This window comes from Vibrio iocasae, from assembly GCF_042245395.1.
Classification (GTDB): Bacteria; Pseudomonadota; Gammaproteobacteria; order Enterobacterales; family Vibrionaceae; genus Vibrio; species Vibrio iocasae.
In genome coordinates, this window is record NZ_CP145310.1 from 173015 (window position 1) to 403700 (window position 230686).

The following is a 230686-nucleotide window of genomic DNA, read 5'->3' on the forward strand; positions in this document are numbered from 1 at the left end:
CCGAGGAGATGAAACAAGAAAAGAGTCTTTATTGGACAACTTCTTTGTTAGCCGCCTGGTTATTACGTCCTTAGGTGTCACCATCATACTTGCCTATGTCAACGTATCTCCGATGCTGATTATGGGCACACTAGGGCTTGATCGTGAGGGTTATTCGTCAGTGATGGCGGCAACGGCAATGGTGAGTATGATTGTCTCGTTTTCCTCTCCATTCGCGCTCTCTGTATTTAAAGAAAGAACATTGATGCTGACCTCTCAGTTTCTGTTTGCGCTCTCGGCTATTGGCTTAAGTGTTTCTGAGGTATGGTGCCTTGGGAGTGAGTTCTATTTCACCTCATTTGGGCTGTTGTGCTCTGGTTTTTCTCTTGGATTTGGAGTAACCATGGCTCAGGCACTCAGCCCATTTTCTCAAAGGGCAGGGATGGCGAGCTCTTTGCTTGGTGTCAGTCAGGTATGTTGTTCTGCTCTGTATATTTGGTTGATGGGAATGCTGGGGTTTGATGCATTGACGATATTGGTTCAAATTCTGGTGATAGGTAGCATAGTCAGCTTCGCTCTTATACTATTGATATCTGGTCCGCTTCCTGGAATCCAAAATGAAGAAGTCAATTACTCTTCTTGATATGAACCTGCTTATTACACTGCAACTTATCATGCAGGAGAGAAGTGTCTCTAAAGCTGCGAAGAAGCTAAATGTGACCCCTTCTACCGTAAGCAAGTCACTCAATAAACTGCGAGACTGGTTTGATGATCCTCTTTTTGTAAAAACGCCAAAGGGATTGATTCCTACCCCTGTTGTACTGAGCATGGAGCAGGAGTTGGCGGATTGGTTGCAACTTAGCCGACAAATTCTGGATAAAAGAAGCGATGAAGCGGCCAGAGGCATGCAGTTTAATCTAATGATTGAGTCGCCTTTGCTGCTTGTTATGCTTAATGAACTGCTTCCCTTAGTTCACCAAAGGTACCCAGACGCTAAAGTAATCACTAAAAACTGGGATCATGACTCAATCGACGCGATCATACGAGGCGAAGCGGATATTGGTTTCACCGGGCGTGAAAGCCATCCTCAGTCGAAAGAGTCGCTCGACTTGCTTCCTTACTTTGTTGATTTTGAAATTCTTTTTTCTGATCTTCCAAGGGTGTATTTGAGAAAAGACCACCCTGTTTTTCAGGAGGAGTGGAATCTGGATAACTTCCTTAAGTATTCTCACATAGGTGTTTTTTGGGAGAATAGTGAGAGTTGGGCACTCGATGATGTGCTAACAGAATTGAGTAGAGAAAGAAGCATCGCTCTAACGGTCTCTAGCTTTGAGCAATCGCTTTTTATGGCTGCTCAGCCTAATCACACCATGCTGACAACGGCTCCTCAATACTGTGAACATTACATTTCCAAGATTCATCCGAATCTGGTCAGCTTGCCGATTCCAGTAGAAAAAACGTATCAGGATAAGCTATTGATTCCATTTACGATGATCTGGCATAAACGCAATGCTCACAACGCTAAAACCCTATGGCTTAAGGAGACCATAAAGTCACTCTATAGTGGTTTAGATAAGGGTTAGTCAACTATATGAGCATATTCAATGACGACTTGATTTCCTTCGATGTAGGCGTTTTGAATAGCTCCGTCTACATTCACACTTGTTCTTAAATACACGACTTTTGATGATTCATCTGGTGATGACTGCAGGGAAGGTACGATCATTTTCGGCTCGACATTCATCACACGACATAGACGTTCAACAAAAGCCATATTTAATGGAATGGCACCACGCATGTAGTTAGAAAACTCTAGTTGTGTCAGTCCTAGCTTTTTCACTATTTCCATCTGAGTCAGCCTCATTTTGGCTTTGTGAGACATCCAGGCTGTGTTCAGCGCTTCTCTATCGGATTCTGTAAAATTCATGGGTTAATTTCCATCAAAACAATTACTTAATAATCTAAAGGTTGATGCAATGGTGATTGTCAGAACAGAGCAAAACTCCCTTACTCCCATTTTTTCGTTATTGAATCACCAGTATTTATATACCTATCTATTTCAATTGTTATTTTAAATTTTCTCTATTAACGATTGGTTTCACTCGAAACGAGGTGATATTGCAATATATACCCATACCAACGAGAGGAGAAAAGAGATGGGTTATCTAGCAATCGCAATAGTTTCAGAAGTTCTGGCAACAACATTACTACCACTAACTAATGGTTTTACTAAGGTTATGCCTTCAATTGGCTGTGCTGCTGGATATGCTGGAGCTTTCTACTTTCTTTCTCTGGCAACTGCTGGTGGTATGTCGAGTGCAACGGCTTACGCAATATGGTGTGGTGCAGGCATCGCTTTGATTGCTTTAGTTCAAGTGTTGCTTGGAAATATCCCAAATGCTCACACAATCATCGGCGTACTGTTAATCATCGGTGGTGTAACAATGATCAATATGGGGGGAGGTGCTCACTAATCTCCAATCATCAATAGGAGAGTTGAATTCATTTATCTGCTGTTTTTTAAATTGTAATCATGCCCTTATTGCTAAAATTTTAGCCGGCTGCCAGAGTTCATTGCCTGGCAGCTTTTTTTATTTGCAAACGAGCTCTTTCTCTTTGACAAAATCCTCGAATGTTTCAACTGGTAACGGCTTACTGTATAAGTGCCCCTGATACAGCATACATCCTTCATTTGCTAGATAGAGCTTTTGTGCTTCTGTTTCCACACCTTCCGCTAATGTGTTGAGATCTAGAGCTTCAGACATTGAAATAATGGTTTTAACAATGGATTGGTCGTTTTTGTCAGTAACCAGATCATCGACAAACGACTTATCAATTTTCAACTGACTCAGAGGCAGTCTTTTTAGGTACTTAAGAGAAGAGTATCCGGTACCGAAATCGTCCAAAGAAAAGTGCACCCCTAGATCTCGGAGCTGATTCATTCGTTCAATAGTCAGCTCCATTTCATCGACAAGCATGGTTTCTGTTAACTCAATTCGAAGTTTTCCTGGTTCTATGTGGTATTGCTCGATCAACTGGCTAACCAACAATACAAAGTTGGATTCTCGAAATTGTTTGTAGCTAACATTGACGGAAATAGAGAGGTGTCGCATCTCAGGTGTTTTTTGCCACCTTTTTAGCTGTCTGCACGCATTGATGAGTACCCATTCTCCAATAGCCAGAATCAGTCCTGTTTTTTCAGCGATAGGAATAAATCTGTAAGGAGAAATGAAACCTTTTTCTGGATGTTTCCATCGTATAAGTGCTTCGGCTGCGACGGTTTTTCCATGCTGGTTAATTTGAGGTTGGTAATAAAGCTCAAACTGAAACTTTTTAATAGCAGAGCGAAGTTCGTTCTCAAGGATAAACTGAGCAGTTATCTCTTCCTGCATTTTAGGATTGAAAAAGCAGGCAGAGTTTTTACCTGAGTTTTTTGCTTCATACATGGCAATATCGGCTTGCTTTAATAGCTCAGAACCAGAATGTGAAGCATCATTAAACAATACTATTCCAATACTTACGCTATTGGTGTATCTGTGCTCCTTAAGCTGATAAGTCGCAGAGAGTGTTTCCAGCAACTTGTCAGTGATTTCTTCAACTTGATTCGCTGCTGTTAATTCAGATTCCGATAAGTCCGGCATTAGTACAACAAACTCATCTCCTCCAAATCGAGCGAGCGTATCACGAGGACGAATATGCCGTTTGATTCGAAGGGCTGCTTCGCTAAGCAATGCGTCACCATACTCGTGGCCATGGGTATCATTGATGGTTTTAAAATCGTCAATATCTAAGAAAAGTAATGCGTGGTAGTTATGGTTTTTAGGACTATTGGCAAGAACTTGTCCAAGGCTTTGAAACAAGTAAGGACGATTTGGTAACCCCGTTAATGAGTCTGAATGGGCAAGTTGAAGTAGCTCTTTTTGTCGTTGTTTTTCATTTAACGAGATAGAGCTTGTCAGTAAAAATAATACAATGTTGTAGACAACAAAGATGATTAAACTTAAATAAAATGAATCTTTAAATTGCTCAGTAACATACTGCTTGTCCATCCTCGATATAAACCAGAAATCTAAGTATGGGTCGTAATGTGCAACTATTTGATAAGCCTTTCCTGAACCAAATTTGTTAAACTCAAATACACTACTATTCGTCGTTTTATCCATGTTTAGGTTTAAAGCAGCGAAGTAGTTGTTGTTTACAGGTTTCCTATACTCAAGGTCTCCTTCGTTTGAGACAAATACCGGAAACTTATCACCGCGGATAATTTCTACCTGATGAAACGGCTTATTGTTTGTATGTCCTTCAAAGATGGGAGTATTGTCGAGTCTAATCCCTGCTGTCATTACTGCAACCGCTCTTGGTGCATCATGTGGAATATATATGGCTTTACGAATTGGCATTGCCAGGGATTTTTCTTCCAAAGCATTAATAATATAAGTTGGACCAGTATGTATGGTTCGGCTCTCTCTGGCTTCAATAAAAGAGTCCCTAGTTTGTTTTAACTGCATTAAGTTTGGAACTTTATCCAAGTTAAAGTTCGAACTCGCCACCAGTGCTTTGCCATCATAAGCGGCTAGACCTAATCCCAGATAAGCAGGGTAAGTCTGCATGGTGTTATCCAAAACAGGATCGTGGATTGGCTTTTCAGGAAGACCGTGCAAAAGAATAAGGTGCAACCCCAGAACATCGAGTAGTGATTCCTGAGATTCCAAATAAGCTTTAACTGAGTTTCCAAATAGTTCAACGTGTGTCTGTTGTTCGTTGACTACCGTTTCTCGGCTTAACGTCCAGTTATAGTATGTTATTCCAGAAAAGAGCACTAACGAGGTGGTAAATACAGTGAAGAATATCGTCCATACATTTTTTCTTGCAACTTTATTCTTGTTCATGGAAATTAATACAGCCAATGATTGGTTGGGGTTATGAATTGATACTAATCATAACAATGTATTATGCAACGATCATTAAAGTATTTATTAAAAACCGCTAGAATAATAGGGCTTTAACACTAATAAGAAATAAGTAATGCAGTAGTGTATCGGTCAATGATTTCGCTTTTTACCTTTCATTAAACTCGGGAATACTATTTAGTGTCTAATTTCGATATTGTCGTCGATATTGTGAAGGTGTTATTCCGACTCTTTTCTTAAACTGCAAAGAAAGGTGTTGCTGAGAAGAAAAGCCACAAGATAATGCAACTTCAGCCAGTGGTTTTGAAGAGAACTGCAACTGTTGTTTTACCATCTCAATACGCTGATTCAGTACATATTGATGAGGTGTACATCCAAAACTGGTTTTAAACATTCGCGCAAAATGGAACTCGCTTAAGTTTGCCAGTGCCGATAGATCGTTCAGTGAAAATGGCGTCGATAAGTTAGCTGCAATAAAGTCTGTTACTTTTCGTTTATTTGCTGCAGAAAGCCCGCCTGAAACTAAAGCTTTTGCTGGCGAGTTGTGACAATACTGACGCATTAAATGCAGTAAGAGAAGCTGCTGTGAGTGTGACATCATCAGCTTGTCTGTCGGGCTTTCCCAGTCCAACTTTAACATGGTTTCGCGAATCAACTGGCTGACAAAAGGATCATCGACAAAAGTATGTTCTGCCAGTTCAATATGGCGGCCTTCTTTATCAAACACTTGCTCGGAGAAGGTTTGCAGGTGAGATTGTTCAAAGTAAAGATGAAAGAAATGAAAGGGTGCTGAAAAAGTCCAGTTTGAACGATGGTCCTGAGGCATCAGACAAAGCTTGTCCACTCCACCAGATTGGTTGCCAGAGCGCATGACTCGTTGCGTATTCTCGCCACCTTCAAGATAGAAACTAAGCGTGTGATGGCCGGGTTTGTCATAACTCGCACTGCCATGACTATTGCTCCAGACAGCAGAACCCATGCCGTTGTCCAGCCAAATATCCTTATGTAGCGAAGCTGTGTTGTTGGTCAACACATCAAATACAGCCTTCTTTTTCAACCTTTGAACACTCCTTTGTTCTGTTGTTTACTCCTCAATCAATATACTGGTTTTCACGTCAGTTTGAATATTCGAAGAAATAAATGCGCAAGAATGTATAAAAATAGCAGGAATATGAACGAAGCCCTAATTCACAGCGGATAAAGTTGCGAGTATCGATTCAGCCGCCTAAAGGGACTAAGAATAATGAATGGCATTTTATACGCATCAACGGTTTTTATATGGGGCTCAACATGGTTAGCTATTGCTTACCAACTTGGAGATACACCAGTTGTGGTTTCTGTAGCCTGGCGATTCGGCTTGGCATCACTTGCTTTGTTAGCGATTTTAAAACTCAGAAATGCATTACCAAAGCTGTCTCTTGAGAATCACAAATTTTCAGCATTGCTGGCTTTATGCCTGTTTTCCAATAATTTTATCTGTTTCTATTACGCGACAGAGTATCTACCAAGTGGCTTAAATGCAGTGGTATTTTCTCTTGCTCCTATCCTCAATGCATTGAACCTATGGTTGCTGGAGAGACAGCGACCTACAGGTGTATTCATGCAAGGTGCATTAATGGGCTTCACTGGGGTCGTTCTTTTGTTTGCATCCCAGTTTATGAGTGCAGAGATGGATTGGGGAGTGATTCAGGGATTATTACTTAGCTTGCTTGGCACCTACTTTTTCTCTATGGGTAATATGGTCTCTGCACGCGGACAGAAAAAAGGAATGCCACTATTGCCGACCACTGCATGGGCAATGGGATATGGTGCTATCTATCTGATTATCATCGCATTAGTGATGGAGCTGCCACTTGGTGTGACAATGACACCAACTTACTTGTCCGCTTTAGTCTACTTAGCCATTATTGGTTCTGTTGTTGGGTTCAATACTTATTTGGCGCTAGTTGGTCGAATTGGCGCCGCAAAAGCCGCTTACTGTACAGTGTTATTCCCATTGGTGGCTCTTTCGCTGTCGACCATTTTTGAAGGGTATGAGTGGACCTGGTTATCAGCGTTGGGGGTTGTTTTGGTGCTGGTGGGGAACTTGAGAGTGTTTGGTATGCCAGAACCTGTTAAGCGTTTCTATCGAGCGCGCAGGGTGCCGCAGCTTTAACTCTGTGCTGCGGCTATAATCCAAAGATGTTATGAGGCTGGTTTTTCACATCGAACAAACAAAAAATTCGGATTGGTTCTTAGGCGGTTATAGGTTGATTCACACATCTCTTTTACCTGTTCATCAACCTTACCTTCATTGATTGTAGAGATAACCAAGCCAGAAGACGTGACAGCCTCACATAGTTCAGTGAGTGAGCGACGATAAAAGCTCACTTTTACTGGCTTGCCTATGGTGTTCCATTCGTCGTCAACTCGTTCACATTCAAAGTAATTTCCACTGGTAGAGTACTCGAAATCGACAAAAGGGTGATGGGTTGAAAAAACCATGTACCCTCCCGGTTTCAGAACCCGGAAGATGTCCTTAAACACCGGCTTTAGATCCTTGATGTAATGCAATACAAGCGGACAGATAATGACATCGGCACTGTTGTCTGATTCAACGGGCAAACCTTCAGAAATATCCTGCACATAAGCATGTACTTTTTCGCCATGGTTTTCTTTTACCAACGCAACCATTTCGGGAGAACGATCCAGACAAGTTACTTTTTTGGCTGCATTTCGAGTAAACCAATCCGCGTAAATGCCTGAACCGCAACCCATATCAAGTACATCTTTGTTCTTAACATCATCCAGAAGAGCAATCGTCGAAGGGCGTTCCAGATGGGCATTGTAAATATTGCCTTTAACGGCTTCGCCATAGTTAGAAGCGTATTTCGTGTACATCTCAGACATAGATAACCTCCCATCAAAAGAAGGGGGATGATAACAGCAGAGAAACACTCAAACTACGATATATAAGTCAATTCTATGTAAGTTATTCTAGATATGTTTATTGCAAATTTGAGATAATAGTTGAGTCAGTGCTTTGCACTTTGAGGAAAACTGAGAATCAGAGGTTGTGATGAAAAGAGTATTCGATGATTTGAATGTGTTTTGTGCTGTTGTTGAAAAAGGAAGCATGAAGCAAGCTTCGGAAGCATTGGGTATTCCACATAGTACTGTCAGCAGAAGGATTGATGCACTGGAAAGTGCTCTCGGATTACACCTTCTTCATAGAACCACAAGGGAAGTCAAAGTCACCCACAGGGGAGAAGAGTTATACCGTGATTGTTCGCCACTGCTTGAGTCTCTTGGAAATTCAGTCGAGCTGGCGATAGACAGCGAAGTGACTTTTAAAGGAGTGCTTTCCGTTTCTATGCCTGTGAGAGCGGGTATGGACTTTCTTGGTAACTGGTTAATTGATTTTGCATCAGAACACGAAGAACTGAAGCTGGAGTTATCTTTATCCAACGTCAACCTTAATCTGGTTCAGGAGAATATTGATCTGGCATTTCGTGTAGGGCCGTTAGTCGACTCTTCTGCAATTGCATTGCGTTTATGGGATATTCCATATTCAATTTGTGCCACTGAGGCTTTTTTAACCTCACACGGAATTTCAAGAAAAGACCTAACACTGGAGCAGTTAGAGCAACTTCCAAGTGTTATAGCGATGCCTGCAAAATCATGGACTTTCGTTAGAGAAGATCGAACAGAGTTGTTAGTTAAACCCAACGCACAACTAGTAGTAGACGACCTGAGTCTTGCGCTCCACGCTGTGAAGGGGGGACATTTTATGGGAATGATTCCCGATGAAATGATAGTGGATTCCGACGTTATAAAACTGCCTGTTGAAGGCCTTACTCCGAGAACCCGAACAATGTTCGCCTACTACCTTGGTAAAAGGCATACCATTAGTCAGATCAGACATATTGTGGAGTATATTAAGGAGAGAAATATCAATAAGAACATTTTAGATTGATGACAATTCATCAACAATGAATGGACAATAAAGGTGATTATGATCACAAAAAATAGTGGCATTATTCTTCCCATCGAGTGACGGTTCAAATGAGCAAAAACAAATTCACTCACTATTAAAAATAATGAATTTTATAAAGGGTAGTCTAATGAAAAAAGTAATCACCTTCGCAGCAGCAGCGCTTCTTACTTCTTCAGTATTTGCAGGTACACATACAGCGCATAGCAGCACTCATTTCAGCACGGATTCTTTTGCAAGTAAGGCAGAAGCGTATGACGCAGGTTTTGGTCTGGTTGATCAAATTAGCGACATGAACGAATCACAACTGCGTAATAAATTAACCTTTGTTGGTGGAAGCGGTGTTCGCAACATTAAAGTTGGTGACACTGAAGTAACTATCGAGGAATTTGCCGAAACCCGTGGTCAAATTGCTTACCGCGCGATAGTTAATGTTGATTACAGCTACACAGCACACGAGTCTAATAACGACTAAGAAGTCGCAGCTTCTATAAAACACTGCAATTCCTTGCCCGGATGAAAACAAGCCCGCGAAGTTCGCGGGCTTGTTTCGTTTATACGCTTCTCAGTTTTCAGTCTAAAAACAGCGGCAGAAATCTGGTTTGCAGCTCAGTTGAATCCTGAATAAGACGAACCATCACCCCAGTTTGGAAACAAAGAATGCTCGATGCTTATCCAGTTGTTGCCGCAGATAGAGTTGGTAAGTGATGAGGGGATCTATCTGGTGTGCCCGACTAAGTCCAAAACTAAAGCAACAGAAATAATTCTAGAAGAGTTAAAAAAGGGGATTAGCGAAGATTTTGCTCAAAAGAGAGTAAAAAAATAAAAAGAGAACTGGTTAGTTTTAAGCCATCTGATGAGGGTTTTGCACAATCTGGTAGGATCTGTTAGTTAATGTCATAGAGTTCATAAAATTCAGGGGTTTCTTAGCTTTAGAAAGATCCTGATCACATCTTAGATTCTATCAACCCTATTCGTTTCACCCTGAAATGTGCTCTGAGTATTTTTCGATTCAAAATAAGTAACATATTAACTAAATGTCAATATGACTTATCTCCTAAGTAAAACGCTTACAAAGCCAAATTTCACCTTTAAATCAGTGTTTAATGTCGATGTTATTTTTACTAGCAGAATAACATGTTGGCGTATACAATCTCGCTGCGCAAAATTATAACAAATAAGCAACTTACTAATAACCTCAGCTTGTTCGATGAATTGAAGCTGAGCTGTCAGCCCCAAATGGAAAAGGTCTAATATAAATGAGCCCGGAAAAACATCTTCTAGAATGGCAAATCAGCCAAACGATTGCGGAAACAACTACCCCTATGATCCGTCAGCTTTATCGTCAAAAGGGTGTAGAAGTTCTTTTATTTGGCAAAACGTTGGTCAACGCCTACGTCATCGATATTATCAAGACTCACCGCTTAGCTCGTCACTACACAGGCACCCCCCTTTCTTTGCAGCAGACGCTACCTCTTATTCAGGCTCTTACTGAGTTGGATGAGCTCTCTCCTTGTCGTGTCGATGTTGGTCAGCTTGCCCATCAATATTGGTCATCTCACGATAGCGAAGATCAAGTAAAAGATTTTCTGCAGACTGCTCTGGCCAATGCGATGAACGCAGGAAGTGTCGCGGAGCCGAAAGATGTTGTTCTTTATGGGTTTGGTCGTATCGGTCGTTTGTTAGCTCGTTTGCTTATCGAAAAGAGTGGCCCTGGCTATCCGTTGCGTCTTCGTGCGATTGTGGTTCGCGGTGGTAAAGACGGCGATTTAGAGAAGCGAGCGAGTCTGCTAAGACGAGATTCTGTGCACGGTCAGTTTAATGGCAGCATCGTTGTAGATGAAGAGCGCAAAGTGATTATCGCAAACGGCAACGCCATTCAGGTTATCTACGCAAACAAACCAGAAGAGATCAATTACAACGACTATGGCATCAACAATGCTCTGGTTGTTGATAACACGGGTGTATGGCGTGATCAGGAAGGCCTGAGCCAACATGTTGCGTGTCAGGGGGCAGCAAAAGCGCTGCTAACTGCACCAGGTAAGGGTGAGATCAAAAACGTGGTATTTGGTGTTAACGATGACGTTATTAAGCCAGAAGATACCATCATCTCAGCGGCAAGTTGCACAACCAACGCAATAACGCCAGTGCTGAAAGCTGTGAATGATAAGTTTGGGGTTACTTCAGGACATATTGAAACTGTACACTCATTTACTAATGATCAAAACCTGATTGATAACTTCCACTCTGGTGAGCGCCGTGGTCGTAGTGCATCGCTGAACATGGTTCTGACTTCTACTGGTGCGGCTTCTGCTGTTGCCAAAGCGCTGCCGGAACTGGCTGGAAAGTTAACGGGTAACTCTATCCGAGTACCTACGCCAAACGTTTCAATGGCCGTTGCTAACCTGAACCTTGAGAAGTCCACGAACAAAGAAGAGTTGAACGCATATCTACGCGAAATTGCATTAAATTCTCCGCTTTCTGCTCAGGTAGACTACACAGAATCTACAGAAATTGTTTCAAGTGATTTGGTTGGTTCTCGCTATGCAGGTGTTGTTGATGGTGCTGCGACAATCGCACAAGACAACCGATGCGTTCTGTACATTTGGTATGACAATGAGTTTGGTTATAGTTGTCAGGTGATTCACTGTATGGAACAGATGATGGATGTACGTTACAAGACGTATCCAGCAGGCTAAAGATTAAGACTCCACAACGCCAATAATTATAATAAGTTTGTTTAAATTGCCGTCCACCGTTGTGGGCGGTTTTTTTGTACTGGATTCTCTTACATTAAGAGTACAAACGCATACATGCTCTTACCCCATTTTTTTTTCAGTTAGGCACAATAACCCTATGTTCCCTAGCATTGAGTTTAGCGATGAAAAAGCTTCATGTTCTCTCTTTAGTTACTGTAATCACTGTAACCCTGGTATCTGGCTGTAACTCTACTTCATCCGCCGGTAGTGCGAGTTTGAATAACAAGTTATCCGCTGAAACGCTGGCATTAAAGATAGAAGCAGTGCCGGAAAACCTTTCTAATACGTACAGCCGAAATCTGAACTTTAATCGCTACACAAAAGTGACCACATCCAATGGTGGTGCAATTCATATCATCGCTCAGGATGATTTAACGGATAACCAGATTGTGAGGGCTCGTTCTATTCTTGAACACTACTTAGCACCTTATCCAGGCTCGGTATATGGAGCCGATAAGACAAATGTTGCGAACAAGATGGCGGAGAATGGAGCAACACTATTGTTGCTCAACGGTAGTGATGATGGCAGTAATCCCGCGGCTGAGTTAGATGGTCAGCCTCTTTATCAAGACGAAATACAGGTAGAGGGGGGAAGCTGGTATATCAATCAGAATTACGATCATCGTGACGCTTCTTATGAAGAGATTCTGCACCTAGTACATGATTACGGCATTGGCATTGATAAGGGAGGCCCAGAAGGAGCGCTGCCAGCTTATCAGGCTGAAATAAGAACTGCTCAGGCCAACGCTTTGGCCAATTATATTTGGGGAATTGGCGCGGAAAATCGAGGTTGGCTCAGAGAGTTGGCGGAAGAGAACAGCCTGTCTCAGGAGTATCTCGCTTCTGTTATTGACTCTTACTATGGGCTTTGGGGAGCCTGGGAAGATGATTATGAACGCGGGATGTGGGGCGTTTATATTGCAAAGACACGATCAGATATCGCGACGAAAGATGTTGCTGGTGAAGCACTAATGAAGAATAAGTTTTTTCATCCCTACCTGACTTATAACGCTAGAATTGACGAAAGTTTTACGGGTGATTTCAGCCTGAAGTTCGATTCAGATAAGGCATATACCCATCATTCACAGTATTTGAAAGATATTACTCTCACTGGCTCAAACCCTTCGGGGGTGGTTGTGAATCAGTACGATAATAAGATCACGGGGAATGCAGCTATCAACAAAGTGATTTTTTCAGGCCGCTCCTCACAATACGCTATAGATACTCAAAATGGAGCAACAACCACTGTACTTGATCTGGTTGAGGGGCGTGATGGTAAAAACGAGCTTTCAAGTATAGAGCAGTTGGTCTTTACCGATACGGTGGTGAACCTGTAGCTTTAGAGGAAATAGCAACCTGAAGAACCACCATCAGGTGGTTCTTCTTTCAAAAGTAATCTGCTAGTTAAACCCACACATCGTTTTCGGCTTTAAGGTCACTATCGCTGTCACCAGTGTTGACGACACCTTTTGGTTCAATCAGCATGACGTGACACTCTTGCTCAGCAACGGGTTTATGCTCTACACCCTTTGGAACCACATACATTTCACCTTCGCCTAGCTCTACCGAGCCATCACGAAACTCAATGCGCATGGAACCTGAAACAACCAGAAATAGTTCATCGGTATCTTTGTGATCGTGCCAGGTGAACTCACCTTTGAACTTAGCCAGTTTTACCTGATAGTCGTTCATCTCTGAGATGACACGAGGTGACCAGAAGTCGTGAAACTTAGTGAATTTTTCTTTTAGGTTTAAAGCGTTACTCATTATTGCTTCCTGATATTTACTTGCTTTATATGTGAATGATACCAACGTTGTATATCAATTTAGTTATTCTGTTTTATTAGTTACTGAGTGAAAGTGTTGTCCCGAAGGTGACCAGTCCGGCACCACATACCTGATTTATTCTGTGGCCAAACCTCTGAAATACATGCAATGCATTCTCTGATGTGACAAAAAGTGCAACCACACAGAACCATGCAACATGGAGCATTGCAATATAAACACCATAGCCCAGAACAAACGAGTTGGATTCATTTGATGAAGACACGAGCTGGCTGAATACGCTCAGGAAAAACAGCATTGTTTTAGGGTTCAGAAGGTTACATAGAAATCCCTGAATCAAATATTTGTACGAGCTCGTTGCTGTCGGTTTCGCCTTTGAGTCATCCAGCATAAGTTTTGAACTAAACAATCCAGTGATACCCAAATAGATTAGATAGGCAGCACCTGCATACTTGATAACACTGAACAACAGAACACTTTGTGACAATAAGTGACTAATGCCAAGAATCGAGTAAGTGATGTGAATACTGGTTCCGAGGCCGATTCCTAGAGCGGTCAACAGTCCGGCTTTCCGTCCACTACTCAGGCTGTTTTTAAACACCAGAACAAAGTCTGCCCCTGGACTTACAACAATAATCAATCCCAGAATTAGATAACTTATGATCTCCATTTCCATACTCTATTTAAGGTTAACTTTGATTGTTATTGTAACTATTGGTGTGATGAATATAATCGAAAAGAACGCATAGATAGTGTGAGAAAAATTCACAGATGAGACACCTTAAAGCATTTCATATTTTTCATATTGCAGCCGAATCTAATAGTTATAGTGAAGCTGCAGAAAAACTTCACATCACTCATGGAGCAGTGAGTAAGCAGGTCAAACTTCTGGAAGAACACCTGTCACAGCCTCTTTTTTATAAAAAAGGGCGTGGCATGGGGCTGACGCAGGAAGGTGAGTTACTGAAGCAATATACTGATGTTGCTTTTGATGCACTAAACACAGGCATTAATAAACTAAGAAAACTCCATGGTAACCACCTGGAGGTGTCATGTGAGCCCACTTTGACGATGCGCTGGTTAATGCCTCGCCTGTCAGGTTTTTACCAGATATCTGGTGTGGATGTTCGACTTTCTACTGCTGGTGGACCTGTGAACTTACACGAGTCAGAGTTATCAATGGCGATACGTCGCGACGACTTTGAGATCCCAGCTTATTATGGTGTTCACAGATTAGTTGAAGAGTGGGTTGGCCCTGTCATGTCTCCAGAGTATTGGGGTAAGATTCGGAATAACGTATCTGATATTACGCTGCTTCATAGTAAAACCCGCCCGGAAGCCTGGAGAAATTGGTCATTGGGCTCTGGAAGCGGAATCGATCAAAATGAGTATAACCAATCATTCGATCATTTCTATTTCTGCATTCAGGCTGCTGCTGATGGTTTAGGCGCGGCGATTGGTTCTTATCCATTGGTGGTGGATGACCTGAAAAATGGAAGACTTGTTGCTCCATTTGGCTTTATCCGTTCAGGGCACAACTATGTTCTAATTCGTCAATCAGAAGAGATTGATGCTAAAGAGCTTCAATTTCAGCAGTGGCTTGAGAAACACCTATCCCGTTGTATTCCTAATCTTTAGAGTGTAGGGAAGCTTTCAGGGTGATAAGCTTAACCCGTTGAACAAGTCAATAAAGAGATAAATATGACAGTGAAGTCCATTACTTTTTGCTTGCTGGTAATGATGATTATTGCAGGATGCAGCTCTAAGCCAGAACATAACCCGGTTCCTCATCAACTCAACTCCGAAGTCCGATTATTTGATAACGAACGAATCCGATACTGGGGAGATTCGGCTGATGGTGTTTGGGAAGTAGTAACCGAAGCAAGGCAACGTAGAAGTGCTCCCGGAAAGGAGTTCAATTTCCTGGCGATGTCAGGCGGTGGAGGTAACGGGGCCTTTTCGAGCGGAATCCTGAATGCGTGGACAGACAGCGGTAACCGACCTGAGTTTGATTCGGTTACAGGTATCAGTACTGGCGCCATTGTTGCGGTGTTCGCTTATCTGGGGTCGGACTACGATCATGTTCTTAAGGACCTCTATACCCAAACCGAAGAAGATGATCTAATCAATAAGAATAATCTGTTTGCTATTTTCAGACTGAGTGCGTTGTATGACACAACGCCATTCCATGAAAAACTCAGAGAAACAATCACTCCAGAGCTTATTTCAATGGTTGCAGAAGAGCACCGAAAAGGTCGTTTGCTTCTGATAGGGACCACTCATATGGACAGCCAGCGCCTGTCAGTGTGGAACATGGGGGAGATTGCTCAGGTTGGAACTCCGGAAGCAGAAAAACTGTTCGAGGATGTTGTACTTGCGTCAGCAGCGATTCCTGGTGCTTTCCCTCCAATACTTATCGATGTAGAGGTCGATGGTGAGAAGTATCAGGAGCTTCATGTAGATGGTGGACTTTCCCGGCAGGTATTCTTCTTCTCTGATGAGATAGAGTTCGATGGCAGTTGGACTCCTGGGAATGAAAAGTCGACGATTTATGTGATTACCAATGGTGAGTTTTTACCTCAATGGTCCGATACCGAGATTTCTCTTACTTATTTGCTACGACGTTCTATTGCAACTCTGCTTAAATATCAGGGGCGGAGCGATGTTCTTAGAATCTACCAAAAATCTCAAACTGCAGGTATGGACTTCAACTTTGCTTTTGTAGATGAGTCGGTTACACAGGAACTTCCTAAAGATAAAGTTTTTGATCCCAAGCTCATGCAAAGTCTGTATCAGTACGGCTACACACTCAAGTTGTCAGATATGCTTTGGCACAAGAGGCCACCTGGCTTTGATACAGTGACACCTTATCAGGACTTGCGCTTCACCCAAGAGTATCTGGAATAAAGAAAACCCGGCATTTAACATTAAAATGCCGGGTTTTTTCTTATCTTTGCCTTCTGGCATTACTTCATCATCAGTTCCACTATTACTCAGGTTTCAATAGTGTTTTAACAGGCAGTTTTTCCCCTATGCGACTACTCTCCATCGCCAGTTCGATTAACCGAATGTTTTGCAGTGCATCTTCGGCAGAGACGGGACAAGGTGAACCATTGCGAACGGCTTTTGCGATCTGATTGAAATACGCTTGATAGCAGCCACTTTCTGTTTCAATCACGCAGCTTCCGTCGGTATCGTAAAAATGACCATATTGAGATGGAGATTCAACTGACCATTCATCTGCTATTGGTTGAACACCAGCAATGAGTCGTTCTTCTTGTGGGTCAAAGCCGTACTTATCGTAGGTGCCTTGAGTTCCTTTAACCGTAAAGCGTTTGTTTGGCCCTGCTGTGAACATATCGCCATGCAAGATTGCCTGATGATCTGGATAATGCAAAATCAGGTGGAAGTAATCGACATTGGTTGAACCGTCACGCATCATTTTGCAATCTGCGCTAATGGCTTCGGGAAGACCAAATAAACAGATAGCCTGATCGAGAAGGTGAGAGCCTAAATCAAATAGAATGCCACCACCGATTTCAGTTTGTTCTCTCCAACGTTGGCGTACTTCAGGGCGGAATCGATCATAGTGAGATTCAAAATGCGTTAGTTTTCCAAACCGTTTGTCATCCAACATCTTCTTAACGGTCAGGAAGTCACCATCCCAGCGTCTGTTGTGATAAACACTAAGGATTAAGTCTTTTTCCTTTGCTAACGAAATGAGCGTTTCTCCATCGGCAACATTGGTGACAAATGGTTTTTCAATGATGACGTGTTTGCCATTCTCAAGTGCTGTTTTCGCCAGCTTAAAATGCACATCATTAGGTGCAGTAATAATCACTAGCTCTGCATCGGAGTGTAGTAACAGATCTTCTGCTCGATCATAGTGTTCTAGTTTGTCCCAATCGTCTCTTGCCTCTTGTTTTCTCGTACTTATCGCTACCAGTTCAAACTCATTCAGGCTAGTGAGAAAAGGTATATGGAATGTCTTTGCTGAAAAGCCGTAGCCTATGACAGCGGTTTTAATTGGTGAGTAAGTTATATCTGTTTCTCCTGTCTGAAAAGGAAGCGGTGAAGCTTTTGCTCTTTAGTTACGTAGCTTTACTTATAATCACTTACAGTTACGTAAATATTTTGGTGATAATGCGCAATCACGTACATTATTGCAAGTTTAAAACGATCGAATACGGTATTTAGTGTAATTTAAAGGGGTATTTAAGTGATTTTGCGCGCTGTTAAGTGTTTATAGTTAGAACTTGCGTTATACTGCGCGATGGAGCCAATAGTGAGAAGAAGAAATGACTCAGGAAGAACGTTTAATCGAGATTGAAGCCCGGGTAAGAAGTCACGGAAAAATCACGATAGAAGAGATATGTCAGTCCTATGATGTCTCTTATGACTCAGCGAGAAGAGATTTGGTGAAGCTGGCTGACCGCCCGGGTATCCTTCGAATTCGAGGTGGTGCAATATTGGATGAAAAAAAGATCAGCCTCGCTTTCCAATACCGAGAAATGGAAAACTCGGTGAAGCAAATTCTTGCGAAACACAGCGCTTCCATTATCAATGAACAGGATATTGTTTTTCTTGATGCAGGCACGACATGTACTGCCGTTGCACGCTATCTTGATTATCCATGCCGAGTAATCAGCAATTCAATCGAGTGCCTATACGAACTGAGTTTCAAGAAGCAGATAAAGAAAACCATACTAGGTGGGTCATTCGATGATTTTTCTCATGCAATTCTTGGTGAAACGACAACTGATCAGATCAAAAAGTACCAGGCAAACAAAGCGTTCATTGGTGTGAGTGCACTTTCAGAAGCAGGCATTACTACGGATTCCGAGTCAGACGCTAACCTTAAAAAAGCGATGGCGAGTCAGTCGACTCAAGTGATTTGTGTAACTGAATCAAGTAAGTTCAATACCCAACTTATGTATCAATCTTGTCTTTGGTCCGACATTGATGTTGTTATCACAGATAGACGACCACCGGAAAACATTGTTCGACAGATGGAGCATTATGATGTCGAGCTCGTGATCCTTGATTAGAACTGTCACACCATCAGTGACTGTTTCAGCTCTTCAATGAGTAACCGAGTACCTTTCGTCGCACCTCTATGAGGATAAACAGCATAGACAGACTGCTCGGGTGGCAATGATAACTGGGGCAGAAGTTGAACCAGCTCTCCGGTTTCCAGGTAATCATCGGCCATGTAATCCGCCACTTGAGCAAACGCATTCCCAGCCAGAGTCGCACGCATAATAAGATCGGCATCGTTAACAACAAAGTTGCCATTCAGCGGTTCTGAAACCAGTTCTTGCTTATCATTGAAGTACTGTAACTTGTCGCGATATAGGTTTTTTCTTCGGTATAAGGAAGCGGGAAGGGCAACAAGATCTTTTACCGACTGAAGGTTGCCATGCTTTTCGATGAACTTGGGGCTCGCGACCAGTTTAAAACTCACATCTTTTAACTTAACAGCGATTAAGTTGGAGTCTTTTGGTTCCCACTGACGAATGGCGACATCATAGCCTTCTTTGATGATGTCCGTATGTCCGTCGGTGATTTCTAGCTCAAAGATGACCTCCGGATATTGAGTCTGAATCGAGCGTATTGCGGGCTCGACATATTTTCTCCCGATATAAACAGGAGAAGTGACTCTAACCACACCCTGTACCTTTTGCTGATAATCTTGAGGGATTTCGCTGACCTCATCCAAGAGTAGTTTTACCTGACGAGCTTTGGCGTAAACCTTTTCACCGATTTCAGTAAGCGACATTGAGCGAGTGGAGCGGTTGAGAAGTACCGCCCCTAACTCGTTTTCCAGTGCTTTGATCTGTTTTGTGACTCGTCCAGGATCGGTGTTTCGTAGCTTCGCGGCATTCACAAAGCTTCCTTGGTCGACAACATCAAGGAAAACCATTAGCTGTCTGCTTTCGTTCATCACTTCTCCAATCCAGTCAGTACATTTCTATGAGGAAATTATATAAATAGTACCCCATAAACAAGCATCTATTATTGTCTCTGGTGACAAAAGAAAATGGCCGCATTGAGAATAGCTTCTCTAGCGGCCTATTTATATTTTGCTACTGGGCTCTATTACTTAACTTCAACGATGTACTGATTGATTTTCCATGTGCCAGCTTTTTCACCTTGCTTCAATACAAAACGAATACGGCCTCTTACCTCAATCGAAGTCAGTGGCTCCGGCTTTTGATTTGCAGTAAAGGTGACGTCGCATGCAGCCTCAATACTGTTTTTGGTCTTTCTGGTGAGCATAAAGTTTTCTACTTTATGGTTGCTATCTACAAAGACTTCGTTTGTTTCAGCATAGAATTGTTGATACTCCTGTTCTGAGCGTATTTTGCGATCCGGAGTGCTCATCAGAAATCCATCCCAGTCGAAATCTTCTGCGAATGCCTCTGCTTTTTCACGAGCATCGAACTTACGGTAATACTCCAAAATAAACTCTTCTGCTTGTTGCTTTGCCGGATCAGTTGCAAATACCTCGGGATCAACCACTGAATAATCGATCAGTCCTTCTTCAGCCCCGCCATAGTAACTATCGCGATGACCTTCATTTAGCTCAAGGTCGTGCTCAAAACGATAAACCAGATCTGGGTTGGCAATGTACGGTTCACCAAAGGCAACAAGGTCAACCAGACCAGTATCTAACATCTCCTGCGCGGATTCTTTAGTGTAACGACCGGCAATGATGACTTTACCGCTAAATACTTCGCGAACTTGTTGACGGAAGGTTAGTGGTACTTCACGGAAGTTCATTACGTTTTCAGAGAAGTGAACATAAGCAATACCCAGTGGCTCAATCGCTTCGAGGAACTTAAGTACTGTAGATGGCATGTCCAGATCGTCAGCTGGATGATCAATGGTCAAATACGGAGACAGACGAATCGATGTTTTGTCCGCACCGATGGCGTTAACAACAGCCGTTATCACTTCAACAGCAAAACGGATACGGTTTTCATCGTTACCGCCATATTCGTCAGTTCTCCTGTTTGTTGCTTTATGCATAAATTGCTCAATCAGGTAGCCATTAGCACCGTGAAGTTCAATACCATCAAAACCCGCTATTACTGCGTTTTCCGCGGCAACAACGTACTGTTGGATCACCTCTTTGATATCATCGTGAGTCATTTCGCGAGGAACTTCAGTTTTCAGAAAGCCGTATCCACCTTCAGGAAGAGGGCCAAATGCAGGGCTTACACCTTCCGTTGGAGAGGATGAGATTGGGAGCTCACCACCTGTAATTGCTTTGTGTGAAGTACGGCCAACGTGCCAGATCTGAGCGAAAATCGCGCCACCATGATCATGTACATCTTTTGTCACTGCTTTCCAGGATTCAACCTGCTCATCTGTATACAAGCCCGGAGTAAAAGAGAAACCACGGCCTAATGTCGAGATAGGGATGCCTTCAGAGATTAACAAGCCGGAACTCGCACGCTGACGGTAATACTCACGCATCATATCGTTCGCCAGATCACCCGGTTGTGTTGCGCGAGAGCGGGTCATTGGTGCCATCGCAACACGGTTTCTCAGATTTAACTGACCCATCTTCAGGTTACTTAAAAGCATCTTTTAATCCTTATTTCATCTATTACTTTGGTGAGTCCTGATACGTTGGAACACACCTATTATGATTTATCTTAGAGAATCATAGTCGCGCGATGAGGTGAGAAAAATAAACATAAAAACAATTTACTCTTGTCAAAGTTGGCAATAATTGATGAAGAAAAAGTATTTGAAAGCACTGGGGATGTTACTGACAGAATGCAAATTTGAAGTTCACAAACTCACTACAACAAACAACCATGTTGCAGACTTAACTATAAGGATTATCACACTATTTTTGAGTGTTACGAGCGAGAAATGATCTATATCAGATGCTCTATCTTGTTGCTCATATGTTTATCGTATGTCGTATTAATAATGTTGTAGTATAAAAAATAAAAACTTTATTAATTTTACTTATGTTATGGATGATGTCGCGGGGTTGTGATGAAAAAACTCGGTTTTAAACAAACTCTTCTTTTTGTTGTTTCGATCATTATTGTCGTTAGTGTCGGTTCTTCAAATTATTTATCTTATTTAAGTGAGCGAGAAGCACTCACCCATTCAATTTATTCAAGTACTACCAGCCGTGTACATTCAGAAGCGATGAATGTAGAGCGATATTTGGCAACCAAGGCTGAAGCTGTTTCTAAAATTGCGGATGACTATAAGCAGTATCGTTATCAGGATGGACATGCAGAAAGAATGAGAGTCGGCTCTTTAGGTGCTGATGTAGTTAACTTGATGATCGGTTTTGAAAACGGTGACGCTTATGCATCATTTGATTATCCCGGTTGGATTGACCATAAAAACCCTTCAAGTTACGACCCAAGAACCAGACCATGGTATCAGGAAGGGATGCGAACATCTGGGTTGATTTACACCGATCCATACAACGATGCGACTACCGGGGAACTGATGGTGAGTATTGGCAAAAACAGCGTTAATAGCGTGGTGTTAGCCGATATTCCTCTTGGTGTACTAAGTGATACTGTTTCCCAGCTTGATATCGAAGGGGCGATTGCCATGATGATGACAAGCGATACTACGGTATTAGCAAGCTCATCAAAGGTGGTAAAAGAGGGAGATAAGCTGACAAGCTATAACTCGCTTGTTGAAGTCGCCAACGATTCAAGAAAGGCAGACACCACCATTATCGATTACGAGCTCAACGGTGTCGAGAAAGTAATGTTTTCTCAAAAAGTCATCTATGGGGATAAAGAGTGGTACCTGCTGATTGGTCTGGATAAAACGGTTGTATTCGCTGAGCTGGAAGCCATAAAGAGACAGGCGATATTGCTTACTCTTGCCTATGTCATTATCAGTGTACTGGTTACATTGCTAGTGCTGAACCTGCTATATCAACCAATCTTGGCACTTAAAAAGACCATCTTAGATTTATCTGAGGGTGACGGTGACCTTACCCAAAGGCTAAAGGTCAAATCCCAAGATGACTTAGGGCAAATTGCTCATGGTGTGAATCGTTTTATCGAAAATGTTCAAAGCATAATGTTGGAGATAGAAAGTTCTTCCTCGGAGTTAAAAGAAAATGTTCGTCAACTGGAACATAAATCGGACGAGAACACTCAGATGCTTTCCCAGCATGTTCAGGAGACCGAGCAAATTGTAACAGCAATAGATGAGATGAGTTCTACCGCTGATACTGTAGCCCAGAGTGCAGGTGATACCGCGCAATCTACAAGAGTTGCGACCGATATTGGTCATAACTCTCTATCCGTTGTGAGTAATGCACAAAATAAGGTAACTGAGCTTGTGACAGAGGTAGAGAATACCGCAGCCAATCTGCAAACGATGAGTGAGGAAACCAAGGAAATTAATGACATCCTTACAGTAATTGGCGAGATAGCTGAACAAACGAACCTGCTGGCGCTGAACGCTGCGATTGAAGCTGCCCGTGCTGGTGAGCAGGGACGTGGATTCGCTGTTGTTGCTGATGAAGTTCGTGCTTTGGCAAGTCGCACTCAAGATAGTACCGAAGAGATTGAAAAGGCGCTGACACGGTTGCTTGCTGTAAATGATCGCGTGGTTCAGTCAATGGACAAAACTAAGTCGACGTGTAATGAAACATACAGCAATACCGATAAGGTCGGAGAAAGCTTGAACGAGTTAACTGGGCAGGTAAGTGGTATTAACGACTTGAGCACCCAAATTGCGACTGCAGCAGAAGAGCAAAGCAGCGTTACTCAGGAGATTAGTAGGAACATGAATGCTTTGAGTGAGATTGTGAGGCAGTTAAACCTCAATGGCGAGGAAGTGCAAAGCCAGACCAACAACATCTCTCATGTGAATACGCAGCTTGTTTCTATGGTCAGCAAGTTCAAACTTCGTTAACAGAGCAAGCGGAGTTTAGATAGGCAATAAAAACCTCCAGAGATGGAGGTTTTTAATGCCCGGATGAACAGAACAAAAGCCTGTGCCAGTCACAGGCTTGTTTCGTTCAGTTCATCACCATGTGACTACTGGTTGAATTTTTCCCTGATCCTTTCTATACGTTCTCGATTAACACCAAAATCTTTTTTGCCAAGGCGAGAGGCAGATCTAACATGGATTACGGTCCTGTCATTGGCTTCCTGAACAAGGTAAAACTCTACATCATCAACAAACCGGAAGAACATTGAAGTGTATTCTGCGTCAACATAGTTATCAGCTGTAGCTAATGTCTTTGCACCTACTTCACCTTCAAGAATCTGTAAAAGTTTGTCGCGAGCATCCGCTTCGTTTCCCGAGTAAACAATGGGTTCAATAGAGTGTTCTTCACTACCCACTATTTGGCTGTTCACGCAATTTGGTGTATCTGGACAAGGCATGAGCATTCCATCGTTTAATCCCAATGTTGGGTTAGTACCAGAACAGCCAGCCAAGAGAATCAAGCTTGCGAAGGCTGCTAGATAGATTTTTTTCATAGTGGTTCCTGTTAGATTCCCTTCTTGTTTAATCTTAGCTGGTTATTTGATATCAGTTGATCACTAACCTTAACGGTCGTAACGAGTAGCTGTGACGAGTCTGAGAATGATCAAATGCAGCAACCCAAAGATAGATATCATCTTCAAGTGGCAAGTCATACTGGTTATCCACTTCCAGGCTACGCTTAATTTCCAGAGTCCAGACACCGTTGTCCCAGTCGGCTCCGGTGAAGACATCACCTCTACCTTTGGAGAACTGACCCAAAGTGATCACTGACGGGATAATCGTACCAATAGGATAGGTATCTCTGTCCGGGTTGTAAGCGACCGTCTCGTCCCACTTCATCCACCAACGGCCGTAATCAGATTTTTCGCTGTTAAGGTCGGTATTGCCCATCCTCTTGATAAAATTCGGGTCTGCTGGCAGACGTTTAGGCTGCACGGTATCGTCGCTGTATATCTTCCAGTTCATCACAAAACCACCACATTCGGGTTTGCGATGAAAGTCGCCCGCTTCATAGCGAACCAGATGTTCACAGTCAGGATCTTTCTGGTAACCCCCTGTGTAACGTTTGTATTCAGAATCAGACGGAGATGGCGGTCCGAAGTAGTTATCGTCTGCCTGACCGAAGCTCAATCCGGTACGTACGGCTTTCCAGTGCCAGACATCGGTATAGCTTCCGTCAGTGGTATAGTGCAGTCCTCGTTCTCCGGAAGACTTTGGATGCGCTTTAAGAGGCTTTTTACCTAAATGAGTTGTACCACCGCCAGCAAACTGATCGCTGGATGACAGCATTACGGCAAACTTATCCTCATAATATCGATTCTCATCGGCATTTTTCGCCGACGTTTGCACCACTTTCCAGCCATCTTCGGTTTTTATTAGTGGCAGGTGCTTCAGGCTGCGAGTGGTATCCGGCCATTGAAATAAGAAGTAGCCAGACTCACCATCATGAAACGCTCGTACAGACACTGTTACTTCAGACTGTTGTGCACCGTGGCGAGTGTGAACAATATGCTCCGGAACACTTTGCCATACCGATTCTCTCGCTTCGCCATCCAGCTCTATATCATGTTTTCGTTTCGCCAGTACCAAAGTATTGTCACTGGATTCCAGACTATAGCCAGCAAACACGATTAGGGCGGCAAGTAGTGCATAGACAGGGCGGAAGCTTTTGCTGTTTGGCACAAATACTTTCAGACTGTTAATCAGGCCACGGGATGTAATGACTAAAATCAGATGAAGAGCTAGATAGCCAGCGAATGCCCAGCATAGCGCCAGATGAATTTCGATAACTTCAGCCGCTGGGTTTAGCATCAAAATCGAGCCAGCGATACTATTAAGCAATAACAGTAATAATCCTAACCAATGTGAAGCACGAAACCACCCGGAGGCTTGCTCCCACCAGTTTCCGCTAAGATGTAGACGTTGCCAGCCTTTACGGATCAAAAAATTGATCAGGTAGTAGCTGGTGGCAAATATAAACGCAAAGGCCGCAAAGTAGTGCCATTGATGAACATTTCCTTCAGGCAATAGCCCGGCCAGAGAGCTGGCCAATCCATCTTCCCGGCTGGCGCTAATACGCAAACCAGTGAAGATGAGCACAAGCAGAGTCGGTAACCAGAATAGGTGGCTAAACCATGAAGGGATAAATGCTTTGCTTTTCATTATTATTCCTTGAACAACAAGACGTAGAAATGATTAAGCACCTGCTATTGCTAGCAGGTGCTTATTTTTATTCACTCAGGACATATTCGTTAGCACTGTGAAGCCCAACGAACAGGCTGAGTTTTACAATCATTTCGTCTTTCCAAAGGTGCTCAATTGCTTAAAGTTGTCGACACCCCAACGGCGGCCTTCGCCACCACCTGTACCAATAGAGGTATATCTGAAGGCAACATAGGCTTTCCCGCTGAATGAAGAGACATCAACAAGGTAGTTAGTCCAGGTTTCTGCAGGCAGAGTTGCTTCAGACTGATCAACCTTCAGAACTGTCCAGTTAAAGTCTGAAGAGGTTGGATCGCTCTTACCGTCGTAATCCGTAGAGATTAGGACTTCAAGCTCAGGACCTCCGTACTTCCAGTACAGGTCAAAACTGATCTGTGCGTTTTGCCAGTTCAGAATGAACAGTTGTGGAGAGATCAACCAGTCGTCACTTGCAGCATCTGCGCCAAAGCCATTTGCTACCGCAGCCAGTTCACCACCGCGCTCTTCGATGACCCATTCAGCGTTGCTGGCAACATTGAATGTAGAGAAGGTACCGAATGCACCAACAGTATTGAACTCTTCTTCAGCAAGCGTTGTTTGCTGAACCACACCTTCGATGTTGCGCTGAATCTCAGCGTTGGCAATACCGATTCGAGCACCGTCACCCGGGCCTACACCTTTCGATGTGTAAAGGAATGCTACGTGCACATTGCCTTCATAGCCTGCCAGAGAAACAGGTCCCATCGACATCCAGTCACCGTGCAGAGCAGGGAACTCAACGCCTAAGTCAGTCCATGTCGCTGTGGACGGATCTTTACCATCTGTGTAGTCGGTCGACACCATCACTTTCAGCATCGGACCACCATACTTCTGGTAGTAATCGAAGCGAACAGAAGCCATATCGTCGGCAGATAGCTCAGCTCCCGGGAAGATTAGCCAGTCTTCACTTGCTGTATCTGCACCGAAACCATTAATAATGGCACCATTTCGATCCGCTTGTGTACCCGCTTCCCAGTTAGCTGTACTTGCAACGTTGTAGTTCGTCCAGTCAGAAGGAACACCAGCCGACAGGTCGCTACCAACAATCGTGCTACCGACATAGTTACCACGTACAACAATGTTATCTACTCTCCAGCCACGGCCATCACCGCCACCAGTACCGGTAGAGATATAGTTGAATGCGATAGTCACGTTGTCACCAGATACGCTGCTCAGGTCAACCATTGTTGGCTCGAACGTGTACTGATTAACAGAAGGCTCTTCCCAGCAGAAGCCTGTTTCGCCGTTTTCACAAACCGGGATAGTCGTCCAGGTTGCAGATGAAGGATCGACATTTTTCGCTGCGTCGTAGTCCGTTGAGTATTTCACTTCGATCAGTGGTCCGTCATAGTTATATGCAGGATCGAACTCAAGCGTCTTGTTCGCGTAGTAAGACAGAGGCAGAGCAGGAAGGATCATCCAGTCATCTGATGGTGTACTTGCTCCGTAACCATTCATGTATGCAGAAGCATTGCCGTTATATGGCTTAACCACCCACGATTTGTCACTTGCCGCATCAAACATGGTTATAGCGCCAAAGCTTTCAGAGTCGAAGCGTTCTTCGAACAGTTTAGGCACTTCGTTCGAAAGTGTTGTAACAGTCACTTCTTCACTAACCGGAGCCAGGCCAGCTGCGCTGTATGGACGAACACGGTAGCTGTAGCTAACGCCTTCTGTCAGCATTGAATCACCAAAGCTGGTTGCGTCAGCTTCTAGTCGCCAGGTCAGAATCTCCCAGTTGCCATCAGCCACTTTACGCTCTAGCTGGTAGCCCACTTCGTTAAAGCTCTCTTCATCACTCCATGTGATGTCGATTTCACTGGTAGACTTCGCTGTAGCTTGAACTGTTGTTGCCAGTTCAGCAGGAACCTCGCCCTTGATGTTGGAAACGACCGCAGTCAGATCCATATCAAAACTCAGGTCAGAGCTAGTTAGGCCTGATTGGTGAACCTCAACAGCAATGGTGTTTTTACCATCTTTCAGAAGGTCAGCAAACAGAGGGTACTCGTAGTAAGTTTTCTCTGCTGCACCACCAATACCACTGGTCGCAAAAGTAGCGCTTGTTACATCACCTGATGGCATGTTGCTGCGAACTGCTTCTTTACCATTGATGTAAACCACAGCACCGTCGTCACGCAATAAACGCAGCGTTAGCTTGATAACTTTAGAGGCATCAGCAACAGTAAAGCTGTTTCGGAAGTAGGTAGTTGCATGTTTCTTGTCTGCATCGCCACCAAAGCTAACTTCCGTTTTTTCATCGCCGTCACCGTAGCCAAACTGGGCATAGCCTTTCGCCCATTTAGAGTCATTAAACTCTTCAGTCGTCCAGTCTGCTGGTGAGCTGCCATCATCCAGATATTTCCAGATAGATCCTGTGCCAACGAGCTGCTTATTGTCTATGTTTGCACCGATGAAACCAGTCTTAGGTAGATCAATGTAGCTACCTGACAGAGGAGCCCAAAGTGGCAGGCCAGCAGGCATAGCAAATGCGTTTTCATCCTGCTGATCTTGTGTCAATGCCGTGACAGAGCTTGTATCGATATTGATTCCAGCTGCGGCTTCTTCTTCAGAGCCGAAACGCACGGTACGGATGCGCATATTGTCAGGAGAGGCATGAACCAGCTTGAACTGCCAGAATGAGGCGCTGTCCATTGTCCACGGTTTGTCATCGTCGGTTGGACGAGTAGGAGCCCCCCAACTACCTTCACCGATTATCATTGCACCACGAGCATCGTCGCGCTTGAAGCTCTGATACGACCCTTCCTTGTCACTGACTACGACAGGGAATGTGTACTTGGTCATATGAGTATCAGACTCGATTAACAGGTCGAAATTGTTGTCTGTAAAGGTTTTTGCCCATGCATCGATACGGCCAGTACCTTCGGTTTTACCGCTGGTATGTGGGCGCATTGGTCTGTGGTAAGTACCGATCTTCCAATCAGCTGTTGATGAGGCTGCATCTTTAGCGAACTGTGACGTCTGAGAATCCCACGCTGCTGATGTCTGGTCACTGTATGCACCATAACCAACGCCAGGCTCAGTTTCGGAGTTCAGTGCGAAGATTTCCATCATCTCGCCACCCACATTCAGGGTGAAGTAGCCTTCTTCAGGGATACCAAATACTTCACGGGTCATGTCGATAACATCGTTTTCATGGTTACCGTGAATGGCAACGATTGGATAAACGCGGCCATCTTCACTTCGGCTGTACTGCCAGTCTTCTAGCCAGGTTACCCATTCATCATGAGTACCGTTGTCGGTGTAGTCACCGTTAAACAGTACAAACAGAGGGCGGATTTTAGAGACTAACTTGTTACCATCCTGACGCGGAGTCTGGTTAGTACGGGAGTCACCCCCGGCCACAAAGGTGAAGTCACCCGCTTCTGCAGGTGCAGTTTTGAACCAGGAAGTTTCGCTACAACCTTCTGAATCACAGATTTGGAAGTAATATGCGGTATCTGGTTTTAGGCCCTTGATCTCAGCAAAAGTGGTATCCAGAGTGGTACCTTTTGCGTCGTCAGGGTGTTGCATGGAAGTAGTTCGATCAGCATAGTGATAAGTCCACTTGGATTTGTCTTCAGTAGGGCCGTACGTCACTTTTGCTTCTGTGCCGCTTAGCTGTCGCCAGCCAATCGTTACTGTGCTTGATGGGTCGTCGACCCAGGCCAACCTTGGCAGATCACTTGCTGCGTATGCTTGATGACAAGCCCCTGCAACCAGTAATGCCAATATACGCTTGTTCATAGATATCTCCGTTTCTAGCTTGGCGTATTGTCAATTGATGCTATCAATGAGGGGAAATCCTATCCGGATAGTGATGACATCCAGGTTAAGGTATGTAGTATCGTTTATTAAATCAATAAGTAATGTGAATGCAATCGATTATTTAATATCGGTCTTGTATGTGGTTTGAGATTTAGGGTAATCCTATACCAATACAAGGAAATGGCTCAGGCTCTCAATGACACACTGAACGAAGAAGTTCTATAGTCAGCTTGGTTATGAGGAAGTATCGTTTATTTAAGGAATTCATAATGAATCGAGCGTTATTAAAAGCCCATCTGGCCGTTTTAACCGCTGTTGTTATCTGGTCGACATCTTTTATCGCTTTAAAAATCGCTGTTGGAGAAGTTGCTCCTATGGTTGTGGTTTTTTTACGTATGGCCACTGGCTCGCTGGCTTTTCTATTGCTATGGCCATGGATCCGTCACGGGATTAGCTATGAGACTGGGGACTGGAAACTTTTAGCTGGTATGGCGTTGTTTGAACCTTGTTTCTATTTTATTTTCGAGGCTCAAGCGATACGTTTTACCAGTGCTGGTCAAGCAGGGATGGTCACATCCATGTTGCCTTTAATGGTTGCTGTTGCGGCTTACTTTCTTTTAAAAGAGCGCAATACACCACGGCAATGGGGAGGTCTTATTATCGCAGTGATCGGTGTGGTATGGATGACATTGGGCGGTACAGAAAGTGAGCAAGCTCCAAATCCTGTGCTAGGTAATTTATTAGAGTTTGGAGCTATGGTCATGGCTGTGGGGTATACGCTACTAATTAAGCACCTAATTCAGCGATATTCGGCTTTTGTCCTGACTGCGATCCAGAGTTTTGTTGGTACTGCTTTCTTTTTACCACTTGCATTGGCTTCTGATTGGCCAACAGCGGTTTCGTTCGACGCCATTGGAAGTATCATCTATTTAGGTCTGGTTGTTTCTCTGGGTGGATATGGCATGTATAACTATTCGCTTTCCCATATTAAAGCTTCTACTTCAGCGGGTTATATCAACTTAATCCCTGCATTCACTTTGGTGTTTTCCATGCTCTTACTAGGTGAACGTCTGGTTGCAGCTCAATGGATTGCGATTGGTATTATCTTTTTTGGGGTTATTTTAAGTCAGGATAGAAAACCGCAGCTAAAGAAACAGGAAACTCAGAGCGTAACTGGCTAAACAAGCGACTCAAATGCCACATACCAGGTAGCCAGACAGAAGAACATACAATGCGGAGTTAATCTTATTGATCCACACTTGGTTATTTCCTGTAAACACGGAGCGTGCTTTATAAGCCAATAGCGCATAAGTCATATGGGCGCAGATAAAGGCTACACAAAATACCGAGATGAGTAGAGAAAACTGCATTGTGTAGTTTTTATTGTCATCAATAAAATGTGGAAACACAGAGCAAAAAAACAAAATGGCGTTTGGGTTAGAGAACTGCAAGATAAATCCTTCGCCGAACACCTTACGTTTTCGGAATGCCTGTGTCTTCACTTGCCCTGATGATGTTTTGTCTGTGAACCACAACTTTATTCCTAGATAAAGAAGGTAAGCGGCACCGCAGTAAGTGACTACATGAAAGGCCTGTGGAGAAGAGATCAATAGCAGTCCCAAACTGGTTGCTGATAAAACAGCAACAACACATACGCCTAGTGTTAGCCCTGAAATACCGATAACCGAACCGCGGAAACCAAAGTTGATGGCATTGCTGATTGATTTAAGAGTTCCCGGTCCCGGCATGTACACAACTGCCAGAGCAATGACAGCAAAACTAAAATATGTATCCAAAATGTGTCCTCATCTTATGATTCGGCACATTCTCACTATCTTGCTGCTTATAGTGAAATACTCTTTAACTAAGGCTCTGATACTAACTCAGTATCAGCACCATTGGTTTGTTCCATCAGCCACGCAACAGCGTAGTCAACCATTGGGTGGCTGCGCTCTGGATTCCAGACTAAAGCGGCAGTTACCACTGAGATAGACTCTTCTAGCGGGACTAGTTTTACGTTTTCAGGAATCATGTTCTCCATACTCATCGGGACAAACGCAACACCTTGACCACAGCTTACGTAAGCAATCTGAGCAGCAATCGAGCGAACTTCATATAAAATACGTGGATTAAAACCACAGTTGCGACAAGCTTCAGTTAAAAGGTCAAAGTAGGTTGGGTTTACTTGCCTGGATGACATAACAAACGCTTCATCTTGTAGGTCACTCAACTTAATCTGAGTATGGTTGGCCATCTGATGGTTAGCTGAAATCGCAATGCCTAACTTATCTTCGGACAAAGGGAGTGACTTCAGTTTATTGCACTGTTCGCCTTCGACACGCACAAACGCAAGATCGAGCTTTCCTGTAGACAATGCATCAAGCGCTTCTGCGCTATCTATCTCGTTGACAAAAATGGTGACTGTCGGGAACACCTGTTTAAAGTGCTCTATTAATCCTGGCACGACTTCAAACATGGCGGATGTAATGGAGCCAATGTGAAGTACACCAGACTGACCGTTCGCGACTTCTTTCACGGTCTGTTCTAGAGAGAACATATGATCTGCAAAGCTTCTGACTAGTGGGAGAATCGCTTTACCAGCAGGACTTAGTTTAGTGCCTCTTCGAGAGCGTTCGAAAAGCGTTAACTTAAGTGATTGCTCCAACACTTTGATTTGTTCCGTTAAAGGAGGCTGAGACATCCCTAAACGTTTATCTGCACGCCCAAAATTCTCTTCTTCAGCGACAATTAGAAACAGATATAACTTTTTGATTAACCGATAATCGATTTTGCTCACAAGCATCATGCCCTCTTAAATTTGCTGTAGTCATAGCATCATAGTAGTCAATTTTGTAATACGTTTTTCGTATCACAGAGATACTTGAATAGAAATTTACATATCATCACAAGATTAAATAATAGACTCAACAGTTATTACGCAGAGGTCTATATTTTTATGCACTCTTCTCTACTTGAACGTCTAGATAAATTAGACACAAATACCGTTTCGGATGCTTTGGATTTTCTTGGTCTTTCTGGAGCTACTTTTGGTGTCCGTCCTCTTTGGGATTGCCCAAAAATTGTCGGTCGAGCGAGTACGATAAAGCTTGGACCTAAAAAAGATGAAAAACCGGCTCAACATCTGATCACGCCCGTCATTGACGCTATTACAACTAACGACAGAATTCTGGTTATCGCTGGTGGTACACCGGGCATTTCATGCTGGGGAGACATCATTGCTAACGCTGCGACCGTTAAACACATTCGCGGGAGCGTGATCGATGGTTGCTCACGAGATATTGAAGGGAGTGAATCTATTGGTTATCCGCTCTATGGCAAAGGGATCACCATGATAAGTGCGCGCAACCGTGTTGTTCAGTACGACTCGGGATGTGAGATTGAGTTTAGCGGCGTAAAAGTTAACGAAGATGATTACGTTATCGCTGATCGCTGCGGTACGGTATTTGTTCCTCAAGAGCATATTGAAGCGGTGCTTGATATGGCGGAGAAAATCGACCGACGTCAAGAACGTATGGTGGAAGAGGTGCGACAAGGGCGCAGTGTTGCTGAAGTGATGCATGACTCTCAGTTCGAAGCCATCAACAAGTAAACAGAGGAAATATCTATGAGTACAGAACATCACGTTTTAGATAACGCAGCCCTTTGTGAGCTGTTTACTGGTTTAGATACTGCAGGTATCTCGGATGCCCTGGATAAGCTAGGGATTCACGGTCAGGCACTGGATATTATGCCGCTGCAAGACTATGCAACCCCGGTTGTAGGTATCGCCTTTACGGTGAAATATGTTCCGGCAGGAATTCCAGCTGGCACCGTTGGTGATTATATCGATGATGTTTCTCCAGAGAACATCGTAGTTATTGACAATGACGGACGCACTGACTGTACAGTCTGGGGCGATATTCTTACTCAGTACGCAGGTATCAAAGGAATCAAAGGCACGGTGATCGACGGTGTTTGCCGCGATGTAAACAAGGCGATTTCCGACCAGTACCCGGTATTCAGTAAAGGTCGCTTCATGCGAACCGGTAAAGACCGCGTTGAAGTAGAGTCTGTTAACCAAACTGTCACCATCGGCACCGTACGAGTGAGTGCAGGTGATGTCATTATCGGTGATGCCAGTGGCGTCGTTGTCGTGCCACAAAAGCATGCGCAGCATGTGGCTGAGGTTGCGCGTCAGATCGAGGATGTTGAGTCAAAGATTCGTGAGCAAATTCAGCAAGGAAAAACCATCAAACAAGCTCGAGAATCGCTTGGTTACCACACTCTGCAAAGGAAACAGTGATATGACATCAGCATACTCTTCACAGCAGTTGGAACTGGCTCTGCAACTGGGTACATCGACACTTTTTGAAGCTTCTGGCCTGAAAAACTGTGCGCTAGACAGCCAGATTCGTCCGGTGTGGGCTGGAGCGGAAGTGTCTGGTCCGGCATTTCCAGTAGCTTGCGCTCCGGGTGATAACCTATGTATTCAACTCGCTTTAGAACAGGCACCGGAAGGCAGTATCCTGGTAGTAACAACAGATAACTTCATCGCGGGTTACTGGGGAGAAGTGTTGTCGGTCGCTGCGAAAGCACGAAATATCAAAGGTCTGATTATTGATGGCGGTGTACGCGATATCAGTGCGCTGCGAAAACACCAATTTCCCGTTTTCAGTAGAGGCATAAGTGTGCGAGGAACTTTCAAGGATACGTTTATTTCTGTCGGCGAACCGATAGAGATTACAGGTACACCGGTATCAAGTTGTGACCTTGTGATAGCCGATGAAGATGGTGTCGTCATACTGCCAGCAGATAAAGCAGAAACTATCATGCAAAAAGGTGTCGAGCGCGAAGAGAAAGAACGCGTGATGATGAACCAGTTAATGGAAGGTGCGACTACGGTTGAGCTTATGGGGCTTCAGGCAATGAGGGAGAAAATCTGATGGATAACAACACACGTTTAAATTACTTTCTTCAGCAGTCCAAGCCTTCGGCCACTTATAAAGTTATAGACAAGGTCGCTGAAAAAAAAGCACGTGGAGAAGTGATCATCTCACTCTCTGCGGGGGAACCAGACTTCGATACTCCAGCGCATATCGCAGAAGCTGGAATCGAAGCGATTAAAGCCGGACACACGCGCTATACGCAGGTTGCTGGTCTGGCTGAACTGCGCAAGGCTGTCGCGAAGAAGTTTACTCAGGAAAATGGTATCGAAACCGACTGGCGTGAAACCATCATTTGCACCGGTGGTAAGCAAGTTCTGTTTAACGCTTTGGCAGCGACGCTGAATGTTGATGACGAAGTTATCATCCCAGCGCCTTATTGGGTGAGCTATCCGGATATGGTCACTGTATGCGGTGGTAAGCCGGTCACAGTAAAGTGTGAACGGGATAACCAGTTTAAGTTAACCGCAGAGCAACTTAATAAAGCAATCACACCTAAAACGAAGTGGCTTATTCTCAACTCACCATCAAATCCTACCGGTGCGGTTTATTCTCGGGATGAGTTGGTTGCGTTGGCGAAAGTATTAAAACAGCACCCTCATGTGCATGTATTGTCCGACGATATCTACGAACATCTGATCTTTGATGGTAAAAAACACGTAACCTTTGCACAGGTCGCTCCGGAGCTTGCAGAGCGAACATTGACAATGAACGGTGTTTCAAAAGCTTACGCTATGACAGGGTGGCGCATCGGTTTTGGTACGGGGCCTAAGTGGCTGATCGATGCTATGACCAAGCTGCAAGGACAGCAAACCTCCGGGGCTTCCAGTATTGCTCAACACGCTGCCCTTGCTGCCCTTCAAGGACCACAAGATTTTATCCAAACAGCTAAACATACTTTTCAAGCGCGTCGTGATTTAGTGGTACAACTTCTTAATCAGGCAGAAGGCATTGAGTGTGATGTGCCTGACGGAGCGTTTTATGTGTTTGCAGATTGTAGCGGCCTGATTGGAAAAGCAACTCCAGATGGTAAACAATTAAATAATGACGAGGATGTTGCAACTGCTATTCTAGAGAGCACTAATGTGGCAGCCGTCCCAGGGAGTGCCTTTGGACTTGGTCCATTTTTGAGAGTTGCCTATGCACTTGATAACGATTCATTAGTCGAAGCTTGTACTCGAATCCAACAATTTTGCGCATCTTTGATTGATGAGAGCAATCAGTAAGGTAATGACAATGGATAAGAACATCCCCACTTTTGACTCAGTAACCATTCCTTTGCTGATAGACAATGTAAAGCTAGAGGTATCAGCAATATATAGAAAAGGGAAGAAGCCACCTCTGGTATTCCTGCATGGTTTCGGCTCAACCAAAGAAGATTATGCCGATATCATCTTTTGTGAAGAGCTGAACGAGCACGGGTTTATCGCTTATGACTTCCCCGGCTGCGGTGAAACAAGTTGTTCAGATCTTAACGCCATCTCTATTCCGTTTTTTGTAGAAACGGCTTTGGCTGTTTTGAGTTACTTTGGTGTTGATAAGTTTCACCTTGTCGGTCATTCCATGGGTGGGCTTACCTCGCTTATGCTGGCCCACCAAAACAGAGACAGAGTGTTAAGCTTCACCGATATTGAAGGCAATATCGCTCCAGAAGATTGTTTCTTAAGCCGCCAGATAGTGAACTACCCGGCAGAGAATGCTACAGAATTTTTTGATGAGTTTATTGCAAGAACACGTCATGCTCCAGACTTTGCCAGTGCGTTGTACTCCGCTAGCCTGCGTCATAAGGTACGAGCTGAAGCGGTAAAACCTATCTTCACATCTATGGTAGACCTGTCAGATAACGGTGAGCTAATGGAGAAGTTCCTTGGCTTGCCATGCCCGACCATGTTTATGTATGGCGTGCAAAATCGCAATCTTTCATACCTGCCACATATTGAAGCAAAGGGAGTAACGCTCGCTGAAATCCCAAGTTGTGGTCATTTCCCAATGTACTCGAATCCAACTGCTATGTGGCAGTACATTTCAGAAACGGTCAGAGCCGTTTCAGCATAAGTTTTCTATCCGGACTCCTTCGGAAGTTTTTGCCTGCTACCGCCAGTAGCAGGCTTTTTTATATAGAGAAAAGGCCCTACCTGCTACCAGGCGAAAGTTTCTATCACGTTTTTCTGAGTAATAGGGTTGTGTGCGATCTGCTTATTGATATTGTTCAGGAATGGCTCTTTGGCCTGTGGCCATACACCGCGCATAGAGGCGATGTTGTTGCCGTGGTCTCCCCAGTAGTAACATGGAAAATCGTCCATATTTTCCAGCAGGTATTTTTCTTCTTCCAGAATTTGCAAAGGAGTCGGGAGTGTAAACTCGCCACGTTGTACTTCTCTTTCCAGCTCTGAGCCCGGCTGAATTGCCAGCGCCATTGGAGCGATTGCGTCCGGACGCATGATGTTCAGCAAGCTGGTGGTATTGATCGCGTGCTCTTTTGAACGTTCTTTACCACCCAGACCAAAGATAAATGAAGCCAGTACCTTGATGCCTGCTTCGCGTGCCATTGCCATACCTTCAATCGCGTGCTCGCGAGTCATACGCTTTTTGATGCGCTCAAGTACAATTGGGTCACCAGATTCAAGACCTGAATAAGCAGTCGTTACACCTGCAGAACGAATCTCTTTGAGTTCGTCAACAGACTTGCGGCGGAAATCGTTAAAACCGGAGTAAAGAGCAAGGTTTTTCAACTCCGGGAAGGTGGACTTAACCTTTTCCACGATTTGAAGCAGCTTCTCTGTTCTCATTGCCATGACATTTCCATCAATCAGGAAGATTGATTCAACATATGGATAGAGCTTCCGAGCTTCGTCGATATCTTTAAACACATCTTCTACATCACGGACGCTGAAACGCTTGTCATCGAACATGGTGCAGAAGGTGCACTGGTTGTTACTGCAACCCAGTGTTGTTTGAATCAGCAGGCTTTCTGCTTCCATCCAAGGACGATAGATCTTACCTTCGTAATGCATAATTAATTCCTCAACGTATTTTGTACGACTGAGTCTAACAATGGTTGATATTCTTGATAATTGGCTCTTTATAGGAATCAGTATTAAAGAAAAATTAATAATCTTCATATCGAACAGAAAACCACTTCTCTGTAGTTACTCAAAGAAGCGGTTTGTTGTTTAAAATCTTAGATCCTGACTTGGCGTAACGTTATTAAAGCCTGGTGGTTTGTCATGCCACAGCATATCGGATAGCGTTAGCGTGTAGCCGAAGTGATAGAGTTCGTTCATAAATTCCGAATCAAACAGTTTGTCTTTCGACATCTCCTTGTTCAGTGAAGCATCTACAAAGGCGAAGTTAAACGTCATGTTTGCAGCAGTCGCTTTTTCGTAGATACGTAGTACGTCACTGCGTCCTTGATATTTCATTATGGTGTATATTGAACGTTCAACCACATAAGAGAGCGAGTGTTCTGATGTTGTCCACTGGGGCAAGAACTCTCCGTTGGTAATAACGTAAACATGGGAGTTGTTTCTGTCCCCGTTATCTGGAGACCAGTCACCCTCGAAGGTAACCGCATCATTGAAGCAGAAAACCTGCCGGGTAACACCACCGTCAACATGCAGTTCCTGATAGGTAACACCGTCAATCTCAACATCTATCTGAACCGGTTGGAAAAGGCCAGGGATGGCAGCAGATGCGAGTACCACGTCTTCAAACAACTTTTCTGATTCTTCCGTTCCTATCTGCGCAATCTCCCCCATGTTCCAGATCGAGAGACGCTGACTGTCGAGGTGTGTTGTTCCTACGAGTAACAGGCGACCTTTATTGTACTCTTGCCCAATTTTATCAAGGATCTCTGGTGTTATCGTATCCCTGACTTTTTTCTGCAATGGAGAGGTATCCAGCAGCGCGCTTTTATTGAATAGGGAGAAAATATTGTACGAATCGAAGATGTCTTTATCATCAGTATTTGTATAGAGATCTGTCAAGACATCATCATACTCAGAACCAAGGTACGCAAATACCGCAACAATGGCACCGGTACTAATACCTGTTACTGTATCGAATTCAGGGCGTTCGCCGCTGTCACTCCAGGCAGTCAGAATGCCACTAGAGAATGCCCCATTGCCTCCACCTCCGGAAGTCGCAAGAAAGTTAAATTCTTTGCCCGGCTTCCAGCGAAGTTTGTTCTGTTGGTCGTACATTTCAAAGATGCCATCTTCAATATCGCCCCAGTACCTGATCTTGTTGTCGTTCAATAGACGAACTTCTGCCTGAAGCTCCTCAGGAACAGGGACATGTTTTGGTTTTGAACTGCATCCAGCTAGGAAAAGCAGAAGCCCAAAAGCTGCGAATATATCTCTTAGTTTCATCTTTTACTCCGAATTTCTCCCGAGGTTTTATCTTGTTACTTAGCGCGGTTTTGAAGCAGGCGCTGGTAAAGAGAATCTTTAAGCACAGAGCGTTCATGTTTCATCTGATGCATAGAGCCATCCATAATGGGAGCGCCGTTTAGCTCCAGTTTGCGAATTTCTTCATCAAGAGTGTTATATTTTTTAGTGTCAGCAGCGAACGCTTTGTTCTCAGCAACCAGTGTTGAAATAAGTGCTTTAAATTCAGGGAATTCATTAAGCAACGAGTGATTTTCACCTAACATATTGGGCCTTTTGTTATATGTACGATTTAATAGAAAGTGAGTGTAGCAATACAAAAAGCGTTGATAATCACGCCCAACCCTGAAACTCTTTCAATTATTTTCTGAGAATTAGACGGACTATCAACGTATTACTTGTGGTCTGCTGGTTTTACTTAGTTAATTTCCTGAACGTTAACAACAAGATCTTCCCAGTTACGCTGGTTTTCGATATCGTGCTCAAGACCTTTCTCGTCAGCAATAGCAAAGCGTTTAACCGCAGGCGTTTTACTTGTTGCCTGGTATAGCCAGTACGCTTCCGCCTTTAGTGCTTCCTCAATTGGTTTGTCGATAGATTCATAAACGGCTTGCTTGCAAGCATTGATTGATTCTGCAGGGAAAAGAGCGATACGTTTTGCAAGTGCATCAACGTATGGACCGATCTCATCAGGGTCCAGTGCTTTGTTGATTGTGCCGTATGCTTCTGCTTCGTCAGCAGTGAAGTCACGTGCACTTAGGATGATTTCAAGAGCGCGGCCTAGGCCTGTCTGGCGAGCCATGCGAGATGCACCACCACCACAAGGAAGGATTCCCATACCTACTTCCATCTGCATAAACTTATACTTGCCACGAGCTGCGAAACGCATGTCACACGCTAGTGCAAACTCGTGACCGCCCCCACGAGCAAAACCTTCAAGCTTAGCAATCGTTGCCTGAGGAACTTTACTGATTCGCTCAAGAACAGATTGCAGGTCTAGCAGCTTCGCTTCGTCGCGTGATACAGCTTCAGTTGACATCTCTTTCAGCAAGTTAGTGTCGTAGTGACAAACCCAAATTTCAGGGTTCGCAGATTGAAAAACAACAACTTTCACACTGCGGTCACGCTCCAGGCGAAGTGCGAGACCATTTAGGTCTGCCAGCATTTCCTGTCCCTGTACGTTTACAGAACCGTAGTCAAAAGTAACCGTTAGGATTGCTCCATCCTGTGCTGCGGTAAAAGTAGTGTAGCCTTCGTAAGCCATTTTCATTTTCCTTGTTTATAGTGAGATTAAAAGTTGAGCATGGGGTCAGACCCTAGCGCAAAATCAGAATAGCAACGGCAGCATGGGATGATAATTGACCAATTTGCCGAAATAGATTTAAAAAATATTTAATAATCTCGACTAAAAATAATCTTGTGTTTGCAATTTTTGAACAATAGACTCATTGCTATATAGAATTATCAGGTTGCAACAGATGAACATTGAACACCTCAAACTCTTCGTACGAGTGGCTTCAACACACAACATCAGCCAAGCAGGCCAGGAGCTTGGGTTGTCGGCACCTCTAGCGAGCATGCACCTTAGTCGCCTTGAAGAAGATCTGGGTGCACGCCTTATCCATCGAACCACCAGAAAGGTATCATTGACCGAGGAGGGGATGGCTTTTCTTCCCCACGCTGAAGAGATACTCGCGACTATCGATACAGGACGTGCGTCAGTAGGAACAGGAAGTACTAAACCGAAAGGTACTCTTAGAATTACGGCACCAGCATCATTTGGACGCATGCACCTTATGCCAGCACTAAAGGGCTTTCTGACTCAGTATCCGGAACTTTCTGTCGATATTCGCCTTACCGATTCCATTGTTGACTTGGTTGAAGGTGGGTTTGATGTGGCAATCCGTAATGCAAGGCTTCAGGACTCTACTCTGATAGCTAAGAAGTTAGCGGTGGACAAACGCATTATGTGTGCTTCACCGGAATATATTGAAGAGTTTGGGCTACCTGAAAGCCCAGAAGATCTTAAAAACCACAAGTGTATTAATCAGGCGGGTTTGGAAACCTGGTCATTTAATGTAGACGGCAATTCTGTCAATGTGCGGATTAAAGGGAACATCCGTGTTGACCATGGTGAAGCCGTTCGTGACGCTTGTGTAAATGGGTTGGGTATTGCGATGTGCGCAACCTGGATTGCATACAATCACCTTAAAAGCGGTGAGCTGGTACAAATTCTTGAAGATTATCCTCTGCTTGATGAAGCTGCTATCTGGGCGGTATATCCAAGTTCTCGACTACTTGCTCCCAAGGTAAGAGCTTTTATCGATTACTTTGCTGGTTTTTATGGTGAACCTCCTTATTGGGATGCTGACATCTGACCGTCATCTCATAAGCCAGTTATGGCATTACTGGCTTATGGTTATGAGAAACTAACTTGTTTTTCGTGGGAGCTGTTTGAAGATCAATCAGCCCATACATCCCTAAGTTCAGGCCAGCCCCAGACATTAATGGATACGCTCTTTAGTACCCCTTCAAAACGTAACGTTTGTTTGTGGTGAAACATGGGTATCAGATGGTGCGATGTGATGAGTGCCGAGGCGATGGATTCCAGTTCTTTCATGTAAGACGTTGCGAGTTGATTGCTTCTCACATCGTATAGCTTTTGTTCTAGCCACTCTCTGGTCTCTTTGCTTAAGCATTGATTTAAAACTGGATTCGAAAGCATCCAGCAAAATGCAGATACTGGTCGATTGTCGTCCAGGTTCATACTCGTCATAACAATATCTTCAGTGAGTGCCTGATTTCTGGCCTTTTTGTAGAACGTATCGAAAGAGTATGTGTTGATGGTGCATGTCACTCCAACCTTACTCAGTATCACCGAAGTTGCCTCAGCGCATTTTTGTAGAGCGTGGTGCTCGAATATCGCTATGGTCAGGTTCTCTGGTAGTGGATGAATCGACTTTCCTGTCGGTAACATTTTCATCCAGCCCGGAAGCAGATTGTAGGCTGGTACTGCTTCCACATTGTTTTTGGTATTACTGAGTTCCTCAAGCAGGTGGTCGGCATCAAAAAGTTGGCTTAGATACTCGCGCTGTAGAAGAGATAGGTTAGCACTATCATTCACAATCGCGAGTAGACAACCCTCTTCAATCCGGCTTTTTAACGTATCTTCGTCAGGTTGATTTGTTTCGCTTTCCTTAGCCCCCTCGACCGAAAGGTAATTCGAGCATAAGGATTCCGACTGTTTAGGTGTTGGCTCTTTGGGAGATAGCTGTTTTGTAATACCCGCTTGCAGCTTTGTGTCGCCGAATACATCGTCGTTGTGAGTCGGAAGTTGCCATACAGTCACGGTGTCAGTAAGCGCTCGAAACCCGTGATAACCCTCATACGCTTGCAGAGTAAGGCGTTGATCGCTGTGCTCCTGCACCTGAAATATACCGCTACCAATGACTGAATTTGGTATTCCTGAAAGCTGGTGGGATGGCTGAATCGAATACTTAATGTCTGACATTAACGCAGCAAAATCAGCGTCAGGCTTGCTCAGTACGAACTCCACACACAGTGAGTTAGGCGCATTGATAGATTCTATATGAGCCAGTTCCTTTTCATATAGAGGAAGGGTTCGCAGTTGCTCAAACAGCGTGACAACTTCTGTTGAGGTAATACTTGTACTGTCGTGAAACCTAAGGTGAGGGCGAAGATAGAACTTCCAGCTTAGTTTTGTATCGTCAGATATCCAGTGGTGAGCCAGTTCTGGTTCAACTTCTCCACTTTCTGTGCAGTGAGTTAGGCAGCTATACACCTGCCGCAAAAGGAAACGTTCACTGTTTCTCAAAGGCGTATGAGGAAGGAGAGGTGAGAACACTCGATCATAGGTAAGCTGAATATGCAGTCGACCTTGCCGTCTCTGAGTTCCGGACGTGTTTTTGAGTAACTGTGCAAACAGCTCTTGATTGTTGTCGATAGCTTCTAGTGCTTTCTCGTACTTGCCTTTGGAAATTAATCGTTGAGCGAGTTCAGATTTCAACTTTTCCAGGCTGTAAACAAGATAGAGGCGCGAACGCTGATTTCGACCAGCTTTAGGCGTCCACTCAATCCAACCTGTTTCATGCATCTGTTTCAACAAGGTACGGCAATGTCGGGGGCTGGTGAATAATACTTCTGCAACCTCAGGAAGAGTAATAAAGATCTCTTTGTTTACCCCCAGCTTAGTTAAGCGGGAGAAGTAAAGTAACTGCCGGTTGTCACTCAAAATAGGTTCCCTTATTCGTGTTTACTTCCTTATTTAGCCTCTATTTATAGAAATAGTGCTGTTTTTAGCAAGGCTACGCCTATATGCGGAACTAAACAATAATAAATGCTCTGTTTTTGTGTCCTGTTTTATCTCCATACTTAAACATATTCAGGGGAGGGGACATGATGACTATATTCGAACGTTTTATGAAAAAACTGAACTCAGATGCTCTTGCACACTATTACCAACGCCGTCTAGAAAATGGCAAAAGCAGGGTGGAAATAGAGGCTATCCTTTATACACAATCTTTACTTTCTTTGTACGAGTGGGATGAAGAAAATCATAGCGAGGAACTAAAATGAAAATCGAACACGTTGCGATCTGGTGCAAAGATCTTGAGCTAATGAGAGATTTCTACCAAACGTACTTCAATGCAAAAAGCAACGATAAGTACGTGAACCAGAAAAAAGGTTTTTCATCTTACTTTTTAACTTTGCCTGAAGGCGCTCGGCTTGAACTGATGAAGATGGATTCTATTGAAGTGCTTGGAGTTGAAGCATACAAACAGTTTACCGGGTTAGCGCATATCGCCTTTCAGGTTGGGTCAGTTGAAAAGGTCGATGAAATGACAACGGCTTTAACTTTAGATGGCGTAGAGATTATCGGGCAACCGCGCTGGACCGGAGATGGCTACTATGAGGTTGTATTGCTGGATCCGGAAGGGAATCATTTGGAGCTAGTTGCTTGATTATTAAGAAGCCCAAAGTGACTAGCTTTGGGCTTTGTACGCTATTTATAACCACGGTAAGCATTGACCAAAGGTAACCAGTTCACCATGAGGTTCTTTTGCTCCGGCTTTGGTCAACAACAGATCAACGACAGCAATAGCGGCATCATCTGGTGAGCGGGCATCCTGCATATTGTCGAACCATGGCCTGGACGCATCGGTATCAACAAGGCCAGGGCAGGTGGCATTGATAAGGATGTCGTCATTCGCGCGAGATTCACTGATCATTCGTGCAGCAATACGTGCTGTGGCAACCTGACCTATTTTAGATGGAATGTTGATCCACTCGGGCCAGCCTTCGTTTTGCGCGCGTCCGCTTTCAAGCGATTCCACATAAAGATCCATGCTCTCTTCGATTTGGTCCAAGGACATGGTGTCTGTATCAAACAGGCTGTGTAGATTTTCAGGCAGATAGTTAAGCTGACCAAACGCACTAGCAACCATGACGTAGCGAGCTCCTTTGTTCAGAAGCGGCCACAACGCTTCAAGCAAAGCTTTTGAACCGTGATTGTTGGTATTCACAAATGCACGAACTTGCTCAGATTGAGGGATCTCTTTCGTAATACGCGCAGCAGCATTCGATGCAACGATATCAATACCTTCGTGTCGATACGTAAGAAGACCCACAAGAGCGCTGATCGAGCCCTCATCAGTAACATCGAGCTGAATAACTTCAACTTTAGCGTTGGTTTGACCCAACTCTTTTAAAGCTGCAACGCCTCGCTCAACGCTGCGAGAGCAAAGATATACGATATCTTCGGAAGATAACCGGTTTGCTAACCCTTTAACAATGGCTAAACCAAGTCCCTGATTCCCACCAGTAACTAGCGCAACCTTACCTTTGTTTGTTTGAGACATATGTAAATCCTTAGAAGTAGATTTTAGATTATTCGCTGTCTGGAGTCAGAAGCATCTTGCCCATGATTTGACCGCTTTCTAACAGGTCATGAGCTTTTGACGCTTCAGCAAGAGGCATTGTTGAGTAAACTGGCTTAATCTTGCCTTCATCAAGTAGGTTATAAATCTCTGCCATAGACTCCTTAACCAACGGGAAGTTGCTAAAGAATGTTGCGTAGATTTCAGAGTAAGTAATGGTCGGTGCTTTACCGAAGTGTTCCACAGCTTCTGCCTGAAGGTTGGTTTCACCAACACCTGCAAGAAAACCAAAGATAACGATATGACCAAGCGTCGCCAGTACTTCAAGATCTTGCTTAATCGTATCGCCAGCTACAGGGTTGAAGATGTAGTTCACGCCTTTGCCGTCAGTGACTTTTTTCACTTCTTCTACCCAATCACCAGTAGAGTTAAACGCAAAGTCTGCACCGATCTTCAGAGCTTGTTCTACTTTGTCATCTTTACGGTCAAGAGCGATAACTTTTAAGCCTGCTGCTTTAGCAAGCTGGATAAGCGCTGTGCCCACACCACCTGTAGAAGCGTATACCAATGCGAACTTATCCTGCTCCGCACGAACCACATTGTGCAACATATGGTATGCAGTGAAGTAAGTGACTGGCATTGCACCTGCTTCAAGAATGTTTGCTGAATCAGAAAGCAGTACAAGTTTGTCAGCATCGACGGCAGTGTACTCAGCGTAAGTAGAAGCTCCGATTGGACCAAGGAAAGCCACTTTCTGACCCTCTTTTAGTTCAGTGTTGTTCGCATCTGCAATAATGCCGCTTCCCTCGACACCAGAGATGAATGGCAGTTCAGGCATCATACCCGGAGGCATATTGCCTTCGCGGATCACTGTGTCGATAAAGTTAATTGGTGCCGCTTTTATCTGAACCAGAACCTGGCCTTCTTTCAGTGCAGGCTTGTCAATCTCTTTGTAAATCAGTTTGTCGCTGCCACCAGTTTGTTCTAATACTACTGCTTTCATGTTCTTCTCCTGTTCGGCAACTTGCCGTCATTCGTTATCAAGGTACGGGAGAAATATTAGTTGGCCTGAGGGATGAAAAAAATAAGCGATATGGGACAAGTGAATTGCAAAAATGGGATAGTGTCGTGAGGAGCCTTGTGATTGCACATTTATATATAGCGATACAAATAGGCATGTTTTAAAGACTATATGGCCTGTTTAACACTGAGTCAGATAGATATAGTTGGTTTGCCTCGCTGAAGCGACGATACGGAGCCTAAATCTATGTCTGCAAAGAACCTATTACTTTCTATGGGAGCCTTAATGTTTGTTCCAACCATGCTATCTGCCAATGATTTAAACCAAGAATCACCTGTGATGGAAGATACAGTTCAGGATCTGGAAGGAAACACTTATCGAACAGTTAAAATAGGAGAGCAGGTTTGGCTTGCTGAAAACCTCAGAGCGACTAAGTTTCAGGACGGCTCGAAGATAAACACCGGCTTTATTCCAGAAGATGATCAAGAGAACCTACTGAAGTATGGCAGGCTTTATGATTGGCATGATGTAGCGGATGAGCGAAACATCTGCCCTCCTGGGTGGCGTGTCGCAACCGACGAAGACTGGAAGACTTTAGAACGAACTATTGGTATGCCCGAAGAAGAGCTAGACAAAAAAGGCTGGCGCGGTGGTGACGATGATTTAGGTTTCCAACTTAAAGAGACACAATCCAATGGTCTGTTTAAGAAGTTCGATCAATCTCTGGCGAATAAATATCGATTCGCGGCAAGGCCTGCGGGAGTGAAATGGAACGGTTTTTACATCACGCAACGCGCTTACACCGAGTTTTGGACAGGCACCAGCGAGAGCAATAAAGAAGCAATTATCCGAACCTTAGCTTACTCGTGGTGGAATGCGCATAAAGGTGAAATTCGACGTGCTACAAGTTCGAAAGATTATATGTTCTCAGTTAGGTGTGTGAAGATTTAGTGATGTGTATACCTACCTTCATAAGGGTATATCCATCAAAACTTAGGGTATCGTTGGCCTATTGTTCGGCTAAAAAATCCTTTAAAGCCTCGATATCAATAATTTTCAAATAACCTTCTTCTTTTACGATTAGTTTTCTATCAATCAAGACCTTAATCGCCCTACGATAAACACGACCCGATGTACCAAATCTTTCTGCCTCTTGAGAGAATGTGCTAAAGGCGTCAAGTACTACGCTGTTTTTGTTCCTCAGCAGTAGGTCATTGGCAATGTTATAGGTGATGGAATGTAGGAGACGATTGGTGTAAATATCCATTGAGTCTTGGTAGTCAAACGATAGAGCCGATGCAAAAAACATAGTAAACTCCGGGCGCTGGATAAGGAGCTTTTCAAGCTTTCGGGCAGAAAGAAAATCTATATCCATCCCTTCATCATCAGCAATGATATTCCACTGACAGGGCGTTTTAGTAAAAAATTCCATTTCACCCAAAATCTGATGATCACAATCTACTTTACCTAGCTGAAATCGACGCCCGTTTGAGGCAATGATATTTACGGAAATTCGACCTCGGGGAACAATAGCAAGCAAATCCATTTCTTGCCCTTGCTCAAGAATGGCATCTCCTTTATGAAAATACCTCGACTCGGTGATGCACGCGGAGATGGCTTCCTTAAACTCATCAAAGTACTTGTCAAGATACAAAGAAAATCGATTCAAAGAGTACGGTTGTAGTTGCATGCTTTTATTCCACTTAACGATTTCTGACTACTATACTATAGGCGCTTCATCGCGTGGAGAATTCAAATAAGCAAGAAAGGGAGCATTAATTAACTGCTCCCGAATTGATATATCTAGGATTGTTCGCGAAGAGCGTTCAATGCGGCCTTGAAGGCAACGACTTCACCCTTCATCATTGAATCATTTGAGTCAACATACTCATTGATCCCCTCTTTTACATCCTGCTCATATAAAACAACATTGTTTAATATTGAGGCGACTTTAAGCCCTCTCAGTCTACCGACTGTAAGTAGTGCCGATGTCTCCATATCCGCACCTAACACACCTTTATTGTTCCAGTACCGACAAATATCACTTTCTTCATCGGTATAAAAACTATCGTTGGAACGAATAATTCCACTATGGCATTGATGCCCGGTACTACTTAGGTTTTTTCTTAGGCTTACAATGATATCTATGTCCGAAATTGCTGGGTACTCACTACTCACGTATGCTTTGGAGCCTCCTTCATTTCGAACTGCGGCTTCAACGAGTATTAAGTCCCCTAATGCAATATTTGGTTGCAAAGCACCCGCTGAACCTACCCGGATAATGTACTTTGCTCCACAGCTTCGAAGCTCCTCCAAAGCAATAATCATCGATGGTGCCCCAATACCAGTACTACAAATAGTGAACTTTTGTCCTTTGTAGGTACCATTAATTAGACGATACTCCCGGTTTTCTGCTATCAGCTCAGAATCTTCCAGCAGCGATGCAATTCGGTTGACTCGGTCAGGCTCTCCACAGACTATAACTTTTTCAGAGACCTGTGTGCTATCAACACATATATGAGGCTGTTTATTCATGCAGTAACCTCTTTTTGAGGCATTGAACTTTGCTTATTCTTTTCTGCTGTTCTAATCCACTGACGTGTACCATTGGCTGCAATGAATAGCAAAATTGCATACTCGATAGATAGCGCGTACACGCCCTGAGCTGCATAGATACCTATGCTAATAACGTTTACGACAACCCATAGAATCCAGTTTTCTACATACTTACGTGTCATTAGCACCTGAGCAACTACTGACAGCACTGTCATTGTTGCATCCCAGAATGGAAAAGCGTCAGGTTCTAGTACTGGTTCAGCGATGCCAGCACCAAATAGGTTCATAAAACTCACAGAGATACTTGCCAACGCGAAAAAGAACGGGTCAATGAAAAGCGTAAGCAGCCCAATCGCTAGCACTGAAGAACCAGCAAGAAACACCAGTTTCTGTTTCTCTAGCCACCTTACTTCTAGCATATTCCCATCGGATGAAGTTGGTCTTGTCCATGCATACCAGCCATATATGTTCATGCAGAAGAAAAACAGCTGAAGAAGCAAAATGCCATATAGTTGAATCTGGTAAAAAATGATTGCAAAAAGAGTTACATTTACCAGTCCAAATGCGTAGTTGATTGTTTTTTCCTTGCTCGCATACCAAATGCAAAGCAGACCAAATATAGTTCCTACTGCTTCAATCCAAGACATGGCATAGCCACCTCCAATTGGAAAGTTAACAAGCGTGTTATTTATATCAAAGAATTCTAAAAACCCCATAATGTCGTTCCGTGGTTGCTCTAAGTTGAGGTCCATCTTAATGTTGGTTCGTATTGTGAGCAGAGGACATATGTCCCCCTGACACAGTGTATGGATCAAAATTTTAAAAGATTAATGAGAAATAGAACAGTGAGTTTAGATTTGATAGCTGATTGGCTACTAGCCAGAATGTGGATTCAATCACTACAGAATGAACAGCCCACTTAACGAGTAGCTACGCAATGTGCGCGTAAAGAAAGTACTGTTCAAAGTGAAAGTTTTTGGGAGAAAGCGAGCACCTCTGTTGGAAGTTCGCTACAGCGGAGCTTGCGGCTAGCAGGTGACGTAATTTATGAGCCTAGAATTTTGCTGGCATGCTTAGGGACATAGCGAAGAGGTGCTACCTGTACGATCAGATAGCGTCGTGGTTTAGGAACCGATAGCTGGAGTCCAGACTAATCCAATTTAAGCTTTGAAACCTTGCTTTGAACAAGGGTCTTAACTTGCTCTGCTAACCACACCATACGAGGGTGAGAGGCATCTCGTTTGAGGTTGAGCATATCTACGTCAAAGTCCGGAATATCAATGGGTGGTGGACATAGTGTCAGATTGTCACTGAAAAGACTCGAACGTCCTGCCATCTCAGCCATAACTGCAAGTAAATTGCGTCCGGTTAACATGTGCCCAATAGTAAAAAATCGAGTAGTGCCCAGTACCACATTTCTTTGAATGTTCATTTTTTCCAGAGTGTTATCGACTTTGGTTGCTAAAGTGTCATCCGCCAAAATGATCATTTGAGGTGTAGCGAGATACGTATCAAGTGGAATGGGCAGAGGCGTTTGTAGCTTGTCATTATCAAAAATGCACCAATGCTTTTCCCTGTATAAGAAGGTTTTACTTATGTTTGCAGGAAGCTTATGGAAGACGCCAATGCACAGATCCACCTCATCGTCTTCTAACATCTGAACACTGTTTTGGTTATCAGCGGGTTTAAAAATAACCTTACTGTTGGGCGACAAACTTTGCAGCACATCAAATAAGTCTGGGCCAAAAATCTGCTCCGCATAGTCTGTTAACCCTATCTTGTATATCCCGTCATAACCTGCGAAATCAAATTGTTCTTTTGGTAAAACATCTTCACGAAATATCTTGAGAATCTGTTCTACTCGGGGGGCTATCTCTTTGGCACGGTGAGTTGGGATCATACGGTGACCGACTCTTTCAAACAGAGGATCATTGAGTAATTGCCTGAGCCGTTTCAGATTATAACTGGTTGCAGGTTGTCCTAAGTTCAGATGCTTCGATGCTTCAGACACACTCTCAAACCTCATAAGTGCATCAAATGTAAGCAGTAAGTTTAAGTCTATGCCACGCCAGTTTAGCTCTTGCATTTTTTATCTCGTTAGTATCGATATCACTAATAATCTATATTAATACAATCAATTTAAATGATTTTGATGTGCTGACTATACTCGACCTATCAGAGACAGCAATAGAACAGTTTACAAATTAAGATGTGGCATAACAGAAACTACTTGCGCTTGTTTGCAGCTCAAGTTACTTCACTCACCGGTACAGGCATAAGTTCTATATGCCTGGCTCTGCTTGCTTATGACCTGGCGAGTGAAGAGGCAAGCATGGTGTTGAGTATAATCTTTGCCATTAAAATGTTGACCTACATTATTCTCGCACCTGTGTTTAGCACACTGAGTCAGTGGTTGCCGAGGCGACAAACCATGGTAGCGTTGGATCTCATTCGTGCGAGTGTGTTTGCTTTTCTGCCGTTTATTACAAACTTATGGGAGGTCTACCTTCTCACATTCCTGATTAACGCCTGTTCCTCATGGTTTACTCCGTTACTTCAGTCGACACTTCCTCTGGTTCTTTCTGGTAAAAATGAATACACCAAAGCGCTGAGCTTAAGTCGCATTGCCTATGATCTTGAGCAAATCCTCAGCCCTTTATTGACGGCTTTATTGTTGACCGTGCTTAGCTTTCGTCAGCTATTTATATTTGATGCCACCACCTTCGTGGTATCTGCGATGTTGATTTTATTTTGTGTTATCCCGAGCCTTAAAAAAGCTAACCATGAGCACAGCTCAATCACCATATCTGAGATAGGAAGTGGGATTCGTAATTACCTGAATAAGCCTTCACTAAAAGCGCTATGGATGGCGTATCTTGCTGCGGCAAGTGCGTCTGCTATGGTTTTGGTTAATACCGTTGTCTATGTACATGGCGTATTAAATGGAGGAGAGGAACAAACTGCGCTGGCTATGATGGTCGTAGGGCTCGGATCTATGGTTATTGCTTTTAATTTACCCTCATGGCTCAAGTTTATGAGCCCTCAGAAATTTCATTGGATAGGCATGGTTTCCATACTCAGTGCCTTTTTAGTTGGCTCTTTTACACCCGGGTGGATTGGCTACATTTTAGTTTGTCTGGGGTTTGGGATAGGAATGTCTTGTATTCAGACAACTTCAGGGCTTCTTATCACTGAGGCTTGTGCCGATGAAGATACTACCCCCTATTTTGCAACGCACTTTTCTCTGACTCATTTCTGGTGGTTGATTACCTATTTGAGTGCAGGTGTGAGTGTGAAGTTATTTGGTTTAAACGTTGGCTATCTGTGTATGGGAGTATTGTGTCTTTTGAGTATGATTGCGTATTACTTCTATTGCACCAGCTCAAGGTTCGCCCGAGTAAGTCACTAACCTGATGTTGTTATCTCCCATGTTGTTTAAAAAATATATACAAGCAATTTGTTTCGTGATGCTTTTCATCGTCACAACGAGTATGGCTTCGTCTAACGTAGGGAAGCTTCGCTCGCATGGTGTAATGTTGATGGTACAAGTAGGTCATGGGCATTCTCATTCGGGTGACTACACCCATTTACAGAAAGGTGAATACCAATATCAGCATGATGCGAGTAACCATACACATGACAATGTAACGTTGGATGAAATTAGCAAAATTGCATTTGAGGATCTGACGAAAACGGAAAATAGCTGGCGAGCACGAGGTTCACCAGTTCATAAACCCTTCAAGATAGAGCGGCCTCCAAGAGGATATTTTTCACGCTGTACTTACACCACCGCTGAGTATGTGGTGGGATGATTTATCATGATTTAATGGAGTTATTATGAACTTACTTTCTTCTACTGAAGAGAGCGTATTTAACCGAAACTCGGGAACCCATCTTCGAAAAATGGGGCTCTGTCTCTTTCTTGCTGTACTTACACTCATGAGTAGTGACGTACTGGCGCATGCTGTAGCGCAGGGTGATAAAGGCTACATACAGGAAATAACAGGTGTAAATCTTATTGCGTTTATGTACTTAGGTGCTAAGCACATGGTGACAGGATATGATCATATTCTGTTTCTGTTTGGGGTGATTTTCTTTCTCTATAAAATGAAACACATCGCCCTTTATGTGAGTCTTTTTGCTATTGGACACTCATCAACCATGCTACTTGGTGTGTATTTCAATATTGGTATCAACAGTTACATCATTGATGCCATCATCGGATTATCCGTTGTTTATAAGGCTATGGATAATCTAGGAGCCTTCCAGCGCTGGTTTGGATTTCAGCCTAATACCAGGCTAGCAACCTTGCTGTTCGGCTTTTGCCATGGCTTTGGATTGTCTTCAAAAATTATTGACTATGACATCTCACCGGATGGCTTACTACCAAACCTATTGGCATTCAATATCGGCGTAGAAATTGGTCAACTTATTGCTCTTGGCACCATTTTGATTGTTATGGGCTTTTGGCGGCGACAGTCCGCTTTTTATCGCCAGGCCTATTCGGTCAATGTCATTATGATGAGCTTAGGTTTTATGCTTATCGGTTATCAGTTAACGGGCTACGTTGTTGCTCAATAGTCATAGGAATTAAACATGTACAACACAGATATGCCAACAAGAGCAGAGCTACCAACCACGAAGCAGCTTGTTCGTTCAACCATCATCGCTTTGGTTGCTGCCGTTACGATACTGGTAACCATAGTATTACCATCGGAATATGCTATTGATCCAACAGGAGTCGGTCGTGTACTGGGCTTAACAGAAATGGGGGAGATAAAGGCCCAATTAGCGGATGAGGCTGCTCGTGATAAAGCTATTACTAACAACGCTGAGTTAGCGAAAGTGGTTATACCGGAAAAAGTTGCAACGGCTGAACCAACTGTAGATGCAGCACAAAAGGTCACCAAACCAGAGTGGCGAGACAAAATCATGTTAACACTCAAGCCTGGACAAGGTGCTGAAGTGAAAATGGTAATGAACAAAGGTCAGGTTGCTACTTTTCAGTGGGTATCGAAAGGTGGTCCGGTCAACTACGATACTCATGGTGACGGGAATGGGAATTCGATCAGCTACGAAAAGGGACGTGGTGTTCCTCAAGATGAGGGCGAGTTAGTAGCTGCCTTTACCGGTAATCATGGTTGGTTTTTCCGAAATCGAAATGATAAGACCGTTATGGTGATATTGAGAGCGAATGGTGAATACGCTGAAATGAAGCGCGTGCTTTAAACGTCCACAGCCTCTTTAGTTTTTAAAGAGGCTGTTTTTTTAGTTTAGAAAGCCATTTCTATGGCCATTTTAATAGTAGTGACCTTAGCTGCTGCTCATGATCTACCTTGTTTTAGCAGCTCTTTGATTTCAGAGAGCTCTTTTTGCAGTTGCTCGACCTGATTGTGGGTCGCAAATATTTGTCTTGATTCATATTCCGGTGTGACGATTGGGTCATCAGACTCTTTGTCTTTTTCTGCCAGGGCATGTTCTGTTGTCATAGTTTCTATAACCACACCGATCATCATATTTAAAAATACAAATGCAGTCAGGAAGATAAAGGTGAGATAGTACGCCCAGCTCATTGGATAGATTTCCATTGTCTCGTACATAACGTCTGTCCAGTCTTCAAATGTCGCAACTCGGAAAAGCGTTAGCATCGAGATGGATACATCTCCCCACAACACTTCGTTGATCTGAGAGAACATCAAGCTTCCTACCACCGCATAGATGTAGAAGATGATAAACATCAATACCGCGATATAACCCATTTTTGGAATGGCTTTAAACAGCGCATTAATCAACAGTTTGAGTTGAGGTACAGCAGATACTAGTCGAAGTACGCGAAATACACGAAGCAGGCGAGCGATAAGAATACCTTGCCCTGCTGTCGGCATCAGACTACCAATAACGATGATTGAGTCAAACCAGTTCCAGCCACTTTTGAAAAAATCCAGTTTATGTTGGTAAGAGAAGAACTTAATGATGATCTCAACCAGAAAAAACAATAAAACAAACTGATCTAGCCAATGAATAGCCAGCCCCACTCCTTCCGGAAGTTCAAACGTATTGGCACCTATAGAAAGCGCCGCGAGGATGATGACTATAACCGTGAAGGCCTGAAAATATTTGTTATTGTTTATGGCGTTCAAGCTAACGTGCAAAGAAGAAATCATGAATACAAATCCTTTTACTACGACAACATTTGATGTAATTAATTGATTCGGGCTGAATACTACAATGCTCAAATGTTACTTAGCTAGCGAATTTTGTAAACATTTCTTTAACTTAACGGTTAGTGTTTTCCAGAAAAAGTCGTCGTAACATGAGATAAGAACCTCGATACCGTATCAAGTTCCTCTTCTGTGAAGCCCTTTGCGATATCTTCGTTAACACTTCCTAGCTGGACCAGCCCCTCATTCAGTATTTTTTTTCCATTCTTGGTGATCTTTAAACGTGTTGCTCTGGAATCTTCTGAACACTTAACTTTCTCAATAAGCCCCGATTCACTCATTCTTCTTGCTAAGCCGGTGATTGCTGACTTATCAAGCATTAGCGTATCCGCCAAATCTTTCATCAGGCAGTTGTCTTTTTCTCCCAGTATCATCAATGCCGACAATTGCGTTACTGAGATACCGAGCTGTTCACGACAGTCATTATCCAGTGATTTCATCATGGTGTGTCGTGCAAGGTTGAGATGATAAATAAATCGATGTTTTTTCATATTGAATAAATTACGCACAGATAGTTGACATGTCAACTATCTTGTTGCAAGAATGTAAACAGGTGTTCGAAATGGAAGTTGGAGACAGTAATGAGTTTAATTTTTAGGATGTTTTATTTGCTGATTGCATCGTTTTTTAAACAGCGTTTACCCTTGGTAAGACCTGGCAATGAGTTGACTATGAGAGTGTTACCAAACGATCTTGATATCAACATGCATATGAACAATGGCCGTTACCTTACCATTTGTGATCTCTCCAGAGTTGATATGTTTATCCGTACTGGTTTAGCCAAAACTATGTATCAGAGAAAGTGGATACCAGTGATTTCGGAACACACGATGAAATATAAAAAGCCTCTAAACATGTTTCAGAAGTATCGTGTGACCATGGAAATTACCGACTGGAATGAAAAGTACTTCAATATGATTCACACATTCTATGTTGGTGATCGTATAGTCGCTGAAGGAACATCAATAGGTTGCGTACTTAGCAAGCAAGGTGTCATTCCACCAGAACAGGTGATGGACACAGTGAATAAGCGACTGGAAGCTAAGTTATCTTCAGGTTAAAGGTTGCACGAATGAAAGACTTTGAGAAACTAATCGAAATCGCGCGTAGAAAATCTTTATTTGATGAAAGTAACGATTGGTCTAATCAGAAAAAACGTTTAGCAAGAGAGTAAGAAGCAAGGACACGCTGAATAAACAGCGCTTCCTTGCTCTATTAGGTTGTTATTTCCTTTATTACCCTAGTTCACAGAAACCGAGTTTACAGTGAAAGAGTATCCGTAAGCGCCATCATGATAATGGTAGTCAGCATCTGTTAGCTCGATGTTTAGCCCCTGAGATTGAGCATATTCAAGACCCGCAGAACGTCCTTTATCTTCGCTCATAGAACTTGTTAGTTCAGGTAGTGGTGACCATGAAGTATCCATAACCAGAACTCGATTTGGGTTTTCAATTGAAGCGTGGATATGGAATTTTTCGCCATCTTTAGTATCAATCTCAGCAAACTCAGTCATATTGAACTCAGACGAAGTAAACAAGTACTGGATAGTATGTTTAACCGGAACCATTACAGATGCCTGAGTAGTTGCAGACCAGATGCTTGACGTTGCGATAATCATTGCGATAGCGAACTTTTTCATGAGTTTCTCTCTTATTAATTCAATTCGTTTATTAAGTGTTGAAGTCGTACCTCGTTGGTATGTGTGTATTTTGCGATGGTTGGGTATTTCGAGTGAATTCAATTGATGTTGGTGATTATTTGAAATTAAATTATTTGTACCAGTATTGTTAAGGCTGATATCTACCGCACTCTACACGGCCCAACAGAAAGCCCGAACTAGTTAACATCGGCTAGTAAAATAGCTTAGTGAAATACGTTGGTTGCCTGTTTTACTTTTTCTTCAGACAAAGGAATGGACTGAACCCATTGTTTGGGAGATTGCCCATACATACGTTTGAACTCCCGGCTAAACTGAGAAGAACTTTCGTATCCCACAGCTAAAGCGGCCGTGTTTACGTTCATTCCTCCGGCGAGCTTCATGGCGGCTGTATTGAGTCGCATCGACTTTACAAACTGAATAGGTGACATCATGGTGGCTTGTTTAAACTTACGGTGAAGCACCGCCCGACTCATACCCACTTTTGAAGCCATATCTTCTATGGTAACCGTTTTATCTATATTGGAAGAGAGATATTCAATGGCCTTGGCGATTTCGTTACCCACGCCAAATGCACGTCTTGCCGAATCGCCTGCTTCACCTTTTAACACCGCATAATAGAGCTCACGGAGTCGTCCATCACCCAGTATGGCGGTGTCCGCGGTGTTCTCACCTAATTGCAACAAGCGCAGCAGTGCGTCGGTAAACGTATCATCCCAGTGCGCGAGAGCAAACCCTGGGGGGAGTGGACCACTTTGGGGTTTATGTACTGCACCTAATGAGCTCTCCATCTCGATGGCTAGCTCTGTCATCACTTTAGTATCAAGTGATATATACACCCCAAGAAGTGGGTTTTCAGGTGTGGCTTGTGGTGAGCCCGCTTCAACAGGCATCGACATCGAACAACACATATATTGATTGCTATCGTAAGCGTATCTTTTGCCATCCAATATGGCTTCTTTCGCTCCGCTAACAATGGCTACTACTGTCGGTTCGTAGATTGCTGGTGAGCAACGAATAGAGCGGGTTTCACGGAAGATTTTTACTCCCTTTATGCCCGTTTCGAACATTCCATTGTCACTGATTCTGCTTTCGATGATCTGCTTAATTTGCTGCTTGCTCATATGGCCTGAACACGTCATTAACTTATGGATAAAAATTAGCATCGAAAAATGCATTTTTCAATTCGATGATACAAATAGGCATATTTTAAAGACTATCTCGCCTATTTATACCTGTTGCTGAGAGTTATATTTGTTTTCAACGCAGAACATGAGTTCTGGAATCTATCACAAACACTAAGACTCGGGAACATAGGCGATGAGCAGCAAAAATCAATTTGGCCCAAAAGGCTGGACACCAGAACAACTTGGCTCTTTAGTGGGCAAAACGTACTTGATCACTGGAGCTAATACGGGAGCGGGTTTTCAGGCTTCCCGTATTCTTCTGTCTAAAGGTGCGAAAGTGGTGATGTTGAATCGTAACGCTGATAAATCCACTGCTGCGATTGCAGAACTAAAGCAAGAGTTTGGCCTAAATGCTGATGTTAGCTTTGTCATTATGGATCTGGCTGAAATGGATTCGGTTCGAGCGGCTGCGGCTGAGGTTTTGAGAACGGTTCCTCGTATCGATGCGCTTATGTGTAACGGTGCTATCGCACAAGTAGCTAAGCAAGAGTTCACGGTCGATGGCTTTGAGAGTCAGTTAGGTGTGAACCATTACGGCCATTTCTTGCTATGTGGCTTGCTGTTTGACCGTATCGAAGAGTCGAAAGGACGTATCGTTGTTGTATCCAGTGAAGGTCATAAGATGGGTATCAGAACCATGCAGTTTGACGATATGAACTGGAATAAAAATTATCATCCAAACAAGGTGTACAGCCAAAGTAAGTTAGCCCAGATGATGTTTGCCTATGAGCTACAGGACAAAATCAAAGCAGCTAATAAAAATGTCAAAGTCTTTGTTTGCCACCCGGGTGCTTCAGATACGTCTCTGATCCGTAAAAACGCTAGCCTGGCAACACGGGTTACCTGGAAGTTTATGGTGAAGATAGGACTTGCTCAAACAGCGGAAAAAGGCGCTTATCCAGAAGTGATGTGTGCGACGGAAGAGAACCTGCAAGAAAGAGCTTACTATGGGCCAACGGGAAGAATGAACTTTGGTGGACCTGTAGGTGAATGTGAACTCGAACCATTCGTTTTGGATAAAGCAGTACTAACTAAGCTATGGGATCTTTCTGAGCAGGAAACCTCGATGGCCTGGGCTGTATAGCAGGGCGTCACAATTCTGACCCCCAACTTGTTATGTTACTGCTCTACAAAGAAAAATCGTTAATTTATTCCGAATGCTGCCGATACGGAATAAGAAAACGTCTTGTTGCCGTATTCCGTACTATTATTTAATTGTTCTAATAATAATTATCATTTATGGTATTTGTCTGCTTGCCTAAAAGGTTCATAACATGTTGAGTCGATTAAAATTAAATACACAGCTCTATATCTCTTTTGGGGTCATTCTAGCCCTACTAACTGTAATAGCTCTCACCTCCCTCGTCGGATTCAATCGTATAAACGATGGATTTGTCGAATACAGGGGATTGGCCCGAGACACTAACTTAGCCGGTCGAGTTCAGGCCAACATGCTTTCGATGAGATTGGCTGTATTGAACTACGTGAATACTCAGTCTGATACTTCAGTTCAACAGTTCGAAGAACGTAAGTCGAAGATGTATGAGTTCCTTCAGGAAGCGGAAAGAGAGATCCAAAAACCAGAAAGAGCGAGACTAGTTAAAAAGATTGTTTCTGAAGTTGACGGCTACGAGCAAGGTTTTGACCAAGTCGTGGACCTGTTTGGTGAGCGTAATCAGATTGTAAAAGATTCGCTCGATCCGAATGGGCTTGCAATGAGACAGGCTCTTTCGGACATCATAGTTTCTGCGTATACGGATGATGATACAGAAGCGTCATTTCTCGCTGCTCAGTTGCAGGAGCGCTTGTTGCTTGGTCGTTTATTCGTAACGAAATACCTCGTTACCAATAGCCTGGATGATGCCAACAGAGCGAGAGAAGAGCTTGCGGAGCGTATGCCTCCTTTACTTGATAGGCTTAACGGCAGTCTTCAAAACCAGTCGAGACGTGATCAATTAGCGAAGGTTATCGATAGTCACGGAAAATATATCGAAGCGTTCAACAGTGTCGAAGCGGTCATTAACAAGCGAAATGACTTGATCGAAAACACGTTGAATACAATCGGACCGATTGTGGCAAACGATATTGAAGAAGTGAAGTTGTCGGTTAAGAGTGATCAGGATGCACTGGGGCCTAAAGTGCAGAGCGATACTGAAGATGGATTGACGGTTATCATCGCGACGTCCGTTATTGCATTTATTATTGGTGCTCTTGTTTCCTTTATGATGCCGAGAATCATCAAGAAGCCTATTGGTGGTGAGCCAAATGACATTGCTGAAATTACTCACAACGTAGCTGAAGGCAACCTAAGCCAAAACTTAGTCGTAACGGACAAAGATTCAGGCATCTATAAAGCAATATGCGAAATGAATGAACGATTGCGTTCAGTCATTGGAACACTTGTAAATAATAACCGTTCTCTCACTGATTCGGCTAAACGCAGCTCTGATATTGCATCTGAGAACGTCAATATTGTTGCGCATCAGAAGCAAACAACCGATCAGGTTGTGGTTGCGGTTGAAGAGATGTCTCATAGCATCAACGAAGTGGCAGATCTGGCTAAGCGTTCGGAAGAGAAATCCAGAGAAGGCATGGAACATGCGACAGAAGGTAGAGATGTATTGAATCAAGCTCTACAGTCGGTTAATTCTTTGGCTGAGAGTCTACAAAGCTCGATGACATCAATTAAACATCTAGAAAGTAAGAACGCAGACATTGTTTCTGCACTGGGAGTTATTGGTGCTATTTCAGAGCAGACAAACTTGCTGGCATTGAATGCAGCTATCGAAGCGGCTCGCGCGGGTGAAGCTGGTCGAGGATTTGCAGTGGTTGCTGATGAGGTTCGAACGCTAGCTTCTAAGACTCAAGAGTCTACGGCTGAGATACAAAAGATTATCGATAGTCTCCAGGCTGGTACCCAGGAAGTGGTTAATGTGATGGAAAGCAGCACTCAGTTAGCGGCGGATACTGTAGAGCGATCAAGCCAGACGGATGGTGCTCTGGAAATCATCTATCAAACCATCAATGAAATGTCAGAAATGAATACGCTGGTTGCGACAGCGGTGTCTCAGCAATCCGTAGCGGCAAGTGAAGTGACTCAGAATATGACGGAAATTCGTAATACGATTGAGTCGACAATGAATGCCGCAACTGAAGCGCATAATGCAAGTGAAGAGGTTATGCAGGTTGCCGGACAAATCGGAGAACTGACTTCCCGATTTAAGGTTTAACGCTAACAAGCAATCAAAAATGCCACCTGTTTTACGGTGGCATTTTTTTGATCAATGTAAGCGGTAAATCCTACCTTTACCTACCTTGCAGTCATCAGCGTTTGAGATAATCCGGCAATTAGCTCCAGAATTTGCTTTTGTGAAAACTGATTATCTGCCAGCAATTTCAGTTCTTTGTCTGTGATCGCCTTTTTATCGGTGATATTTCTAACAACGCAATGAAGGGTCGTAAGTTTCTTATTTTGTTGCTCTAGCAGGCTGTCTTCGCTGATGCTATGCCATATACACTTTAACTCATCTAAGTTGAATGCAGATTCCTTAAATAGCCGATACAGTTTGGAATAGCAGCCAATGTTCAAGAACTCCTCGAAAACATCTGGGTTGGATGCCAGAACTCCGATGACATTATTTATCTGGCCATATTGACCAATAGATTTATCAAGCGAGTGCTCGACAGATTCTGATTTACTGTTCAATTTGGGCTTGGAAAGTTGATTCATAGCATGACCATGATTTCTGCGTTATAGGTGCAGTCCATATGACTGTACCTCGATATTCAATTAGTCTATTGCGAGTTTCACGTGCTAAAAACCAACAATAATGAATCTGAAGCTTGCAAAAATGATGGGAATGCTAGTTTAACGAATCACTGTAGTTAGAAATTCATCTGGATTATTCATTCTGGAATAGATCATATCCCTGAACGCAGCAACACGGGCAGAAATGAGCACGCGATCTGACCAAACGATGTACGCGTTACCGGATGGACATTTCACGTCAGGCAGTATCTGTACTAGTTCCTCACTTTGCTCAAATAACTTTAGTGCTTCAAGCGGCATTAAGCAGACTCCCAGCCCGGTTTTTGCCGCTTGAATTGTTAACCGAAGGCTATTTACTGAGTACTTGGGTTTAGATATGGGTAACCTAAAGGTCTCATTATCTTGTTTTAGCTCCCAGTAAGGCATCGTGTTCCCGGCCAACAAGTGATGGTCCAACAACTGCTCGGGACTTTCAGGAGTGCCATGCTTGGCAAGGTAGGCTGGAGAAGCGGCTAATGCGAGCTGAGATTTGAATAGTTGTCTTTGCACCAAGTGGGAGGCTTGTGCTGGTGTTGTCACAACCGCCAGATCTATTTGATCATCAAAAAAACGGTCGGTATCTGAAGCAAAATTAATATGTATGTTAACTCTAGGGTTGTCCTGCATAAATTCGATAGCGAGTTGCTGAAGAAAGTAATCAGCAAAAGGTTCAGGACAAGAAATATGAATGTCTCCAGTTAACTCAGGTTGGTTATTGGATAGTTGTATCCACTCTTCATCCAGCTGGTTGAAGATAGAGGAAAAACGCAGATAGTATTCCTCTCCAGCAGTTGTAAGCTGAAACTGTTTTGCGTTTCTGTGCACCAGCTTTTCACTCAGTTGTTCTTCGAGCTGTGCAACTGCCCGGGAAAGCGTAGGCGCGGAAACCTTTGTTTTTAAGCTTGCGGCGGCAAACCCACCACACTCAACTGATTGACAGAACCAATATAGGTTAGAGATATCTTTTGCTTTCATTTTGTCAGAACTCACCCGCTATCTATTTAGTTCCTCATCTTATATTTAATCATTCATATTTGCACGATTAAAACTTAATGTTGTTTGTTTTTGATTGTTTGGATTCTGATTAAGATCACTGTATCGAATCGTTAACCAACTTCTGGACAGAGACAACATATGAAGAAATTCCCTCGCAAGCTGCAGTACCCTCTTATGGTTTCTATGGTACTTCCGACCATGTTACTTGGTATGCCAGCCATTATGGCATTTAAAAACTTGCCGCAAGATATGTCGTTCATCAATGCATGGTTGAACGCTGTTGGTCAGGTTGTTCCATATGCACTTATGTTACTTGCAGTTGTGGCACCAACGGTACGTTTGTTCGTGACTAAAGTTCTGTTAGAGCCGGAGCAGAAGCAATGAGTACACAATTACTGACTGAACTTACGTTAATTGGATCGGTTTTTCTGATTTCCTGTATCGCTTTTCGTTCATTTCGTAAGTCAAACACAACTGGAAGTGAAAAAGCGGAAAAACTCCTTACGGGGCTACTTGGTGCGTTTTTGACAATGGCTGGTATGGCCAAGTTTTTTGACCCATTCACAGGCATGTTTACCTCTCAGATCGCAATGAGTGGTTTGCCTTTTCCTCTACTGGCGCGATGGGTTGGGCAGTTGGGGGAAATTTTAGCAGGGCTACTGTTCTTAACCGCATTGTTGGCTAGCGGAAGGCTATCTGATACGTCAGCAAAGCACCTTATCTATGGTGCAACGCTACTAACAAACATCATTATGTTGGTTGCGATTTATGTTCATCTTAACCCTGACGTTCCGGCAGAAGTATTGCCACTGCAATCCAAACCTCCCGTGTTAACGCTGATTGTCATGTTCATAACGGGGGTTAACTATTACCTATACCAGAACAATCGAATATCGATTAATAACAACTATTCACTATCAACTGGAGCAAACAAATGAGCCATTTCACTATTCATAACTTAGATACTGTACCTGAAGAAAGTAAGCAGACACTTGAGAAGGTCAGCAAACAATTTGGAATGATTCCAAACTTGTTAGGTACTCTTGCAGAGGCTCCGGGAATACTGGATGGATATCTAACTTTGCATCAGCTTTTCGCTAACTCATCATTTAATGCGGAAGAGTTAACGGTGGTGTGGCAAACCATTAATGTTGAACATCATTGTACCTACTGCGTTCCGGCTCATACTGGCATTGCTCACTCGATGAAAGTCGATCCACAGATCACTAACGCATTACGCAATAAAGAAACAATGCCAAATGAAAAGCTGCAGGTACTGCATGAAACAACCTTGGAGATGGTACGCAGTCGCGGCAATATAACTGATGAGCAAATGGAAAAGTTTTTTAACGCAGGCTTTACGCAGCGCCAGATGCTGGAGATAGTGCTTGGACTATCTCAAAAAGTAATCAGTAACTATGTAAATCATCTGGCAAAGACGCCAGTGGATAAGGTTTACGAGAAATTCGCTTGGTAGCATAAAAAGAAGTGGCGCTCAGAGTTTGTACTGTGAGCGCCATTTGCTAATTACTCCGACAGATTCTCGCCACCATCATCCATCTTGGCAGGACGCTTCCAGTAGTTATATTGAGGTGTCCAGTCGGCAGGGCTCATGCCTGCTAATCCGAGCAAACTCCACATAGAGCAATAGAGGTCACCAGGACCAAATATGCAGGCGCTTCTTCTGTATATCCGGTCGCCTTCTTTCTCATATACAACGGCACCAGGCATATTGTCCTCACCCTGCAAGACAGTCTGCTCTTTTATGTAAGCCCCACCTTCATGAGAAGCCATATTGAACCGCCATCCTCTTGAGTTCGCAAACTGTCGCTGTATCTCTGGGGTGTCTTTTGATACTAAAACAACAGACATGGTGGACTCTAAGTGAGGGATAAAGCCGTTAAACCCATCAGCCCAAAGTGTGCAGTATCTACACCCTTGCCCCATGTTGTGTATAACCAGAAGCTTGTCTCTGTTATCAAATAGCCCAAGCAGAGATACATCGCCATTGAGTGTTTTGAAGTTGTAGTTTTGAACTTCATCTCTGTCTGGGTTGTGTTTACGTAGATCAACAAGCTTTTTGTTCAGCTCGTAAATCTGCTGTTCGAGTACCTGAATTTCTGAGTTTGCCATAATGACTACCCTCACATCTGTTGATTAACGGTTCAGATGAAATAAGCGTAGTCAGTATGGTGATGTTCGCCAGTGTTGGTGTAAAGATTATTTGGTGATACTTGCTTCTTCCCAAGAAGTTAACAACTGCATGATCTCTTTCGAGGCTTTATGTGTTGCTTTTGGAAACTCTAATTCTTTGGCCCCTTGCTGGACAGCTTCACGGATAGCTCTTACCTGATATAAGAATGCATCACCATCAGCGTCAACTTCGATAACCTTCTTCTCAGTCTCGTAAATCTCTACCTCAAGCTGGTTCTTTGCAGCAGGCAACCAAGGGTTCGAACTGAAAGTCAGGCTACCCTTGCTGCCCAGAACCGTGAAACCGTGCTTTAGACCGTAGTCTTCAGCAGTATGAATTTGCAGGTTTATCTTGTCAGCAAAGCGGAACGTCGCACTTGATTCACAGATATTGCCATCTTTGCCTTTTCTGCCAAAACCAGATATCTGAAAATCCATTACCTCTTGGTCATATAAAGTCTGACTTAGAATCAGATAAGCCAAAGACATCGGGTAACAACCCAGGTTGTATAACGCACCTTTGCTATCTGGATTCACGAACTCAGAGATGGCCGCAATGTAAGAAGCCTGAATTGACTTGATCTCACCAATTTCGCCGCTTTTTAGCACTTCAAGTGCTTTTTGAATTAGCGGATGGCACATATACATCAGTCCTTCAGCAAAGAACACATTGTTTTCTGTGACTGAAGCGAGCGCCTGATGCGTCTTCTCCATATCCACAGAAAGTGATTTTTCGCACAGAATGGCTTTGCCTGCTTTAGCTGCTTTTTGGATGTATTTGTGATGCAGGTGATTTGGTAGTGCGATGTAGACAATATCCACTTCAGGATCTTCGATCATTGCCTGATAGTCGGTAAAGGTTTTCGCGATGTTGTGCCTTTCAGCAAACTCTTTCAGTCGGGTTTCAGAACGTCCGCTTACTGCGTAAATCTTGCTTTGCTCATCGCCTTTGATAGCTTCTGCCATTACATCCGAGATAAAGCTGGTGCCAATAATTGCCCATTTCATACTGTGCTGCCTTCTAGTTTTATTCTGCTGTCAGTTCGCTAAGAGGGTAGGTTTCGCTAGCCCACTTTAGCTCGGTAATTTCTTTGCTGAAAAACGCCTGAGTGTGAGGTGCCTTAAAATGTTCAGCAAAAGCATCTTCGTCTTTATAGATTTCCCACAAAACGATCTTTCTTGGGTTCTCTCTATCTTGATGTGCGACCGCCATTTCGCAGCCAGGCTCACTGTTCATATCCAGACAAAACTGGTTAATTTCCGCGATACCAGTAGCCAGATCAATTTCGTCTTTAATCCGTATTTCTGCAGTAATAGATAGCTTCTTTTTTGAATTTTGCATAGGTCCAGGTTTTTGTTGCGTAGGGGATAAGCCAATATAATTGTCGCGCTTTAATGAATAAACTACACTGTGGTTATCTCTTAATAAACTCAGAGTTTATAATGGACAAGCTTAAAAGCATGCAGGTGTTCGTGTACGCGGTGGATAGTGGCAGTTTTCGCAATGCTGCAAACCATTTTGAACTGTCTGCCACCATGGTTGGTAAGCATATTCAGTTTTTAGAGTCGTCGCTGAACACTCGATTGCTAAACCGGACAACCAGAAAGCAGTCGCTGACGGAAAGTGGACACATCTATTACAAAGAATGTAAGCGGATAATTGATGAAATCGCGTTGGCAGAAAACCGTATCCACACGTTAGAGAACACCCCTATGGGAACCATTCGGGTGAACTGCCCGGTAAGTTTGGGAAGTGAGTTGTTGGCTCCCATCGTGGCTGACTTCCTGCAAACTTATCCGTCACTTAATGTAGAACTGACTCTCGATAACTCGCTTATTGATCCATTGTTATCAGATGCGGATGTATTGCTTAGAGTGGGTGAGTTAGCCGATTCATCTCTGATAGCCCGTAAAGTTGGTGAGTATAAAATGCACTTTTGTGCGGCTCCATCGTATGTAGATCGAATGGGGACTCCTGACTCCTTAGACGATTTACAACATCATGCGTGCCTTGGTTTTGTATTTAGTCAGGGCCAGACAATGCAGAGTTTGAAGCTGGAAACGGATGCCTTTAATCGTTCCAACACAAGACTGGCATCCAATAACGGACATGCTCTGAAGGCAGCATCGATATATGGTGCAGGTATCGCGTTACAACCCGATATTTTGGTGAGAGAAGATATAAAACAAGGATTGCTGGTGGATTTGCTCGAAGAGTGTGTGCCGGAACCTAAGCCTGTTTATCTGATGTATCGCAACAGGGAGTTGTCACTGAAGAACCGGACTTTTGTTGACTACATGATTGAAAGGTTGAGTGAGCTTCTTTGACCGTGAAATCAGAACAAAAAAACCTCACTCCGAAGAGTGAGGCAAAAAATTAGGCTTTGTATTAGTCGTTTATAGGATTACTTAAGCTCTGGCCAGTAATCTTTGTTAGCTTCGATAAGAGCATCAAGAACCTGACGCGCTTTCTTAGCATCAACAACTGTGCGGTTAAGCGTTAGCGCCTGAAGAGCTTTGGTATAAGAACCTTCAAACCATGCTTCTACAGTCAGACGTTCGTAAGCAAACTGCTGCTCGATCATGCCTTTGTAGAAGGTTGGGATCTTACCAACACCGTATGGGCGAGGGCCGTTAAAGCCTAGCTCAGCAGTTACCTCAACCATAACATCGTCATCAAGGTTGGCTACAAGGCCATTGTTTTCAAGGATAACGACAAACTTACGCTTCTGGTTAAATGCGATAGACTCTGCCACCTCAACAATCATGTCACCGTGTGCATCGTTGTGTACAACCGTAGAGTTTTGAGTTGTACCATCAATAACCGCTTGACGACACTCGTCAAATACACGCTTCTCACGACCATCCATTACTTCGTTTGCACGAGTATACTCAGGGTCTAGCTTAGAAAGCTTGTACTCCGGGTACAGGTAGTACTGAAGGTACGTGTTTGGCAGGTAGTCCGGGAAGTCACGAAGCATGTCAGCAACGGCTGCGTAAGTATCTAGCCAAGACTGATCGCGCTGCTCAGCGTCAACTGGCATAAAGCCATTTTCAGCGATGTATGCTTTCAACTTAGGTGCTAGATCTTCGCCTTCCTGATTGTAAAGGTGAGTGAACCAACCAAAGTGGTTAAGGCCGAAGTATACTGGATCGAACTCATCAGGATTCACATCCAGAAGACGACCGTATGAACGAAGTAGGTTCACTGGCTGGTCACAGATGTTAAGAATACGTTCATCCTGTGGGAAACGTTTCTTAAGTGCATCTGCCACGATTGCAGCCGGGTTCGTGTAGTTAAGAATCCATGCTTGTGGAGCGCGAGCACGAACATCTTCAACCATCTCTACCATGTCACCGATAGAACGCAAACCGTATGCGAAACCACCAGGACCACACGTTTCCTGACCGATTACACCATGAGCCAGAGGAATTTTCTCGTCCTGCTCACGCATCTCATAACCACCAGTACGCATCTGGCAAAGAACGAAATCCATATCTTTATACGCAACGTCTTTATCTATTGTGTATTCGAACTCCAATTCTGGGTACTCTTCAGAGAAAAGTAGTTTTGCGTACTCACCGATTACTTCCTGACGGCCAGCGTTCACATCAAACATTACCAGGCGCTTAAGAGGGAAAGATTCTTTACGCTTACAAAGCGCTTTAAGCAAACCAGGAGTCCAGGTTGAACCACCGCCAACCAATACGATATTAAAAGCTTTAGTCATGATTACATCTCACTTAACAAATTTGATTGCGGACCCCGGAACAGCCGGGGTCAAATATTTAACAGAGTAGGGGGAAATAAGAGTCCGTATTAAGCCAGAGCTCGTTTCACGTCATTGGCAATAGCTTCTACCTGAGGACCGTAGATAACCTGTACATCAACGTCGGTTGCACGTTTGATACCAGAGGCACCTGTTGCCATTAGTGAATCATCCTTAATCTTGTTCATATCTAGAACCTTTACGCGAAGACGAGTAAAGCAGTTATCTACAAGTTGGATGTTGTCTGCACCGCCAAGACCTTCGATGATCTCTTTTGCTTTCTCAGAAGCAGGCATTGCATTAATGGTGACTGTCTCAGATTCATCTTCACGGCCTGGAGTCTTAACGTTCATCTTCAGAATCACAGTGCGGAATACGAAGTAGTACAATGGGAAGTAGCAAGCACCAAGGACGAGTTCATACCACCATGCCGTTTGAGTGCCACCTAGTACACCGAATACCAGGAAGTCAATCACACCACCCTGAACGTTACCGATAATCACACCGAACACGTCCGCCAGTGCGAAAGACAAACCAGTCATTACTGCATGGAAGATGTATAGAATTGGTGAAACAAAGATAAAGCTGAACTCTAGTGGCTCTGTGATACCTGTGGTGAAAGAGGCCAGTGCACCAGCCAGTACCAGAGCTTTTACGCGAGTTTTGTGTTCTGGACGAGCACAGTGGTACATCGCCAGAGCAGCACCAGGTAGTGCAAACATCATTACTGGAATCTTACCCTGAGCAAGGAAACGAGAAGCTTCGCGAACTGTTTCAAGACTCATAGAGCTTGGATCTGCCAGCCAGGTGTTGAAGATGCTCAGCGCACCAACAATGCTTTCGCCGTCTACTGTTGCAACACCACCGATTGGGGTAAAGCGAACAGTTTCGTTCAGGATGTGGTGAAGACCAGTAGGAATAAGAAGGCGTTCAGTGAATGCGAACAGGAATGTACCAAAGCTGCCTGCTTCACCGATAAATTGACCAATGCTCGCGATTGCTGCACCAATAGTTGGCCAGATGAACGACAGGAATACACCTACAAGCGGAAGAACGATAACAGTAATAATCGGCACGAAACGACGGCCACCAAAGTAGTTGATCGCTGTTGGCAGAGTGATTGTGTAGAAACGGTTGTGCAGGAATGCAGTAATAAGGCCAGCAATAACACCACCCAGTACACTCATGTGATAGGTGAAGATACCTAGCGTGCGGCCAAACTCCGCTGCGTACATCATTGCAGATGTACGATCCATACCCTGACCTACAAGATAGTCAACAGAAGTGGTTGCCGGGGTAAGGCCTTGAGCGAGTAAGCTGTAGTTCACACCTACGTGCATGGCAATAAAACCAACGATAGCAGCGAATGCCGCGGTTGGTTTTTCGTCTTTTGCCATACCGATAGCAGCAGCAACAGCAAAAAACAGAGGAAGGTTACCAAACAGGGAACCAGATACTTTACGAATGAAACCAAGGATCAACTGAACAACTTCCAGCTGGTTAAACCCTTGACCTGTGATGTTCGGGTTTTGAAGTGCGGCAGCTAAACCAAGGAAGATACCAGCAGCAGCGATGACCGAAATCGGCATCATCAGCGCCTTTCCTAAGTCTTGCAACTTAGACCCAAAATTCTTCATAACAAAGATACTCCATGTGTAATTTTATGTTTTTTGATTCAGATGTTCTGTTTATGTGGTGCATTAAACGCGCTTTGTGTATAGTTGTCTATACAAGTTATTTGTCAATGTGATTGGAATCACATTCTGTATTTGAGTAAATTATCAGGTTATAGAATGTAATAAACTTGATATCTAAATTAACTTGTTGATTTTAAATAGATAAGTCCAAAGGTTGAAAACAAGAAGTATGAAGATAGTTATTGCTCCAGATTCCTACAAAGAGAGTTTAACTGCCCTAGAAGTAGCAGAATCGATAGAAAAAGGGTTTAGAAAATGCCTGCCTGAAGCCGAATATATCAAGGTTCCTATGGCTGATGGCGGAGAGGGAACAGTTCAGTCGCTCGTTGATGCTACAGGAGGCTCATTCGTCGAGTTGAAAGTCACTGGTCCTCAAGGTAAATCAGTGAACGGATTCTTTGGTTTAACCGGAGATAAGAAAACCGCAATTATTGAAGTCGCTGCTGCTGCAGGTTTACACCTTATTCCGGTAGAAGAAAGAAACCCAACCATTACTACTTCGTATGGTGTCGGTGAGCTCATTAAATCCGCGCTGGATAATGGTGCAGAAAAGCTGATCCTGGGGTTAGGGGGTAGCGGCACCAATGATGCCGGCGCAGGTATGCTTTCTGCGTTGGGTGCGAAGCTTCTAGATGTAGACGACCAAGAAATCGCGTTTGGTGGTGCGGCACTGAAGTACTTAAACCGTATCGAGCTAACCGATATCGATGCGCGACTTTCTCAGGTCGAGATTGTGGTTGCTTGCGATGTTGATAATCCGCTTTGTGGGCCGAAAGGAGCAAGTCATATTTTTGGACCACAGAAAGGTGCAACCTCAGAAATGGTACTTGAGCTAGACGACGCGCTTTCTCACTTTGCAGATGTTCTGGAATCTCAGGTTAATAAAACGATAAAAGAATTCCCGGGTGCCGGAGCAGCTGGTGGTATAGGTGCAGCGCTTGTCGGTGCTCTGAATGCAGAGTTGCGCTCAGGTATCGAGATTGTAATGGAAGCAGCTGGTCTGAAAGAGCAAATGATCAGAGCTGATCTGGTTATCACTGGTGAGGGAAGAATCGACAGTCAGAGTATCCACGGCAAGACTCCCGTGGGTGTCGCTAAGCTCGCTAAGGAACTTGGTTTACCAGTTATCGGGATCGCAGGTAGTGTTTCGCAAGATGTTGCAGTGGTTCATGAGCACGGGATTGACGCTGTTTTTAGCGTGGTGAATGGTGCCTGTACACTGGAAGAAGCATTCAGAGACGCAGCCGCTAATGTTGAACTGACTTCTCGAAACGTGGCGGCAATGGCGGCTGGATTCGTTAAGTTGTCTAGATGACTAGATCAAGTTAGTATTACCAGTAACAACGGCTTTAGAGAATACCAATAATTATGATAGACAAACATTCCCCAATTCCTATTTATCTTCAGATAGAGCAATTACTTACGGAAAAAATCACCAAAGGTGAACTGGCTCCGGGGGATATGTTGCCATCAGAACCTGAGATGACCGAGCTATACGGTGTATCCAGAATGACGATTCGTAAGGCCGTCGATTACCTTGTAAGACAGGGTGTTGTTGAAAGGCAAAGAGGAAGAGGCACATTTGTGGCTGAGGCAAGAGCTGAGTTCAAAATGTCTCTTCCACTGGATAAACACCTGACTTCCAGTGAAGTGGCTGAGTTTCTGAATGCCCCTATCCAGAACAAGCTACTTCATCTTTCCAAAGAGGTTGCCAGTGAACAAGTAGCAGAAGTGCTAAAGATTGAGGTAGGTTCCCCTGTCTGGCTGATGACGCGCTTGCGTCTGATTGGTGATACACCTTTTGTGTATGAAAGTACTCATATGCTGTATGAACCGTTTAGGGATCTTTCGGAAGATGATTTGAATGGTTCTAAATACTTATATGTAGAAAAGTTGGGCTTCAAGGTCGCAGGAAGCCAGAAGCAGATCCGTGCAGAGCTACCTTCACAGGAAGTTCGCCAACTGCTTGGTTTAAGACGTGACGAACCCGTTTTAAATGCAATCTCGACAGCCTATCTGGAAGATAATGTGCCGTTTGAAGTATCGAGCATCTATTACAACCAGGAGTACTACACTTTTACCCTTAGTAGTGACAGATAAGCAAGCAATACTTATCCGTTCATATATGTTCCTAGTGAGACTAAAAGAAATACCAGGAAACTAATCGTTTTTGGAAAATACCAAAACAACACGATACCAACTGAAGCTGCGAGATATTGGAAAATTGAAGTCCAAGACACATCAAATATGACCTTAATTGCGGCAACAATGGCAGCAATTACTGCTAGAGGAGCGACAACGAGCAGGATCTCTCTTAAGGATATTTCTGATGAGATAATTTCTTCTAGCTCCTTGTCCCGACGTCGCTTCTTTTTAGCTGGTGAACTTTCGGTTTCTTGAGGTTTAACTTGCTCTTTTTCTGTCGATTCTTCGGTACTCTTTGTTAACGGGGTTTGAGCATTGTCCTGGCTTAATTCTGTTAATGCTATTTGAGCTTCTTCATGCCCATTATCTGAAGCGAGTTGCAACCATTGTTTAGCTAGGGAGGCGTTTTGCTCCACTCCATCTCCGTCCCGGAACATCAATCCAAGTTGATATTGTGAAGAGCGGTGGCCCTGCTCTGCTGCTAATGAGTACCAGTGCAGTGCTTTTTCTGTGCTTTTTTCTATCCCTAAGCCCCCATGAAAAAGAGCGCCAATGTTGTTTTGAGCGACAGCGTTACCTTGTTCTGCGGCTAGTAAGGTCCATTTTGCTGCTTCGACTGGGTCGTAATCTACACCAACACCAGATATATACATGCTACCTAGTTGCGCTTGACCGTCAGGGTCTCCTTGTTCAGCGGCCGCATGAAGTAACTTCATAGCTTGTTGATAATCTTGATCTACGCCATCTCCATCAGCGAACATGATACCGAGACATACTTGAGCATGGGCACTACCAGCGTTTGCTGCCTCAGAATAAAGCTGCGCAGCTTGCCTATAGTCCTGAGGTACATTCGTACCTTGATAATATTGCGCTGCACGAATATTCAAGGCATTGAGATCTTCTTGCGACAAGGCTTTTGCTGAGCTAGTTTCGTAATGCAGTTGCCAATGGTTTCTTTGGCACAAGTTAACAACAAATCCATTGACTTCCGCAGCTGAAAGACCAAGCTCGGTCCCTTTTTTGATGATATGGTTCATCTCAGCTTCATCGATTACCCCATCAGTCGCAGCCGCTTCTGTAATTAACTCTATTGTTGTCCATTTAGAGTGGTTATCTTCCTGATTCATGTATACCCCTGAAAAGTGTGCGGTTTATATCCTTGCAAACTGCTATTGAGTAATGTATCAAACTAACAATTTAATGATTGCTAGGCTATAAGAAAAAACGCCTTGATTTAGCATAGACAGTGAAATGGTATTATTATCAAATAATATTTGATAAAGATTCCAATGTTAGGCTGTTTTTGGCGTAGTTATTCAGGGCTATTATTACCCTCGTTGACACAGACAGACTCACTGAAACAGAGGAAAGAATAATGGCTAAGCTGACTATCGTTGCGAACATCATTGCGAAAGAAGACAAAATTGAACTGGTAAAAGCGGAGCTTCTTAAGCTTATCGATATTACTCGTGCTGAAGAAGGTTGTATCAACTACGACCTTCATCAGGATAACGAAGATCCAAAACACTTCCTATTCTATGAGAACTGGGAATCACGTGAACTTTGGCAAACTCATATGGGTAACCAGCACCTTAAAGAGTATATGGAAGCAACAGAAGGCGCAGTTGAAGTTTTCACTCTTAATGAGATGACTCAAATCGCTTAAATGCTCAGATGGTATGATTGCCAGAGAAATAATTCAAAAGGCTGACTATTTTTATAGTCGGCCTTTTGTGCGTATATAAAACAGGAGCAAAAGATGCTTTTAGAAGACTTGCAGGTTGTATTAAAGGTTGCGGAATTCCGTAGCATTACCGCTGCGGCTACAGCGTTAGATATGAGAACGGCAACTGCCAGTGCTGCTGTAAAGCGGGTGGAAGCATCTTTAGGATCTGAACTGTTTGTGCGCACTACTCGCCAGTTAAGATTGTCTAGTGCAGGTGAGCGTTACCTGCCAGAGTGCGAAAAAGCATTAATGATGCTTGATCGTGCCAAACAGAATATGCGGGAAGATCTGGATATTCTGGATGGAGAAATCCGTATATCGCTCTCGTCCGATTTAGGCCGCAATCTGGTAACGCCCTGGCTGGACGAGTTTATGGATGTAAACCCTAACGTCACTCTTAGAAGCAATATCAGTGACAGCAACATCGACTTTTACCGTGATTCAATTGATATGGCTTTGCGTTATGGCTCTCCTAATGACTCAAATATGTACGGTTTTAAGATTTGCGATGTACCCCGTCTTTTATGTGCTACCAGAGGGTATCTAGAACAAAATGGTGCGCCAGAACATCCTGATGATCTGTCTTCGCATAACGCTTTGCTGTATCAGTTACATGACACCTTGCAGGATAACTGGAAGTTTTCTAATGGTGATAGTGAAATCAAGGTCAAACTCAAAGGAAACAGGGCATCGAACGACGGAGACCTGGTTAAACGGTGGTGCGTTGCTGGTAAAGGCTTAGCTATTAAATCTTGTCTGGATATGTCTTCAGAACTGATTTCAGGAACCGTTGTAAATGTTATGCCCGAGTTCAAACCAACGCCTACGGAGCTATGGTTGATATGCCCAAGCAAGCAGTCTATTACTCCGGGAGTAAGGCAACTTAGGGATCTATTCAGACAGAAGACGAATGATGTTTTATCTCAGCTGTCTGAAAAAGGGATTCTGATTTAATGTGATGACATATTCTCGCGCGTTTGCTTAAGAACAATTAGGTGTTGTTACTTTTCGGAATATTCGGGGATGTAATAGGGGGCTTCAGCCATTATTTCCTGGTACTTTCCCTGGCTAACGAGCTTTAATATCGCGTTGGTGAACATACTGGATAATAAAGCACCTTCTTGATTAAACTGGAATGCAAAGCTGCCACCCCAAAAGTCAATAACGTCGCCATGATGGGTGTCGTCCAACAATCCTTGGGTTTTAAGCATTGGTACCCATCCGGTTTGTATGATTGCTGCATCGGCTCGTTTGGCTTTGAGCATTTTGGGTACTTGCTCATTGCTGTTAACTTTTATCCATTCGATACTGGAGTTATCAACCATACCATTTGGTACCCCGTAACCGCGGGCACTAACGATGGTCTTCCCTTCTAGTTCTTGAACATTATGAAAAACAGGGCCATTTTCACGGGTAAAAATGTAGTAGCCCCCCATGATGATTGGCATTGAAAATACAGGCAGTTCCTTATAGCCATGGGCCTTAGCGATTTCTACGTCATCAAGGATAATGAAGGGCCAGACAATATCAACAACACCATCACTGAAAAGCCTTAAACACCGTTCAGCCGGAGCTATTTTAAGTTCAAATTCGTGGTTAGATTTTTCACTAACGATATTGATAACTTCTTGATAAAGCGAACGTAAGGGTTGAGGGCCACTCTTGTCCTCCGTGATTCCTCCGGGGATATTTACGGTACAGGTTTTGAGCGTCTTTGCATGAAGGATAGTTGGGTTAAATGCTAAACCCAGAATGAGTAACATGGAGGCAACTGCTTTACTCTTCAAATCTTGCTCCGAACAACGGCCATACCATTTGTAGTGTTAAACTAAGATATGCAAATTATAGCTTAGTTTTTGAATTGGCTGTGTTGGTGTGCATAAAGTGATAGGTTAATCCGTCTATTCAAATCAAAAGATGATTTGAATAGGGAGTTATTCGAATCAAAGAGTGATGCGAATAATACAGCTATTCACATCACTCTATGTTGATACTGTTACAAAATACCTTTTTCAGTTAACTGAGCTAACAGTGCATTGCAGTTGCCTTTCAGCTTATCTTTAAGCAAGCGAGTCGCCGGGCTAATCGATTGTTTACAAGGCATTACCAGCCACAGTTCTGTGGGTGAGGGTGTAAAATCGGGCATAACAGGGACAAGGTTGCCTGATAATAAATCGGCTGAAACGTCCAGACAGGACTTAATTGCAAGCCCCTTTCCGTCAAGGCACCAGCGACGAACCATATCCCCATCGTTGGCAATATGTTTACTGCTCATTTTAATCTTGTACTCTCTTTTGCCTTTTGAAAAAGTCCACGCATCATGCGTTGTATCGTACAACTGATACAAAACTCCCTGATGCGAAAGCAAGTCATCCGGGTGTTTTGGAGTTCCATATTTTTCTAAATAGTTTGGTGATGCGCACAATACATGTGGTACATCACATATTTTGAACCCATAGAGATACTGGTCATCGAGTGCTCCACTACTTACATAGCGAAGGGCGACATCAACAGAGTCACGATAAAAATCTGTAACACTGTCACTGAGGTTAAGCCTGATCCCAAGGTCAGGGTAATCCTGTACTAAATCGCTAATCCATGGCGCAACCAGATTTCTGCCTAAATCAGATGAAACTGCCACTCTTAACTCACCGTCAATAATATCCTGTTCAGTTTTAAGCTGTTGTTTGGCCTGCGCAAGTGTGTGCAGAGCTTCTTCGCACTTTGGCAGGTATCGTTCTCCCGCACTGGATAAGCGAAGGTTCCGCGTGGAACGAATAAATAGTTTTGCACCTAGTGCGGTTTCTACTCGTTTTAGAGCAGTACTGGCAGATGCGGTGCTTATATCGAGTTTTGAAGCTGCGGCAGTAATGGAGTTAAGCTCTGCTACCTTAAGTACAAGCTGAAGATCTTCTAAAAGCATTGTCTTTCACATTTTCTTTTTATTGGGGGGAATCAATAACGCAGAGGAAGTTTGACCTCTAGCGCATTAATAATGTGTAAAAAATGAAATGAAAAACTAAGCTATCGGTGGGCGAAATGGCTGTTCGGTAGTGTTGCGGGTTTTACCTAGCTGGACGTCGTTATATAGTGCGAGTGATGTTGACTGAACATTAATAACATCAATCAGTTGAGTGTTGCTGAATGGAGTCAAAACCGTTGTAGAGAACGGGCAGTGGCAAGCAGATTGAGTATCGTTCTTTGCTACCTGCACAAGTTCTAGTTTTGAAGCAGCTTTGGAATCTTCACTTCGTTGGCAATCAAAAAGTGCGGCTTCCAGTTTATAGCCAGCGACACTGATAGTAGATGAGTTGGAAGCGTAAATCGCAGACACACCAAAAACTATTGTCAGCAACGAGGCGAACAATAATTTCCAGTTTGAAAATGTGCGAATTAAAGTGGTCATCTGGTATCAATAAACGATTTATTCACAGAGCAATTTAACATTCACATTGTGAATGAGTAACCTGCTTAAAGTAGAAACACTATTAAGAATAATTTGATAATCATAGATTTGCCGCGCAAATAGCGCGGCTGCTAGCAAGATACGACTCTAGAGTAATAATTAAGAAGAAACGACGCTGTACTTACCATTTGTACGAATGTAGATGATGCTCTCTTCGTTCTTTGAGCTTTCAAGTTGATGTACAGACTGACCGTCAGAACCAAAGAAACTGCCCGGTTCAAGCGTCTTAACTTCGTTGGAACCTGGTGCCTGATGCATTGTGTTGCCTTTCACAGTTATCGCATGGATTGCCGTTCCTTCGGTACGTAGTTCACCTTTAAATCCAGCAGGTAGTTTTATAAAGCTGCCGTTGATTTTTCCTTCTGTCATCTCACCCCAAAGGAAGGCAACTTTAGGTGCATCGTTAGCATCTTCAACACCTGCTTGGTCTAGCCAGGTGATATCAGCTGCATTCAGCCAGACGATGTTTGACTCGTCGATGTTCATTGGAGCGCTATCGCTTGGATATTCGTCTTTCTTGGCGCTAGGAAGTACCAAATATGGGCCTTGTTCTATTTCGATGTATGCAACAGGGTGTTTTCCTCTTGCTCCGGTAACATGAACTTCGCCTTTTGGCTGTGTCCATACCGAGCCAGCTGGCATCCACATGTCATCTGCGTTTGGATCGTCATTGTGAAACTCGCCTTCGATAACGATGGCACGATAGTTAATATTGTGGATATGAGGAGGAGACAGGAAACCATCCACCGGATTTAGCAGATACCCTGTGGCACCGTAACCGTTTCTGTCACCCCATAAGGTGCCGGCTTTAGGGCTCTTATCACCTCGGGCAGGGTTTAGCGCTTCCCAGTTGACTTCAGAGTTTAAGACAACCTTAGATACCGGAGTTGTCGTTTGTTCTGGAGAGTTATTCTCTGTTGTTGCGATGCTGGAGCAGCCAGAAGTTATCGCAGCTACTGTCGCGACGGTTATAAAAGCTTTCATAAACTAACCTTAAAGTTCAATAAGTCTTGTCGTCAGAAATTTAGTGGTGAACATTTTTTGATTAAATAGCGGACAACTAAAGGCTGTGTTAAAAAATATTGAATAATAGCCCGAAGCCTTACCTGTCAATGGCTGCCATGATTATCAAAAATTATTGAACTCTCTATCAAACACCTCTGTGTTTAATCTCGCTCACAAAAAGGCATGATCTGTTCTGAGCTAAGTTTGCTGCAATCTTGAACAAAACCTTATACAGATGCAGTGGTAATACAGGTAATGAGTGATGAGTAAAACAGAGTCCCGTAGAAACTTTATTAAGGCTATGGCTGGTATAGCAGCAACAACTGTCTGCGGACTAGGAGTGAGCTCCCGTGCCGCGGCTGATGGTTTAGATTCTGCACAAATACCTGCGGAAAAGATTCTGATTCTTTATTTTTCTCAAACAGGCCGGACACGGTATTTAGCCAATGAAGTCCACAGAAGAACGGGTGGGCAGATGGTAGAGATCAAAACGGTGATACCTTACAAAGGCACCTATGATGAGCTTACGGTAATAGCTAAAGCGGAGCAGAGAAGAAAATACCGACCGGACTTAGCTACCGCCATTCCTGACTTAGCTCAGTTCGATACCGTGCTACTAGGGTTTCCAACCTGGTGGTCAACGATGCCGATGGCAATGTTCACCCTGCTTGAACAATATGATTTCTCAGGCAAGACACTTATTCCTTTTGTTACCCATGGTGGTTCTGGTCTTGCTCGTGCACCAAAAGATATCAGGGCGATTTATCCTAACAACACCATACCCGCTGGGCTGGCCATTTATGGTGACGATGTAAAAGATAGCTATAACCAAACTAAGATTAATGACTGGCTCGATGGTCTTGGTTTACTAAATCTCAGAGAGGTGTAGATGAACAAGTCTTATCCAGTGTACTTGTTAATAGATACCTCTCTGATCCTACTTCTGCTTATTGCAATGGCAAACTTGCTAACGGAAAACCTGATTCACGAGATTGTCGGGATGGGCATGTGTCTGGTCATCCTGTATCACACCGCTTTGAATTTCCAGTGGTATAAAAGCTTGTTCAGAGGGCGTTACAACCTCCACAGAACGGTAAATACCGTTGTGAATCTGGGTTTGGTCTCAGCCTCGCTGGTGACTTTGGTTACGAGTGTAATGGTCTCACAGTCATTGTTCAGCTTTTTAGGGCTTGACGCGAGCATGTTTGTCCAAACGCTTCATACAACGGCAGCTTACTGGCTGGTGGTGCTGACGGGGGCGCACATTGGGGTTCAATGGCCCCGGTTAGTGAACACAGTCAAGCGTACATTCTCTCAATCCAAAGCCGAGTATCGCTATCCATTGCTGAAGTGGCTGATCGCAACCTGTGTTTTCGTCCAAGGAATTTTCTCTTCATTCGAACGCGACATCGCAACCAAGTTATTTCGCGGTGATGCATACGGTTGTTACTGGGATTTTGACGAATCGGTACTAGGGTATTTTTTACATCTGATTGCAATCATTGGCCTTTATGCCGTCTGCTCGCGTGGTGTGATTCTGCTTATCAAGAACAAACGAACTAACTGCAGGAAAGATCGCTCGCGCAGCAGACAACTCTCGATAGGAAATAATATGAGTTCTTTTTTTACATTGTGTTTGATGGCTTGCTTACTTGTACCTACAGCACATGCGGCAGAAAACTCAGCTCAAAAAGATGAGATTCTAGAACTCAGTTGGCTAGACCTAATTCCAGAGAGTGAGAGGGGCAAATTCACCGATCTGTCTATGCCACCATTGGAGCACAGCGGAGAGGCCGCTTTGCAGTCTAAGTACGGTAGCGTAAGGCAAGATTTAAGTGGCAGCAACGTTAAGATTCCGGGTTTTGTTATTCCCTTAGAAGGCGATTCTGACACGGTTTCAGAGTTTCTTCTGGTGCCTTTTCTTGGTGCTTGCATCCATGTTCCGCCACCTCCGGCAAATCAGATTATCTACGTAAAGTTTGAAGATGGTGCTCCGTTTCAGGACTTATGGGATGTTGTTTATATAACCGGAACAATAAAAACAGAATCGACCATGACAGATGAACTGGGAGCTGAGTCGGGATATGTAATCGATGGTGTTTCGTTAGAAGCTTATGATCCAGCTTAATTCAATGCGATCTTAATCAGAGTGTGTCAGGTAGTCACTGATACGCGATTGCAAAAACTCTTTGAGTTGACGTACTGCAGGGCTGTACTGGCTTCGGTTAGCAAATACCATATAGAGTGGTGCAGGTTCTCCTCGCCACTCTGGGCATAACTCTATAAGAGCGCCACTCTCTAGATCATCGGCAACATCGATTAGTGATTTATATGCGATGCCTTTACCGCTTTTTGCCCAATGACGAACGACATTCCCATCACTTGCTTTTCGGTTCCCATCTACTGTTATTTTTATTTCCTCACCAGTTAAAACGTGAGTGAAGCTCCATTTAGAAAGTAAGCCCTCATTGACAGAAAAGCAGAGGCAGTTGTGATCACCCAACTGCTCTGGATGCACAATATCCAAATGCTGGTTAACGTAAGATTCTGATGCGCATAGAATCCGACGATTATCTTTTGCTATAGGCATTGCGATAAGCGATGAATCAGATGGCTCGCCAAAACGTAACGCAATATCAACCGAATGACTGTAAATATCTGCATAGCTGTCCGATAGGTGGACATGAATAGTAAGGTTTGGATGTATATCCATAAACTCGTCTAACAAAGGAATGAGGAGCTGTCGTCCGGTATCTGAAGGCATCGATATTTTCAGCAAACCCGATAGTGACTGATTTCTGTTTTCTATCGTGGCTAGCCCTTCCTGCAGTTGCTCTATCGCTCTTGTGCAGTAAGGAAGATATTGCTCTCCCTGCTCGGAAAGTCGGAGCCTTCGTGTTGAACGGATAAACAGACTAAAACCCAGATCCGATTCCAGCCTTTGTACTGCTTTGCTAATCGCTGCAGGCGTTTGACCAAGAGATCGTGCGGCTTCTGAAAAGCTATTAACCCGAGCTGTTTCTATGAAAACCTTAATATCTTGTAGAGATTTCATTTTCAAATATCTGTTAAAAGTGTTTTTCAATAATGGCAGTTTTTCAAAAAATTGTCGTCAATTATTATTGGCGTCAACAGCATAAAATGAACCCAGCGGAGATACTTATGAAAGCCATCGGTTACCAGCACTCTCTACCAATCAACAAGTCAGCATCACTATTGGATATAGAATTACCCAAGCCAGAAGTATCGGGCAAAGACCTGTTAGTAAAGGTTGAAGCGATATCCGTTAACCCGGTTGATACAAAAGTAAGGATGCGTGTTGAGCCTGCGGAGGGGGAACACAAAGTGCTGGGATGGGATGCGGTTGGCATCGTCGAACAAGTTGGTGACCAATGTTCTTTGTTCAAGCCTGGTGATCGTGTGTGGTATGCCGGAGATTTAACTCGTTCGGGAACGAACGCTGAATATCAGTTGGTGGATGAGAGAATCGTGAGTAAAGCTCCTGTAACACTTTCTAATGCCGAAGCAGCAGCGCTACCACTAACTACGTTAACGGCTTGGGAAATGCTTTTTGACCGTCTGGAAGTGGACGCGGAAAGCCCAAAAAGTATCTTGATCATTGGTGCCGCTGGTGGAGTGGGCTCAATCATGGTTCAGCTTGTGAAGCAGCTGACAAACTTAACCGTGATAGGAACCGCTTCCCGACCGGAAACATCAGAGTGGCTTAAAGAACTCGGTGCTGATCAGGTGATCAATCACCATAACCCGTTAAGCGAAGAGCTAGGGCAGGAAAACTGTGTCGATTATGTTGTGAGCCTAAATGGCACAGAGCAACATATGAGTGAAGTTGTGAAAGTCCTCAAACCTCAGGGTAAGTTTGGTCTGATTGATGACCCACACGAGTTCAATATCCTTCCTCTAAAGCAAAAAAGCATTTCTCTTCACTGGGAGTTTATGTTCACGCGCTCGCTTTTCGAAACTGATGACATGGTTGAGCAACATAAGATTCTAGGTGCTGTGGCAGGCATGATTGATGAAGGACAAGTTCAAACAACGGTAGGTGAACATTTTGGGGTGATTAATGCTGAAAACCTAAAGCGTGCCCATGAGCTTTTAGAATCCCAAAAAGCAAAAGGAAAAATTGTGCTGGAAGGGTTTTAAGCACACAAGAAAAAGGCGGTTCTCACCGCCTTTTTTCAATAAGAGCCTAGCTTTAGTTCTTCTTGATTGGAGAGATGTTCTCATACTGCACTCTCTGCCCACTATGCTGTGATTCCAATGATATCGGTTCGATATCCAGAATATCGGCTGAGAAGTAATACGGTTGGAGTGCTTTGTCAGTTGGTTTATCCAGTGCGTAGTAAAGCGTCGCTGGCTTGCCTTCATATTGGCTGGCAAACAGGTAACCGATCAAAGCATGTTCAAATTGATGGTAGCCATTTCCCCAATGAAAGGCTTTGGTTGATTTTGGACCTAGCCCCACACCACCGTATTTATGGTCAACCCAAACATCCATGTAGGTTGGCAGAGTGTATTGAAGCTTATCTGTTTGAGAGTCATCAATTAACGAAACTGTCATTGCGGCCTGATCCAGTTCCGCCCATTCCCATGAGGATATCCATCTGTTGTACGGACGACTCATCCAACTTACGATGTCTGTTCCGACCCAGTTCAACTTAAACTCATTGCTAAAGAAATCTTTAACCTGGCTATATTCCACTTGATAACTGGCTCTTGAAAGCGTTGTTTGTATTCCCTCTACTGCAAATTCTTTCAACTCTTCATTTCCAGTAACCTGAGAAGTCAGCAATGTCATCCAGTAAGCCTTGATGGTATGGCCAAAATCATTGTGCCGGGCATCCTGCATCATGACTGCTTTGTGATGAATTGCCCCATAAAAACGCGATTCTTCAGCGGAATGATAATGCTCCATCATTTGCTGAGTTAACCAGTTCAAATCTTTCAGCCATGTGGCCTTTGCGGGTTCCGGTAAAAGTGGTGCCACGAGCAATAAGTAGGCATTGATTTGATCAAGCTGAGCAACCAGTTCGCGTTGTTTAGTGCTTTGACCATCTCCGTCTTTCAGTACCCAAGCTAGACCAGTCCCGTCACCCAGGCGATATTGGTCAAATATGAAGGCTTGTTGTTTTATCAGGGTTTTTTCGACTTTTTTGTCTCGGGTTAGGTAGTAATACATAGCGAGGCCGACAAGCGCGTATGCCTGATCCTGAACCGTTCTTTGCCGCCAGTTCAAACCGGGCTTATTTTCTTTGGTGAACGATACAAAACCGCCGTGCTCCTTGTCCTGAAGGTTATCAACTAGGTAGTAGGCACCTTTCCTCGCCAGTTCAAGGGCCTGTCTGTTTCCAGTTAAGTGATAAATCACACCGTAGGCATAGGTTTGACGAGATTTCATCCGGGTATATTCACGCCCAAAGTTGGGTGATATCCAGTCTGCATTTAACTCGGGGCAGATATCGGTTACATCCAGAACAGTTCCATCATCACATCGGAAAGTTGGGAAGTTTCCTATTGGATGCCCTTGCGCTGACTCCATCATCCAATAGGGCATTAATCCTTGTTCTACATGTTTCAGCCATTGTTGACTGGAGGGTAGTGGAAGCGCATTACGCTCAGCAAAGCTACATTTAGAGAAGAGTAAAGCCAGAATACTTGCGGTGAATGCAGGTATAATTTTTCTTTTCATTTTTCTAACCATCTGAAATTTTTATTTTAATGTATTCCAAACGAGTTACGCATTTCGTCTGTTACGTCTCATAGTCACAACCTGCTTTGAAAAGACTAGAGTGTGTGAAAGAGAAATCGGATAAGCAAATAGGGTGGGATGTACGGTTTATGTGACCTATGGCTAGTTTTCAAGCAGTGAGAGGACTTAAAACTATCATTAATCCATAAATGTTATAACATAACATTTATGGATTGTTGCATAAGTTTGATCCTAAATTTGGCTTGAATGGTGAGGGGATCGGGATAGCTAAACTAGGTGACAGATTCATGCGCTCCCCCTAAGAGGCGATATCAGAAATGGTATCGCCTTTTGCTTTTTTGCAGCCTACGCATCCATCCCATCACTGCATTATCCCAAATACAATGTGGATTTTATTCATAATTTTGTTAGGTAGCGGGCATTAAAATCTCTTTTGTTTTGAGACGAGAATCTAATTCGGTGAGAGTCGTTAGTACTATCATAGAGCTTTGAATTAGATGATTTTGCTTAGCTCAAGGAAAGAGAAATGATAAGAATAAAAGCATTTTTACTCATAATGTTAATACCACTTTATCTCAATGCTCAGGAAACACATTATTCAGATACGTGCCAAACGGCGATTACTTTCAAGGCTGGAGAATCCAATAGGTTAATACATACTCTCACGGATCCTTTTGGCAAGATAATCGCTCGAGAAAACGAGGGGGAGGAACTGAACGAGAGCAACTTCGTCCCATTCCAAGGAAACTTTGATAAAGGCCGTTTTTTCTATGGGCAGGGAATGGTTTTAATGGGTCATATCTGGGAATGCTCAGAATACAGCACTGAAGGTGTATGCCTCGGTCTATGTAGATCTCCTCAAGGTATGGATTACCAACAGCTATATATGTCACAGGTGGATAAAAACTGTGTAGAACTGGCGGGACCTGTTCCCGAAGGTGAATTTGAGATTTCCTATAGAGATAAAGTTCGCTCTAAATGTACCGTTGTCGTAAAGCGACCAGTTAATGTTTTGGAAAAGATAAAGCAAGTCAGACTGGAGTATTCGAAAAGTCATTAACTATGGATAGATAGCTCACCTCCAATAGGTGATTCTTAGAGTTGGCTTTTAGCAAATATAACAAAGCGGCTAGTTCTTTATGAATAGCCGCTTTGCGTTTTTATAGCGAGCGTTTAAGCAATAGCTTCTTTTTCTTCACTGTTAGAAGGTGCAAACGCTCTCAAGACGTAGAAGCATAGGTAAGCCACCGAACAACCGAAGATAAACACGCCAACTTCTGCAATGTTCGGCATATAAGCCTGAGTCGTATCAAACCATGTCTGCTTTGGACCAAGTGCTTGTACCTGCCCCTGAATAACGAATGCGAGTTCGGTATACAAGATAGTTGGTAGGGCAATCAGCGCACACAGCTGCGGAGATGATTTATACAGCACGGCTGAGACGGCCAAAGCAAAAGGTACCAGTAAACTTAGCCACTGCATTTCAGCAGGAATGCTGCTGCGAGTCAGGTATACCGCTTTGACGACAAGCAACATAGCAAGCAACGCAAGAACGATTCTGCCGGGCAGCACTAATACATCCCTTTTATCACTTGTTAGCAAAAGTGGTGCAACGCACAACCCAGATGCCAGAGCGAAAGTGAATGTTAGAACAGATGCATCCATACCGTAGTAACCTACACGACTGATGGCAGTACCAAACACGCTACCCAGTACCAGAGATGCCGATACAGCGATTACCAACGTACCAACTGATAGCCAGCGATCAAAGCTGAATTTGCGTCCACTTAGTAGCGCAAATAGCTTGATACCTAACAAGCCAAGTTCAATTGAATATAATGTACCCATCCACCAGATTGGCGATGTAGGGTTCGGCGTAATAAGCAGCCAGAACACATTCAGAAATGAACCCAGCTCTGTTGCTAGTGATGCAAAAGCTCCGATTAGCAGAGAAAGTGCAGTGATAAGCAAAATAGACTTATGTGCTTTAATCACTTGGTTACCAATCAGTTCACCACCAGTAAGCAGTATAGAGATACCGGTGCTAGTCAGCGCGAGGAAAATATAGCTAACTAATGGTAGCGTCCATATCATCGCGTCGTTAGTTGCAAAGGATGGTTCGATAAACCACTCTTCAATTGCGAAGTAACCGCCAAACAGTAAACCGATAGCCGCAATGCTTAACAATAAAAGACTGCCTTTTTTGTTTTCCATGTTATCTCTCCTGTTAAGCCCTTTGTGGGGTGTATTTGCGGATATAGAACACCTTACTGCCCGTACCCAATTCCGGTTTTAGTGGCTTACCATCGTATTTACGGATTAGACGGGAGACTTCACTGTTTGGATCATCCAAATCACCGACAACTCGAGCATTTGAAGGGCAGGCATCGACACAAGCCGGATTCAGACCTTCTTTTAGGCGGTGATCGCAGAAGGTACATTTTTCCACAGTACCGCGCTTACGAAGTACAGGGTATGTGTTCGCTCGCTCAGGGTTACTTTGCGGACTTCCTTCGCCACCAACTTCTTCAATCATTTTGATTGGTGTAAACGTACCGTCAGCCAATCCTTTATCGCTCTGCCAAGCTTTGTGTGGACTATCCCAGTTAAAGCTAATGACACCGTAAGGGCAGTTCACCATACACGCTTTACAACCGATACATTTATCCGGATCGTGAAGTGTCAGGCCGCCTTCTCCCTTGTGCATTGCCTGAGTAGGACAACCATTTACACAAGGTGCATCCTCACAGTGATTACACATGGTGGATACATACTCAAAACTCACATCAGGAAATTTGCCCTTAGTGGTTGTGATTTTGTCACACCAGTTGATATCGGCTGGTGTATTGTTTTCGGCCTTACAAGCGAAAACACAGCCAGTACAACCGACACATTTTTGTTGATCTATGACCATTCCGAAACGCATTGCTTAACCTCCTATACTTTTTCTACCCGGATACCAATCTGACCATAGAAGGCCGAAGAACCGGATAACTGTTCAAATGCTGGTGGAAGGACTTCGTTGTTGCTGCCGCCAAACGGTGTTTTACCAAATTCAGCTGAAGCAACTTTGCCGTAAGCCCAATGGCCTTGCCCGAAGGCTTTCGCAACAGTGCCCGGACGAACACCTTCAAAAATACCTGCTTCACAAGTCATGCTTCCCTGAATCGAGGTAATGCGAATGGTGTCACCATCTTTAATGCCCAGAGCCTCTGCATCAACAGGGTTAAGCTTGGCAATATCTGAGTGTTTGCGTGCACCCGGATCGATATCCAGGTTGTTCTGATACCAAGGCAGGTTGGCTGAGCGCCCTTCACGATTCAGACGTGATTTATGATCCACAAACAGCATTGGGAACTCTTCCTCATCACCGTAGCGGAATGGGGGTTCATAGTGAGGAACAAACGCCATTTCACCGCGAGCCAGGTAACCCGTCGCTTCCATCACATCGTCAATGCTTGCATGATGCTTTTTCGCGTGTTTCTCCAGAGAGTGCTTCAAAGTTTCGCTATAGAATTCGAACTTCTTAGTCTCTGTTTTCATATGGCTCCAGCGCTTTCTGAACTCATAAGGTTTTGAGTTCCAAACCCCTTTTTCGCGGAATTCTTCCCAACCGCTGAATCGGTCACCTTGCTGATATTGCATTGGATCCCAAAGTTTTTGAGTAAGAATCTTAGTCGCGTAGAGTGCCAGTTCATCTGGGCTGGTTGGCTCATTACCAGTTTCAGGATCTTTAAACTCCCCTAGCAGGTATTGCATTGGCTCTTTAAATCCGCGTTTATTCAGTTCCTCTGCGACTAACCATGGGATGCCACACTCATCTTCTACCGCTTTACCTAGTTTTTTGACTACAGGTTGAGTAATAGATACTTGTGTATGACGGTTACCAGCAGATTTCTGGATGCCCCAGCGCTCAAAGATAAAGTGCGGTGCAGGTAGGATAAGGTCTGCATACCAACTAAATTCACTGATGTTGGTCGTGATATGAGTAACGAAGTCGATCTTCTTAAGTGCTTCTTCCCAACGCTGACCACCTGGAGCAGAGAACGAGAAGTTGTTGAAGTAACCCAACACGAACTTAGGCAAGTATGGATCTTCTAGCAAAATACTGTCCGCCACAGCATTAGTTACAACACCGCCACCGCTCTTGCCCTTCTTAAGTGCCGGGAATTCAAGACGCCCTCGACGGTCAATTTTTTCGTGCTTAAGGCCGTGCTTACCAATCTCATCAACATAGGCTTTTGATGAAGGAATTTTGCCTAACGGAGCTGAAGCCCACTGAAGAACGCCCCCTTCCTGATCGACAGTACCAAGTAGACCATTAAGGGCATGCAATGCTATCGCAGTGTATCCTCCACGATGTTGCATCTGAACGCCACGTGAACGCCAGATCTGAACTCTTGGTGCTGCATCTGTTAGTTTGCCAGCAAGTCGACGAATTTGGTCTGCAGAGATCCCACATTTCTCAGCCGCCCACTCAGGTGTACGATCTTTCAGTTCCAGATTCCACCACTGAACAAGGCCATGAGTGTGCTTATCTTCGAAAGTTTCTACATCAACAGTTTCTCCTGATACAAATCGGTTCTGACCATCAATGAAATCACCGACAAATGGACGATACCAACCACCGGTAATCAGTACCTGATGGGCAAGTGCTAGACCAAGAGCTGCATCCTGACCCGGAACAACCGGAACCCATTCGTCTGCTTTTGCCGCAGATGCTGAGAATCGTGGATCAACAATGGCTACTTGTGCATTATCAAGTGTGTTACCCCACTCGCTGCAGTAGTAAGAAACCTGACGGTTTGCGCTCAATGGATCTACACCAAAAGAGAGTATGTATCGTGTGTCTTTGATATCGTACTGGCGGTAGCCCCAGTTGCCTTCAGTAAAGAAGCTGCCGAACTTATCTGCTTCCGCACAAAGCGCACTATGTGTAATGGCGTTTGGTGAACCCAGAACCTGAGTAAAGTTTTTGATCAAAAGGTCACTTAGGTAGGAATAACGGCCGCGCAGAGATACATATTTGTGCGTTTCATCCTGTTCACGAAGCGCCATAATCTTGTCAGCCATAAGTTTAATGGCTTCATCCCAGCTGATAGATTTGAACTGCGGATCGACACCTCGCCCTTTTTCCGGGTTGGTACGAATCATAGGTGCACGAACTCTGTCAGGATCGTAAAGTTCCTGAAGCGCCAGATACTGTCTTGGACAGCTAGATGTGCCATGCACTTTTGAGTGTTCATTCCCCCGAATGTGCAACGCTCTGCCGTCCTGAACGTAAACCTGTTTTGAACAGAATGAGGTACAACCGTTACAGGTTGAACCCACCCACTTGCCAGATCCCGGTCTGAATACCAATCCCTCTTTCGCCATGGCGCGAGTAATCGGGTTTAGTTCACTTTTAATCGTGATTCCAGTGGTAATTAATCCGGCCAGCGCACCTTGTAGAAACGTTCTGCGTGTTATTCCCATGTGCTTTAAACCTTTTTATCGTTATTTTTGTAGCTTTTCGCTACATATGCTCACATTGCTTTGTGATCTGTATATATGTATAAGTATATATATGGATCACGAGATGTAATTTGTCAGGGAAGGTGATTTCACATATTGATCTGGGGCAATTAAGAATGATCTCTGTAGAGAGATGGATCACGATTTAGGCAGTTATGTACCTCTAATTGGGTATAAATTGATTACTAGAGTAGGAAGGGAATGGATAAAACTTGAAAAGTATCATTCTCAGTGTAGGTGGAATGCTGAGTTTTTTGTCTGCAATTACTAAATGATGGGAAGAGCTCTGACTAGTCTATGAAATGAACAAATTTTTCCTTTAACTCAGAATTACCTTTTTCTTTACTAGCGATACTTTTGGTCGGGGAACCACAAAAACACATAATTTAGGAGTGGTATAACTATAAACCAGAAACTTGTAATATGTACTGATATCCCCGGATGCTTGTGAGCTGCATAAATTGGTTTAATCACCACTAAAGGAAGGTTTTTCCATACCTCATTTTAGTTGTGCCGAAATAATCAGCTAGGCTTTGACCTATATCAGAAAATGTTTCTCTTCGTCCTAACGAAACGCTAGGAACATCACCATATACAAGTACAGGTATATGTTCCCTAGTGTGATCTGTACCTTGCCAAGTTGGATCACAACCATGATCAGCAGTTAGGATAAGAATGTCGTCTACTTCTAAAATATCTAAAATTTCCGGTAGCCTAGAGTCAAAATACTCCAATGCCTTTGCGTAGCCTGCCACATCGCGCCTGTGGCCATAGGCTGAATCAAAGTCAACAAAGTTAGTTATGACAATTGTGTTGTTGCCAGCCTCTTTGACTTGCTCGACGGTAGCATCAAAAAGGGCCTTAATACCCGTAGCTTTCACTTTTTTTGTAATGCCGCAATTAGCATAAATATCGGCGATTTTACCTATAGAAATAACGTTACCTTGTTTCTCTTCAACAAGCTTATCCAAAATGGTTTTCTCCGGTGGTTCTAAAGATAGATCTCTTCTATTGCCTGTCCTTTTAAACTCACCAGATGCAGTACCAACAAAGGGACGAGAAATAACACGACCAATATTGTACGGCTCAAGCTCTTCACGAATGATTTGGCACAGATCCATAAGATTATCTAGGCCGTATGTCTCTTCATGACACGCAACCTGAAACACAGAGTCCGCAGAAGTATAGAAAATCGGCTTACCTGTTCTCATGTGCTCTTTACCAAGCTCATCTAAAATTACAGTGCCTGATGAGTGGCAATTCCCCAGGTAACCGGGGATACCTGCACGTTGAACAATTTTATTTAATAATTGTTCTGGAAAGCTTTCTGTTTTCTCAGTGAAGTAGCCCCAATTAAATAGAACAGGAACCCCAGCGATTTCCCAATGACCAGATGGTGTATCTTTACCCGAAGATAGTTCAGCTGCGTGACCGTATGCACCAATAGTGCTTACTAACTCTTCAAACCCTTTGGGTAGTTCTCCTGTCGATTCTTTAGCAGCCATACCAAGACCTAGACTTTCAAGATAAGGTAATTTGAGTGATCCTTCTCTTTCAGCATCGTCGGCCTTACCTTGAGCACAAAATTCTGCAATGTGTCCGAGGGTATTTGCCCCCGTATCACCAAACAATTTTGCATCATCGGTTGCACCAATACCAAATGAATCTAAGACTAAAATAGTTGCACGTTTCATAATATTCCTTTAACGGGTTGCAGATGGCAAAAATGGCACTTTATGTGAAAAAATAATTAGAGTTCAATGCCATTTGTTTTGATGGAAGAGGAAATCAAAGTACATTAGTACGCAGATGGTTCTGCTGTTTTGTCCGTTACTTCTAATGTGTTTAATAGATTGGTTAGTAAGCTTGAAGCACCAAAGCGATAATGTGTGCTATCAACCCACTCAGTTCCTAAAATTTCTTCAGCCATAGCGAGAAATTGTGCTGAATCTTCTGCGGTGCGAACTCCACCAGCAGGTTTAAAACCAACCTTATCAGAAACTTTTTTGTCACGAATCACTTTTAGCATGATTTCAGCCGCTTCCGGCGTAGCGTTTACCGGCACTTTACCAGTTGATGTTTTGATAAAATCTGCACCAGCTTCAATAGATATTTCAGATGCACGTTTGATTAATGCTTTTTCTTTTAGTTCACCTGTTTCTATTATCACCTTAAGAAGAATGTCATTACAGGCCTCCTTTACTTTCTTAACAAGTTGAAAACCTGTTTCCTCATCACCAGAAATCAGAGCACGGTAAGGGAAAACAACATCTATTTCATCAGCGCCATAAGCAATGGCGGCCTTGGTTTCTGCTACAGCAATATTGATGTCGTCATTACCATGCGGAAAGTTAGTTACCGTGGCTATACGTATCTCTGGTGTACCTTGTGCCAGTAGCTGTTTTTTCGCTGCTGGGATAAATCGAGGGTAGATGCAGATAGCTGCGGTATTGCCAACGGGTGTTTTTGCAGATTTACAAAGATCGATAATTTTCTGCTCTGTATCATCATTATTCAGAGTTGTTAAATCAATTAGTTTTATTGCCTTCTTTGCGTACGATTTTATCTTTTTTATTAATATTTACCATCTAAGCCTTTAAAGTGAAAAACAATTTTAATATAACCATGAGGGTAATTATTAAGCCTTGGTTGTTTAAGTCAAAAATAAATATAAAGCAAAAGTAAGCAATTTGAATTGTGAGCAATATTAATATAACTATTGGAAAATTTTCCTCATTGTTTTTTGACTATGTGAAATTGATTGTTCTGATAGGCTACACTCCTATCTGTCTACGATTATGCAATTTCGATCACATAAATAAGCTTTATTTCGGAAAATTTTCCATTGATTTTTTTATTTGTTTTTCTGAGTTGCAAATATTTTAGATGAAGAGCTGGTTGGATTTGAACGCCTAAATTAATAAAAATAATATTAGCTGTAACACAAGATTACTAAATGGTTATTTATATACGATAGGTTTCTAAATTATTAGTTTATTCACTTTTTTAACATTCAAAAATAATCAATGGCTTATAAGTAAGCTCGCTATCATTGTCAAAAAAATTTACTGGAGAATATTATGTCCGAAAGAATGCTACATACGCTTTTATGTAAAGAAGAAGTTGGCCGCTATGCATTTCTACCCGGTAGCCCCGAACGTGTACCATTAATCGCTGAATATCTCGATGATTATAAGAAAGTAGCTCAAAATCGCGAACACACGACTTATGAAGGTTATCTTGAGGGTGAAAGAGTTCTTGTTACTTCTACTGGTATGGGGGGGCCATCTGCTGGCATTTGTATCGAAGAATTAGGCAAGCTCGGTGCTGATACATTCATTCGTATCGGCACTGGAGCGTCTACGTCACCAAAAGTAGATAAAGGTGATCTTGTTCTACTAAACGGAACTGTGCGTATGGACGGCTGTAGCTATCACTTTGTTCCTGCTGAGTTCCCTGCTGTACCTGACTACAACGTTTTGGCTGCCTTAGTCAGCGCAGCTGAAAAAACACCGCATAATTACGAAGTGGGCATCTCAATCACTAAAGACTCTTTCTTTACTGAGATCGAACCTGAAACTCGTCCTAATGGTAAAGAATTAATACAGAAGTGGGAATCATACGTTCGTGGTGGTGCGATAATTACAAGTATGGAATCTGCAACTTTGTTTACTGTTGGTACTTCATTTGACTATCGTGTTGGCACTGTGCTGGTTTCTGCTACAAGTGTCGCCCCGGAAGATGCGAAAGACATTTCTGCAAACAACTACCCTAAGAATGATATTCATAAAGCGATCGAGGTGGGTATCGAAGCGATGAGAGAAATCATTCTGAAAGATAAAGCTTAATTTTTATTCCTAAGGGATAGTGATTTAGCTTATCCCTTCATTTTAAACACAATCCTATACAGGAGTTCAACATGAACATGTTTAAAGCGACCTATATGGCTATAGCTTTTATGACCTATATGGTTATGGCTGGACTAGTAACGCAAATTGGTGTGGTTATTAATCCACTAGCTGAATACCTTAATATCAGCATGACAGAATCTGGTGCGATGTTCTCATTCCTGACTGGTGGTACATTAATCGGCACTACAGCTTCAATGTACATATACTCGCACTTTACGATTAAGAAAGTATTCCAAGTTATTTACTCAATATTTCTGATTACAATGGCCTGTCTAGTTGTACTAGACATTAGAGACCAAACTCTTGTTTCTGCGTACTTTTTAATCTTGGGTTTCTGTTGTGGCGCTGGACTGTCTGGTGGTGCTGTCTTGATCTCCCAAGTGTTTGAAGAAAAACAACGAGCATCTGCATTCATCGCTACAGACTGTGCCTTTAGTGCCTCGGGCATGATATTCCCTGCATTAACAGTTTCGATCATGGCTGCAAGCATGCTGTGGACGAAAGGTTACGCAGCAGTAGCAGTATGCGCTGCGATTATATTGGTTGGAAGTTTTACTCTAAAATTTCCAAAAGGGGAAGTTCAAGAGTCTTCAGATGAAGAAAAAGTGGAATCAAAAGGCTCCTTCAAAGACATTTTTACAGTCCGAGTAATGATCATGGGTATAGCCGTTTGTTTATACCTTATTGGTCAGAATACTTTTGTATCTTGGGGGCCAAACTACCTACAATCTGAGTTTGGAGTAGCTGCTGCAGAATCAGGTGCCGTGATTGGCAATTACTGGGGACCTGCACTATTTGGCTTGATCGTTTCAACTATTATTGTTGCAAAAATACCTGCAAGACTATTCTTAGCAGCAGTTGTTGTTATCGCTGCTGGGTTTACAATCTATCTGGCCGCTGTAGACAATGCTGAACAATTTTTGACAGTAACTTTAGGATTTGGGTTCCTGACTTCAAGCCTATTCAAGCTTGCAATTTCTGTTGGTTCAATGCAGCTTAGAAGTGCCCCTGCCGTGCTTGTTACGTTTCTTCTTACTTGCGGCACTGTGGGAAGCACATTAGCTCCAGCAGTGTCATCGGCAGTTGTTGAGAAGTTTGGCATCGCTAGTTCTATGACCATGACTGTAGTTTGCTTTGTTTCTCTCGCGGGATTGGTACTTGCGTGTCTTGGACTTGAGAAAACAGAAAGTGCCAAAGAAGCAGCGACTGCATAAGCTAAAAAATACTTAGTACCAAGCCGACCAAAGAATGGTCGGTTTTTTATTTCTGAGTAAAATCAAATACCGAGCTTCTTTCTATCAAAGTAGTAGAAATTATATTTCTATCGCTTATATTTTGCTTGCCCTCTAATCTGCTATGTAGAACTTTAATCGCTTGGCTGCCCATTTCATATAATGAATGATCCATCGTTGTTAGTGGTGGGTTCGCATACTCAGATAGAGGGATATCTTGAAAACCAATAAACGATATTTCTTGTGGAACAGCTACACCAACTTCTTCTGCGTATTTCATAGCACCAATAGCCATTCTATCACTGTGACAAAAGATAGCACTTGGTCTCTCAGGCAATGATAGAAAATACTTCATTGCATCTTCACCAGATTTAAAATCAAAATCCCCCTCAAAATTATAGGCATGATTATAAGTGATATTATAACGGTGAAGTGCCTGCCTAAAACCTTGATCATTGTATTTAACAAGGACAGAGTATTTATTACCCAGTATTTGACCGATATTACGGTGCCCCTTTTTAATTAAATATTCAGTAGCGTTAAATGCAGATGTTAAATTATCAATCTGAACGCTGGATTGGTCGCCTTTGTATGAAAAATTGCTAACATATATACATGGGAGCGTATGATTATTATTCATTAATATTTCAGAGCCAATGAAAACAATAGCAACTAAGCCATTGATATTATTGGTAACCAATTCTATATCACTATTTTCTTCATACAGTGTAAGAACAAGCTTATACCCAAGTTGTTTTGATGCTGTTCTGATTCCGTTTAATATTTTGTCTGTGAAGGGGTCGTCGTAGGAAGGAACATTTACAAGAATAAAATTATGCTCTCTAGGACTCTTTACTTCATATCCTAGTTCTTTTGCTGCTTTTAAAACTTTTATTCTATTCTTCTCAGAAACCTGCCTAGAATTTTGAAGTACTCTTGAAATAGTAGACATTGAAAGTTTTGTTGCTTTAGAAATATCTTTTAGTTTGCTCATTTTATTAAAAATATAATTATAAATGTATGTTTGTGATTTTTATGTGTTTTTGGTGATTGTAATATCTGTTTGATATTATACGCCATCGTCCCAAAAATTTATAACCATACATGATAATTTACACTATAATATCTTAGATGTGCTTTTATTATTGTGGATCACAACGTTAATAAATCGATGCATATCTCTGATCAGAGTAGCTGTAAGTAATCTCATGTTTGCTTTTCAATCTAATGTCTCATGGTCACTGTAAACAAACACAGGCCATCAATATGGAACTAACACAAATACAGATTAGTCAGTCTCTTTGTGAGTCTATGAACTGGCTGGAGAAAGAGTTTAATTGGGGGGGCTCACATGACCGAGTTTCGGCATCTGACGGGAAGGATATTTAAGCGTGAAAGGCGGTTAACACCGCCTTTATGTTGGTTAGAGTATTTGTTACTTAAAGAAAGACCTTTGCAGAGCCATTTCTACGCCGCGGATTTCCGCAAGACCTTTTAATCGGCCAATACAGGAGTATCCTGGGTTGGTCTTCTTCTTAAGGTCATCGATCATCTGATGGCCGTGGTCTGGGCGCATTGGAATCAGGCGTTCTTCGCCATTGCTCTTGCGCTTATTCTCTTCTTTAAGAAGGGCCATAACCACGTTGTACATGTCGACATCACCTTCCAGATGCGCAGCCTCGTGGAAGCTCATCTGATTCTCTTCACGTTGGGTAGAACGCAAGTGGGTGAAGTAGATACGATCACCGTGTTTCTCAATCATATTGACCAGATCATTGTCGCCACGAACACCGTATGAACCTGTACACATGGTGATGCCATTCATCTGGCTTGGTACGTTTTCTGTTAGCCAGTCGATGTCTTCAATAGTTGATACAACGCGAGGCAAGCCAAGGATTGGGCGTGGTGGATCATCTGGATGTACCGCGAGTTTCAGGCCATGCTTTTCACATACTGGCATCAGTTCTTCTAAGAACAGAGCCATATGTTTGCGAAGGGTATCGCGGTCTATATCTTTATAGGTATCCAGGCGTGCCTGAAACTCATCTAACGTGTAGCCTTCTTCCGCACCTGGCAGACCGGCAATGATGTTGGCAGTTAATTTATCAATATCTGCCTGAGACATAGCATCGAAATAAGCTTTAGCTTGTACTTGCTCACCTTCTGAGTATGTATCTTCTGCACCAGATCTTTTCAGAATGTGCAGTTCAAAGGCAGCAAATGCGATTTGGTCAAATCTTAGCGCTCTTGAGCCATCAGGTAGTTCAAATTCAAGATCGGTACGAGTCCAGTCAAGAACAGGCATAAAGTTATAACAGACCGTATCGATACCGCACAAAGCCAGATTTTCGAGAGAAGACTTATAGTTTTCTATCCACTTTTGGTAGTTGCCACTACGAGTCTTAATCTCCTCGTGGACAGGGACACTTTCTACTACCGACCAGGTTAATCCTTTGTTTTCGATGATTGCTTTACGTTTCAGAATTTCTTCTTTTGACCACACTTCACCATTTGGTATGTGGTGCAGGGCATTTACAATGCCTGTCGCGCCAGCTTGTCTAATGTCATTAAGCGAAACCGGGTCGTCCGGCCCATACCAACGCCATGTTTGTTCCATAACTTTCACCTTTAAATTTCTGAGCTTTAAATGCAGAGCGGGTTATGTGTGCTCTTTTAAGTTTTTTTGTTTTCTATGAGGCAACGGAATAAGAGCTGAATAAGAATCCATCGAATCTCGGGTCGTCTACATCCGATAATTCAAATAGAGTCTCTTTCACATTCTCAAGGTGTTGCCACATCGCTTCACGAGCAGCGATTGGGTCTTTGCGAACCAATGCTCTATAAATCACTTCGTGGTCGGATAACCATTTTTGCCTGTAATCCTGATTTGAGATTCGTTCATGTAGCTGACGCCACATTGCACTCTTTTCACGTCGGATCCACATTTCACGTACCATGTCGCACAGAACGCTATTTTGAGTTGCTTCAGCAATAGCGATATGGAACATCTCATCACCTTCGTAATCCAGGTCGTTTTTCTCCAGATGCTGACGCTCCATATCTAACGCAGCGCGCAGACGGGAGATGTCGTTCTTGGTTACCTGAGTTGCCGCAAATTCAGCGATTCGACTTTCAAGAAACTGACGTGCCTGAAGCATCTCAAATGGACCTGCATCATCGTCTTGTTCCTGTTCTACAGCATCTGTTGTTTTCACAGCCTCTGCTGCTAATTGTTCAGCTTGTTCAGGAGTGTTGATGACAAATACACCAGAGCCTTTTTTGACTTTGACGATCTCTTGCAGCTCTAGCATGATGAGTGATTCTCGGATAACCGAACGGCTCACCTCCATGCTTTCTGCAATCTCTCGTTCAGGTGGGAGTTTGTCTCCGACCTTGAACTCACCAGCTGCGATTTTGTCCTTGAGTTTCAGGCCAATCTGCTGGTACAGACGTTTGGTATTACTCATATGATTTAACCCGTTGTGTAACTTATTGCTCAGAAATTTGGTCTGACATGATATCGAAACATCCTACCAATTGGTACTTTGCATTTGTTTTGTGAATGCTTTTTTTGTTCTGAGCAATTGCCGTGTATAAGTTCCGGCATGCGTTTTTCTAAATACTATTTCTCTTTATCCATTCGAATAGCGAAAAAGGAATAGCATCTTGAGAGTATCAGGAAGCCCAAGTCGGGCTTCCTGTCGTAACGATTACTTCGCTAAAGCATCAATACCTTGTACGTAGTCTTTGATAGCTGGGTTTTTCAACGCTTCATCGTGCATTGGTTTAACCGCATCAATAAATGCTTGCTTATCAACACTTACAACTTTCACATCCATAGAGCTCTTCGCTTTTTCCATCGCTTCGTCGATCATCTTGGTCCAAAGTTCTTTGTGATAAGCCATTGAATCATCAGCAGCTTGTTTTACTAACTTCTTCTCTTCATCAGAAAGCTTGTTCCAGGAAGTTGTACTGATTAGAAGTACGTCAGGAATCATGGTGTGCTCATCCATGCTGTAGATTTTCGCTACTTCACCATGACGAGAGTTAGTCAGTGCAGTTGGGTTGTTTTCTGCGCCATCTACCACACCTTGCTGAAGTGCTGTATATAGTTCGCCATAAGCAAGAGGTGTTGGAGAACCACCCATTAGTTTGATCATGTTTACAGCGGTAGGACTTGGCTGAACACGAATCTTCATACCTGCAAGGTCTGCTGGGCTCTTGATTTCTTTGTTTGCATAGAAGCTACGAGAGCCACCATCGTAATAGGTCAGACCAATAAAGCCTTTGTCTTCAGATGCCTGAAGGATTTTCTGGCCTACTTCGCCTTCCATTGAGCGGTAGTAGTGGTCACGGTCGTGGAAAATGTAAGGGATATTGAATGCACCGTATGCTGGCTCAAAGGATTCCATTTCACTTGCGTTTGATTTAACCATATCCAATGCACCATTCTGCATCAGCTCCATTGACTCACGCTGGGTACCTAGCTGGCCGTTTGGATAAATACGGATTTTAACTTCACCGTTAGTCAGCTTTTTCACTTCATCAGCCATATATTTCATGGACTTATGAACTGGGTGGTTTCTGTCCTGGTTGTGGCTTAGTTTGAAAGTGGTTGCAGCGTAGGTAGGTAAAGCAGCAGTGGCAGCAATAGCACATGAAATTAAAGTTGCTACGGCAGTTTTGTTCCCAAACATAGTATTCTCCATTTTCTCAATTTTATATATGAGTATTGAATCGGGTTAGTTTGCTCTTTTATGTAGTTACTTCTGTTCAACTGATTTTTAAGAACAGATGTCAGTCCACGTTGTTTCCACTTTAATTTGGCCTAATAACTTTTGCTCATCAATAAAACTATATTGAAAAGATGACTGACATCACAAACAAAAATATATAAATTGGTCCGGCCAATTTAGTGTGATCTAGGTCTCTTGGTCTGAACTGTTTAAACAATATAATGTGACAAATTCATACCGCAGGTTGATTGGAATTGACTTGCGGAGAACCGAATCACTAATAAAACAAACGGATTGGACAATGAAAAAGCTCATTTCAGTGATGGATAAGTCTCTGTCTTTGTTCTGCATATCGCTCAGTAGCTTCCTGGTGATATGTGTTGTATGGCAGGTCTTTTCTCGCTACGTATTGAACTCCCCAAGTACCATGACAGACGAGATTGCTCGTTTTCTATTTATTTGGGTTGGTTTGATGGGTGCAGCTTACACGCTTGGCAAAAAACGCCACCTTGCTATCGACTTGCTCTCTTTTAAACTGGAACACAACCCTGCGAAACAAGCAGCCCTGCATTTACTTATCAATGTAATCAGCCTTTTCTTTGCTGTCGTCATCATGATGTATGGCGGTGGTTCACTAATGCTTAAAACTTTATCTACCGGTCAGGTATCTCCAGCTCTCGGTATCGAGATGGGCCTGGTTTACGCAGCAATTCCTTTAAGTGGATTCTTTATGACTATCTACCTTCTGGAAGATGTAGCGCATAACCTCAAACTGATGACAACGCCTGTCAACGGCTAATCTACTAATTAATAAGGAGAATCCTGATGGAATGGCAGGTAATCATTGTTTTATTCGGTACTTTTTTCCTCTTTCTGGGGTTAGGTGTTCCAATTTCGTTTGGCATTGGTGTCGCGTCACTACTGACAGTAATGTTGCAACTCCCGTTTGAATCTGCAATTGCAGTTATTTCCCAAAAAATGGCTTCTGGCCTGGACAGTTTTGCTCTGTTGGCAATTCCGTTCTTTATCCTGGCGGGTAATATCATGAACCAGGGCGGTATCGCGCTGAGATTGATTGAATTTGCTAAGGTGATAGGTGGCCGTTTACCAGGCTCACTTGCTCACGTAAACGTGATTGCAAACATGATGTTTGGGGCAATCTCTGGCTCAGCAGTTGCTTCAGCCGCTGCGGTTGGCGGAACCATGGCGCCTTTACAAAAGAAGGAAGGTTACGATCCTGCATACTCTGCGGCAGTAAACATTACTTCTTGCCCTACTGGTCTGCTTATTCCGCCAAGTAACACCTTCATTGTTTACTCGCTTATCTCTGGTGGCACATCAATCGGTGCGCTGTTCCTTGCGGGCTACATTCCAGGCATGCTGATGGGCCTTGGTCTTATGCTTGTTGCTGGTTACTTTGCGAAAAAGCGTGGCTATCCGGTATCACCTAAACCTACACGTTCTGAAGTGGTTAAAAAGACATTAGATGCACTTCCGAGTCTTAGCCTTATTGTGGTTATCATGGGGGGTATTGTTGGCGGTATCTTCACTGCAACAGAAGCCTCAGCGATTGCCGTTGTCTATACGCTATTATTGGCTGTTGTGTTCTACCGTGAAGTTTCATTTAAACAAATACCAAGCATTATTTTAGAGTCAGTGGTGACCACTTCTATTGTACTGCTACTTATCGGTGCTTCTATGGGTATGTCGTGGGCGATGGCCAACGCGGATATCCCTTATATGATCAGTGATGCGCTAATGGCGGTATCTGAAAACCCAATCATCATTCTTCTGATAATCAACATTATTCTTCTGATTATCGGCGTGTTTATGGATATGACTCCGGCACTTCTCATCTTTACGCCTATCTTCCTACCAATCGCGATGGATCTGGGTATGGACCCTGTGCACTTCGGTATCATGATGACCTTTAACCTATGTATCGGCATCTGTACTCCTCCGGTAGGTAGTGCGCTATTCATTGGTTGTTCGGTAGGTAAAGTGAAGATTGATAAAGTTGTTAAACCACTTCTGCCATTCTATGCGGTACTGATTCTTGCGCTAATGCTTGTGACATTTATTCCTCAGCTAAGCCTGATTCTTCCTCAAACAGTACTAGGTTACTAATCAATTGAATATGGGCGGAGCACTCCGCCCAAATATCGTTAGGACATTTTTATGAAATCTATAAAACAGTGGCAATTTAAAGCGGCTGAGAATAATCGCATCGATATTGAGTGTGACGGTCGCCACCTGCTGCATATTTTTGTACTTGAACAGGACATCATCCGCGTGATGTTTAAAAACAAAGGTGAAGCGAGGCTGGACAGAAGCTGGTCGGTAGCACCTGGTGGAAAAGATGTCGTCTGGGAAGGACGAGACCGACTGTCGACGGAAGACTTTAGTTGTCCTGAGTTTAATCTGGCTAGCGAAGACGAGTGTCTGACTATAGAAACAGAAGCCGTGCGTCTTACTCTGCATCAGCCACTTTGGATGGAGTGGGAGTACAAATCAGGTGATAAATGGCTACCGTTGGCATCTGATCGTAAAACCGGAGCTTATCAGCTAGGTGTGTCTGATAATGCTGTTGCTCACTTTATGAATCGCAACCTGTCAGACCAATATTATGGATTAGGTGAGAAAACCGGTGACCTTAACCGCAGTGGACGTCGCTTTGAAATGCGAAATCTGGATGCGATGGGTTACGATGCGGCAACTACCGATCCTCTGTACAAACATATTCCTTTCTATATCACTCGTGTGACTGAGCAGGAAGAAGCGGTTAGCTTTGGTCTCTATTACGATAACCTGGCAAGCTGTTGGTTTGATTTGGGCAATGAGTTGGATAACTACCATGTGAAGTATCGTAGCTACCGCGCGGAAGACGGTGATCTTGATTTCTACATGATGTTGGGTAAAACCATCGCCAATGTTTCTAAGAAGTTTGTGCGCCTGACTGGTGGTACTATTTTTGGCCCGCGCTGGAGTCTTGGGTACAGCGGTTCTACCATGCAGTACACAGATGCAGAAAATGCGCAGGAGTTGCTGGAAGGCTTTGTTGATAAGTGCGCGACAAATGGTATTCCGTGTGATTCATTCCAGCTCTCTTCTGGCTACACCTCTATTGGCAACAAGCGCTATGTGTTCAACTGGAACTACGACAAAGTGCCAAACCCAAATGCGATGGCAGACGTGTTCCATGAAGCCGGACTTAAACTAGCTGCGAACATTAAACCGTGCCTGCTACACGATCACCCTCGATTCAGCGAAGCAGAAGAGAAAGGGCTGTTTATCCGCGATTCAGAAGTGGATGAGCCAGAGAAATCTGTATTCTGGGATGCTGATGGTTCTCATCTGGACTTTACGAATCCAGATACCATCAAGTGGTGGCAGGAGAACGTGAAAGAGCAGTTGCTGGAAAAAGGCATCGACTCAACCTGGAACGATAACAACGAATACGAGATCTGGGATAAAGGGGCTCGTTGTCACGGCTTTGGTAAAGAGATTCCAGTTAGCCTGATTCGTCCTCTGCAACCACTATTGATGATGCGTGCTTCTTATGAGGCTCAGCTTGAGTATGCACCTGAAATTCGTCCTTACCTGATTTCTCGTTCTGGTTGTCCGGGCATGAACCGTTACGTTCAAACCTGGAGTGGTGATAACCGCACTAACTGGACCAGTTTGAAGTACAACATTCGTATGGGCTTAGGTATGAGCCTGTCAGGTTTATACAACCTCGGTCACGATGTGGGCGGATTTGCCGGAGAGCGTCCTGATCCTGAGCTGTTCGCTCGTTGGGTTCAGAACGGTGTTATGCACCCACGCTTTACTATCCACTCCTGGAATGATGATGGCAGTGTTAACGAACCTTGGATGTATCCGGAAGTGACACCAATCATTCGAGATGCGATGGCTCTTCGTTATCGTCTGATGCCTTATCTGTACAACTTATTGTGGCAGGCACACAGTGAAGATGAACCAATGATGCGCCCAACCTTCCTTGACCATGAAAAAGACGCGAATACATTTGCGGAATGCGATGATTACCTACTAGGTAAAGACCTGCTGGTTGCTTCTGTGGTTGAAGAAGGGCAACGTGAACGTGATATTTACCTGCCTGACAACGGTACTGGTTGGTACAACTTCTACACGGGTCAATGGTGTGCAGGTAGCCAGTCGGTTACCGTAGATGCTCCGTTAGAAACACTGCCATTGATGGTTCGTGCTGGTGCAATACTACCAACAAGTGAGCGTGTCGCTCACAGCTCTGCAAGTGCTGATACTAAGCGTGCTCTCGAGATCTTCCCACTAAAGGGATGTGGTGAAACAACCACGACTATTTTTGACGACGATGGTGAAACTAACCGTTATCTGGAAGGTGAACACTTAAGTCTGGACATAACTATGAACTGCACCAACGAATCCATTGAGCTAAATGTTCAGTCCCGTGGTGACTATAAACCAGCATACGCTGAGCTGTCCTTAAAGCTGCCAGCAACTGAATCAAGAGCGCTGGTTATAAACGGAAAACCATACACTAACGGCGACAAGCTACCACTGAGCGAAATCAGATAAGGAAGAAGATCGAATGACTAAGAATATCTCTAACACGGAATTGAACTCAGGGGTGATTGCACCGGGCTATGATCGTAGCCGACTAAAAAGCAAAATTGTTCACCTTGGTTTCGGTGCGTTCCACCGAGCGCATCAAGCGCTGTTTACGAATGAGTTAGCCCAGAAAACGGAGAGTGACTGGGGTTACTGTGAAGTGAACCTCTTTGGTGGTGAAGAGCTGGTCAAAAAGCTAAGAGAGCAGGAACACCTGTATACAGTGGCTGAAAAAGGTGCTGAGAAAACAGATGTGAAGGTAATTGGTTCTGTCTGCGAGTCACTGCATCCTACTTTCGATGGTACAGAAGCCATCATTGAAAAAATGGCGGAGCCACAGGTTGCGATCGTTTCAATGACCATTACAGAGAAAGGTTACTGTGCCGATCCCGCAACAGGGACACTAGACAAAGAAAATGCGTTAGTTAAGGCAGATTTAGCCAATCCTTCGCAGCCAAAATCTGCCCTTGGATACATTGTGCAAGCGCTTAAACTGCGTCGAGAACGAGGTCTACAGCCATTCACTGTTATGTCTTGTGACAACGTTCAGGAAAACGGACATGTAGCAAAAGCAGCCATCCTGGAGTTTGCAAAACTACTGGATAGTGAGCTGGGCAACTGGATCGAACAGAACGTGACTTTCCCATGCACCATGGTTGACCGCATTGTGCCCGCTGCGACTGAAGAAACACTAACTGAAATCTCCGAGTTACTTGGTTGCGAAGATCCATGTGGTATCGCCTGTGAACCTTTCCGTCAGTGGGTTATTGAAGACAACTTTGTTGCAGGTCGTCCAGATTGGGATGTCGCAGGTGCAGAATTTGTAGCCGATGTTGTTCCTTATGAAGAGATGAAGCTTCGTATGTTAAACGGCTCTCACTCCTTCCTGGCGTACTTAGGCTACCTTGGTGGTTATGCGCACATCTCGGACACCATGACTGATGAAGGTTACCGTAAAGCAGCCTTCGATATGATGATGAAAGCACAGGCGAAGTCGCTGGATATGCCAGAAGGTACCGACCTTGAAGCGTACGCGAAACTGCTTATTGATCGCTTTACCAACCCAAGTCTGAAGCATCAGACCTGGCAGATTGCGATGGATGGCAGCCAGAAGATTCCTCAGCGTATGGGGGGAAGCCTCAAGTTCCACCTTGAACAAGGCAGCAACTTCTCCTGGCTTGCAACGGCCATTGCGGGTTGGATGCGCTATATCGCAGGTGTTGATGAGCAAGGTAATGAAATCAACGTTGTTGACCCGATGATAGAGTCACTTCGTAATATTTGTGATGAGCATGGTCTGAACGTGTCGGTAGTACCAGCGTTACTGTCTGTAGAAGCCATCTTCCCGGCAGAACTTGGACAAAACCCACAGGTGATTGATGTGGTAAGTACGGCTTATCAGTCACTTATTGATAACGGTGCACGCGCAACCGTTGCTGCATTATAGGTAAAGAAGAATAGGAGACTCCGAAATGAAATCGTTTATGTGTGAAGACTTTCTTCTGACCAATGAGACGGCAAAACGTCTTTATCATGAGTACGCGAAAGAGCAGCCGATCTTTGATTATCACTGTCACCTGAATCCGGCTGAAATCGCTCAAAACCGCCAGTTCGATAACCTTGGTCAGATATGGCTGGAAGGGGATCACTACAAGTGGCGTGGAATGCGTTCTGCCGGTATTCCTGAACAGCTGATTACCGGCAACAGTTCTGACTTTGATAAATACATGGCGTGGGCGAAAACAGTACCTCAATGCCTTGGTAATCCTTTGTATCACTGGACTCATTTAGAATTGCGTCGTCCATTTGGTATTACAGGTAAACTTTTTGGTCCTAAAACCGCAGACGAGATCTGGCACCAGTGCAACGAAATGCTCGCAACACCTGAGTTTAGTGCTCGTGGCATTATGAAGCAGATGAATGTGCGTATGGTTGGTACAACTGATGATCCGGTAGACTCTCTGGAGCATCACGCTGCAATAGCGAAAGAACCGGATTTTGATGTTCAGGTTCGACCAAGCTGGAGGCCCGATAAAGCGTTTAAGGTTGAGTTGGATGGTTTTGCTGACTATATCCAGGCGCTAGGAGAGGTTGCAGATGTCGAGATCAGAACCTTCTCCGATCTACAAACCGCGCTATCTCGCCGCCTTGAACACTTTGACCAACATGGATGCCGAGCAGCGGATCATGGTATGGAGATCGTTCGATTCGCAGCGATGCCAAGTGAGCTGACACTAGACAAGATTTTAATGCGTCGCCTGCGAGGAGATGAGCTTAGCGAGCTTCAGGTGGCTCAATTTAGTACAGCGGTACAGGTGTGGCTAGGCCAGCAATACAACAAGCTCGGTTGGGTAATGCAGCTTCATATTGGTGCGCAGCGCAACAACAGTACCCGTATGTTTAAACTGCTTGGTCCAGATGCTGGCTTTGACTCGATTGGTGATCGTGCATTCGCATTTGAGCTAGGTTCGCTACTTGATGCGATGGATAAAACCAATGAGTTGCCTAAGACCATTCTTTACTGCCTGAATCCACGAGACAACGAGATGATGGCAACCATGATTGGTAACTTCCAGGGTGGTGGTATCGCTGGCAAGGTGCAGTTTGGCTCTGGCTGGTGGTTCAACGACCAGAAAGATGGCATGGAGCGTCAGATGGAGCAGCTAGCACAACTTGGTTTGTTGAGCCAGTTTGTCGGTATGCTGACCGACTCCCGCAGCTTCCTTTCCTACACACGTCATGAGTACTTCCGTCGTATTCTTTGTGACATGCTAGGACGCTGGGTTGAAAATGGTGAAGTACCAAATGAAGATGAACTACTGGCCCCTATGGTGAGAAACATCTGCTTTAACAACGCTGAAAACTTCTTTAAGGCAGCGGAGTAAAACAGATGAAAAAGATAGCACTTATCGGGGAATGCATGATTGAACTCAACGGTGAGCCGTTTGGGGATATGCTGCAAACCTTTGGTGGAGACAGCCTTAACTCGGCTGTCTATTTAAGCCGTGCTACCGGTGATGACACTCAGGTCCATTATGTTACCGCTATGGGTAATGATCCTTTGAGCGAAGGCATCGTTCAACGCTGGAAATTGGAAGGTATTAATACAGAGTTGGTGTTAAGGGATGAAGTTCGTCAGCCGGGTTTGTATTTGATTCAGCTTGATGAGCAAGGAGAGCGGACATTCTTATACTGGCGTAATCAGTCCGCGGCTCGTTACATGGTTCAGCATCCGCAGTTTGAGCAGATAGCTGATAAGTTACAGCAGATGGATATGGTGTATCTAAGTGGTATCAGTCTGGCGATTTTGCCTGATTCGGATCGTCAGAAGCTGTTAAAGCTACTTAAATCTCTTTCTAAAAAGGGCGTAAAAATCGCATTCGACTCTAACTTCCGCCCAGCACTATGGCCACAGAAAGAAGAATGGGCAACCGTCAAGCGGACATACTCAGAGCTACTTTCATTTTGTGATATTGCGTTGCTCACTTTTGACGATGAACAGGATATCTGGGGTGACAACGCCATTGATGATGCTCTCACTCGTTTGAAAGAATCTGGGGTATCTAAAGTAGTGCTTAAGTTAGGTTCTGACGGTTGCTTGTTCAGAGACTTTGCAGAGGCTGAAAATCAAATGATTACGACCATTCCGGTAGAAAATGTTGTAGATACTACTTCTGCTGGTGACTCATTCAACGCAGGCTTTCTTAGCGGTTATATACGGGGAATATCTCCGAAAGAGTGTTGCATACGAGGTAATCAATTAGCGAGTGCTGTTATTCAACATAAAGGTGCCATCGTACCAATCGCTGCCACTGAAACCATTACAAACACATTTAAATAGACTGGCTGACCTATAGCCAGATTGTAGGAACAAACATGACAACAACAATTGAACAACTAAAGGAAATCAAGGTTATTCCGGTTATCGCGTTGGATAACGCAGAAGATATTATTCCTTTAGGTAAAGCGCTGGCAGAAAACGGTTTACCAGCCGCTGAGATCACTTTCCGTTCTGATGCAGCAGTAGAAGCGATTCGACTGCTAAGAGAAGCACAGCCAGATATGCTGATTGGTGCGGGTACTGTGTTAAACCGTGAACAGGTTATTGCAGCGAAAGAGGCCGGGGCAACCTTTATCGTCTCCCCGGGTTTTAACCCAAACACAGTAAGAGCCTGTCAGGAGCTGGGAATCGATATTGTTCCAGGAGTAAACAACCCAAGTACTGTTGAAGCAGCGTTAGAGATGGGACTGACAACTCTGAAATTCTTCCCGGCAGAAGCTTCCGGTGGTATCGCGATGGTGAAATCTCTTTTAGCGCCATATACGGACATCCAGCTGATGCCAACGGGTGGGATAAGTCCAAAAAATATCAATGATTACCTATCGATTCCGCGAGTTATTGCTTGTGGCGGTACCTGGATGGTGGACAAAAAGCTCATCAACGAAGGTAAGTGGGATGAGATTGGTCGACTAGCCAGAGAAGCGACTTCGCTCGTTAACTAACCTCATGAACTGAGTGCAATCAAACCCCATCAAGCAAGGTGGGGTTTAACTTTTAGCTGTTTTTCAATTTTTACCATATGCGCGTATGATAAGTTGGGTGAATGTATTGGTGTGAATTATTACTAACGAGCCCTACTAATCGGTGAATGGACGCGTTGCATGGCAGTAATTAAAAGAAACATCTGGTCCTTATTTTGGTTGATAATTTTCAGCGGAACGATGCTGTTTACGTACTCCGCAAATTATTTGTGGGAAAGAACCAATGAGAAGTTTCTTCAGCTCCAATATGTAGAAGTCGACCAGTTTGCCAACAGCACGCAAGCCTTTCTCAAGAGTCAGGAATCTCTCCTCGAAGTACTTGGTAACCAGTTATCTCTTGATTCGTCGATCCCGCATTCTCCTGAACATTCCCCCGTATTAGAAAGAGTCAGAAAAACCCATCCAGCCGTTGCGGGTTTGGGGTTGGCAAACCTTAAAGGTGATTTGGTTGCGGTTTCTTACAACCTAAACCTTGAGAAACTACCAAACTTACTTCAGCAGGAAGCCAGTCGAGATTCTTTTCTTCAGACTATGGAGTCGACCAGACTCGTTGTAGGCCGCACTTACTTGCTTGATTCTCTTGAAGATGCAGCAATGGCGATGGCAATTCGCAGAGCAATAAGAAATGAGAGTGATGAACTTGTTTCAGTGATGACGGCTGGTATCAAGGTGAACCAGTCTGCATTTCTGGCAAAAACACCTGATTATCAGCGTCTGGACATCATTCGGGATGATGGATATTTACAGTTCAGCAGTGCTTATTCTGAGAATAAGAAAGTTTACGAGACACCTATTCCGCAATCTACGCTTCAGGACATTATCAATTCCGCAGTAGCTCAAAACAATGTCGATAAAAGCAGCATTCAATCATCAATGCGACCGTATCCGGTAGACGCGACTGTGGGTGGTATTGATTACAATATGGTGATTCGGTACGACCCATACTTTCAGTTTTGGACAGCTTCCAGAATTGAAGACAGCTATATACGAAGCCAGTTTTACCATGAGCTTGTTGCGGTTACCTCTCTCTATCTTGGAAGCTGTTTGGTGTTTTTTATGCTGGCAGGTTCTATCGCCCGAAGCGAAAAAGAGAAGCTTGAAGAACTTCACTATCAGGCTTTTCACGATGTTTTAACGGGCCTTCCGAATCAGCACCATCTTAGAGAGATGATTGATGATAAAAGATCGTCCTCAATATCCATCGTTTATATCAATATTGACCGGATGAAGAGCGTCAATGATGCATATGGTCAAAGCTATGGAGATAAGTTACTTGTAGATATCGCCAAGCGGTTGGAGTTTTTTGCCAAAGGGGATATGGAAATTGCACGAGGGGTAGGGGATGAGTTCTATCTGCTGTGCCCCGAAAAATCTGACTCAGAGATAGAGACTTTTTGTTCCGATATTTTGAGTGCGCTATCCGCTCCTTTCGCCATTCAAAAAATGAACTTTTTAATTACAGCAAGCCTTTCGGTGGCGAGTTCTTCAAGACATGGTTCCAATGTGGATGAGCTACTTCGTTCTCTGGATATCGCCATGACTGAGGCGAAGAAGACTCGCAATACAACCTGTTTTGTAACACCTGATTTGCAACGCAGACACTTTGCTCATCTTCAGATTGAACAGAGGCTCAAGGGTGCAATTACTCATAATAAGCTGCACATGGTGTATCAACCACAGATTGATCAATCTGGTGGAATGTATGGCGCTGAGGCACTCGTTAGGTGGATTGATGACGAACTGGGTTTTGTTCCACCCGATAAGTTTATTCCAATTGCAGAAAAGTCAGGGTTAATGCCGCAACTTGGATTCTTAATCGTTGAAAACGCGCTTAGGGATACCGCACAGATTCGCAAAAAGCATAAGAAAGATTTCACCTTGTCTCTGAACATCTCGGTTATGCAGTTACTACAGAGCAATTTCGGTTCGTTTATTCTGCATCAACTTAAAAGGTTCGAAGTGCCAGCGGAAAGTATTATTCTGGAGATCACCGAAAGTGTGTTTATTGAAGATCTACAGCAGATAAGAACGACGTGTGTCACTTTGATAGAGCACGGTATTCGTTTTTCGCTTGATGATTTTGGTACGGGATATTCATCTTTAAGCCTGATCAGTAATCTTCCACTTTCAGAGCTCAAAATTGATAAGTCTTTTGTGGATGGTATTGAAACCAACCAGCAGTCCCGGTTAATGGTGAGCAATATTCTTGATATCGCTAATAACCACAACATGGCGGTTGTAGCAGAAGGCGTTGAAACGGAAAGCCAGAAACAGATACTTTCTCAGTCTGGATGTGGACATTTTCAAGGGTACTTTTTCTCGAAACCAATTGGCGTAGAAGAGTTGGGAGATTATCTAAGTAAAGAAAGCCTCACGGTTTAGCAAGGCTTAGGTATTGAACTGCTGATTATGCTTTACAGTAAACGCGTGCTTCACGTGGCGTGTAGATGCCAAAAGTGATTGTTCCCAGCAAACCATCAACAAAAGTCTTCTGAACTTCAACTTTAGCAACGTTTTCCGCACCACCGCATACTGCTGAAGCATCAATCTCTTTTTCCTGCGCTAATCCGTCAATAAAAAAGTGGTGAGAAGTTTCTACAGCTGGTTTGCTCTCTTTAGGGGTCATAACGAAAGTTTGCTGAGCACAACCAGTGACTACGATAGAAAGCGCAGCAAGTACGAGGAATTTTTTCATAATATCTCCGGACATATTTAGTGTTTCAGAGCCTAAACGGTATGTTTGGCTCTGCTCGTTGGAGGTGATTATGCGTGGTCAGGTTTGTATTTACTGTATCGTTTTGTCATCGAAAGGATTACAAACGAGGGAACGTTATTGTAAATCTTGCGCCATGCAAAAGGGAGCTCTCGCTGACCTGTACTGAAGCTTTGTGCTGTACACAAATTTTCTGAACAATCGATAGCCCTAAACCAAAGCCGCTCTGCGCCTTGTTTCTTGACTTATCTGCGATATAAAAAGGGTCAAACAGGTGTTCTCTGTGGTCAGGACTTACCCCTGGCCCATCATCATGAACACTTACAGTTAAGGTGTCAGTGGATTCTATTACTTCGACTATTATTTTTGATTCAGCGAACTTAATTGCGTTACGAACCAGGTTATCCAATGCTCTGCCTAACAGCTTTTTGTCTGCACTTATATAAGGATTTGAATCAGGCAGCAATGACGTTATCGGAAGTTCGCTATCTTTGCTCCAGCGATTGATGCCTTTTGATATAAACTCATTGATGGAAACCGATTCACAGTTGAGTTCCGCATGCCCGCGATCGAGTCGAGCGTAGTGAAGCAGCTCATCCACCATCTGTTCCATCTCTTCGGTATCTTCAATGATACTGTCAATTTTTGATCCTTGCTCAGGCGTTAATTTTGTATCTTTGAGCAGCTCCGCTTGCCACTGAATACGAAACACTGGTGTGCGCAGTTCGTGAGCAATTGCATTGGTGAGTGAGCGGTTACTATCTATCAGTTGCGATATTCTGTCTGCCATTAGATTGAAAGATTGGTTCATTGTCCCGATTGCTTTCCCACTTTTCGTTTCTGCTCTTACAGAAAAATCACCTTCTGAAAAACGCAATGTTGCTTGTTCCAGGCGCTTTACTCGTCTGAAAATAATAAGCAAATGACCAAACCCATAGACAATAAAACCAGCCAACATAAATACCATTGCCAAGTTATCTTCAAGTTCTACTTTTTGTCTTACTATCGTTTGATCATCAGGTTCATAAAAGTAAACTTCCTGGCTTGCGGTTAGCCGAAACCAAAGAAATCGTTCTTCATCATGGTAGATGGTTTTTTCAGGATGGCTTAAGAAGTATTCGTTCACGTCAGGTGGTAACGATTCGTTTTCAGGGAAGACAGTAATCTTGCTTCTCGCTGTTGCAGCATACTGTTCCATTGCTTGCTTGGCCGCTTCAAGTCCCTGGCTTTCTGCAACATTGTTTAGTAGCTCCTGATACGCCTGAGCCTCATAGTCTTGGAGAATGAATTCGTAATCAGTATTTAACTGATAGACAGCGAAATCATAGATAAACAAGCTAGCCATAAAGCAGGCTATCAACCCAAAGATGGATTCAAGGTATATTCGGCGCATATTTTAGCTCATTCGTAGTGCGCAAATGCGCGGTTATTTCCAGTTGGTGGAGACGAACTGATAGCCTTTTCCTCTAAGCGTCTGAATTTTCTCTGGGGGAGTGTTTTCATCCCCCAGCAGTTTCCTAAGCCTAACGATTTTATTGTCTACGGTTCTGTCAAAGCCATCATACTCAATACCTCTCAACTCCTTGGTCAGGAAGTCTCTTGAAAGCGCGGTATCTGGGTTGCTAGCCAGTATCCATAGCAAATCAAACTCACTGTCAGTTAAAGGCAATACGGTGCCTTTTAGCTCGCACTTCTTGTATCGGTATTTAAGGCTTAGCGTGCCATAGATAAGATGCTCATCATCGTCTTGAGGCTCAACAGGTGCTTCCTGACGTCTTAAAAGGTTGCGTACCCTGGCAAGCAGAACTCTTGGTTTTATAGGTTTGGTTACAAAGTCGTCTGCACCGATTTCCAGTCCGGCAACATGATCAAAATCGTCATCGCTTGCCGTTAGCATCAAAATCTTACCCTTGAATCCTGCACGTGTCTGTCGGCAAATTGTAAGGCCATCGTTGACAGGAAGCATAAGATCGAGCAAAACAATATCGGGTTGCTGAGAAAGGATACGTTCGCTCGCATCACTGCCATCATTTAATGATGTGACATCAAAATCTTGTTGTATGAAGTAGTCTTCCAACATAAGTCGAAGTTTTGTGTCGTCTTCAACAATGAGCATTTTCTGTTTTGTCATTATGGTTCTGCTTATCGGAATGATGTTCTTATTTACGTGATGAATTATAAACACATTTTCTGTTATTTTTCCCCGGACATTCTCATACTCTCTATTACTTAAACAGCATGAAGTTGGCGATAGACTTGTGTTATTCAAATCAATGCACAACTCAGGATATGACCATGCTTTCATCTAAGCGTTCACTAGAATGCGTTCTTATTGCTACCTTCTCTTTCTCACTCTTGGCTTGCGCGAGCAACAGTCCTAATACATTCCGCTCTGACTGTGGTTATTTTGAGCTTCAAGGAGATAAACCGCTGACTTTTAGCGTTGAGAACTCTACCGAAGCGAACTTAAGTGGCGTTATATGTTCCGGTTCGCTGGATGCTTTCTACGATATGGTAGAGAGGTTCCCTGAGATAAAAACACTGAACATAGATGTGATTGAGGGGAGCGCGGATGATGAAGTAAACCTGCTGCTTTCTCGGGAAATACATGACTTAGGCATGAATACACATTTAAACCATGATGGCCTAATTGCCAGTGGAGGTGTGGATTTGTTCTTATCCGGTGTTAAGAGAAGCGCGGATGATCAGGCACCTAAAATGGGCGTTCATAGTTGGGGTTCATCAGATGATATGGAAGGTAATCAGATACCCAAATCTCATCCATTCCATGAAGAGTATCTGAGCTATTACCGCTATATCGGTATTGATCCAGAGTTTTATTGGTTTACTCTCAACGCTGCTTCAGCAGACGATATCCATTGGATGAATGCTGCTGAAATTTCAAAATATAACGTTTTGAACTGATAGATACATGTTCAGTTATATTAGCTGCTACTTGATAGCAGCTAACAAAAACTCGGTTGCATTAACTGCATGTTGCTCGATTTGCTCTTGAGTTGGATGCACCTTTCCAATTAATACGCCTGCTCTAATCGAAAGTAGCATTCCTGTCCATAGATCGATGACACTTTCACAGTCATCAATATCAAGTCTCTCTCTGAAAAACTGGGTGAGCTTTTCATCCGTGCTGTTTGGGCCAGCAGACATAAAGCAGTCGACTATCTCAGGTGCTTTCTTTCCTTCCGTGACAAGCAATCGATAGGTAGCAATATGTTCTTCAGAGAGGTGAAAAGCGATAAATGCTTTCGCAAATCCAAGCAGTGCTTCCTTAGGGGCGGGGTTTTGTAAATAGGTGAGAAAGCTCTCGTCAATATCTCCTCCCATTTTCTCCAACGTAGCCTGGAACAGTTCTATTTTTGACGGGAAGTATCGGTAGAGAGTCTGTTTTGTCATCTGAGCCAGGCTGGCAATTTTATCCATACTGGCTAGCTCGTATCCTTCAGACAGAAATACCTCTTGTGCGGCCGCAAGAATGGTTTGTCTTTTTAGCTCTTTTTTTTGCTCTATTTTTCCCATGACAGGTTTCCTTTGAAATTTAAATCATACTATACAGTATGATTTTTATTGACACAATGCGGATCGATAAATCATACTGATTGGTATGATTTTTAGAGGAGAAAAATGATGACAACGATGAACCTAATAAAACAACCTGGGGCGAGTGGCCGCACTTTTGGATTTTCAATCGCTATTCTTGGCGCTCTGTTGATGAGTATTGATCCGATATTCATTCGTTTTGCTGGAGTAAGTGGTTTTGATACGGCCTTTTTGTTTGGCTTGTTTAGCGCAATCTCGATGCCAGTGCTGCTTAAATCTACAGATAAGAGAGGCATCAGGACAGCTGTGAAGCAGAGTGGCTGGCCATTACTCGTTGCCGGTACGCTGATGGTCGGAAGTGCTTCGGGACTAGTATTCAGTATCAAGATGACTTCAATTGCGAATACATTTGTGATTCTTAGTGCAACACCTGCCATCGCAGCAATATTTAGCTGGCTATTTTTAAAAGAGAAAACTAACCGTTCAACTGTCATTGCGATCATCTCTGTAATGGTCGGGATAGTCATTGTTGTGTCTGGCTCGTTTGGTTCAGGAAACTGGGTGGGGGATTTGCTGGCGGTGTTCTCGGTGATCTGCTTGTCTCTGATGTTCACACTACTTAGAAAATATCAGGACGTGAGCCGTTTGGCTGCAGTTGGTTTGGGAGGCTTGTTGCTTGCGATAGTAATGTTCTTTTTGGCAACACCTTCGAGCTTTAGTGCTGAAACCTGGATCATCATGGGCGTAATGGGGTTATTTACCGCACCTTTAGGAAGAGTGTTTTCCATGGTTGCGACGCGCCATATCACAGCACCAGAAGTATCGATGACAATGATGCTGGAAACGGTACTCGCACCGATTTGGGGGTATCTGTTCTTTAGTGAAATTCCAGCTATTGCAAGTGTGGTTGGTGGTGCAGTCATCCTGATAACCATTTTCTTTTACACACTCTTTTCCATGAAAAATGCTTAACAACAGGAGATTGATAGATGAAAGCTGAACTTAAATTTATCGGTGAAATTGCGACTCCCTATCAGGTAGTTGAAGAGTGCCCAAACAACATCAACTTTGAAGGGCCAAAGTGTCAAATTACGGTGTTTGATGATTATCAGGAAGGGCTAGCTGGACTAAAAGTTGGACAACATATTTTGGTTATGTACTGGCTCGACGGGGCGCAGCGAGATTTGACTAAACAATCTTGCCGAAATGGAACATCCATAACGGGTACTTTTTCACTACGTTCGCCTCGTCGCCCAAATCCTATTGGGGTAGCTGTGTTGCCGATAGAAGAAATTGGTGAGGGGACAATAGCTGTCAGAGGACTGGATTGCCTGAATGGCACTAAGCTAATTGATATTAAGCCTGCCATTTATCGAGAGGGAGGTGCTGGCCGTTAAGCCAGCACTCCGGTCTTCTCTTTCAGGCGAACAAATTAAAAATTAGCGTAACTAAACGGTTCTGGCATCACTGAAAACATTGCTCAATCTGCTAAGTTTAATGGTAGGTGTTTTCATTGTTTTTTTAAGGAGCGGTATGCCTTGGGCCAGAGCTTTGTTGAGTGGTTTGTTTTTATCCTGTTCTGTATTTTCAAACGAAACAATACGGCTCACAAATGGTGAGTGGCCGCCTTTCCTATCTGAAAACTTAGCCCACCACGGCTACGCATCTCATCTTGTTTCTGAAGCCTTCGCTACTGTGGGTGTTGAAGTGGAATATGGCTTCTTTCCCTGGAAAAGATCGTTCCAGTACGCGAAAGATGGTATCAGCAGCTCAGGTGAAATATGGCATGGCTCTGTGGTTTGGATGTATAACGAGGAAAGAGCAAAAGTTTTCACCTATTCCGATGTATTGATGACTGACCATCAGGTCTTGTTTTATTTGCACTCGAACCCTGTCGAGTGGAACGTAGTCGATGATCTGAATGGAAAAACAATCGGAGGAACCCTTCACACTTACTACCCTCTTCTTGAGTATGCGGATAAGAAAGGGATTATTCGTCTTGAGCGTGCGCGTGATTATCAGACTCTGTTCACCCGACTTCTTGCCGGAAGAATTGATGCTGTCCCTCACAACTATAGCGTCGGTCTTTATTTTATAAACAATCACCTTTCCGAAGAACAGAGAGAAAGGGTGACTTACTCTCCTACAGAGATGCATAAAAACCCTTACTACTTGATACTTTCAAATAATATTCCGGAAAACCAAAAATATAAAAAGCTATTCAACCAAGGCCTGAAAAATATTAAAGCTAATGGCACTTACCGGAAGCTACAGAATAACCTGGAACAAGGGATGTATGATCGACCTTTGGTAAATGAGTAACTGAAACTTGAACCTAGTTTGTGTGAGATGTTGCTTGCGAAGTGAAGTTAATTTAAAGAGCCTGCTGCTGTAAACAGCAGGCTCTTTATTATGGGGCCTAGAATGAAGAAAGAGCCGCAATAGAATCTTGTTGCTCAGTAGACTTAACCTCGGGGTTGGCAGCTAAAGCTGTCATTTGAATATCCAGATACTCTTCTTTTGTGTCGTTCTTAGAAATGATGTCCCCAACAGCACCCACTGCCTTAAATGGTAATGCGATGATTGAGCAGCCACTCAGAAAAGTAACCAGCAGCAGTGGCAAAAAAATCTTTATCATTATTAGTTCTCTCAATGTGTCGTGAGCTATTTAGTGCTTGGTGAATATGAAAAGTTCAGAATATTAACAGTTTCCACAGCTAAAAACGTGACTAAATCACGCCACTTTACATTTGAACTGTGCAGTATCTACCGATATTGGATATTCACGAACCATGATTTGTTCTATTTACGAACTGAAAAACTCATATGACATCTCATGATTAATACTAAAACTGTCGTATCAAATTGAGCTTTTAAGTAAAAACTGATTTAGTTCTTCGCGAGTGGGGGACACTGCGTTGAGTTCTATTAAACGTATCAACAGCGGTTACGTATCGACCACATGTACTTTTTGAGTTTGTTCTTGAGGCATCTCTGCCCCTTTATGAGTCGGCAAGGTATTCGGGTGATAAATTTCGGCCTTACTTTTTCGACCATCCTAGTCTGAAAGTACGTCGAGATGCGGTGGAAGCTTTCTCCCATTTTCGAGCAATTTCGGTGTTTCTTACACGTATTTTCCTATTTGAATTGTTATGCAACAGCCTTGAAAGGCATTACTTGGAACTGAGCAAGATCTAGAGTTTTTTACACCATCACCTATCTGAAACTGTGCACTTCTTGGCATTCATAAGAGCCCATCTCAAAATCTCGACATATCCAAGTTCGGTTCTCATATATACTGCACTTGAAGGTTTCTCTATCTAGTGCTGAGCACCAGCCATCTGCCAGCCTAAGCATGGTCTCTGCACCCCAAGCATCTCTACCAATATGCTCTTCTGGAACTGAAGTGTCTGAAGTAATCATTACTTCAAGGCGGCAGCAGCAAGCCTTACAGTTTGAACAACTAATATTTGGCTCAATCTCGCTTTTGGCAGGTATGTTCATAAGAGATTACAGCTCAAATAGTTTATCAAAATCGCGTTTTTCAAGAATATCTTCGATTTTTCTTCTTGCTGATTTTGTATTTTCATTTTCACCTTCAAGTGGTTTATTTTCTTTTTTAGGTGATCTTTTTTTAATCTTATTCATTTGAGCTTTCCTTAGCATGGTTGTTAGTCAACTTTAAAAGTGCCTAACTTAACCCCAGAGGTTGATAATATACTTCCCATCATATTTGACCCGGAGAAGATAAATTCTAGATTATTCTGTTTGGAGTGAAGTTTGGGGAAAATGTGACGTTGTAGAATGTCACTATTAAGTTGATGTATGCTTGCTGACCAGTTTAGTTGTTCATTGACAAAGCAAAACTCTATTTGGAACATACGTTGAGCTCAGCTTTATTTGATCTTCTATGTTCATCACATAATTTTTTATACCAGTATCGCTGGCGACTAGTTCTTCGAGGCAATAAAACTCCTGAAATTTAAGTGTATTAGATGGTTATATGGAGAGAATACGGGTGTAATGCACTTGCATTACACCCATTGGTGCTATAGTGCAATTACGTTCGACGCTTGAGGGCCTTTTTGGCCTTGCTCAACGTTAAAGCTTACTTTTTGGCCTTCAGCTAGTGTTTTGAAGCCGTCAGACGCGATAGCTCTGAAATGTACAAATACATCAGCGCCACCATTGTCTTGTGAAATAAAGCCAAAGCCTTTTGTTTCGTTAAACCATTTAACTGAACCAGTTGTTTTAGTAGACATAGATACCTCTAAGAAATTAATAATATTGAAACTGCGAGCAACTGCTATTTAAAAAACTATGACGAGAAGCAATCGCAGGAGCTAAACGAAGGTATCGAAAGGAAACTGGGAGAGGGCTTGTACTAAATTTTCACTAATAGCTCGTTTGCAAGAGCTACGCGCACTATACAGGTTGTTTGGAAAATGAACAGCTTTATTTTATGTTTTTCAAAATTTGTTGAATTTGAGATAGCCCAGTTCAACATCAATAGTGATGAGCTATTTTTATGTTAATTAAATGCATAACTACAAATGCATGATAACTTTCAGTTAATGGAAAGTTTTGTCCATTTTCGAGCATGAGCGGCATCATCTGAAGTGGTGCCGTTCTGCTGTTTGGGAGATGGAATGCTCTATGATGGGTAGATTTCGTCCGAAGCAGCTAAGAAGGAAATGTGCACAGATGTGCTGGCAAGCATAAAAAGTGAAAATGCCCCATAGCTTGAGAACATATCTCAGATAGGACATTTTCGTTATCGTAGCTTACATAGACTTAAACCGATCTTAAGTATTATTTAACACTTCCTAATTGTGTGAAGTATTCTTGCCAGCTAACATGAGGGCGCCCTGTTGCTTGTTCAAAATGGCTAGGGTTATCAGACTTACCTTCTCGAATGCCTTGATAGATACCCGTAATCACAGTACCAATAAAATCACCAAGCTCGGCTATACGGTCTTTTTTGTAATCCTCCACACTCATAGACTCAAACTTCAAGTGAGTATCGAAAGCTAGATTCATCCATTCAGCCAATTGTGCTTGTGTGATAGCTTTGCCATGCAGATTATAAGTTTGGCCGTTGTGTTTATCTTCCGTCAGCATTCGTGCATAGGCGTAACCAAGTTCAGAGCGTGTTGTGTAGCCACATTTGCCACCTTCAGCGCAGTTAAAGATCCCCCCCAGTTTTTTATAGCTTTCGATGTATTCAACATCAGGTTCAATATAGATGCCATTGCGCCCAATAACCCACTCGAGACCGCTTTCTTGAACATCTTTCTCCGTTTGACGGTTACTCTGAACCACGGGAGAGAATGCAGTACCTTCTTCTGCACCTTGAACGCTGGTGTAGACAAGTTTCTTAACACCAGCTCTCTTTGCAGCATTAATCACATTACGATGCTGTCCGATGCGCACCTCTGGAGCGTCCATACCCGAAACAATCAGCAATGAGTCGACACCTTGCAGAGAATGTTCAAGTTGGACTGCGTCGTTATAATCTCCCTGTCTAACCTCAACACCTAGGTGAGAAGCTTTCTCTGGTGTTCTTGCTAGTGCAATAACACTCTCTTTTGATGTGTGTTCAATGACCGCTTTTACAATAGCAGTACCTAGTTGTCCACTTGCGGCGGTAACAGCGATTTTCATATTTCAATCTCCGGGATCATATCTCTTACCTTAAAATTATTGGTGTTGGTATCGTGTCGTAGGGTTGAACGACTAGCTCTTAAGGAACTTCTCAACCTTTGGCTTGATTGTTATCGATACGGTGGTCATAAGTACGAGTGCCACTGGAAGCGCACCAAGTACTCCGTCTATCCATGCTGCTAGAAATTCTGATTGGTTATCCACACCAACATTGTTATATGCACTAGTAAATGCCATGCCTGATTCCATAATCAGAGCCATGATCACGCCTACTAGCGCATCTCGTGCCTTCGTTGCCATGTTTGGTAACAGCTTTTCAGCCCCTTTCGTTAACAACGCCATCATGGTGAAGCCTAGAGGAATCACAGTGACTAGCGCGGTAAAAAAGTTTGTAGCCCAGTCTTTAAAGAAAGTGTCAGTAAAACCTAAGTTAAGGTACGTCATTGTACCGGTGATCGTGCCACCCATAAGGCTAACCATGCCCAACATTACTAAGACTTTCTGGATGATTGGCGTTTTCTCCTGCTCAGCTGTCTTTTGGTGACCAACTGCTGAGTCATTCATCACAGCTTGTATTGTCATTATGTTCTCCGGTCTTGAATTAGCTTTTAATTAAGTTGATAATGTCAACTATAATTACGTTAATTGATAATGTCAACTAGTTTGGCAGGAGTACTGTATGTCTGATCCGAAATCCCTAGATACGTTGTTTATGTTAGTTCATGGATTGAAGCGAAACGTACATGAAAACATAGAGACACTGAACTTAGATATCGCCCCCATGAATGTGCGCGTTTTAAAGATTATTTCAAAGAAACCGCAATGCACTGCAGTCGATATTGCAAACTTTCTAGATAGAGACAAGGCGCAAGTTACTCGTCTGCTTAGTAGCTTAATTAAACATGAACTGATAGTGAAAGAGCCTAACCCTGAAGATAAACGTAGCCAGTGCTTGCGCATTACCGAAGCAGGTCAAGCCATCATGATGAGAATCTCCGAGACTGATACAGCGATGCTAAAGAAAATGCAGAAAGGAATCGCTACCGAAGAGTTGGAACAGTTTTACAATGTTGCTCGCCAAATGGCCAAAAACTTAAAGTAACATTATTACTAACATCTTCGCGGCAAATAGCATAAGATGCACGACCTTTACCTAGCACTGAGCCACTCATCGTAATGACAGATAACACACAGCAAGTGACATTTGCCGATCTTGGTTTGATTCCAACTTTAGTTGAACGACTAGAATCCTTGGAATATAACCAGCCGACTCCAGTTCAATCTCATACTATTCCTTACGTACTTGAAGGACGAGATGTTGTTGGAGGCGCGAATACCGGTTCTGGTAAGACGGCTGCTTTTGCCTTGCCAATTTTGCAAAAAGTCTACCAGCAAGATTCATCATCTAATCGTCGCGGCAACTATGTGTCACATCTGATTTTGGTGCCAACTCGTGAGTTGGCATCACAGGTGGCTTACAACATTAAATCCTACTCGTACCATCTTAGAGATAAGATCAAAACGGTTGCGGTATTTGGCGGTGTATCGGTAAACCCTCAGATGCAGGCACTCCGTGGTGGTAGTGACATTATTGTCGCCACTCCGGGCCGCTTACTGGATCTAGTATCGAGTAACTCTATCAAGTTGGACCAAGTAAAAACTCTCGTCCTCGATGAAGCCGACCGTATGCTGAGCCTTGGATTTACTGATGAACTCAATAAGATTCTGGCACTTCTACCCGAGAAGAAACAGACATTATTGTTTTCTGCCACCTTCCCTGAAAAAGTTACGAACCTGGCTAAGAACTTACTGCACGATCCTGTTGAATTTCAGTTGCAGAGTGCGGAAGCCAGTACCTTGGTACAGCGTGTGTTTAGTGTTAACAAAGGCCAGAAGACCGCTGTACTTGCACACCTAATCAAACAGCACCAGTGGCGACAAACTTTGATTTTTGTTAATGCCAAGAATGCCTGTAATCACCTGGCTCAAAAGCTGTCAAAACGCGGTATCATCGCAGAGGTTTTCCATGGTGATAAGGGACAAGGTGCTCGTACGCGTGTGCTGGAAGGATTTAAGTCTGGCGAGATTCAAGTACTTATTGCTACTGATATCGCGGCTCGTGGTCTTGATATAGAAAAACTACCTGTGGTTATTAATTTCGACCTGCCACGTAGTCCTGCTGACTATATGCATCGAATTGGGCGCAGCGGTCGAGCGGGCGAAGTCGGCCTTGGGCTATCGCTTATTGACTACGATGACTATCACCACTTTAAAGTGATAGAGAAGAAAAATAAGTTTCAGCTTGAGCGTGAGCAGGTTGAGGGCTTTGAAGTGGAAGACGATCAAAGCGAAGCTTACTTTGCTCCGATGAAACCACGTCCAAAGCCTGCTGGTACTGGTAAAAAGAAGAAAAAGCGCAATCAGTAGAGTGTCGTTGGTGCGAGGTGGAGCACAACCTTCATACCTTCACAGGATTAAGGCCCGGCTAACTGGCCGGGCACACAGGTTATCAATGAGTTATGGTGTTGATGAACTTGATTTTATTTTAGGCATTGCCTTATCTCTCTGCGTTCTGACGCAGGATTCTAGTCGCTTCGATCATATTTTCTAAAGCTGGTATAACTTCGTCCCACTGGCGCGTCTTTAACCCACAATCCGGGTTTACCCAAAGTCGTTCTGCGGGGATGCGTTGTCCTGCTTTCTTCATTAGTTTCACTATCTGTTCAACCGAAGGGGTGTTTGGTGAGTGTATGTCGTATACGCCCGGACCAATTTCGTTTGGGTACTCAAACTCTTCAAATACGTCCAGCAACTCCATATCTGAACGAGAGGTCTCAATGGTGATGACATCTGCATCCATGTCTGCAATTGCCTGGATGATGTCGTTAAACTCCGAGTAACACATATGAGTGTGAATCTGAGTTGTATCTGATACGCCATTAGCTGAAATGCGGTAAGACTCGACAGCCCAGTCCAGATAGTGCTGCCATTCCGACTGACGAAGAGGCAAACCTTCCCTTAAGGCGGCTTCATCAATCTGAATGATGTTTACCCCTGCGGCTTCCAGGTCCTTCACTTCCTGCCGGATAGCTAACGCGAGTTGCAGACAAGATTCGCTGCGTGGTTGGTCATCACGTACAAACGACCAGTTAAGAATGGTTACCGGGCCAGTGAGCATCCCTTTCATTGGCTTATCGGTAATTGATTGAGCGTATTTGCTCCAGCCTGCGGTCATTGCTTTCGGGCGACTAATATCACCAAACAAAATAGGCGGCTTAACACAGCGGGAACCGTACGATTGTACCCAACCAAACTGACTGAATGCGTAACCTTCTAACTGTTCACCGAAGTACTCAACCATGTCGTTGCGTTCTGCTTCTCCGTGAACCAGTACATCCAGCCCGAGTTTTTCTTGTTCTCGGACGGCAAACTCAATTTCAGCTTCCATTTTATTGGTGTATTCATCCAGAGAGATCTCTTGCTTCTTATAGGCCAGACGTGTCTTACGAATCTCCGGAGTTTGAGGGAAGGAGCCAATGGTTGTCGTAGGGTAGAGTGGTAGTTTCAGGCTCTCAGATTGCTGTTTTGCTCTGGTTTTATATGGAGACTGACGCTCACCAAGTTCTGCAGTAATCTCTTTTACCGCCTTTTTTACCACTGGGTTATGAACTCGTGTTGATTCTGTTCTGGCTTTTAGTGCTTGTGCATTAGCTGCAAGCTCTGCTGCTACAGATTCTCTTCCAAGATTAATCGCTTTACCCAGTATTTCTAGCTCAATCAGTTTCTGTTTGGCGAAGGCGAGCCAATTTAAAATCTCTGAATCCAGTTTTTCTTCACTTTCCAAATCGACCGGTACATGGAGAAGGGAGCATGAGGGCGCTATCCACAATCGCTCACCAAGTTGATTTGCGATTGGCTCAAGCCAGTCTAGCGTTGAATTCAGATCCGTTTTCCAGATATTGCGACCATTGATTGCGCCAACTGACAGGATTTTCTCTTTCGGTAGTGTCTCGATAACAGTCGGTAACTCATCGTGCGCGCGAATGGCATCAATATGAATACCTTCGACAGGCAGCGAGCAAGCCAGCTCTAGGTTTTCTTTTAGCGTACCAAAATACGTTGCCAGTAAGAGTTTTGCACGGCTTTGGCTTAAAGCGCTATACGTGGTAACGAAAGCGTCTGTCCAATTGGCCTCTAACTCCGTAACCAAAATAGGTTCATCTATTTGAATCCAATCTGCTCCGGCATCTGAAAGCTTGTTTAGTAGCTCAGCATAAACAGGTAACAGTTTTTCAAGTAAATTTAGGCGGTCCGAATCATCTTTTGTTTTGCTTAACCATAGGTAAGTGACCGGACCGACTATCACAGGTTTTGTTTCAACACCTGTATCCTGAGCTTCCTTCAACTGACCGAGGATTCTCTCTGCATTTAGTGAAAATTGAGTGTCTGCCGTTACTTCTGGCACAATGTAGTGATAGTTAGTATCGAACCATTTTGTCATTTCGCCAGCATGAATATGATTGCATTTGCTGTCATTGGCAGAACGACCACGAGCAACCCGAAAATAGTTATCCAGTTCGCTGCCTTCTAGGACTTTTGCTCTTTCTGGCAGGTTGCCGACAAGGAAGCTCGTATCCAGAATCTGATCGTATAAAGAAAAATCGCCAACAGGAACAAGGTCGAGTGAACTTTGAGTTTTCCAATTAATTGCCCGAATAGAACTCGCTGTGTCCTGAAGTTCTGCTGCGCCAATTTCACCTTTCCAGAACTTTTCCAGTGCGAATTTAAGTTCTCGCTTTGCTCCGATACGTGGGAAGCCAAGGTTGTGTATTACTGCCATGTTTACTCTCTCCATTAGTATTGTTTGATAAAGATACTAATGGAGTCGATTCATGATGAATAATGGTATAAATTAATTAAATGATTATTTTTATTCATGAGTTTAACCAATGATTGACCGGATACATTTGCGAATTCTAAAAGCGATAGAGACCCAAGGCTCTTTAACGGCAGCAGCTAAAAGCTTGCATCTTACTCAGTCTGCATTGAGCCACACCATTAAAAAACTGGAGCATCAGATCGGCACGGATATCTGGACCAAAGAAGGTAGGGTACTAAAGCTCACTCAGGCGGGAGTCTATTTGCAGCGTGAGGCTTCGAGGCTGCTTCCACAACTTGAACGAGTGGATGAAGTGCTAGAGCAGTTTGCCAGTGGAGAAAAAGGAACACTAAGAATAGGAATGGAGTGCTATCCTTGCCATCATTGGTTGCAGCAAGTCATCCGGCCCTTTCTAAGAGATTGGCCAGATGTGGACATCGATATTAATCAGCGTTTCAAGTTTGGTGGTGTAGCGGCACTTTTTAACAACGAGATAGATTTGTTGATCACACCAGACCCTATCTATAAAACGGGAATTACTCATTTGCCCGTGTTTCTTTATGAACAAGTGTTGGTTGTTTCAAGTGAGCACTTACTGTCGCAAAAAGACTTTATAAAACCAGAAGAGCTCGCAACAGAGACGTTGTATACATACCCAATAGAAACCACTCGACTAGACGTCTTTCAGCAGTTCCTGATCCCTGCAGGCTGCCAGCCTAAGCGTCACAAAATGCTTGAGGATACGGACATGCTGCTGCAAATGGTGGTCGCAGGAAGAGGCGTTACTACTTTGCCATTGTGGCTGGCTGACGAGTATAAAAATACTTTTCCAATTGAGATTGTCAGATTGGGTGAAAACGGTATCCATAAGAAGATAAACATTGTCACCCGAGACTCATCGGTGAACGATCAACATATTCAGGCGCTGATCTCCTACGCAAAAGCGGAACGATGATATAGCATTTGAAGCATATGACCATAAGAGTGTACGTAGGCAATAGTTTTGGGAACATCTTTGAGTGTGGAGTAAGAAGCTAGATCATGATAAATAAGGTGTGAGCCACTTAATTGCTTAAGGGCTTTAATCCCAGAATAGCGTGACTCTGATTATTTGCACTATTAGATAAAAGCTAACAGTTATATTTCGTTTAACTTGGCCTTTTCGATTAAGAAATCGATCAACACTCGAGTTCTTCTGGCCTTCTGGCTGTTTTGAGAGAAGTAGACATAGAGTCCAGGAATGTCCGGCCAGTAATCTTCGAGTACCGGAACTAACGAGCCGTCTCGAAAGTGTTTATCGGTCAGAGGTGCAAGAAAACGACCAATACCAATGCCTTGTTTTGCGGCATCAATACTGATGTCCGTATCGTTCACCACCATAGCGAGCGGCATTTCGACGGTAATGGTGCTTCCATCTTGTTCCAAAAAGAGTGGGGCAAGCCTGTTAGAGGCACCGAACCGATATTGAATCAGCTTATGTTGTTCTAAGTCCAGCGGCTTTAGCGGAACACCATTTTTCTTTTTGTAATCAGGGGATACGAAAAGTGCTTCTTTTACCGGGTCTGTCAGTTTTCGAGCAACCAGACCCTCTTCGATTCTGTCACCAAATCGAATACCTACATCTATACCTTCTTTGATGATGTTTACTGAGGTATCTGATACGGATATTTCCAGCTCGATATCCGGATAGAGTTTGCAAAACTCCGGAAAGATAGGGCGGATAACACTTTGATATACAAATCGAGGCACTGTCATGCTTACTTTTCCCGACGGTGCGTGGGAGAGATCGTGTACCCCTTCCAGAGCATAATCGAGAGTAGCAATTGCATCTTTGGTGTTTTCGAGTAAGAATTTACCGGCTTCGGTTAGGCTCATCTGACGGGTTGAGCGACTGAACAAAGGCAGTCCCAGTTTTGTTTCTAACAACTTGAGCGACTGACTAACAGAAGGTGCCGCCATCTCCAGCTTTCTGGCTGCACCTCTTATACTGCCTTCCTTTGCAATGGTGTGAAAAATCACTATCTGGTTATAACTTGCGCCTGCACCTTTCATATTCAATCCGTTTTTCATCTATCGCTTATCTGAATCTGTAAGGAAAAGGCTAACAGTCTATTAGGTCTGTGTCATCTAGAGTTTACCACTCCACGCTTTAGAATTAACTCACCAACTGAGAGAAACAAATTCAAACCGGAGTAAACATGAGTAACGTAGTCGTAATTTCTGGTCACCCAAACCTGGATGAATCCTGGACTAACAAAGTTATCCTGAATGAACTGCAAGAGAACATCGAAAGCATTGATGTCCGTCGTCTGGATGTGCTTTACCCAGATTACAACATCGATATTGAAGCTGAGCAAAATGCACTTGTTGATGCTGATGTTGTTGTTCTTCAGTACCCATACTACTGGTACTCAGTGCCAGCGCTGCTGAAAAAGTGGATTGATGATGTATTCGCTTTCAACTTCGCATTTGGTCCTGAAGGTGACAAGCTGAAGAACAAGCACTTAATCCTTTCATTCACTGTAGGCGGTCCGGAAGAGTCTTATGACCCGCTTGGCTATAACCACTTTACAGTTGAGCAACTTGCTTACCCTTTGCAGCAAACGGCATACCTTGCGGGCATGGTATTCCAGAAACCTATTTACACACATCGCATGGTTTACATCCCTGGTGTTTACAACACTCAGGAAGAAGTTGAAGAGCGCGCACGTGACCATGCAAGTCGTCTTCTCAGCAAGATTGATGAACTGTCAAATTCAGTAGAAGCGAAGTTCGAGATGTTCGTTAAACAGTGGTTCAGCAAGTTTGATGAATTACCTGAAGACAACAGCTACTTCGTAGAGCAACTTTCTGAAGATCTTGTACTGACCGATCCAAACAGCACATTTAATGGCATTGCCGGATTTAACGATTGGTACAAGTCTCTGCTTGGCATGTTCAAGCCTGGCGTAATTCACCTTATCGAGCAGATTACTCTAAAACCAGCGGGTGAATCTGAGTATGAAGCAGAGCTACGTGTTCGTGTTCAGGGTGATATGACTAACGGTGAAAGCATTAACCAACTGTTCAATGAAAACTGGAAAGTGTCTTTTGATGCTGAAGGTGGTTTTAAAATTCACGGCTATCAAGTGGTAGCGGTTTAAACAAACTAAACTTGTTAACTTAGAGGATCAATACCATGAAAAATGTATTTACTCGCGCGCTATTGCTTGCAGGTCTTGTATCTACAGCAGCCTTCGCTGGTGATATGCCAATGGAAAACGCGAAAGCAGCTCAGGATGCTGTAGAGATCAATAACCCTGTGCTATGGCCTAAACCTGCGAATCCAGTTGCCGCTGGTTCTGAAAACAGCGATGCGCTAAAAGTGGTTCAAGGCTTCTTTGGTGCCTATGGTAAAGGTGATATGGAAGGTCTGAAGCAGTTTGTCGCTGAAGATGTTGAATGGCATATCCCAGGCCGTCATCAGCTAGCGGGGACTAAACGTGGTATTGATGAGTTCGTTGCTTTTTTCAACCAACTGGGTAAAGCGGGCTTTGCTGCTGAGGTGATGATTCTGGCTGCAAACGATACGTACGTTATCGATGCGCACCGTGGCTGGAGCTCTAAGGCTGATGAGAATGTCGATCTGAACTGGATTCTTCTTTACCAGATTGAAGATGGCAAGATCAAACGTGTACAGAACTTCTCTGGTGACCTATACGAGTCTGACAAGTTCTTCGACAAGTTTGCGGAATCAATGAAGTAGTTCCTGAAGCTACACAGCCTGTTGCCCTTGTCCCTGGCAACGGGCTGTTTATTTAGATAGAGGTAAGTTATGAGTACGAACAATCAAAAAACAGCGTTGGTTACTGGTGGCAATAGAGGTATTGGTAAAGCTATCGTTGAATCTTTAGCAGAACAAGGATTTGATGTTCTGCTTGCTTGCCGCGATGTAGAAGAGGGACTTCAAACAGCGCGTAGCATCAAAGGCAATATCTCGGTGGTGCAGCTTGAGCTTTCTGAACCTAAGAAGCTGAGCCGACAGATTAAGCATATCGATGCTGATCACCCACAAATCGATGTACTTGTTAACAACGCAGGTGTTTTGGAAGAGAGAAATTTTTCGAACCTGAGCAGTTCAGATCTGATGTACTCCATGCAAGTGAATGCGCTGTCAGCTTATGAGCTGATTCAGTTCTTTGGCAATAAAATGGCGAAGAATGGTTATGGACGTATCGTTAATGTCTCGTCTGGTTGGGGCGCTTTTTCTGATGGGTTGAGCGGCCCTACGGCGTACTCAATCAGTAAAGCAACGTTAAATGCCATCACTAAAGTGGCGGCTGGCAACTACCCAAATAGTGTCAAAGTTAATGCGATGTGTCCTGGCTGGGTTAGAACCCGAATGGGGGGCATGGCAGCAACTCGCTCTCCTGAAAAAGGTGCAGAAACCGCGGTATGGTTGGCAACGTTGGATAACAACGGGCCTAGCGGACAGTTCTTCCGAGATAAAAAACAGATCGACTGGTAGAGTTCGGAGCTACTACTCGGAGCTGCGAATGGGATAGTGAATCCCATTATCGGTGATCAATCAGTACGGTTTCGTCTGATATTATTTGCATCGGTCAGAGTGAATTAGAAGTTAGTATTTAGGGTGTGTTATGGATTTTGCCAGTAAGCTAGAGTTGCTATTAGATGTTGCCAAATACGGCTCGTTTTCTAAAGCAGCCGATAGTCGAAACATTGATCGCTCGGTTTTATCTAAACAGATCAAACAACTTGAAGGTGCGCTTGGCGTTAGGTTACTTAACCGAACGACTCGTTCTATCTCATTGACTGAAGTTGGTGAACGAATGGTCTCTCAGGCTCAAAAGGTGACAGACTTATTGGAAGAGACTTTGCACATGGCAGAGACTTTTCACAGTGAGCCTCAGGGGAATGTAAGAGTCTCCAGTTCTACCATGTTCGGCCGGATGTATTTGCACAAAGCGGCAGAGATTTTTGTTACCCGATACCCTAAAGCAAAAATAGAGCTGGTACTGAGTGATCACCGCGTGGATATGATCGGAGAGCGATTTGATCTTGTTTTCCGAATTGGTCCGATTCGTGAATCCAGTATGATTGCCAGAAGATTGGCACCTAACAGTGTGGCGCTGGTGGCTTCAAAGTCGTTCATTGAAAAAAATGGGTTTCCTGAAACCCCAGAAGAGCTGGTGAAACTGCCATCTATTATTTACTCAAACGGAAACATCCTGATAGACAGAGTGAATATCTCTGCGGGCCCCGGCATCACAGAACCGCGTTCATATCCTATCTGGGGCCAGTACACAGTTAATGAAACCGAGCTGATTGTGGAAGCCGCTAAATCAGGCTTGGGATATGCTCAAGTCGGTCATTTTATGATGGCCGATGATCTTGAGTCTCAAGGATTAGTGCAACTGCTGCCGGAGTATGAACTGCCATCCTTTGGTGATATATATGCGATGTACTCCCACAGAAATCAGCCGCCTCTGGTTAAGAGCTTTTTGGAGATTGTGCAGGAAGTCATTGGTACGCCTCCGGTTTGGATGAAGAACTTTGCTTAACCTGACTTAATCTGACTTGACCTAGAACGGCATGATCAAAAGTAGCGTTTAAGAAGAGGCCTATGCTACAAAAGCAAAGGCCCCATTTTTAAGTACTGCTGTGGTTAACTGGTCTGTACTTCTCTAAACAGTGGGAAAGCTTGACTCAGATTGTCTTTGGTAACAATGAACCCAGTGGTTTTATGTTCTGAATTTGACGCTTTGGCAGTAATCCCTTTGTCTGTTATCTCGATGTTCCAGTTAGACTCATGGTTGTGATTTCCGCCTAACTGAATTGGATAACCAGGGGTTTTCACCTTCACCATCATTGGTGGTAACTTGAGTTCCGCATTTTCTCCCATTAGCTCTGCGGCCAGTGCATTTGCACTCAAAATGATTGGCTGAAGGAAAGCCATTACTTTCCCATTTATTTCTGCACAATCGCCAATGGCATAAACATCATCGATTGACGTTTTTAGCTGGTTATCGACAACAATACCTCTATTCACGTCGGCTCCTGCGACCCTAGCCAAATCTGTGTTAGGTACTAATCCAGCAGCAGAAATGACGCTATCTATCGAATAGCAAAAACCTTTGTTAGTCGTCGCGATTAGGACATCACTCTGGTGTTGTACTGAAACCACATAATCAAGACATTCGACTCTGACTCCGTCGCTTCGTAACTGTTTTTCCAGTTCAGTCGAGACAAACTCAGGCAGAATATTTGTCATTAGGTGCGCACCGGGCTCCACCATGGTGATTTGCTTACCACTGCTCGCAAGATCCATTGCCAGCTCGGTACCAATTAAACCACCGCCCATAATCAGAATGCGTTTTGAGTTGGCGATTTTTTGCTGCGATGCCTGATACTCTTCCAAGCTATTTAGTGTGATTATCTGTCCAGCGGCATCACCATCCATCTTTGGAACAAAGGTTTTTGCACCAGTTGCCAGGACCAATTTAGAGTATTGATAACTCGTACCATTCGCTGAAATGGTTTTCTCTTGAGTATCGATGTTTTCTACTCTGGTATTGGTAAACAACTCGACCTGATGTTGCTCAGCAAAAATTGCCGCTGAGCTAGTGATAAGATCCGCGGCCGTTTGTTTTCGGGTAAACACATGGCTTAAATCGGGCTTGTTGTACTCATCACCGTTATCCGCCGTAAAAAGCTGAATTGGCAGATTACTGTTTTTCCGACGTAGTGTTTTTACTAACTGGTAAGCGGCAAAGCCGCTACCAACAATGATCAAAGGAGCACTCATTAAGCTGCCTCCTTGCCATCTTTTTTATGTTCGGCAAAAACCTCTTTACCCAGATTACAGTCAGGGCACAGGAAGTAGTCAGGTACGTCATCCCATGCGGTTCCCGGCTCGACACCCTGATTCGGTTCGCCGATTTCAGGATCGTAAACCCAGTTACACACGGTGCAGATCATGCATTGGCAATCTTCTGGGTGTGCTTTGTTTGCATCGGATTCTACTAATGGTGACACAGGTTTCGCTTCTATAGGTGTCACCGTTAGTGGTTCTACAGTTCTCAGGTTTTCGCTGTTAAGTGTCCACTGTTTTGCTATCTGACGGCCATGTTCACGACATTCTCTCATTGCTTTCCCATCCGGTCGCCATTTGGTTTTCAAGCTCACTGCAGTTTCAAAACCTGCGTCCGTCAGACGAGCATGAATACGATCTACAGCACCACCGTTCCAGCCATAGCTGCCAAATGCTGCAGCTTTTTTGTTTTTGAATCTTAACCCGGTGATCTCTTCCAGCATTCCTGCGATCTTTGGCATCATTACGTTGTTCATTGTTGATGAGCCGACGAATACCCCTTTAGAGCGGAATACGTTAGCCAAAATCTCGTTCTTATCATGCTTGGAGACATTAAACACTTTTACCGCCACTTTCGGATCAACATCGTGAATGCCCTGTGCAATCGCGTCAGCCATCATGCGGGTGTTGTTAGACATTGAATCGTAGAAAATAGTAATACGGTCTTCCTGATAGTTGTCTGCCCACTCCAGATACTGGTGGACGATTTGAGTTGGGTTCTCGCGCCAGACAATACCGTGTGAGGTTGCGATCATATCGACAGGTACGTTAAAACTTAGAACTTCCTTGATCTTAGCCGTAACCAGACCACTGAAAGGGATCAGTATGTTGGAGTAGTAGCGAAGGCATTGGTCCATCAGTTCATTCTGATCGACTTCATCATTAAACAGGTGTTCGTCACAGTAGTGCTGACCAAATGCATCATTGCTGAACAGTACCGCATCCCCAGTCATATAGGTCATCATGCTGTCCGGCCAGTGAAGCATTGGTGCTTCGATAAAGATCAGTTGTTTACCACTACCAATGTCTATGGTGTCTCCGGTTTTTACTGTTTTGAAGTTCCACTCTGGGTGGTGGTGATGGCCCACAATCGAGTCGATGGCAGCCTCGGTACAGTAGATGGGGGTTCCTGGGATCTTCTCCATCAAAGCAGACAGGGCACCTGAATGGTCTTCTTCCGCGTGGTTTACCACAATAAAATCGATCTGATTCAGATCGATTTCCATTTCCAGATTCTGAAGAAACTGATGGCTGAAACGGTGATCGACGGTATCGATAAGTACGGTTTTTTCTTCTCTAATCAGATAACTGTTGTAGCTGGTGCCTTTTGTCATTTTGTATTCTGTACCATGGAAGTCCTGTACTTCCCAGTCACGTTGGCCAACCCAGTGAATATTGTTTTTTACGTGAATTGTCATTTTCTCTTACCTTAAACAGTTACTACATTTTGTTTGTATAAGAGCAGGATGTGTGCCAAATATATTAATGTATTTAATATCAGCTAGTTATGATTGTTTAATTGATTTATTTTGTCATTATGATAAATTAATTAAGTTGTCATATGGATATTAATATCATCAGAATGACAAAGTTACTCAATGACAATATGATCAACTAATCGGGATTGTTATTTGAAACATCAAGCCTGATGTTTCGGTGGATCTCGTCGCTCTAATCGAACCACTAAGCTTTTGGCAGACCACGTTATAGACGATATGCAGTCCCAAGCCAATATGACCTGAATGTCTCTCTGTGGTGTAAAATGGGTCAAATATTCTGGTGAGTGTTTCCTCGTCAGTTCCTCTGCCATCATCCACAAAATTGATCACTAAATCACTGCCTGATTTTTGATAGTTGAGCACGATGTGATGCTCTGACTCTGGAGAGAATCCGTGAGATAAACTATTGAGTATCAGTTGACTAATTACTCGTCCTAGTGCCCCTGCATCTGTATAGATCGCAAGATCCTGATCACCATTGATTTCGAATGAAACCTTATATTTATCGATCTCTGAAGAGAGAGTACCAAACACCTCGCTGAGATAGTCACCTACTACAAATTCTCTTTTATTGCCTGTTACGTTTTCAACGGATACCTCTTTGAAAGTTCTGACCAGAGAAGCGCTTCGCTGTAAATTGCTTTCGATAAGTGGAATGGCTTCAATACAGGCTTCCAAATGCATTTTCATCTCATCACTGGTGAGTGTTGCGGCACTGTATTTTGATTCAAGTATCGTTAATTGTTCCGAAAGGATGGACATTGCGGTCATGGAGTTGCCCATCGGAGTGTTGAGTTCATGTGCCACACCGGCTACCAACTTGCCTAATTGAGCATTTTTCTCCGACTCAACCAAATGCTCCTGAAGGTCACGAACTTCTTCCAGAGTTTGCTCCAATTCCAGGTTTGCTGTTGAAAGCTGTTGAGTACGTTTTTCTACCATACGTTCAAGCTCAGACTGGTCACTGATCACTCTTTGCTGGAGCACATTAAGTAATCCTATGATTTGAGCCGGTTCGCGATATTTTGGGCTGGCGTTGATTTGTTGGTAATTGCCAAGAGAGAGTGTTTCAACTGCTTTAGTTACTTCCTGGTAAGGAGACAAGAGCTTCCGGATTCCTAAAAACGAGATGATTGATATAACGATGAGTGCAGCAATAAGCCCGATTGTCAGTTTGACCGTGTACTGCTTCACCTGATCTTTAATGGGGGCGAACGGGACCCCCACCTCGACCGAGAGCTTTAGGTTACCTTTTGCTGATCTGACACTCTCATTACGAATAAATCCTGATGGTGACTCACTACTCTTATAGATACTGATGTCATTCAATTCTAAAGACAACAGAGACGCCTCTAAGGTGTTGTCGGATATGGTTTTAACAACCGATGAAACCGGTCTTAGTAGCGCCAGTGTTCCTGTGTGCGTGCTGGCGGGAGCTTCTATAAGCGTATCCAGATGAAGTGGTACGTAAAACACTATTGTTGGAATGAGTTCTGTTTTCGAAAAATCTGGATCTGGTAGATTAAGAATTTGGAACTGCACTTCTTTTACTTTATTAGCATCTAGATTATCGGCCGGTGGAAGGTAACTGCTGTCTACCAACAACCATTCGATGGGAGTTGCTTCGGTTGCTTCCCATTCACGGTCAAAGATGATCGCCCCTGAGTCGAGCTCCTCACTTAACAGGCTGTTCTCTATTTTCGTCAGAGCATTGCTCGCAAATACACTACTCTTTGCAGCAGCTGAAACATCGTTATCTGCTGCGACTTTTATAAGGTTGCTCGTGAGTGTGTCCAGCTCGGAGGAAATCTTGTCGGCTAAAAGATTGGCCTGAAATTGAGCAAAGTCATACCCTTTCTGCTCCAGATCAGACTGCAACGTGATAATAAGCAACACACTTAACACAGCGGCAGGAATAATGGCCATCGCTATACTAAAAGCGATAAAGAGCATCCTGATTGGGGGGAGATTTCTATAGGCTCGATTCATGTTTTTTTAGTTGTGTCACTTCTGTCGGTTTAACTCTTTTAATGTGTGTTTTTGCATTAGTTGAACTGCTTTGTCTGATTCAGTTTTACCCCTCATAAAAATGGTGACGCCTTTTTGCATTCCTAGCCATGCAGCTGCCATAGCCTGATTAGGCGGCATCAGGATAGACTGATTTAACTGTTCAAGCATCGTTTGGAAATTAGGGTCATTTTCGAGTTCATTAGCAACCAATTTGTAGGCTTCTGTTTTTGCGGGCATCATTCCTACGTAATGATGCAGCAAAACTTGATGCTCAACGCTTTGGATATGTTGTATGAACTCATTGAGCAGCTTTTGCTTATCACCATTTAGCGAATTACCAGGGAATAATAGAGCGATTGAGGAGTAGAAAGAGTGCATTGGCTTTCCTTCTACCTCGGGCATAAGAGCTACACCCAGGTCGGTTCCTAGTTCCTCACGATACGTTTTATATGCCCAGTCGCCATTTATTGAATAGGCATATTTGTTGTCGATAAAGTCCTGATGTACACAGCTATAATCACACCCTGAACTAATACCAGCCATTTCAGCCTGCTTTTTGTATAACTCCAAACCCATCTGTATTTGCTTGTTGTCAAAACTGATGTCCGATCCATTTATGGGACTCCCTCCAAATGCGGTAAGAAATGGGATTACCCAGTACATCTCATCGGTTTTCCAGCTAATCAATGAAGCACCTTTACTCTCGATTTCTGACTTTTGAGCACTCATCTCTTCCCAATTGTTAGCGGGTTCAGAAATAAGTTGTTTGTTGTAGTAGAGGAGTAAGTGATTTCCGAACAACAAGGGAATGCCGAATTGCTTACCATTGTCTGTCACACTCGCTTTAGCTAAAGGTAAAGACTCCTGATTAAATGATTCTGGAACTTCAGAGAGGTTTAAGCTGTTTCTGTTTCCGATAAAATCGGATGGTGCAACAAGTATGTCGGGAGCTGCTTCGGAGTTTGAGTTTTTTAAGGCAGTGAGCTTGAGGACTCCCGTTGGCATGTAATGAACGCTCAACTTTGCCCCTGTTTTCAGCTCGAAAATCTGACCAACCTTTTCATAGAGAAGCTTGGCTTGATATTTATCATGCCAAAGAGTTAGCTCCTGCTGAGCATAAATAGGGCCGGAGCAAATAAGCAAAAATAAAAGAAGGTGCTTCACTAAAATTTATCTCTAAAATCCGTTAGATACCTTCTAATATTAGTCGAATATGTTGAAAACGGTAGAGCTCAGCTGGGACGTAGCCTAACCATTATTCGTTGTACGAAACGCTATTACAAAACTCTTCAGAGCCTATTCCATAGGCCTCAACACAATAGTTGAATATAGAGCCATCCACTCTCATCTCATGAAGTGTTTTTTCGATAATCGGTACGAGTTCCTTATGCGCTCTGTTTAGGTAGGGATACAAGGTATTGGTAGAAAGAGCGCCGGCTGAAATCAGCTCATTACTAAAGTCGGCTGAATGAGTGAGAGGGAACAGGGTGATGTTGCCGTGTACAAAGATATCAATTCTGTCGTGTTTAACTTTTTGTAGGGAGTGCATTGCACTGGAAGAGTCTGTCAGGTTTCCCTTGGATACGCGTTTAGTGAGCTCTTTCTCGGCAAGTAATATTCCACGAACATATTCAACTCGAAATCTTGTGTTGTTCAGGCTATCCCAGTTTTGTACTTCTATGTTCTTGTTATTTTGAGTGATGGCAAGCATGGAAAGCTTAACAAGAGGAAAGTTGATTCTTATTTGTTCTTTTTGCTTATCCTGATACTGAAAAACGCTGGTGACCTGACCGTCTATTTTTCCGGTGTCTGCGTAAAAGGCGCCTCGTGCTTTGGGGAAATAAACCATCTTCAGAGGGACGTTTATTCGTTCATACAGATCCCGATAAACTTTTGTCATCCAGATTTCGGCAGGAGAACCCTCTGGATGGTTGTTGTTGATGACTAAAGGATCTGTTGCGGTTGTTATTGCCGCCTCTGATGTCCCGATTGAACAGATTAAGAGTGACAGGCAAAGGCTCGTAAGCGTAATAGACCGATTAAAGTGAAATATATTTCGAGTAGCCACGTTGTTGTTTCTTCTTATTTGTGTTGGATGATTTCCAGTTTTTATACCCAAATTGTAGTACATCGCTGAGACGTGATTAGATAGATGTAAAAGTATTCTTGTGGCCTTGGTAGTTTGCTTGTTTAAAGTTCCCCTGAAATTGATAGTTTTGGCTGATATAAGTACCGAGTTCATAATTTTATGATAAACACTCAAAATTCCATTTTTTTCATAGATTAATTAAATAGATGCGTCATAATGATAGTTATCTCTTTAAATGTTGTACTGAGTGCTGAATGGAATCCAGACAAGTCCACAGGAATGTATCAAATAGCTCCGTCGCTAAGTTTCTGGCGTTGATGAAAATCGTTCCCCGCAATCCGGTGGAGCGACAGCAGTGCGAGCAGCTTTATTTACAATTCTCAAGCGAAGTACACGATAGGCTTTACAAAGCGGTGACGAATGTTGTTACTGCGATGGGGCTTGAAGAGGTTCCACCAAAGTTAGGCGCGAACATGAAAATGATTCTTGCGCGTTCTCTCCGAAAGCTAATGACTGCTTGTATCTCCGGAAAAATGAGTTTTCTTACTGCATCTAATCTGGTCGCTCAGGGGCAGATTTATTTTAGTGTGGTGAATGAACTTGAGAAAACCATGTATGGAGACAGATCTGACCATCACTTTGTCGGCTTGATGAACTCGCTGGAAGATACGAAAGAGTCACAGCCGATCGCAAAGGCTTCATAACTCTTTTCTTGAACGCTAAAACCAAACTATCTAACAGTACACCCAGTGCTGAATTTCTCTTATCTTCAACAAGCAGCCGCTGTGGAAATAGTACCAACTTAATTCCAAGGTCTTCTTTTCATCTACTCGCTTACTAAGAGCGTATAAAAGCAATTTTATAACAACAAGTTACAACCAAAAGTCATAAGTTTCCTGCTGAGTGTATACTTAACAGGAACGATCTGGTTCGGATTCTAGATCACAAAATAACCACCTTGGTATTGTATTGGTATTATATAATTAATACCATGTATTCGTACCCTACAGTACCAAAGGACATAAATATGAAATCAACAAATTTAAAACTATCATTCATGATGTTCATTGAATGGTTTATATGGGGAGCATGGTTTGTTCCTCTTTGGCAAATCCTTAGCAAGAACGGATTTACTCCAACAGAGATTGCATGGTCGTATGCTTGTACTGCTATTGCTGCTATCTTGTCACCAATTTTGGTTGGCTCTATAACCGACCGATTCTTCCCGGCACAGAAAGTGCTGTCTGTCATGCTGTTGGCAGGTGCAGCTCTCATGTACTTTGCAGCGCAACAAACTGAATTTTCTAGTTTCTTCCCTCTATTGTTGCTCTACGCATTAACGTATATGCCGACTATCGCACTTACTAACAGTATTGCGTTCTCCAACGTGGAAGATGTCGAGAGAGACTTCCCTAGAATCAGGGTGTTAGGTACGATTGGCTGGATCGCATCGGGTATTGCTGTGGGCTTCCTTCCAGGCTGGCTTGGCTATGGCGACATCTCTTCAAGCAACATTCCGCTAATCATTACTGCGCTGGCTTCTGCACTGTTAGGTGTATTTGCGTTGATTCTTCCAAACACACCACCAAAGAGTACTGGCAAACTGAACCTTAAAGTCATGCTTGGTCTTGATGCTGTTGTGCTTCTGAAAGACCGTAACTTCCTGGCATTCTTCGTTTGTTCGTTTATGTTCAGCATGCCATTGGCTTTCTATTACATCTTCGCGAACGGCTTCCTGACAGAAGTGGGCATGAGCAACGCGACCGGTTGGATGACGTTAGGTCAGTTCTCAGAAATCTTCTTCATGTTAGCGTTGCCGTTCTTCACTAAACGGTATGGTATTAAAAAGGTATTGTTACTTGGTCTCTTTACGGCGGCAGTTCGTTACGGATTTTTCGTATACGGTAGCGCGGACACCTGGTACCTGTACTCACTATTGTTTGCCGGAATTTTGCTTCACGGTGTGAGCTACGACTTCTACTTCGTAACGGCTTATATCTACGTAGATAAAAAAGCACCCGCTCATATGCGTACCGCAGCGCAAGGCCTCATCACTTTAGGTTGTCAGGGTATAGGTAGCTTGTTGGGTTACCGTCTTGGTGGCTTATTGATGGAAAAAATGTTCGCTTACGATGAACCACAAAATGGATTGACCTTCGACTGGGCAGGTATGTGGGGATTCGGTGGTGCAATGATTGCCGTGATTCTGGTTGTCTTTATGTTCTTCTTCAGAGAACCAAATGGTGAGATTCAGGAGATTGAAGTCACTGAAAAAAAGGCGGAACCAAGTGCTGAGAAAGCACAGGCGTAATCTCTATTGCTGCCCGGTGTTATCAATGCCGGGCAGATATTAATCTGATTTTGGTGTAGTAAGATGAATGATATTAAAAAGAACAAGATACTGGGCGCATTTTATGGTCAGGCTTTAGGTGATTCCATGGGAATGCCTTCTGAACTATGGCCCAGAAGCAGAGTGAAATCTCACTTTGGCTGGATAGATTCTTTCCTGCCAGGTCCGGCAGAGAACAACGCGGCTTGTTATTTCGATGCCTGCCAGTTTACAGATGATACATCGATGGCATTAGCACTAGCAGATGCGATTGTTGAATGTGATGGCGACATTGTTCCAGAGGTGATTGCCCGCAATATATTAAACTGGGCCGATGGCTTCGATGCTTTCAATAAAAACATCTTCGGTCCATCTTCAAAAGCAGCGATGCGCTCCATTAAAGAGGGAACTCCGATTAGCGAGCTGGAAAACAATGGTGTGACTAACGGTGCTGCTATGAGGGTATCACCAATGGGATGTTTGTTGCCGACCAATGATCTCGACCAGTTTATCGATCAGGTTGCTTTGGCATCCAGCCCGACCCACAAATCCGATGTCGCGATTTCTGGTGCTGTTGTTATTGCATGGGCCGTTTCAAAAGCAATAGAAGGTGAATCTTGGGAATCGATCAGAGAACAGTTACCGGCCATTGCTATTGCTGCTCAAAGCAAAGAAGTGACAACGTTTAGTGCTTCTATGGGAGCTCGTATTGAACTGGCACTTTCTGTTGTCAGAGAAGCACGCGGAACGGAAAGTGCGATGGAGCAGGTTTATAACCTTGTAGGTGCCGGAGTGAGCACTATCGAGTCTGTACCGGCTGCAATTGCCATGGTTGAGTTAGCGGAAACCGATCCAAATCGTTGCGCTGTTTTGTGTGCTAATTTAGGTGGAGATACGGATACCATAGGTGCAATGGCTACCGCTATCTGCGGTGCTTTAAACGGTATTGATTCCATTGATGCGGGTTTAATCAAACAGCTTGATGATGAAAACCAATTAGACTTCGAAGGTTACGCCAGTAAGTTTATCCAATTACGCCAATTGAAGGAGCAATCCTATGCCTGTTAACGCATTGATCAAAAAGCTTCCTGCTCTGAACAATCAGCGACAGCTTTGTCTGGTGGGCGCTGCGGTGGTTGATATCATTTCTGAAGTCGATGAACTGCCAAAGCGCGGTACCGACATTGAACTCAGAGAAAAAGGTGTTCATGTTGGTGGCTGTGCTCTGAATATTGCGATTGCAGTAAACCGACTGGGCCTGAGCTCTTTGAATGCTCTTCCTATGGGGAGAGGCAAATGGGCAGATGTCATTGAGTCGGCTTTGGCGGAAAAATCGATTACCAGCAATTTGCGTAATGAAAATGGTGATAACGGTTGGTGTATGGCACTTGTTGAGCCTGATGGAGAACGCACTTTTCTGTCGGTGAGTGGTGTAGAGAATGACTGGAACGAACAGACGCTCGCTCAATTGCCTATCGAACAAGATGCCATAATTTATCTTTCAGGATATCAACTTGCCTCTGAAAGTGGTTCGACACTAATTAGCTGGCTGGAGTCATTATCAGAATCTATTGATATCTTTGTGGACTTTGGCCCCAGAATCGCGGACATTTCTGACGACGTGTTTAAGCGTTTAGTCGCTTTGAAACCAATCATTTCTTTGAACCGACAGGAAGCAGACGTTCTCGGCATGCAAGAGATTGATATTTATGTTCAGAATTGGTTTGAACAGTATCAATGCCCGCTTATATTGAGAATCGACAGCGATGGTGCTTTGTATTCAGATGGAAAGAGCAGTGGCCATGTTCCACCGTTAAAGGCCAATGTTGTCGATACTATTGGAGCAGGGGACAACCATGCAGGAGGCGTGTTAGCGGGACTGGCATCTGGTTGGTCTCTTTCAGACTCTATCTTGCTTGGTAATGCTGTCGCCTCTTATGTTGTCAGCCATGCTGGTGGTGACTGTGCTCCGAATCAGGATGAGATGACGGACTACCTTCAGCGTTATCTTTAAACTCTTCCGGACTTAGGCTTACTAAGTCCGGTTCATCATTTCTTTCATTTCTAAACTCACTGAATTTCATCATGCAGAAAAAGGCTAACCTGACTCTGATGGCCGGTTGTGGCATCAACTTATGCATCGGGGTCTTATACACCTGGAGTGTGTTCAAAAATACTCTGGTTAACATGGGGTGGAGCAATACTGAAGCCTCTATTCCTTACACCGTTACCATTGTTGTCTTGTCGGTGGCACTGCTAATCGCAGGCAGAGTGCAAGATAAAGCAGGGCCAAGAAAGGTGTTGATGACAGGATCAGTTTTAGCCGGTTCAGGTATGATTCTTTCCGGCTTTTCGCTCACCCCGGTTAACCTAACGATTAGCTTTGGAGTGATTACCGGGGCGGGGATAGGGTTGATATACGCTTGTCTGAATCCTACCGCGATGAAATGGTTCCATCGTAGCCGGAAAGGTTTTGTAAACGGGCTATTGGCAACGACCTTCGGATTGGCCGCAATCTATCTGGCACCATTAACCGGATACTTGGTTGAAAACTACGGATTAAGTTTTGCTTTTAACTTTCTGGGTTATGGCCTGATATTGATAGCCTTTCCTCTGTCATGCTTTATTCGAAATCCACCTGAAAACTATGAGCCTGCTGCGCGCGGTAACAAGGCTGATGACGATGTATCGTCGCTTGATGTTCCCAACTCAACCTGGAGGGAGATGTTATCGAGCCGACCGTTTGTATTTCTTTGGTTAACCTATGCTTTTGGCGCTTCTGCGGGGTTAATGATAATCGCCAACATTACTTCGATTGCTGCAACTCAGGGTGGAATAACACAAGGTGCTTACCTAATTATCACGCTGTCTCTGTTTAACTCAGGTGGCAGGCTTATGTTTGGTTTACTAAGTGACAAAATAGGCAGCATGAGAACTCTGGCTATAGCCCTTCTACTTCAAATGGGAAATATGCTTTTGTTCTGCCAGTTTATAACACCTTCGACATTGTTGGTCGGAGCGGCTGTTGCCGGACTTGGATATGGTGCACTTCTGGCTGTTTTCCCATCAGTGACAGCTGAACTGTATGGCCTGAAGCATTATGGTGTGAATTACGGTGTTTTATACACAGCTTGGGGCGTAGGAGGGTTTATAGGCCCTGTTTTAGCTGCGTCTTCAGTAGACTATACGGGAAGCTACCTGTTGGCTTATCTGGTCAGTGCGTTACTCGTTGGTTGCGCAACACTTTTTACCTTTAGAGTACAAGCGATAACGACAAACACAATCAATTGGCAACCACTTTCAACATCGGTTGAAAGCTGATGTTTTCGGTTTTGTTGTGGGGCAGGGTCTCATACCCTGCTTCAGAACACATTTTTCTATTAAATGTAAGAGATTAGATGAGGTATACTCAGCCCATATCTAACTATGTACAGAACTTCATGAACACCTATCAACCTCTGATTGACCTGATCAAATCCAGCCTGGAAAAGAAAGATAAATCTCCGATGTATCTGAAAGTGGCAGATTCAGTAAAAAGAGCCACCGAGCAGCAAATCCTAAAAGGTGGTGACTTTATACCAACAGAGCGAGAGTTAAGTACTTTATTAGGCGTTTCAAGAATCACGATACGAAAAGCGCTGGATGTACTGGATCAGGATGGCGTGATTGTTCGCTCACGTGGTCTTGGCACCATGATCAGCGAAAAGGTTGAATATTCAGGTAAAGAAGCGACTGGCTTTTCTCAGCAAGTCGTTCTGAGAGGTAAAAAGCCAGATACTCTTTGGATTAAAAAAGATACGGTTCCCTGCTCAGAAGAGATCGCAAAGCAGTTGAAGATTGCACCGAATGAAGAAGTCTTTCTGTTGAAGCGGGTTAGATATATCGATGAGCAGGCGGTTTCAATCGAAGAATCTTACGTACCTTCCCACTTTATAAAAGACCCGGAAGAGATCCAGTTATCCCTCTATGATTATTTCAGAAGTCAGGATATCTCACCAACAAAAACAAAGAGTCGTGTTTCAACCAAGATGCCGACATCGGATGTTCTGGAAAAGCTGCAGATGGATGAGAACATACCGGTTCTGCTTATCGAACAAACCGCGTTTAATAATCAGGGTGTCCCGATAGAGTACAGTATTAACCAGTGCCGGGGTGATATGTACGTGTTTGTGAGTGAAGATTAATTAACCTGAGGTGTGTCCCTCAGGTTCATACATTACAATCCAGAAAGATACTCAACGATTTCGTCTTTACCTTCGTCTCTGGCTTTGTCCAAAGGCGTATTTCCGTCTGGGCCTTTTATTGACAGGTCACCACCATTAGCGATCAGCAACTTTCGTTAACAGAACAACATGTCTAATACCATATTTTTGCTATGGGTAACTTGTCTATAATTGGAATATGTGTGAGATTTAGAATGTTACGCAAATGTTAGTTGAATGTGGAACACAATAAAAATAATAAGAATGCAACTTGTGGTGAGAAGATGATTCGATTTTTACCTGAATGTGCATATGAAGAAAACTATATTCTGTTTACCAAAAAGAAGAGTTTAGAAAAGGGGTCGCTGTGGGAATACACATGGACCGACAGAATAGAAGTTTTTCAAAAGAGTGCTGCATACAGAAATGAGCTTAAGTTACTTGAAACGACTTCCGGAAAGGGTATTCCAGATGTCGTCGGTTATAACTCAGATAACAACCTCCTGGAGCTAAGCTCAAAAGCAGATGAGTGGTTGATTAATCTTGATATCAAAGAGCTGACATTCGATGAAAGGCTCCGCGTTACCATTTCAATGCTCAGAGCACTTGAAGCGTTGCATTCAAAAAATATTCTCCATCTGGCTTTAAGACCTTCCAGCTTTTTAGTTTCAAATGATCTCACCTATGCTGAAATTGTTGATCTTACCTCGGCTCAAAGGTATGCCAGAGAAACCTCTGAGATAGCGGCATTCCAGCCAACCTGTATCGACGAACACTTTATCGCACCGGAACAAGCCTATATACATGGGCAAAGTATGGATGTCAGAACCGATATCTATTCATTTGGCGCAGTACTATATTGGCTATTTTGTGAAAGCTTGCCTTTCGCAGACAGGGGAAAATATAACCTTCTGTATGCACAGATAGCCGAACCCATAGATTTGGCAGTTAAACTTGGTCATTCGGCTCAGTCGGACGCGTTTTTTTCGGTATTGAAAAGCTTGCTTGAGAAGGGGATGGACAATCGTTATCAGAGTGCCGCGGGTTTGTTGGCTGAGTTGACCTTGGTTCGCGACTCTCTTGCAATAGAAGAGTCAGGAAATCGCACCTTAACTGAGCAGCTTATTTTCCCGTCGAAGTTGTATGGCAGAGAGCCAGAGCTTGAAAAGCTGATGGGTGCATTTACCCGTGTGTCCAAGGGGCCGTCTGAAGCGTTGCTTATTGGAGGATATTCAGGAGTAGGGAAGTCGGCACTGGTACATGAAATTCGTAAGCCAGTACTTATGAGTGATGGCCTGTTTGTCTCGGGTAAGTTTGATCAATACCAACGCCACACACCATATTTTGCAATCGCAGAAGCATTGGATAAGTTTATCCGGCACCTATTGTCTTTGCCCAAACCAGAGATGGAAAGCTGGAGTGACAGGATAACAAAAGTCCTATATCCGAATGCTCAGGCGTTGATTGAGCTGCTACCTCAACTCGGAAAGCTGATTGGTGCGCAACCGGCATTGCCTATGGTTGGTCCAGAGGAGCAAGAAAACCGGTTTAACCGGGTGTTTCTTGAGTTTGTAAGGGAGGTTTGTACCTCGCATTGTCCACTCGTTTTCTTTATTGATGATTTGCAATGGGCCGACAATGCCAGCATTAACCTGTTGAATCTTCTGATATCCGATGCGGAAAGTCGTCACTGCCTGATTCTTGGGGCATACCGGGATAATGAAGTCGATGAGCGTCATCCTTTCTCTCAAATGTATCAATCTCTGGAAAAGGAAGAAGCCAGAGTTACGAAGATCAACTTACAGCCTTTGAAAGAGGAGAGTGTTACTGAGATTCTGGCTGATACGTTGAGACTACAAACAGAGGATGTGGTCGATTTATCAACACTGGTTTACAGCAAAACCAGTGGTAATCCATTTTTCTTAAGACAATTTATCCGAGAGCTCAATAACCAAAACTTGCTGAGATTTGATATCGGCAGTAGTCGATGGCAGTGGTCATTTGAGTCTATTCAGGGGCACAGTATCACAGATAATGTCGTTGAGTTGATGGAAGCGAAACTACAGCAACTCCCCTTTGCGACGGTAGAACTTGTGAAAATGGCTGCTTGTATTGGTTCAAAAATCGCTCTGAATGATTTGGCTGAACTGGGTAAAGCGGACAAAGCCAAGCTTAGTGAAATACTCCAACCGGCATTTGATACCGGAATGCTGTATCCAACGATTGAAAAGTCCAGTCTCAATCATGCGGAAATTCGGGATGTCACCTTTGTTCACGATAGAATCCAGCAAGCAGCGTATTCAATGCTGGATGAGAAGCAAAAAAAGGATATCCATTATCGGTATGGCACCATTCTTCTGAGTCGAACCGCGGAGTTAGAGCAGAATACTTTTGATATTCTCGCGCACCTTAATCAAACTCATTCACTGCTTAATAAACATCAGGCAGAGTTGCTCGTTGAACTAAGCCAACAAGCGGTACAGAAAACAAAAGCTTCGAATGCGTACAGTAGTTCCGTCCAGTATTTAGAGAGTTTGTCAAAATTGCTTGAACTGTCAGAGACTCAGAATGAGGAAATAAACAACTGGGTAGCGCTGGAAAAAACCGAGTGTTTATACCTATCTGGGAACTATGAAAAGGCTGAGGAGTGTAAGGCAAATCTGGCAAATGCTCGATTATCATTGAATGAGCAGATCAGGCTCAAATCGATTCTGATTACTCAGTACACCCGATACGGAGAGCTGAAACGCGCTATCGATGAAGGATTAGAGGCACTGCTTATTCTTGGGTTGCCTTTGAGTGGAAGTATGGAAGACATAGGGAAAGAGATAGCTTCCATACAAGATGCTCTTAGCCGTTCACCATTTCCAAAGCTTGTGGATCAAGCTGATGTGACTGACCCCAAAATATTGCTTCAGCTGGATATTCTTATGACGATGCAGCCTTGCTGCTACAACTCCGGATCGAGCTTGTTCCCAATGACCATTTTGAAGTTGTTAGGGATAACCATTAAGAATGGCAATAGCCCATATTCAAGCTATATCTTTATGATGTATGCACTGCTGTGTACCAAGGTGTTAAAGGATTATCAAACAGCGTCAGAGGCAGCAAGCTGTTCAGAAGTGGTCGCAAAAAAATATCCGGCAAACCCGCTATTAGAAGGTCGCCTGTTAATGATGCGCAGCAACTTTGTCATGCCTTGGTTGTCATCTTTGCCACAGAGCGCGGATACTCGCGTGCGGGCTTACCAAATGTGTTTTAGCCAAGGGGATTACTACTGGGGCGTCCATGCCTATATCTTCGGTTTTTACGCAGAGTTGTTTTCCTCCTCGTCAATCGATGACTTGCTAACAAGAACACAAAAAGTGAAGGATGTTTGTAAGCAGATTAAGCAACCTGCACAGGTCTATCTCAGTACTTTACAGTGCAACACGCTGAACATCCTTAAAGGGAGTCTGGATAACCACGGTAATCTTGAGCATCGTCCCGGTTATGAAAAAGAAGCTTTGGCTCATTATGAAGAGACGCACTATATGTGCGGTAAGTACGACCGCTTGCTGGGTCGATTACTACAGGGCTATCTGTTCGGAAACCATACCACTGCACTTAAGATTGCATTAAACCCAGAGCTGGGTTCTGACTCGTTGGATGAAGGTATTTTTCATGAAGCGGCTTTTACTCTTTTAAATCTGCTTAATATTCTAGAACTTAAAAGAACAGAGCCGACTGTGATTGAGGAGTATCACGAGCAGTGGTTTGAACAGGCATGGGGGAAATACCAAAAATGGCATGATTTAAATGCTGAGAATTTTTCTGCTGGTTTCCACCTTCTGCAGGCTGAAATGCAAGCTCTGGTGGGAGAAGAACTTTCCGCTCTAAGCCACTACGAACAAGCTATTAATCATGCCAAAGAAGCTGGTATCGCTCTGCTATTGGCACTGTCGAATGAAAGGTGTGGGAAGTACAGAAAAACACTTGGGCACGATGCCATATCCAAAGCTTATATCGAACAAGCTATGAGTGTGTACTCTGCGTGGGGGGCTCACGCTAAATCGTCACAGCTGGAGCATGAGCTATCTGACTTTGATGATAAAGCCGTCGCCGGGCTCTCGGGTGAAGGGGTTAACTGGCGAAGTGTCATTCGATCCTCACAGGGTATGTCTCAGGCTATCACGATAGATAAACTTACCCGAGACATGCTGTTTAGCTCTGCCAAAACAACGGGGGCTAAAATGGTGTCGATGTTCACGTGGGAGCATGAAGGATGGTCCACAAGGTTGTGTTATGACAAAGGGGAATTTGTCGAAGAGAGAGATGACAAGAAGACAGTCGACAACATCGATATTCCTGAGACGATGCTTAACTACTGCTACAACAGCCAGAATGCCTTAGTTCTGAATGATGCTATCAATCGGGGCGACTATATTCTCGACCCTTATGTGGTTAACAGACATGTACGTTCTGCTCTGGTACTGCCTATCGTGGTGCATAACCAAACTGTGGCGGTAATCATGCTGGAACATGATGAAACTAAGAACCTGTTTACGCATCAGAGGCAGTCGATGATGGAGCTTTTGGGAAGCCAGTTTGCCATCACTTACCAAAACGTTCTCAATTACCAAAAACTGGAAAATCAAAAAGAAGAGTTGGAAGAAGCTGTCGAGCTTCGAACGCACGAGCTGAACGAAAAGAATTTGTATTTAGAAACGATTATGCAGACTCTGCCCATACCTTACGCAGTAACCACTCCCGAGGGCATATTACTCCAGGGAAATGCGCATCTTTATGAATGTCTTGAGACAACTTTTGAAGATATGAGCGCTTCTACAGCGTATGACCATTATGTTCATGAGCATGACAGAGATGAAATGTTAAAGGCGTTAAGGGAGACGGGATACGTTGTCGACTACGAATGTCAGTTAAAGTCGAGTCAGGGCAGAAAGTTCTGGGCACAGCTTTCAGTCAGTAAGATGAATGTAAACGGACAATTAGCTTTATTTACAACCATTAAGGACGTTTCAGACAAGAAAGATAAGGAGTTGTTACTCCAGAAGCAGGCGGAAACGGACCCATTGACTGGAGCCTTCAACCGAAGAGCCTTTGAAAGGCTGGCAGCGGATAAGAAGCTGTCATCGGTTGAGAACAACTATGTCGCGTTGTTGGATATAGACCATTTTAAAGTTATCAATGATACCTACGGTCATGCTGCAGGTGATGAGGCGTTAAAAGTATTCTGCATGAAGGTTCAGTCACGCCTCAGAAATGGTGACCTGCTAGGGCGTATAGGTGGTGAAGAGTTTGGCATTGTATTAAGCAACGATTCTTCAACAACGGTAGTCGGTATTATGGAAAGGTTACGACATGTTGTAGAAGAGATGCGTATACAGCATGAAGAGAATGAATTTCGGTTTACCATGAGTATTGGTTTAACCCAATGGCAACCCAAAGAAGACCTGGAGCAAGCGATGTGCAGAGCAGATAAATGTTTGTATGACGCTAAGGCTGGTGGGCGAAACTTATTGGTATCCGATCTGGCGCGAAACAGCTGAGAATGAGAAATACTCCCTTTTCAAAAAGGCTCGAAATTTTGTCTACGAGGTCAATGTTCCACCTTTTTTGATATAAATTTAGCCTTTTATTTAGGTAGTTATACTGAGGAATCGAGACAATAAACATGCAACGCGAGTTCACGATTGTCTCTTCTCACTCAGACTTGGGAGGCGTTATGAAAAATAACAAGCTAGGTCATGTAATGTCATTCAGCAGAATGTTTTCATTTATTGCTTTTCTAACCGCCACGTTCGCGTGGATATTAAGTATGTATGCACTGTTCGCTGTATCCGCTGGTGCTCTTGTTGTCAGCGCTGTCCTCCATGTAAAAAACAAGTTCGCTTAATACAAATCAACACCAATAAAAAAGAGCGCGAATTCGCGCTCTTTAAGTAGTAATTGGCCCTGTTAGCTAGAACTCGCTTATCTGATTTCTGATGACATCTGAGTTGGCGATGTTCTCTTGGCTCCTTTCACTAGTCAACTGCAGCTCTTGAGTAATGGATAGGCCAGTATTCAGGAACTGTTGAGTGTCGTTAGCCGAAGCCTGAATAGAATCTATGGAGTCGATAATCTCGGTAGACTTGCTATTCGTGTTATCCATGTGTGAGCTTAGGTCTGTAATGACGGAAGACATACCGCTAATCTGACTAAGCAGGCTCTCGACACTGCCACGTGAGTTATCAAGTGACTCTTTGGTATTCTGAGCCAGTTTTCTGACCTCATCAGCCACAACGGCAAAGCCACGGCCATGTTCTCCTGCTCTTGCTGCTTCTATGCTGGCGTTCAGAGCAAGTAGGTTGGTTTGCTCAGCGATCTGTTCAATCACCCCAAAAATCGACTCGATACTGCTAATTTCTGAATTAACCTTGTCGACGTTGCCATTGAGTACCGAAACCTCGCTGGTGAGCTTAGAGATATCATCGTTGAACTGACCGAACTGGTCCTTCAGACCTGATGATTGCTCATTGATGTTTTCAACCTTTTCAACTGCGCTGTTGTTCAGTTCAGCAGATTGAGTCGCGATGGTCAGCATGCCACTATTGTCGCTGATAACCTTCTGCTGGATATCGGCTAGTAGCTGCTTCGCCAGGTTAGCCTGATCAAGGAAGTATCTCGCGTAACCTGCGTACTCCGTGATGGCGGAAGTATTAAACAGGCGATCATCTTTCTGGCGAGGGTAGAAGAAGACTGCACTTAGGGTTTCGTTTACATTTACTCCACTCAGCTCGCCAAAGGTAGAAAACCCGGCAGCGGGAAAATCTTTAAAACAGGTGATCCCGTTTAACTTACTTTGGTTATTGAGCCTTCTTAAAATGCAATCGAAGAGGACACCGGCAACAGGGGCTGGCTGATTTCTGGAAAACTGTTCAAAGTCCTGATGGGTTTGATGCACAAAGTCGGTCGCCTCCATCAGGTGAAGTTCTGTACCTAATGGTGTATCGCAGTAGAATGATACGGTTTTGTTTTGCGTATCGATGCCGGCTATCGAACGAATATAGAACTTACCGCCTACGTTTACCGCGAAAGTATACCCCTGCATTTTGGCTGTGAGCTGTTCGGGCTGACAACGAAAGTGCGAGCATAGCTCATCAACAACATTAGTGAGCTGCATGGTTGATGTGTTGATAAAGCCACTTACACTGCGGAAAGTAACATCCGCATTTCCGATCATCCACTTCTTGGCTGTAGGTTTGAAGTTCTGAGTTTTAAAGGTTCGATAACCGTACTCAGGCTTAAGCTTCACGATGCAGAATGTGGCGTGAGAGTGTCTTACGGCCTTTCCGTCATAGTAAGGAGCTTGCTGAAAATCGAGTGCACCTGCGGTACTGCCACCCACGATTGGAATTGGCAGATTACCGTTAATATAGTTGGCTTCCATTACCCAGCTTTCGCTTCGGCTTAACCCGCTAATGAAAGTAAGTGCAACGGTATCTCTGACATCCATTTCAAAGTTTGGACGAATAGAGTTTAAGGAGTCAGAAATACGTTTTACTCGTTCCGCTGGCGCTAGTGTGTTCTCTCCTTTGAGCATGTCTTCACAGGGTAGAGACACGGTTTCGACGGAAACTTTATCAATGAGAGTCATTGAGAAAAGCTGCAGAACAATCGATTGTCGAGCCGGAGAGTCAGCTTGGTATAGGTGTGTGGACTGACTGTTCAGTTCACCGGATGTGGAAGTCAGAATAATCGGGCCGTTGTAGGCACTGGTTAATTTTCTCTGCACTGAATCTAAATCAAGATCAGGGGAAACATAGCCCAAAATCAGTGCGGGCACATCATCTGAAATGGTCAGCATGTCTTGCTTAATCGATGTCAGTTCATTAAATGAAACCTGAACGATTTTGGAGACATCCTGACCCTTAGTGGGCTCTTCTTTGCGAGCCACTTTACCTTTAAATAATTTAAAAACCATACCTAAGCCCAACTTCTATAACTTGTATATGAGAGCGATATAATAAGTAGTAAATTCATTTAATAGTGCAATATGTTGTATAGAAAATCCACAACAAAAAAGCCCGATCAGTTGATCGGGCAATACGTCGAGAGTCGTGGAGTTAATATTGTTATATTTTTGAATTAGTTATTTTACTTAGCTGAATAAGGCTTGTTATTCACTGCTAACTTCCAAATCTTAAAGTTGGCTACTTTAGGGTTCTTGAAGTTCATCTTACCGTCTACGTGAGTGTGCAGATTGTTCGATGAGATATAGATGTTGTTGTCTGGTCCCCACGCCAGAGTATCAGGCCATACCATGGTGTCATCGTAAACCAGACGGGTTACATCACCAGTTTTCGCATCACGCTTCATAATGCCGTTGATAGTTAGGCCAGTCATATACAGGTTGTTATCACGGTCAGCGGTCATACCGTCTGTGTTAGATGGCAGAGTCGTTACCTCTTTTACACTTGCCTGTATCTCTGCCTCTGAGCGGCTGAAGTCGCGAAGAATCGCAGTTTCGATTGAGTACAGCGTGTTACCCGTTAGGTTCGTCCAGTAAAGCGTGTTCTTATCACCGGATAGTGCAATACCGTCAGCACCAGTCAGCATCGCGTTTTGAGATAAAACTGGCTTGCCATTAATGTTAAAGAAGAAGTTCTTCTCATTGTTGGTAAACTTGGTTCCGGACAGTACGCGTCTTGCTGAGTTTGTATTGCTATCGTAAACAATCAGACCACCATCAAGAGGCTGACAGAAGATGCCAGAGTCGGTGATGTAAGCGAAACCAGTGTCGTTATCCACGGCAACATCGTTCAGGAATGAACACTTTCTACTGCTGTCTTTATCAGTGAACTCGTAGCGTTGAATCTCTTTGTTTTTGTTGATATCCCAAAGAACCAGCTTTTCATCACCTGGTTTGGTTGGTTGACCAGCAACATGGCCCTGGTCAAGGATCCACATAACGTTATTACGGTCGATTTCAAAACCCAGAACAGCCTTCAGACCTTTCGGGTTGTTGATGTCGTTCATTTTTTCTGATGGATAAGGAACCAGCTTGTACTCATCGCCATCTTTCTTAAGACGAGATAAAGTTGCCGGAATTTCAGGGCCACCCCAGCGTGCTGTTGTCACATAGAGTTCAGATTGCTTATCTACTTTTACACCCTGCATTAAAGCCTTGCCATAAAGGTCGCTTTTTTCCCAGCGCTGTTTCGTTGCTTTATCTTTTACCAAATATGGCAGTGAATCCCACTCCGCGACAACTTCTAGTTCAGGTGCTGGTGCAGAAGCAGCCATGACAGAAGTTGAAAGTAGGGTAAGGGTGAGTAGAGATTTTCCTTTCATCTTTTGTTTCCTTGTTGTTGATAGTATTGCGTTACTTGTTTCTTTAAAAAGAGGGCGAACCCGAGAGGAGGGCTCGCCCAAAAAGCAGAGGATGTTTAGTTTTGAACTAAATCTACGGCTTCGCGAATTAATAGCGCGAGCTCGTCCCACTTATGTTCCGCCACCAGTTTCTTGTCTACCATCCAAGAACCACCGCAGCAGGCTACACTTGGTAGCGCAAGGTAACCGGAGATGTTAGAAGTAGTGATACCACCCGTTGGCATAAACGTTAGCTGGCTATATGGACCAGATACCGCTTTAAGGGTTTTCACACCACCATTTGCTTCGGCTGGGAAGAACTTGAGTGTGGTTAAGCCAAAGTTCATTGCCTGTTCCATTTCACCCGGAGTAGCAACACCCGGAATGATGTCGATGCCGCGAGCTACGCAATGGCGAACGGTTTCAGGGTTAAAGCCCGGAGAAACAACCATGGTTGCTCCCGCTTCGATGGCCTGATCCGCTTGTTCCGGATTGGTCACTGTTCCGGCGATCAACAACATTTCAGGAAAGCGGCGGCTAATAGCCTGTATCGCTTCTAATGCTGCTGGTGAGCGAAGGGTGACTTCCGCAATAGGAAGACCGTTTTCGATCAAGGTTTCCGCCAGAGGGATGGCATCTTCTACGTTGTCGATCTGAATCACTGGCACAACTTTGGTTTTTGCTAGTAGCTCTAGAGCTTCCTTCATTACGCTTTTACCTCAGCTTTAAATGCCAATACTTGTTCAGCTGTTGGAATTGGAGCGACTGCACCGTAACCCGTTGTTGTTAGGGCTGCTGCGCAGTTTGCATAAGCAAGAGCGTGTTCCAGAGATTCGCCTTTTACAACCTGACTTAGGAATGCGCCTGAGAAGCAGTCACCAGCACCGGTTGCATCAACGGTATCTACTTTATGGCCGCCAGCAGTAAAGCGTCTGTCGCCTGTTGCTACCATCGCGCCATCTTTGCCCATTTTCAGAACAACCGTTTTAGCACCAAGGCCTAGATAGAAATCAGCAACGTCATTGGCATCTTCAAGGCCAGTAAGAAGCTGAGCTTCATCAAGGCTAGGCATGCAGAAATCAACGTGACGAATTGTTTCGTGAATAACCGCTCTTGCTCTGGAAAGAGGCCACAGTTTAAGACGGAGGTTGGTGTCAAAAGAGATCATGGTGTTTTCTCTTTTTGCCATTTCAATCGCCTCAAATACAGCGTCACTGGATGAATCACTGATAGCATGAGTGATAGCAGAGGTATGAAGTAGTTTCGCTTCAGCAATGGCACCCAATGGGATCTGTTGTGGAGTCACAAGAGAAGCCGCTGAACCTTTGCGATAGAAAGTGAAGTGGTGTCCACGCTCATCATGAGAAATAAAATAGACGCCAGTAGGCGCATCCGAGTTACGAACCACAAAGTCAGTTTTAACGCCTTCTTTTTCCCACAGGTCTACGAACTGATCACCGAATACATCGCTACCTAAATGAGCAAGGATGGCAACATTTGCGCCTTGACGAGCAGCACTTACCGAGAAATTAGATGTATCGCCACCAAAACCACTCAGGTAAGAGACAGCTTCTGTCTGACCTGGAAGTTGAGAGAATTCGAACAGTGGCTCACCAAACGAAAGAATATCAATAGTCATACTTTTATCTCTTACAAAAAAAGCCAGCTGGACAAAGGGATAACCAGCCGGCTGCTACTATGAATTGTTAGATACGGCCGTATTTCGCCAGACCGTCACGTAGAGAACCGCTTTGGATGATCAGTTTTGCCTGCTCCAGTTCACGAGAGTCGATAGACTGAGACTCACGAAGAACCGCTTCTACATGCTCCTGAGGTACACAAACCACACCGTCTACATCACCGATAATTAGGTCTCCCGGACGGATTAGCGCTTCACCGATTTGAACTGGTTTGTTCGCGGCAACAGTCTTAAAGCGACCTAGTGTTGTGCCTGGAGAGATAGTTTTTGAGTAAACAGGGAAGTCGTAGTCACGACGGATTTCAGCTATGTCACGCATGCCTCCGTTAAGTACCGCACCTTCATGCTTGTTCGCTACCGCGCCAGCTGTCATCAGGCCGCCCCAAACTGCCACTGTTTCAAGTGCTGCGTCACCAGAGATAACGATGATGCTGCCTTCTTCAGACTCATCGATAGCATCAAGCGCGTGTTGTGGTGGTAGCTTCTCAAGCGTTGCTTCTTCAACAATTGTCACGGCAGGGCCAACAATCTTCTTTTCATTGATACGGTTTTTGATATCGAAAGGCAGATACATGGTTTTGCCAAGTAGCAGATCACAGGCATCTGCAATAGAAGCGGTTGAGAAGATTTCACGGTATCCGTCGATGATTTCTTTGCTGTACATGATTTTTTCCTTCGTTTAGTAAACTGATAATTTGGTTTGTTACTGGTTAACCCAGTTGTTTGGTTTTTCGCCATCAAAGACGCGCAGTACTTCCACCGCACCTTTGTGCTGAAGCTCAACAACAGATTCTTCAGTGAACCAGGCTGTGTGGTCGGTACAGATTGCGTTTGGTAGCGTTAATAGAGGGTTGTCTTGCGGTACTGGCTCTGTTTCAAATACATCGATACCAGCTGCATGGATTTTGTTTTCTTTTAGTGCTTCATAAAGTGCTTGTTCATCAACAAGGCCACCGCGGCTGGTGTTAACCAGTACAGCCATAGGCTTCATCTTGCTGATTAGGTCGCCATTGATCATATGGCGTGTGTGTTCGTTTAGTGGTGCGTGCAAAGAGATAAAGTCGGATTCGCAAACTAGTGTTTCCAAATCTACTTTCTGTACACCGACTTCTTTTGCTTGCTCTTCAGTTAGGGCAGGATCGAACACCATGGTTGTGCGGAAACCAAGGCCAGATGCTTTTTCTGCAAAGCAGCGAGCGATACGGCCAAAGCCAACAACACCCAGAATCTTTCCACCCATACGTGGAATAGGTTCTGCCTGACCGATGCCCCACTTACCTTCATGAACATCTTTGTCACGAGTAACAACACGGCGTGTTGCTGCTACAAGTAATGACACTGCGTGTTCAGCAACATCTTCCGAACCGTAGTCCGGTACGTTCGCTACGTAGACACCTTTTTCTTTTGCATAGTTAAGGTCGATGTTGTCGACACCTACACCGTAGCGAATAACCACTTTACATTTTTCAGCAGCATTCAGAACGTCAGCGTCAACGATGGCTTCGCGAACCATAATTGCGTCTGCGTCAGCAACTTCTTTAAGAATCTCGCTTTTTGCAGTGCCGATAGGCAGTGAAGTGAAGCGAGCCTGATGGGCGCTAAGAACCTTTTCTTCTTCCTTGTAATCCAGATATCCAGGTTCAATTACAACTACTTTTTTCATGGGCTTTTCCTAAATCTGACATGTTAGTTTTGACGTTATTTAAGTTTTTGAAAGCCGACTTAACAACCTGACATGTTAGTTTTTGTGATTATTGTCACTAAAATAGCCTGAAAAACCACCAATTTTTAGGAAAGACGATCAAGATCACGTAAAATAGGTGAAATATCAGGTCAGAATGTAAAGGCAAACTGAAATGTCAATTCTGAAATGTCAAACGAAGGAACATAAACATGAAAAAGAGTACCCTATGCCTGGCCCTTTCTATCGCAATCTCAGGCGTAATTAGTACACAAGCCTTTGCTGAAACGAATATTCGTGTTGGCCACGGAGCGGCTGATACCTACCACATGCACAAAGCGTGGGTGAAGTTTAAAGAGCTTGTCGAAAAAGAGTCTGGCAACGAAATTACTGTTGATATCTTTCCGAATGGTCAGGTTGGCGGTGACCGCGAACTGACTGAAGCAGTACAGTCCGGCATTGTTGATATGACGGCGCCTGTAGTTGAAGTAATGGCAGGTTGGGATCCAGCTTTCTCTGTACCTGGTCTTCCATACACGTTTGGTAGCCGTGATGACGCACTGAAAGCGCTGAATGGCGAATTTGGTCACAAGCTACTTGATAAAGTAGAAATGTTCGGAATCAAAGGCTTAGGCTGGATGGAAAACGGCATCCGTAACATCACCAGTAACAAGTGTCCTATCAAACAACCTTCTGATCTGAGCGGTGTGAAGATTCGTACTATGCAGGTTGAAGCGCACATGGATGCGTTTAAAGAGATGGGTGCTAACCCGACTCCAATGTCATTCAACGAAGTATATTCTGCACTTCAGCAAGGTGTGGTTGATGCTCAGGAAAACCCATTAGGTCACATTTACTCTTCTCGTTTCTATGAAGTGCAGAACTGTGTAACGCTATCAGGCCACGTTTACTCGACGCATATGGTTCTTGCTAACCCAGATTTCTATGCAGGTCTGTCTGACAAGGACCGTGGTCTAATCGATTCTGCACTTGAGCGTGCGATTGATTACCAACAGGAAGTAATTGCAAGCGAAGAACAGGAACAATTAGCCGCTATTAAAGCTGCGGGTGTAACTGTGACTAACCTGACACCAGAAGAAGTAGCGAAGTTCCAGAAAGTAACGGCACCGATTCGTGAGAAATACACGAAACTGGTTGAGCCAGAACTGATTGAAGCACTGAACAAGTAACAGCCATCACGACCCGGCTATTTATATAGCCGGGTCAGAGGATTACATAATGAAATGGTTGAAAATATTAGACGAAAACATTGAAGCCTGGATGATTAACTTCTTGCTGGCAAACATCGTTTTCTGGATTTTTTTGCAGGTAGTAATGCGCTACATCTTTAGTAACTCATTACCCTGGAGTGAGGAATTTGTCCGTTGGTGCTTCATCTGGTTTATTTGGGTTGGGGTAAGTTACGGCTTTAAAACACGCAAACACATCTCTGTTACCGCGTTAATCAATCTGTTTCCAAAGCGAGTTTTTGACATCATCAACATCCTCGTAAACCTGATTGTACTGTGGTGTATGGTGAAACTATTCATCTATGGTTGGGAGCAGATTTCAAGCCCGATCATTGCAAGACAAAGTTCGATTGTACTTTACTGGCCACTATCTGAGACACGAGTCAGTATGCAATGGCTTTATGGTTCCCTGCCGGTAGGTGCTCTGCTAAGTGCATTCCGCTTACTGCAAAACCTTTATCAGGACATCTCCTCCTTATTTAAAACAGAGACACCGGATTCAACATTGTCGCACGAGGGAGGTAAGTAATGGTTACGGTTACTCTATTTGGTGTATTTCTTTTATTAGTACTTCTTGGAGCACCAGTCGCGATTTGTTTGGGTGTATCTTCACTGGTTGTTTTGGAATATCTGCCAAAAACACCAAATATCACTCTACTTGCGAAAAGTGCAGTAATGGGAGGCAACTCTTTCCCTCTAGTGGCGATCCCACTGTTCGTTCTGGCTGGTGAAATCATGCAGCGTGGTGGATTGTCATCGCGAATCGTTGGTGCTGCATACAATCTGGTTGGTCACTTTAAAGCAGGCCTTGCATACGTAAACGTATTGGCAAGTATGTTCTTTGCTGCAATATCTGGTTCATCACCAGCAACGGTGGCAGCGATTGGTTCAAACATGATTCCTGAAATGGAGCGTGTGGGTTATAAACGTCCGTTTTCTGCAGCAATTACTGCGGCAGCGGGTATCACGGGGGTAATGATTCCGCCTTCTATCCCGTTAATTATCTACGGTGTAACAGCAAACCAGTCTATCGGTAAGCTTTTCCTTGCGGGTGTTATCCCAGGACTGTTGTTCGGTTTAGGTTTTATGTTTGTTGCCAAGTTGAACGTTAACAAGAACTTGTTCCCTGCAAGTCGTGCATCTAAGAAAATGGAAGATGCTATTTCTTCCATAGATGAAAGCGCACCGAAAGGCTGGCGTCAGCATTCAATGTGGGCACTGATTGTACCGGTTATTATCTTAGGTGGCATTTACGGTGGTATCTTTACGCCAACAGAAGCAGCAGGTGTGGCGGTAGTCTACGCATTGATTATCAGCTTATATATCTATCGTGATTTAAAGATCGGCGATCTGAGAAGTGTGTTCTTAAAAGCAGGCCTAACATCAGCAACTGTGCTTGTGATGGTGGTGATGGCAGCTTCGTTTGGTCGACTGCTTACCCTTGAGCGTGTACCTGTAGAAGTGGCAAACATGATTACATCGGTATCCGAGAACCCATTAATCGTACTAATGTTGATAAATATCATGCTACTGATTGTTGGTATGTTCATGGAAACCATCGCTTCTATCATCATTCTGACACCAATCCTTCTGCCGATTGTTCAGACGATGGGAGTGGACCCGATTCACTTCGGTATCATTATGACGGTTAACCTTGCTATAGGATTCTGTACTCCGCCGTTAGGAGCTAACTTATTTGTAGCAACGGGTGTAGCGAATGTTTCCCTTGAAGATTTGGTGAAATCGATAACACCGTTCTTATTTGCAATGTTAGTCATGCTGATGATGGTAACTTTCATTCCACAATTGTCACTGGTTTTGCCTTCTATCTTATTGTAATGTGACGGCAATGTGCACAAAGGAGCAGATTCGCTGCTCCTTTTTCTCGTTTTCTTGACATTTTAGATTTAATTAGTAAGTTATATAATAATACAAAATAAAGCGTTGTGAGCGAATAATAGATGAAGCAAGACCTACTTAAAGATGTAATTTATCGTCGCATTCGTGAAATGATTATTGTTGGCACCCTGCCTATGGGGATGAAGATCTCTGAAACTGTTTTAGCCAACAAATTAAATGCGACAAAAGCCCCAATACGTGATGCATTAAAAAGACTTCAAAGTGAAGGACTGGTGCAAATTAAGCCCAAAAGCGGCACCTTTGTTTTTCATGTGACAGCCGATGAGTTTACTGAGTTACTAGAGTTTCGGTATTTTATAGAGTCCGAGGGATTAAAACTCGCCTGGAAGAACAACCCTAAGCAGCTGATTCAGGAGCTCTGTTTTATCCTGGATAAAATGGAAGTGTGTCTAAGCAACGCAAGTACGCTTGAATACCTGAAGCTGGATAATCAGTTCCATCAAACTTTTATCTCACTCTGTGACAACCGTTATTTCTTAGAGTCTTACGCGTTGATTTCTGCACGTATGGCAACTGCCCGGAACCACCTTGGTGGTAATGAAGAACACCTTCAGCGTTCTTTTGAGCAACACAACTCAATTGTTCGAGCTCTACAAAATGACAGCATTAATGATGCGATGTACCAGCTAATTTGTCATATTCTTCCTGAACACGGCGCTTACTGGAGTACCGCAAACCTGTCATGAGCCTTCACTAAATGTTATTCGGTGTAGTCGCCAGTTTTCTGGGAGCGACCTTTCAGGCGCTTAATTACACACTGACTCAAAGTTGCCAGCAGAAATACAACATCGATGGTGTGAAACTGCTGGTGGCTGTGCATATTTGCATGGGTATTCTGGCTCTTTTCCCGGCTATCATTTTCGGATACTGGAGGCTGTTAGAGTTTAGTTTAGCCTGGGATTTCTTTAAGATTAATGCGCCATACCTGATTGCCCAGTATATGCTGATAGCAGCGATCAGAAAGAGCGATGCCTCAATAGCATCTCCTCTGCTGGCTCTTAAAATCCCAGTACTCGCGCTAATATCCGTACTGTTTTTTGATGCAGAGTTTAACCTTATTCAGGGTGTTTCTATTTCGCTGATTCTGGCGCTTGGTTGGTACTTCTCTTCCATGTCAGGGAAGATAGATATCACGCCTTTGATATTAGTTCTTTCCGCCAGCTTTTTTTATAGCCTGTCAGATTTGGCCATTGCGGAGCTATCACATAACCTTATCGACGCGTCGCCAATAGCTCAGTCTTTTGCGACGATAAGTGTGAACTACCTGGTGGTTGGTGCCTTAAGTCTCCCGTTAATGAAACCTATGAAAGTCAGTTTTAAAATGGCTTATCAGGCCAAATGGGTCGCTTTAGCATGGTTTGTTGCGGTGATATTCCTGATTATCGGATTTAATGTTTCTGGTGTTGTATCCGGAAATGTTGTCCAGTCACTGCGAGGAGTCATTGGGGTTATTCTGGCTTACCTCTTCTTCCGCCATCAAATTAACCAGCCAGCATCGATTTGGCGTAAAAAGCTGATTGCTGCTGCTGGGATGTTTGCTGCGGTTGGGCTTTTTTATCTATAAACTCGGACCTAAGAAATAGCCCCGTATAGTCAGCGGGGCTAATCATTACTGTATGATAAATGCTTCTTTGTGGTCGAAGTTATGCTGCTTCTTTTTGTCCAAGGTTTCTAAGATCTTTCATTGTTTCAGCGTAACTCTTTTCTTTGCCAAACAAGCCAGCCGTTCCAAGAATGAAATACTCCATCTTATCTTGCAGTCTTTCGATAACTTGTGGGCTGATCGCGCCATCGATAGCAAGTTTTGTGTTTGTACCTTTAGCTTCGATCATCTCGATGATTCGATCGATTCGGTTATATGCGTTATCGATAAATGCCTGACCTGCAAACCCTGGGTTTACAGACATAATAAGAATCACGTCAGTCACATCCAGCACATCTTCAATCGCGCTCAGTGGCGTACCCGGATTAATAGCCAGACCAGATTTGATACCTTTAGCCTGAATATTTCCAAGGGTACGGTGAAGATGAGGTGGCGCTTCCGCGTGCACATACATTAGCTTTGGACCTAAAGAGGCAAACAGATCAATAAACTGGTCTGGGTCAGATAGCATCAAATGAACATCGTAATCAATGTTTGTCAGGTTTCGGATTGCCTTGATATCTTCAGGGCCTAATGCAAAGTTTGGTACAAAATGGCCATCCATAACATCAATATGCAGCATATCTACGTCTGCTTTTTCCAGCTCTTTTAACTCTTCAGCAAGTTTAGAAAAGTCGACGCACATCATCGACGGGCAAAACTTAGGCATGTTGTAACTCCTCGATTTCTTTAATCTGATCGATACGGTTTTGGTGGCGGCCACCTTCAAACCCTGCGTTTAACCAGCTATCGATAATCATTTTCGCCAGCTCGATACCTACAACGCGGGAACCAAATGACAGAATATTGGTGTTGTTGTGCTCTTTTGAGAGCGCAGCAGTATAAGGGTCGCTGCAAACGACAGCTCGGATGCCCGGCACTTTGTTGGCTGCTAATGAAATGCCAACACCTGTACCACAGATAAGAACACCAAGATCAACGTCTTCTTTTACCACTGCATTTGCTACCGCTAAACCATATTGCGGGTAGTCGGTTCTCTCTGCAGATTGCGCGCCCAGATCGATAACCTGAATACCTTTGCTTTCTAAGTGACTGATAACCAGTTCTTTGTGCTCAATACCTACGTGATCACAACCAATCGCAATTCTCATATCTCTTACTCACTAATGAACGAATTTATGAAAAGTTTACAATAAAATTCACAATAGTAAATAAATAAAATACACGAAATTGCTCGAAAGCATAATAAGCTGTTGTAATTAAAGATAATAAAAGTTCACAAATTAATTTACCGACATAAAAAGTACACAAAAAGATTATTTTTGTGATCTGTGTTGGAGTAAAAAGGAAGATCTTGGGCTAATTTAATAAGCAGTTAATCAACAAACATGAAACAGAGGATAACCATGTCATATGCGATGATTGCCGAAGAGTTGGTGGGCTCATTAGGCGGAAAAGATAACATCATCTCTGTTGCACACTGTGCAACGAGATTACGAGTGATGGTGGCTGATGAAAGCAAGATTGATAAAGAAAGCATCGAGGAAACAGATAAAGTAAAAGGTGCTTTCTTTAACAGCGGCCAGTATCAGATTATTTTTGGAACAGGTACGGTAAACCGCGTATTTGAAGCGGTAGAAAGCCTGAATCTTTCTACTTCAAGCAAGTCGGAGATGAAGCAGGTAACAGGAGAGCAGGGTACAGCGCTGCAACGTGCGATTCGTACTTTCAGTGATGTATTTGTTCCTCTTATTCCGGCACTGGTTGCTACGGGTCTGTTTATGGGGCTGCGTGGCCTGATTACTCGTCCGGAAGTACTGGCAGTATTTGGCCTGACTCCAGACGCTATATCAGCAAACTTCATCCTTTATACACAAATCCTAACTGATACAGCATTTATTTTCTTACCAGCGATGGTGGCATGGTCTGCCAGCCGAGTGTTTGGAGGTACGCCCCTTATTGGCTTAGTGCTTGGTCTGATGTTGGTTTCCCCAGCACTACCGAATGCCTGGGCCGTCGGTTTTGGTGAAGCAGAAGCGTTACTCTTCTTTGGCTTCATTCCGGTAGTAGGTTATCAGGGCTCTGTTATCCCGGCATTTATTGCGGGCTGGATGACAGCGAAGCTAGAGCGCCGTATTCGTGCAGTTATGCCTGAAGCGTTTGATCTGGTATTGACCCCATTCCTGACTCTGCTTGTTATGAGTGTGGTATCTCTACTGGTTATCGGTCCTATCTTCCATGCGTTTGAAGTAGCAATGGTTGACGCGACAACTTATCTGCTAGAGCTTCCGTTTGGTCTAAGTGGTCTGTTTATTGGTTTTGTTTGGGACCTGATTGTTGTTACTGGTGTTCACCACGTATTTAACCTTCTTGAAATCCAGCTACTGGCTAACGAAGGCAGTAACGTATTCAACGGACTAATCACTGGTGCGATTTCGGCTCAGGGTGCAGCGTGTCTTGCAGTTGGTATCAAAACTCAGAGCAAGAAGCTAAAAGCACTTTGTTTCCCATCAACAGTATCTGCGTTTCTTGGCATTATCGAACCAGCAATCTTCGGTGTGAACCTGAGATACTACCGCCCATTCGTATTCGCTCTGGTTGGTGGTGCGCTAGGTGGCTTCACAGCACAAATGGTAGGACTGGCAGCAAGCGGCATGGCCGTAACAGTAATCCCGGGCACACTGCTTTACCTTGATGGTCAGCTAATGTCTTACTTCCTGGTACATGCTGTGAGCTGTGGTGTTGCATTCGGTCTGACTTACATGTTTGGTTTCAGCGACAAGATGCTGGAAAAGAAATAACAGGTAAAACAGGCAATTAATAAAAGCCCCTGACTGAAGGGGCTTTGGAGTTTTTGATGAATAAATCGAATATGACAAAAGATCAGCAATATATTAACGATATCCTCGCTATTTCCCTTAATCATGCGTCGAACATGGGGGATGACCACCATCGTCCTCAATGGCACTTCTCTCCGCTTTTTGGCTTACTCAATGACCCAAATGGTCTTGCTTACTTTAATGGTGAATACCACCTGTTTTATCAGTGGAATCCAAAAGCCTGTGCCCATGGTGCAAAGGCGTGGGGACATGCGACCAGTAAAGATATGATTAACTGGACACATCAACCTTTAGCTTTAGCTCCTACTGAAGGCTTTGAAACTCACGGGTGTTACTCAGGTTCTGGCCTGGTTGTTGATGACAAGTTAGAGCTGTTCTACACCGGGAACGTTAAATACGCAGATGGTGGACGGACGGCTTATCAGTGTCGCGCAACTCTTGAAAAAGAGGGGCAGGTGGAGAAGCAAGGTATTGTCCTTGAGCTACCGGAAGGATACAGCGGCCATGTGCGAGATCCGAAGGTATGGAAACATGAAGATTTGTACTACATGGTTCTGGGAGCAGAGGACCTGAATTACAAAGGACAGGTTCTTCTTTATTCATCTGCCGATCTGAATCAGTGGGCATTGGTTGGAGAAGTATTTGGTGATGGTAACAACGGCTACCAGTCTGATGACTTTATGCTTGAATGCCCGGATTTATTCCCGCTAGGAGGTAAGCATGTTCTTGTCTCTTGTCCAAAAAACTGGGTAGATAAAGAGGGCATAAAAACGGAAACCTTCGACGTGACCTACCATGTGGGTAACCTTGATCATTCTAATGCCGGGTTTGAACACGGTGAAGGTACATTGATGGATCATGGTTTTGATTTCTATGCTCCGCAGACAATGGAAGATGAAGAAGGGCGCAGAATCATTTTTGGCTGGATGGGTAAGCCTGATGAGTTTGAAGCTTATCAACCAACCATTGAATCTGGCTGGATTCATCAGATGACCTGTCCGAGAGAGCTGATTCTAAAAGACGACAAAGTTTTACAAAAGCCTGCTAAAGAATTGGAAAATCTGCGTCAGAATTTGCAGGAGTTCCAGGCAGAAACTATCGAACTGGACGGCTTATCAGCAGAGCTCTATCTGCCAGATCTAACCGGTATCTCAATGACGATAGATGTTGCAGATGATTTCCGAATTAGTACTTCGGAAGTTGGTTTAGAAACATGCCGTAAAAACCTTAAAACCGGAGAGTGGGAAATGATTCTATGGGAAGGTGATGTGACTTCTCTACGAGTACTTCGAGACCACTCTTGTGTTGAAGTCTTCATAAACGAAGGTGAAGCTGTTTCGACCTCTCGATTCTTTGGTAAAGCGATCGATAACCAGCAAAAAGCAGGCTTGGTACTTAGCAGCAAGCCTGCTGTGGCCGGTTCTCACTGGCAATTAATTTAAAACAGTATGGCGGCCTCGTGCCGCCATCATGACGAACAGGTACTCTCTATGTATAATGAACCGATTGTTTCACAAGGAATGTTATTGTCTGTGGATGTCAATCAAGTAATACCCAATATACGTATGCGTATGCCTTCGCTAACACGTACCGAACAGTCTATTGCGGAAAGCTTTCTCAAACCTCATTTCCTGCAAAAATCAACGTCAATTAAAGAAGTGGCCGAACGTCTTGGCGTATCAACTGCGTTGATTGTAAAAGTATCAAAAAAGCTGGGTTTTAGTGGGTTTAAGCAGTTAAAAGATGCGTTAAATGCTCATAAAGGCTCTGAAACCTATGCGCCTAGTGAACAGCTTCAACCAGATGACAACTGCGAACAGATAGTGACAAAGGTTCTGCAAAACTCGATTAATGCGCTAACCGAAATCCTGAACTTTGTTGATGCTAAAATGGTGAGTGCAGCAGCAGATGCCATCGTAAAAGGCAAGAACATTGAGTTGTTTGCGGTGGGTGGTTCAACCATCATCTGTGAAGATTTCCAGCATAAGCTATTAAGGTTTGGTATCAGAGCTTCGGTACCAAGAGACAGACACTTAATGTTGATGTCTGCAAGTGTGCTCTCTGAAGAAGACGTAGTGCTGGTGGTTTCTCACTCCGGTCAAACAGTGGATTTGATGGATGCGGTACGCGTGGCAAAGCAGTCTGGCGCAACAATCATCTCGATAACCAATAACTTCCATGCCGAGCTTTCTCAGCTTTCTGACTACCCGCTATATGCCCCGGCATCTCCGGAGCCACTGTTGGGTAAAAACGGCATCGCCCGTTTGGTTAAGCTAGCGATGATAGACAGCTTGTATGTGACGATTGCCAGTAAGATCCCAGACAAAGTTGAAGGCAATTTGGACAAAACAACTAAGGCAGTTGAAACACTGCACCGTTGATAACGGTGCAGTGGGGTAGTTCTTTAGGTATAACGTTATTGGACAAAAATCAGTTACGGAAAACTAAATATTAGCAAATCATAGATAACTACAAATATGGAGGGTCTAGTCGCAAATTAGCAGACTAATCATTTCTTTCCGCTCGCTGTTTTAGCAGTGCTTTCATCCCCTGGAGCTCAGCTCTGAGCTCATTCATCTTCTCCAAATAAAAATAAAAACCTATAAAACAAATAGTTAATTTCAATTTGATTGATATTTTGGGTGGTTACCAAAAGTTAACTAATTGCACTAGAAATGTAGGTAACCATAATAAACCGCAAGAGAGCGAAATCATTGGTCGCTCTGTAAAACAGTCAAACATTGAAGGGTCAATATTATGAGTAACGTTCTAATCATCAACGCACACGAGCCATCACCATTTTCTGAAGGCAAGCTAAATGCTGCTTTGGTCGAGAAAGCTCGAGTCCATTTAGAATCAAAGGGTCACGAAATTCGTGTGGTAACAATGCAGGATGACATTATAGTTGATGAACAACTTGCGAACTTTGAGTGGGCAGACCGAGTCATTCTTCAGTCGCCTGTTAACTGGATGACGATTCCATGGTCTTTCAAGAAATACATGGATGACGTGTTCACGGCTGGTATGGGTGGTGCGCTATGTGCGTTTGATGGCCGAACGCCAGAGGAACCAAAGAAAAATTACGGCACAGGTGGTACTCGTACAAATACAAAATACATGTTCTCTTTCACGTTTAACGCTCCAGAAGAGTCATTTAATGATGGTAGCGAGTATCTATTCCAAGGCCGTGGTGTTGATGACCTGATGTTCCACATGCACGCAAACTTCCGTTTCTTCGGCATGTCTGCCCAGCCAACCTTTGCTTGCTATGACGTCATGAAAAACGCGGACATTGAAAATGACTTTGCTCGCTTTGAAGCGCACCTAGACGCTAATTTCTAAGCAGATAGTTATGAACCATTTCATAAGATTGCCTGGAAACATCTGAGTGAGCGATAATTAAAACCATAGAGAAGAAAACACGACTTAAAGCACGGTTTAACAACAAGATGACAGTGCTTCAAGTAAGGAGTGATTGTGAACAGTACAATTAAACTCGACATCATTAGTGATGTCGTCTGCCCATGGTGCATCATTGGTTACAACCATTTAAAGGCTGCGATTCAACAGCTTGGCATCGAAGATCTTATCGAAATCGAGTGGCAGCCTTTCGAGTTGAATCCTGATATGCCTGCTGAAGGTGAAAATCTTCGTCAACATGTTGCCCGTAAATATGGCAGTACCGCAGAAGAGAGTAAAAGTGCACGTATTCGTATCGCTGACATAGGTGCTGAGCATGGCTTTGAGTTTCACTACTTTGATGACATGAAAATGGTGAACACGCTTGACGCACATGTTCTGCTGGATTACGCCAAAAACATCGGTAAGCAGACTGAACTAAAAGTACGCCTATTTACCGCATTTTTTAGTGAACAGAAAGATGTCTCAGATCGTGAGGTGCTAAAGCAAGAACTTATCTCTGTAGGTCTTGATGCTGAAGAAGGCATGCGTTGGTTAGGTGATGTGCAGCGACGCAGCGCGATACGTAACATGGAGAGTCAATGGCAAAAATTGGGCGTTTCTAGTGTACCAACGGTGATTTTTAACCGTGAATCTGGCGTTTCTGGTGCACACTCGGTTGAGGGTTATAAGCAGATCTTAACTGAGCTGATCGCTAAGGCTGAAGACGAATAGCACACTTCGTTTTTGATTCTTACTGATCAGATGCTGAGTTTCTGAACTAGGTTACTAAAAGTATACTAGTTGCAACTCACCTCATCGTGTCTTACTTTTTAAAAACTTAGTAGTGAGATTAATCCAAGGAGCTGAGATGGCATACTCACAAAAACTCAAAGCGGGTGACACTTTTCCTACACTAGAAGCAACCACATTGGATGGAGAAAAAGTCCGGCTAGGCCAGCCTCAAGGTGACGCAACCTGGCAAGCTGTGTTTGTCTATCGTGGCCAGCATTGTCCGCTTTGCACTAAATATCTCAATGAAATTGAGATTTATAAACAGGCCTTTAGTGATGCGGGCGTCGATATTCTGGCTGTGTCAGGTGATTCGAAACAACAACTAGAGCAGCATCTGGAAAAACTCGATATCAGTTTTCCCATCGCTTATGGTCTAACTGAGCAACAAATGAAGGCGTTGGGGCTTTACGTTTCTCTACCACGCTCTGAAGCGGAGACCGACCATAACTTTGCAGAGCCGGGGTTGTTTGTCGTCAATGAACATGGCAACTTACACGTAGTTGATCTATCCAATAACCCATTTGTAAGACCAGAGCTCGGCGCACTGACCCGAGGTTTAGCATGGATACGTAATCCAGACAACCACTACCCTATCCGTGGCACGCTAGACTACTGAGTCCCCAGCTCGAAATGTATAAAGGCAACCGTATTGGGTTGCCTTATTTCAGAGGAGTGAGTGATGATTGTTGCTCACGCTATCTAAGCTGCACATTGTTACTTTCAGACCATTTTCTCAGCTCATCAAGAATCGTTAGTGCACTGCGCCCAAACTCCGTTAGTTCGTAACTGACTGCCAGTGGCTTTTCATTGAGTACACGACGTATCACCATATTTTCACTTTCTAACTCTTTTAGGCGCTGGTCGACCATCTTCTTACTTGCACCGCCCAACATTCTTGAAAGATCATTAAATCTCACAGGGCCATCTTTCAGGTGGTAGATGATTGAGCCTTTCCATTTTGAACCCAAAATCCTCATACCTTTTTCTATCGCACATGGCTCGGTACAAGCATCGACAACGCTCTTTCGCCCTTTTAGATCAACTTCTACTTTTGCTTTCATACAGCCTCACCAATTAAGAAACTAGGTAGTAGCGGTTTCGCTTAGTATCATGGAACCACAGCTATTTGATTTATGTTCTGCGTTATAGTGCCACTACACATCGGTTGGATTGAGTTTATCGCCAACGGTCATCTAGCGGTATATATTAGTTACCTGAAAGTTGATTACAATTAGTATACTTTTAGTAACCTAGCCATATAAGGTGAGAAACAAGCGTGATAGCTTGCCTTTGGGGCATTTTCGTATTCTACCCTCACCAGAACACCTCTGGCATCAAGCAGGCACTACCGGCGAAGCACCGCGATCCATCGCCCTAAGTTTAACAAGCTGGTTAGCGATGCAGCGACATAGGTCAGCGCCGCCGCCTTGAGAATTTTCTCCGCGTGCTTCAGGTCACCGTCGTGCAGATAGTTACCTTTCTTCAGGATTGGCAGTGCCTTACCATAACTTGCATCGAACTCAACCGGAAGGGTGAATAGGTGCACCAGGGTACCTAGTGCTATTGAAAGAATACCGATCACTATCATTAGAGCGCCCGCCTGTGGCAGGCGAGTTAGCATTAGAACAACAGGAGCTGCCACCAGCATCATGCCGGCAATACGTTCTCCGACCACGGCCGCCTTTACGAGTTTTTGCCGCGCTAAGAACAAGGATTCGCCACGTGAATCCTGAATGGCATGCCCCACTTCATGTGCGGCTACAGTCACTGCGGTAAGGGAGTACCCTGAATAATTGTCTGGTGTTAGACGCACAGCCTTTGCGACTGGATCATAGTGATCACCGATAGTGGTTTCTTCTACCTCGACGTCGCCTAGATCGAATTGGTCCAGCAGGTGGCGCGCAAGTTCCCCACCACTTCCCTGATTACGGTAGCGATCAGCCGGCTGCCTGTACTTTTCCATCACATGCTTGACCCACAGGCCCGGCAGGAATACGAACATCGCGATTATGAGTAATATGACTATCCAGAACATTTAAATCAGTATGAAATGAGCAAGTGGGTGACTAATAAACATTGTACGCATAGAAGTGAAAAGCAGACAAACTTTTAATCAACCAATCATAAGCGACTAAAAAATAATGTCAGGAAATAGAACAGTATTACCGCCTTTAGCAACTAAATCTCTCCTACGCTCTCCTCCTGATAGTGATAGAATCTTCGCATCAGAATTACCGAAAAACTAGGTATTTATAAAAATGTTTATCCATCATGTTAATGGCATCGACTGGCTGGTGATTACAGCTTTTGAAGAACTGAAAACAATGTTCATCGAAGACGCAGGTACGATCCCCTCTTACTTTTCTACCGACAGCGAACTGAGCCTGATTGATCAAGCCAGGCGTGCTTATGGATATTTGCCTGCACTCAGCGGCGTAATCACCGATACAGGCACGTTTCAAAGCCAGGATAATGAAGAAGATTTGAACCCACAGCTCGCCTGCCTGGTTGAGGGTCGAGGTCGGGTGTTTATCTATCACGGTGGCTATGTTGCATTTGTGGATGACGAGCAAACTTTTATCACCCGTTTGGGCTGAAAACTTTTCGGTCAGTTGAAACACTGCACCGCTGATTGCGGTGCAGTATTACTTTTACTTAAGATAAATTTCTAAACTTTTAGTAGTTGGGACATTTCCTCTCTTACCTGAGGAACAGTAAGCCCTACGATAATCTGGAAGCTATCACCGCTGCGTACCATGTTCACCGCACCTTGTTGCTGGAAATATGATGTCGACTGAACTAGCTCCGGCTCTTTCACTTTGATTCTTAATCGTGTTGCACAGTTAGTTAACAGAGCAATGTTTTCCTTTCCGCCAAGACCTTCCATAAATGCTGATGCCTGAGATAAATCGCTTGAAGCAGTTGCTGTCGTGTCGCTAGCTTTTGCCGCTTTGTAATCTGCTTTGGTGTAAAGCTTCGCTTCTGAATCATCACGTCCCGGTGTCATGATGTTGAACTTCAGGATCAGTGTTCTGAACAAGAAAAAGTAAATCGCTGTAAACGACAGGCCAATCACGATTTGAATTAGGTACGTACCAAAATGGTTCGCACCCAGAGGTAGCCAGTTTTGGAACACAAAGTCGATCAGACCAGTCTGGAAGTTACCAGAAACACCCAACATAAACGCCAGTGTCGCCATTGTTGCAGAAAGCAGAGCATGCAGAGCGAACAATGCTGGTGCGATAAACAGGAAGGTGAACTCGATTGGTTCAGTGATGCCAGTAAGAATAGCGGTCAAAGCTGCTCCAAGCACAAGGCCCATAACCATCTTCTTGTTTTCTTTTTTGGCAGCCGAGTACAGCGCTAATGCAATACCAGTACAACCAAATACCTTACCCATACCCGTTAGCATTAAACCACCTTGCGGGAATTGTTCTGTTAGTGGGGCTGAGTTTGCTGCGAACTCCTGCATATGGCTAATCCAATACGCAACAGTACCACCATCAACCGCGACAGGACCAAAGAACACTGGACCATAAACGAAGTGATGCAACCCGGTTGGGATCAGAATTCTCTCAAGGAAAGTAAATAGCCAGACACCAAAAGAGCCAGCGTTGACAAGGAAGGTTTGCAGACCATTGATACCATCCTGAATGCTTGGCCAGATAAAGCACGTCACAATAGCGATAGCAACCATAATAGGGAAGCTGATGATGACAACTAGAGGTGTTCCACCGAAAACCGCTGCCCAGTTTGGAAGTTTTTGCTCAAAATAGCGGTTGTGTACCCACACAGAAATACTTGCAACAAGAATGGCTCCAAGCAGGTTAGTATCCAGTGTTAGTATGCCTCCAACTTCTGTCAGACCACGCTCTCCTGCTACATAATTTACGCCAAAATCTGCTCCCCAAAATTGCAGTATGCCGCCAATGACATAGTTAAAAGTAATGTAGGAAACGAGAGTGGCAAGTACGGCTCTGCCAGAAGCGACTTTTGCAAGTGCAATTGGCAAGCCCACGGCAAAAATAAGCGACATATTTTTAAATACCGCAAGCGATGCCTGAAGCAGAATAGTAGAAACACTATGCCAGGTAGTGCCTGGAGTCGCCCATGGGAACAGGTCTTGGTTGAGGAGCATCACCGTCAGTCCAAGCAGCATACCTGCAGCGGGAAACAGAAGTACCGGGACAAACATCGCGGCTCCAAATCTTTGTATCACGTCTTTCATAAAAACCTCAGCTTTTGGTTTAGTTGTTTTGGCCTGTACAAAGACAGGCCGGATTTTAATTTTTATTTAGAAAATTGAGGTAGATAGGTGCTGTTTTCACTCAGCACCTCATCCACAATGGCAATAGCGGTAGGGACGTTTACCACGGTGCGGTTAAGGGTTAACGCATTGATCAGTTTCTGGCGATCACCCTCATACCAGGCATCCACAACCAGTTTTTCGTAACCCAACTGGCTCTCAATCATTGCCTTTTGGAAGGTTGGTATTTTTCCGACAGCAAACGCTTGAGGGCCGTCGCTAGTCAGAGCACACGGTACTTCAACCATGGCATCATCCTGTAGATTAGAAATAACCCCGTTGTTTGGAACAATGACCAGATAAGTGTCACCCATGTTGTAAGCAAGGGATGCGGCAACGCGAACCATGTAACGTCCATGTATGTCAGCATGCAGAGTTTCATTTGCCGTGGTACCAGCGTCGATAATGCGTTGATTGAGTTCAAATACGCGCTTTTCACGACCATTGATGACCTGACGGGCACGGGTGTTGCTGATGTCTTCTTTCGCCACCATTTTCTCTGGGTAGAGGTAGTATTGAAGATAGGTATTAGGCAGATACTCAGGATTGTCCTGCAGTAACACACGCATGTTCTTGAAAGTCGCCTGCCAAGAAGGGTCGTCGACGATTTCAGGATCTATTGCACTGATCCCTTCATTTAAGATGATGTTTTTGATTTCGTCAGTAAGATCCTGACCTTGTTTGTTCTTGATTTTGGTAAACCAGCCGTAGTGATTCAGACCAAAATACTCCGGCACCAGATCCCAGAACTCACAGCCAAGTATCTGTGCGTAGCTCACCATGATTGCTGCAGGCATATCACAGATATTCAGAATTCGTTTGTCTTCAGGAAACTCTCTATTCAGCGCTTCCGCAACGATAGCTGCTGGATTTGTGTAGTTAAGGATCCAGGCGTCTTTACTATAACTGCGTATTTCGTTAACCAGTTCAATCATGTCCCCAATGGAACGCAATCCATAAGCCATACCGCCAGCACCACAGGTCTCCTGACCAACACAGCCGTATGAAAGTGGAATTTGCTCATCTCGCTCGCGAGCACTTAAACCACCTGTTCGGATCTGAATAAAGAAAAAGTCAGAGTTGGAGAAAGCGATCTCTTTGTCTGTTGTGTAAATAAACTCTTCCACTTCTGGATACTTTTCACGAAGCAGAATTTCAGTCGCTTTAGCGTTTGATTCCTGACGCTCCGCATCAATATCGTAAAAGACCACTCGCTTTAGCGGAAAGGTATCCTTCTCTGCAATTAAACTGTTCATCATGCCTAGTGTGTAAGTGCTGCCAGCACCAACAACGGTCAGGTGTTGTCTTTTCATAATCTCTATAACCTCATCTATTGATGTTTTAAATGTATCTTAAAAGTATCTTTAGTAGAATACATACTAGATACCTGGATCTAGGTTAAGTGATCTAGATCTCTGTGTTATGAAGTTAAAGTATTCTAAATGTATTATTGATCACAGGTTTTGCTATGATACTTTTGACTTTAAAAGGAGCAAAGATGAATAAACCGCGTTACCTTCAGATAGCGGAGCAGCTAATTGATCAGATAAGCAGTGGAGAGCTGGCTGGTGGTTCTATTCTTCCTACCGAGGGAGAATTACAGGAGAGGTTTGGTGTAAGCCGGGTTACCATCAGAAAATCGATGAAGATTCTGGTAGAAAAGGATTTGCTGTATAGAAAGCGGGGCAGTGGTACTTATGTCAAACCGCCAAAGGCGACTCACAATGCTATCCAGCTCAGCGGCTTTGTCGAGGAAGTATCGAAACAGGGTAAAGAACCGAGTTCTAAGATTATTACTTTTGAATTAGTTGAGAGCGATACCATCATTGCCGAGAAGCTGGGAATAATAGAAGGTGACGAGGTCTACTCCATTCGGCGTTTAAGGTTGATTGATGGTGAACCTGAGATCCTTGAACACACTTATATGCCAGTAAATATGTTTCCGGACTTGAGTATTGGCGCAATGCGCAGCTCAAAATATGAGTACATAGAGAAAACCAAGGGTTTAAAAATCCAGCTTTCTCGCCAGTCTGCCAGACCAGAGATACTGGCTAACCCCATCGCTAAAGAGTTGAATGTAGAAGAAGGCTACCCGGTTATTAGGGTGGACTCTACAGGTGAACTGGACGATGGAAGAGTTTTCGAGTATTCCATTCATTACTTCCGACTAAACCAATATAGCTTTGATTATGTCGCATATCGGGCAATGAATTAGGGTTAAACAAGATTGCACCGTTGATACCTGATAGAGCACCTTTTAGAGTCGAGGTTATTTGGAAGCTAGATATTGGTGACCAGTGTTGGTGACTTAAATCACAGAAAAATCGAACGACAATCAGATAATACGCTTTTGCTATTTTTTGTATTTTTAACGGGAAAAAAATGAAAACAGAAAAAGAAAAGATGTTGGCGGGTGAGCCATATCAGGCTTGGGATGATGAACTTTATGCAGAACGAGTAAATTGCCGCAGAGTGATGCAGAAGCTGAACAACAGCCTGCCTGATTCTGATGAGTGGAAACAGGCTATGCAGGAGTTGATGCCAAATGCGGGGGAGGGGCTTTATCTGGAACCTCCTTTTCGATGTGACTATGGCAGCAACATTATTGCCGGGAAGAACTTCTACGCTAACTTTAACTGTGTTGTTCTTGATGTAAATACGGTTGAGATTGGTGATAACGTGCTGTTTGCACCGAATGTGCAGGTTTATACAGCTGGTCACCCTCTTGATGTAAAAGGTCGCGTAGAGGAAGGTGTTGAGTTTGGCCTGCCAATTAAGATTGGTAACAATGTTTGGGTTGGCGGCGGGGCTATCATCTGTCCAGGTGTCACCATTGGTGATAATGCTGTGATTGGTGCTGGTGCTGTGGTAACCAAAGATGTTCCTGCTAATGTTTTGGCGGCAGGAAATCCGTGTCGTGTGATCAGACCGATAGAAAATTAAACAATTTCACTCTGTGATTGTGAGTGTGATTAGTGATAAAATCTACAAATAGCGAGTGAGCATACAGTTCCTCGCTATTTTTTATTAATACCTATAAAACAGCATAAAAATCAACGTCAACAGGCTGATAAGTAACATATAAGATGGATGTTAAATAGTGAAAAAAATTATCAGCTTCGCCTTTGCAATGGTTGCTTTTAACCTACATGCTACCCCGATGATCGATGCCCATATCTATGAACAAGCTAAGCAGACTGAAGAGTTAAACTGTGAGAGCTGCGCTGAAGTTGCTTCTGCAATCTTATCAATGCATGAGAGGCTTTGCGGCGTTGCTCTTGATGAAAGCAGCTACATAGAGGTTAAAAATAGCCATATCTACGATTATGCGCTGAAGGAAGTCAGCGTACTTTCCGAGGATAAACAACAAGAAACCTTTATTCTGGCACTACAGAAAGGTGCAAACTGTGTCGATGAGTTGAACTGGGAAGAAAGAACCGCTTTTTACTACAAAAGGCTTTCCCGAGCTAACAAAAAACCGAAGCGTTCACTGTTGTTTTGGCATGATGACGAAGGTGAGTAAAGCATTTTAGTACTTAACATCAAGCTGTTATTTACATCATTCAATCGAGAACAAAGAGTATGAAGACGTTGCTCTATTCGCTACCGGCATTACTGGTGAGCTTGACGGCCACTGCCGAATGGCAAAATCCGGTAGACCGTTACAAGAACGAATACAAAAATCATCAATCCGCTACCTGCCCAATCCCCGATGACGGGATTCAGCACTTTGTTTACTTTGCTATAGATCGTGACTCCATCCATGACCACCCGTTATTAACTCACAATCGGTTTTCAGGTGCGCAAATTATGTACCCCTGGGCAAAACTTGAGCCCAGAAAAGGAGAATATGATTTTTCACTGGTAAGGGAAGATTACAATTACCTGAAGTCTCATGGCAAAAAACTGTTTATTCAGCTTCAGGATGCGACCTTCTTTGCACAGAACAAAGGTGTGCCTGACTATCTGTTTTCAGATGAGTTTGATGGTGGTGCGATTCGCCAGCTGACCGATGAAGGTGAGCCAGAAGGATGGGTTGCGAAACGCTGGAACGAAAAGGTCAGGGAACGCTTTGCTCTTCTGATACAAGCTCTGGGACAGGAGTTTGATGGTCGAATCGAAGGAATCAACTTACAGGAAACTGCGATTGGTGTTTCAAAGAAAAACGATCCGAGCTTTAGTGAAGAGAAATACCTGACTGGGTTGAAGGCAAACATGCGAGTTTTGAAGCGCGCTTTTCCAAATTCAACGGCAATGCAGTATGCGAACTTTGTAAATGGTGAGTGGTTGCCCTGGGAAGACAAAGGCTACCTAAAGAGCCTGTATCAGTATGGTGAGGAGATTGGTGTTGCAATGGGGGCTCCGGATCTCATGATGCGTCGTCGGGGTCAACTTAATCACGCACTTGCGATGATGCACGAGAATGAGTTCACCGTTCCTTTAGGCATCGCTGTTCAGGATGGTAACTATATAGGAAAAACGGGAACAACCTCGGTGGTTGAAAGTCGCGATAACATTGTTCCTATGTTGCACTCTTTTGCTAAAGCGTTTTTAGGTGTCGATTATATGTTTTGGGTTAATCAGGAACCTTACTTCGAGCAGGATGTACTGTCTTGTTTCAATAAGAAATAGCTAGGGTCAACAGACCCTAATCAAGGAACTGTGCCTTAGCAAACAAAAATAGAAAGTAACTCAGGCTTGTCCATCAAAAAGTTCACTATACTGATCAATGTAATTCCTGAAGATGTTCCATTTCTTATCATAAGCTTAGGTTAGCGCAACACGCGCTGACCTAATTCATGGAAGCAAGAAGGTGTTTGTATGGTATTAGTCAAACATTTGATACTGGATGTCCTTAAGCCTCATCAGCCCACAGCTATAGAGTTTTGCTGCAAACTTGCGGAGGTTGGTGATGATTATGCGGTGAGTTTATCTGTACTTGAAGTTGACCAGGAGACAGAGACTGTCGAAGTCTCGATAGAAGGGAATAATCTCGACTTCGAAGCAATACAGGATGCGATTACTCAAATGAGTAGCTCGCTGCACAGCGTTGACGTTGTGGAAGTGCGAAACGAAAACCCTGATATTGGGACTTAATCACTCACTTAAATACGCGCAGTTAGATTTAATTACTCGCAGTTAGATAAGGAGTGAACTTGCTGCAACCTTTTCATCAAATCCGTTTTTATCTGCAAATCACCAACTCTCAGGGGATCATGCGGAGGTATTTTGTCGTTAACGGCTTTGACGGTGCGCTTACCATGTTAGGCATTATTATCGGTTTTCTCTTTAGCCCACCTGCAAACATGAATGTCATTATTAATGCTTGTATGGGGGCGACGATAGCCCTTGCAGTAAGTGGTACCAGCAGTGCATACGTAAGTGAACAGGCAGAACTCCGTTTAACACTGACCAAGTTACAGGGAGCAATGCTAACCAAACTGAATAAAGGTGCTCATGCTGAAGCTGCTCGCTGGGTGCCTGTATTAATTGCTTTAGTAAATGGCTCTGCACCACTAATGATATCTTTACTGATCATCAGCCCGTTGTGGCTGTCCAGTCAGGGTGTCAGCCTGTTTATTCCGCCACTTCAGGTTGCAGTGCTGGTGGCCACCCTGATTATCTTTTTGTTAGGTGTTTTTCTTGGTCGACTATCTGGGGAAACCTGGATAAAAAGCGGCTTTAAAACTCTTATAATAGCCGCGCTTACTATGTCTTTGATTTATCTTTTCACAAGCTGAAATGACGTATCTTAACCAACAACAGATAACACAGGTTTTTGCGCACCTAATCCAGCGCCCGTGTATTTAAGAAGTAAAGCATAAGAAGCAGTGCGCAACCTGCACCAGTGAGACAGAAGAAGAATGCACTGTGATAGCTGAAGTATTCTCCCGCAATACCTATAGACATACTGGCTACTAACATACTTACCTGAAGCATGTTGGTGAACAACGTAGAAGCGAAACCGAGTCGGTCTCTCATCAGGTTCTGTAATACCACCATGCCCAACGTGGCACTTAAACCAATAAAAATACCATTTAATAGCTGAGCAGCCGCAAGCACCCAAAACTCGGTTGCACTGAGGACGACGATATAGAATAAGCTGGCGAAACCTAGCCCTATAGAAAGCATTTTTGCAGCACCGTATCTGGCTGCCAGTGTTCCGGCATTCATCATGACTGGGATCTCGCACAAGGCCGCAATACCAAACAGGAAGCCTAATTTGCTTGCGTCTATCATTAACTCCTGAGAGAGATAAAGTGGCATGCTATTGATATAAAGTTGGTTTGCGGAAAACATCATAACCAGTGTCACGCAGTACAATAAGATATTGCGATCAAGCTTGTTGTTCGTGTCCTTAGCTTCCATTTGAGAGGAGGATGCTTTAGCCGACTCGCCATTTGGGATAAACAGAGCCACGATGGTCATGCAAATGGAAGTCATTGCTGCGGATGTCAAAAAAGAAACGCCAAAGCCGAAGTTACCTTTAAGGATAAAAGCGATAGGTGGCCCAAACACCCAGGCTATTGCAATGCCCGCTCTCATGGTCGCAACAAATGAAGTACTGTTCTTTAAGTGTTTATCACCATACTCTCTGCCCAGAGCAAATAACTGACCAGAAGCGGCACCACTAACGCTGCCAAAAATGACCGCTATGGTAACAGCAATGTAATACTCACGTATCCATGAAAAACTGCTAACGGTGATCAGATAGCATCCAAATGCGGTTAATAAAATCTTCTTTCTCGGCCAGCCTTTGTCAGAACGGTTAGCAATAATTTGAGAGACAACGACAGAACTGCAAACTGCCAGAGCCATATACAAACTCAGCATCGCTGGCTTTGCGCCAAGTGCTTCAATGATAAAAAGGCTGGACAGGGGATAGAAAAAGGAACTGGAAGCTCCAGAAAGAAACGCTGTAAAGATAAATAGCAGCGCAGTTTTGTCTCTGTACACAATACTCACCAAAAAAGCCGGAAATCTCCGGCCGAATAAAAAGAACGCATAGTGTACAGATATCCTTCAGGATTTGAAGGAAGGATTCGCTTACTTAGCCCACTCTTTACGTGTTGGTTCACCGTACATATTTTCAAATCCTGGGATGTTCTTTTCCCACACCGGAATATCTTCCCCGATATGTTTGCGAACTGCCTCTAGGAACAGTCTGGTACGAACAGGCATATCTCGGTGCGGATAAACAGCATAAAGCGGGTTAAACTCTGGAAGCTTTAAATCGGTAAGAATAGGAACCAGCTTTCCTGACGTAATTTCATCAGTGATGTGCGAGGCCATGTTAAGGCAGAATATCTCGCCATTAAGGGCTTTGTTCATAACAAGGCTGATATCGTTACTATAGAAAACAAAGTTCATTGGTTCACTCTGAACCTGATTGTTCTCATCCACATAGGTGAGTGATTTTGACCTGAAGTTATCTGCGGCATAACCTCCAGCAGGAAGTTTCTTTAAATCTTCTATCGACTTAGGTTCTCCGTATTTCTTCAGGAACGATGGCGAGGCTAACAAAATTGGTCGATTTCTGGCAACTTTACGTGCAACAAGTGATGAGTCCTGTAAATCACCAGAGCGAAAAGCAATGTCGAAACCTTCCCCTACGATATCAACGATTCTGTTGTCGGCCCTGAGCTCAATAACAATTTCAGGGTATTCTCTCTGGAAGTCGTCAATGATGCTGCTCAAGACAGAACGCGCTACTGACGTGACGGTCGTGACTTTGAGCAACCCTTTTGGCGCTTCGTGAAAGTTATGTGCCGCTTCTATTGTCTGTCGGAGGTTTTCGCGAAGTACTTCCGCTCTTCTTCTTACTTCCTCACCAGCAGAGGTGAGTGAAAAAGATCGAGTTGTTCGATTCATCAATCTTACATCTAGCTCTTCTTCTAACTTAGCAACCTGCTTGGACACAACAGAGCGATCCATAAGCCTTAACTCAGCCGCTTTTGCGTAAGAACCTCGTTCAACAACATCAAGAAACAATAACAAACGACTCGTAAGATCCACAGTATTACTCCTGGCATTAGGCTATATAGCACAAGTAGTTTTCGCTATTTGTACATCAAAGAATGAACGCTCATATTGATTAAGCGAATGACATTCGGTCACGCAGAATGATATATGGGCTAAAGCATGGAACTTAAACCCTAACATTCAGAATGTTGATGGAAGAACTATCTCAACTCCCTATTTGAAGGTAGTTAGTTGCTTAGCTGGCAAACGCTTACTCTTTTGTTTTCATCCACTCAATAAACTGTTTTTCGGGCATCGGTTTAGCAAAGTGGTAGCCCTGCATTGAGTTGATTTTTTTCTGCTTGAAATAGTCGACCTGTTCCTGAATTTCAACACCTTCTGCAACCACCTTATACTTCATATGGTTTGCGAGGGCGATAATGGTATCAACGATACCTGTTCCCACTTTTTTCTGGAGCATATTGTCGACGAAGCTCTTGTCTATCTTGAGCTCGTCAATTGGAAAAGTTTGTAAGTAAGCCAGTGACGAGTAGCCAGTACCAAAGTCATCAATGGAGAGGTCAAAGCCTAACGATTTCAACGAAGTCATTTGTTTTTCTACCGAACTGATATCTTCGATCAGCATACTCTCTGTTAGCTCAAGCGTTATCTGCTGAGGAAGGACTTTTTGCTTGCTAAACAACTGACGCAGTTCGCAAACAAAAGCCGTGTTCTTAAACTGTTCTGCACTTACATTGATCGAGAGTTTGAATTTAGGATTAAGCTCGACCTGACTACTGAGTTTGTTGAGTAGCTGGCAAGTATCTTCAACCACGATCTTCTGTAGTCCATCGATAATGCCGACTTCTTCAGCAATCGCAATAAACTCAACAGGGGATACTGGCCCTTTTGCTGGATGGAACCAGCGTACCAGCGCTTCTGCGCCGATGATGTCGCCATTTATGGAGACTTTAGGCTGAAAATGGGTCTCTATTTCCCGGTTTTTAATTGCACTCTCCAGATCACTTTCGAGCTCAATTCTTCTTTTTAACGACTCATGTAATCTTGGATCGAAGAAGCAAATACGTTGTTCACTGTTTCTCTTCGCTGAATACATGGCAGTATCAGCCCGCATTAATACTTCGTCGGCATGAGTTTCTTCCGAACCAATCAGTGTAATCCCGATGCTTGCTTCAATCTGTAAGTCTCGGTTGCCAACGTTGAAGGGCAAATCCAGTGTATTTAGGATCTCTTGCGCCATATTGGTTGCAAGTAATGAAATCTCTTCTTCATCGTCTGAATGCTGAGACATGAGAATGACAAACTCATCTCCCCCAATTCTGCAAACTGTCTCGGTTGTTGAGGGTTGTGAGCTGAGTCGTTGGCCAACCTCAGTCAGTAAGATATCGCCAACAGAGTGGCCCATAGAATCATTGATACTCTTAAAGTTATCAAAATCCAGATAAAGCAGTGCACCAACTAGTTGGTTATCAGCTTTTGCGTTCATCACGTTTTGAAGCTTTTCTAATAGAAAACGTCGATTGGGTAAGCCTGTAAGAGGGTCTTTGTAGGCCAGATTCTTAATTTCTGTTTCTGCCTTTATGCGTGCGGTGATATCGCGAGCCATCCACAGCACATAAGATTTTGAATCCTGACCTGAAATATACTCTTGTACTGGAGTCACACGGCTTTCAAAATATCGGACAGAGTCGTCGGTTGCTATCTCGTACTCAAAAATATGCATTTGGTTATATTGCAGTGTTCGAGTAATCGCATCCTGAACGGTCAGATACTCTGAGTATTTCTTATTTTTTGTTTTAAGGTTGCCACAGGTTGTGCCTGAAGGAACGAGATGCCATTGGCTATGAGAACCGTATGAATCTATATAGTTAGCGTGCTCATCGTAGATAAGGGCAAGGTCGGGTAATACTCTGGTAATTGCCTGTACTTTCTCCAGACTGTATTTCAGTTGAGAGTGTAATTCTCTTTCCCGTTTAAATGCGCGATCCTTCTCAATGGCCAGCCCGGTCAAATGAGTAAATCGGTCGATGACCTTCAGCTCGGCATCGCTGGGTGTCCGAGGAATACTATAATAAACCGCGAATGTTCCTAGCACTTCATCGTCGCTGGATATGATGGGAGTTGACCAGCAAGCTTTGAGGTTGAAGCCCTCTACCAACTCCTGATAATTACTCCAGTTACCATCTGTTGTTGTGTCTGATGCGATGTAGCGCCTTTTACAAAAGGCGGCGGTACCACAAGAACCAACATTAGCACCTATTTTGATACCGTCGATCAGTCTTACATATTCTCTGGGTAAACTTGGTGCGGCTCCATCTCGGAGTTGAACGCCCTCTAACAGTAATACGGAGCTTTTGGCTTCAGATGTCGAGAAAATGTCTTCAATACCAAGGCATATTTGATGCAAGGTTTCTTTAAGGTTTGAACCCAAAGCTATTTTTGCGATGACGTCTTGTTGAATCTCAATTAACTCAGTTAAGGATTGATTTGATTCAAAAATATCACTTTTAAGTTGGTGCATCAGCATTACCGATAATTATGTTTGGTTTGTAACAATTTACCCTTGAGATTTAACTCGTTGTTTACGCTTGCAAGATTAACTTTAGCTTAGTTCTCACGACTGTTTTCGTCCAGTTCATCAGGGAGCCGTTAGCTGGGTGATGCTATCTGACTGGTTTATAAGGTTTTGCTTATTAAGCTTGTTAGTGTTTTAGGGATAATTACTGTGTCGACCAAGAGCGGGAAAAGTTGAGAACAGATTGGTGCTACTTATCACATATCTAAATAATATGTTAATGAAATAGAGCTAAAACGTTAATAGTGGTTGAGGTCGTCATTGTTGTCGTACTAAATTATTAAGTGAATTCAACGCAAAAAAATATATAAAAAAACACAAGGCTAGCTATGAGTTCTTCAACGTCAATTCTGATCCATGCAGGGGATCTTCGCTGGGATCAGCTAAAACCAATCATACTCAGAAAATTTGTTAAGGCGCTGGTTCCATTGGCGATCATTAATATCATTGCTGCGTTCATTGCATTCAGTTTGTATGGGCGCTTTCTCGATAGAGAGGAGCAAGGTCAGGTCGAACGAGCTCTCCTTTCTGGGGAGTCTTTGATTCAGAGAGATATGAACCACATTATCTCAAGTCTCAGTTATATCCATTCAAGCCGGGCAATGCAGAATTTCGCTGAACATGGCTTTCAACATGCACAACAAGATGTTGAATACGCGCTGTATAACCTGATGGATACTCGGGGAATTTATGATCAGGCCAGGTTGCTTGATAAAAATGGGCAAGAGTTAGTGCGAGTAGAGCAGGGTGAAGATCACCCGATCATAGTAGAAGCCCCCTATCTACAGGACAAAGCATTACGCTATTACTTTATTGAGGGTTCGAAACTTCCACCTGATTTGGTTTACATGTCTCCCATGGATCTCAACGTAGAAAATGGTGTGATTGAATCTCCTGTTAAACCCATGCTTCGCTTTACTCGCTCTCTGTATGATTCAAGTGGAGAGTTCCAGGGGCTGATCGTGCTGAACTATCGTGGCAGTGAGGTTTTAACTCAGTTCGATCAGCTGATGAGAAGTGTTCCCGGAGAGGGCATGTTGGTAAACCGAGAGGGGTACTGGTTCTTTAACGATGATCACTCGTTAGAGTGGGGCTTTGTTTTAGAGCATGGACAAAGCTTTGCGCGGCAGAAGCCTGAGGTCTGGTCACAAATGGAAAACCAGCAATATGGTGAATTACGTGAAGGGGATACGGTATACACATATCAGTCGATTAACTTGTTTCCAAAACAGAATAGCGCATTACTTGCAGAAAAAAGCGTGATGGAAAATCAGTGGAAGATCATTATTTCCAGAAAAGACCACAGTGCTATTAATCTGATTTTCGAAACGTTATCGCATAGTTACCCCCTCCTGATTATTTATCCGATTCTTTTGCTTTTGATTTGGTCATGGGCAAGAGCTTCTTCTGCTCATGAACTGGCTGAGAAGAACATACTTGAGCTTAACAGAACGCTGGAAAACAAAGTAAAACGCCGTACTCGAGAGCTGCAACTTACGAAAGATGTGACGATTCTGAGTATGGCGACGCTTGCAGAGACCCGTGATGATGAAACGGGCATGCATATCAAGAGGACCCAGCTTTACGTAAAACGACTGGCGGAAGAACTTCAGAAGCAGCCAAAATTCAGGCCACACCTTACTGATCAAACCGTTGAACTTATTTGTAAGTCGGCACCTCTGCATGACATCGGAAAGGTAGGTATTCCTGATGCCATCTTATTGAAGCCAGATAAACTGACTTCCGATGAGTTTGAAATTATGAAGCAACACACCACTCTTGGTGTTAACGCGTTTAAAGAGTCGATAAACATGATGCAATCGGAGCTTCCGGGTTCGCATGCGCAAGAGTTTTTACTTTTAGCCAAACAGATAATCCATTACCACCATGAAAAGTGGGATGGCACGGGGTACCCGGAAGGCTTGCAAGGTGAGTCGATCCCTTTGCCTGCAAGAATTATGGCGGTAGCGGATGTTTTTGACGCACTTTCATGTCAGCGAGTCTACAAAGATGCTTTTGGACGTGAAGCGACGTTTAAGATCATGGAAGAGAGCTGCGGTTCTCACTTTGATCCTGAAATCTATCGGGTGTTTGAACAAATCAGAGATGAATTTTGGGAAATACGAAATGAGTTATCGGATGAGCAACAAGCTTAGGCTAATGAGCAACTCTAACTATTTTTGACTAGATAGCGGCTGCTTAAAATATTATGCCTATCACTGATTAATTCTATGAACCGTAATACTATAAGCATCCTTTCTGGATTGTTAATATCTTGTATAAAAAAGAGAAAAAATAATGATAAATAAAAAACTCCTGATTTTGTTGTCTGTACTTTCTTTCCCTGCATTTGCCCATGAAAGCGCTGGAGGTAATGGTTTTTACTCTGGTTTAGTCCACCCTATATTCGGATTGGATCACCTGCTTGCAATGGTTAGTATCGGTATCCTAAGTGCGCAGTTAGGAGGTAAATCAATTTGGCAATTACCTCTGACGTTTGTTCTTGTGATGGCGCTGGGTGGAGTGTTCGGCATGCTACAACTTCCGATGTTGCCAGTAGAGATAGGTATTGCACTTTCTGTATTGGTGTTAGGAGCAGGAATCGCACTGGATCGTAAGCTTTCGCCAGTTATCGCAATGGCATTTGCTGCTTTGTTTGCAGTGTTCCATGGTTACGCTCACGGGCTTGAAATGCCAACAATGGCGACTCCGGCTAGTTACGTTGCCGGATTTATTATTGGTACTGCATCAATTCATATTATCGGCGTATTTGTTGGCGTGTTCTCCACGCAGCACGATATACGTCGAAAAGTACTGAGAGCGATGGGTGCGGGTATTATGTTCAGTGGTGTGTACTTCTTAGTAGGCGCATAACATAATTTAACAAACGGCATCGAAAGATGCCGTTTTAGTGTGAAAGCTTCTTTACTTCTTTACTTCTTTACTTCTTTACTTCTTTACTTCCTTATCTTTTTTATCGTCAACCTTTTCTTAACCAGACTAAAACGTCAGTGATTTGCAGCGTGATATTATCAGCTCTTTCAACCATGAATGTGCTAAGTCTTTGCTTCTGTTCTCATGCCAGAAAAGCGTATAGGACAATGGCGGGATGCTGAAGGGCAATGGCATTGTTTTCAACCCAAATCTTTTTGCGACGTGTTGAGCGAGGCGGCTTGGAACGGTAAGCATCAGATTGGTGTGACAACATAGCTCCGCTGCACTGTTAAAGTCGGGAACATAGATAGCGACATCGCGTTTTAGCCCCTTGTCACCTAACTTAAAATCCAATAGCCAGCGTTCATTCTTGTAATACTTGGTCACTATGTGCCTGCTTGCTAAATAGGCATCCAGATTCCAGCTTTTTTCTGGCAGAGCATGCGCAGGGTTGACGATACAACATAGTTCATCCTGAAAAAGTTCGTGTGAAACGATACCTTTCGGTGGGTGCAGTGTCATTTCGGAATCCTTTGGATGCAGATCTTTACCCGTAATCGCGAAGTCCAGTGTCCCTCTGTGTAACTGGTCAAAAGTATCATAATCCCAGTTACTGTTATCTATTGTAATTCCGGGTGCCTGAGCCAGAGCATCACCAATAAAGCTGGGAAAAATTAACGGATAGATACTTTCAACGACGGCCATTCGAAAGGAACGGGTACTGTGTTTAGGCTCAAACTTGCTTGGGGAAGTTAGTTTCTCAACATTAAATAGCAAGTTAACCAGTTCTGGTTGAATTTGTTTGGCTCTAACGGTGGGTTCCATGCCATAGCCTGAGCGTTCAAGTAATGGATCGTCAAAGAGTTCCCGCAGTCTTGCAAGGCTCTTACTGATCGCTGATTGGCTTAAGTTGAGTTGTTCCGCCGCTTTACTAACACTGTTGTGTTCAAGCAAAACATGTAGGCACACTAACAAGTTAAGGTCGATTCTGGACAACTTATCTAAGGACATTCCGAATATTCTCAATAGGAATAGATGTAATGAATATAAACCATTTTAATTCATAACTCGATTGTCTTAATCTCACACCTACAGATTGAAACTGAAAGTGTCGGAGAAAGAGTATGTTTGAGCTGATATTCACAATAGCAATTGGCCTTCTGGGCGGTGTCGCAGTTGGTACTCAAACACCTATTGCAGGCGCTATGTCCCAACGAGTGGGTGGCGCAGCCAGCAGTGTAATCGTTCACTTCGGAGGCTTAGTAGCGTCGTTGATATTACTGATCTCCAGACGAGGGGAAGACATTGCTCAATGGCGAGAGCTGCCTTGGTATATGTTGTGTAGTGGTGGCTTTGGCCTGATTCTTTTCCTTACTGTTAGCCATACCATTCCGAAATTAGGTGCGGTATCTGCCGTGACATTAATCATTGTCGGTCAGCTTTTAGCCGGTGTCGTTATCGATTATCTGGGTGCTTTTGGTACTATCCCAAGAGATTTAGAGATGAATCGCATGATAGGGATCGCACTATTGTTTGTCGGTGCTTATCTGGTTATTCGATAACTAGTTTGGAAGTTTTATAACTGTCTGATTATGAATATTTTAGTTACAGGATCTGCTGGGCGAATAGGCCGCAATATTTATATCCATCTTATGCGAGAGCATCAGGTTACAGGTGTGGATCTCATGCCCTGCTCGACGGCTGATTATGTTGGCGATATCAGAGATAAGGAACTCATTAGGAGTGCGCTCAAGGATGTAGATGTTGTGGTGCATGCTGCAGCACTGCATGCTCCCCATATCGGTATGCGCTCAGAGGAAGAGTTTAATAGCATTAATGTTGATGCGACCGAGCAGTTGATTACCTTGTGTATCGATCAGGGAATCTCTCAGTTTGTATTTACCAGTACTACAGCGCTATATGGTTATGCTTCAACACCTAAAGGGAAAGCTGGGTGGATTACCGAAAAAGTTAAACCGCAGCCGAAAACTATCTATCACAAAACAAAAATTCAGGCTGAAAACAGGTTAGAGAGCATTTCGAAAGAGTCTGGTTTACCTGTTTCCGTACTTCAGATATCACGTTGTTTTCCGGAACCCGCGGATATGATGGCTGTTTATAGGCTCACTCGTGGGATTGACGCGAGAGATGTGGCTGCTGCGCACGCTCGTGCGATTGAAGTGCGTCCACAAGGTTTTTCCCGTTATATCATCTCGGGAGAGACGTCATTTGACATAGACGATACCGTACAACTCTATAGCAATGCGGGCGACGTTATTACTAAGCGAGCCCCTGAGCTGGCGCACGAATTTACTGCCAGAGGTTGGTGTTTACCGAGTCGCTTGGATCGTGTTTACGACTCTTCTTTGGCTCAAAAAGAGTTAGGTTGGAAGCCTAAATATGGATACGAAGGTGTCTTAAATATGCTTGATGAGGGAATAGCGGAGGTTTTACCGATTTAAGCTGTGTTTTTTGTACTTCATATAAAAATAGGGGCTCTTATTCGCGTGGTATCAGGCTCAATCACGCGGGTAAGAGCCTATTTACTTAAAAGTACCCTTGTTATTCATACTTATATTTTTCAATGATCTTCTGGATCTCTCCATTTTCTTTCATCTGAGTAATTGCCTGATTAAATTTTTTGACAAAATCTTCCTTATACGGGCGCTTCCATTCATTTACCCCAGAATACGCCAGGTAACCTTGCTCATAGGATATAACCGGGCCAATCTCTATGTTATCTAGGGCTTTTTTATAAAACTCATCGTGCTTTATTTCGTTTATCTCTCTGTAAATGGCGAGCTCATCATTGATGTAACAATCTATTCGGTCAGTCATAACCATTAGAAGGTTCTGACCTGCGGTAGGCGATTCTGAAATTTTTACTTTTCCTTGATCTCGTAGGGCGAGAAACTCATCTCCTCCAAGTAAGTATCCGCTAGTCTGACCAAAAGTCAGGCCAAGATAGTCTTTTGGCCAGTTTGGCCGATTTTGCATTTCCACATCTTTCCGGCAGACTAATATGGTTTTTTCATCAAGGATAGGAACAGAGTAAGGGGAGATAAACAGGCGACGATCATCGTAATAATACGGAGGGAACAGAGCGAAAGCTTCACCAGTTTCCAGTAAATGTAAACCTCTTTTCCATGGAACAGGTTTAAGCTCAAGCTCATAATCATCCAGTTTACTGAAGGCTTGTTTGATAACATCAACATAGACACCCTGATATTTTCCGTTTTCCTCCCAGCAATAAGGTTTGTAGGTATCCTCTCCATGAATAATCACGGTTTGCTTCGCTAATGCCGGTGTAATAGATGCCGGAATAAGTGTTGACGCTAACATTGTTGCGTATAGAAATGCCCTACTGCGCGCCATAATTACCGATACCTTGTATAAATTTAAACATCATATCCTTATGTTTTGTTGGGGCTTACTACAGATAATAGTCGATCTATCAATAATTCACTTGTTTGTTCAGACTCTGTTCATATTTAGTTTTGCATACTAGGCCTATCGATAGTTTGATCTATTTATAGGGTGAGTAATGAAAGATATAAAAAGATTTGTATTGGCCTTTGCAACTGCAATGATTGCATTTTTTACTATGGTAGTCGGATTAGTCGTTGCGATTCCTTTATCTATTGCTGCCATATTTGCCGGAAATAGAATGTTGAAAAAGATGGAACGGGAAATGCCAAATTCCACTTCAGGCAATACGATAGAGGGTGAGTTTAGCTATATTGACAATGAAAATGCAGAAAACAATAGAGCTAAGTAACAGACTATTAAACGAGAGGGAGGGCTGAAGCCCTCCCAATGGTATTAACCCCAAAGGTAGTTGTAGATATAACCTGCACTGATGGCCATTCCAAGAATAACAGTTAGAAATGCCGCTATCATTTGATTTTTAAAGATAGATTTCAGCAGTATCACTTCAGTTAAACTTGCTCCGGCACTGCCGATAATTAACGCCATCACAGAACCAAGCGCCATCCCTTTTTGTACCAACGCAGCACTTAATGGAATAACAGCTTCGGCACGAATGTATAGTGGAATACCAATCACTGCGGCAATCGGAATAGCATACCAAACACCATTACCTGCATATTCAGCGATTAAATCCGTAGGAATAAATCCGTAGATAAATGAGCCTAAAGTGATGCCTAACATCAGGTAAGGGAACACTTGCTTAAAATCTTTCCATGTTGAAAGCCATATTTTCATCCAGCGGCCTGGTACTTTTGCCTGAACTGTTGCGACGGCAGCGCCCTCTGAAGAACAGCAAGATACTTCAATTTTAGGCTCAGGCTCTTTAGTGCAACATGAAGTTGCTTGAGCGAGTGTCGGCTCTGCTGGTGTGTTTGCTGAAGAACCACAAGAAGTACTACTACTCGTTCCACAACCTGTAGTTTGAGTTGCTTCGTAAGCTTCTGGTTTTACATAACGCTCAAAACCAAGCTTTTCAAGAACGTACCCCGCTACAACAGAGACTGTCATCGCAATCGAGAAGTAGAAGGCAGCGACTTTTATCCCAAACGTGATCACAAATAAACCGATGATAACTGGGTTAAGAAGCGGACTGGCAAAAAGGAACACCATCATTGGACCAAATCCTGCTCTCGCTCTGAGCAAACCCTTCAAGAAAGGAATAGTAGAACAGGAACAAAACGGAGTTATCGAACCCAGCAACGCTGCGATGATGTAGCCCTTTCCTTTGCGCGAGCTCAGCATTGACTGGATTTTTTCCGGAGTCACAAACTCTTGCAATACACCGACCAGATAGCTGATCGCTAAAAACAAAATGATTAACTCTGTAGCCAGAAACAGGAACATATCCCAGGTTTCTTTCGCCATTGATAGAAATTCAGGACTCATATTAACCTCTAGTTATATTTCGAAAGTACTGGAAATATAGAACTGTTAACTTTTAGGATCAAGAAATATTTCCATAAAAATCGAAATAAAAACTTAACTCATTGAAATTAATGTATTTGTTTTTGTTCCGATTAGTTGGGTTGATAATGGAGTATATTTCCAATATCATCGAACCGTTTTTACGAGCCTTACCTAGAGAGAGTTGGATGGATATCGAAAACGTCGCTAAAGCGTTGAAAGAACTTGGGCATACCACTCGATTATGTATTTTCAAGACCGTTGTGAAAGCGGGGTATCAAGGGATTGCGGTAGGTCGTATACAAGAGACGTTAGGTATTCCTAACTCGACGCTTTCTCATCATATATCTGGGCTTGTCTCGGCAAACCTTATTACTCAAAGAAGAGAGGGGCGAACACTATACTGTGTTGCTGAGTATCAATGCTTAGAGCAGGTAATAGGTTACTTACAAGATGAGTGTTGTGCTGATGAGCTAGAGTAAGCACTGACTATTAATATAATCAGTGCCTCGTTTTCTTACTATTTATTGGAAGTTGTAAACCTGGATTAAAGCTCTGCTGCTAACTGGGGCAGAACTTCGAACAGGTCACCAACTAAGCCATAGTCGGCGACTTCAAATATGGGTGATTCGGGATCCGTGTTAATCGCTACTATCACCTTAGATTCCTTCATTCCTGCCAGGTGTTGAATAGCACCAGAAATACCGACCGCGATATAGAGCTTTGGAGCGACGATTTTTCCTGTCTGTCCAACCTGGAGATCGTTCGAGACAAACCCTGCGTCAACGGCGGCGCGAGAAGCACCAATAGCGGCACCTAGTTTGTCAGCCACTTGCTCGATCAACTCGAAGTTCTCTTTGCTTCCAACTCCTCGTCCACCCGACACAATGACCTCTGCTGCTGTTAACTCAGGTCGTTCTGATTCTGTCTTGTCGATACTAACAAGCTTAACCTGAGATGGTTTTGATGCGACCTGACGATGCTCTATTTCAACCTCATTTGAATACTCAACCGCATCAAACGCAGATGCTCGCACGGTCACTACGCGTAAACTATCGCTGGTAGTGACTTTGGCGAATGCGTTTCCAGCATAGATAGGCCGAATAAACGTAGTTTCATCGACAACGTTCACAATGTCAGATATTTGCCCAACACCACAGCTTGCAGCAATTCGAGGTGCAAGATCTTTACCTTTTGAAGAAGAACTTGCCCAAACCCCTTGATAGTCATTGGCTAACTCTACAATTACCGGAGCAATATCTTCAGAAAACTGATGGCTAAAGCTTTCGCTTTCGATACAGAGTACCTGCTTAACTCCGTCCACTCGACTTGCTTGCTCTGCAACCTTGGTACAGTTATTCCCGATTACAAGCAAAGTATTGTCCTGGCTAACAGAGACTGCCGCGTTGACGACCTTTAGCGTGTCAGCATGAAGCTGATTGTTATCATGGTCAGCAATAATTAGATTTCTCATGCAATCACCTTTGCTTCGTTACGCAGCTTATCGACAAGTTCAGAGACAGATTCCACCTTAATACCGCTCTTTCGTGGAGCTGGAGGAGTAACTTCTGTAATGGTTTGGCTGAAAACGACATCCACACCCAGACATTCCGGTGTCATTGTTGTTAGTGGTTTGCGTTTTGCTTTCATGATATTTGGCAGTGACGCAAAACGAGGCTCATTCAGGCGAAGATCGGTACTTACAACAGCCGGTAACGCCATTTCTACGGACATCAAACCCCCATCCACTTCTCTGACGACTTTGAGTTGGCTCTCCTCGATAACCACTTCAGATGCAAACGTAGCTTGGGGCCAGTTCATTAATGCAGCCAGCATCTGAGCCACTTGGTTGTTGTCTGTATCGATTGATTGCTTGCCTGTGATAACAAGTTGAACTTGTTCCTGCTCAACAACGGCCTTGAGCAACTTAGAGACGACAAGAGGCTCAAGTTTATCTTCAGTCTCTATATGAATTGCTTTATCTGCTCCGAGAGCCAGCGCAGTGCGCAGTTGTTCCTGAGATTGTTTACCTCCGGCAGTAACCACAATGACTTCTTCGGCTATCCCTTTCTCTTTTAGCCTTATGGCTTCTTCGACGGCTATTTCGCAAAACGGGTTAATAGTCATCTTTACGTTATTTGTTTCAACATCGCTATTGTCCGGTTTAACTCGAACTTTAATGTAAGGGTCAATAACCCTCTTAATAGGCACTAATATTTTCACGTTAGATTCCTTGTTACATGAAGACGTTGTGACGGTTACGATAAAATGATGTTAATTTACCTTTACGTTTGCGTCAACTTTTAATATATTTATTTTAACAAGTTGGCAACATGCAAATAAAAAGGAAAATCAACCATGGAAAGAGAATACATGGAGTTTGATGTGCTGATAGTTGGAGCCGGTCCGGCAGGATTGTCTTCTGCTTGCCGCTTAAAGCAACTCGCGATAGTTAACGGACACGACATATCCGTTTGTGTTGTGGAAAAAGGATCAGAAGTTGGGGCCCATATTTTATCCGGAGCGGTATTTGAACCCAGAAGTCTGGATGAGCTGTTCCCTGACTGGAAAGAAAAACAGGCACCACTTACTACGGCGGTGACAGTTGATGAAACCTATTATTTTGGTAGCGAAAGCAACGCGATAAAACTACCAGAATGGGCGGTGCCTAATTCCCTCGATAACCATGGTAACTACATAATTAGTTTGGGTAATTTGTGTCGTTGGTTGGCTGAACAGGCGGAGTCTCTAGGTGTGGAAGTTTATCCTGGGTTTAGCGCCAGTGAGGCGATCATTGATCAGAATAACCGAGTTTGCGGCGTTGTGACCGGAGACATGGGCGTCGATAAAACAGGAAACCAGAAAGCGAATTTTGAACCCGGTATCGAGCTTCGAGCCAAGTTTACCTTGTTTGCAGAAGGGGCCCGAGGGCACATAGGCAAGCAACTCGTATCTGATTTTGAACTGGATAGTAACCAAACCCAACAACACTATGCTATTGGATTCAAAGAGTTATGGGAGGTACCTGAAGATAATCATCAGGAAGGCCTGGTTATGCACGGTCTGGGTTGGCCGCTTGCCAGCGAGGCGACCGGGGGAAGCTATTTATACCATCTCGAAGGGAATCAGGTCGCTGTAGGAATCATTGTCGACCTGAGTTATACCAATCCTCACCTTAGTCCATTTGACGAGTTTCAGCGCTTTAAGCACCACCCAATCATTGAAAAGTATCTCGCTAATGGTAAGCGTATTAGCTACGGTGCTCGCGCGATAACCAAAGGCGGACTTCACTCCTTACCAACACAACAGTTTAGCGGTGGGTTACTGATTGGCTGTGATGCCGGAACCTTGAATGGAGCGAAAATCAAAGGGACGCATACTGCAATGAAGTCGGGTATGTTAGCGGCAGAGGCGGTGTTTGAAGCGCTGGAAAATCAGCAAGATATTGCAGATTATGAACGCCACTTCAAAGCGTCATGGCTATATGATGAGCTGTATAAGGCAAGAAACTTTACCAGTAGCATTCATCGTTATGGAACCTGGCTTGGCGGTAGTTTGACCCTGCTCGAACAGAACCTGCTAAAAGGAAAAGCTTCTTGGAATATTCGAAGTGAGCGACCAGATCATCTGGTATTAAAGCCAGCAAATAGTAGTAAAGCCATTCAATATCCGAAACCTGACGGTACGCTGAGCTTCGACCGGTTATCTTCTGTCTACCTATCAAATACTTTCCACGAGGAAGACCAGCCTTGTCATCTTCATTTAGATAGTCAGCAGATTCCAATTGAACAGAACCTGGAGATCTACGATGAGCCCGCCCAGCGATACTGCCCTGCAGGAGTGTACGAAATAGTGCTGAATGAGCAGCAACCCAGACTCCAGATAAACGCTGCGAACTGTATTCACTGTAAAACCTGCGATATTAAAGACCCCAGTCAAAATATCACGTGGACCCCTCCTGAAGGCGGTGGTGGTCCTAACTACTCAAATATGTAAATCAACCCTAAATAATTAACATTTTATTTACCTAAAGTATGCGTTAGTTCAAATCTTTCTTGATGAACTTGTTTGCAACTTGAGCAGAGAGTTACTATCCTGAAATGGAATTGACGTTTACGTAAACTGAACTATAAATTGATGCAAGGGTGTGAAAGTGGTTACCAGTATCAAAATAAAGTTTGATTTCAATTAGTGCCCAACGGAACGCACTAAAAAATACAACGAAAGGGAGATCAAAAATGGTATCGGAAACACCTCTGTTGCAGGTAAACGATATTTCTCTGGCTTTTGGTGGAGTTAAGGCTTTAACCGACGTGAGCTTTCACGTGAACGAAAAAGAGATCTTTTCAATTATCGGACCCAATGGTGCTGGCAAAACCTCGATGCTTAACTGTATTTCCGGGCGATACACTCCCAATAAGGGATCAGTCGTATTCAACGGTGATGACGTAACTAAGCGAACACCCAGCCAACGCGCAGAGTTAGGTTTAGGAAGAACCTTTCAGAACTTAGCGCTTTTTTCTCATATGTCTGTGCTCGACAACATTATGGTTGGTCGACACCACTTGCTGAAAAACAACTTCGTTACTGGCCCTCTGTACTGGTTTTCGAACACTCAGAAAGAAGAGATGGCCCATCGCAAGTATGTGGAAGATGTTATCGACTTTTTGGAGATTCAACATATACGCAAAGCCACTGCGGGCACACTTTCTTATGGTCTGCGTAAACGTGTAGAGCTGGCGCGTGCCATTGCACTAAGACCAAAGCTGCTGCTGCTTGATGAACCTATGGCAGGTATGAACCTTGAAGAAAAAGAGGACATGGCCCGCTACATCATGGATCTGAACGAAGAGCTGGACATCACCATCATTATGATTGAGCACGATATGGGTGTCGTGATGGACATTTCTAATCGAGTACTTGTACTTGATTTTGGTAAACATGTGGCGACGGGTGTACCGGAAGAGGTTATGGAAAATCCACATGTGAAGAGAGCTTATCTGGGTGAAGAACTACCAAGCTTAGAGGAGAGTGCATAATGGCACAGCAAAAAGATTGGGCAGATACTGAGAGCCTGGATACGTTTCCTAAAGTGCTTCAACACAATGCTAAACATTGGCCTAAACAGATTTCAATGCGTGAGAAAGAGTTTGGTATTTGGCGAGAGTTTAGCTGGGAAGAATACAACAACAAAGTGAAGTGGCTGGCACTGGCGCTGAATGATTTGGGCGTTGGAGAGAAAGATGTCGTTGGTTTATTGGGTGACAACCGCCCGGAATGGGTTTGGGGCGAAATAGCGGCCCACGCCATTAAGGGGTATTCGCTTGGAATTTATCAGGACTCCATGCATGAAGAGGTGGCTTACTTAATCAATTATGCGGAAGTGAAAGTTGTTATCGCAGAGGACGAAGAGCAGTGCGACAAGTTGCTTGAGCTTGGCGATGAAATTCCAAGTGTTGAGTTTATCGTCTATTGCGACCCGCGTGGTATGCGCAAGTATGATGACCCGCGCCTTATCGATGTCGAGACTATTTATAAACGCGGTCAGGAGATAGAAAAGGCAGAGCCAAACAAGTATCCGGATATGGTTGAAGCAACAAATGGTGCGGACCTTTCTATCTTGTGTACCACATCAGGTACAACCTCTAAGCCGAAGCTGGCTCAGCTACACAGTGGTACCTTTTTAGACCACTGCGCAGCTTATCTTCGTGCAGACCCCCGAGCGCCGGGTGACAACTATGTTTCAGTACTGCCATTACCATGGATTATGGAGCAGGTCTACGTTGTAGGTCAGGCGCTGATTTCGCGCCAAATAGTGAATTTTGTGGAAGAGCAAGAGACCATGATGTCCGATTTGCGGGAGATTGGTCCTAACTTTGTTCTGCTTGCTCCGCGAGTCTGGGAAAACATCGTTGCTGACGTTTCAGCGCGAATGATGGACTCAACACCGTTTAAACAGAAGATGTACAAGCTCGGAATGAAACTGGCCAATAAGGCGCTGGATCAGGGGAAACGTTCTGTAATCGCTGAGTGGATACTATTACGCGCGCTTCGAGACCGTTTGGGCTTTTCGAACCTAACCTCTGCAGCAACAGGTGGAGCAGCTATGGGGCCGGAGACTTTCCGTTACCTACAGGCCATTGGTGTTCCGCTGAAACAGTTGTACGGCCAAACTGAAATGTGTGGTGCGTACACGGTGCATCAGGCTGGTGATGTCGATTATGACTCGGTAGGTGTGGCATTTGATAACGCTGAAATGAAGGTGATTAATCCGGACCATAATGGTGTCGGTGAGATCATTGCTAAGACCAGTGGCATGTTCACAGGCTATCTCAACAATCAGACAGCATACGACGAAGATGTTCGTGATGGCTGGATGCATACCGGGGACGCTGGCTACTTTAAGGATTCGGGACACTTGGTAGTTATCGACCGTCTTAAGGACATGTCTGAAACCAGTCACGGTGATCGATATTCACCGCAGTTTATTGAAAACAAGCTTAAGTTCTCTCCACTTATCGCAGAAGCCGTGGTGGTTGGTAAAGACAGACCATGGCTTTCGGTCATCATCTGTATCCGCTACGCCATTGTTTCTAAGTGGGCGGAGCAAAAAGGTTTGGCTTTCACTAACTATACCAATCTGTCTGCACAGCCAGAGGTGTATCAGGCGGTGAGAGAGGAAGTACTTAAAGTGAACGAAACCCTGCCGGAAGCACAAAAGATCAGTAAGTTCATTTTGCTCTATAAAGAGCTGGATGCGGACGACGGTGAGTTAACGCGTACACGTAAAGTTAGACGTGGTGTTGTAGCAGAAAAGTATGGAGACATTATTGAAACCATCTATAGCGATCAGCCGAAAGTAGATGTAGACACTGTGATCACTTATCAGGATGGCACCAAGACGCGAATTAAGACGTCGCTGGTGGTGGAAACGCTCATTGAGCATGAACTTGAAGAAGTGAATGGCGAACAACGGAGGATCGCATAGTGAATACGGACTTATTACTACAATTACTCATCAACGGGGTTATCGTTGGCATGCTGTACGGTGTGGTCGCGATGTGCTTCGTACTGATTTACAAATCAACTCAGGTGGTTAACTTTGCACAGGGTGAGTTCCTGCTTATCGGTGCGTGGGTATGTTGGGCGACTCTGGTTTATCTGGAACTTCCTTTTGTTATCGGGTTCTTGTTGACTCTGGCGTTTATGATGATTTTTGGTATTGCCGTACAAACCATCGTATTGCGGCCTCTTATCGGCGAACCAATTATCTCGGTCATCATGGTAACCATCGGACTTTCGATGTTCTTCCAGGCAATGATGAAATGGATGTTCGGAGTGTCAGCGGTTTCTTATCCACGTGTGTTTGAAACCAATGTCGTCAACATTGGCGGATTGAACGTTGAGTTCGCTTACATACTTAGTTTGATCTTCTCGGTCGTCATCATGGGTGCGTTCTACTGGTTCTTTAAGTTCAGCAAAATGGGACTGGCGATGCGTGCCACGGCATTTAACCAGCAGGTCGCCCAGAGTCTCGGCATTTCTATCAAGAAAGTATTCGCTATTAGCTGGGCCATCTCGGCTATGGTTTCAGCCACTGCGGGCATCGTTATCGGTATGGTAAATGGTGTATCTGATGCACTTTCGATCATCGGTATTAAGGTGTTTCCGGCGGTTATCTTAGGTGGACTGGATTCTGTTGTTGGAGCCATTGTGGGTGGCATAACCATTGGTGTACTAGAAAACCTGGCCGAGTTTTTTGATAGCCAGTATCTACAGGTTGGCAACCTTTACAACATCGCACCGTTTTACGTGCTGCTGATTATCCTGGCCTTCAAACCTTATGGCCTGTTCGGTACCAAAGACATTGAGCGTATATAGGGAGATATACCAATGAGTCAACTTAGCATACGCCCTTGTGGTGATTTTCGTACCACTTATAAGAGTGATACGCCAATCTTCGAAACCAAGACCATCCGAATGCTGGCAATAGGCAGTGTGATAGCCACGTTAGCGGCTCCGCTGGTTCTGGATATCTATTTTCTGAACCTGTTTATTCAGATTTCGTATCTGGGTATCGCGGCGTTGGGCCTGAATATTCTGGTTGGATTTACCGGGCAGATTTCTCTGGGTCATGGTGCGTTCTTTGGTTTTGGTGCTTTTGCATCGGCCTGGATTAACAACCAGTTTAATATTCCTGTGGTTTTCGCCATCCCTCTGGCGGGTTATCTGACCATGATTGTCGGGATGATTTTTGGTCTGCCTGCCGCGCGAATCAAAGGTTTGTATCTGGCTATTGCGACACTGGCAGCACAGTTCATTCTGGAAGATTTCTTTGCTCGTGCGGAGTGGTTTAGTGGCGGTTCTTATGGTGCAAGCGCGAACCCTATCAACCTGTTCGGGTTTGAGTTTTCTACCGATGAAAGCTTTTTCTACGTCGCCTTCTTTGCCTTGATATTTATGTATCTATGGGCGTCGAACTTGATTCGTTCCCGAGATGGCAGGGCATTTGTATCCGTTAGGGATCACTACCTTTCAGCTGAAATTATGGGCATCAACCTAACCAAGTATCGCCTGCTCTCATTTGGCGTATGTGCCTTCTATGCTGGTATTGGTGGTGCTTTATATGGCCACTATCTGGGGTTTGTTTCTGCGGAAGGCTTCACCATTATGATGTCGATTCAATTCCTGGCGATGATCATTATCGGTGGCCTTGGCTCGGTGAAAGGCACCTTAATGGGAACGGTGTTTCTCGTACTGCTTCCCGAAGTTTTAGAGTTTGGCGTTGCAGGACTGTCGGTATTCAGTGATACCACAGCATTCAGCGACGGCTTAGCGTACCTCAAAGAGATGGCAGTTGGATTGGTCATTATGTTGTTCCTTATTTTCGAACCTCAGGGGCTGGCGCACCGCTGGCAACAGATTCGGGCGTATTGGAAGCACTATCCATTCTCTTATTAACAGGACTATCCGGGGGCTTCCGTACCCGGAGACATATACCTCAATAACAAGGACAACGAGTTATGAATAAAGGACATTTAGCGTCAACGTTAATGATCGCTTCAGCACTGTTTACTACAACATCACAGGCAAAAGATTCAGTGTTCGTGGGGCACCTGGTGGACTTCTCTGGTCCAACGGCATACGTCAGTAAGCCATACGGTTCTGGCGTGCGTGATGCGCTGAAATGGATAAACGAGAATGGCGGTATCAGTGGTACTGAGCTTGAGTTTGAAACCGTTGATATGGCGTATAAGGTGCCGGTTGCAATATCAAACTATAAGCGTTGGGTTGCCCGTAAGGATATGGTGGCAATGCAAGGATGGGGTACAGCGGATACTGAAGCACTAATCTCGTTTGTGACCAAGGATAAAGTACCGGTATTTTCGGCATCCTATTCCGGTCACCTGACCGATCCTACGGGCAAAAACCCAAAGACTGCGAAACCAGCACCTTATAACTTTTTCTATGGCGCATCGTACTCTGATGCTTGTCGAGCGCTTGTGAAGTGGGCGAAAGCCGACTGGGAATCGAAGGGTAATCAGGGAACACCGAAGTTTACTCATATTGGTGACAACCACCCGTTCCCGAATGCGCCTAAGCAAGCTTGTGCTGAGTACGCGAAAGAGCTGGGCTTTGACGTACAGAATCCGGTTGTCGTTTCACTCAAGCCGGGTGACTTTAAAGCGCAGTGTCTTTCTCTTAAAGAGTCGGGCACTAACTATGGTTACATAGCAAACCTAGGCGGCTCGGTTATTTCTCTGGTGAAATCCTGTAATACAGTTGGTACCGAATTCCAGTATATGGCGAATATCTGGGGTGGTGACAAACCTGTGATTGAAGCCGCAGGTGATGGTTTGAAAGACTACGTCTTCCCTGTCATGACAGCATTCTGGGGTGACAACAGCAAGGGGATGGAGCTAGTACGTGAGATCTCATCGAAGTCAGCTTCAAAGCCTGATCAGTTCAGAACACACCACTATATTCGCGGTGTTTGCTCAGCTTTCTACATGAAAGAGGCAATGGAGTGGGCGAAAGCGAACGGTGGTATTACTGGTGAAAACATTAAGAAAGGTATGTACGCAAGAGACAACTGGGTACCAAAAGGCCTTGAAGGCGTATGTATTCCAGCGAACTGGCAGCCGGATGATCACCGCGGTACGACAACAGTTAACGTCTTTATGGGGAACAACCTTGGCGGTTCTGTAGACATCAAAAAAGTATCGGAAGTTACGCTATCTCGCAGAGATGACTGGCTAGGTTACTAATAATAAGGATAGGTGAGGGGAAACCCTCACCTGAGCAAGGAGCTGCAAGATGAGTGAGTTGGTAAGGAACATTGAACCTGCGGAAATATTACTCTCTGTAAACAATATCGAAGTTGTGTACGACGAAGTCATTCTGGTGCTTCGCGGTGTCAGCCTGGAAGTTCCAAAAGGGCAGATAGTGACACTATTAGGAGCGAACGGTGCGGGTAAGTCGACAACATTGAAGGCGATCTCCGGGCTGCTGAAAACCGAAGATGGCGAAGTAACCCGTGGTGAAATCACCTTTATGGGTGAACGCATCGATAATAAGAGCCCGGAAGAAATTGTGCGGTCAGGCATTTTCCAGGTGATGGAAGGGCGTAGAATCGTCGAAGACATGACAGTAATTGAAAACCTTCGTTTGGGGGCATTTACCCGCAGTGATAACGAAGTAGAAAAAGATATAGAAATGGTCTTTGAGTACTTTCCAAGACTAAAAGAACGCACAGGCCTGGCAGGCTATTTGTCAGGTGGTGAACAGCAAATGCTGGCAATCGGACGCGCTTTGATGGCAAGGCCGAAGATGATACTGCTTGATGAACCGTCGATGGGGCTATCTCCACTATTGGTAAAAGAAGTGTTCGGCATTATTGAAAAGATTAACAAGGAGCAGGGCATCACCATGCTGCTTGTCGAACAGAACGCTAATTTCGCACTGCAAGCTGCGGATTACGGTTACATCATGGAGTCCGGGAAAATAGTGCTCGATGGCAGTAAGCATGCTCTTTTAAACAACGAAGACGTTAAAGAATTCTATCTTGGTGGCGGCGATGGAGAGCGTAAAAGCTTCAAGAACCTCAAGTCATATAAGCGCCGCAAGCGTTGGTTGTAAGGAGTGGAGATGAGCGAATTATTTGATGACAAAGAGTCTATGCCAGCGAAGGAAAGAGAAGGTGCTCTGTTCGCCCGACTGGTGAAAACGATTGAAGTCGCAAAAAGCCAGAGTGATCACTATGCAAAGTTGTTTGCGGGGATCAAACCTGCCATCGCTAGCTGTCGGGAAAATCTTGTCCAGTTCCCGATTACTCGAAAGTTTAACGTTCCCGAAAAACAACAGGCATCGCCACCATTTGGAGGCTTAAATAGCGTTGGTATCGGGCAGATGGCAAGGGTTTTTCAGTCTCCCGGACCACTCTACGAAGCACAAACGACGGATAACGATTTTTGGCGTATGGGCCAAGCATTTCATGCTGCAGGATTTAGAAGAGGCGACTTAGTGCATAACACGCTCTCTTATCATCTCTCGCCCGGTGGTTTCATTATGGATGGTGGTGCCAGAGCCTGTGGATGTGCGGTTTTCCCTGCAGGAGTAGGCAATACAGAAGTTCAGTTAGAGGTCATTCACCACCTAAAACCAATTGGTTATGCGGGCACACCTGATTACTTGCTGACACTGCTAGAACAATATGAGGAACGCTACGGACAGCCTAGCTCCATTGAAAAAGCGATGGTGTCCGGTGGTGCTGTTACCAAACAACTGCAACAAGCCTTCGATCAAAAGGGCGTTCGTGTATCTCAGGCTTATGCCAGTGCCGAGTTAGGGCTGATTGCTTATCAGGCAGAGAACGACAGTGGGTTGGTTGTTGCTGAAGATATCATCGTAGAAGTGGTTGACCCGGACGGAAATCCTGTAGCCGAAGGACAAGTAGGCGAAGTGGTCGTGACCATGTTAGATGATAAGTTCCCTCTTATCCGCTACGCCACAGGTGATTTGTCGGCCTTTATCCCGGTGAATAAATCTTCTCAAAGAACCAACATGCGCCTGAAAGGTTGGCTAGGGCGAGCGGATATGGCCGTGAAAGTCAAAGGCGTCTTTGTTTACCCTCATCAGATTCAGGAAGTATGTCATCGTCATGATGTTAAAGGTTCTTTGAAAATCGAAAGAGAGGGTCATAGTGACAAGATTACCTTCTGTTGTCAGGAAGGTAGTGCTTCGATGATCGATATTCAAGAGACACTAAAGTCGGTGACCAAACTTAAAGGCGATGTTCAGTTTGTGCCCGATATGTTCCAAAGCGAGCAACCTTTGATTGATGATCTACGAGAGCATTAAACATCCTCAGGAATGAATGAGGCTAGGTAAAGGGATACAGTGCGGTAGCACGTATCCCTTTATTTATTGTTAAAAAAGCAAAGTTAACAAACGGGTATGGATAGCGTATGAAAAGCAAGGAACAGCCAAATATAGATGTTCAGTTTTGGGACCAACTGTTTGTGAAAGGAACCATGCCTTGGGATCGCCGTGGCTCTCCAAAGCAACTGGAACAGTTCTTAGAAACACAAAGTACGTCAGAAAGAACAGTATTTATTCCTGGCTGTGGCGCTGCTTACGAAGTTCTTAGCTTTGTTAAGCATGAGCATTCAGTAGTAGCGATGGATTACAGTGAAGAAGCCGCGTGTCTGGCAAAAGAAACGCTGGGTCGTTATGGTCACCTGGTTCATCACGGGGATGTGTTCAAAACAAAATTCTCAGAGCCATTTGACTGGATTTACGAGCGAGCTTTCCTGGCTGCACTGCCAAGGGACAAATGGGATGACTATTTTTCCATGGTAGAGCGATTGATTGTCAGTGGGGGATTACTTGTTGGTTACTTTGTTGTAAGTGACGATTACCGCTCACGCTTCCCGCCTTTCTGTCTGCGTACAGACGAGTTAAAACAGAGGCTAATGCCTGGTTTTACCCTTATCGAGTCTAACCCTGTTGAAGATAGTGTTGAGGTGTTTGCCGGAAAAGAATACTGGATGGTGTGGCAGAAAAATTGATGGGCAACCCGAAAGGCAATATCTGCTTACAAAGTTAACTTTGTAAGCTCAAAGAAAGGAGACTATGACTATATAGGAAGGGAGATGAAAAGGAGAGGTTGAATGATTACGCTAATCCTCGCAATTGTTATATTTCTATGTTGCATAGCGATGCTATCAATTGGTGTCATGTTTTCTCGCAAACCCATCCAGGGTGGCTGTTGTGGTGAGTCTAAGCTATCAATCATCATCGGTGGAAAGCGAAAACCACTAAACAAGATGAGAGAGAGCAAGTAAGGTCGTAAGCTCAGAGCTAGATGTATTATCCCAAAAGCAAGCAACACTCTTAAGGCTGAGTTGCTCCTATTGTGACATTGATGAATGCAACTCAGCTTCAACCTAAGCCATTAGAATAAGCACACTAAAATAACTTTATTCTATAAATACTGAGAGTTATTAGAATAAAGAATCGAGTCTCAAGTTTGCGATTGATTTATTGTTAATAAGATTAGTTAGAATTCTAAGATGGAATCTACAATAATCTAGGTATAGATGAGGTGTGTAATTTTTGGTCATATCATGGTTGTTATTTAACCGGTATGGCTGTGTATTGTGATGTGTTTATCACTGAAAATTAAAAGTATATTTATCTTAATATACATTAAGATAAATATACGTCAGGTTTTAATTAGCTCTCGGCCAAATGTGATGTATTTAATTGTGATAAATTATGAAGATATATTTCATATTATGAACAAATTGGCTCTTGAGCAAATTGAGTCTGTGTATGGAACTTTGAGCCAAATGAAGAGGTATTACTATATAATAACTGTTACATCAAGGCTTTATTTAGTCTTCAGTTTACGAAAAACACCATTCAAATCATTTTTCAACATAAATAGTAATAATGAGCGCTATATTTATTTGGAAATTAATAGTAGGTGTAAAAGTAGAGATATAATCCGTATATACAAAGGCTATATTAGTCGTGAGATAAACAACATCTGATTGAATATTCACGCTTGAAACATGATCTAGGTTAATTTTGTCTGTTTTGTTTTAATATTTATTGCTGTATAGTTTTTCTATATAAACACAGTTTTTAATATTTTATTAAATATGGTAATGAGTGGAGTTGTTCTGATATTACCATGCTGCGTTATAATGCTATTTACTTAAATTTCCCCCTTACAAATTCACTTATAATTATAAATGAGAAAGTGTTATGAGCAATTTTTCTATGAAATTCAAGTTTCTATTAGTCGCTTTGATACCAATGATCATTGCAACAACTGTCACGTTAGCTATTGTCATTAATCTACAGGCTAAAGCCTTAGATATCGATATTAAAAACTTCCACAACACTTTAATAAAAGAGCGAAAAAGTAATATTAATGACACCGCTTCAGTAGCAACCGCTGTTGTTGAAGAGGTAGTTGAAAGAATGGGCACCGGTGAAGACGCGAAGGAAGCTGTCCGGCTTGCCCTATCGAAAGCGCGTTACTCGGATAATGATGCAGGCTACTTTTTCATCTTTGATAATAACGGTACTTTTATTGTCCATAGCCTGAAGCCTCAGGTAGAAGGCAAGCCAGGTATGGGCCTTACCGATCCAAACGGGATAAAAATAACCGTAGAGCTACAAAAACTCGCAAAAAAAGGTGGCGGGTTTGTTGAATACATTTATGACAAGCCAGGTTACAGTCAACCTCAGCCCAAAATCGCTTACTCTTCACCGATTGCAAACTCCGGAGGATGGTTTTTAGGGACAGGGCTATATACGGATGACATCATTGCAGCGACAGAGAAATTTAGTGCAGAAGCTGAAACTCGTATGTATCAGCAAGTAACGACGGTTGTGGTTACTACTATTGTGCTTGTTGTCATTGTCATCGGGCTTATGTTTTATATCTCTTCTAAAATTACGGCACCTATTCGTTCAATGCTTGCCAACTTTAAAGATATCGCGAACGGTGACGGTGATTTAACTATTAGAATCAATGCTAGTGGCTCAGATGAAATTGCTCAGTTAGGTAATGCTTTCGATCAGTTTATTGCAAAACTCCACACAATAATGTCGGACGTGTCAGATGCAACCTATCATGTAACAAGTGCGGCTTCTTCTATCAACACGCAGACTTCTAAATTACAGCATCAATTAGAAGAACATAATCATGAAACTGAGCAGGTTGTAACAGCAATAACAGAAATGAACTCTACCGCACAGGAAGTGGCTAGAAATACCAATGAAGTAGCGAGTGCCACCAACAACGCAAATCAGGACTCTCAAAATGCACTTCGTCTTGTAGATGTCTCTAACAAGTCCATCTCTTCTCTAGAGAGCAACGTGGAGAGAAGTAATGACAATATGAGTTCGTTACAAGAGCAGTCTCATAAAATTGATAACGTTCTGAAAGTCATTGGAGAAATTGCTGAGCAAACAAACCTGCTTGCATTAAATGCGGCGATCGAAGCAGCTCGTGCCGGAGAGCAAGGACGCGGCTTCGCTGTGGTTGCAGATGAAGTTCGCAGCCTTGCCAGCAGAACACAGGACAGTACTCTCGAAATCAAACAGATGTTGGATGAGTTACATAGCTATGTACAACAAGCCGTTATATCAATGAATGAGAGCAAAGTTTCATGCGGAGATGTAGTTAGTTCTTCCTCTGACATTACGGAGGGACTGAACTCAGTAGGAAATGCTGTTGAGGCAATAAATTCAATGACGGTGCAGATAGCAACGGCTGCTACGCAACAGAGCTCGGTCACTGATGAGATTAACCAGAATCTTGTCGCAATCAGAGAGATTGTGTCATCACTGTTAGAGTCAAGTCATGATTCTAGTGTTGTTGCAAATGAACTGGCTGATGCCGGAAAAGCGCTCAATGAGTTGGTTGGACAATTTAAGTTGTAAATAGGGATATAACCATGTCAATCAGACAGATGCTGGCTTCCATAACCATCCTTATTGCCTTGGGATTAGCGACTCTGATGTTAAGTACTCAAGCTTTAGTTTTAAAGATTGAGCACTCTATCGAGGCTTCTAGGTATGTGGCTGAGCTGAAAGCGAATATGCTAATGCTCCGAAAAAATGAGAAAGACTTTTTAACGAGAAAAGAACTCAAGTACCAGGATCAATATGAATCCAATTACCGAGCCCTAATTACCAGCTTATCAATACTGGATGATAAATTGTCTCAGGCAGACATCGAGTTCGGCAGTTTATCTCAACTTACTGGTGCTTTTGAGCAATACAAAGAGGGGTTTCACAAGTTAGTTGCTATCCAGCAGCAGTTAGGGCTGGACGAAACCTAAGGCGCTTATGGAGAGCTAAGGCAAGCTGCGCGAGATTTACAGGTTCTGATAGAAGAGACAAAGCAAACAGAGCTTTCACGTCAGTTATTGCTTCTTAGGCGTCATGAGAAAGATTTCATGCTTCGTTTGAATATGAAGTATATGGAGAAGTTCAGCAAGCAGTTCAATGAAATGCAAATGACGATGGACTTGGATCCCGCTGTAGAGCAAGTTATTTCATCTCAATTAGTGCAGTATTATCAGGCATTCGAGCAGTTTGTTACCTTGTCTAAGCACAAAGGTCTAACGGAGAATCAAGGCCTTCTGGGAGAGCTTAGGAACGCAATAAAAACCACGGAATCACTCCTGGATAACGAAGCAAAGCACATTGAAGAACAAATCGTTTTAGCAAGAGAGAATACAAGATTCATGCTTACATCACTGAGTATTGGTTTTGCTTTACTGATAAGTGCCATTGTTTTGATCGTAGCAAGAACGATAGCCAAGCGTTTGAAATGTGTCACCAGTACTATGGACGATATTGCTAAAGGAGAGGGTGATTTAACGGTAAGGTTAAATGACAAGGGTAAAGATGAACTAGCTGAGCTCGGAAAAGCATTCAATACATTTGTACAGAAAATCCATTTCACGGTGAGCTCTGTCGCTCAATCAACTGAGCAACTTTCTACGACGTCAGAGGAAATGGCGGTTGTGATGGTTCAGGCGAACGAAGGTGCAAGGAAGCAGCAAAACGACATCAATCAAATAGCCGCTTCACTTGAAGAAATGAATACCACAGTTTTAGATATTACCAGGAATTCAAATCAAGCCGAATCTGCAGCCATAGAAGCAAAACAAGAAGTGCATCTTGGACAGACAATATCAGAGTCAAGTATTGATGATGTTCGTACCCTTGCTAAAGATGTGGGCAGTACAACTGACGTTATTGATAAACTGGTTAAGCGTAGTCAGAGTATCAGTGAAGTTTTGAGTGTGATTCAAGATATCGCTGATCAAACGAACCTGCTTGCCCTAAATGCAGCAATTGAAGCCGCAAGAGCGGGTGAATCCGGAAGAGGCTTTGCCGTTGTTGCAGATGAAGTTCGAACATTAGCTGCAAAAACTCAAGTGGCTACCCGAGAAATTCTTACCATTACAGAGGGTATTCATTCTGACGCTGATACCGCAACTAATGTAATGAGTATTAGCGAACAACAAGCCCGGAGTACTGTAGAGCAAAGTCAGCGCGCTAATGATGCGTTAGCAAATATTACAAGAGCGGTACAACTGGTTAATGATATGAACCATCAAATTGCTGCCGCAACGGAACAACAAAGCCAAACTAGTAACGCAATTACTAAAAACATGCAGAGTATTAGTGAGATAGGTGAAGAGTCAGCGGCTGGTATGAGTCAAATTTCATCGGCAAACAAAGAACTCGTACAGATGACGTTAGATTTAAAAAATCTGGTTGGCCAGTTTAAACTTTAATCTGGTCATTAAATTTGCTGGCTAATTAGTGTTGCTAGTTAGCCAGCAAATTCTGATTCCAAATAACAGTGGCTGTAATATTTGCTGTTGATATTTGGGATATTAAAAACGCCTGCGGCTCTTCATTATTTACAAACTATATGGGTCTCCCAGCGCCAGCGACACTTTTGAAGAAGGCGTTTTCCCTAAAGCCTGACAGATTCGCCAGCCAGCCTGATTGACTAGGTCGATGTCGACACCAGTTTCAATTCCCAACTGATTACAAAGATAGAGCACATCTTCGGTTGCTACATTTCCACTGGCGCCTTTTGCGTAAGGGCATCCACCCAGACCGGCTACTGCACTATCGATAGTATTGATTCCCATCAGCAGAGCCTGATAAATATTAGCAAGAGCCTGCCCATAGGTGTCATGAAAATGCACTGCTATTGCATCCTTCGGCAGCCTTTCTAAAAGCGAATCCAGAAGAGTGATGACCTTATTCGGTGTGGCTTTCCCTACCGTATCCCCCAGAGAAATCTCATAGCAGCCCATATCAAACAGTGTGTTCGCAATGTCGGTGGTTTGTTTAGCGTCAATATCACCTTCGTAAGGGCATACCATAGTGCAGGAGAGGTAACCTCGAACCGGGACATTGAGTGCTTTGGCTTTGGCTACCACTGGTTCAAAGCGTTCCAGGCTCTGAGCGACACTACAATTGATATTTTTTTGGCTAAAAGACTCGGATGCAGAACCAAATATCGCAACCTGCTTCACTCCAGCTTCCAGCGCGCGTTCCAGACCCGCCATATTTGGTGTTAGCGCACTGTATATGACGTCAGGTCGCTGAGATATCTGAGCGAATACTTCTGCAGAATCTGCCATTTGAGGCACCCATTTGGGAGAGACAAAAGAGCCAGCCTCAATATGCTTCACGCCACTTTCACTGAGTTGATTGATTAGGTTTACTTTGTCACTCAGTGTTACCGCTGACTCGTTTTGCAATCCGTCTCGGGCACCCACCTCAACGATATTAGCCTTCGCTGGTAGCATGTTCGGCCTCCTTGTCTTGCTCCTGTAGGCTGGCGACTGAAGAGAGCTTAAGAAGCTCTGCGCCATGTGGCACCTGGTCGCCCAACTGATACTGGATATCTTCGACAGTGGCTGCTTGCGTAGCGGAAATGGTGTACTCCATTTTCATTGCTTCCAGAACCAGTAATGCCTGACCTTCTGAAACCTTATCGCCCTTTTCAACCATGATAGCGGAGATGATTCCGTTCAATGGTGCGACTGGGTTGAGTGCGTCTTTGCTATCTCGCTCAGACTCAAAGGTTGGCTGGTGGCTGAAAGAGTGCTGCTGCCCCATGTAAAACAACGCAGTGTGGCTGTCATCAACCAGTGCATTGAAGACAACACGTACGCCGTCAATATCGATAGAAATATGGTGTTCGCTGTCCAGAACACGCACCTGATAGTGTTGATCATCGAGATGCACATTTATTAACGAGGAAGATGCCGAGCCAAGTGCTCCTGAGTCGAGTTTAAGAATGACTTCGTTGTTGGATTGACTACAAGTGAAGTTAAATCGATTGATGTTTTCTACTGACAGTCTAAATCCCTGATTCAAAGGTGATACGGACTTTTGTTGTTTTGAGAGTGATTTCCAGCGAGCTACTGCCGCCAACGTTAACCAGACGGATTTGGAAATATTCTGAGCTTCTTCGATGCCGCTTTGATGAGTCACTAAGAAACTAGTGTCCAGTTCAATATTGGCAAAAGCAGGTTGTGAGATGATGCTGTGCAGGTAGCCAATATTGGTGGTGATACCACTGATATGATAGTTTTTAAGTGCACTTTTTAGCTGTTTGAGTGCGATATTTCGATTTTCGCCCCATACAATCAATTTACTGATCATCGGGTCGTAAAATTCACTAATCGCATCACCTTCAACGATGCCACTGTCTAATCGAACATAGTCATTTTGTGCCGGTTCAGCCAGATATTCAATGCATCCGGTAGAGGGCATAAAGTCATTGTTCGCATCTTCAGCGTATATCCGTAACTCCAGCGCATGACCTTTGTGCTTCACGTCTTGCTGACGAATGGGAAGTGGCTGATGGTCAGCAACCTGTAGCTGCCACTCAACCAGATCGATACCCGTAATCATTTCCGTCACCGGATGCTCTACCTGAAGTCTGGTGTTCATCTCCATAAAGTAGAACTCTCCGCGGCTGTCCAGCAGAAACTCAACTGTACCTGCGCCAACATAGTCAATTGCGCGAGCGGCTTGTACGGCGGCTTCACCCATTTGCTTTCGCAGCTGATCAGATAAACCGGGCGCCGGTGCTTCTTCGACGACTTTTTGATGGCGACGCTGAATAGAACAGTCGCGATCCGAAAGGTAAAGGCAGTTTCCATGTTCATCAGCGAAGACCTGCACTTCAACATGGCGCGGCTGCAAGATACACTTCTCAATCAAAAGCTGGTCGTCACCAAAGCTTGATAACGCTTCTCGCTGTGCACCATGAATCGCTGCAGGCATCTCTTCAACATTGTTTACAACCCGCATCCCTTTACCACCACCACCTTGAGTGGCTTTTAACATGACCGGATAACCAATTTTTTCTGCTTCCGCTATCAGATGTTCGACGCTGTTATCTGCACCGTGGTAACCGGGAACCAAAGGTACATTCGCATCAGACATGATTGCTTTAGCCTGAGACTTGGAGCCCATCAGGTTTATTGCATTGGCAGAGGGGCCAATGAAGGCGATGCGGTTGTCGATACATGCTTGCGCCAATCTGGCGTTTTCAGACAAAAAACCATACCCCGGATGAATGGCCTCTGCCTGCCACTTCGTGGCAGCGCGAATAATGGCATCGACATCAAGATAAGATTCACTCGCTGGAGAAGGGCCAATATACTCCGCGTAATCAGCCTGTTTAACATGAAGAGCGCTACTGTCTGCATCGGAATAGACAGCAATGGTTTCTATCCCCAACTTTCGGGCTGTTTTTATCACTCTGCATGCAATTTCGCCGCGGTTGGCGATGAGTATTCTTTTAAACATGATTCCTCCAGTTGGCGGTACGCTTTTCAAAGAAAGCAGTCAGTCCTTCTTGCCCTTCTTCAGATATTCGAATGGATGCAATTGCCTGACTGGTGTGTTCAATTAATGAATCATCAATAGGTTTATTGTGGCAATGCAGACAGAGTGCTTTGGCGACTTTCATTGCGTTTGGTCCGTTTTGTAACAGATTACCGAGGATGCTCTTGGCCTCACTGAGTGGGTTTGGCGAGATCTGATGGAGAATGTTCAGTGATAGTGCTTTTTCCGCATCGATTTGCTCAGCTGTCAGGAAATAACGCCTGCTTTGCCTCTGGCCTATGCTTTTAATGACATAAGGGCCAATTGTTGCGGGTATCAAGCCTAACTTTACTTCGCTCAGGCAAAAGCGACTTTCGGGTGTACCAACCGCGATATCACAACAGCAAATTAAGCCAAGAGCCCCACCGAATGCGGAACCTTGCACAAGAGCGATAGTTGGTTTGGAGAAGGTATCCAACTTATTTAGCAGCGAGGCGAGTTGTCTGGCATCTTCCAGATTCTCTTCTTCTGATTTGCTGGCCATCGACTTCATCCATTGCAGATCGGCACCTGCTGAGAAGTGTTTGCCTTGTGCTGTGAGAACTAGAGCACTGAGAGAAGTGTCTTGCTCAAGTTCATCAAGTACCTGTATCAGAGAAGCGATAAGTTCATCATTGAACGCGTTATATTTTTCAGGCCGGTTAAGGCTTAGCCAAGCGACGTTGTTGCTGTCTTTTTCAAGCAGTAGTCCTGTCATGTGACGTCCTGTGTCGATTTTTTGTTTTCACTAAAGCCATCATTGTTGGTGGAGGATTTAGTGGGATTTCTAGAGGAGTTGTACTCCTGGTCACTAAGTTATTGCCGTAGCGGTTACATACGGAAAACACCAAACTTGCTATCTGGAATCGGCGCATTCAGTGCCGCTGATAAAGCGATACCCACTACATCCCGGGTCTTAGCCGGGTCGATGATCCCATCGTCCCATAGTCGCGCACTGGCGTAATAAGCATGGCTTTGAACCTGATACTGCTCAGAAATTGGTTTCTTAAATGCCTCTTCCTCTTCTGTACTCCAGCTTTCGCCTTTTCGTGTTTTGATGTCTCGGGTGACTTGTGCCATAACGCCTGCAGCCTGATCCCCGCCCATTACCGAAATACGTGCATTGGGCCACATCCACATCATGGTTGGATCGTATGCTCGTCCACACATGCCATAGTTTCCGGCTCCGTATGAACCTCCGATAACAACGGTGAACTTAGGTACGTCAGCACAGGCAACAGCAGTAACCATCTTGGCTCCATGCTTTGCTATGCCTTCAGATTCGTATTTTTTCCCCACCATAAAGCCGGTGATGTTTTGTAAAAACAGAAGCGGGATCTTTCGCTGTGCGCACAACTCAATAAAATGGGCGCCTTTTTGGGCAGACTCTGAAAACAGGATGCCGTTATTGGCCACAATACCTATGGGCAGACCATGTATATGAGCAAAGCCGCAGACCAGTGTTTCCCCAAACAGAGCTTTAAACTCGTCGAATCTGGAGTCGTCTACGATGCGGGCGATGACCTCTTTTGCATCAAACGGCTTTTTGAGGTCGGTCCCTACAATTCCGTACAGTTCCTGCGCGGGATACTTAGGTGGTTGAGGAGTTTGTTGCCTGAGTTGGTTAGGTTTTACAAAGTTGATTTGAGAAACTGCCTGCCTTGCTAGTTCGAGTGCATGATGATCATTTTCTGCATAGTAGTCAGCGACACCTGAAGTACGACAGTGCACATCCGCACCACCCAGATCTTCAGCACTTACCTCTTCACCTGTCGCTGCCTTTACCAGTGGAGGGCCAGCGAGAAAGATAGTGCCTTGCTCTTTGACGATGATTGATACATCGCACATCGCAGGAACGTAAGCCCCGCCTGCGGTGCACAATCCCATAACGACAGCAATCTGGGCGATCCCTTCGGCAGACATGCGAGCCTGATTGTAGAAAATGCGCCCGAAATGTTCTTTATCTGGAAATACCTCATCTTGTCGTGGCAGGTTTGCACCACCCGAGTCAACCAGATAGACACAGGGAAGGCGGCATTTTCTGGCAATCTCCTGCGCGCGTAAGTGTTTTTTAACGGTAAGAGGGTAGTAGCTTCCGCCTTTTACTGTAACGTCATTAGCGACAATCATGCATTCGATGCCGTCTATTTGACCGACACCCGCAACAACGCCAGCGCAAGGTACATAATCAGGGTAGACATCCCACCCGGCAAACTGGCCAATTTCCAGAAAAGATGAACCGGGATCGAGTAGAGCTAAGATTCGCTCTCTGACCGGAAGTTTTCCTTTCTTGTGTTGGTGTTCACGTGCCTTTTCACCACCGCCATCTTCAATTTTGGATGTTACCGTGTAAAGTTGGTCAACTAATGCAGCCATCTCGCGGTAATTTTCATGATACTGCTCAGATTGAGTATTTATGTTTGTTGTTAAACAAGTCATAAGTTGTTGTTCTCCATTTGAGCGACAAACAGCGCGGCTTGTCGCTTCATTTGAATCGATTTATAAACTATGGATTTGGATTCGAGCTGGGTTATGCGCTCTCGTTGAACAACTCTCGACCGATTAACATACGTCTTATCTCGGAAGTACCCGCACCTATCTCGTAAAGTTTGGCGTCACGAAGTAGGCGTCCGGTATCAAACTCATTGATATAACCGTTTCCTCCTAATAATTGAATAGCGTCTAATGCCATTTTCGTGGCAAGTTCAGCGCTATATAGAATGGCACCTGCGGCATCTTTACGTGTGGTTTCACCTCGGTCACAAGCAGAAGCAACGGCATAGACATAAGCCTTTGCGGCATTCATCTGGGTGTACATATCGGCAACTTTAGCCTGAACCAACTGAAACTCACCGATAGACTGTCCAAACTGTTTTCTGTCGTGGATGTAAGGAACAACAATGTCCATACACGCCTGCATAATACCAAGCGGTCCGCCTGCCAGAACGACGCGTTCGTAGTCCAGACCACTCATCAGAACTCGAACGCCTTGATTTTCCTGACCCAGAATATTCTCAGCAGGTACTTCGCAGTTTTCAAAAACCAGTTCACAGGTATTCGAACCTCGCATTCCCAGCTTGTCCAGTTTCTGAGCTTGTGAAAAGCCAGGAAAGCCCCGTTCGATAATGAAAGCGGTGATCCCTTTGGCGTTCAGACTTGGTTCGGTTTTGGCGTAGACAACATAGGTATGAGCATCTGGACCATTGGTGATCCACATTTTGTTGCCATTTAACAGATAGATATCGCCTTTGCGTTCCGCGCGTAACTGCATAGAGACAACATCAGAACCTGCTCCGGGTTCACTCATTGCGAGCGCACCAATATGTTCACCGGAAATGAGTTTAGGCAGGTACTTTTCTTTTTGAGCTTGTGTGCCATTGCGGTGGATTTGATTGACACAAAGGTTGGAGTGAGCACCGTAACTGAGTGCGACAGAGGCTGATGCCCGGCTGATCTCTTCCATGGCGATGACGTGAGCAAGATAACCCATGTCGGCACCACCAAATTCTTCTTTACTGGTAACCCCTAAAAGCCCCATCTCACCGAGCTTCGACCAAAGGTGATTTGGGAATTCGTTTGACTGGTCAATAGATTGAGCCAGAGGAGCGATTTCACTCGCTGCGAAACTGTTTACCTGTTCGCGTAACAGGTTAATGTCTTCATCGTAAACAAAATTCAGGGATGTGTAGGTCGATTTCATTGCGTATCCTTGCCTATACGCCACCTACATATCCGATGAAGAATTGTCAGGTGGCTTCTTTACCATTCATGGCTTTTAATGTGTTTTCACATCGCAACTTCGCAGCATTTAACTCAAACATAACCGCATTAATGTCGTTCGCCTGCTGCTGCAGTGTGGCCTTCTTATCTTCAATTAACTGAATCATGTATTGCAGTTGTTCAGTGTTTTGATCGGTATCGTAAAGCTCAAACAGCTCTTTGATATCGGCCAGAGAAAAGCCAAGACGTTTCCCTCGCAAGATAAGTTTCAGTCGAATTCGATCACGGCCATTGTAGATTCTGGTATTTCCCTTCCTTTCTGGTGCCAAAAGCCCCAAGTCTTCGTAGAAACGAATGCTTCGGGTAGTAATGTCGAACTCTTTAGCAAGCTCACTAATCTTGAATGTATTCATACTTAACCTACGACTTTTGTATAACCTAACTATGAATATACAATTCGTTAACGTTTAAGTAAACAAGTTCAGCGGCTTCGAAGCCTTTAAATTACAGTCTCTAAGCAAAAAAAGAGAAATTATTAAACAAACAATAACCTCAAACTTGACGTTAACGTAAATGTTAGTATAGTTATTACTCAAACGTCAACTAAAGGTTAACAAAATGAAAAATGAAACATGGATTGTTGCCGCTAAGCGTACGCCAATAGGTGCTTTTCAAGGTGTGTTTTCGTCTACAGACGCCACCCTGCTTGGGGCGCAAGCGATCAAAGGAGTGCTTTCAGAAAGTCAGTTGGCTGCTGACAAAATCGATGAAGTGCTGATGGGGTGTGTACTGACAGCGGGTGTCGGACAGGCACCTGCACGTCAAGCCTGCATTAAATCTGAAATGCCATTATCAATTAGTTGTACGACTTTGAACAAAGTTTGTGGTTCGGGAATGAAGACTGTGATGCTAGGGCACGACTTGATTCAGGCGGGAAGCGCTAGAGCAGTTATTGCTGGTGGTATGGAAAACATGTCGTCTGCACCTTACTTGCTTAAAAAGGCACGTAGCGGTTTCCGATTAGGTCATGAGCAGGCGCTCGATCATATGTTCTTTGACGGCTTGCAGGATGCTTATGAAGGAGAACTCATGGGTGTTTACGCTGAGCAAACTGCTCAGAAGCATGAGTTCAGCCGGGAGAGTATGGATAGATGGGCTCAGCAATCTGTAAGCCGGGCACAGAACGCAATAAAACAAGGGCTGTTCAAAGAGGAAATAGTGCCTGTTTCTATAAAAAGCAGACGCGAAGAAAAGACCATTTTCGATGATGAGCAGCCGGGCAAGCTGGATATCGACAAAATTCCTACATTACGTCCGGCTTTTTCTAAAGACGGTGGCGTGACGGCTGCTAACTCCAGTTCTATATCAGACGGTGCATCCGCCATATTGTTAGCAGACAGCGAGTTCGCCAAAAAAGAAAACCTGGAACCTTTGGCGAAAATTGTCGGGCATACGACCCATTCCAGAAAACCACAAGAATTCACCATTGCTCCTAAATACGCCATTGAAGATTTACTGGAAAAAACGGGTTGGGACAAATCTGAAGTTGATCTATGGGAAATCAACGAAGCCTTTGCGGTAGTTACACAATACGCAGTTCGAACATTAGAACTGGATGAAAACAAGGTTAACCCTCGTGGAGGCGCATGTGCGCTCGGGCACCCAATCGGAGCCAGCGGTAACCGAATACTGGTTTCATTGATTCACGCATTAAAGCAGTCCGGTGGTAAACGCGGGATCGCATCATTGTGTATTGGCGGGGGAGAAGCCACCGCCATCGCAATCGAAATCTGCTAACTAACTCAGTAATTCAGACAAAAACTAATCTGACAATACAAGGATGTCATCATGACAGAACAAGTAAAACAATATATAGGTGGTGAGTTTTCAACATCTGATTCAAAGAAGTGGCTAGACGTAACCAACCCTGCAACCAATGAAGTGATTGCGCAAGTACCTTGTGCGACGGAATCAGAGATGGCTGCTGCAATCAGCAGTGCTTCTGACACATTTAAAAAGTGGAAGGAAGTCGCCGCACCAGAACGTGCTCGATTGATGCTTCGTTATCAGCACCTGTTAAAAGAGCAACATGACGACATTGCTGTCCTGCTTTCCAGTGAAACCGGAAAAACGCTGGCGGACGCAAAAGGCGATGTCTGGCGTGGTATCGAAGTGGTAGAGCAAGCGGCTAACATTTGTAACGCCCTGATGGGGGAAACTGTTGAAAACGTTGCAACCAATATCGATGGTTACTCATATACGCAGCCGTTAGGTGTGTGTGCGGGCATTACCCCTTTCAACTTTCCGGCGATGATACCGCTCTGGATGTTCCCCATGGCGATCGCTTGTGGCAACACGTTCGTTCTTAAACCGTCTGAGCAAGTTCCGCTGACGGCAATGAAACTGGCTGAGCTTTTTGAAAAGGCTGGTGCTCCAAAAGGGGTTTTACAGATTGTTCATGGTACTAAAGAGCAGGTAGACCGAATCCTTACTGACCCGGTAATTCGAACTATCTCATTTGTCGGTTCTGCCAATGTAGGTGAATACATCTATAAAACCGGTACCGATAACCTCAAACGCGTTCAGTCTTTTACCGGTGCGAAAAACCATATGGTGATTATGCCGGATGCCAATAAGCAGCAGGTCATCAATAATCTGGTCGGCGCGTCGGTGGGTGCAGCGGGTCAGCGCTGTATGGCGATTTCTGTGGCTCTGTTTGTTGGTGAAACCAAAGAGTGGATCCCAGAACTGAAAGAAGCCCTTTCTCAGATTCACCCAGGTGCGTGGGATGATGAGCGAGCGGGTTATGGCCCTCTTATCAGCCCTCAGGCAAAAGAACGTGTGGTTAACCTAATCGAAGAAGGTAAAGCAGCTGGCGCAAACTGTGTGCTGGATGGTTCGGATTGCCAGGTAGACGGATTCCCTGATGGAAATTGGGTTGGCCCAACACTGTTTACCAACGTCACGAGTGATATGTCGATTTACAAAGAGGAGATTTTTGGTCCTGTTTTGCTGGCGATGGAAGTAGAAGACCTTGATGAAGCAATCGAGCTTATCAACGCAAATCGATTTGGCAACGGAACCTCTATCTTTACCGCGAGTGGTGCGGCAGCAAGAAAATATCAACACAACATTGAAGTGGGTAATGTTGGCATCAATGTGCCCATTCCAGTGCCATTACCGTTCTTCTCTTTCACTGGCTGGAAAGGAAGTTTCCATGGGGATCTGCACGCCTATGGTAAGCAGGCGGTTCGCTTCTATACAGAAACCAAAACCGTCACAGCGCGTTGGTTTGAAGATGACATTCCAAGCGGTCCAAATATGACCATTCAACTTAAGTAACAGTGAATTAAGGATATTGCCAGGAGGTTGTTGGAGCCTGGCCTCAATCAATTTGAAATCGAACAGGACTTAGGAACTTAATATGGACTTTGAACTGAACGAAGACCAACTCGCTTTTGCGGATGCTGCTAAGCAGTTTTCGGATCAGATGCTGGCTCCTCACGCAGCAGAGTGGGATGAGAAGCATATCTTTCCCAAAGATGTGATTCGCCAGGCTGGGGAGCTTGGCTTTTTGAGCATCTATACTCCCCCGGAACTTGGTGGACTAGGTTTGTCTCGACTGGATGCCGCCATCATATTTGAACAACTCTCGATGGGGTGTACTGCTACCACAGCTTTTATGACGATTCACAATATGGCTACCTGGATGATCACCAGTTTTGCCAAACCTGATGTTGCGGACCAGTTTGCCGCAGATTTGGTTTCCGGAGAAAAACTCGCATCCTATTGTTTGACTGAACCCAATGCGGGATCTGACGCTGCATCACTGACAACCAGTGCAGTACGCGATGGGGATGATTTTGTACTAAACGGTGCCAAAGTCTTTATCTCGGGTGCAGGGGACACCGATGTGTTGGTGGTCATGGCTCGCTCTGTTGGTGAAGGCGCTGGTGGAGTTTCGGCATTTATTGTTCCGGCCGATAGCGAAGGCATTAGCTATGGGAAAAAAGAACCTAAGATGGGTTGGAACTGTCAGCCGACCCGAATGATTACCTTCACGAACGTACGTATTCCGGCTCAATACCTTTTGGGTGAAGAAGGCGAGGGATTCAAGTTCGCCATGCTTGGATTAGATGGTGGCCGAATTAATATCGCGACCTGTTCTATCGGGACCGCGCAGCAAGCATTAAATGAAGCAAAGCAGTACATGACTGAACGTAAGCAGTTTGGACGGACATTGGCTCAGTTTCAGGCGCTTCAGTTCAAATTGGCAGATATGGCGACAGAGCTAGTAGCGGCAAGACAAATGGTGCGTTTGGCAGCATTTAAACTGGATTCTCAGCACTCTGAAAAAAGTGCGTATTGCGCTATGGCAAAACGTTTTGCAACAGACGTCGGTTTTAAAGTCTGCGATCAAGCGCTGCAAATTCATGGCGGTTACGGATACATAAAAGAGTACCCAGTTGAGCGCCATTTCAGAGATGTCCGAGTACATCAGATTCTTGAAGGCACCAATGAAATCATGAGGTTGATTATCTCAAGGCGCTTACTTGCCGAGGGTGTTGAGCTGTTATAGCCATCGTCTGAGAAGGAACTCTATAAAGGATAAAAGTCATGACAGAGAACATTAAAGTTGAGATTGATTCACACATAGCAACACTGACAATCCGCAACCCTCCGGCGAATACATGGACGCTGGATTCATTATCTGAACTGAAAAATTTGGTTGAGGAGTTGAATCAAAATAAAGCTGTGTATGCGCTGGTGCTTACCGGAGAAGGTGATAAGTTTTTCTCAGCAGGGGCGGATTTAAAAACCTTTGCTTCAGGAGATAAAGCCATGGCGGCTGACATGGCTTTGGCGTTCGGTGAGGCGTTTGAAACCTTGTCAGATTTCGATGGTGTTTCGATAGCAGCCATCAACGGCTACGCCATGGGTGGCGGACTGGAAGTTGCCTTGGCATGTGATTTACGTATCGCAGAATCACAGGTTCAAATGGCGCTTCCGGAAGCCTCTGTTGGTTTACTTCCGTGCGCAGGAGGAACCCAGAATTTGACAGCTTTAGTTGGTGAAGGTTGGGCAAAGCGAATGATTCTCTGCGGAGAGCGGGTAACCGCTGATAAAGGACAGCAAATCGGCCTTGTTGAACAGGTGGTAGAAGCAGGAGAGGCGTTAACGGCTGCGCTAGAGTTAGCTCGTAAAGCGGTACAACAGTCTCCGAGTTCTGTTTCGGCTTGTAAGACATTGATTCAAAACCGAAGAAGCCAGACACATGTGTCTGGTTTGGTACTTGAACGTGAGTTGTTTTTGCAGTTGTTCAATACCAAAGACCAGTCAGAAGGTGTGAACGCTTTCCTTGAAAAGCGCAAGCCTAACTGGATAAACGGTTAAAGGAGGCGTTATGGCGGGAAAAGTAAATTCTTCTCGTATCGAGTGTATTGATGGTTCCGTTATTGGTGTGTTGGAGCTGGACAATCCGGAAGCACTCAACGCACTGAGCTACGGGATGATTGAGCAACTCTATCATCAATTAATTGAGTGGCGGGAAGACGAAAGCATTGTTGCAATCTTCCTTCATGCCAGTGGTGAGAAAGCGTTCTGTGCTGGTGGTGATATACAAGCTATCTATCGTGCGCTGGAAAACAAGGAACAGCATTTTGATGCCGCTCAGAAAGAGATGGAGACATTTTTTATACTGGAATACCAATGTGACTACCTTATTCATACTTACTCCAAACCCATTATTGCTTGGGGACATGGCTATCTGATGGGAGGTGGTGTCGGATTGTTTATGGGGGCCAGTCATCGAGTAATAGACAATACAACCCGTTTCGCGATGCCGGAAACCAAGATCGGGTTATATCCTGATGTGGGCGCGACCTACTTCCTAAACAAGCTGCCTAAGCATCTGGCAATGTTTATTGGTCTGACTGCCTGTCAAATCAATGCGGCTGATATGAAAGGGCTTGGTTTATGTCACTGGGTTGCTTCATCAGAACAAAAAGCAAATCTATTGAATCAATTAACGGATATTGGCTGGCAGAGTGAAAGCAATATTGCTGAGAAATTAGACTCAATACTTGCGGCAATTGAGTGTCAAGATATCGGCTCTGGATGGTTAATGGAACATGAAGAGTCTATCGCCGAACTTTGTACTGGTAGCCTGTCTGAAATGGTTCAGGCGATTGATGATGTTGAAACCGAAGATAGATGGTTCAGCGGCGCGCAGAAATCTTTGAGATACAGCAGTCCGCTGTCACTCAATATCCTTTATCAACAACTCACCAGTTATCAGGGAATGACTCTAAAAGAGTGCTTTGACCTTGAATACAATCTGACACTGAGATGTGGCTTGGAAGGGGATTTCAGAGAGGGGGTTCGTGCTCTCATCATAGATAAATCAATGGACCCGAAATGGTTGTATAGCGATGTTTCTGAAGTGTCTGAAAGGTTATTGAAGCGCTTCTTTGCCCCAGTTGACTCTTCGGAGTTCCCACTAACTAATCCCCATTTAGAACCAGCATAACGTTACAAGGATGAACAGAATATGGAAAAAATAGCATTTATCGGTCTTGGCAATATGGGCTCGCCAATGGCTAAGAACCTGTTAAAAGCCGGGCTTAATGTAGAAGTTTATGACCTCAATAAGGCGGCAATAGAAGAGCTTCAGATATCAGGTGCAGCCAGCGCTGATTCTGTACAACAGGCAGTTCAGAATGCCTCTGTAGTTATCACCATGCTTCCCGCAAGTCCGCACGTCAAAAGCGTATATCTCGAAGAAGGTGGGATTTTGGATGTGGCAGAACCGGGAACCTTGCTCATAGATTCGTCGACTATTGACCCAGCGACAGCTAAGTTAGTTGCTGGTGCAGCAGAGAAAAAAGGGCTTAACTTCGTTGATGCTCCGGTCTCTGGCGGTACAGCAGGTGCTGCGGCCGGAACACTCACTTTTATTGTTGGTGGCACGCAAGAAAACTTTGTGCAGGCGAAGGAAGTGCTTAGCCATATGGGCAAGAATATTTTCTGCGCCGGTGATGTAGGCGCGGGGCAAGTGGCCAAAATCTGTAACAACCTGATGCTGGGTATACTGATGACAGGTACTTGTGAGGCGTTGAATCTGGGGATCGAAAACGGCCTAGACCCGAAAGTTCTGTCGGACATTATGCTTCAGAGCTCAGGCAGAAACTGGGCGTTAGAACTCTACAATCCATGTCCTGGTGTTATGGACAATGTGCCGTCGAGTAATGGTTACCAGGGTGGGTTTATGAGTCAGCTCATGGCGAAAGATTTAGGCATTGCAATGGAAGCCGCTGTTGCTAGCCAAAGTTCAACTCCGATGGGTAACCTGGCTCGTAATCTGTTTAATTTTCATAATGGTCAGGGCAACGGACAGAAAGACTTTTCTAGCCTGTTTGAGTTCTACCAGAAACAGGCATAGGACGTACTTATGGAGTTAGTGAATAAGGTAATAGCGATTACAGGAGCCGCTCAGGGGTTAGGGAAACAAATGGCCCTCTCCCTGGCAGAAAGTGGTGTGAATTTAGCACTGATCGATCTCAATCAAGATCAACTTGATGAGATTAAGAGCCAATGCGAGACAAAGGGGGTTACTGTTCGGAGCTATGTTGCTGACGTAACTAATGAGCAGCAGGTCTGTGCAGCCTTCGAACAGATTGGTGCTGAGTTTAACGGGCTCAATGGTGTCGTTAATAACGCAGGCATCATGCGTGATGGAATGTTAATGAAGGTCAGGGACGACGAGATCAGCAGTATGTCTCTGGAGCAGTTTCAGTCGGTGATAAATATCAATGTAACTGGCACTTTTCTCTGCGGCCGGGAAGCGGCCAAAACAATGATAAACACCAAGAGTGAAGGTGTGATTATCAATATTTCCAGTGTCGCTCGTGCAGGAAATATAGGGCAAACAAACTATTCAGCTTCGAAAGCAGCTGTCGCGGCAATGGCGACAGTGTGGGCAAAAGAGCTAGGACGATATGGTATCCGCTCTGTTGCTATTGCTCCCGGTGTTATAAAAACTGCGATGACCGATCAGATAAAGCCCGAAGCGATGAAACGTTTGGTTGGTATGATCCCTGTTGGCCGTCTGGGCACTGCTGAAGAGATCGCATCTACTGTAAAATACGCATTAGAGAATGAATTTGTGACCGGAAGGGTGCTTGAAGTGGATGGTGGAATAAGGATGTGACCTCTGGACACGAGTCAGAGACGTTTAGATACTCTGACTCGTGTGGGTTTCATCGTTTTTTTATTTAGGGATTCAATGTCCCTTATTACCTTTCTGGGCGCAGTGCGTACTTACCCGGGCCCAACAACAAGATTGCAATGGAAGCGAAAAGGTATGTACCTATACCTTCTGCGGCCCATGCCCCGAACTTGTTGAGGGTAAACAGTGTGTCCGGGAACATTAGCCACATTACTACAACACAAGTACCTATCAGGAATGTAGATGCCATGCGCGTATAAATACCGAGAGCAACGAGGATCGGAGCGACTACTTCACCTAAGTAAACGGCATAAGCAAAAAAAGCGGGTAATCCAATTTTGATTCAAGCTTTGTAATCATTTCGTTCGTATGAAACCTGTATCTCTTTGTGTAGCTTGATGAATATAAAAATAACCCTGTAAACACTGGTGTTATTGGGCTGAGATAATGAGCGATGCGATGAAAATATTTTGGTGATTAGCGTTTATCTGGCCTACGCTGAATGTATAGGGAAATTTCTGTTACATATATTTAACAAAAAACACGTACCGGAATAAATATGAACAATAGAATGGATTCTATGGTTTCGAGAACCCGAAGTACCAGTGGTTTGCACACGCTCGTTTTCGCCATGATGCTCATTTCCAGTTACAGCTTTGCGAGTACAACTTCGCAACTCACATTCCTGACCTGGGGAGACTACATTGATCAGAATGTGGTAGCTCAATTTGAAATGGAGCATAACGCTAAGGTTAACTTTGTTTACTTCGAATCAGATGATGGTCGAGAGGAAATACTTACGACCTATGGCCCTACTGGTTACGATTTGATGATGGTCGATTCTGTTGCCGCTCCTTTTTATAAGAAGTTAGGTTGGGTAAAGGAGTTCGATATCGCCAAAGCGCCTAACCTGAGACATGTGGCATTACCACGCATTGCAGGTTTGTCGGAAAGAGAACGAGTATGCAGTCCATACTTTTGGGGAACCACTGGTATCGCATACCGTAAGGACAAGTTAAAGGAACCTATCAACAGTTGGAAGCAGTTGTTTGAACCATCGCCGGATCTCCAGGGTAAGATCTTGATGCCAACGGTAGCGAATGAGGTTGTCGGGGTAGCGTTGAAATACCTGGGTTATTCAATGAACAGTAACGATGCAGCCCAACTTGAACAAGCTCGTCAGGTGTTGTTGAAACAAGCCCCTATGGTTACTAACTATTCTCATGTTGTTGTCGATACTAGTAAATCGAAGCTAGTTACCGGAGAAGTTAATGCGCTGGTCACCTATAACGGGGACGCTTTGATGCTGAAGGAGGAACAACCATTAATTGAGTATGTGTTGCCAAAAGAAGGAGGGGCTATTTGGGCTGATTTGATCTGTTTATCGACAGGAGCAAAAAATCCAGACCTCGCTCATAAGTTTGTCGACTTCATTAACGACCCTGAACAAGCGGCAACAAATGCTATGTATGTTTATGGTGCAAGCCCAAACCGAGCAGCTGAAAAGTTATTGCCTTCAGAGTTTCTGCAAAATTCTCTGATATATCCTGATATACAACGTCTTGAGAAGTCAGAACTTGGTGAGCCGCTTGCTCCAAGCACGATACGAAAACACAGTTCCATACTAAATGAGTTGATTCACCTGAAGAGCAAGTAGTACCTCTTCTTTAGGTTGGGTAAGTAATGCCTATGAAAGTAAGAACGCAAATTACATTAAGTATTATTCCAATCATTTTGATTCAAATGATCGTGTTGACCGTGCCTTCAATTTGGTTTTATCAAGAATTTATTAGTAACAAAGTCGAAGACTATATACAGGACTCGGTTTCACAAACTCGATCTGCATTTTCAGTAAAAATTAACAGCATTAAAGCCGATAGTGCGATGCTTTCCGAGAACGTTGTGTTGAATAGGTATCTTAGAACTGAAGATGCAGGGATAAGAGCTTATGTCATGCATAAAACTTTGATAAAGGAGTTTGCTTCTTTCCGGCGGATTCATCCTGAGTACGTCGAGGTATCATTGCTTACACCCGAAGGTTTTGACGAAGTTTCACTACGTAAAGCGGACTCTCTCGATAAGCCCTCTCAAACACCAGAATCTGAGTACTATAAATTGATTGCCGGCTCTCCCAATGAACACGAGATATTAGCAACAGAAAACCCTGATATAGGTGAGTGGGTATTGGTATCGATAAGAAAGTTGTACCAGCAGGACCTTACGGTAGAACAGGTTGAGAAATCGCCCGATATTCTTAAAGGTTACTTAGTTATCAAGGTGGTACTAAATTTTATTCATACCTTTATCCATGATAATCAACTGGGAAACACTGGCTTTACAGCGCTGCATGATGAGTGGGGTAACCCGATTGTTTCGAAAGGAGAGAATATTGATTCCAATACTGTCCAGTCATCACTCAAATATGCAATGGAAACCGATCATGAGCTGCTGCATAAAGGTATTAGACATGGTGACAATGAGTATGTCGTTGGACATACGCACCTTGTCAGTAACCTTTACTATACTATTGGCTGGCCAGAGTCAGAGTTGAACGAAACACTTATATCTACCTCTATCCAAATGATAGTGAGTGATATTTTGGTATTACTTGCTTGTGGCTTATTTCTTTACTGGTATTTACACAAAAAGCTGGTTGCTCCTATTTTGGAGTTACAATTGGCGGCCCAAAATATGGGTAGTGGCAATCGAAACTGGAGTTTCCGCAGAAATGTTGCTGACGAGTTATGTTCACTTGCCCGTTCTATAAAAGAGATGGGAGAGGGACTGATAAGGCAACAGCAAAAGATGAGAGACATCGCCTACGTAGATAGTCTTACTCAACTTCCAAACCGTTTATATCTAACAGAAGAGCTTGAACGGAAGTTTAATAGTAGCAAATCGAATTCTGATATCGCTCTGCTATTCATGGATCTGGATGGGTTTAAACATGTCAATGATACGGAAGGACATGAGATCGGAGACGAAGTTCTGGTAACCGTCGCCAGAAGACTCAGATACACCTTACGCAAAGCAGATGTCATTAGTTATGTGAATGAAGATGAACGTTTAGACTACAACGTTGCACGCCTGGGAGGTGATGAGTTTACGGTTATTTTGTATGGGGTTCGGGAGCGGAGCAATGTCATACCTGTCGTGGAACGGATATTAAGCTCCTTTGAAGATCCAATAGCGATTGCAAACAAGAAAATTCGTATCGGGGCAAGTATCGGGATTGCTCTGAGCAATGAAAACATCAATAACGCCTCAGATATCATTAAGTGCGCTGATATCGCAATGTATGACGCAAAAACAAATGGCAAAAATACTTACCGCTTTTTCTCTGAAGATTCGGCAAGAGAAGCACTTAAAGTTCATGAGTTAGGAGAGTCACTTATGAACGCCATCAACGGTGGTCAGCTTACGGTTGCTTATCAACCTCAGTATTGTTCTCAGACACGGAAATTGGTGGGTTGTGAAGCTCTTCTACGTTGGAGACACCCGCAAGATGGATGGATTCGCCCGGATGTGTTTATTCCTATTGCTGAAGAAACAGGCTTGATAAACCAAATTGGCCAGTGGATATTGAACAGGGTATGCCTTCAGATTACTCAATGGCAGAAGTTGGGGTTCGATGTTCCAAGAGTTTCAGTCAATGTATCTAATGTTCAGTTTGCATCGGGCGATGTTCACAAGCTGGTTTTGAACTGCCTCGATACGTATAACCTTAGCCCGAGACACCTAACTATCGAAGTTACCGAATCAAGTATCATGCAAGGGAATGAAACGGTAAATCAGTTAATGAAGTTGCAGCGGGATGGTTTGCGTATTTCATTAGATGATTTTGGTACAGGGTACTCCTCATTAAGTGCACTAAAGGGACTGCCCATCGATGAGCTGAAGATAGACAAAAGCTTTATAAGCGATATAGATAAAGAAGGTGATGGTCAGGCTATCGTATCCGCCATTATCGCAATGGCACAACGTCTTGGGTTGGAAATTGTTGCAGAAGGGGTAGAAACGAAGGAAGAGTACTCATTTTTACAACGAAAAGAGGCAGATATCATCCAGGGATATTACTTCTCCAAGCCGCTTGTGAAAGATGAGCTTTGTAAATTGTTGCCAGTAAGCAAGACTCAGAAAAAGAGACAGCATTGGAAGATCCGACATGGTATTCGTCAGTTAACGAGGCGAAGTTCTCAACTAACCTAGAAGAGCAAATGATGCAGTATGATTCTAATGAGCATACTGCATCCAATTCTTATATCAGCTAACTAAAGCGTACACGCAGCTACGCCTTTGGTGGTGTTCCTTCTGCGTTAGAAACTATCGCATCGATTTGAACTAATGCATCCATAGGAATGGACGAGACACCGATAACCGTACGGGTAGGTAGTTCCCCGTTGAAGAAGGTTTTATAGACTTCATTGACGGCTTCAAGGTCGGCCATATCTCTTAGCTGGATATTCACTTTTACAAGGTCATCCATTACGTGATTCACGCTCTCAACAATCGCTTTAATATTGTTCAGACACTGCTGAGCCTGTTCTTTGGCACCGACAGTCACAATGTTTCCGTTCTCAGGATCAATCGGTAGCTGAGCAGAAATATTATTGTAGTGAGAGAAAGCAACGGTCTGAGTTGAAAGCGCACTAATTGGTGCTTTATCCGTATTGTTTGGACGAATCACGATGCCGTGTCTGTCTTCCACTGCTTGTGGTGGTGTGCCGTCACCGTGAGAGACAGTCGCGTCAATCTGGACTAGTGCATTCATTGGTAGGCCTTCTGTGACCACAACAGAGCGAGCTGGCATGTAACCGACTGTTCTTGCAATCGACGAGTCAGGGAAGAATGTTGTATATGCCTCGTTAACCGAATCGACATCTTCAGGGTTTTTGACATGGATGTTGATTTTAACGATGTCATCGAAAGGTACGTCAACGCCTTCCATAATCGATTTAATGTTTTTAAGACACTGTGCCGCTTGCTCTCTTGCTCCACCAACAACGACATTGCCTGTTTTAGGATCAACAGGCAGTTGAGCGGAGATATGGTTGTAGTGAGAAAACGCGACAGTTTGTGTTGATAGCTTGCTAATTGGCGCTGCGTCGGTGTTTCTTACCAGCTTGATTAGGTCACAAGGATCTTGTGGGTGTGTACCTTCACCGTTAGAAATCACGGCATCCATTTGAACCAGAGCGCCATCTAGTGGCAAAGCGGCAACAGCAAGTGTGGTTCTTGTTGGCTGGTAATTTTGGAAGAAGCTTGCGTAAACTTCATCCACAGCGTCAAGGTCAGTGATATTTTTGAGGTAGACATTCACTCTCACCACATCGTACATACCGTGGTCGATACTCTCTACGATGGTTTTAATGTTTTCAAGGCACTGCGTAGCCTGTGCTTTAACATTTTCTGCTACAAGATTGCCCGTTATAGGGTCTATAGGTAGCTGAGCTGAAATATTGTTGTAGTGAGAAAACGCAACGCTCTGAGTAGATTCAGGGCAAATAGGAGCCAGGTCAGTATTTCTGGATAGTTTTATGATTTCGCCACTCATGTCGAAATGTTCCTTTTATTATTTTGTAGGGTAATGATTTCTAGTAGATATTCTTGATAAGAATTCTTGAGGTCGTGAGATAGTAAGTCAGGTTGGCGAAAGTAAATGTGATAGGAATCAAGGTAATATTTTTACTAAACAGTCAGGAATGAAGGATATTTAGTCACAATTCGACTAAATATCCACATACTTATATATAAAGTGAGTAAGACGGTTACTTTGGCGAGAATAATTCGAAGTTTATGAATACTCTCTCAGAGAGTAAAAAGAAAAATTTGCTTCTTTTTGTTCTGAAGTGGAAATTTGATCACACAAAATGGGAGAAAGCAGTTGGCTTAGTCCCATTTAATTTCGCAATGAGTGCATAAGTTTTCTTGGTTGCTTAAGAAATTACCTTATGCCGTCGGTTTTAACGGGTCGATATCGGCTAGTGGTAGTAATACTCAACGCACTTGTTGGCCAGTAGATCGAGTGAGTCCAGAGCTTTTTCTTTTTTATGCTCAGCGATATTGTCAAAAGCCAGTGGGATCTCCGTACATCCCAGTATCACACCGTCAGCACCTTGTTCGATAAGTTTATCGAAAACAGGTTCCATTAAGGCTTTTCCTTTCTCGATATCTCCAGCTTTCACGGCATAGATGCCTTCCATCACTTGTTCCTGCTCAGTTTCTGAAGGAACAATAGAGTCCATGCCAGCTTGCGAAATCGCGTCAGCGTAGATACCCGTCTTAACGGTTGCTGTCGTTGCGAGAATGCCAATGGTATTCATTTTCCTGTCACTGGCTTCTTGAATAACGGCATCGATAATGCTGATAAACGGTACATTCGTCTTGTTGAGTTT

The 230686-nt window shown here is 43.9% G+C and carries 215 protein-coding genes and 2 pseudogenes (2 of these 217 cut by a window edge); 119 read left to right on the forward strand and 98 right to left on the reverse strand.

What is annotated here, in order from left to right; translation table 11 throughout:
• On the forward strand, positions 1–622 hold the 3' portion of the coding sequence (locus SNR28_RS00750) for an MFS transporter (RefSeq protein ID WP_375749110.1). Its footprint begins 578 nt before the window's first position; the window shows 622 of its 1200 coding nt (coding positions 579–1200); its start codon lies beyond the left edge, outside the window; its stop codon occupies positions 620–622.
• Positions 597–1562 (forward strand): HTH-type transcriptional regulator YidZ, encoded by a 966-nt coding sequence (yidZ, locus tag SNR28_RS00755; protein ID WP_375749111.1) that lies wholly within the window; start codon positions 597–599, stop codon positions 1560–1562. Before SNR28_RS00750 ends, yidZ begins: the two co-directional genes overlap by 26 nt.
• Here the strand turns inward: yidZ and SNR28_RS00760 are convergent.
• Positions 1559–1906, reverse strand: a complete 348-nt coding sequence (locus SNR28_RS00760; RefSeq protein ID WP_375749112.1) for a helix-turn-helix domain-containing protein — start codon at positions 1904–1906, stop codon at positions 1559–1561. The two genes, yidZ and SNR28_RS00760, sit on opposite strands and share 4 nt — an antisense overlap.
• 229 nt (positions 1907–2135) lie before the next feature.
• Between SNR28_RS00760 and SNR28_RS00765 the strand changes: the two genes are divergently transcribed.
• Positions 2136–2453 carry a DMT family transporter gene (locus SNR28_RS00765; protein ID WP_375749113.1) on the forward strand — a complete coding sequence of 106 codons (318 nt, stop codon included), beginning with the start codon at positions 2136–2138 and terminating at the stop codon, positions 2451–2453.
• A 117-nt stretch (positions 2454–2570) separates the two neighbouring features.
• Here the strand turns inward: SNR28_RS00765 and SNR28_RS00770 are convergent, their stop codons facing one another.
• Together SNR28_RS00770 and SNR28_RS00775 are read right to left on the reverse strand one after the other, a co-directional pair.
• Positions 2571–4868, reverse strand: a complete 2298-nt coding sequence (locus tag SNR28_RS00770) for a putative bifunctional diguanylate cyclase/phosphodiesterase (protein WP_375749114.1) — start codon at positions 4866–4868, stop codon at positions 2571–2573.
• A gap of 205 nt (positions 4869–5073) precedes the next feature.
• The gene (locus SNR28_RS00775; protein WP_375749115.1) at positions 5074–5946 is read right to left on the reverse strand and encodes a helix-turn-helix domain-containing protein; all 873 of its coding nucleotides are present in this window, start codon (positions 5944–5946) and stop codon (positions 5074–5076) included.
• Positions 5947–6132: 186 nt separating this feature from the next.
• Here SNR28_RS00775 and SNR28_RS00780 point away from each other — a divergent pair, with 186 nt between their 5' ends.
• The gene (locus SNR28_RS00780; protein ID WP_375749116.1) at positions 6133–7044 is read left to right on the forward strand and encodes a DMT family transporter; all 912 of its coding nucleotides are present in this window, start codon (positions 6133–6135) and stop codon (positions 7042–7044) included.
• A gap of 29 nt (positions 7045–7073) precedes the next feature.
• On the opposite strand, the gene SNR28_RS00785 is transcribed toward SNR28_RS00780, so the two are convergent.
• Positions 7074–7778 carry a class I SAM-dependent methyltransferase gene (locus SNR28_RS00785; RefSeq protein WP_375749117.1) on the reverse strand — a complete coding sequence of 235 codons (705 nt, stop codon included), beginning with the start codon at positions 7776–7778 and terminating at the stop codon, positions 7074–7076.
• A 169-nt stretch (positions 7779–7947) separates the two neighbouring features.
• On the opposite strand from SNR28_RS00785, the gene SNR28_RS00790 reads away from it, so the two are divergent.
• The 5 genes from SNR28_RS00790 to SNR28_RS00810 all read left to right on the forward strand — a co-directional run bounded on the left by SNR28_RS00790 (position 7948) and on the right by SNR28_RS00810 (position 12958).
• Positions 7948–8844 carry a LysR family transcriptional regulator gene (locus SNR28_RS00790; protein ID WP_375749118.1) on the forward strand — a complete coding sequence of 299 codons (897 nt, stop codon included), beginning with the start codon at positions 7948–7950 and terminating at the stop codon, positions 8842–8844.
• 148 nt (positions 8845–8992) lie between these two features.
• Positions 8993–9337, forward strand: coding sequence for a DUF3316 domain-containing protein (locus SNR28_RS00795; protein ID WP_375749119.1), 345 nt, complete (start codon positions 8993–8995; stop codon positions 9335–9337).
• Between the two features lie 192 nt (positions 9338–9529).
• Entirely contained in the window at positions 9530–9688 is a 159-nt protein-coding gene (locus tag SNR28_RS00800) for a hypothetical protein (protein ID WP_375749120.1), read from the forward strand.
• A gap of 433 nt (positions 9689–10121) precedes the next feature.
• On the forward strand, positions 10122–11561 hold the full coding sequence (locus SNR28_RS00805) for a glyceraldehyde-3-phosphate dehydrogenase (protein ID WP_375749121.1): 1440 nt from the start codon (positions 10122–10124) through the stop codon (positions 11559–11561).
• A 182-nt stretch (positions 11562–11743) separates the two neighbouring features.
• Positions 11744–12958 carry a hypothetical protein gene (locus SNR28_RS00810; RefSeq protein WP_375749122.1) on the forward strand — a complete coding sequence of 405 codons (1215 nt, stop codon included), beginning with the start codon at positions 11744–11746 and terminating at the stop codon, positions 12956–12958.
• 67 nt (positions 12959–13025) lie between these two features.
• Here SNR28_RS00810 and SNR28_RS00815 read toward each other — a convergent pair whose 3' ends face one another.
• Entirely contained in the window at positions 13026–13388 is a 363-nt protein-coding gene (locus SNR28_RS00815; RefSeq protein WP_375749123.1) for a cupin domain-containing protein, read from the reverse strand.
• Positions 13389–13464: 76 nt separating this feature from the next.
• Positions 13465–14076, reverse strand: coding sequence for a LysE family translocator (locus SNR28_RS00820; RefSeq protein ID WP_375749124.1), 612 nt, complete (start codon positions 14074–14076; stop codon positions 13465–13467).
• 101 nt (positions 14077–14177) lie between these two features.
• On the opposite strand from SNR28_RS00820, the gene SNR28_RS00825 reads away from it, so the two are divergent.
• Together SNR28_RS00825 and SNR28_RS00830 are read left to right on the forward strand one after the other, a co-directional pair.
• Positions 14178–15044, forward strand: coding sequence for a LysR family transcriptional regulator (locus SNR28_RS00825; RefSeq protein WP_375749125.1), 867 nt, complete (start codon positions 14178–14180; stop codon positions 15042–15044).
• Between the two features lie 63 nt (positions 15045–15107).
• The gene (locus tag SNR28_RS00830) at positions 15108–16313 is read left to right on the forward strand and encodes a patatin-like phospholipase family protein (protein ID WP_375749126.1); all 1206 of its coding nucleotides are present in this window, start codon (positions 15108–15110) and stop codon (positions 16311–16313) included.
• An 82-nt stretch (positions 16314–16395) separates the two neighbouring features.
• Here SNR28_RS00830 and SNR28_RS00835 read toward each other — a convergent pair whose 3' ends face one another.
• Positions 16396–17448: an oxidoreductase gene (locus SNR28_RS00835; protein WP_375749933.1), complete on the reverse strand. Its 1053-nt coding sequence runs from the start codon at positions 17446–17448 to the stop codon at positions 16396–16398.
• A 256-nt stretch (positions 17449–17704) separates the two neighbouring features.
• Between SNR28_RS00835 and SNR28_RS00840 the strand changes: the two genes are divergently transcribed.
• A complete protein-coding gene (locus SNR28_RS00840; RefSeq protein WP_375749127.1) occupies positions 17705–18454 on the forward strand; it encodes a DeoR/GlpR family DNA-binding transcription regulator in 750 nt (249 codons plus the stop codon).
• Between the two features lie 5 nt (positions 18455–18459).
• On the opposite strand, the gene SNR28_RS00845 is transcribed toward SNR28_RS00840, so the two are convergent.
• Both SNR28_RS00845 and SNR28_RS00850 read right to left on the reverse strand, forming a co-directional pair.
• Positions 18460–19350, reverse strand: a complete 891-nt coding sequence (locus SNR28_RS00845; protein ID WP_375749128.1) for a LysR substrate-binding domain-containing protein — start codon at positions 19348–19350, stop codon at positions 18460–18462.
• A 155-nt stretch (positions 19351–19505) separates the two neighbouring features.
• Entirely contained in the window at positions 19506–20999 is a 1494-nt protein-coding gene (locus SNR28_RS00850; protein ID WP_375749129.1) for an alkene reductase, read from the reverse strand.
• 423 nt (positions 21000–21422) lie between these two features.
• On the opposite strand from SNR28_RS00850, the gene SNR28_RS00855 reads away from it, so the two are divergent.
• A complete protein-coding gene (locus tag SNR28_RS00855) occupies positions 21423–23327 on the forward strand; it encodes a methyl-accepting chemotaxis protein (protein ID WP_375749130.1) in 1905 nt (634 codons plus the stop codon).
• A gap of 125 nt (positions 23328–23452) precedes the next feature.
• Here the strand turns inward: SNR28_RS00855 and SNR28_RS00860 are convergent, their stop codons facing one another.
• The 3 genes from SNR28_RS00860 to SNR28_RS00870 all read right to left on the reverse strand — a co-directional run bounded on the left by SNR28_RS00860 (position 23453) and on the right by SNR28_RS00870 (position 29390).
• Positions 23453–23899 carry a DUF1499 domain-containing protein gene (locus SNR28_RS00860; RefSeq protein ID WP_375749131.1) on the reverse strand — a complete coding sequence of 149 codons (447 nt, stop codon included), beginning with the start codon at positions 23897–23899 and terminating at the stop codon, positions 23453–23455.
• A gap of 52 nt (positions 23900–23951) precedes the next feature.
• Entirely contained in the window at positions 23952–25568 is a 1617-nt protein-coding gene (locus SNR28_RS00865; RefSeq protein ID WP_375749132.1) for an ethylbenzene dehydrogenase-related protein, read from the reverse strand.
• A 129-nt stretch (positions 25569–25697) separates the two neighbouring features.
• Positions 25698–29390: a choice-of-anchor J domain-containing protein gene (locus SNR28_RS00870; protein ID WP_375749133.1), complete on the reverse strand. Its 3693-nt coding sequence runs from the start codon at positions 29388–29390 to the stop codon at positions 25698–25700.
• Between the two features lie 290 nt (positions 29391–29680).
• Between SNR28_RS00870 and SNR28_RS00875 the strand changes: the two genes are divergently transcribed.
• The gene (locus SNR28_RS00875) at positions 29681–30592 is read left to right on the forward strand and encodes a DMT family transporter (protein ID WP_375749134.1); all 912 of its coding nucleotides are present in this window, start codon (positions 29681–29683) and stop codon (positions 30590–30592) included.
• Positions 30593–30601: 9 nt separating this feature from the next.
• On the opposite strand, the gene SNR28_RS00880 is transcribed toward SNR28_RS00875, so the two are convergent.
• Together SNR28_RS00880 and SNR28_RS00885 are read right to left on the reverse strand one after the other, a co-directional pair.
• Positions 30602–31207 (reverse strand): LysE family translocator, encoded by a 606-nt coding sequence (locus SNR28_RS00880; RefSeq protein WP_375749135.1) that lies wholly within the window; start codon positions 31205–31207, stop codon positions 30602–30604.
• A gap of 68 nt (positions 31208–31275) precedes the next feature.
• Positions 31276–32208, reverse strand: a complete 933-nt coding sequence (locus SNR28_RS00885; RefSeq protein ID WP_375749136.1) for a LysR family transcriptional regulator — start codon at positions 32206–32208, stop codon at positions 31276–31278.
• Positions 32209–32367: 159 nt separating this feature from the next.
• On the opposite strand from SNR28_RS00885, the gene SNR28_RS00890 reads away from it, so the two are divergent.
• Genes SNR28_RS00890 through SNR28_RS00910 form a run of 5 tightly spaced genes read left to right on the forward strand, consistent with a single transcriptional unit; the run spans position 32368 to position 36409 of the window.
• On the forward strand, positions 32368–33021 hold the full coding sequence (locus SNR28_RS00890) for an RraA family protein (protein WP_375749137.1): 654 nt from the start codon (positions 32368–32370) through the stop codon (positions 33019–33021).
• 15 nt (positions 33022–33036) lie between these two features.
• Complete coding sequence (locus SNR28_RS00895; protein ID WP_375749138.1) at positions 33037–33714, forward strand: RraA family protein; 678 nt, start codon at positions 33037–33039, stop codon at positions 33712–33714.
• A 1-nt stretch (position 33715) separates the two neighbouring features.
• On the forward strand, positions 33716–34354 hold the full coding sequence (locus SNR28_RS00900; RefSeq protein ID WP_375749139.1) for an RraA family protein: 639 nt from the start codon (positions 33716–33718) through the stop codon (positions 34352–34354).
• Positions 34354–35580, forward strand: a complete 1227-nt coding sequence (locus SNR28_RS00905; RefSeq protein ID WP_375749140.1) for a pyridoxal phosphate-dependent aminotransferase — start codon at positions 34354–34356, stop codon at positions 35578–35580. The genes SNR28_RS00900 and SNR28_RS00905 overlap by 1 nt, the downstream gene beginning before the upstream one ends.
• 10 nt (positions 35581–35590) lie before the next feature.
• Positions 35591–36409, forward strand: coding sequence for an alpha/beta fold hydrolase (locus SNR28_RS00910; RefSeq protein ID WP_375749141.1), 819 nt, complete (start codon positions 35591–35593; stop codon positions 36407–36409).
• An 83-nt stretch (positions 36410–36492) separates the two neighbouring features.
• On the opposite strand, the gene SNR28_RS00915 is transcribed toward SNR28_RS00910, so the two are convergent.
• From SNR28_RS00915 to SNR28_RS00930, 4 genes are all read right to left on the reverse strand, one after another.
• Complete coding sequence (locus tag SNR28_RS00915; RefSeq protein WP_375749142.1) at positions 36493–37368, reverse strand: radical SAM protein; 876 nt, start codon at positions 37366–37368, stop codon at positions 36493–36495.
• Between the two features lie 159 nt (positions 37369–37527).
• Positions 37528–38724, reverse strand: a complete 1197-nt coding sequence (locus SNR28_RS00920) for a patatin-like phospholipase family protein (RefSeq protein WP_375749143.1) — start codon at positions 38722–38724, stop codon at positions 37528–37530.
• Between the two features lie 35 nt (positions 38725–38759).
• A complete protein-coding gene (locus SNR28_RS00925) occupies positions 38760–39008 on the reverse strand; it encodes a YdcH family protein (protein WP_375749144.1) in 249 nt (82 codons plus the stop codon).
• 152 nt (positions 39009–39160) lie between these two features.
• A complete protein-coding gene (locus SNR28_RS00930) occupies positions 39161–40006 on the reverse strand; it encodes an enoyl-CoA hydratase/isomerase family protein (protein ID WP_375749145.1) in 846 nt (281 codons plus the stop codon).
• A 214-nt stretch (positions 40007–40220) separates the two neighbouring features.
• Here SNR28_RS00930 and SNR28_RS00935 point away from each other — a divergent pair, with 214 nt between their 5' ends.
• A complete protein-coding gene (locus SNR28_RS00935; protein ID WP_375749146.1) occupies positions 40221–41120 on the forward strand; it encodes a LysR family transcriptional regulator in 900 nt (299 codons plus the stop codon).
• An 83-nt stretch (positions 41121–41203) separates the two neighbouring features.
• Here SNR28_RS00935 and SNR28_RS00940 read toward each other — a convergent pair whose 3' ends face one another.
• Complete coding sequence (locus SNR28_RS00940) at positions 41204–42994, reverse strand: SgrR family transcriptional regulator (RefSeq protein WP_375749147.1); 1791 nt, start codon at positions 42992–42994, stop codon at positions 41204–41206.
• Between the two features lie 164 nt (positions 42995–43158).
• On the opposite strand from SNR28_RS00940, the gene SNR28_RS00945 reads away from it, so the two are divergent.
• Entirely contained in the window at positions 43159–43338 is a 180-nt protein-coding gene (locus SNR28_RS00945) for a hypothetical protein (RefSeq protein ID WP_375749148.1), read from the forward strand.
• Entirely contained in the window at positions 43335–43724 is a 390-nt protein-coding gene (locus SNR28_RS00950) for a VOC family protein (RefSeq protein ID WP_375749149.1), read from the forward strand. The genes SNR28_RS00945 and SNR28_RS00950 overlap by 4 nt, the downstream gene beginning before the upstream one ends.
• Before the next feature lie 45 nt (positions 43725–43769).
• Here SNR28_RS00950 and SNR28_RS00955 read toward each other — a convergent pair whose 3' ends face one another.
• Both SNR28_RS00955 and SNR28_RS00960 read right to left on the reverse strand, forming a co-directional pair.
• On the reverse strand, positions 43770–44621 hold the full coding sequence (locus SNR28_RS00955) for an SDR family NAD(P)-dependent oxidoreductase (RefSeq protein WP_375749150.1): 852 nt from the start codon (positions 44619–44621) through the stop codon (positions 43770–43772).
• Between the two features lie 28 nt (positions 44622–44649).
• On the reverse strand, positions 44650–45642 hold the full coding sequence (locus tag SNR28_RS00960; RefSeq protein WP_375749151.1) for a zinc-binding alcohol dehydrogenase family protein: 993 nt from the start codon (positions 45640–45642) through the stop codon (positions 44650–44652).
• A gap of 264 nt (positions 45643–45906) precedes the next feature.
• Between SNR28_RS00960 and SNR28_RS00965 the strand changes: the two genes are divergently transcribed.
• Positions 45907–46611, forward strand: coding sequence for a fibrobacter succinogenes major paralogous domain-containing protein (locus SNR28_RS00965; protein ID WP_375749152.1), 705 nt, complete (start codon positions 45907–45909; stop codon positions 46609–46611).
• Between the two features lie 58 nt (positions 46612–46669).
• On the opposite strand, the gene SNR28_RS00970 is transcribed toward SNR28_RS00965, so the two are convergent.
• From SNR28_RS00970 to SNR28_RS00985, 4 genes are all read right to left on the reverse strand, one after another.
• Complete coding sequence (locus SNR28_RS00970; protein ID WP_375749153.1) at positions 46670–47350, reverse strand: Crp/Fnr family transcriptional regulator; 681 nt, start codon at positions 47348–47350, stop codon at positions 46670–46672.
• A 113-nt stretch (positions 47351–47463) separates the two neighbouring features.
• On the reverse strand, positions 47464–48195 hold the full coding sequence (locus SNR28_RS00975; protein ID WP_375749154.1) for a nucleoside phosphorylase: 732 nt from the start codon (positions 48193–48195) through the stop codon (positions 47464–47466).
• Positions 48192–48932 carry a nicotinamide riboside transporter PnuC gene (pnuC, locus tag SNR28_RS00980; protein WP_375749155.1) on the reverse strand — a complete coding sequence of 247 codons (741 nt, stop codon included), beginning with the start codon at positions 48930–48932 and terminating at the stop codon, positions 48192–48194. Before pnuC ends, SNR28_RS00975 begins: the two co-directional genes overlap by 4 nt.
• A gap of 434 nt (positions 48933–49366) precedes the next feature.
• Positions 49367–50302: a LysR family transcriptional regulator gene (locus tag SNR28_RS00985; RefSeq protein WP_375749156.1), complete on the reverse strand. Its 936-nt coding sequence runs from the start codon at positions 50300–50302 to the stop codon at positions 49367–49369.
• Positions 50303–50425: 123 nt separating this feature from the next.
• Here SNR28_RS00985 and SNR28_RS00990 point away from each other — a divergent pair, with 123 nt between their 5' ends.
• The 4 genes from SNR28_RS00990 to SNR28_RS01005 are packed head-to-tail and all read left to right on the forward strand — an operon-like array spanning position 50426 to position 53445.
• Positions 50426–51625 carry an MFS transporter gene (locus SNR28_RS00990; RefSeq protein ID WP_375749157.1) on the forward strand — a complete coding sequence of 400 codons (1200 nt, stop codon included), beginning with the start codon at positions 50426–50428 and terminating at the stop codon, positions 51623–51625.
• Between the two features lie 55 nt (positions 51626–51680).
• Positions 51681–52028, forward strand: a complete 348-nt coding sequence (locus SNR28_RS00995; RefSeq protein ID WP_375749158.1) for a hypothetical protein — start codon at positions 51681–51683, stop codon at positions 52026–52028.
• A 25-nt stretch (positions 52029–52053) separates the two neighbouring features.
• Complete coding sequence (locus SNR28_RS01000; protein ID WP_375749159.1) at positions 52054–52797, forward strand: HupE/UreJ family protein; 744 nt, start codon at positions 52054–52056, stop codon at positions 52795–52797.
• Positions 52798–52812: 15 nt separating this feature from the next.
• Positions 52813–53445, forward strand: a complete 633-nt coding sequence (locus SNR28_RS01005; protein WP_375749160.1) for a transmembrane anchor protein — start codon at positions 52813–52815, stop codon at positions 53443–53445.
• Positions 53446–53540: 95 nt separating this feature from the next.
• On the opposite strand, the gene SNR28_RS01010 is transcribed toward SNR28_RS01005, so the two are convergent.
• Both SNR28_RS01010 and SNR28_RS01015 read right to left on the reverse strand, forming a co-directional pair.
• On the reverse strand, positions 53541–54380 hold the full coding sequence (locus SNR28_RS01010; protein WP_375749161.1) for an ion transporter: 840 nt from the start codon (positions 54378–54380) through the stop codon (positions 53541–53543).
• Positions 54381–54499: 119 nt separating this feature from the next.
• Positions 54500–54880: a MarR family winged helix-turn-helix transcriptional regulator gene (locus SNR28_RS01015; RefSeq protein WP_375749162.1), complete on the reverse strand. Its 381-nt coding sequence runs from the start codon at positions 54878–54880 to the stop codon at positions 54500–54502.
• A 138-nt stretch (positions 54881–55018) separates the two neighbouring features.
• Between SNR28_RS01015 and SNR28_RS01020 the strand changes: the two genes are divergently transcribed.
• On the forward strand, positions 55019–55498 hold the full coding sequence (locus SNR28_RS01020) for an acyl-CoA thioesterase (RefSeq protein ID WP_375749163.1): 480 nt from the start codon (positions 55019–55021) through the stop codon (positions 55496–55498).
• A 179-nt stretch (positions 55499–55677) separates the two neighbouring features.
• On the opposite strand, the gene SNR28_RS01025 is transcribed toward SNR28_RS01020, so the two are convergent.
• Both SNR28_RS01025 and SNR28_RS01030 read right to left on the reverse strand, forming a co-directional pair.
• A complete protein-coding gene (locus SNR28_RS01025) occupies positions 55678–56076 on the reverse strand; it encodes a hypothetical protein (protein WP_375749164.1) in 399 nt (132 codons plus the stop codon).
• 224 nt (positions 56077–56300) lie between these two features.
• Entirely contained in the window at positions 56301–57218 is a 918-nt protein-coding gene (locus SNR28_RS01030) for an AraC family transcriptional regulator N-terminal domain-containing protein (RefSeq protein ID WP_375749165.1), read from the reverse strand.
• 196 nt (positions 57219–57414) lie between these two features.
• Between SNR28_RS01030 and SNR28_RS01035 the strand changes: the two genes are divergently transcribed.
• Both SNR28_RS01035 and SNR28_RS01040 read left to right on the forward strand, forming a co-directional pair.
• Positions 57415–58365 (forward strand): SDR family oxidoreductase, encoded by a 951-nt coding sequence (locus SNR28_RS01035; protein WP_375749166.1) that lies wholly within the window; start codon positions 57415–57417, stop codon positions 58363–58365.
• Between the two features lie 190 nt (positions 58366–58555).
• Complete coding sequence (locus SNR28_RS01040; RefSeq protein WP_375749167.1) at positions 58556–60511, forward strand: methyl-accepting chemotaxis protein; 1956 nt, start codon at positions 58556–58558, stop codon at positions 60509–60511.
• Positions 60512–60591: 80 nt separating this feature from the next.
• Here the strand turns inward: SNR28_RS01040 and SNR28_RS01045 are convergent, their stop codons facing one another.
• Complete coding sequence (locus SNR28_RS01045; RefSeq protein ID WP_375749168.1) at positions 60592–61011, reverse strand: hypothetical protein; 420 nt, start codon at positions 61009–61011, stop codon at positions 60592–60594.
• A 138-nt stretch (positions 61012–61149) separates the two neighbouring features.
• Positions 61150–62064, reverse strand: coding sequence for a LysR family transcriptional regulator (locus SNR28_RS01050; RefSeq protein WP_375749169.1), 915 nt, complete (start codon positions 62062–62064; stop codon positions 61150–61152).
• Between the two features lie 159 nt (positions 62065–62223).
• On the opposite strand from SNR28_RS01050, the gene SNR28_RS01055 reads away from it, so the two are divergent.
• Genes SNR28_RS01055 through SNR28_RS01065 form a run of 3 tightly spaced genes read left to right on the forward strand, consistent with a single transcriptional unit; the run spans position 62224 to position 63562 of the window.
• On the forward strand, positions 62224–62469 hold the full coding sequence (locus SNR28_RS01055; RefSeq protein WP_375749170.1) for a DUF2798 domain-containing protein: 246 nt from the start codon (positions 62224–62226) through the stop codon (positions 62467–62469).
• Positions 62466–63023 (forward strand): hypothetical protein, encoded by a 558-nt coding sequence (locus tag SNR28_RS01060; protein ID WP_375749171.1) that lies wholly within the window; start codon positions 62466–62468, stop codon positions 63021–63023. Before SNR28_RS01055 ends, SNR28_RS01060 begins: the two co-directional genes overlap by 4 nt.
• On the forward strand, positions 63020–63562 hold the full coding sequence (locus SNR28_RS01065) for a carboxymuconolactone decarboxylase family protein (RefSeq protein ID WP_375749172.1): 543 nt from the start codon (positions 63020–63022) through the stop codon (positions 63560–63562). The genes SNR28_RS01060 and SNR28_RS01065 overlap by 4 nt, the downstream gene beginning before the upstream one ends.
• Positions 63563–63612: 50 nt before the next feature.
• On the opposite strand, the gene SNR28_RS01070 is transcribed toward SNR28_RS01065, so the two are convergent.
• From SNR28_RS01070 to SNR28_RS01080, 3 genes are all read right to left on the reverse strand, one after another.
• Positions 63613–64218: a DUF899 family protein gene (locus SNR28_RS01070; RefSeq protein ID WP_375749173.1), complete on the reverse strand. Its 606-nt coding sequence runs from the start codon at positions 64216–64218 to the stop codon at positions 63613–63615.
• A gap of 87 nt (positions 64219–64305) precedes the next feature.
• Positions 64306–65286 (reverse strand): Gfo/Idh/MocA family protein, encoded by a 981-nt coding sequence (locus tag SNR28_RS01075; protein ID WP_375749174.1) that lies wholly within the window; start codon positions 65284–65286, stop codon positions 64306–64308.
• 19 nt (positions 65287–65305) lie between these two features.
• Complete coding sequence (locus SNR28_RS01080; RefSeq protein WP_375749175.1) at positions 65306–65620, reverse strand: putative quinol monooxygenase; 315 nt, start codon at positions 65618–65620, stop codon at positions 65306–65308.
• Positions 65621–65721: 101 nt separating this feature from the next.
• Here SNR28_RS01080 and SNR28_RS01085 point away from each other — a divergent pair, with 101 nt between their 5' ends.
• Positions 65722–66606, forward strand: coding sequence for a LysR substrate-binding domain-containing protein (locus tag SNR28_RS01085; RefSeq protein WP_375749176.1), 885 nt, complete (start codon positions 65722–65724; stop codon positions 66604–66606).
• Between the two features lie 77 nt (positions 66607–66683).
• Here the strand turns inward: SNR28_RS01085 and SNR28_RS01090 are convergent, their stop codons facing one another.
• On the reverse strand, positions 66684–68009 hold the full coding sequence (locus SNR28_RS01090) for a 6-phospho-alpha-glucosidase (protein ID WP_375749177.1): 1326 nt from the start codon (positions 68007–68009) through the stop codon (positions 66684–66686).
• Positions 68010–68098: 89 nt separating this feature from the next.
• Positions 68099–69685 carry a PTS transporter subunit EIIC gene (locus SNR28_RS01095; protein WP_375749178.1) on the reverse strand — a complete coding sequence of 529 codons (1587 nt, stop codon included), beginning with the start codon at positions 69683–69685 and terminating at the stop codon, positions 68099–68101.
• Positions 69686–69914: 229 nt separating this feature from the next.
• On the opposite strand from SNR28_RS01095, the gene SNR28_RS01100 reads away from it, so the two are divergent.
• Together SNR28_RS01100 and SNR28_RS01105 are read left to right on the forward strand one after the other, a co-directional pair.
• Complete coding sequence (locus SNR28_RS01100) at positions 69915–71060, forward strand: glycerate kinase (protein ID WP_375749179.1); 1146 nt, start codon at positions 69915–69917, stop codon at positions 71058–71060.
• Between the two features lie 53 nt (positions 71061–71113).
• On the forward strand, positions 71114–71845 hold the full coding sequence (locus tag SNR28_RS01105) for a GntR family transcriptional regulator (protein WP_375749180.1): 732 nt from the start codon (positions 71114–71116) through the stop codon (positions 71843–71845).
• Between the two features lie 11 nt (positions 71846–71856).
• On the opposite strand, the gene SNR28_RS01110 is transcribed toward SNR28_RS01105, so the two are convergent.
• Entirely contained in the window at positions 71857–73017 is a 1161-nt protein-coding gene (locus SNR28_RS01110; protein WP_375749181.1) for a tetratricopeptide repeat protein, read from the reverse strand.
• 248 nt (positions 73018–73265) lie between these two features.
• Between SNR28_RS01110 and SNR28_RS01115 the strand changes: the two genes are divergently transcribed.
• Complete coding sequence (locus tag SNR28_RS01115) at positions 73266–73556, forward strand: putative quinol monooxygenase (RefSeq protein WP_375749182.1); 291 nt, start codon at positions 73266–73268, stop codon at positions 73554–73556.
• A 93-nt stretch (positions 73557–73649) separates the two neighbouring features.
• Positions 73650–74570, forward strand: coding sequence for a LysR family transcriptional regulator (locus SNR28_RS01120; RefSeq protein ID WP_375749183.1), 921 nt, complete (start codon positions 73650–73652; stop codon positions 74568–74570).
• A gap of 47 nt (positions 74571–74617) precedes the next feature.
• Here SNR28_RS01120 and SNR28_RS01125 read toward each other — a convergent pair whose 3' ends face one another.
• The 4 genes from SNR28_RS01125 to SNR28_RS01140 form a co-directional block, all read right to left on the reverse strand.
• Positions 74618–75403 carry a substrate-binding periplasmic protein gene (locus tag SNR28_RS01125; RefSeq protein WP_375749184.1) on the reverse strand — a complete coding sequence of 262 codons (786 nt, stop codon included), beginning with the start codon at positions 75401–75403 and terminating at the stop codon, positions 74618–74620.
• A 209-nt stretch (positions 75404–75612) separates the two neighbouring features.
• Entirely contained in the window at positions 75613–76539 is a 927-nt protein-coding gene (locus tag SNR28_RS01130) for a LysR substrate-binding domain-containing protein (protein ID WP_375749185.1), read from the reverse strand.
• 96 nt (positions 76540–76635) lie between these two features.
• On the reverse strand, positions 76636–77022 hold the full coding sequence (locus SNR28_RS01135; protein ID WP_375749186.1) for a hypothetical protein: 387 nt from the start codon (positions 77020–77022) through the stop codon (positions 76636–76638).
• 159 nt (positions 77023–77181) lie between these two features.
• The gene (locus SNR28_RS01140; protein ID WP_375749187.1) at positions 77182–78066 is read right to left on the reverse strand and encodes a DUF4437 domain-containing protein; all 885 of its coding nucleotides are present in this window, start codon (positions 78064–78066) and stop codon (positions 77182–77184) included.
• A gap of 283 nt (positions 78067–78349) precedes the next feature.
• Here SNR28_RS01140 and SNR28_RS01145 point away from each other — a divergent pair, with 283 nt between their 5' ends.
• The 3 genes and pseudogenes from SNR28_RS01145 (at position 78350) to SNR28_RS01155 (ending at position 80215) form a co-directional block, all read left to right on the forward strand.
• A complete protein-coding gene (locus SNR28_RS01145) occupies positions 78350–78976 on the forward strand; it encodes a flavodoxin (RefSeq protein ID WP_375749188.1) in 627 nt (208 codons plus the stop codon).
• A 117-nt stretch (positions 78977–79093) separates the two neighbouring features.
• Positions 79094–79354 (forward strand): annotated as a pseudogene (locus SNR28_RS01150) (DUF4405 domain-containing protein); the annotation flags it as partial.
• 372 nt (positions 79355–79726) lie between these two features.
• Complete coding sequence (locus SNR28_RS01155; RefSeq protein WP_375749934.1) at positions 79727–80215, forward strand: DUF3299 domain-containing protein; 489 nt, start codon at positions 79727–79729, stop codon at positions 80213–80215.
• Between the two features lie 12 nt (positions 80216–80227).
• Here the strand turns inward: SNR28_RS01155 and SNR28_RS01160 are convergent, their stop codons facing one another.
• Positions 80228–81142 (reverse strand): LysR substrate-binding domain-containing protein, encoded by a 915-nt coding sequence (locus SNR28_RS01160; protein WP_375749189.1) that lies wholly within the window; start codon positions 81140–81142, stop codon positions 80228–80230.
• Between the two features lie 107 nt (positions 81143–81249).
• On the opposite strand from SNR28_RS01160, the gene SNR28_RS01165 reads away from it, so the two are divergent.
• Positions 81250–82248, forward strand: a complete 999-nt coding sequence (locus tag SNR28_RS01165) for a zinc-binding alcohol dehydrogenase family protein (protein ID WP_375749190.1) — start codon at positions 81250–81252, stop codon at positions 82246–82248.
• Between the two features lie 52 nt (positions 82249–82300).
• Here the strand turns inward: SNR28_RS01165 and SNR28_RS01170 are convergent, their stop codons facing one another.
• Positions 82301–83794, reverse strand: a complete 1494-nt coding sequence (locus SNR28_RS01170; protein ID WP_375749191.1) for an AGE family epimerase/isomerase — start codon at positions 83792–83794, stop codon at positions 82301–82303.
• A gap of 547 nt (positions 83795–84341) precedes the next feature.
• Between SNR28_RS01170 and SNR28_RS01175 the strand changes: the two genes are divergently transcribed.
• On the forward strand, positions 84342–84875 hold the full coding sequence (locus SNR28_RS01175; protein ID WP_375749192.1) for a hypothetical protein: 534 nt from the start codon (positions 84342–84344) through the stop codon (positions 84873–84875).
• 113 nt (positions 84876–84988) lie between these two features.
• On the opposite strand, the gene SNR28_RS01180 is transcribed toward SNR28_RS01175, so the two are convergent.
• The 5 genes from SNR28_RS01180 to deoC all read right to left on the reverse strand — a co-directional run bounded on the left by SNR28_RS01180 (position 84989) and on the right by deoC (position 91904).
• Positions 84989–86029 carry a hypothetical protein gene (locus SNR28_RS01180; RefSeq protein WP_375749193.1) on the reverse strand — a complete coding sequence of 347 codons (1041 nt, stop codon included), beginning with the start codon at positions 86027–86029 and terminating at the stop codon, positions 84989–84991.
• 13 nt (positions 86030–86042) lie between these two features.
• Positions 86043–86741: a 4Fe-4S dicluster domain-containing protein gene (locus SNR28_RS01185; protein ID WP_375749194.1), complete on the reverse strand. Its 699-nt coding sequence runs from the start codon at positions 86739–86741 to the stop codon at positions 86043–86045.
• Positions 86742–86752: 11 nt separating this feature from the next.
• Positions 86753–89290 (reverse strand): molybdopterin-dependent oxidoreductase, encoded by a 2538-nt coding sequence (locus SNR28_RS01190; protein ID WP_375749195.1) that lies wholly within the window; start codon positions 89288–89290, stop codon positions 86753–86755.
• Between the two features lie 515 nt (positions 89291–89805).
• Positions 89806–91023 (reverse strand): phosphopentomutase, encoded by a 1218-nt coding sequence (locus tag SNR28_RS01195; RefSeq protein ID WP_375749196.1) that lies wholly within the window; start codon positions 91021–91023, stop codon positions 89806–89808.
• Positions 91024–91127: 104 nt separating this feature from the next.
• A complete protein-coding gene (gene deoC, locus SNR28_RS01200) occupies positions 91128–91904 on the reverse strand; it encodes a deoxyribose-phosphate aldolase (protein ID WP_375749935.1) in 777 nt (258 codons plus the stop codon).
• 505 nt (positions 91905–92409) lie between these two features.
• On the opposite strand from deoC, the gene SNR28_RS01205 reads away from it, so the two are divergent.
• Positions 92410–93177, forward strand: coding sequence for a nucleoside phosphorylase (locus tag SNR28_RS01205; RefSeq protein WP_375749197.1), 768 nt, complete (start codon positions 92410–92412; stop codon positions 93175–93177).
• Positions 93178–93248: 71 nt separating this feature from the next.
• Positions 93249–94454, forward strand: coding sequence for an MFS transporter TsgA (tsgA, locus tag SNR28_RS01210; RefSeq protein WP_375749198.1), 1206 nt, complete (start codon positions 93249–93251; stop codon positions 94452–94454).
• A gap of 46 nt (positions 94455–94500) precedes the next feature.
• On the opposite strand, the gene SNR28_RS01215 is transcribed toward tsgA, so the two are convergent.
• Positions 94501–95466: a LacI family DNA-binding transcriptional regulator gene (locus SNR28_RS01215; protein ID WP_375749199.1), complete on the reverse strand. Its 966-nt coding sequence runs from the start codon at positions 95464–95466 to the stop codon at positions 94501–94503.
• Positions 95467–95738: 272 nt separating this feature from the next.
• On the opposite strand from SNR28_RS01215, the gene SNR28_RS01220 reads away from it, so the two are divergent.
• On the forward strand, positions 95739–95861 hold the full coding sequence (locus tag SNR28_RS01220) for a hypothetical protein (RefSeq protein WP_375749200.1): 123 nt from the start codon (positions 95739–95741) through the stop codon (positions 95859–95861).
• Positions 95862–95907: 46 nt separating this feature from the next.
• Here SNR28_RS01220 and uxuA read toward each other — a convergent pair whose 3' ends face one another.
• From uxuA to SNR28_RS01235, 3 genes are all read right to left on the reverse strand, one after another.
• Entirely contained in the window at positions 95908–97089 is a 1182-nt protein-coding gene (gene uxuA / locus SNR28_RS01225) for a mannonate dehydratase (protein WP_375749201.1), read from the reverse strand.
• 73 nt (positions 97090–97162) lie between these two features.
• Entirely contained in the window at positions 97163–97939 is a 777-nt protein-coding gene (locus SNR28_RS01230; RefSeq protein ID WP_375749202.1) for an FCD domain-containing protein, read from the reverse strand.
• Positions 97940–98182: 243 nt separating this feature from the next.
• Entirely contained in the window at positions 98183–99169 is a 987-nt protein-coding gene (locus tag SNR28_RS01235; protein WP_375749203.1) for a TRAP transporter substrate-binding protein, read from the reverse strand.
• A gap of 340 nt (positions 99170–99509) precedes the next feature.
• On the opposite strand from SNR28_RS01235, the gene SNR28_RS01240 reads away from it, so the two are divergent.
• The 8 genes from SNR28_RS01240 to SNR28_RS01275 all read left to right on the forward strand — a co-directional run bounded on the left by SNR28_RS01240 (position 99510) and on the right by SNR28_RS01275 (position 110740).
• Positions 99510–100007, forward strand: a complete 498-nt coding sequence (locus tag SNR28_RS01240; protein WP_375749204.1) for a TRAP transporter small permease — start codon at positions 99510–99512, stop codon at positions 100005–100007.
• A gap of 26 nt (positions 100008–100033) precedes the next feature.
• Positions 100034–101335: a TRAP transporter large permease gene (locus SNR28_RS01245; protein ID WP_375749205.1), complete on the forward strand. Its 1302-nt coding sequence runs from the start codon at positions 100034–100036 to the stop codon at positions 101333–101335.
• 51 nt (positions 101336–101386) lie between these two features.
• Positions 101387–103783 (forward strand): TIM-barrel domain-containing protein, encoded by a 2397-nt coding sequence (locus tag SNR28_RS01250; protein ID WP_375749206.1) that lies wholly within the window; start codon positions 101387–101389, stop codon positions 103781–103783.
• Between the two features lie 13 nt (positions 103784–103796).
• A complete protein-coding gene (locus tag SNR28_RS01255) occupies positions 103797–105263 on the forward strand; it encodes a mannitol dehydrogenase family protein (RefSeq protein WP_375749207.1) in 1467 nt (488 codons plus the stop codon).
• Between the two features lie 25 nt (positions 105264–105288).
• Positions 105289–106701: a glucuronate isomerase gene (gene uxaC / locus SNR28_RS01260; RefSeq protein WP_375749208.1), complete on the forward strand. Its 1413-nt coding sequence runs from the start codon at positions 105289–105291 to the stop codon at positions 106699–106701.
• Positions 106702–106706: 5 nt separating this feature from the next.
• Complete coding sequence (locus SNR28_RS01265) at positions 106707–107657, forward strand: sugar kinase (RefSeq protein WP_375749209.1); 951 nt, start codon at positions 106707–106709, stop codon at positions 107655–107657.
• A 35-nt stretch (positions 107658–107692) separates the two neighbouring features.
• The gene (locus SNR28_RS01270) at positions 107693–108319 is read left to right on the forward strand and encodes a bifunctional 4-hydroxy-2-oxoglutarate aldolase/2-dehydro-3-deoxy-phosphogluconate aldolase (protein ID WP_375749210.1); all 627 of its coding nucleotides are present in this window, start codon (positions 107693–107695) and stop codon (positions 108317–108319) included.
• Positions 108320–108478: 159 nt separating this feature from the next.
• Complete coding sequence (locus tag SNR28_RS01275; protein ID WP_375749211.1) at positions 108479–110740, forward strand: EAL domain-containing protein; 2262 nt, start codon at positions 108479–108481, stop codon at positions 110738–110740.
• Positions 110741–110765: 25 nt separating this feature from the next.
• On the opposite strand, the gene SNR28_RS01280 is transcribed toward SNR28_RS01275, so the two are convergent.
• From SNR28_RS01280 to SNR28_RS01290, 3 genes and pseudogenes are all read right to left on the reverse strand, one after another.
• Positions 110766–111053, reverse strand: a complete 288-nt coding sequence (locus SNR28_RS01280) for a Bor family protein (RefSeq protein ID WP_375749212.1) — start codon at positions 111051–111053, stop codon at positions 110766–110768.
• A 90-nt stretch (positions 111054–111143) separates the two neighbouring features.
• Positions 111144–112464, reverse strand: a pseudogene (locus SNR28_RS01285) (ATP-binding protein).
• Positions 112465–112497: 33 nt separating this feature from the next.
• Positions 112498–113202, reverse strand: a complete 705-nt coding sequence (locus SNR28_RS01290; protein ID WP_375749213.1) for a response regulator — start codon at positions 113200–113202, stop codon at positions 112498–112500.
• Positions 113203–113366: 164 nt separating this feature from the next.
• On the opposite strand from SNR28_RS01290, the gene SNR28_RS01295 reads away from it, so the two are divergent.
• The gene (locus SNR28_RS01295; protein WP_375749214.1) at positions 113367–113996 is read left to right on the forward strand and encodes an alpha/beta hydrolase; all 630 of its coding nucleotides are present in this window, start codon (positions 113367–113369) and stop codon (positions 113994–113996) included.
• Between the two features lie 27 nt (positions 113997–114023).
• Here SNR28_RS01295 and SNR28_RS01300 read toward each other — a convergent pair whose 3' ends face one another.
• Positions 114024–114608 carry a TetR/AcrR family transcriptional regulator gene (locus tag SNR28_RS01300; protein WP_375749215.1) on the reverse strand — a complete coding sequence of 195 codons (585 nt, stop codon included), beginning with the start codon at positions 114606–114608 and terminating at the stop codon, positions 114024–114026.
• 108 nt (positions 114609–114716) lie between these two features.
• On the opposite strand from SNR28_RS01300, the gene SNR28_RS01305 reads away from it, so the two are divergent.
• The 3 genes from SNR28_RS01305 to SNR28_RS01315 all read left to right on the forward strand — a co-directional run bounded on the left by SNR28_RS01305 (position 114717) and on the right by SNR28_RS01315 (position 116951).
• Positions 114717–115601, forward strand: a complete 885-nt coding sequence (locus SNR28_RS01305) for a DMT family transporter (protein ID WP_375749936.1) — start codon at positions 114717–114719, stop codon at positions 115599–115601.
• A gap of 17 nt (positions 115602–115618) precedes the next feature.
• Positions 115619–116026 (forward strand): tRNA (N6-threonylcarbamoyladenosine(37)-N6)-methyltransferase TrmO, encoded by a 408-nt coding sequence (tsaA, locus tag SNR28_RS01310; protein WP_375749216.1) that lies wholly within the window; start codon positions 115619–115621, stop codon positions 116024–116026.
• Positions 116027–116162: 136 nt separating this feature from the next.
• A complete protein-coding gene (locus tag SNR28_RS01315) occupies positions 116163–116951 on the forward strand; it encodes a substrate-binding periplasmic protein (RefSeq protein ID WP_375749217.1) in 789 nt (262 codons plus the stop codon).
• Between the two features lie 97 nt (positions 116952–117048).
• On the opposite strand, the gene SNR28_RS01320 is transcribed toward SNR28_RS01315, so the two are convergent.
• The 6 genes from SNR28_RS01320 to SNR28_RS01345 form a co-directional block, all read right to left on the reverse strand.
• On the reverse strand, positions 117049–117267 hold the full coding sequence (locus SNR28_RS01320; RefSeq protein ID WP_375749218.1) for a hypothetical protein: 219 nt from the start codon (positions 117265–117267) through the stop codon (positions 117049–117051).
• A 578-nt stretch (positions 117268–117845) separates the two neighbouring features.
• On the reverse strand, positions 117846–118133 hold the full coding sequence (locus SNR28_RS01325; RefSeq protein WP_375749219.1) for a YkgJ family cysteine cluster protein: 288 nt from the start codon (positions 118131–118133) through the stop codon (positions 117846–117848).
• A 6-nt stretch (positions 118134–118139) separates the two neighbouring features.
• Entirely contained in the window at positions 118140–118277 is a 138-nt protein-coding gene (locus SNR28_RS01330) for a hypothetical protein (RefSeq protein ID WP_375749220.1), read from the reverse strand.
• Between the two features lie 401 nt (positions 118278–118678).
• Entirely contained in the window at positions 118679–118891 is a 213-nt protein-coding gene (locus SNR28_RS01335; protein ID WP_375749221.1) for a cold-shock protein, read from the reverse strand.
• Between the two features lie 550 nt (positions 118892–119441).
• A complete protein-coding gene (locus SNR28_RS01340; protein ID WP_375749222.1) occupies positions 119442–120293 on the reverse strand; it encodes an SDR family oxidoreductase in 852 nt (283 codons plus the stop codon).
• A gap of 72 nt (positions 120294–120365) precedes the next feature.
• The gene (locus SNR28_RS01345; RefSeq protein ID WP_375749223.1) at positions 120366–120875 is read right to left on the reverse strand and encodes a DUF2798 domain-containing protein; all 510 of its coding nucleotides are present in this window, start codon (positions 120873–120875) and stop codon (positions 120366–120368) included.
• Positions 120876–120972: 97 nt separating this feature from the next.
• Between SNR28_RS01345 and SNR28_RS01350 the strand changes: the two genes are divergently transcribed.
• Together SNR28_RS01350 and SNR28_RS01355 are read left to right on the forward strand one after the other, a co-directional pair.
• Positions 120973–121395 (forward strand): MarR family winged helix-turn-helix transcriptional regulator, encoded by a 423-nt coding sequence (locus SNR28_RS01350; protein WP_375749224.1) that lies wholly within the window; start codon positions 120973–120975, stop codon positions 121393–121395.
• A 74-nt stretch (positions 121396–121469) separates the two neighbouring features.
• Entirely contained in the window at positions 121470–122720 is a 1251-nt protein-coding gene (locus tag SNR28_RS01355; RefSeq protein ID WP_375749225.1) for a DEAD/DEAH box helicase, read from the forward strand.
• 130 nt (positions 122721–122850) lie between these two features.
• Here SNR28_RS01355 and metE read toward each other — a convergent pair whose 3' ends face one another.
• Positions 122851–125133 (reverse strand): 5-methyltetrahydropteroyltriglutamate--homocysteine S-methyltransferase, encoded by a 2283-nt coding sequence (metE, locus tag SNR28_RS01360; protein ID WP_375749226.1) that lies wholly within the window; start codon positions 125131–125133, stop codon positions 122851–122853.
• A gap of 109 nt (positions 125134–125242) precedes the next feature.
• On the opposite strand from metE, the gene SNR28_RS01365 reads away from it, so the two are divergent.
• Positions 125243–126127: a LysR family transcriptional regulator gene (locus SNR28_RS01365; protein ID WP_375749227.1), complete on the forward strand. Its 885-nt coding sequence runs from the start codon at positions 125243–125245 to the stop codon at positions 126125–126127.
• A gap of 182 nt (positions 126128–126309) precedes the next feature.
• Here SNR28_RS01365 and SNR28_RS01370 read toward each other — a convergent pair whose 3' ends face one another.
• Positions 126310–127224: a LysR family transcriptional regulator gene (locus tag SNR28_RS01370; protein WP_375749228.1), complete on the reverse strand. Its 915-nt coding sequence runs from the start codon at positions 127222–127224 to the stop codon at positions 126310–126312.
• A gap of 146 nt (positions 127225–127370) precedes the next feature.
• Between SNR28_RS01370 and SNR28_RS01375 the strand changes: the two genes are divergently transcribed.
• The 4 genes from SNR28_RS01375 (at position 127371) to SNR28_RS01390 (ending at position 130733) form a co-directional block, all read left to right on the forward strand.
• Positions 127371–128315 (forward strand): NAD(P)H-dependent oxidoreductase, encoded by a 945-nt coding sequence (locus SNR28_RS01375; RefSeq protein ID WP_375749229.1) that lies wholly within the window; start codon positions 127371–127373, stop codon positions 128313–128315.
• Positions 128316–128350: 35 nt separating this feature from the next.
• Positions 128351–128917, forward strand: coding sequence for a nuclear transport factor 2 family protein (locus SNR28_RS01380; protein ID WP_375749230.1), 567 nt, complete (start codon positions 128351–128353; stop codon positions 128915–128917).
• Between the two features lie 69 nt (positions 128918–128986).
• Positions 128987–129679 carry an SDR family NAD(P)-dependent oxidoreductase gene (locus SNR28_RS01385; RefSeq protein ID WP_375749231.1) on the forward strand — a complete coding sequence of 231 codons (693 nt, stop codon included), beginning with the start codon at positions 128987–128989 and terminating at the stop codon, positions 129677–129679.
• A gap of 130 nt (positions 129680–129809) precedes the next feature.
• Positions 129810–130733, forward strand: coding sequence for a LysR family transcriptional regulator (locus tag SNR28_RS01390; RefSeq protein WP_375749232.1), 924 nt, complete (start codon positions 129810–129812; stop codon positions 130731–130733).
• Between the two features lie 104 nt (positions 130734–130837).
• Here SNR28_RS01390 and norW read toward each other — a convergent pair whose 3' ends face one another.
• The 5 genes from norW to SNR28_RS01415 all read right to left on the reverse strand — a co-directional run bounded on the left by norW (position 130838) and on the right by SNR28_RS01415 (position 137620).
• Positions 130838–131977 carry an NADH:flavorubredoxin reductase NorW gene (gene norW, locus SNR28_RS01395; RefSeq protein ID WP_375749233.1) on the reverse strand — a complete coding sequence of 380 codons (1140 nt, stop codon included), beginning with the start codon at positions 131975–131977 and terminating at the stop codon, positions 130838–130840.
• Complete coding sequence (gene norV / locus SNR28_RS01400; protein ID WP_375749234.1) at positions 131977–133461, reverse strand: anaerobic nitric oxide reductase flavorubredoxin; 1485 nt, start codon at positions 133459–133461, stop codon at positions 131977–131979. The genes norW and norV overlap by 1 nt, the downstream gene beginning before the upstream one ends.
• A 192-nt stretch (positions 133462–133653) precedes the next feature.
• Positions 133654–135468, reverse strand: a complete 1815-nt coding sequence (locus SNR28_RS01405; RefSeq protein ID WP_375749235.1) for a sensor histidine kinase — start codon at positions 135466–135468, stop codon at positions 133654–133656.
• A 78-nt stretch (positions 135469–135546) separates the two neighbouring features.
• The gene (locus SNR28_RS01410) at positions 135547–136716 is read right to left on the reverse strand and encodes an extracellular solute-binding protein (RefSeq protein WP_375749236.1); all 1170 of its coding nucleotides are present in this window, start codon (positions 136714–136716) and stop codon (positions 135547–135549) included.
• A 91-nt stretch (positions 136717–136807) separates the two neighbouring features.
• Positions 136808–137620 carry a hypothetical protein gene (locus tag SNR28_RS01415; protein WP_375749237.1) on the reverse strand — a complete coding sequence of 271 codons (813 nt, stop codon included), beginning with the start codon at positions 137618–137620 and terminating at the stop codon, positions 136808–136810.
• Between the two features lie 275 nt (positions 137621–137895).
• Between SNR28_RS01415 and SNR28_RS01420 the strand changes: the two genes are divergently transcribed.
• The 8 genes from SNR28_RS01420 (at position 137896) to SNR28_RS01455 (ending at position 150068) form a co-directional block, all read left to right on the forward strand.
• Positions 137896–138345 carry a hypothetical protein gene (locus SNR28_RS01420; protein ID WP_375749238.1) on the forward strand — a complete coding sequence of 150 codons (450 nt, stop codon included), beginning with the start codon at positions 137896–137898 and terminating at the stop codon, positions 138343–138345.
• A gap of 323 nt (positions 138346–138668) precedes the next feature.
• A complete protein-coding gene (locus tag SNR28_RS01425; protein ID WP_375749239.1) occupies positions 138669–139952 on the forward strand; it encodes a nucleoside permease in 1284 nt (427 codons plus the stop codon).
• Between the two features lie 63 nt (positions 139953–140015).
• On the forward strand, positions 140016–141038 hold the full coding sequence (locus tag SNR28_RS01430; protein WP_375749240.1) for an ADP-ribosylglycohydrolase family protein: 1023 nt from the start codon (positions 140016–140018) through the stop codon (positions 141036–141038).
• Complete coding sequence (locus SNR28_RS01435; protein WP_375749241.1) at positions 141028–141984, forward strand: PfkB family carbohydrate kinase; 957 nt, start codon at positions 141028–141030, stop codon at positions 141982–141984. The genes SNR28_RS01430 and SNR28_RS01435 overlap by 11 nt, the downstream gene beginning before the upstream one ends.
• Positions 141985–142055: 71 nt before the next feature.
• Complete coding sequence (locus SNR28_RS01440) at positions 142056–143291, forward strand: OFA family MFS transporter (RefSeq protein WP_375749242.1); 1236 nt, start codon at positions 142056–142058, stop codon at positions 143289–143291.
• Between the two features lie 77 nt (positions 143292–143368).
• Entirely contained in the window at positions 143369–144154 is a 786-nt protein-coding gene (locus SNR28_RS01445; RefSeq protein WP_375749243.1) for a GntR family transcriptional regulator, read from the forward strand.
• Between the two features lie 302 nt (positions 144155–144456).
• Positions 144457–149721 carry a diguanylate cyclase gene (locus SNR28_RS01450; protein ID WP_375749244.1) on the forward strand — a complete coding sequence of 1755 codons (5265 nt, stop codon included), beginning with the start codon at positions 144457–144459 and terminating at the stop codon, positions 149719–149721.
• Positions 149722–149897: 176 nt separating this feature from the next.
• Positions 149898–150068: a hypothetical protein gene (locus SNR28_RS01455; RefSeq protein ID WP_375749245.1), complete on the forward strand. Its 171-nt coding sequence runs from the start codon at positions 149898–149900 to the stop codon at positions 150066–150068.
• A 66-nt stretch (positions 150069–150134) separates the two neighbouring features.
• Here the strand turns inward: SNR28_RS01455 and SNR28_RS01460 are convergent, their stop codons facing one another.
• The 6 genes from SNR28_RS01460 to SNR28_RS01485 form a co-directional block, all read right to left on the reverse strand.
• The gene (locus tag SNR28_RS01460) at positions 150135–152138 is read right to left on the reverse strand and encodes a methyl-accepting chemotaxis protein (RefSeq protein ID WP_375749246.1); all 2004 of its coding nucleotides are present in this window, start codon (positions 152136–152138) and stop codon (positions 150135–150137) included.
• A gap of 173 nt (positions 152139–152311) precedes the next feature.
• Positions 152312–153508, reverse strand: coding sequence for an L-dopachrome tautomerase-related protein (locus SNR28_RS01465; RefSeq protein ID WP_375749247.1), 1197 nt, complete (start codon positions 153506–153508; stop codon positions 152312–152314).
• A 95-nt stretch (positions 153509–153603) separates the two neighbouring features.
• Entirely contained in the window at positions 153604–154233 is a 630-nt protein-coding gene (locus tag SNR28_RS01470; protein WP_375749248.1) for a bifunctional 4-hydroxy-2-oxoglutarate aldolase/2-dehydro-3-deoxy-phosphogluconate aldolase, read from the reverse strand.
• Complete coding sequence (locus SNR28_RS01475; RefSeq protein ID WP_375749249.1) at positions 154233–155165, reverse strand: sugar kinase; 933 nt, start codon at positions 155163–155165, stop codon at positions 154233–154235. Before SNR28_RS01475 ends, SNR28_RS01470 begins: the two co-directional genes overlap by 1 nt.
• A gap of 67 nt (positions 155166–155232) precedes the next feature.
• Entirely contained in the window at positions 155233–155889 is a 657-nt protein-coding gene (locus SNR28_RS01480) for an RraA family protein (protein ID WP_375749250.1), read from the reverse strand.
• A 39-nt stretch (positions 155890–155928) separates the two neighbouring features.
• Entirely contained in the window at positions 155929–156888 is a 960-nt protein-coding gene (locus SNR28_RS01485; RefSeq protein WP_375749251.1) for a C-terminal binding protein, read from the reverse strand.
• Between the two features lie 230 nt (positions 156889–157118).
• Here SNR28_RS01485 and SNR28_RS01490 point away from each other — a divergent pair, with 230 nt between their 5' ends.
• The 5 genes from SNR28_RS01490 (at position 157119) to SNR28_RS01510 (ending at position 161640) form a co-directional block, all read left to right on the forward strand.
• Complete coding sequence (locus SNR28_RS01490) at positions 157119–158096, forward strand: TRAP transporter substrate-binding protein (protein WP_375749252.1); 978 nt, start codon at positions 157119–157121, stop codon at positions 158094–158096.
• A 49-nt stretch (positions 158097–158145) separates the two neighbouring features.
• Positions 158146–158685, forward strand: coding sequence for a TRAP transporter small permease (locus SNR28_RS01495; RefSeq protein WP_375749253.1), 540 nt, complete (start codon positions 158146–158148; stop codon positions 158683–158685).
• Positions 158685–159995, forward strand: a complete 1311-nt coding sequence (locus SNR28_RS01500) for a TRAP transporter large permease (protein WP_375749254.1) — start codon at positions 158685–158687, stop codon at positions 159993–159995. The genes SNR28_RS01495 and SNR28_RS01500 overlap by 1 nt, the downstream gene beginning before the upstream one ends.
• 122 nt (positions 159996–160117) lie before the next feature.
• A complete protein-coding gene (locus SNR28_RS01505) occupies positions 160118–160762 on the forward strand; it encodes a GntR family transcriptional regulator (protein ID WP_375749255.1) in 645 nt (214 codons plus the stop codon).
• Between the two features lie 11 nt (positions 160763–160773).
• On the forward strand, positions 160774–161640 hold the full coding sequence (locus tag SNR28_RS01510; protein ID WP_375749256.1) for a hypothetical protein: 867 nt from the start codon (positions 160774–160776) through the stop codon (positions 161638–161640).
• 79 nt (positions 161641–161719) lie between these two features.
• Here SNR28_RS01510 and rpe read toward each other — a convergent pair whose 3' ends face one another.
• A complete protein-coding gene (gene rpe / locus SNR28_RS01515) occupies positions 161720–162388 on the reverse strand; it encodes a ribulose-phosphate 3-epimerase (RefSeq protein ID WP_375749257.1) in 669 nt (222 codons plus the stop codon).
• Positions 162381–162830: a ribose 5-phosphate isomerase B gene (gene rpiB / locus SNR28_RS01520; protein WP_375749258.1), complete on the reverse strand. Its 450-nt coding sequence runs from the start codon at positions 162828–162830 to the stop codon at positions 162381–162383. The genes rpe and rpiB overlap by 8 nt, the downstream gene beginning before the upstream one ends.
• A gap of 255 nt (positions 162831–163085) precedes the next feature.
• Between rpiB and SNR28_RS01525 the strand changes: the two genes are divergently transcribed.
• The 6 genes from SNR28_RS01525 (at position 163086) to SNR28_RS01550 (ending at position 169329) form a co-directional block, all read left to right on the forward strand.
• A complete protein-coding gene (locus tag SNR28_RS01525; RefSeq protein WP_375749259.1) occupies positions 163086–164480 on the forward strand; it encodes a sucrose-specific PTS transporter subunit IIBC in 1395 nt (464 codons plus the stop codon).
• A 56-nt stretch (positions 164481–164536) separates the two neighbouring features.
• Positions 164537–165961, forward strand: coding sequence for a glycoside hydrolase family 32 protein (locus SNR28_RS01530; RefSeq protein WP_375749260.1), 1425 nt, complete (start codon positions 164537–164539; stop codon positions 165959–165961).
• 48 nt (positions 165962–166009) lie between these two features.
• Positions 166010–166900 carry an SIS domain-containing protein gene (locus SNR28_RS01535; protein ID WP_375749261.1) on the forward strand — a complete coding sequence of 297 codons (891 nt, stop codon included), beginning with the start codon at positions 166010–166012 and terminating at the stop codon, positions 166898–166900.
• A gap of 376 nt (positions 166901–167276) precedes the next feature.
• Positions 167277–167861, forward strand: a complete 585-nt coding sequence (locus tag SNR28_RS01540) for an NAD(P)H-dependent oxidoreductase (protein WP_375749262.1) — start codon at positions 167277–167279, stop codon at positions 167859–167861.
• A gap of 135 nt (positions 167862–167996) precedes the next feature.
• The gene (locus tag SNR28_RS01545; RefSeq protein ID WP_375749263.1) at positions 167997–168653 is read left to right on the forward strand and encodes a DsbA family oxidoreductase; all 657 of its coding nucleotides are present in this window, start codon (positions 167997–167999) and stop codon (positions 168651–168653) included.
• A gap of 136 nt (positions 168654–168789) precedes the next feature.
• Positions 168790–169329, forward strand: a complete 540-nt coding sequence (locus SNR28_RS01550) for a peroxiredoxin family protein (RefSeq protein WP_375749264.1) — start codon at positions 168790–168792, stop codon at positions 169327–169329.
• Between the two features lie 79 nt (positions 169330–169408).
• Here the strand turns inward: SNR28_RS01550 and SNR28_RS01555 are convergent, their stop codons facing one another.
• Together SNR28_RS01555 and SNR28_RS01560 are read right to left on the reverse strand one after the other, a co-directional pair.
• Complete coding sequence (locus tag SNR28_RS01555; RefSeq protein ID WP_375749265.1) at positions 169409–169774, reverse strand: winged helix-turn-helix transcriptional regulator; 366 nt, start codon at positions 169772–169774, stop codon at positions 169409–169411.
• Between the two features lie 284 nt (positions 169775–170058).
• Positions 170059–170748, reverse strand: coding sequence for a zinc metallopeptidase (locus SNR28_RS01560; RefSeq protein WP_375749266.1), 690 nt, complete (start codon positions 170746–170748; stop codon positions 170059–170061).
• 223 nt (positions 170749–170971) lie between these two features.
• On the opposite strand from SNR28_RS01560, the gene SNR28_RS01565 reads away from it, so the two are divergent.
• Entirely contained in the window at positions 170972–171310 is a 339-nt protein-coding gene (locus SNR28_RS01565; protein ID WP_375749267.1) for a cytosolic protein, read from the forward strand.
• Positions 171311–171381: 71 nt separating this feature from the next.
• Here SNR28_RS01565 and SNR28_RS01570 read toward each other — a convergent pair whose 3' ends face one another.
• Both SNR28_RS01570 and SNR28_RS01575 read right to left on the reverse strand, forming a co-directional pair.
• Positions 171382–172941, reverse strand: a complete 1560-nt coding sequence (locus SNR28_RS01570; RefSeq protein WP_375749268.1) for an alpha-glucoside-specific PTS transporter subunit IIBC — start codon at positions 172939–172941, stop codon at positions 171382–171384.
• Positions 172942–173003: 62 nt separating this feature from the next.
• Entirely contained in the window at positions 173004–174332 is a 1329-nt protein-coding gene (locus tag SNR28_RS01575) for a 6-phospho-alpha-glucosidase (protein WP_375749269.1), read from the reverse strand.
• 185 nt (positions 174333–174517) lie between these two features.
• Here SNR28_RS01575 and SNR28_RS01580 point away from each other — a divergent pair, with 185 nt between their 5' ends.
• The 6 genes from SNR28_RS01580 to SNR28_RS01605 all read left to right on the forward strand — a co-directional run bounded on the left by SNR28_RS01580 (position 174518) and on the right by SNR28_RS01605 (position 178760).
• The gene (locus SNR28_RS01580; protein WP_375749270.1) at positions 174518–175234 is read left to right on the forward strand and encodes a GntR family transcriptional regulator; all 717 of its coding nucleotides are present in this window, start codon (positions 174518–174520) and stop codon (positions 175232–175234) included.
• 167 nt (positions 175235–175401) lie between these two features.
• On the forward strand, positions 175402–175962 hold the full coding sequence (locus tag SNR28_RS01585) for a sugar O-acetyltransferase (protein ID WP_375749271.1): 561 nt from the start codon (positions 175402–175404) through the stop codon (positions 175960–175962).
• A 157-nt stretch (positions 175963–176119) separates the two neighbouring features.
• Entirely contained in the window at positions 176120–176542 is a 423-nt protein-coding gene (locus tag SNR28_RS01590) for a hypothetical protein (RefSeq protein WP_375749272.1), read from the forward strand.
• 59 nt (positions 176543–176601) lie between these two features.
• Complete coding sequence (locus SNR28_RS01595; RefSeq protein ID WP_375749273.1) at positions 176602–177651, forward strand: hypothetical protein; 1050 nt, start codon at positions 176602–176604, stop codon at positions 177649–177651.
• Positions 177652–177840: 189 nt separating this feature from the next.
• Complete coding sequence (locus SNR28_RS01600) at positions 177841–178116, forward strand: DUF211 domain-containing protein (protein ID WP_375749274.1); 276 nt, start codon at positions 177841–177843, stop codon at positions 178114–178116.
• A gap of 59 nt (positions 178117–178175) precedes the next feature.
• The gene (locus tag SNR28_RS01605; protein ID WP_375749275.1) at positions 178176–178760 is read left to right on the forward strand and encodes a hypothetical protein; all 585 of its coding nucleotides are present in this window, start codon (positions 178176–178178) and stop codon (positions 178758–178760) included.
• Positions 178761–178806: 46 nt separating this feature from the next.
• Here the strand turns inward: SNR28_RS01605 and SNR28_RS01610 are convergent, their stop codons facing one another.
• The 3 genes from SNR28_RS01610 to SNR28_RS01620 all read right to left on the reverse strand — a co-directional run bounded on the left by SNR28_RS01610 (position 178807) and on the right by SNR28_RS01620 (position 183523).
• Positions 178807–179976 carry a sugar efflux transporter gene (locus SNR28_RS01610; protein WP_375749276.1) on the reverse strand — a complete coding sequence of 390 codons (1170 nt, stop codon included), beginning with the start codon at positions 179974–179976 and terminating at the stop codon, positions 178807–178809.
• Between the two features lie 90 nt (positions 179977–180066).
• Entirely contained in the window at positions 180067–181035 is a 969-nt protein-coding gene (locus tag SNR28_RS01615; RefSeq protein WP_375749277.1) for a LysR family transcriptional regulator, read from the reverse strand.
• 217 nt (positions 181036–181252) lie between these two features.
• A complete protein-coding gene (locus tag SNR28_RS01620; protein ID WP_375749278.1) occupies positions 181253–183523 on the reverse strand; it encodes an EAL domain-containing protein in 2271 nt (756 codons plus the stop codon).
• Positions 183524–183906: 383 nt separating this feature from the next.
• Between SNR28_RS01620 and SNR28_RS01625 the strand changes: the two genes are divergently transcribed.
• Together SNR28_RS01625 and SNR28_RS01630 are read left to right on the forward strand one after the other, a co-directional pair.
• Entirely contained in the window at positions 183907–185733 is a 1827-nt protein-coding gene (locus SNR28_RS01625; RefSeq protein ID WP_375749279.1) for an HD domain-containing phosphohydrolase, read from the forward strand.
• Positions 185734–185875: 142 nt separating this feature from the next.
• Positions 185876–186451: a HupE/UreJ family protein gene (locus SNR28_RS01630; RefSeq protein WP_375749280.1), complete on the forward strand. Its 576-nt coding sequence runs from the start codon at positions 185876–185878 to the stop codon at positions 186449–186451.
• 126 nt (positions 186452–186577) lie between these two features.
• Here the strand turns inward: SNR28_RS01630 and SNR28_RS01635 are convergent, their stop codons facing one another.
• Positions 186578–187522 (reverse strand): LysR family transcriptional regulator, encoded by a 945-nt coding sequence (locus SNR28_RS01635; protein ID WP_375749281.1) that lies wholly within the window; start codon positions 187520–187522, stop codon positions 186578–186580.
• Positions 187523–187635: 113 nt separating this feature from the next.
• On the opposite strand from SNR28_RS01635, the gene SNR28_RS01640 reads away from it, so the two are divergent.
• Both SNR28_RS01640 and SNR28_RS01645 read left to right on the forward strand, forming a co-directional pair.
• Complete coding sequence (locus tag SNR28_RS01640; RefSeq protein ID WP_375749282.1) at positions 187636–188073, forward strand: DMT family transporter; 438 nt, start codon at positions 187636–187638, stop codon at positions 188071–188073.
• Between the two features lie 30 nt (positions 188074–188103).
• Positions 188104–188973 (forward strand): NAD-dependent epimerase/dehydratase family protein, encoded by an 870-nt coding sequence (locus SNR28_RS01645; protein WP_375749283.1) that lies wholly within the window; start codon positions 188104–188106, stop codon positions 188971–188973.
• A gap of 100 nt (positions 188974–189073) precedes the next feature.
• Here SNR28_RS01645 and SNR28_RS01650 read toward each other — a convergent pair whose 3' ends face one another.
• Positions 189074–189886: a substrate-binding periplasmic protein gene (locus SNR28_RS01650; protein WP_375749284.1), complete on the reverse strand. Its 813-nt coding sequence runs from the start codon at positions 189884–189886 to the stop codon at positions 189074–189076.
• Positions 189887–190055: 169 nt separating this feature from the next.
• Here SNR28_RS01650 and SNR28_RS01655 point away from each other — a divergent pair, with 169 nt between their 5' ends.
• Positions 190056–190289: a hypothetical protein gene (locus tag SNR28_RS01655; RefSeq protein WP_375749285.1), complete on the forward strand. Its 234-nt coding sequence runs from the start codon at positions 190056–190058 to the stop codon at positions 190287–190289.
• A gap of 44 nt (positions 190290–190333) precedes the next feature.
• On the opposite strand, the gene SNR28_RS01660 is transcribed toward SNR28_RS01655, so the two are convergent.
• Positions 190334–191386, reverse strand: coding sequence for a permease (locus SNR28_RS01660; protein ID WP_375749286.1), 1053 nt, complete (start codon positions 191384–191386; stop codon positions 190334–190336).
• Between the two features lie 206 nt (positions 191387–191592).
• Between SNR28_RS01660 and SNR28_RS01665 the strand changes: the two genes are divergently transcribed.
• Positions 191593–191886, forward strand: a complete 294-nt coding sequence (locus tag SNR28_RS01665) for an ArsR/SmtB family transcription factor (protein WP_375749937.1) — start codon at positions 191593–191595, stop codon at positions 191884–191886.
• Positions 191887–191951: 65 nt separating this feature from the next.
• On the opposite strand, the gene SNR28_RS01670 is transcribed toward SNR28_RS01665, so the two are convergent.
• Positions 191952–192878 (reverse strand): electron transfer flavoprotein subunit alpha/FixB family protein, encoded by a 927-nt coding sequence (locus SNR28_RS01670; protein WP_375749287.1) that lies wholly within the window; start codon positions 192876–192878, stop codon positions 191952–191954.
• The gene (locus SNR28_RS01675; RefSeq protein ID WP_375749288.1) at positions 192875–193627 is read right to left on the reverse strand and encodes an electron transfer flavoprotein subunit beta/FixA family protein; all 753 of its coding nucleotides are present in this window, start codon (positions 193625–193627) and stop codon (positions 192875–192877) included. Before SNR28_RS01675 ends, SNR28_RS01670 begins: the two co-directional genes overlap by 4 nt.
• A 135-nt stretch (positions 193628–193762) precedes the next feature.
• Between SNR28_RS01675 and SNR28_RS01680 the strand changes: the two genes are divergently transcribed.
• The 13 genes from SNR28_RS01680 to SNR28_RS01740 all read left to right on the forward strand — a co-directional run bounded on the left by SNR28_RS01680 (position 193763) and on the right by SNR28_RS01740 (position 209238).
• Complete coding sequence (locus SNR28_RS01680; protein WP_375749289.1) at positions 193763–195400, forward strand: electron transfer flavoprotein-ubiquinone oxidoreductase; 1638 nt, start codon at positions 193763–193765, stop codon at positions 195398–195400.
• Between the two features lie 242 nt (positions 195401–195642).
• Positions 195643–196443, forward strand: a complete 801-nt coding sequence (locus SNR28_RS01685) for an ABC transporter ATP-binding protein (RefSeq protein ID WP_375749290.1) — start codon at positions 195643–195645, stop codon at positions 196441–196443.
• Positions 196443–198392, forward strand: coding sequence for a long-chain fatty acid--CoA ligase (locus tag SNR28_RS01690; protein ID WP_375749291.1), 1950 nt, complete (start codon positions 196443–196445; stop codon positions 198390–198392). Before SNR28_RS01685 ends, SNR28_RS01690 begins: the two co-directional genes overlap by 1 nt.
• Positions 198392–199285 carry a branched-chain amino acid ABC transporter permease gene (locus tag SNR28_RS01695; protein WP_375749292.1) on the forward strand — a complete coding sequence of 298 codons (894 nt, stop codon included), beginning with the start codon at positions 198392–198394 and terminating at the stop codon, positions 199283–199285. The genes SNR28_RS01690 and SNR28_RS01695 overlap by 1 nt, the downstream gene beginning before the upstream one ends.
• Positions 199286–199297: 12 nt before the next feature.
• Positions 199298–200365, forward strand: a complete 1068-nt coding sequence (locus tag SNR28_RS01700; RefSeq protein ID WP_375749293.1) for a branched-chain amino acid ABC transporter permease — start codon at positions 199298–199300, stop codon at positions 200363–200365.
• Between the two features lie 62 nt (positions 200366–200427).
• Positions 200428–201672 carry an ABC transporter substrate-binding protein gene (locus SNR28_RS01705; protein WP_375749294.1) on the forward strand — a complete coding sequence of 415 codons (1245 nt, stop codon included), beginning with the start codon at positions 200428–200430 and terminating at the stop codon, positions 201670–201672.
• Between the two features lie 49 nt (positions 201673–201721).
• On the forward strand, positions 201722–202543 hold the full coding sequence (locus SNR28_RS01710) for an ABC transporter ATP-binding protein (protein ID WP_375749295.1): 822 nt from the start codon (positions 201722–201724) through the stop codon (positions 202541–202543).
• 9 nt (positions 202544–202552) lie between these two features.
• Positions 202553–203764, forward strand: a complete 1212-nt coding sequence (locus tag SNR28_RS01715) for a phenylacetate--CoA ligase family protein (RefSeq protein ID WP_375749296.1) — start codon at positions 202553–202555, stop codon at positions 203762–203764.
• Between the two features lie 107 nt (positions 203765–203871).
• Positions 203872–204474, forward strand: coding sequence for a methyltransferase domain-containing protein (locus SNR28_RS01720; protein ID WP_375749297.1), 603 nt, complete (start codon positions 203872–203874; stop codon positions 204472–204474).
• Between the two features lie 102 nt (positions 204475–204576).
• Positions 204577–204750, forward strand: coding sequence for a hypothetical protein (locus SNR28_RS01725; RefSeq protein WP_375749298.1), 174 nt, complete (start codon positions 204577–204579; stop codon positions 204748–204750).
• 928 nt (positions 204751–205678) lie between these two features.
• The gene (locus tag SNR28_RS01730) at positions 205679–207367 is read left to right on the forward strand and encodes a methyl-accepting chemotaxis protein (protein WP_375749299.1); all 1689 of its coding nucleotides are present in this window, start codon (positions 205679–205681) and stop codon (positions 207365–207367) included.
• A 14-nt stretch (positions 207368–207381) separates the two neighbouring features.
• Positions 207382–207768, forward strand: a complete 387-nt coding sequence (locus SNR28_RS01735; protein ID WP_375749300.1) for a hypothetical protein — start codon at positions 207382–207384, stop codon at positions 207766–207768.
• Between the two features lie 117 nt (positions 207769–207885).
• A complete protein-coding gene (locus tag SNR28_RS01740; RefSeq protein ID WP_375749301.1) occupies positions 207886–209238 on the forward strand; it encodes a methyl-accepting chemotaxis protein in 1353 nt (450 codons plus the stop codon).
• Between the two features lie 129 nt (positions 209239–209367).
• On the opposite strand, the gene SNR28_RS01745 is transcribed toward SNR28_RS01740, so the two are convergent.
• The 6 genes from SNR28_RS01745 to SNR28_RS01770 form a co-directional block, all read right to left on the reverse strand.
• Positions 209368–210270: a hydroxymethylglutaryl-CoA lyase gene (locus tag SNR28_RS01745; protein ID WP_375749302.1), complete on the reverse strand. Its 903-nt coding sequence runs from the start codon at positions 210268–210270 to the stop codon at positions 209368–209370.
• Positions 210251–212287, reverse strand: coding sequence for an acetyl/propionyl/methylcrotonyl-CoA carboxylase subunit alpha (locus tag SNR28_RS01750; RefSeq protein WP_375749303.1), 2037 nt, complete (start codon positions 212285–212287; stop codon positions 210251–210253). Before SNR28_RS01750 ends, SNR28_RS01745 begins: the two co-directional genes overlap by 20 nt.
• Positions 212280–213062, reverse strand: a complete 783-nt coding sequence (locus SNR28_RS01755; RefSeq protein ID WP_375749304.1) for an enoyl-CoA hydratase/isomerase family protein — start codon at positions 213060–213062, stop codon at positions 212280–212282. The genes SNR28_RS01750 and SNR28_RS01755 overlap by 8 nt, the downstream gene beginning before the upstream one ends.
• A 113-nt stretch (positions 213063–213175) precedes the next feature.
• A complete protein-coding gene (locus SNR28_RS01760) occupies positions 213176–214783 on the reverse strand; it encodes a carboxyl transferase domain-containing protein (RefSeq protein WP_375749305.1) in 1608 nt (535 codons plus the stop codon).
• A gap of 91 nt (positions 214784–214874) precedes the next feature.
• Entirely contained in the window at positions 214875–216044 is a 1170-nt protein-coding gene (locus tag SNR28_RS01765; protein WP_375749306.1) for an isovaleryl-CoA dehydrogenase, read from the reverse strand.
• A gap of 46 nt (positions 216045–216090) precedes the next feature.
• Positions 216091–216477 (reverse strand): MerR family DNA-binding transcriptional regulator, encoded by a 387-nt coding sequence (locus SNR28_RS01770; RefSeq protein WP_375749307.1) that lies wholly within the window; start codon positions 216475–216477, stop codon positions 216091–216093.
• 205 nt (positions 216478–216682) lie between these two features.
• Here SNR28_RS01770 and SNR28_RS01775 point away from each other — a divergent pair, with 205 nt between their 5' ends.
• The 7 genes from SNR28_RS01775 (at position 216683) to SNR28_RS01805 (ending at position 224273) form a co-directional block, all read left to right on the forward strand.
• Complete coding sequence (locus SNR28_RS01775) at positions 216683–217861, forward strand: thiolase family protein (RefSeq protein WP_375749308.1); 1179 nt, start codon at positions 216683–216685, stop codon at positions 217859–217861.
• A gap of 51 nt (positions 217862–217912) precedes the next feature.
• The gene (locus SNR28_RS01780) at positions 217913–219406 is read left to right on the forward strand and encodes a CoA-acylating methylmalonate-semialdehyde dehydrogenase (protein WP_375749309.1); all 1494 of its coding nucleotides are present in this window, start codon (positions 217913–217915) and stop codon (positions 219404–219406) included.
• An 82-nt stretch (positions 219407–219488) separates the two neighbouring features.
• On the forward strand, positions 219489–220643 hold the full coding sequence (locus SNR28_RS01785) for an acyl-CoA dehydrogenase family protein (RefSeq protein ID WP_375749310.1): 1155 nt from the start codon (positions 219489–219491) through the stop codon (positions 220641–220643).
• Between the two features lie 38 nt (positions 220644–220681).
• Positions 220682–221458, forward strand: coding sequence for an enoyl-CoA hydratase (locus tag SNR28_RS01790; protein ID WP_375749311.1), 777 nt, complete (start codon positions 220682–220684; stop codon positions 221456–221458).
• Positions 221459–221468: 10 nt separating this feature from the next.
• Complete coding sequence (locus SNR28_RS01795) at positions 221469–222593, forward strand: enoyl-CoA hydratase/isomerase family protein (protein ID WP_375749312.1); 1125 nt, start codon at positions 221469–221471, stop codon at positions 222591–222593.
• A 21-nt stretch (positions 222594–222614) separates the two neighbouring features.
• The gene (gene mmsB, locus SNR28_RS01800; protein WP_375749313.1) at positions 222615–223505 is read left to right on the forward strand and encodes a 3-hydroxyisobutyrate dehydrogenase; all 891 of its coding nucleotides are present in this window, start codon (positions 222615–222617) and stop codon (positions 223503–223505) included.
• A gap of 9 nt (positions 223506–223514) precedes the next feature.
• The gene (locus tag SNR28_RS01805; RefSeq protein WP_375749314.1) at positions 223515–224273 is read left to right on the forward strand and encodes an SDR family oxidoreductase; all 759 of its coding nucleotides are present in this window, start codon (positions 223515–223517) and stop codon (positions 224271–224273) included.
• A gap of 85 nt (positions 224274–224358) precedes the next feature.
• Here SNR28_RS01805 and SNR28_RS01810 read toward each other — a convergent pair whose 3' ends face one another.
• Complete coding sequence (locus tag SNR28_RS01810; RefSeq protein ID WP_375749938.1) at positions 224359–224634, reverse strand: DoxX family protein; 276 nt, start codon at positions 224632–224634, stop codon at positions 224359–224361.
• A 216-nt stretch (positions 224635–224850) separates the two neighbouring features.
• Here SNR28_RS01810 and SNR28_RS01815 point away from each other — a divergent pair, with 216 nt between their 5' ends.
• Together SNR28_RS01815 and SNR28_RS01820 are read left to right on the forward strand one after the other, a co-directional pair.
• Positions 224851–225948, forward strand: a complete 1098-nt coding sequence (locus SNR28_RS01815; RefSeq protein ID WP_375749315.1) for a spermidine/putrescine ABC transporter substrate-binding protein — start codon at positions 224851–224853, stop codon at positions 225946–225948.
• 32 nt (positions 225949–225980) lie between these two features.
• Positions 225981–228500 (forward strand): EAL domain-containing protein, encoded by a 2520-nt coding sequence (locus SNR28_RS01820; protein WP_375749316.1) that lies wholly within the window; start codon positions 225981–225983, stop codon positions 228498–228500.
• Positions 228501–228579: 79 nt separating this feature from the next.
• Here SNR28_RS01820 and SNR28_RS01825 read toward each other — a convergent pair whose 3' ends face one another.
• Positions 228580–229845 (reverse strand): Rid family hydrolase, encoded by a 1266-nt coding sequence (locus tag SNR28_RS01825; RefSeq protein ID WP_375749317.1) that lies wholly within the window; start codon positions 229843–229845, stop codon positions 228580–228582.
• 427 nt (positions 229846–230272) lie between these two features.
• Positions 230273–230686, reverse strand: partial view of an aspartate/glutamate racemase family protein gene (locus SNR28_RS01830; protein WP_375749318.1) — the 3' portion only. The gene runs 273 nt beyond the window's last position; only the last 414 of its 687 coding nucleotides appear in the window; the start codon falls outside the window, past its right edge — the gene reads right to left on this strand; its stop codon occupies positions 230273–230275.

Coding starts and splice junctions, on each gene's coding strand:
- yidZ (WP_375749111.1), top strand. CDS start 597: ATGAAGAAGTCAATTACTCTTCTTGATATGAACCTGCTTATTACACTG.
- SNR28_RS00760 (WP_375749112.1), bottom strand. CDS start 1,906: ATGAATTTTACAGAATCCGATAGAGAAGCGCTGAACACAGCCTGGATG.
- SNR28_RS00765 (WP_375749113.1), top strand. CDS start 2,136: ATGGGTTATCTAGCAATCGCAATAGTTTCAGAAGTTCTGGCAACAACA.
- SNR28_RS00770 (WP_375749114.1), bottom strand. CDS start 4,868: ATGAACAAGAATAAAGTTGCAAGAAAAAATGTATGGACGATATTCTTC.
- SNR28_RS00780 (WP_375749116.1), top strand. CDS start 6,133: ATGAATGGCATTTTATACGCATCAACGGTTTTTATATGGGGCTCAACA.
- SNR28_RS00785 (WP_375749117.1), bottom strand. CDS start 7,778: ATGTCTGAGATGTACACGAAATACGCTTCTAACTATGGCGAAGCCGTT.
- SNR28_RS00790 (WP_375749118.1), top strand. CDS start 7,948: ATGAAAAGAGTATTCGATGATTTGAATGTGTTTTGTGCTGTTGTTGAA.
- SNR28_RS00795 (WP_375749119.1), top strand. CDS start 8,993: ATGAAAAAAGTAATCACCTTCGCAGCAGCAGCGCTTCTTACTTCTTCA.
- SNR28_RS00800 (WP_375749120.1), top strand. CDS start 9,530: ATGCTTATCCAGTTGTTGCCGCAGATAGAGTTGGTAAGTGATGAGGGG.
- SNR28_RS00805 (WP_375749121.1), top strand. CDS start 10,122: ATGAGCCCGGAAAAACATCTTCTAGAATGGCAAATCAGCCAAACGATT.
- SNR28_RS00810 (WP_375749122.1), top strand. CDS start 11,744: ATGAAAAAGCTTCATGTTCTCTCTTTAGTTACTGTAATCACTGTAACC.
- SNR28_RS00815 (WP_375749123.1), bottom strand. CDS start 13,388: ATGAGTAACGCTTTAAACCTAAAAGAAAAATTCACTAAGTTTCACGAC.
- SNR28_RS00820 (WP_375749124.1), bottom strand. CDS start 14,076: ATGGAGATCATAAGTTATCTAATTCTGGGATTGATTATTGTTGTAAGT.
- SNR28_RS00825 (WP_375749125.1), top strand. CDS start 14,178: ATGAGACACCTTAAAGCATTTCATATTTTTCATATTGCAGCCGAATCT.
- SNR28_RS00830 (WP_375749126.1), top strand. CDS start 15,108: ATGACAGTGAAGTCCATTACTTTTTGCTTGCTGGTAATGATGATTATT.
- SNR28_RS00840 (WP_375749127.1), top strand. CDS start 17,705: ATGACTCAGGAAGAACGTTTAATCGAGATTGAAGCCCGGGTAAGAAGT.
- SNR28_RS00845 (WP_375749128.1), bottom strand. CDS start 19,350: ATGAACGAAAGCAGACAGCTAATGGTTTTCCTTGATGTTGTCGACCAA.
- SNR28_RS00850 (WP_375749129.1), bottom strand. CDS start 20,999: ATGCTTTTAAGTAACCTGAAGATGGGTCAGTTAAATCTGAGAAACCGT.
- SNR28_RS00855 (WP_375749130.1), top strand. CDS start 21,423: ATGAAAAAACTCGGTTTTAAACAAACTCTTCTTTTTGTTGTTTCGATC.
- SNR28_RS00860 (WP_375749131.1), bottom strand. CDS start 23,899: ATGAAAAAAATCTATCTAGCAGCCTTCGCAAGCTTGATTCTCTTGGCT.
- SNR28_RS00865 (WP_375749132.1), bottom strand. CDS start 25,568: ATGAAAAGCAAAGCATTTATCCCTTCATGGTTTAGCCACCTATTCTGG.
- SNR28_RS00870 (WP_375749133.1), bottom strand. CDS start 29,390: ATGAACAAGCGTATATTGGCATTACTGGTTGCAGGGGCTTGTCATCAA.
- SNR28_RS00875 (WP_375749134.1), top strand. CDS start 29,681: ATGAATCGAGCGTTATTAAAAGCCCATCTGGCCGTTTTAACCGCTGTT.
- SNR28_RS00890 (WP_375749137.1), top strand. CDS start 32,368: ATGCACTCTTCTCTACTTGAACGTCTAGATAAATTAGACACAAATACC.
- SNR28_RS00895 (WP_375749138.1), top strand. CDS start 33,037: ATGAGTACAGAACATCACGTTTTAGATAACGCAGCCCTTTGTGAGCTG.
- SNR28_RS00900 (WP_375749139.1), top strand. CDS start 33,716: ATGACATCAGCATACTCTTCACAGCAGTTGGAACTGGCTCTGCAACTG.
- SNR28_RS00905 (WP_375749140.1), top strand. CDS start 34,354: ATGGATAACAACACACGTTTAAATTACTTTCTTCAGCAGTCCAAGCCT.
- SNR28_RS00910 (WP_375749141.1), top strand. CDS start 35,591: ATGGATAAGAACATCCCCACTTTTGACTCAGTAACCATTCCTTTGCTG.
- SNR28_RS00915 (WP_375749142.1), bottom strand. CDS start 37,368: ATGCATTACGAAGGTAAGATCTATCGTCCTTGGATGGAAGCAGAAAGC.
- SNR28_RS00920 (WP_375749143.1), bottom strand. CDS start 38,724: ATGAAACTAAGAGATATATTCGCAGCTTTTGGGCTTCTGCTTTTCCTA.
- SNR28_RS00925 (WP_375749144.1), bottom strand. CDS start 39,008: ATGTTAGGTGAAAATCACTCGTTGCTTAATGAATTCCCTGAATTTAAA.
- SNR28_RS00930 (WP_375749145.1), bottom strand. CDS start 40,006: ATGGCTTACGAAGGCTACACTACTTTTACCGCAGCACAGGATGGAGCA.
- SNR28_RS00935 (WP_375749146.1), top strand. CDS start 40,221: ATGAACATTGAACACCTCAAACTCTTCGTACGAGTGGCTTCAACACAC.
- SNR28_RS00945 (WP_375749148.1), top strand. CDS start 43,159: ATGATGACTATATTCGAACGTTTTATGAAAAAACTGAACTCAGATGCT.
- SNR28_RS00950 (WP_375749149.1), top strand. CDS start 43,335: ATGAAAATCGAACACGTTGCGATCTGGTGCAAAGATCTTGAGCTAATG.
- SNR28_RS00955 (WP_375749150.1), bottom strand. CDS start 44,621: ATGTCTCAAACAAACAAAGGTAAGGTTGCGCTAGTTACTGGTGGGAAT.
- SNR28_RS00960 (WP_375749151.1), bottom strand. CDS start 45,642: ATGAAAGCAGTAGTATTAGAACAAACTGGTGGCAGCGACAAACTGATT.
- SNR28_RS00965 (WP_375749152.1), top strand. CDS start 45,907: ATGTCTGCAAAGAACCTATTACTTTCTATGGGAGCCTTAATGTTTGTT.
- SNR28_RS00970 (WP_375749153.1), bottom strand. CDS start 47,350: ATGCAACTACAACCGTACTCTTTGAATCGATTTTCTTTGTATCTTGAC.
- SNR28_RS00975 (WP_375749154.1), bottom strand. CDS start 48,195: ATGAATAAACAGCCTCATATATGTGTTGATAGCACACAGGTCTCTGAA.
- pnuC (WP_375749155.1), bottom strand. CDS start 48,932: ATGGGGTTTTTAGAATTCTTTGATATAAATAACACGCTTGTTAACTTT.
- SNR28_RS00985 (WP_375749156.1), bottom strand. CDS start 50,302: ATGCAAGAGCTAAACTGGCGTGGCATAGACTTAAACTTACTGCTTACA.
- SNR28_RS00990 (WP_375749157.1), top strand. CDS start 50,426: ATGTGGCATAACAGAAACTACTTGCGCTTGTTTGCAGCTCAAGTTACT.
- SNR28_RS01000 (WP_375749159.1), top strand. CDS start 52,054: ATGAACTTACTTTCTTCTACTGAAGAGAGCGTATTTAACCGAAACTCG.
- SNR28_RS01005 (WP_375749160.1), top strand. CDS start 52,813: ATGTACAACACAGATATGCCAACAAGAGCAGAGCTACCAACCACGAAG.
- SNR28_RS01010 (WP_375749161.1), bottom strand. CDS start 54,380: ATGATTTCTTCTTTGCACGTTAGCTTGAACGCCATAAACAATAACAAA.
- SNR28_RS01015 (WP_375749162.1), bottom strand. CDS start 54,880: ATGATGAAATCACTGGATAATGACTGTCGTGAACAGCTCGGTATCTCA.
- SNR28_RS01020 (WP_375749163.1), top strand. CDS start 55,019: ATGAGTTTAATTTTTAGGATGTTTTATTTGCTGATTGCATCGTTTTTT.
- SNR28_RS01025 (WP_375749164.1), bottom strand. CDS start 56,076: ATGAAAAAGTTCGCTATCGCAATGATTATCGCAACGTCAAGCATCTGG.
- SNR28_RS01030 (WP_375749165.1), bottom strand. CDS start 57,218: ATGAGCAAGCAGCAAATTAAGCAGATCATCGAAAGCAGAATCAGTGAC.
- SNR28_RS01035 (WP_375749166.1), top strand. CDS start 57,415: ATGAGCAGCAAAAATCAATTTGGCCCAAAAGGCTGGACACCAGAACAA.
- SNR28_RS01040 (WP_375749167.1), top strand. CDS start 58,556: ATGTTGAGTCGATTAAAATTAAATACACAGCTCTATATCTCTTTTGGG.
- SNR28_RS01045 (WP_375749168.1), bottom strand. CDS start 61,011: ATGAATCAACTTTCCAAGCCCAAATTGAACAGTAAATCAGAATCTGTC.
- SNR28_RS01050 (WP_375749169.1), bottom strand. CDS start 62,064: ATGAAAGCAAAAGATATCTCTAACCTATATTGGTTCTGTCAATCAGTT.
- SNR28_RS01055 (WP_375749170.1), top strand. CDS start 62,224: ATGAAGAAATTCCCTCGCAAGCTGCAGTACCCTCTTATGGTTTCTATG.
- SNR28_RS01060 (WP_375749171.1), top strand. CDS start 62,466: ATGAGTACACAATTACTGACTGAACTTACGTTAATTGGATCGGTTTTT.
- SNR28_RS01065 (WP_375749172.1), top strand. CDS start 63,020: ATGAGCCATTTCACTATTCATAACTTAGATACTGTACCTGAAGAAAGT.
- SNR28_RS01070 (WP_375749173.1), bottom strand. CDS start 64,218: ATGGCAAACTCAGAAATTCAGGTACTCGAACAGCAGATTTACGAGCTG.
- SNR28_RS01075 (WP_375749174.1), bottom strand. CDS start 65,286: ATGAAATGGGCAATTATTGGCACCAGCTTTATCTCGGATGTAATGGCA.
- SNR28_RS01080 (WP_375749175.1), bottom strand. CDS start 65,620: ATGCAAAATTCAAAAAAGAAGCTATCTATTACTGCAGAAATACGGATT.
- SNR28_RS01085 (WP_375749176.1), top strand. CDS start 65,722: ATGGACAAGCTTAAAAGCATGCAGGTGTTCGTGTACGCGGTGGATAGT.
- SNR28_RS01090 (WP_375749177.1), bottom strand. CDS start 68,009: ATGACTAAAGCTTTTAATATCGTATTGGTTGGCGGTGGTTCAACCTGG.
- SNR28_RS01095 (WP_375749178.1), bottom strand. CDS start 69,685: ATGAAGAATTTTGGGTCTAAGTTGCAAGACTTAGGAAAGGCGCTGATG.
- SNR28_RS01100 (WP_375749179.1), top strand. CDS start 69,915: ATGAAGATAGTTATTGCTCCAGATTCCTACAAAGAGAGTTTAACTGCC.
- SNR28_RS01105 (WP_375749180.1), top strand. CDS start 71,114: ATGATAGACAAACATTCCCCAATTCCTATTTATCTTCAGATAGAGCAA.
- SNR28_RS01110 (WP_375749181.1), bottom strand. CDS start 73,017: ATGAATCAGGAAGATAACCACTCTAAATGGACAACAATAGAGTTAATT.
- SNR28_RS01115 (WP_375749182.1), top strand. CDS start 73,266: ATGGCTAAGCTGACTATCGTTGCGAACATCATTGCGAAAGAAGACAAA.
- SNR28_RS01120 (WP_375749183.1), top strand. CDS start 73,650: ATGCTTTTAGAAGACTTGCAGGTTGTATTAAAGGTTGCGGAATTCCGT.
- SNR28_RS01130 (WP_375749185.1), bottom strand. CDS start 76,539: ATGCTTTTAGAAGATCTTCAGCTTGTACTTAAGGTAGCAGAGCTTAAC.
- SNR28_RS01135 (WP_375749186.1), bottom strand. CDS start 77,022: ATGACCACTTTAATTCGCACATTTTCAAACTGGAAATTATTGTTCGCC.
- SNR28_RS01140 (WP_375749187.1), bottom strand. CDS start 78,066: ATGAAAGCTTTTATAACCGTCGCGACAGTAGCTGCGATAACTTCTGGC.
- SNR28_RS01145 (WP_375749188.1), top strand. CDS start 78,350: ATGAGTAAAACAGAGTCCCGTAGAAACTTTATTAAGGCTATGGCTGGT.
- SNR28_RS01155 (WP_375749934.1), top strand. CDS start 79,727: ATGGCTTGCTTACTTGTACCTACAGCACATGCGGCAGAAAACTCAGCT.
- SNR28_RS01160 (WP_375749189.1), bottom strand. CDS start 81,142: ATGAAATCTCTACAAGATATTAAGGTTTTCATAGAAACAGCTCGGGTT.
- SNR28_RS01165 (WP_375749190.1), top strand. CDS start 81,250: ATGAAAGCCATCGGTTACCAGCACTCTCTACCAATCAACAAGTCAGCA.
- SNR28_RS01170 (WP_375749191.1), bottom strand. CDS start 83,794: ATGAAAAGAAAAATTATACCTGCATTCACCGCAAGTATTCTGGCTTTA.
- SNR28_RS01175 (WP_375749192.1), top strand. CDS start 84,342: ATGATAAGAATAAAAGCATTTTTACTCATAATGTTAATACCACTTTAT.
- SNR28_RS01180 (WP_375749193.1), bottom strand. CDS start 86,029: ATGGAAAACAAAAAAGGCAGTCTTTTATTGTTAAGCATTGCGGCTATC.
- SNR28_RS01185 (WP_375749194.1), bottom strand. CDS start 86,741: ATGCGTTTCGGAATGGTCATAGATCAACAAAAATGTGTCGGTTGTACT.
- SNR28_RS01190 (WP_375749195.1), bottom strand. CDS start 89,290: ATGGGAATAACACGCAGAACGTTTCTACAAGGTGCGCTGGCCGGATTA.
- SNR28_RS01195 (WP_375749196.1), bottom strand. CDS start 91,023: ATGAAACGTGCAACTATTTTAGTCTTAGATTCATTTGGTATTGGTGCA.
- SNR28_RS01205 (WP_375749197.1), top strand. CDS start 92,410: ATGTCCGAAAGAATGCTACATACGCTTTTATGTAAAGAAGAAGTTGGC.
- tsgA (WP_375749198.1), top strand. CDS start 93,249: ATGAACATGTTTAAAGCGACCTATATGGCTATAGCTTTTATGACCTAT.
- SNR28_RS01215 (WP_375749199.1), bottom strand. CDS start 95,466: ATGAGCAAACTAAAAGATATTTCTAAAGCAACAAAACTTTCAATGTCT.
- SNR28_RS01220 (WP_375749200.1), top strand. CDS start 95,739: ATGGAACTAACACAAATACAGATTAGTCAGTCTCTTTGTGAGTCTATG.
- uxuA (WP_375749201.1), bottom strand. CDS start 97,089: ATGGAACAAACATGGCGTTGGTATGGGCCGGACGACCCGGTTTCGCTT.
- SNR28_RS01230 (WP_375749202.1), bottom strand. CDS start 97,939: ATGAGTAATACCAAACGTCTGTACCAGCAGATTGGCCTGAAACTCAAG.
- SNR28_RS01235 (WP_375749203.1), bottom strand. CDS start 99,169: ATGTTTGGGAACAAAACTGCCGTAGCAACTTTAATTTCATGTGCTATT.
- SNR28_RS01240 (WP_375749204.1), top strand. CDS start 99,510: ATGAAAAAGCTCATTTCAGTGATGGATAAGTCTCTGTCTTTGTTCTGC.
- SNR28_RS01245 (WP_375749205.1), top strand. CDS start 100,034: ATGGAATGGCAGGTAATCATTGTTTTATTCGGTACTTTTTTCCTCTTT.
- SNR28_RS01250 (WP_375749206.1), top strand. CDS start 101,387: ATGAAATCTATAAAACAGTGGCAATTTAAAGCGGCTGAGAATAATCGC.
- SNR28_RS01255 (WP_375749207.1), top strand. CDS start 103,797: ATGACTAAGAATATCTCTAACACGGAATTGAACTCAGGGGTGATTGCA.
- uxaC (WP_375749208.1), top strand. CDS start 105,289: ATGAAATCGTTTATGTGTGAAGACTTTCTTCTGACCAATGAGACGGCA.
- SNR28_RS01265 (WP_375749209.1), top strand. CDS start 106,707: ATGAAAAAGATAGCACTTATCGGGGAATGCATGATTGAACTCAACGGT.
- SNR28_RS01270 (WP_375749210.1), top strand. CDS start 107,693: ATGACAACAACAATTGAACAACTAAAGGAAATCAAGGTTATTCCGGTT.
- SNR28_RS01275 (WP_375749211.1), top strand. CDS start 108,479: ATGGCAGTAATTAAAAGAAACATCTGGTCCTTATTTTGGTTGATAATT.
- SNR28_RS01280 (WP_375749212.1), bottom strand. CDS start 111,053: ATGAAAAAATTCCTCGTACTTGCTGCGCTTTCTATCGTAGTCACTGGT.
- SNR28_RS01290 (WP_375749213.1), bottom strand. CDS start 113,202: ATGACAAAACAGAAAATGCTCATTGTTGAAGACGACACAAAACTTCGA.
- SNR28_RS01295 (WP_375749214.1), top strand. CDS start 113,367: ATGCTTTCATCTAAGCGTTCACTAGAATGCGTTCTTATTGCTACCTTC.
- SNR28_RS01300 (WP_375749215.1), bottom strand. CDS start 114,608: ATGGGAAAAATAGAGCAAAAAAAAGAGCTAAAAAGACAAACCATTCTT.
- SNR28_RS01305 (WP_375749936.1), top strand. CDS start 114,717: ATGACAACGATGAACCTAATAAAACAACCTGGGGCGAGTGGCCGCACT.
- tsaA (WP_375749216.1), top strand. CDS start 115,619: ATGAAAGCTGAACTTAAATTTATCGGTGAAATTGCGACTCCCTATCAG.
- SNR28_RS01315 (WP_375749217.1), top strand. CDS start 116,163: ATGCCTTGGGCCAGAGCTTTGTTGAGTGGTTTGTTTTTATCCTGTTCT.
- SNR28_RS01320 (WP_375749218.1), bottom strand. CDS start 117,267: ATGATAAAGATTTTTTTGCCACTGCTGCTGGTTACTTTTCTGAGTGGC.
- SNR28_RS01325 (WP_375749219.1), bottom strand. CDS start 118,133: ATGAACATACCTGCCAAAAGCGAGATTGAGCCAAATATTAGTTGTTCA.
- SNR28_RS01330 (WP_375749220.1), bottom strand. CDS start 118,277: ATGAATAAGATTAAAAAAAGATCACCTAAAAAAGAAAATAAACCACTT.
- SNR28_RS01335 (WP_375749221.1), bottom strand. CDS start 118,891: ATGTCTACTAAAACAACTGGTTCAGTTAAATGGTTTAACGAAACAAAA.
- SNR28_RS01340 (WP_375749222.1), bottom strand. CDS start 120,293: ATGAAAATCGCTGTTACCGCCGCAAGTGGACAACTAGGTACTGCTATT.
- SNR28_RS01345 (WP_375749223.1), bottom strand. CDS start 120,875: ATGACAATACAAGCTGTGATGAATGACTCAGCAGTTGGTCACCAAAAG.
- SNR28_RS01350 (WP_375749224.1), top strand. CDS start 120,973: ATGTCTGATCCGAAATCCCTAGATACGTTGTTTATGTTAGTTCATGGA.
- SNR28_RS01355 (WP_375749225.1), top strand. CDS start 121,470: ATGACAGATAACACACAGCAAGTGACATTTGCCGATCTTGGTTTGATT.
- metE (WP_375749226.1), bottom strand. CDS start 125,133: ATGGCAGTAATACACAACCTTGGCTTCCCACGTATCGGAGCAAAGCGA.
- SNR28_RS01365 (WP_375749227.1), top strand. CDS start 125,243: ATGATTGACCGGATACATTTGCGAATTCTAAAAGCGATAGAGACCCAA.
- SNR28_RS01370 (WP_375749228.1), bottom strand. CDS start 127,224: ATGAAAGGTGCAGGCGCAAGTTATAACCAGATAGTGATTTTTCACACC.
- SNR28_RS01375 (WP_375749229.1), top strand. CDS start 127,371: ATGAGTAACGTAGTCGTAATTTCTGGTCACCCAAACCTGGATGAATCC.
- SNR28_RS01380 (WP_375749230.1), top strand. CDS start 128,351: ATGAAAAATGTATTTACTCGCGCGCTATTGCTTGCAGGTCTTGTATCT.
- SNR28_RS01385 (WP_375749231.1), top strand. CDS start 128,987: ATGAGTACGAACAATCAAAAAACAGCGTTGGTTACTGGTGGCAATAGA.
- SNR28_RS01390 (WP_375749232.1), top strand. CDS start 129,810: ATGGATTTTGCCAGTAAGCTAGAGTTGCTATTAGATGTTGCCAAATAC.
- norW (WP_375749233.1), bottom strand. CDS start 131,977: ATGAGTGCTCCTTTGATCATTGTTGGTAGCGGCTTTGCCGCTTACCAG.
- norV (WP_375749234.1), bottom strand. CDS start 133,461: ATGACAATTCACGTAAAAAACAATATTCACTGGGTTGGCCAACGTGAC.
- SNR28_RS01405 (WP_375749235.1), bottom strand. CDS start 135,468: ATGGCCATTATTCCTGCCGCTGTGTTAAGTGTGTTGCTTATTATCACG.
- SNR28_RS01420 (WP_375749238.1), top strand. CDS start 137,896: ATGGAATCCAGACAAGTCCACAGGAATGTATCAAATAGCTCCGTCGCT.
- SNR28_RS01425 (WP_375749239.1), top strand. CDS start 138,669: ATGAAATCAACAAATTTAAAACTATCATTCATGATGTTCATTGAATGG.
- SNR28_RS01430 (WP_375749240.1), top strand. CDS start 140,016: ATGAATGATATTAAAAAGAACAAGATACTGGGCGCATTTTATGGTCAG.
- SNR28_RS01435 (WP_375749241.1), top strand. CDS start 141,028: ATGCCTGTTAACGCATTGATCAAAAAGCTTCCTGCTCTGAACAATCAG.
- SNR28_RS01440 (WP_375749242.1), top strand. CDS start 142,056: ATGCAGAAAAAGGCTAACCTGACTCTGATGGCCGGTTGTGGCATCAAC.
- SNR28_RS01445 (WP_375749243.1), top strand. CDS start 143,369: ATGAGGTATACTCAGCCCATATCTAACTATGTACAGAACTTCATGAAC.
- SNR28_RS01450 (WP_375749244.1), top strand. CDS start 144,457: ATGATTCGATTTTTACCTGAATGTGCATATGAAGAAAACTATATTCTG.
- SNR28_RS01455 (WP_375749245.1), top strand. CDS start 149,898: ATGAAAAATAACAAGCTAGGTCATGTAATGTCATTCAGCAGAATGTTT.
- SNR28_RS01460 (WP_375749246.1), bottom strand. CDS start 152,138: ATGGTTTTTAAATTATTTAAAGGTAAAGTGGCTCGCAAAGAAGAGCCC.
- SNR28_RS01465 (WP_375749247.1), bottom strand. CDS start 153,508: ATGAAAGGAAAATCTCTACTCACCCTTACCCTACTTTCAACTTCTGTC.
- SNR28_RS01470 (WP_375749248.1), bottom strand. CDS start 154,233: ATGAAGGAAGCTCTAGAGCTACTAGCAAAAACCAAAGTTGTGCCAGTG.
- SNR28_RS01475 (WP_375749249.1), bottom strand. CDS start 155,165: ATGACTATTGATATTCTTTCGTTTGGTGAGCCACTGTTCGAATTCTCT.
- SNR28_RS01480 (WP_375749250.1), bottom strand. CDS start 155,889: ATGTACAGCAAAGAAATCATCGACGGATACCGTGAAATCTTCTCAACC.
- SNR28_RS01485 (WP_375749251.1), bottom strand. CDS start 156,888: ATGAAAAAAGTAGTTGTAATTGAACCTGGATATCTGGATTACAAGGAA.
- SNR28_RS01490 (WP_375749252.1), top strand. CDS start 157,119: ATGAAAAAGAGTACCCTATGCCTGGCCCTTTCTATCGCAATCTCAGGC.
- SNR28_RS01495 (WP_375749253.1), top strand. CDS start 158,146: ATGAAATGGTTGAAAATATTAGACGAAAACATTGAAGCCTGGATGATT.
- SNR28_RS01500 (WP_375749254.1), top strand. CDS start 158,685: ATGGTTACGGTTACTCTATTTGGTGTATTTCTTTTATTAGTACTTCTT.
- SNR28_RS01505 (WP_375749255.1), top strand. CDS start 160,118: ATGAAGCAAGACCTACTTAAAGATGTAATTTATCGTCGCATTCGTGAA.
- SNR28_RS01510 (WP_375749256.1), top strand. CDS start 160,774: ATGTTATTCGGTGTAGTCGCCAGTTTTCTGGGAGCGACCTTTCAGGCG.
- rpe (WP_375749257.1), bottom strand. CDS start 162,388: ATGCCTAAGTTTTGCCCGTCGATGATGTGCGTCGACTTTTCTAAACTT.
- rpiB (WP_375749258.1), bottom strand. CDS start 162,830: ATGAGAATTGCGATTGGTTGTGATCACGTAGGTATTGAGCACAAAGAA.
- SNR28_RS01525 (WP_375749259.1), top strand. CDS start 163,086: ATGTCATATGCGATGATTGCCGAAGAGTTGGTGGGCTCATTAGGCGGA.
- SNR28_RS01530 (WP_375749260.1), top strand. CDS start 164,537: ATGAATAAATCGAATATGACAAAAGATCAGCAATATATTAACGATATC.
- SNR28_RS01535 (WP_375749261.1), top strand. CDS start 166,010: ATGTATAATGAACCGATTGTTTCACAAGGAATGTTATTGTCTGTGGAT.
- SNR28_RS01540 (WP_375749262.1), top strand. CDS start 167,277: ATGAGTAACGTTCTAATCATCAACGCACACGAGCCATCACCATTTTCT.
- SNR28_RS01550 (WP_375749264.1), top strand. CDS start 168,790: ATGGCATACTCACAAAAACTCAAAGCGGGTGACACTTTTCCTACACTA.
- SNR28_RS01555 (WP_375749265.1), bottom strand. CDS start 169,774: ATGAAAGCAAAAGTAGAAGTTGATCTAAAAGGGCGAAAGAGCGTTGTC.
- SNR28_RS01560 (WP_375749266.1), bottom strand. CDS start 170,748: ATGTTCTGGATAGTCATATTACTCATAATCGCGATGTTCGTATTCCTG.
- SNR28_RS01565 (WP_375749267.1), top strand. CDS start 170,972: ATGTTTATCCATCATGTTAATGGCATCGACTGGCTGGTGATTACAGCT.
- SNR28_RS01570 (WP_375749268.1), bottom strand. CDS start 172,941: ATGAAAGACGTGATACAAAGATTTGGAGCCGCGATGTTTGTCCCGGTA.
- SNR28_RS01575 (WP_375749269.1), bottom strand. CDS start 174,332: ATGAAAAGACAACACCTGACCGTTGTTGGTGCTGGCAGCACTTACACA.
- SNR28_RS01580 (WP_375749270.1), top strand. CDS start 174,518: ATGAATAAACCGCGTTACCTTCAGATAGCGGAGCAGCTAATTGATCAG.
- SNR28_RS01585 (WP_375749271.1), top strand. CDS start 175,402: ATGAAAACAGAAAAAGAAAAGATGTTGGCGGGTGAGCCATATCAGGCT.
- SNR28_RS01595 (WP_375749273.1), top strand. CDS start 176,602: ATGAAGACGTTGCTCTATTCGCTACCGGCATTACTGGTGAGCTTGACG.
- SNR28_RS01600 (WP_375749274.1), top strand. CDS start 177,841: ATGGTATTAGTCAAACATTTGATACTGGATGTCCTTAAGCCTCATCAG.
- SNR28_RS01620 (WP_375749278.1), bottom strand. CDS start 183,523: ATGCACCAACTTAAAAGTGATATTTTTGAATCAAATCAATCCTTAACT.
- SNR28_RS01625 (WP_375749279.1), top strand. CDS start 183,907: ATGAGTTCTTCAACGTCAATTCTGATCCATGCAGGGGATCTTCGCTGG.
- SNR28_RS01630 (WP_375749280.1), top strand. CDS start 185,876: ATGATAAATAAAAAACTCCTGATTTTGTTGTCTGTACTTTCTTTCCCT.
- SNR28_RS01635 (WP_375749281.1), bottom strand. CDS start 187,522: ATGTCCTTAGATAAGTTGTCCAGAATCGACCTTAACTTGTTAGTGTGC.
- SNR28_RS01640 (WP_375749282.1), top strand. CDS start 187,636: ATGTTTGAGCTGATATTCACAATAGCAATTGGCCTTCTGGGCGGTGTC.
- SNR28_RS01645 (WP_375749283.1), top strand. CDS start 188,104: ATGAATATTTTAGTTACAGGATCTGCTGGGCGAATAGGCCGCAATATT.
- SNR28_RS01650 (WP_375749284.1), bottom strand. CDS start 189,886: ATGGCGCGCAGTAGGGCATTTCTATACGCAACAATGTTAGCGTCAACA.
- SNR28_RS01655 (WP_375749285.1), top strand. CDS start 190,056: ATGAAAGATATAAAAAGATTTGTATTGGCCTTTGCAACTGCAATGATT.
- SNR28_RS01660 (WP_375749286.1), bottom strand. CDS start 191,386: ATGAGTCCTGAATTTCTATCAATGGCGAAAGAAACCTGGGATATGTTC.
- SNR28_RS01665 (WP_375749937.1), top strand. CDS start 191,593: ATGGATATCGAAAACGTCGCTAAAGCGTTGAAAGAACTTGGGCATACC.
- SNR28_RS01670 (WP_375749287.1), bottom strand. CDS start 192,878: ATGAGAAATCTAATTATTGCTGACCATGATAACAATCAGCTTCATGCT.
- SNR28_RS01680 (WP_375749289.1), top strand. CDS start 193,763: ATGGAAAGAGAATACATGGAGTTTGATGTGCTGATAGTTGGAGCCGGT.
- SNR28_RS01685 (WP_375749290.1), top strand. CDS start 195,643: ATGGTATCGGAAACACCTCTGTTGCAGGTAAACGATATTTCTCTGGCT.
- SNR28_RS01690 (WP_375749291.1), top strand. CDS start 196,443: ATGGCACAGCAAAAAGATTGGGCAGATACTGAGAGCCTGGATACGTTT.
- SNR28_RS01700 (WP_375749293.1), top strand. CDS start 199,298: ATGAGTCAACTTAGCATACGCCCTTGTGGTGATTTTCGTACCACTTAT.
- SNR28_RS01705 (WP_375749294.1), top strand. CDS start 200,428: ATGAATAAAGGACATTTAGCGTCAACGTTAATGATCGCTTCAGCACTG.
- SNR28_RS01710 (WP_375749295.1), top strand. CDS start 201,722: ATGAGTGAGTTGGTAAGGAACATTGAACCTGCGGAAATATTACTCTCT.
- SNR28_RS01715 (WP_375749296.1), top strand. CDS start 202,553: ATGAGCGAATTATTTGATGACAAAGAGTCTATGCCAGCGAAGGAAAGA.
- SNR28_RS01720 (WP_375749297.1), top strand. CDS start 203,872: ATGAAAAGCAAGGAACAGCCAAATATAGATGTTCAGTTTTGGGACCAA.
- SNR28_RS01725 (WP_375749298.1), top strand. CDS start 204,577: ATGATTACGCTAATCCTCGCAATTGTTATATTTCTATGTTGCATAGCG.
- SNR28_RS01730 (WP_375749299.1), top strand. CDS start 205,679: ATGAGCAATTTTTCTATGAAATTCAAGTTTCTATTAGTCGCTTTGATA.
- SNR28_RS01735 (WP_375749300.1), top strand. CDS start 207,382: ATGTCAATCAGACAGATGCTGGCTTCCATAACCATCCTTATTGCCTTG.
- SNR28_RS01740 (WP_375749301.1), top strand. CDS start 207,886: ATGCTTCGTTTGAATATGAAGTATATGGAGAAGTTCAGCAAGCAGTTC.
- SNR28_RS01745 (WP_375749302.1), bottom strand. CDS start 210,270: ATGCTACCAGCGAAGGCTAATATCGTTGAGGTGGGTGCCCGAGACGGA.
- SNR28_RS01750 (WP_375749303.1), bottom strand. CDS start 212,287: ATGTTTAAAAGAATACTCATCGCCAACCGCGGCGAAATTGCATGCAGA.
- SNR28_RS01755 (WP_375749304.1), bottom strand. CDS start 213,062: ATGACAGGACTACTGCTTGAAAAAGACAGCAACAACGTCGCTTGGCTA.
- SNR28_RS01760 (WP_375749305.1), bottom strand. CDS start 214,783: ATGACTTGTTTAACAACAAACATAAATACTCAATCTGAGCAGTATCAT.
- SNR28_RS01765 (WP_375749306.1), bottom strand. CDS start 216,044: ATGAAATCGACCTACACATCCCTGAATTTTGTTTACGATGAAGACATT.
- SNR28_RS01770 (WP_375749307.1), bottom strand. CDS start 216,477: ATGAATACATTCAAGATTAGTGAGCTTGCTAAAGAGTTCGACATTACT.
- SNR28_RS01775 (WP_375749308.1), top strand. CDS start 216,683: ATGAAAAATGAAACATGGATTGTTGCCGCTAAGCGTACGCCAATAGGT.
- SNR28_RS01780 (WP_375749309.1), top strand. CDS start 217,913: ATGACAGAACAAGTAAAACAATATATAGGTGGTGAGTTTTCAACATCT.
- SNR28_RS01785 (WP_375749310.1), top strand. CDS start 219,489: ATGGACTTTGAACTGAACGAAGACCAACTCGCTTTTGCGGATGCTGCT.
- SNR28_RS01790 (WP_375749311.1), top strand. CDS start 220,682: ATGACAGAGAACATTAAAGTTGAGATTGATTCACACATAGCAACACTG.
- SNR28_RS01795 (WP_375749312.1), top strand. CDS start 221,469: ATGGCGGGAAAAGTAAATTCTTCTCGTATCGAGTGTATTGATGGTTCC.
- mmsB (WP_375749313.1), top strand. CDS start 222,615: ATGGAAAAAATAGCATTTATCGGTCTTGGCAATATGGGCTCGCCAATG.
- SNR28_RS01805 (WP_375749314.1), top strand. CDS start 223,515: ATGGAGTTAGTGAATAAGGTAATAGCGATTACAGGAGCCGCTCAGGGG.
- SNR28_RS01815 (WP_375749315.1), top strand. CDS start 224,851: ATGAACAATAGAATGGATTCTATGGTTTCGAGAACCCGAAGTACCAGT.
- SNR28_RS01820 (WP_375749316.1), top strand. CDS start 225,981: ATGAAAGTAAGAACGCAAATTACATTAAGTATTATTCCAATCATTTTG.
- SNR28_RS01825 (WP_375749317.1), bottom strand. CDS start 229,845: ATGAGTGGCGAAATCATAAAACTATCCAGAAATACTGACCTGGCTCCT.